The organism is Pseudomonas sp. Pseusp15 (assembly GCF_059492165.1).
Window position 1 is genome coordinate 3,432,004 of record NZ_CP168523.1, and the last position, 230,686, is coordinate 3,662,689.

Annotated in this window: 207 protein-coding genes and 1 pseudogene; 77 read left to right on the forward strand and 131 right to left on the reverse strand. The window is 58.4% G+C overall.

What is annotated here, in order from left to right:
* Positions 1-79: 79 nt before the first annotated feature.
* The 3 genes from ACEN8R_RS15575 to ACEN8R_RS15585 all read right to left on the reverse strand — a co-directional run bounded on the left by ACEN8R_RS15575 (position 80) and on the right by ACEN8R_RS15585 (position 2,696).
* The gene (locus ACEN8R_RS15575) at positions 80-565 is read right to left on the reverse strand and encodes a GNAT family N-acetyltransferase (RefSeq protein WP_495624191.1); all 486 of its coding nucleotides are present in this window, start codon (positions 563-565) and stop codon (positions 80-82) included.
* Positions 566-693: 128 nt separating this feature from the next.
* Complete coding sequence (locus ACEN8R_RS15580; protein WP_019582488.1) at positions 694-2,019, reverse strand: ATP-binding protein; 1,326 nt, start codon at positions 2,017-2,019, stop codon at positions 694-696.
* A complete protein-coding gene (locus tag ACEN8R_RS15585) occupies positions 2,016-2,696 on the reverse strand; it encodes a response regulator (protein WP_018929974.1) in 681 nt (226 codons plus the stop codon). Before ACEN8R_RS15585 ends, ACEN8R_RS15580 begins: the two co-directional genes overlap by 4 nt.
* Positions 2,697-3,022: 326 nt before the next feature.
* Here ACEN8R_RS15585 and ACEN8R_RS15590 point away from each other — a divergent pair, with 326 nt between their 5' ends.
* The 4 genes from ACEN8R_RS15590 to dsbG all read left to right on the forward strand — a co-directional run bounded on the left by ACEN8R_RS15590 (position 3,023) and on the right by dsbG (position 7,260).
* Complete coding sequence (locus ACEN8R_RS15590; protein WP_495624192.1) at positions 3,023-3,796, forward strand: hypothetical protein; 774 nt, start codon at positions 3,023-3,025, stop codon at positions 3,794-3,796.
* 121 nt (positions 3,797-3,917) lie between these two features.
* Entirely contained in the window at positions 3,918-5,651 is a 1,734-nt protein-coding gene (gene dsbD, locus ACEN8R_RS15595; protein WP_477747072.1) for a protein-disulfide reductase DsbD, read from the forward strand.
* On the forward strand, positions 5,651-6,517 hold the full coding sequence (locus tag ACEN8R_RS15600; protein WP_111454993.1) for a TlpA disulfide reductase family protein: 867 nt from the start codon (positions 5,651-5,653) through the stop codon (positions 6,515-6,517). The genes dsbD and ACEN8R_RS15600 overlap by 1 nt, the downstream gene beginning before the upstream one ends.
* Positions 6,493-7,260 carry a thiol:disulfide interchange protein DsbG gene (gene dsbG, locus ACEN8R_RS15605; RefSeq protein ID WP_018929978.1) on the forward strand — a complete coding sequence of 256 codons (768 nt, stop codon included), beginning with the start codon at positions 6,493-6,495 and terminating at the stop codon, positions 7,258-7,260. Before ACEN8R_RS15600 ends, dsbG begins: the two co-directional genes overlap by 25 nt.
* 67 nt (positions 7,261-7,327) lie before the next feature.
* Here the strand turns inward: dsbG and ACEN8R_RS15610 are convergent, their stop codons facing one another.
* Together ACEN8R_RS15610 and ACEN8R_RS15615 are read right to left on the reverse strand one after the other, a co-directional pair.
* Positions 7,328-8,152 (reverse strand): alpha/beta fold hydrolase, encoded by an 825-nt coding sequence (locus ACEN8R_RS15610; RefSeq protein WP_495624193.1) that lies wholly within the window; start codon positions 8,150-8,152, stop codon positions 7,328-7,330.
* An 80-nt stretch (positions 8,153-8,232) separates the two neighbouring features.
* Positions 8,233-21,216: a non-ribosomal peptide synthetase gene (locus tag ACEN8R_RS15615; protein WP_495624194.1), complete on the reverse strand. Its 12,984-nt coding sequence runs from the start codon at positions 21,214-21,216 to the stop codon at positions 8,233-8,235.
* Positions 21,217-21,596: 380 nt separating this feature from the next.
* Here ACEN8R_RS15615 and ACEN8R_RS15620 point away from each other — a divergent pair, with 380 nt between their 5' ends.
* Entirely contained in the window at positions 21,597-22,145 is a 549-nt protein-coding gene (locus ACEN8R_RS15620; RefSeq protein ID WP_007894994.1) for an RNA polymerase factor sigma-70, read from the forward strand.
* A 93-nt stretch (positions 22,146-22,238) separates the two neighbouring features.
* On the opposite strand, the gene ACEN8R_RS15625 is transcribed toward ACEN8R_RS15620, so the two are convergent.
* From ACEN8R_RS15625 to ACEN8R_RS15640, 4 genes are all read right to left on the reverse strand, one after another.
* Positions 22,239-23,252: a GNAT family N-acetyltransferase gene (locus ACEN8R_RS15625; protein ID WP_495624195.1), complete on the reverse strand. Its 1,014-nt coding sequence runs from the start codon at positions 23,250-23,252 to the stop codon at positions 22,239-22,241.
* Positions 23,253-23,401: 149 nt separating this feature from the next.
* Positions 23,402-24,241, reverse strand: coding sequence for a hypothetical protein (locus ACEN8R_RS15630; protein WP_018929983.1), 840 nt, complete (start codon positions 24,239-24,241; stop codon positions 23,402-23,404).
* A 172-nt stretch (positions 24,242-24,413) separates the two neighbouring features.
* Positions 24,414-25,208 (reverse strand): substrate-binding periplasmic protein, encoded by a 795-nt coding sequence (locus ACEN8R_RS15635; RefSeq protein WP_192379599.1) that lies wholly within the window; start codon positions 25,206-25,208, stop codon positions 24,414-24,416.
* 94 nt (positions 25,209-25,302) lie between these two features.
* Entirely contained in the window at positions 25,303-25,926 is a 624-nt protein-coding gene (locus ACEN8R_RS15640; RefSeq protein WP_138867054.1) for a TetR/AcrR family transcriptional regulator, read from the reverse strand.
* A 190-nt stretch (positions 25,927-26,116) separates the two neighbouring features.
* Here ACEN8R_RS15640 and ACEN8R_RS15645 point away from each other — a divergent pair, with 190 nt between their 5' ends.
* The 8 genes from ACEN8R_RS15645 (at position 26,117) to ppnP (ending at position 35,517) form a co-directional block, all read left to right on the forward strand.
* The gene (locus tag ACEN8R_RS15645; protein WP_495624196.1) at positions 26,117-27,907 is read left to right on the forward strand and encodes an acyclic terpene utilization AtuA family protein; all 1,791 of its coding nucleotides are present in this window, start codon (positions 26,117-26,119) and stop codon (positions 27,905-27,907) included.
* A gap of 12 nt (positions 27,908-27,919) precedes the next feature.
* A complete protein-coding gene (locus ACEN8R_RS15650; protein WP_495624197.1) occupies positions 27,920-28,819 on the forward strand; it encodes an SDR family oxidoreductase in 900 nt (299 codons plus the stop codon).
* Positions 28,820-28,821: 2 nt separating this feature from the next.
* Positions 28,822-30,438 (forward strand): geranyl-CoA carboxylase subunit beta, encoded by a 1,617-nt coding sequence (gene atuC, locus ACEN8R_RS15655; RefSeq protein ID WP_495624198.1) that lies wholly within the window; start codon positions 28,822-28,824, stop codon positions 30,436-30,438.
* 133 nt (positions 30,439-30,571) lie between these two features.
* Positions 30,572-31,729 carry a citronellyl-CoA dehydrogenase gene (gene atuD, locus ACEN8R_RS15660; protein ID WP_258613337.1) on the forward strand — a complete coding sequence of 386 codons (1,158 nt, stop codon included), beginning with the start codon at positions 30,572-30,574 and terminating at the stop codon, positions 31,727-31,729.
* Positions 31,726-32,523 (forward strand): enoyl-CoA hydratase/isomerase family protein, encoded by a 798-nt coding sequence (locus tag ACEN8R_RS15665; RefSeq protein WP_258613336.1) that lies wholly within the window; start codon positions 31,726-31,728, stop codon positions 32,521-32,523. Before atuD ends, ACEN8R_RS15665 begins: the two co-directional genes overlap by 4 nt.
* Before the next feature lie 53 nt (positions 32,524-32,576).
* Positions 32,577-34,538, forward strand: coding sequence for an acetyl/propionyl/methylcrotonyl-CoA carboxylase subunit alpha (locus ACEN8R_RS15670; RefSeq protein ID WP_495624199.1), 1,962 nt, complete (start codon positions 32,577-32,579; stop codon positions 34,536-34,538).
* Between the two features lie 71 nt (positions 34,539-34,609).
* Positions 34,610-35,158: an exonuclease domain-containing protein gene (locus ACEN8R_RS15675; protein ID WP_019650577.1), complete on the forward strand. Its 549-nt coding sequence runs from the start codon at positions 34,610-34,612 to the stop codon at positions 35,156-35,158.
* Between the two features lie 74 nt (positions 35,159-35,232).
* Positions 35,233-35,517, forward strand: coding sequence for a pyrimidine/purine nucleoside phosphorylase (gene ppnP / locus ACEN8R_RS15680; RefSeq protein ID WP_018929993.1), 285 nt, complete (start codon positions 35,233-35,235; stop codon positions 35,515-35,517).
* A 68-nt stretch (positions 35,518-35,585) separates the two neighbouring features.
* Here ppnP and ACEN8R_RS15685 read toward each other — a convergent pair whose 3' ends face one another.
* Both ACEN8R_RS15685 and ACEN8R_RS15690 read right to left on the reverse strand, forming a co-directional pair.
* The gene (locus ACEN8R_RS15685; protein ID WP_495624200.1) at positions 35,586-36,389 is read right to left on the reverse strand and encodes an MOSC domain-containing protein; all 804 of its coding nucleotides are present in this window, start codon (positions 36,387-36,389) and stop codon (positions 35,586-35,588) included.
* Between the two features lie 140 nt (positions 36,390-36,529).
* Positions 36,530-37,465, reverse strand: a complete 936-nt coding sequence (locus ACEN8R_RS15690; protein WP_018929995.1) for a chemotaxis protein CheV — start codon at positions 37,463-37,465, stop codon at positions 36,530-36,532.
* 462 nt (positions 37,466-37,927) lie between these two features.
* Between ACEN8R_RS15690 and ACEN8R_RS15695 the strand changes: the two genes are divergently transcribed.
* From ACEN8R_RS15695 to ACEN8R_RS15705, 3 genes are all read left to right on the forward strand, one after another.
* Positions 37,928-38,398: a hypothetical protein gene (locus ACEN8R_RS15695; protein WP_019582507.1), complete on the forward strand. Its 471-nt coding sequence runs from the start codon at positions 37,928-37,930 to the stop codon at positions 38,396-38,398.
* A 492-nt stretch (positions 38,399-38,890) separates the two neighbouring features.
* Positions 38,891-39,784: a sensor histidine kinase gene (locus ACEN8R_RS15700; protein ID WP_495625017.1), complete on the forward strand. Its 894-nt coding sequence runs from the start codon at positions 38,891-38,893 to the stop codon at positions 39,782-39,784.
* On the forward strand, positions 39,781-40,440 hold the full coding sequence (locus ACEN8R_RS15705) for a response regulator (RefSeq protein WP_019582509.1): 660 nt from the start codon (positions 39,781-39,783) through the stop codon (positions 40,438-40,440). Before ACEN8R_RS15700 ends, ACEN8R_RS15705 begins: the two co-directional genes overlap by 4 nt.
* Here ACEN8R_RS15705 and yegS read toward each other — a convergent pair.
* The gene (gene yegS / locus ACEN8R_RS15710) at positions 40,424-41,341 is read right to left on the reverse strand and encodes a lipid kinase YegS (protein ID WP_026286710.1); all 918 of its coding nucleotides are present in this window, start codon (positions 41,339-41,341) and stop codon (positions 40,424-40,426) included. The genes ACEN8R_RS15705 and yegS overlap by 17 nt on opposite strands.
* A gap of 324 nt (positions 41,342-41,665) precedes the next feature.
* Here yegS and ACEN8R_RS15715 point away from each other — a divergent pair, with 324 nt between their 5' ends.
* Positions 41,666-41,974 carry a hypothetical protein gene (locus ACEN8R_RS15715; protein WP_018929999.1) on the forward strand — a complete coding sequence of 103 codons (309 nt, stop codon included), beginning with the start codon at positions 41,666-41,668 and terminating at the stop codon, positions 41,972-41,974.
* A gap of 66 nt (positions 41,975-42,040) precedes the next feature.
* On the opposite strand, the gene ACEN8R_RS15720 is transcribed toward ACEN8R_RS15715, so the two are convergent.
* Positions 42,041-43,267: a molybdopterin molybdotransferase MoeA gene (locus ACEN8R_RS15720; protein ID WP_495624201.1), complete on the reverse strand. Its 1,227-nt coding sequence runs from the start codon at positions 43,265-43,267 to the stop codon at positions 42,041-42,043.
* Complete coding sequence (moaB, locus tag ACEN8R_RS15725; protein ID WP_007940044.1) at positions 43,251-43,790, reverse strand: molybdenum cofactor biosynthesis protein B; 540 nt, start codon at positions 43,788-43,790, stop codon at positions 43,251-43,253. Before moaB ends, ACEN8R_RS15720 begins: the two co-directional genes overlap by 17 nt.
* Positions 43,791-43,871: 81 nt before the next feature.
* On the opposite strand from moaB, the gene mobA reads away from it, so the two are divergent.
* Both mobA and ACEN8R_RS15735 read left to right on the forward strand, forming a co-directional pair.
* The gene (mobA, locus tag ACEN8R_RS15730) at positions 43,872-44,474 is read left to right on the forward strand and encodes a molybdenum cofactor guanylyltransferase MobA (protein ID WP_018930001.1); all 603 of its coding nucleotides are present in this window, start codon (positions 43,872-43,874) and stop codon (positions 44,472-44,474) included.
* Between the two features lie 76 nt (positions 44,475-44,550).
* Positions 44,551-44,772 carry a YgdI/YgdR family lipoprotein gene (locus ACEN8R_RS15735; protein WP_258613333.1) on the forward strand — a complete coding sequence of 74 codons (222 nt, stop codon included), beginning with the start codon at positions 44,551-44,553 and terminating at the stop codon, positions 44,770-44,772.
* 84 nt (positions 44,773-44,856) lie between these two features.
* On the opposite strand, the gene ACEN8R_RS15740 is transcribed toward ACEN8R_RS15735, so the two are convergent.
* The 3 genes from ACEN8R_RS15740 to ACEN8R_RS15750 form a co-directional block, all read right to left on the reverse strand.
* Entirely contained in the window at positions 44,857-45,747 is an 891-nt protein-coding gene (locus ACEN8R_RS15740) for a pseudouridine synthase (RefSeq protein WP_258613332.1), read from the reverse strand.
* Positions 45,748-45,819: 72 nt separating this feature from the next.
* Positions 45,820-46,140: a transcriptional regulator gene (locus tag ACEN8R_RS15745; protein ID WP_495624202.1), complete on the reverse strand. Its 321-nt coding sequence runs from the start codon at positions 46,138-46,140 to the stop codon at positions 45,820-45,822.
* 160 nt (positions 46,141-46,300) lie between these two features.
* Complete coding sequence (locus ACEN8R_RS15750; RefSeq protein ID WP_019582515.1) at positions 46,301-46,543, reverse strand: glutaredoxin family protein; 243 nt, start codon at positions 46,541-46,543, stop codon at positions 46,301-46,303.
* A gap of 199 nt (positions 46,544-46,742) precedes the next feature.
* On the opposite strand from ACEN8R_RS15750, the gene ACEN8R_RS15755 reads away from it, so the two are divergent.
* Entirely contained in the window at positions 46,743-48,455 is a 1,713-nt protein-coding gene (locus ACEN8R_RS15755) for a cation:proton antiporter (RefSeq protein ID WP_018930004.1), read from the forward strand.
* A 1-nt stretch (position 48,456) separates the two neighbouring features.
* Here ACEN8R_RS15755 and ACEN8R_RS15760 read toward each other — a convergent pair whose 3' ends face one another.
* Positions 48,457-49,665, reverse strand: a complete 1,209-nt coding sequence (locus ACEN8R_RS15760; protein WP_495624203.1) for an ammonium transporter — start codon at positions 49,663-49,665, stop codon at positions 48,457-48,459.
* Positions 49,666-49,970: 305 nt separating this feature from the next.
* Here ACEN8R_RS15760 and ACEN8R_RS15765 point away from each other — a divergent pair, with 305 nt between their 5' ends.
* The 9 genes from ACEN8R_RS15765 to ACEN8R_RS15805 all read left to right on the forward strand — a co-directional run bounded on the left by ACEN8R_RS15765 (position 49,971) and on the right by ACEN8R_RS15805 (position 61,406).
* On the forward strand, positions 49,971-50,285 hold the full coding sequence (locus ACEN8R_RS15765) for an ElaB/YgaM/YqjD family protein (RefSeq protein WP_018930006.1): 315 nt from the start codon (positions 49,971-49,973) through the stop codon (positions 50,283-50,285).
* Between the two features lies 1 nt (position 50,286).
* On the forward strand, positions 50,287-50,676 hold the full coding sequence (locus tag ACEN8R_RS15770) for a phage holin family protein (protein ID WP_018930007.1): 390 nt from the start codon (positions 50,287-50,289) through the stop codon (positions 50,674-50,676).
* Entirely contained in the window at positions 50,673-51,014 is a 342-nt protein-coding gene (locus ACEN8R_RS15775; protein WP_019020946.1) for a hypothetical protein, read from the forward strand. Before ACEN8R_RS15770 ends, ACEN8R_RS15775 begins: the two co-directional genes overlap by 4 nt.
* Before the next feature lie 124 nt (positions 51,015-51,138).
* A complete protein-coding gene (locus tag ACEN8R_RS15780) occupies positions 51,139-52,302 on the forward strand; it encodes an EAL domain-containing protein (RefSeq protein ID WP_018930009.1) in 1,164 nt (387 codons plus the stop codon).
* Between the two features lie 67 nt (positions 52,303-52,369).
* Entirely contained in the window at positions 52,370-53,701 is a 1,332-nt protein-coding gene (locus ACEN8R_RS15785; protein ID WP_007940029.1) for a deoxyguanosinetriphosphate triphosphohydrolase, read from the forward strand.
* Positions 53,702-53,872: 171 nt separating this feature from the next.
* Complete coding sequence (locus tag ACEN8R_RS15790) at positions 53,873-54,277, forward strand: response regulator (protein WP_018930010.1); 405 nt, start codon at positions 53,873-53,875, stop codon at positions 54,275-54,277.
* A gap of 255 nt (positions 54,278-54,532) precedes the next feature.
* Entirely contained in the window at positions 54,533-55,159 is a 627-nt protein-coding gene (locus tag ACEN8R_RS15795) for a response regulator transcription factor (RefSeq protein ID WP_007940027.1), read from the forward strand.
* A gap of 8 nt (positions 55,160-55,167) precedes the next feature.
* Entirely contained in the window at positions 55,168-58,428 is a 3,261-nt protein-coding gene (locus ACEN8R_RS15800) for a transporter substrate-binding domain-containing protein (protein WP_026286712.1), read from the forward strand.
* Positions 58,429-58,460: 32 nt separating this feature from the next.
* Positions 58,461-61,406, forward strand: coding sequence for an HD domain-containing phosphohydrolase (locus tag ACEN8R_RS15805; protein WP_018930012.1), 2,946 nt, complete (start codon positions 58,461-58,463; stop codon positions 61,404-61,406).
* Here ACEN8R_RS15805 and ACEN8R_RS15810 read toward each other — a convergent pair whose 3' ends face one another.
* Positions 61,407-61,889, reverse strand: coding sequence for a GAF domain-containing protein (locus ACEN8R_RS15810; RefSeq protein ID WP_018930013.1), 483 nt, complete (start codon positions 61,887-61,889; stop codon positions 61,407-61,409).
* Positions 61,886-62,776, reverse strand: a complete 891-nt coding sequence (locus tag ACEN8R_RS15815; RefSeq protein WP_018930014.1) for an ATP-binding protein — start codon at positions 62,774-62,776, stop codon at positions 61,886-61,888. The genes ACEN8R_RS15810 and ACEN8R_RS15815 overlap by 4 nt, the downstream gene beginning before the upstream one ends.
* Before the next feature lie 166 nt (positions 62,777-62,942).
* Between ACEN8R_RS15815 and ACEN8R_RS15820 the strand changes: the two genes are divergently transcribed.
* Entirely contained in the window at positions 62,943-65,264 is a 2,322-nt protein-coding gene (locus tag ACEN8R_RS15820) for a hybrid sensor histidine kinase/response regulator (RefSeq protein ID WP_018930015.1), read from the forward strand.
* Here the strand turns inward: ACEN8R_RS15820 and ACEN8R_RS15825 are convergent.
* The 3 genes from ACEN8R_RS15825 to msrB form a co-directional block, all read right to left on the reverse strand.
* Positions 65,248-65,709 carry a MarR family winged helix-turn-helix transcriptional regulator gene (locus tag ACEN8R_RS15825; RefSeq protein WP_007940020.1) on the reverse strand — a complete coding sequence of 154 codons (462 nt, stop codon included), beginning with the start codon at positions 65,707-65,709 and terminating at the stop codon, positions 65,248-65,250. The two genes, ACEN8R_RS15820 and ACEN8R_RS15825, sit on opposite strands and share 17 nt — an antisense overlap.
* Complete coding sequence (locus ACEN8R_RS15830) at positions 65,706-66,191, reverse strand: glutathione peroxidase (protein ID WP_018930016.1); 486 nt, start codon at positions 66,189-66,191, stop codon at positions 65,706-65,708. The genes ACEN8R_RS15825 and ACEN8R_RS15830 overlap by 4 nt, the downstream gene beginning before the upstream one ends.
* A gap of 154 nt (positions 66,192-66,345) precedes the next feature.
* Positions 66,346-66,741, reverse strand: coding sequence for a peptide-methionine (R)-S-oxide reductase MsrB (msrB, locus tag ACEN8R_RS15835; RefSeq protein WP_007940018.1), 396 nt, complete (start codon positions 66,739-66,741; stop codon positions 66,346-66,348).
* Positions 66,742-66,967: 226 nt separating this feature from the next.
* On the opposite strand from msrB, the gene ACEN8R_RS15840 reads away from it, so the two are divergent.
* Both ACEN8R_RS15840 and htpX read left to right on the forward strand, forming a co-directional pair.
* Positions 66,968-68,179, forward strand: coding sequence for a pyridoxal phosphate-dependent aminotransferase (locus tag ACEN8R_RS15840; RefSeq protein WP_007940017.1), 1,212 nt, complete (start codon positions 66,968-66,970; stop codon positions 68,177-68,179).
* A gap of 317 nt (positions 68,180-68,496) precedes the next feature.
* Positions 68,497-69,384, forward strand: coding sequence for a protease HtpX (htpX, locus tag ACEN8R_RS15845; RefSeq protein ID WP_008075669.1), 888 nt, complete (start codon positions 68,497-68,499; stop codon positions 69,382-69,384).
* Positions 69,385-69,517: 133 nt separating this feature from the next.
* Here htpX and ACEN8R_RS15850 read toward each other — a convergent pair whose 3' ends face one another.
* A complete protein-coding gene (locus tag ACEN8R_RS15850) occupies positions 69,518-70,171 on the reverse strand; it encodes a thiopurine S-methyltransferase (protein WP_018930018.1) in 654 nt (217 codons plus the stop codon).
* Positions 70,172-70,274: 103 nt separating this feature from the next.
* Between ACEN8R_RS15850 and ACEN8R_RS15855 the strand changes: the two genes are divergently transcribed.
* Complete coding sequence (locus ACEN8R_RS15855; RefSeq protein WP_018930019.1) at positions 70,275-71,042, forward strand: DODA-type extradiol aromatic ring-opening family dioxygenase; 768 nt, start codon at positions 70,275-70,277, stop codon at positions 71,040-71,042.
* Positions 71,043-71,151: 109 nt separating this feature from the next.
* On the opposite strand, the gene ACEN8R_RS15860 is transcribed toward ACEN8R_RS15855, so the two are convergent.
* Positions 71,152-72,825, reverse strand: coding sequence for a DEAD/DEAH box helicase (locus tag ACEN8R_RS15860; protein WP_018930020.1), 1,674 nt, complete (start codon positions 72,823-72,825; stop codon positions 71,152-71,154).
* A 421-nt stretch (positions 72,826-73,246) separates the two neighbouring features.
* Here ACEN8R_RS15860 and ACEN8R_RS15865 point away from each other — a divergent pair, with 421 nt between their 5' ends.
* Positions 73,247-74,038 (forward strand): crotonase/enoyl-CoA hydratase family protein, encoded by a 792-nt coding sequence (locus ACEN8R_RS15865; RefSeq protein ID WP_018930021.1) that lies wholly within the window; start codon positions 73,247-73,249, stop codon positions 74,036-74,038.
* Between the two features lie 57 nt (positions 74,039-74,095).
* Here the strand turns inward: ACEN8R_RS15865 and ACEN8R_RS15870 are convergent, their stop codons facing one another.
* Entirely contained in the window at positions 74,096-74,851 is a 756-nt protein-coding gene (locus ACEN8R_RS15870; RefSeq protein ID WP_007940010.1) for a spermidine synthase, read from the reverse strand.
* A gap of 148 nt (positions 74,852-74,999) precedes the next feature.
* Here ACEN8R_RS15870 and ACEN8R_RS15875 point away from each other — a divergent pair, with 148 nt between their 5' ends.
* Positions 75,000-76,346 carry a class II 3-deoxy-7-phosphoheptulonate synthase gene (locus tag ACEN8R_RS15875; protein WP_007899909.1) on the forward strand — a complete coding sequence of 449 codons (1,347 nt, stop codon included), beginning with the start codon at positions 75,000-75,002 and terminating at the stop codon, positions 76,344-76,346.
* A gap of 50 nt (positions 76,347-76,396) precedes the next feature.
* Here ACEN8R_RS15875 and ACEN8R_RS15880 read toward each other — a convergent pair whose 3' ends face one another.
* A complete protein-coding gene (locus ACEN8R_RS15880) occupies positions 76,397-77,626 on the reverse strand; it encodes a winged helix-turn-helix domain-containing protein (protein ID WP_018930022.1) in 1,230 nt (409 codons plus the stop codon).
* A gap of 64 nt (positions 77,627-77,690) precedes the next feature.
* Positions 77,691-77,906 carry a DUF1127 domain-containing protein gene (locus ACEN8R_RS15885; RefSeq protein ID WP_018930023.1) on the reverse strand — a complete coding sequence of 72 codons (216 nt, stop codon included), beginning with the start codon at positions 77,904-77,906 and terminating at the stop codon, positions 77,691-77,693.
* Positions 77,907-78,002: 96 nt separating this feature from the next.
* On the opposite strand from ACEN8R_RS15885, the gene ACEN8R_RS15890 reads away from it, so the two are divergent.
* On the forward strand, positions 78,003-78,857 hold the full coding sequence (locus tag ACEN8R_RS15890; RefSeq protein ID WP_018930024.1) for a LysR substrate-binding domain-containing protein: 855 nt from the start codon (positions 78,003-78,005) through the stop codon (positions 78,855-78,857).
* On the opposite strand, the gene ACEN8R_RS15895 is transcribed toward ACEN8R_RS15890, so the two are convergent.
* Positions 78,847-79,581 carry a sulfite exporter TauE/SafE family protein gene (locus ACEN8R_RS15895; RefSeq protein WP_081626569.1) on the reverse strand — a complete coding sequence of 245 codons (735 nt, stop codon included), beginning with the start codon at positions 79,579-79,581 and terminating at the stop codon, positions 78,847-78,849. The two genes, ACEN8R_RS15890 and ACEN8R_RS15895, sit on opposite strands and share 11 nt — an antisense overlap.
* 124 nt (positions 79,582-79,705) lie before the next feature.
* On the opposite strand from ACEN8R_RS15895, the gene ACEN8R_RS15900 reads away from it, so the two are divergent.
* The 3 genes from ACEN8R_RS15900 (at position 79,706) to ACEN8R_RS15910 (ending at position 81,880) form a co-directional block, all read left to right on the forward strand.
* Entirely contained in the window at positions 79,706-80,662 is a 957-nt protein-coding gene (locus tag ACEN8R_RS15900) for a LysR family transcriptional regulator (protein ID WP_007940004.1), read from the forward strand.
* A 69-nt stretch (positions 80,663-80,731) separates the two neighbouring features.
* Positions 80,732-81,193 carry a MarR family winged helix-turn-helix transcriptional regulator gene (locus ACEN8R_RS15905; RefSeq protein ID WP_026286713.1) on the forward strand — a complete coding sequence of 154 codons (462 nt, stop codon included), beginning with the start codon at positions 80,732-80,734 and terminating at the stop codon, positions 81,191-81,193.
* A 267-nt stretch (positions 81,194-81,460) separates the two neighbouring features.
* The gene (locus ACEN8R_RS15910) at positions 81,461-81,880 is read left to right on the forward strand and encodes an organic hydroperoxide resistance protein (RefSeq protein ID WP_018930027.1); all 420 of its coding nucleotides are present in this window, start codon (positions 81,461-81,463) and stop codon (positions 81,878-81,880) included.
* Positions 81,881-81,953: 73 nt separating this feature from the next.
* Here ACEN8R_RS15910 and ACEN8R_RS15915 read toward each other — a convergent pair whose 3' ends face one another.
* A complete protein-coding gene (locus tag ACEN8R_RS15915) occupies positions 81,954-82,523 on the reverse strand; it encodes an elongation factor P (protein ID WP_007940000.1) in 570 nt (189 codons plus the stop codon).
* A gap of 48 nt (positions 82,524-82,571) precedes the next feature.
* The gene (gene earP / locus ACEN8R_RS15920) at positions 82,572-83,714 is read right to left on the reverse strand and encodes an elongation factor P maturation arginine rhamnosyltransferase EarP (RefSeq protein WP_032834260.1); all 1,143 of its coding nucleotides are present in this window, start codon (positions 83,712-83,714) and stop codon (positions 82,572-82,574) included.
* A gap of 124 nt (positions 83,715-83,838) precedes the next feature.
* Here earP and ACEN8R_RS15925 point away from each other — a divergent pair, with 124 nt between their 5' ends.
* Together ACEN8R_RS15925 and ACEN8R_RS15930 are read left to right on the forward strand one after the other, a co-directional pair.
* Entirely contained in the window at positions 83,839-84,237 is a 399-nt protein-coding gene (locus ACEN8R_RS15925) for a hypothetical protein (RefSeq protein WP_007939998.1), read from the forward strand.
* A gap of 14 nt (positions 84,238-84,251) precedes the next feature.
* Positions 84,252-84,734: a GreA/GreB family elongation factor gene (locus tag ACEN8R_RS15930; protein ID WP_018929794.1), complete on the forward strand. Its 483-nt coding sequence runs from the start codon at positions 84,252-84,254 to the stop codon at positions 84,732-84,734.
* A 13-nt stretch (positions 84,735-84,747) separates the two neighbouring features.
* On the opposite strand, the gene cysB is transcribed toward ACEN8R_RS15930, so the two are convergent.
* From cysB to ACEN8R_RS15955, 5 genes are all read right to left on the reverse strand, one after another.
* Positions 84,748-85,722 (reverse strand): HTH-type transcriptional regulator CysB, encoded by a 975-nt coding sequence (cysB, locus tag ACEN8R_RS15935; protein WP_007899921.1) that lies wholly within the window; start codon positions 85,720-85,722, stop codon positions 84,748-84,750.
* 113 nt (positions 85,723-85,835) lie between these two features.
* Positions 85,836-86,339 carry a universal stress protein gene (locus tag ACEN8R_RS15940; protein WP_007939995.1) on the reverse strand — a complete coding sequence of 168 codons (504 nt, stop codon included), beginning with the start codon at positions 86,337-86,339 and terminating at the stop codon, positions 85,836-85,838.
* Positions 86,340-86,435: 96 nt separating this feature from the next.
* Entirely contained in the window at positions 86,436-87,341 is a 906-nt protein-coding gene (locus ACEN8R_RS15945) for a 5'-nucleotidase (protein WP_018929795.1), read from the reverse strand.
* A gap of 23 nt (positions 87,342-87,364) precedes the next feature.
* A complete protein-coding gene (locus tag ACEN8R_RS15950) occupies positions 87,365-88,321 on the reverse strand; it encodes a putative 2-dehydropantoate 2-reductase (protein WP_495624204.1) in 957 nt (318 codons plus the stop codon).
* Entirely contained in the window at positions 88,318-88,704 is a 387-nt protein-coding gene (locus ACEN8R_RS15955) for a thioredoxin family protein (RefSeq protein ID WP_026286693.1), read from the reverse strand. The genes ACEN8R_RS15950 and ACEN8R_RS15955 overlap by 4 nt, the downstream gene beginning before the upstream one ends.
* On the opposite strand from ACEN8R_RS15955, the gene ACEN8R_RS15960 reads away from it, so the two are divergent.
* On the forward strand, positions 88,703-89,146 hold the full coding sequence (locus ACEN8R_RS15960) for a PilZ domain-containing protein (protein WP_081625788.1): 444 nt from the start codon (positions 88,703-88,705) through the stop codon (positions 89,144-89,146). The genes ACEN8R_RS15955 and ACEN8R_RS15960 overlap by 2 nt on opposite strands.
* Before the next feature lie 189 nt (positions 89,147-89,335).
* Complete coding sequence (locus ACEN8R_RS15965; protein ID WP_018929799.1) at positions 89,336-90,412, forward strand: 3-deoxy-7-phosphoheptulonate synthase; 1,077 nt, start codon at positions 89,336-89,338, stop codon at positions 90,410-90,412.
* A 65-nt stretch (positions 90,413-90,477) separates the two neighbouring features.
* Here the strand turns inward: ACEN8R_RS15965 and ACEN8R_RS15970 are convergent, their stop codons facing one another.
* A complete protein-coding gene (locus ACEN8R_RS15970) occupies positions 90,478-90,759 on the reverse strand; it encodes a GNAT family N-acetyltransferase (protein ID WP_007939987.1) in 282 nt (93 codons plus the stop codon).
* Positions 90,760-91,388: 629 nt separating this feature from the next.
* Between ACEN8R_RS15970 and oprI the strand changes: the two genes are divergently transcribed.
* Positions 91,389-91,640 carry an outer membrane lipoprotei OprI gene (oprI, locus tag ACEN8R_RS15975; protein WP_003172710.1) on the forward strand — a complete coding sequence of 84 codons (252 nt, stop codon included), beginning with the start codon at positions 91,389-91,391 and terminating at the stop codon, positions 91,638-91,640.
* Positions 91,641-91,763: 123 nt separating this feature from the next.
* On the opposite strand, the gene ACEN8R_RS15980 is transcribed toward oprI, so the two are convergent.
* The 3 genes from ACEN8R_RS15980 to ACEN8R_RS15990 form a co-directional block, all read right to left on the reverse strand.
* Positions 91,764-92,735 (reverse strand): L,D-transpeptidase family protein, encoded by a 972-nt coding sequence (locus tag ACEN8R_RS15980; RefSeq protein WP_018929800.1) that lies wholly within the window; start codon positions 92,733-92,735, stop codon positions 91,764-91,766.
* Between the two features lie 132 nt (positions 92,736-92,867).
* Positions 92,868-93,161 (reverse strand): hypothetical protein, encoded by a 294-nt coding sequence (locus ACEN8R_RS15985; protein WP_007899882.1) that lies wholly within the window; start codon positions 93,159-93,161, stop codon positions 92,868-92,870.
* A 56-nt stretch (positions 93,162-93,217) separates the two neighbouring features.
* On the reverse strand, positions 93,218-93,823 hold the full coding sequence (locus ACEN8R_RS15990) for an arylesterase (protein WP_018929801.1): 606 nt from the start codon (positions 93,821-93,823) through the stop codon (positions 93,218-93,220).
* A gap of 10 nt (positions 93,824-93,833) precedes the next feature.
* On the opposite strand from ACEN8R_RS15990, the gene ACEN8R_RS15995 reads away from it, so the two are divergent.
* The 3 genes from ACEN8R_RS15995 to greB are packed head-to-tail and all read left to right on the forward strand — an operon-like array spanning position 93,834 to position 97,578.
* Positions 93,834-94,517: an ABC transporter ATP-binding protein gene (locus ACEN8R_RS15995; RefSeq protein ID WP_007939984.1), complete on the forward strand. Its 684-nt coding sequence runs from the start codon at positions 93,834-93,836 to the stop codon at positions 94,515-94,517.
* Complete coding sequence (locus tag ACEN8R_RS16000) at positions 94,517-97,021, forward strand: ABC transporter permease (RefSeq protein ID WP_064616715.1); 2,505 nt, start codon at positions 94,517-94,519, stop codon at positions 97,019-97,021. Before ACEN8R_RS15995 ends, ACEN8R_RS16000 begins: the two co-directional genes overlap by 1 nt.
* A gap of 59 nt (positions 97,022-97,080) precedes the next feature.
* A complete protein-coding gene (gene greB / locus ACEN8R_RS16005; RefSeq protein WP_018929803.1) occupies positions 97,081-97,578 on the forward strand; it encodes a transcription elongation factor GreB in 498 nt (165 codons plus the stop codon).
* A gap of 33 nt (positions 97,579-97,611) precedes the next feature.
* On the opposite strand, the gene ACEN8R_RS16010 is transcribed toward greB, so the two are convergent.
* From ACEN8R_RS16010 to ACEN8R_RS16020, 3 genes are all read right to left on the reverse strand, one after another.
* A complete protein-coding gene (locus ACEN8R_RS16010) occupies positions 97,612-97,920 on the reverse strand; it encodes a hypothetical protein (protein ID WP_007939981.1) in 309 nt (102 codons plus the stop codon).
* A gap of 261 nt (positions 97,921-98,181) precedes the next feature.
* A complete protein-coding gene (locus tag ACEN8R_RS16015; RefSeq protein ID WP_086944660.1) occupies positions 98,182-98,616 on the reverse strand; it encodes a DoxX family protein in 435 nt (144 codons plus the stop codon).
* 103 nt (positions 98,617-98,719) lie between these two features.
* Positions 98,720-100,141 (reverse strand): MltF family protein, encoded by a 1,422-nt coding sequence (locus tag ACEN8R_RS16020; RefSeq protein ID WP_495624205.1) that lies wholly within the window; start codon positions 100,139-100,141, stop codon positions 98,720-98,722.
* A gap of 237 nt (positions 100,142-100,378) precedes the next feature.
* Between ACEN8R_RS16020 and ACEN8R_RS16025 the strand changes: the two genes are divergently transcribed.
* The 3 genes from ACEN8R_RS16025 (at position 100,379) to ACEN8R_RS16035 (ending at position 103,281) form a co-directional block, all read left to right on the forward strand.
* On the forward strand, positions 100,379-101,188 hold the full coding sequence (locus ACEN8R_RS16025; RefSeq protein WP_018929806.1) for a TatD family hydrolase: 810 nt from the start codon (positions 100,379-100,381) through the stop codon (positions 101,186-101,188).
* A gap of 110 nt (positions 101,189-101,298) precedes the next feature.
* Positions 101,299-102,780: a methyl-accepting chemotaxis protein gene (locus ACEN8R_RS16030; RefSeq protein ID WP_018929807.1), complete on the forward strand. Its 1,482-nt coding sequence runs from the start codon at positions 101,299-101,301 to the stop codon at positions 102,778-102,780.
* 132 nt (positions 102,781-102,912) lie between these two features.
* The gene (locus ACEN8R_RS16035) at positions 102,913-103,281 is read left to right on the forward strand and encodes an Mpo1-like protein (protein WP_018929808.1); all 369 of its coding nucleotides are present in this window, start codon (positions 102,913-102,915) and stop codon (positions 103,279-103,281) included.
* Here ACEN8R_RS16035 and ACEN8R_RS16040 read toward each other — a convergent pair whose 3' ends face one another.
* The 3 genes from ACEN8R_RS16040 to ACEN8R_RS16050 all read right to left on the reverse strand — a co-directional run bounded on the left by ACEN8R_RS16040 (position 103,282) and on the right by ACEN8R_RS16050 (position 105,316).
* Positions 103,282-104,079 (reverse strand): acyl-CoA thioesterase, encoded by a 798-nt coding sequence (locus tag ACEN8R_RS16040; RefSeq protein WP_018929809.1) that lies wholly within the window; start codon positions 104,077-104,079, stop codon positions 103,282-103,284. It lies immediately after the preceding gene.
* Between the two features lie 144 nt (positions 104,080-104,223).
* Positions 104,224-104,991 (reverse strand): CHAD domain-containing protein, encoded by a 768-nt coding sequence (locus ACEN8R_RS16045; protein WP_018929810.1) that lies wholly within the window; start codon positions 104,989-104,991, stop codon positions 104,224-104,226.
* Between the two features lie 46 nt (positions 104,992-105,037).
* Positions 105,038-105,316: a hypothetical protein gene (locus ACEN8R_RS16050; RefSeq protein ID WP_018929811.1), complete on the reverse strand. Its 279-nt coding sequence runs from the start codon at positions 105,314-105,316 to the stop codon at positions 105,038-105,040.
* Between the two features lie 219 nt (positions 105,317-105,535).
* Between ACEN8R_RS16050 and ACEN8R_RS16055 the strand changes: the two genes are divergently transcribed.
* The gene (locus ACEN8R_RS16055; protein WP_018929812.1) at positions 105,536-106,585 is read left to right on the forward strand and encodes a patatin-like phospholipase family protein; all 1,050 of its coding nucleotides are present in this window, start codon (positions 105,536-105,538) and stop codon (positions 106,583-106,585) included.
* 49 nt (positions 106,586-106,634) lie between these two features.
* Here ACEN8R_RS16055 and ACEN8R_RS16060 read toward each other — a convergent pair whose 3' ends face one another.
* From ACEN8R_RS16060 to kdpF, 6 genes are all read right to left on the reverse strand, one after another.
* On the reverse strand, positions 106,635-107,333 hold the full coding sequence (locus tag ACEN8R_RS16060; RefSeq protein ID WP_064616704.1) for a response regulator: 699 nt from the start codon (positions 107,331-107,333) through the stop codon (positions 106,635-106,637).
* Positions 107,334-107,381: 48 nt separating this feature from the next.
* Positions 107,382-110,033 (reverse strand): DUF4118 domain-containing protein, encoded by a 2,652-nt coding sequence (locus ACEN8R_RS16065; protein WP_258613320.1) that lies wholly within the window; start codon positions 110,031-110,033, stop codon positions 107,382-107,384.
* Positions 110,034-110,186: 153 nt separating this feature from the next.
* Entirely contained in the window at positions 110,187-110,732 is a 546-nt protein-coding gene (gene kdpC, locus ACEN8R_RS16070; protein ID WP_026286694.1) for a potassium-transporting ATPase subunit KdpC, read from the reverse strand.
* Positions 110,733-110,944: 212 nt separating this feature from the next.
* On the reverse strand, positions 110,945-113,002 hold the full coding sequence (kdpB, locus tag ACEN8R_RS16075; protein ID WP_258613319.1) for a potassium-transporting ATPase subunit KdpB: 2,058 nt from the start codon (positions 113,000-113,002) through the stop codon (positions 110,945-110,947).
* 10 nt (positions 113,003-113,012) lie between these two features.
* Positions 113,013-114,707 (reverse strand): potassium-transporting ATPase subunit KdpA, encoded by a 1,695-nt coding sequence (gene kdpA, locus ACEN8R_RS16080; RefSeq protein ID WP_018929817.1) that lies wholly within the window; start codon positions 114,705-114,707, stop codon positions 113,013-113,015.
* 8 nt (positions 114,708-114,715) lie between these two features.
* Positions 114,716-114,805 carry a K(+)-transporting ATPase subunit F gene (kdpF, locus tag ACEN8R_RS16085; protein WP_007899818.1) on the reverse strand — a complete coding sequence of 30 codons (90 nt, stop codon included), beginning with the start codon at positions 114,803-114,805 and terminating at the stop codon, positions 114,716-114,718.
* A 306-nt stretch (positions 114,806-115,111) separates the two neighbouring features.
* Between kdpF and ACEN8R_RS16090 the strand changes: the two are divergent.
* Positions 115,112-115,993 (forward strand): annotated as a pseudogene (locus tag ACEN8R_RS16090) (amino acid permease); the annotation flags it as partial.
* 128 nt (positions 115,994-116,121) lie between these two features.
* The gene (locus tag ACEN8R_RS16095) at positions 116,122-116,289 is read left to right on the forward strand and encodes a DUF2897 family protein (protein ID WP_008006000.1); all 168 of its coding nucleotides are present in this window, start codon (positions 116,122-116,124) and stop codon (positions 116,287-116,289) included.
* Positions 116,290-116,414: 125 nt separating this feature from the next.
* On the opposite strand, the gene ACEN8R_RS16100 is transcribed toward ACEN8R_RS16095, so the two are convergent.
* The 8 genes from ACEN8R_RS16100 to ACEN8R_RS16135 form a co-directional block, all read right to left on the reverse strand.
* The gene (locus ACEN8R_RS16100; protein WP_018929819.1) at positions 116,415-117,266 is read right to left on the reverse strand and encodes an urea carboxylase-associated family protein; all 852 of its coding nucleotides are present in this window, start codon (positions 117,264-117,266) and stop codon (positions 116,415-116,417) included.
* Positions 117,267-117,282: 16 nt separating this feature from the next.
* Entirely contained in the window at positions 117,283-117,936 is a 654-nt protein-coding gene (locus ACEN8R_RS16105) for a GntR family transcriptional regulator (RefSeq protein WP_018929820.1), read from the reverse strand.
* Between the two features lie 78 nt (positions 117,937-118,014).
* On the reverse strand, positions 118,015-119,289 hold the full coding sequence (gene fabF / locus ACEN8R_RS16110) for a beta-ketoacyl-ACP synthase II (RefSeq protein WP_026286695.1): 1,275 nt from the start codon (positions 119,287-119,289) through the stop codon (positions 118,015-118,017).
* A gap of 31 nt (positions 119,290-119,320) precedes the next feature.
* Positions 119,321-120,115, reverse strand: a complete 795-nt coding sequence (locus ACEN8R_RS16115; protein ID WP_018929822.1) for an SDR family NAD(P)-dependent oxidoreductase — start codon at positions 120,113-120,115, stop codon at positions 119,321-119,323.
* 193 nt (positions 120,116-120,308) lie between these two features.
* Positions 120,309-120,644 (reverse strand): ComEA family DNA-binding protein, encoded by a 336-nt coding sequence (locus tag ACEN8R_RS16120; RefSeq protein WP_018929823.1) that lies wholly within the window; start codon positions 120,642-120,644, stop codon positions 120,309-120,311.
* A gap of 113 nt (positions 120,645-120,757) precedes the next feature.
* On the reverse strand, positions 120,758-122,752 hold the full coding sequence (locus tag ACEN8R_RS16125) for a polysaccharide biosynthesis protein (protein WP_032834265.1): 1,995 nt from the start codon (positions 122,750-122,752) through the stop codon (positions 120,758-120,760).
* 115 nt (positions 122,753-122,867) lie between these two features.
* Positions 122,868-123,890, reverse strand: a complete 1,023-nt coding sequence (locus ACEN8R_RS16130) for an MraY family glycosyltransferase (protein WP_018929825.1) — start codon at positions 123,888-123,890, stop codon at positions 122,868-122,870.
* Positions 123,887-124,900 (reverse strand): UDP-glucose 4-epimerase family protein, encoded by a 1,014-nt coding sequence (locus ACEN8R_RS16135; RefSeq protein WP_018929826.1) that lies wholly within the window; start codon positions 124,898-124,900, stop codon positions 123,887-123,889. Before ACEN8R_RS16135 ends, ACEN8R_RS16130 begins: the two co-directional genes overlap by 4 nt.
* A 279-nt stretch (positions 124,901-125,179) precedes the next feature.
* Here ACEN8R_RS16135 and ACEN8R_RS16140 point away from each other — a divergent pair, with 279 nt between their 5' ends.
* The 5 genes from ACEN8R_RS16140 to ACEN8R_RS16160 all read left to right on the forward strand — a co-directional run bounded on the left by ACEN8R_RS16140 (position 125,180) and on the right by ACEN8R_RS16160 (position 130,778).
* Positions 125,180-126,277 (forward strand): DegT/DnrJ/EryC1/StrS family aminotransferase, encoded by a 1,098-nt coding sequence (locus tag ACEN8R_RS16140; RefSeq protein ID WP_018929827.1) that lies wholly within the window; start codon positions 125,180-125,182, stop codon positions 126,275-126,277.
* Positions 126,274-127,221, forward strand: a complete 948-nt coding sequence (locus ACEN8R_RS16145) for a glycosyltransferase family 2 protein (RefSeq protein ID WP_018929828.1) — start codon at positions 126,274-126,276, stop codon at positions 127,219-127,221. Before ACEN8R_RS16140 ends, ACEN8R_RS16145 begins: the two co-directional genes overlap by 4 nt.
* Positions 127,214-128,167, forward strand: coding sequence for a WxcM-like domain-containing protein (locus ACEN8R_RS16150; protein WP_018929829.1), 954 nt, complete (start codon positions 127,214-127,216; stop codon positions 128,165-128,167). The genes ACEN8R_RS16145 and ACEN8R_RS16150 overlap by 8 nt, the downstream gene beginning before the upstream one ends.
* Positions 128,167-128,580 (forward strand): GtrA family protein, encoded by a 414-nt coding sequence (locus ACEN8R_RS16155; protein WP_258613315.1) that lies wholly within the window; start codon positions 128,167-128,169, stop codon positions 128,578-128,580. Before ACEN8R_RS16150 ends, ACEN8R_RS16155 begins: the two co-directional genes overlap by 1 nt.
* A gap of 80 nt (positions 128,581-128,660) precedes the next feature.
* Positions 128,661-130,778, forward strand: coding sequence for a hypothetical protein (locus ACEN8R_RS16160; protein WP_177325208.1), 2,118 nt, complete (start codon positions 128,661-128,663; stop codon positions 130,776-130,778).
* A gap of 281 nt (positions 130,779-131,059) precedes the next feature.
* Here the strand turns inward: ACEN8R_RS16160 and ACEN8R_RS16165 are convergent, their stop codons facing one another.
* The gene (locus ACEN8R_RS16165; protein WP_081626566.1) at positions 131,060-132,181 is read right to left on the reverse strand and encodes an acyltransferase family protein; all 1,122 of its coding nucleotides are present in this window, start codon (positions 132,179-132,181) and stop codon (positions 131,060-131,062) included.
* A gap of 191 nt (positions 132,182-132,372) precedes the next feature.
* Positions 132,373-133,482, reverse strand: a complete 1,110-nt coding sequence (locus ACEN8R_RS16170; RefSeq protein ID WP_177325209.1) for an acyltransferase family protein — start codon at positions 133,480-133,482, stop codon at positions 132,373-132,375.
* A gap of 320 nt (positions 133,483-133,802) precedes the next feature.
* On the opposite strand from ACEN8R_RS16170, the gene ACEN8R_RS16175 reads away from it, so the two are divergent.
* Complete coding sequence (locus ACEN8R_RS16175) at positions 133,803-135,812, forward strand: acyltransferase family protein (RefSeq protein WP_018929834.1); 2,010 nt, start codon at positions 133,803-133,805, stop codon at positions 135,810-135,812.
* 123 nt (positions 135,813-135,935) lie between these two features.
* Here ACEN8R_RS16175 and ACEN8R_RS16180 read toward each other — a convergent pair whose 3' ends face one another.
* From ACEN8R_RS16180 to mtnA, 25 genes are all read right to left on the reverse strand, one after another.
* Complete coding sequence (locus ACEN8R_RS16180; RefSeq protein ID WP_018929835.1) at positions 135,936-137,288, reverse strand: hypothetical protein; 1,353 nt, start codon at positions 137,286-137,288, stop codon at positions 135,936-135,938.
* Between the two features lie 99 nt (positions 137,289-137,387).
* Positions 137,388-138,455: a glycosyltransferase family 4 protein gene (locus ACEN8R_RS16185; RefSeq protein WP_050563968.1), complete on the reverse strand. Its 1,068-nt coding sequence runs from the start codon at positions 138,453-138,455 to the stop codon at positions 137,388-137,390.
* Between the two features lie 38 nt (positions 138,456-138,493).
* Positions 138,494-139,123, reverse strand: a complete 630-nt coding sequence (locus ACEN8R_RS16190; RefSeq protein ID WP_018929837.1) for an acetyltransferase — start codon at positions 139,121-139,123, stop codon at positions 138,494-138,496.
* Positions 139,123-140,772 carry a glycosyltransferase gene (locus tag ACEN8R_RS16195; protein ID WP_245220370.1) on the reverse strand — a complete coding sequence of 550 codons (1,650 nt, stop codon included), beginning with the start codon at positions 140,770-140,772 and terminating at the stop codon, positions 139,123-139,125. The genes ACEN8R_RS16190 and ACEN8R_RS16195 overlap by 1 nt, the downstream gene beginning before the upstream one ends.
* Positions 140,763-143,048 (reverse strand): glycosyltransferase, encoded by a 2,286-nt coding sequence (locus ACEN8R_RS16200; protein WP_018929839.1) that lies wholly within the window; start codon positions 143,046-143,048, stop codon positions 140,763-140,765. Before ACEN8R_RS16200 ends, ACEN8R_RS16195 begins: the two co-directional genes overlap by 10 nt.
* Positions 143,038-143,808, reverse strand: coding sequence for an ABC transporter ATP-binding protein (locus tag ACEN8R_RS16205; RefSeq protein WP_018929840.1), 771 nt, complete (start codon positions 143,806-143,808; stop codon positions 143,038-143,040). Before ACEN8R_RS16205 ends, ACEN8R_RS16200 begins: the two co-directional genes overlap by 11 nt.
* Complete coding sequence (locus ACEN8R_RS16210) at positions 143,805-144,587, reverse strand: ABC transporter permease (protein ID WP_026286697.1); 783 nt, start codon at positions 144,585-144,587, stop codon at positions 143,805-143,807. Before ACEN8R_RS16210 ends, ACEN8R_RS16205 begins: the two co-directional genes overlap by 4 nt.
* A gap of 101 nt (positions 144,588-144,688) precedes the next feature.
* Positions 144,689-145,774, reverse strand: a complete 1,086-nt coding sequence (locus ACEN8R_RS16215) for a DegT/DnrJ/EryC1/StrS family aminotransferase (RefSeq protein WP_018929842.1) — start codon at positions 145,772-145,774, stop codon at positions 144,689-144,691.
* A 10-nt stretch (positions 145,775-145,784) separates the two neighbouring features.
* The gene (gene gmd / locus ACEN8R_RS16220) at positions 145,785-146,879 is read right to left on the reverse strand and encodes a GDP-mannose 4,6-dehydratase (RefSeq protein ID WP_018929843.1); all 1,095 of its coding nucleotides are present in this window, start codon (positions 146,877-146,879) and stop codon (positions 145,785-145,787) included.
* 101 nt (positions 146,880-146,980) lie between these two features.
* Positions 146,981-148,354 (reverse strand): phosphohexomutase domain-containing protein, encoded by a 1,374-nt coding sequence (locus ACEN8R_RS16225; protein WP_018929844.1) that lies wholly within the window; start codon positions 148,352-148,354, stop codon positions 146,981-146,983.
* A 148-nt stretch (positions 148,355-148,502) separates the two neighbouring features.
* Entirely contained in the window at positions 148,503-149,945 is a 1,443-nt protein-coding gene (locus tag ACEN8R_RS16230; RefSeq protein WP_026286698.1) for a mannose-1-phosphate guanylyltransferase/mannose-6-phosphate isomerase, read from the reverse strand.
* Between the two features lie 423 nt (positions 149,946-150,368).
* Positions 150,369-151,277, reverse strand: a complete 909-nt coding sequence (gene rfbA, locus ACEN8R_RS16235) for a glucose-1-phosphate thymidylyltransferase RfbA (RefSeq protein WP_018929846.1) — start codon at positions 151,275-151,277, stop codon at positions 150,369-150,371.
* Positions 151,274-152,167: a dTDP-4-dehydrorhamnose reductase gene (gene rfbD / locus ACEN8R_RS16240; protein ID WP_018929847.1), complete on the reverse strand. Its 894-nt coding sequence runs from the start codon at positions 152,165-152,167 to the stop codon at positions 151,274-151,276. The genes rfbA and rfbD overlap by 4 nt, the downstream gene beginning before the upstream one ends.
* Complete coding sequence (gene rfbB, locus ACEN8R_RS16245; RefSeq protein WP_258613310.1) at positions 152,164-153,240, reverse strand: dTDP-glucose 4,6-dehydratase; 1,077 nt, start codon at positions 153,238-153,240, stop codon at positions 152,164-152,166. The genes rfbD and rfbB overlap by 4 nt, the downstream gene beginning before the upstream one ends.
* A 227-nt stretch (positions 153,241-153,467) precedes the next feature.
* Complete coding sequence (locus ACEN8R_RS16250; protein WP_018929849.1) at positions 153,468-153,707, reverse strand: LapA family protein; 240 nt, start codon at positions 153,705-153,707, stop codon at positions 153,468-153,470.
* Positions 153,708-153,734: 27 nt separating this feature from the next.
* Entirely contained in the window at positions 153,735-154,031 is a 297-nt protein-coding gene (ihfB, locus tag ACEN8R_RS16255; RefSeq protein ID WP_003369729.1) for an integration host factor subunit beta, read from the reverse strand.
* 150 nt (positions 154,032-154,181) lie between these two features.
* Positions 154,182-154,460: a hypothetical protein gene (locus ACEN8R_RS16260; RefSeq protein WP_019650498.1), complete on the reverse strand. Its 279-nt coding sequence runs from the start codon at positions 154,458-154,460 to the stop codon at positions 154,182-154,184.
* 217 nt (positions 154,461-154,677) lie between these two features.
* Positions 154,678-156,369, reverse strand: coding sequence for a 30S ribosomal protein S1 (gene rpsA / locus ACEN8R_RS16265; RefSeq protein ID WP_018929851.1), 1,692 nt, complete (start codon positions 156,367-156,369; stop codon positions 154,678-154,680).
* Positions 156,370-156,488: 119 nt separating this feature from the next.
* Positions 156,489-157,178, reverse strand: coding sequence for a (d)CMP kinase (gene cmk, locus ACEN8R_RS16270; protein WP_007939921.1), 690 nt, complete (start codon positions 157,176-157,178; stop codon positions 156,489-156,491).
* Complete coding sequence (locus ACEN8R_RS16275; RefSeq protein WP_018929852.1) at positions 157,175-159,382, reverse strand: bifunctional prephenate dehydrogenase/3-phosphoshikimate 1-carboxyvinyltransferase; 2,208 nt, start codon at positions 159,380-159,382, stop codon at positions 157,175-157,177. The genes cmk and ACEN8R_RS16275 overlap by 4 nt, the downstream gene beginning before the upstream one ends.
* A 28-nt stretch (positions 159,383-159,410) precedes the next feature.
* Positions 159,411-160,523, reverse strand: a complete 1,113-nt coding sequence (hisC, locus tag ACEN8R_RS16280) for a histidinol-phosphate transaminase (RefSeq protein WP_086944627.1) — start codon at positions 160,521-160,523, stop codon at positions 159,411-159,413.
* 12 nt (positions 160,524-160,535) lie between these two features.
* Positions 160,536-161,630, reverse strand: a complete 1,095-nt coding sequence (pheA, locus tag ACEN8R_RS16285) for a prephenate dehydratase (RefSeq protein WP_007939916.1) — start codon at positions 161,628-161,630, stop codon at positions 160,536-160,538.
* Positions 161,630-162,715 carry a 3-phosphoserine/phosphohydroxythreonine transaminase gene (gene serC, locus ACEN8R_RS16290; protein ID WP_018929854.1) on the reverse strand — a complete coding sequence of 362 codons (1,086 nt, stop codon included), beginning with the start codon at positions 162,713-162,715 and terminating at the stop codon, positions 161,630-161,632. Before serC ends, pheA begins: the two co-directional genes overlap by 1 nt.
* Positions 162,716-162,934: 219 nt before the next feature.
* Positions 162,935-165,604 (reverse strand): DNA gyrase subunit A, encoded by a 2,670-nt coding sequence (gyrA, locus tag ACEN8R_RS16295; RefSeq protein WP_018929855.1) that lies wholly within the window; start codon positions 165,602-165,604, stop codon positions 162,935-162,937.
* A gap of 336 nt (positions 165,605-165,940) precedes the next feature.
* Entirely contained in the window at positions 165,941-167,017 is a 1,077-nt protein-coding gene (gene mtnA / locus ACEN8R_RS16300; RefSeq protein ID WP_018929856.1) for an S-methyl-5-thioribose-1-phosphate isomerase, read from the reverse strand.
* Between the two features lie 108 nt (positions 167,018-167,125).
* Between mtnA and ACEN8R_RS16305 the strand changes: the two genes are divergently transcribed.
* The 5 genes from ACEN8R_RS16305 to ACEN8R_RS16325 all read left to right on the forward strand — a co-directional run bounded on the left by ACEN8R_RS16305 (position 167,126) and on the right by ACEN8R_RS16325 (position 172,115).
* The gene (locus tag ACEN8R_RS16305; RefSeq protein WP_018929857.1) at positions 167,126-168,460 is read left to right on the forward strand and encodes a TRZ/ATZ family hydrolase; all 1,335 of its coding nucleotides are present in this window, start codon (positions 167,126-167,128) and stop codon (positions 168,458-168,460) included.
* Between the two features lie 57 nt (positions 168,461-168,517).
* Positions 168,518-169,216: a bifunctional 2-polyprenyl-6-hydroxyphenol methylase/3-demethylubiquinol 3-O-methyltransferase UbiG gene (gene ubiG / locus ACEN8R_RS16310; protein ID WP_018929858.1), complete on the forward strand. Its 699-nt coding sequence runs from the start codon at positions 168,518-168,520 to the stop codon at positions 169,214-169,216.
* Between the two features lie 4 nt (positions 169,217-169,220).
* The gene (mupP, locus tag ACEN8R_RS16315; protein WP_018929859.1) at positions 169,221-169,892 is read left to right on the forward strand and encodes an N-acetylmuramic acid 6-phosphate phosphatase MupP; all 672 of its coding nucleotides are present in this window, start codon (positions 169,221-169,223) and stop codon (positions 169,890-169,892) included.
* 181 nt (positions 169,893-170,073) lie between these two features.
* Positions 170,074-170,814, forward strand: coding sequence for a YciK family oxidoreductase (locus ACEN8R_RS16320; protein ID WP_007939907.1), 741 nt, complete (start codon positions 170,074-170,076; stop codon positions 170,812-170,814).
* A gap of 374 nt (positions 170,815-171,188) precedes the next feature.
* Positions 171,189-172,115: a GGDEF domain-containing protein gene (locus ACEN8R_RS16325; protein WP_018929860.1), complete on the forward strand. Its 927-nt coding sequence runs from the start codon at positions 171,189-171,191 to the stop codon at positions 172,113-172,115.
* Between the two features lie 60 nt (positions 172,116-172,175).
* On the opposite strand, the gene ACEN8R_RS16330 is transcribed toward ACEN8R_RS16325, so the two are convergent.
* The 7 genes from ACEN8R_RS16330 to ACEN8R_RS16360 form a co-directional block, all read right to left on the reverse strand.
* Positions 172,176-172,937: an iron-containing redox enzyme family protein gene (locus ACEN8R_RS16330; RefSeq protein WP_218584820.1), complete on the reverse strand. Its 762-nt coding sequence runs from the start codon at positions 172,935-172,937 to the stop codon at positions 172,176-172,178.
* 77 nt (positions 172,938-173,014) lie between these two features.
* Positions 173,015-175,474, reverse strand: a complete 2,460-nt coding sequence (locus ACEN8R_RS16335; protein WP_018929862.1) for an EAL domain-containing protein — start codon at positions 175,472-175,474, stop codon at positions 173,015-173,017.
* 196 nt (positions 175,475-175,670) lie between these two features.
* Complete coding sequence (locus tag ACEN8R_RS16340) at positions 175,671-177,497, reverse strand: ABC transporter ATP-binding protein (protein ID WP_495624206.1); 1,827 nt, start codon at positions 177,495-177,497, stop codon at positions 175,671-175,673.
* Positions 177,490-178,092, reverse strand: a complete 603-nt coding sequence (locus ACEN8R_RS16345; RefSeq protein ID WP_172901241.1) for a DsbA family protein — start codon at positions 178,090-178,092, stop codon at positions 177,490-177,492. The genes ACEN8R_RS16340 and ACEN8R_RS16345 overlap by 8 nt, the downstream gene beginning before the upstream one ends.
* 36 nt (positions 178,093-178,128) lie before the next feature.
* Entirely contained in the window at positions 178,129-179,070 is a 942-nt protein-coding gene (gene trhO / locus ACEN8R_RS16350; protein WP_018929865.1) for an oxygen-dependent tRNA uridine(34) hydroxylase TrhO, read from the reverse strand.
* Positions 179,071-179,173: 103 nt separating this feature from the next.
* Entirely contained in the window at positions 179,174-179,473 is a 300-nt protein-coding gene (locus ACEN8R_RS16355) for a BolA family protein (RefSeq protein ID WP_007939900.1), read from the reverse strand.
* Between the two features lie 12 nt (positions 179,474-179,485).
* On the reverse strand, positions 179,486-180,016 hold the full coding sequence (locus ACEN8R_RS16360; RefSeq protein ID WP_018929867.1) for a DUF2059 domain-containing protein: 531 nt from the start codon (positions 180,014-180,016) through the stop codon (positions 179,486-179,488).
* 192 nt (positions 180,017-180,208) lie between these two features.
* Here ACEN8R_RS16360 and ACEN8R_RS16365 point away from each other — a divergent pair, with 192 nt between their 5' ends.
* A complete protein-coding gene (locus ACEN8R_RS16365) occupies positions 180,209-181,603 on the forward strand; it encodes a class II fumarate hydratase (RefSeq protein ID WP_019650482.1) in 1,395 nt (464 codons plus the stop codon).
* A 131-nt stretch (positions 181,604-181,734) separates the two neighbouring features.
* Here ACEN8R_RS16365 and ACEN8R_RS16370 read toward each other — a convergent pair whose 3' ends face one another.
* On the reverse strand, positions 181,735-182,694 hold the full coding sequence (locus tag ACEN8R_RS16370) for a DMT family transporter (RefSeq protein WP_064621206.1): 960 nt from the start codon (positions 182,692-182,694) through the stop codon (positions 181,735-181,737).
* Positions 182,695-182,895: 201 nt separating this feature from the next.
* Between ACEN8R_RS16370 and ACEN8R_RS16375 the strand changes: the two genes are divergently transcribed.
* Positions 182,896-183,099: a DUF6316 family protein gene (locus tag ACEN8R_RS16375; protein ID WP_064616642.1), complete on the forward strand. Its 204-nt coding sequence runs from the start codon at positions 182,896-182,898 to the stop codon at positions 183,097-183,099.
* An 86-nt stretch (positions 183,100-183,185) separates the two neighbouring features.
* On the opposite strand, the gene ACEN8R_RS16380 is transcribed toward ACEN8R_RS16375, so the two are convergent.
* Both ACEN8R_RS16380 and pap read right to left on the reverse strand, forming a co-directional pair.
* Positions 183,186-184,370 carry a thiolase family protein gene (locus tag ACEN8R_RS16380; RefSeq protein WP_192350935.1) on the reverse strand — a complete coding sequence of 395 codons (1,185 nt, stop codon included), beginning with the start codon at positions 184,368-184,370 and terminating at the stop codon, positions 183,186-183,188.
* 105 nt (positions 184,371-184,475) lie between these two features.
* Positions 184,476-185,999 carry a polyphosphate:AMP phosphotransferase gene (gene pap, locus ACEN8R_RS16385; protein WP_018929872.1) on the reverse strand — a complete coding sequence of 508 codons (1,524 nt, stop codon included), beginning with the start codon at positions 185,997-185,999 and terminating at the stop codon, positions 184,476-184,478.
* 320 nt (positions 186,000-186,319) lie between these two features.
* Here pap and mnmC point away from each other — a divergent pair, with 320 nt between their 5' ends.
* The 5 genes from mnmC to ACEN8R_RS16410 all read left to right on the forward strand — a co-directional run bounded on the left by mnmC (position 186,320) and on the right by ACEN8R_RS16410 (position 193,470).
* The gene (mnmC, locus tag ACEN8R_RS16390; RefSeq protein WP_495624207.1) at positions 186,320-188,302 is read left to right on the forward strand and encodes a bifunctional tRNA (5-methylaminomethyl-2-thiouridine)(34)-methyltransferase MnmC2/FAD-dependent 5-carboxymethylaminomethyl-2-thiouridine(34) oxidoreductase MnmC1; all 1,983 of its coding nucleotides are present in this window, start codon (positions 186,320-186,322) and stop codon (positions 188,300-188,302) included.
* A 122-nt stretch (positions 188,303-188,424) separates the two neighbouring features.
* Positions 188,425-190,197 carry an N-acetylglutaminylglutamine amidotransferase gene (locus ACEN8R_RS16395; RefSeq protein ID WP_495624208.1) on the forward strand — a complete coding sequence of 591 codons (1,773 nt, stop codon included), beginning with the start codon at positions 188,425-188,427 and terminating at the stop codon, positions 190,195-190,197.
* Positions 190,198-190,200: 3 nt separating this feature from the next.
* Entirely contained in the window at positions 190,201-191,949 is a 1,749-nt protein-coding gene (gene ngg, locus ACEN8R_RS16400; protein ID WP_018929875.1) for an N-acetylglutaminylglutamine synthetase, read from the forward strand.
* 37 nt (positions 191,950-191,986) lie between these two features.
* The gene (locus tag ACEN8R_RS16405) at positions 191,987-193,177 is read left to right on the forward strand and encodes an osmoprotectant NAGGN system M42 family peptidase (protein WP_018929876.1); all 1,191 of its coding nucleotides are present in this window, start codon (positions 191,987-191,989) and stop codon (positions 193,175-193,177) included.
* A 65-nt stretch (positions 193,178-193,242) separates the two neighbouring features.
* Positions 193,243-193,470, forward strand: coding sequence for a YheU family protein (locus ACEN8R_RS16410; RefSeq protein ID WP_003199186.1), 228 nt, complete (start codon positions 193,243-193,245; stop codon positions 193,468-193,470).
* A gap of 5 nt (positions 193,471-193,475) precedes the next feature.
* Here ACEN8R_RS16410 and csrA read toward each other — a convergent pair whose 3' ends face one another.
* From csrA to ACEN8R_RS16425, 3 genes are all read right to left on the reverse strand, one after another.
* Positions 193,476-193,661: a carbon storage regulator CsrA gene (gene csrA / locus ACEN8R_RS16415; protein WP_064616631.1), complete on the reverse strand. Its 186-nt coding sequence runs from the start codon at positions 193,659-193,661 to the stop codon at positions 193,476-193,478.
* A 153-nt stretch (positions 193,662-193,814) separates the two neighbouring features.
* Positions 193,815-194,147 (reverse strand): YnfA family protein, encoded by a 333-nt coding sequence (locus ACEN8R_RS16420; protein WP_018929878.1) that lies wholly within the window; start codon positions 194,145-194,147, stop codon positions 193,815-193,817.
* Positions 194,148-194,212: 65 nt separating this feature from the next.
* Positions 194,213-195,028, reverse strand: a complete 816-nt coding sequence (locus ACEN8R_RS16425) for an SDR family oxidoreductase (RefSeq protein WP_018929879.1) — start codon at positions 195,026-195,028, stop codon at positions 194,213-194,215.
* 288 nt (positions 195,029-195,316) lie between these two features.
* Here ACEN8R_RS16425 and ACEN8R_RS16430 point away from each other — a divergent pair, with 288 nt between their 5' ends.
* The gene (locus ACEN8R_RS16430; RefSeq protein ID WP_172901242.1) at positions 195,317-195,475 is read left to right on the forward strand and encodes a DUF3309 family protein; all 159 of its coding nucleotides are present in this window, start codon (positions 195,317-195,319) and stop codon (positions 195,473-195,475) included.
* Positions 195,476-195,535: 60 nt separating this feature from the next.
* Here the strand turns inward: ACEN8R_RS16430 and ACEN8R_RS16435 are convergent, their stop codons facing one another.
* The 10 genes from ACEN8R_RS16435 to ACEN8R_RS16480 all read right to left on the reverse strand — a co-directional run bounded on the left by ACEN8R_RS16435 (position 195,536) and on the right by ACEN8R_RS16480 (position 205,031).
* A complete protein-coding gene (locus ACEN8R_RS16435; protein ID WP_018929880.1) occupies positions 195,536-197,629 on the reverse strand; it encodes an LTA synthase family protein in 2,094 nt (697 codons plus the stop codon).
* A 353-nt stretch (positions 197,630-197,982) separates the two neighbouring features.
* Positions 197,983-198,585, reverse strand: coding sequence for an START domain-containing protein (locus ACEN8R_RS16440; RefSeq protein ID WP_495624209.1), 603 nt, complete (start codon positions 198,583-198,585; stop codon positions 197,983-197,985).
* Positions 198,586-198,626: 41 nt separating this feature from the next.
* Positions 198,627-198,881, reverse strand: coding sequence for a YkgJ family cysteine cluster protein (locus tag ACEN8R_RS16445; RefSeq protein ID WP_007942053.1), 255 nt, complete (start codon positions 198,879-198,881; stop codon positions 198,627-198,629).
* Between the two features lie 167 nt (positions 198,882-199,048).
* Complete coding sequence (locus tag ACEN8R_RS16450) at positions 199,049-199,516, reverse strand: hypothetical protein (RefSeq protein WP_026286700.1); 468 nt, start codon at positions 199,514-199,516, stop codon at positions 199,049-199,051.
* Between the two features lie 87 nt (positions 199,517-199,603).
* Positions 199,604-201,043: an aminotransferase-like domain-containing protein gene (locus ACEN8R_RS16455; protein WP_018929883.1), complete on the reverse strand. Its 1,440-nt coding sequence runs from the start codon at positions 201,041-201,043 to the stop codon at positions 199,604-199,606.
* 202 nt (positions 201,044-201,245) lie between these two features.
* Positions 201,246-202,058 carry an OmpA family protein gene (locus ACEN8R_RS16460; RefSeq protein ID WP_018929884.1) on the reverse strand — a complete coding sequence of 271 codons (813 nt, stop codon included), beginning with the start codon at positions 202,056-202,058 and terminating at the stop codon, positions 201,246-201,248.
* The gene (locus ACEN8R_RS16465; protein ID WP_018929885.1) at positions 202,055-202,411 is read right to left on the reverse strand and encodes a DUF4398 domain-containing protein; all 357 of its coding nucleotides are present in this window, start codon (positions 202,409-202,411) and stop codon (positions 202,055-202,057) included. The genes ACEN8R_RS16460 and ACEN8R_RS16465 overlap by 4 nt, the downstream gene beginning before the upstream one ends.
* Positions 202,412-202,420: 9 nt before the next feature.
* Positions 202,421-203,269 carry a substrate-binding periplasmic protein gene (locus ACEN8R_RS16470; protein ID WP_026286701.1) on the reverse strand — a complete coding sequence of 283 codons (849 nt, stop codon included), beginning with the start codon at positions 203,267-203,269 and terminating at the stop codon, positions 202,421-202,423.
* A gap of 80 nt (positions 203,270-203,349) precedes the next feature.
* Positions 203,350-204,279 (reverse strand): electron transfer flavoprotein subunit alpha/FixB family protein, encoded by a 930-nt coding sequence (locus ACEN8R_RS16475; protein ID WP_019582611.1) that lies wholly within the window; start codon positions 204,277-204,279, stop codon positions 203,350-203,352.
* Between the two features lie 2 nt (positions 204,280-204,281).
* A complete protein-coding gene (locus ACEN8R_RS16480; protein ID WP_007903904.1) occupies positions 204,282-205,031 on the reverse strand; it encodes an electron transfer flavoprotein subunit beta/FixA family protein in 750 nt (249 codons plus the stop codon).
* A gap of 546 nt (positions 205,032-205,577) precedes the next feature.
* Between ACEN8R_RS16480 and ACEN8R_RS16485 the strand changes: the two genes are divergently transcribed.
* Positions 205,578-207,242: an electron transfer flavoprotein-ubiquinone oxidoreductase gene (locus tag ACEN8R_RS16485; RefSeq protein WP_018926183.1), complete on the forward strand. Its 1,665-nt coding sequence runs from the start codon at positions 205,578-205,580 to the stop codon at positions 207,240-207,242.
* A gap of 83 nt (positions 207,243-207,325) precedes the next feature.
* On the opposite strand, the gene ACEN8R_RS16490 is transcribed toward ACEN8R_RS16485, so the two are convergent.
* Complete coding sequence (locus ACEN8R_RS16490; RefSeq protein WP_018926184.1) at positions 207,326-208,216, reverse strand: AraC family transcriptional regulator; 891 nt, start codon at positions 208,214-208,216, stop codon at positions 207,326-207,328.
* Positions 208,217-208,406: 190 nt separating this feature from the next.
* Here ACEN8R_RS16490 and ACEN8R_RS16495 point away from each other — a divergent pair, with 190 nt between their 5' ends.
* The gene (locus tag ACEN8R_RS16495; RefSeq protein ID WP_018926185.1) at positions 208,407-209,459 is read left to right on the forward strand and encodes an NAD(P)-dependent alcohol dehydrogenase; all 1,053 of its coding nucleotides are present in this window, start codon (positions 208,407-208,409) and stop codon (positions 209,457-209,459) included.
* On the opposite strand, the gene ACEN8R_RS16500 is transcribed toward ACEN8R_RS16495, so the two are convergent.
* From ACEN8R_RS16500 to ACEN8R_RS16545, 10 genes are all read right to left on the reverse strand, one after another.
* Entirely contained in the window at positions 209,456-210,259 is an 804-nt protein-coding gene (locus ACEN8R_RS16500; RefSeq protein WP_018926186.1) for an IclR family transcriptional regulator, read from the reverse strand. The two genes, ACEN8R_RS16495 and ACEN8R_RS16500, sit on opposite strands and share 4 nt — an antisense overlap.
* Positions 210,260-210,319: 60 nt before the next feature.
* Entirely contained in the window at positions 210,320-211,630 is a 1,311-nt protein-coding gene (locus tag ACEN8R_RS16505) for an MFS transporter (RefSeq protein WP_018926187.1), read from the reverse strand.
* A 139-nt stretch (positions 211,631-211,769) separates the two neighbouring features.
* On the reverse strand, positions 211,770-212,918 hold the full coding sequence (gene dgoD, locus ACEN8R_RS16510) for a galactonate dehydratase (protein ID WP_007903915.1): 1,149 nt from the start codon (positions 212,916-212,918) through the stop codon (positions 211,770-211,772).
* A 47-nt stretch (positions 212,919-212,965) separates the two neighbouring features.
* The gene (locus ACEN8R_RS16515) at positions 212,966-213,586 is read right to left on the reverse strand and encodes a 2-dehydro-3-deoxy-6-phosphogalactonate aldolase (RefSeq protein WP_018926189.1); all 621 of its coding nucleotides are present in this window, start codon (positions 213,584-213,586) and stop codon (positions 212,966-212,968) included.
* A gap of 19 nt (positions 213,587-213,605) precedes the next feature.
* Positions 213,606-214,598, reverse strand: coding sequence for a 2-dehydro-3-deoxygalactonokinase (locus tag ACEN8R_RS16520; protein ID WP_018926190.1), 993 nt, complete (start codon positions 214,596-214,598; stop codon positions 213,606-213,608).
* 339 nt (positions 214,599-214,937) lie between these two features.
* The gene (locus tag ACEN8R_RS16525) at positions 214,938-215,435 is read right to left on the reverse strand and encodes a hypothetical protein (protein WP_177325186.1); all 498 of its coding nucleotides are present in this window, start codon (positions 215,433-215,435) and stop codon (positions 214,938-214,940) included.
* Positions 215,436-215,442: 7 nt separating this feature from the next.
* Positions 215,443-216,174, reverse strand: a complete 732-nt coding sequence (locus tag ACEN8R_RS16530) for a hypothetical protein (protein ID WP_018926192.1) — start codon at positions 216,172-216,174, stop codon at positions 215,443-215,445.
* 6 nt (positions 216,175-216,180) lie between these two features.
* Positions 216,181-216,675, reverse strand: a complete 495-nt coding sequence (locus ACEN8R_RS16535; protein WP_018926193.1) for a PAAR domain-containing protein — start codon at positions 216,673-216,675, stop codon at positions 216,181-216,183.
* Positions 216,676-216,689: 14 nt separating this feature from the next.
* Positions 216,690-217,334 carry a hypothetical protein gene (locus ACEN8R_RS16540; protein ID WP_026286426.1) on the reverse strand — a complete coding sequence of 215 codons (645 nt, stop codon included), beginning with the start codon at positions 217,332-217,334 and terminating at the stop codon, positions 216,690-216,692.
* Between the two features lie 155 nt (positions 217,335-217,489).
* Positions 217,490-217,972, reverse strand: coding sequence for a GNAT family N-acetyltransferase (locus ACEN8R_RS16545; protein ID WP_018926195.1), 483 nt, complete (start codon positions 217,970-217,972; stop codon positions 217,490-217,492).
* A gap of 250 nt (positions 217,973-218,222) precedes the next feature.
* On the opposite strand from ACEN8R_RS16545, the gene ACEN8R_RS16550 reads away from it, so the two are divergent.
* The 3 genes from ACEN8R_RS16550 (at position 218,223) to ACEN8R_RS16560 (ending at position 219,692) form a co-directional block, all read left to right on the forward strand.
* Complete coding sequence (locus tag ACEN8R_RS16550; protein WP_018926196.1) at positions 218,223-218,876, forward strand: HD domain-containing protein; 654 nt, start codon at positions 218,223-218,225, stop codon at positions 218,874-218,876.
* Between the two features lie 127 nt (positions 218,877-219,003).
* Positions 219,004-219,258, forward strand: coding sequence for a hypothetical protein (locus ACEN8R_RS16555; protein ID WP_018926197.1), 255 nt, complete (start codon positions 219,004-219,006; stop codon positions 219,256-219,258).
* 53 nt (positions 219,259-219,311) lie between these two features.
* Positions 219,312-219,692, forward strand: a complete 381-nt coding sequence (locus ACEN8R_RS16560; RefSeq protein ID WP_018926198.1) for a Rho termination factor N-terminal domain-containing protein — start codon at positions 219,312-219,314, stop codon at positions 219,690-219,692.
* A 42-nt stretch (positions 219,693-219,734) separates the two neighbouring features.
* Here ACEN8R_RS16560 and ACEN8R_RS16565 read toward each other — a convergent pair whose 3' ends face one another.
* The 10 genes from ACEN8R_RS16565 to ACEN8R_RS16610 all read right to left on the reverse strand — a co-directional run bounded on the left by ACEN8R_RS16565 (position 219,735) and on the right by ACEN8R_RS16610 (position 230,632).
* A complete protein-coding gene (locus tag ACEN8R_RS16565) occupies positions 219,735-220,664 on the reverse strand; it encodes a PfkB family carbohydrate kinase (RefSeq protein WP_018926199.1) in 930 nt (309 codons plus the stop codon).
* Entirely contained in the window at positions 220,657-222,123 is a 1,467-nt protein-coding gene (locus tag ACEN8R_RS16570; protein ID WP_018926200.1) for a purine-cytosine permease family protein, read from the reverse strand. The genes ACEN8R_RS16565 and ACEN8R_RS16570 overlap by 8 nt, the downstream gene beginning before the upstream one ends.
* A 154-nt stretch (positions 222,124-222,277) precedes the next feature.
* Positions 222,278-223,276, reverse strand: a complete 999-nt coding sequence (locus ACEN8R_RS16575; protein ID WP_018926201.1) for an ADP-ribosylglycohydrolase family protein — start codon at positions 223,274-223,276, stop codon at positions 222,278-222,280.
* Positions 223,273-223,986 (reverse strand): GntR family transcriptional regulator, encoded by a 714-nt coding sequence (locus ACEN8R_RS16580; protein ID WP_026286427.1) that lies wholly within the window; start codon positions 223,984-223,986, stop codon positions 223,273-223,275. The genes ACEN8R_RS16575 and ACEN8R_RS16580 overlap by 4 nt, the downstream gene beginning before the upstream one ends.
* Before the next feature lie 198 nt (positions 223,987-224,184).
* Complete coding sequence (gene araH / locus ACEN8R_RS16585) at positions 224,185-225,153, reverse strand: L-arabinose ABC transporter permease AraH (RefSeq protein WP_018926203.1); 969 nt, start codon at positions 225,151-225,153, stop codon at positions 224,185-224,187.
* A gap of 9 nt (positions 225,154-225,162) precedes the next feature.
* A complete protein-coding gene (araG, locus tag ACEN8R_RS16590; protein WP_018926204.1) occupies positions 225,163-226,707 on the reverse strand; it encodes an L-arabinose ABC transporter ATP-binding protein AraG in 1,545 nt (514 codons plus the stop codon).
* Between the two features lie 65 nt (positions 226,708-226,772).
* Positions 226,773-227,777 carry a substrate-binding domain-containing protein gene (locus ACEN8R_RS16595; protein WP_018926205.1) on the reverse strand — a complete coding sequence of 335 codons (1,005 nt, stop codon included), beginning with the start codon at positions 227,775-227,777 and terminating at the stop codon, positions 226,773-226,775.
* Positions 227,778-227,907: 130 nt separating this feature from the next.
* Positions 227,908-228,726 (reverse strand): SDR family oxidoreductase, encoded by an 819-nt coding sequence (locus ACEN8R_RS16600; RefSeq protein WP_018926206.1) that lies wholly within the window; start codon positions 228,724-228,726, stop codon positions 227,908-227,910.
* Positions 228,727-228,999: 273 nt separating this feature from the next.
* Positions 229,000-229,875, reverse strand: a complete 876-nt coding sequence (locus ACEN8R_RS16605; protein ID WP_018926207.1) for an SMP-30/gluconolactonase/LRE family protein — start codon at positions 229,873-229,875, stop codon at positions 229,000-229,002.
* A 40-nt stretch (positions 229,876-229,915) separates the two neighbouring features.
* Positions 229,916-230,632: a FadR/GntR family transcriptional regulator gene (locus tag ACEN8R_RS16610; RefSeq protein WP_018926208.1), complete on the reverse strand. Its 717-nt coding sequence runs from the start codon at positions 230,630-230,632 to the stop codon at positions 229,916-229,918.
* Positions 230,633-230,686 lie beyond the last annotated feature (54 nt).

Below are 230,686 nucleotides of genomic sequence, written 5' to 3' on the forward strand. Positions count from 1 at the left end.
GTTCACGGGGCGCACTTGCAGGTTTTCCTGTTCTGGAAACGCATCAAGGGCTCGAGGATTTAGACCCTCGATCAGCTTTCTATGAAGGTGGTGGCAGCGCCTTGTGCATGGGAATGGCGTGGAGCCCCGCCACCGTGAAAGCTTCAGCGCAAGCCCGGTAACCCAGGCGGTGGTAAAACGCTTCGCCGGTGCGCGTGCTGTTGAGACGTACCTGGGGCAAACCCTGAGCAATCAACCACGTCTCCAGATCATGCACCAACGCTTGTCCGGCGCCCCGTCGAAACCATTCCGGTTGCACGTAACAAAACGCAACCTTGCCACTGATCGCCGCCATGGCGACGCCGACCGGTTTGTCATGCAACAGGGCGATGTTCAGGTACAACCGCGGGTCGTTCAGCCAGGGCTGCACGTGTTCGATGGTTTTGTTGTGGGTCCAGGTGGCGACGGTTCGCGGGTCGTTACGGTGGTCGAGCGCGCAGCCGACGCGAATGGAGCGCTCGACGATTCGGCTGATGATGCCGGCGTCGGCAGACGTTGCCTTGCAGATGTGTATCGATGCAGTCATGGCGCTGTTACCTCAATCCATTGAGTCAAAGCTGCCGGGGACGATAACGCCGTGGGGGCCGGGAGGCCAACGGAGAGACGTTACATTTGGTGTGCGACAACATAGACACCCTGTGGGAGCGGTGTCTGTTAGACAGGTTGCAACGGCATCGTCAATTCAACCCGCAGGCCATCCGGCCGGCTGTCGAAATGCAGGGTACAGCCGCAGCGCTGGACAATGGCCTGGACAATCGCCAGGCCGAGGCCGCAACCGGTGCTCTGGCCGTTGCGCCAGAAGCGTTGGGTCAGGTGTTGCAAGTCGTCTTCGGCAATTCCCGGACCGTGGTCGCGCACCAGAAAGTGCACGCGATTGCCATTGGTTTCCAGACTCAGCTCCACCGCCCCATCGCCCGGTGTATGGCGCAGGGCGTTGTCGAGCAAGTTGCGTAATGCAGCAATCGACAGCACTGCGGGCATTTGCAGCGGCGCATCGGAGAATCTGGCCGGCACCTGAAACTTGATCCGCTGACGATCGCCGCTGGCCGCATCCTGAATCGCCAGTTTCGCCACCTGCTCAGCGCTGCACTGCACGCCATCATCGAACGACAAGCTGCCCTCGACACGCGCCAGCAGTAGCAATTGTTCAAGGGTACGGTGCAGGCGGTCGGCGCCCTCTTCGGCCCGGGCCAGGGACTGATCCCGTGCGGCACCGTCGGTCATGCGCGCCACTTGCAGGTGGGTTTTGATCGCAGTCAGCGGGCTACGCAATTCGTGCGCCGCATCACCGGTCAGGCGCCGCTCGCGCTCGATGGTCTTGCCGATGCGCTGGAACAACTGATTCTGGGTTTCCAGCAGCGGTTGCAATTCGCTGGGCAACGGCTGGATCTGCAATGGTTCCAGAGAATCGGCGCTACGCCGCATCAACGCATCGCGCATACGATTGAGCGGTGCCAGCCCCTGACCGATGCCGAGCCACAACAGGCACAGGCAGCCAAGCAGCGCCACGCCGACCGGCACCGAAGCCGCCAGCAGAATGGACATGTTCAGCGCTTCACGCTCGATCTGCCGGTCGGCGGTGGTGATGCGCACATCGCCCCGCGCCAGGGTGAAGCTGCGCCATGGCGCGCCGTCGATAATCTGATCGTGGAAGCCCATTTTCTCGGCTTCCAGCGCTTGCTCGGGGTTGCTGTGGCTGCGGGCCAGAATCTCGCCGCGCAACGAGCTGACCTGACAGGCCATGCCGCCGGGGATATTCAGTTGTTCAGCGCTGAAATGGGTGCCCTCGCCCTTGCTCGGCAATGCCGGCAGTTGCTCCAGTAACCCGGCGACCATCCGCGCCGAGGCAACCAGCCGCTGGTCGAGGGAAAACATCATCTGGTTGCGCAGATCGCTGAGCATCCAGGCGGCGGCCAGGGCCCAGATCAGCGCAAATGCGGCGCCGAGGGTCAGGCTCAGACGCAAACGCAGGCTCATCACTTCGATTCTTCTCCGCCATCGGCCGGCCCCAGGCGATAGCCCAGGCCACGCACCGTCTCGACAATGCCATTGCCGAGTTTACGCCGCAGGTGATGGATATGGACGTTAAGGGCGTTGCTTTCCAGCTCATCGTTGAAACCGTAGACGCTGTCTTTCAGTTGCTCGGTTGAGAGTACGCGACCACGGTTGTGCAGCAAGGCTTGCAACAGCGATTGCTCGCGACGGGAAAGGTCCACCGGCTGGCCGCCCAGCATGGTTTCGCGGCTGCTCGGATCGTAGGTCAAACGACCGTGCTCGATCAGGTTGACGCTGCGCCCCGCCACTCGTCGCAGCAAGGTGTGCAGGCGCGCTGCCAGTTCGCGCAGGTCAAAAGGCTTGAGCAAATAATCGTCGGCCCCGGCCTGCAAACCGTCGACGCGATCGGTGACCGAATCCCGCGCCGTGAGAATCAACACCGGAATCTCCAGGCCACTGTGACGCAACTGCTGCAACAGCTTCAGGCCATCCTCATCGGGAAGGCCAAGGTCGAGCACCATGACATCGAACTCAGCCACCTTGAGCATCGCCCGGGCAGCCGACGCGGTGGCGACGTGCTCGACGGTCAGGCCTTGCGCGGTCAGGCCGGCAACAATTCCGCTGGCGATCAGCTCATCGTCTTCGCAAACCAGTACATGCATGGGAGCCCCCAGGACAAAAAAGCGAGTGAAGCAGCTGAGGATTAAGCCGCAATTATGGCAAGGCCCGCCGCTGACGAGAAGCAGCGCCTCCCTCGCAGGCGTCGCGACCGCTAAGCGACGAAGTTGAAAGTGAAGTTCGCTGTTAATGCATGGCCGAACGCCTGCGCACATGTCGTTTCAAACCGAAACATATTCCATCCTGAAAACATGACCACAGCGTAAAACATCACGCTACCCTAGCACGGCTCCACTCCAGGCCAATTATTACCTGGAAGAAAGTCATTTAAGACCCGAACCATACTTTATTATCTGAAAGGAATCAGATCATGCCGACACTTAAAAACATCGTGACCGTCGATTGGCGTTCAGGAAAAGACAAGATCTACTTCATCTTCAAAGACACCGATACTTATTCCCGCTTTGATATTCCCGATAACAAGGTCTCTGATGGATACCCCTGGGCTATTAAAGGAAACTGGGGGACGTTGGAAAACCACATGAAAAACCTGCGGTTTGGATTTACGACCACGGGCATAACGCTTGATCGTCCCATGGACTCTTCTGACCTCGATATCCTTTGGCTTTTCTATTACGAGCGCACTACGCCGATGGTCTGCGCCTACAATCAGGATACCGATGCGGTAATGCAGACCCGCAAGGTTGAAGACACTAAATGGAAGCTGCTGTTGCCTCACTTTGATCGAATCGTTGCAGGGACATGGTGGCAAGTAAGTCGCCCCTCACTCTTTCGATTCATCATGAATGACGGGAACTCCCTCTATCTGGATTTGGACGAGGATCCCAACCGGGACCGCGGCTATATCGGTGGCAAACTTGACGACGACCTCCCTCCTCCTGTTGTGACCCCGGTCCAGTCACTGAGGACAGAGCCCATTACAGAAGCTACCTGGCCCGGTCTTGCTCCCTATAAAGACCGGATCATTACAGCGGTGCAAAACGATCGGACTTTCGCTGACAGTTATTACTATATCTTTCTGACTGACAATCAGTTTCTGACTTATAACATTCCGAAAAATCGCCTGGTTTCCGGTCCGCATGCGGTTGATAGCCAATCCTGGCCAGGCCTGTTGCGCAACTGAAGTTTCAAGCCGTAGTGGCTACCTCCTGACGGGTCGAGCAGGCGGTACCGGCGGCGGTTAATCATCGGTTAATCGCCGCCACCCATTGTGCAGTCAACTTGCACAGGGATAAGGCTTACCCATGCGTCGACTGTTTCTATTTTTTGTTCTCTTGATCTCGGGTGTGGCCCAGGCAGGGATAAATCCGTTCGACACCAAACCTGAATTCTTGCCAGTGGAAAAGGCCTTTGCCTTTACCTCCGAACGCCTCGAATCAGGTGAAACACAGCTCTATTGGCAGATTACCGACGGTTATTACCTTTATCAGAAACGCCTGAATTTCGAGGGTTTGTCTGCGCAACAGCACCCGGTATTACCTGACGGCGAAGCACACAGCGATGAGTTCTTCGGCGAACAAGAGGTTTATCGCCAAGGCCTGGAGCTGAAGATTCCGGCGGGAGCCACCGGTCAGATCAAGGTGGGTTTCCAGGGGTGTGCCGATGCCGGTTTGTGTTATCCGCCGCAAACCCAGATCGTGGACCTGGGCGGCAAGGCTACTGCATCTGCGGCCAGCGAAGCGCCGGACCAAGCCTTGGCCAGCGGCCTGCAACAACGTGCGCTGGGCTGGAGCTTGTTGGTGTTCTTTGGTCTGGGCCTGTTGCTGGCCTTCACCCCTTGCTCGTTGCCGATGCTGCCGATTCTGGCGGGGTTGATCGTTGGCAGTGGTGCCACGCCCAAACGCGGTTTTGCCCTCGCCGGCAGTTATGTGATCAGCATGGCGCTGGTGTATGCGGCGATGGGTGTTCTGGCGGCATCGCTTGGCGCGAACCTTCAAGCGCTGTTGCAGAATCCATGGCTGTTGGGCAGCTTTGCGGCGGTGTTCGTGCTGCTGGCCTTGCCGATGTTCGGTTTTTTTGAACTGCAATTGCCGGTGGCCGTGCGGGATCGGCTGGAACATGTTTCACGCAGCCAGCGCGGTGGCAACCTGATGGGCGCCGGTGTGCTGGGGGCCTTGTCCGGTCTGTTGGTGGGACCGTGCATGACTGCCCCATTGGCCGGCGCCCTGCTCTATATCGCCCAGAGCGGCAATGCGCTGCACGGCGGGTTGATTCTGTTCGCCCTGGGCATCGGCATCGGTGTGCCGCTGTTGCTGCTGGTCACCGTCGGCAATCGCTTCCTGCCTAAACCTGGCGCCTGGATGAACCTGCTCAAGGGTGTGTTCGGTTTCCTGTTTCTCGCCACGGCTTTGCTGATGCTGCGTCCGGTGCTGGATGAATCGCTGTGGCTCGGTTTGTGTGGCGGTTTGCTGCTGATCGCCGCCTACAGCGCCTGGCAGCAGTCCCAGGGATTTGGCCGCGTTGCCCACCTGTTCGGCGCCAGTTCGCTGCTGCTGGGGTTATGGGGCAGCCTGCTGGTGGTCGGTGCGGCGGGCGGCAGTGACGATCCGTATCAGCCGTTGCAGGTGTACAGCGCCGGTCGTACCGGCGCTGTCTCGCCAAGCGCTCACGATGCATTCACTACGATCAAGGAGCCCGCGTCCCTGCAACGCGAGCTCGACGCCGCCAAGGCCCAGGGCCAATGGGTGCTGCTGGACTATTACGCCGACTGGTGTGTGTCGTGCAAAGTCATGGAAAAACAGGTCTTCGGCAAACCTCAGGTACTGGATGCTCTGAGCGATGTGCGCTTGCTACGGCTGGACGTCACCGCCGACAATGCCGCCAGCCGCGAACTGCTCGGCCGTTATAAAGTGCCGGGGCCGCCGAGCCTGTTGTGGATCGGCACCGACGGCGAAGAGCGTCGCAGCCAGCGCATCACCGGCGAGGTCGATGCCGGCACTTTCCTGCAACGCTGGACCACCACCCGAGACGCTCGTTAATGCTGACCTTTACCCTCGGCACCTTTGCCATCGCGCTTAACCATTTGCTGCTGATCAGTGCCCTGGCGCTGGCGACGTTTGTCGGCTGGCGGGTGGCCAAGCGTGGCGGCGAGAACCCGGAATCGGTGCTGTTCAGCCTGTTCCTGCTGGGCATGCTGGCGGCCCGGGTCGGCTTCGTGATTGCCTACTGGGCACAGTATCGCAACGATCCGTGGCAGATCATCGACCTGCGCGACGGTGGTTTTCTCGCCTGGCCGGGGGTGGTCGTGCTCTTGCTGGCGGCGTTGTACCGCGGCTGGCGTCAACCGGGCCTGCGTCGGCCATTGGGCTTTGGCGTGGCCAGCGGTCTGGTGTTCTGGCTGCTGGCGAGTTTCTCCCTGAGTATTTACGAACAAGGCACGCGCCTGCCGCAGATCACCTTGCGCAATGCTGCCGGCCAGACCATCCAACTCAGCGACTACCAGGGTGGCCCGTTGGTCATCAACCTCTGGGCCACCTGGTGCCCGCCGTGCCGCCGGGAAATGCCGGTGCTAGAGAACGCCCAGCAACAGCGCCCGGACCTGACCTTCCTGTTCGTCAACCAGAGCGAAAGCATGCAGAGCGTCGCCACTTTCCTCGAAACCCAGGGCCTGAGCCTGACCAACGTGCTGTTCGATGGCAGCGGTCGATTGAGCCATGCCGTGGGTTCCATGGCATTGCCGACTACGCTGTTCTATAGCCCCAACGGGTATCTGTTGGGCAGTCACCTGGGTGAGTTGTCGGAAGCCAGCCTGGCCCGCGCCCTGGAACACTTCGACACCCCGAACCCGGCCACCTCGGCCACGCCTTCAAGGAAATTGCCATGCTCCGCCTCCGCCACCTGCTGACACTGACCCTGGGTGCTGCCCTGCTACACCTGCCGTCGGTACAGGCCGAAGAACTGCCTGAAGCGATCAAGAAGATCGAAGCCAAGGGCGCCAAAATCGTCGGTACCTTCGACGCGCCCGACGGCCTGCGCGGTTACGCGGCGCAGTACCAGAACCGCGGTATGACGCTGTACCTGACCCCGGACGGCAAACATGTGCTGCTCGGCAATCTGTACGACGCCGACGGCAATGACCTGAGCAGCGCACCGTTGCAGAAACTGGTCTACGCGCCGATGGCCAAGGAAGTCTGGGGCAAGATGGAAGCAAGCAGCTGGATCGGTGACGGCAATAAGGACGCACCACGGGTCGTCTACCTGTTCAGCGACCCGAACTGCCCGTACTGCAACATGTTCTGGGAACAGGCACGGCCGTGGGTCCAGGCCGGCAAGGTGCAGCTGCGGCACATCATGGTCGGTATCATTCGCGAAGACAGCCCCGGCAAATCCGCCGCGCTGCTGGCCGCCAAGGACCCGCAGAAAGCCCTGGAAGAACACGAGAAATCCGGCAAGGGCAGCTCGCTCAAGGCCTTGAAGGACGTACCACCGGCGGTTCAGGCGAAACTGGCGGCGAACATGAAGTTGATGGAAGACCTGGAACTGGCCGCCACCCCGGCGATTTTCTACATGGATGAAAAGGGCCAGTTGCAACAACAGCAAGGCGCGCCGTCGCCGGACAAGTTGCTGAAGATTCTCGGGCCCAAATAAAGATCAAAAAATCGCAGCCTTCGCCCTACGCGCCTGTGGGCACCACCGAAGGCTGCGATCTTTTTAATCAAGCGCTACACGGATTTCTGTCGGCCAGAAACTTGAGCAGCGCCTCAGTGACAAACTCGGGGTTCTCCAGACTGGAGATATGCCCCGCCTCCGGCACCAGCACATACGGGCAACCGATCAACTCAGCCATTTCTCTGGTTTCCGACGGCGGCCGCGGTTTGTCCTGGTCGCCACACATCAACAGTGTGGATTCAGGGTTCAGCTGAGCCAGGCGCGGCAACAAATCATCACGACTAAACGTGATCCGTCCCATCGGCACAATGCTTTCACGCAGCCGGCTGACTGGTAATGCCGCCAGCCTGGCGCGGAAATCCTGATACAAAGCCGACTGCGGATCGATGCCCGGACGGAAGAAGATCGGCACAATAATGTCGAGCAGTTGCGGCGAGATCTCACCGCTGTCTTCGATCTGTTTGAACAGCGAGAAGTAATACTGACGAGTCGGTTCCGGTTCGACACCAACGTAAGTATCCATCAGCACCAGCCCGTTGAGCCGCTGCGGCGCCGACAGTGCCAGGCGAACGCCCCACATGCCACCGACCGAAAGACCGACCAGCGTGACGCGATCGATGTCCAGATGATCGAGTAATGCCAGTGCCTGACGCGCCACGTCATCCAGCGACGTCATGCCCTCGGGCATCCGCCCGGATTCGCCATGGCCCCAGAGGTCCAGTGCAATGACCCGATAGCGCTGCGACAGCGCCGCAATCTGCGGTGCCCACATGGCCTGGTCCCACAGGTAGCTCCCGGCCAGCAATACCGCCGGGCCCGTGCCTTGATCTATGTAGTGAAGCGCTTGTCCATCAACCGTTACGAAGGGCATCGACTGTCTCCCTGGTGAAATAGGATCCATTAAAAAACCACGGGAAGCCTGAGCCGCGTGGGCTCGGCAGTCAACCCGGATTAAAGGCCCTCCAGCTCCGCCATCAGGTCATTCAACCGATCCACCTTCTCCTCGGTAATGTCGCTCGCCGCCAACCCATCGATGTACTCGGCCAATTCCGCCACCGTGCTGCACTCGAACATCGCCCGCAGCGGCACGTTGCGTTGCAGGGCTTTTTGTACCCGCGAGGCAATTTGCGTGGCCAGCAGCGAATGCCCACCCAGCTCGAAGAAGTTGTCACGCACGCCAACCTTCTCGACCTTCAACACTTCGGCCCAGATATCCGCCAAGGTCTGCTCCAGCTCATTGCCCGGCGCCTGATAGTCCTGGCTCTGCAACTGGCCGATCTCCAGTGCCGGCAAGGCCTTGCGATCGAGTTTGCCGTTGGCGTTGAGCGGCAGCTTGTCGAGCCACAACCAGTGCAGCGGCACCATGTATTCCGGCAACTCGGCACGCAGGCGTTGCTTGATCCGCTCCAGTCGTTCGTTCGGATTGAGCGCCGAATCTGCTGCCACCAGATAGCCGACCAGATGCTTGCCGTTGACGCCTTCCTGCACCCCGACCGCCGCGTCGCGGACTTCCGGCTGCTCATGCAGACGCGCCTCGATTTCACCCAGTTCGATGCGGTAACCGCGAATCTTCACCTGATGGTCGATACGTCCGACGTACTCCAGCACGCCGTCACTGCGACGACGGGCCAGGTCACCGGTGCGATACAGCCGATCCCCGGGCGCACCGAACGGATTCGGCACAAACACCTGCGCCGTGCGCAACGGATCGCTCACATAACCGCGCCCGACCCCGGTGCCGGCCACGCACAACTCACCCACCGCCCCCAACGGCACCAGCTCCAGCGCGCCATCGAGCAGGTACAAACGGTTGTTGTCGGTCGGCGTACCAATCGGCAGATAACTGCCACGCGTCGAGGCCATGTCGACCCGGAAGAACGCCACATCGTCCGAGCATTCCGCCGGGCCATAAGCGTTCACCAGCCCCATCTGCGGGTAACGCAGCAACCATTGATGCGCCAGTTCCGGCGGCATCGCTTCACCGGTCGGCAACATCCAGCGCAGGCCATCGAGGCTCATGCAGTCCTGGGCGAGCATGCCCTGAATCAGCGACGGCACGCTTTCCAGCACGCTAATGCCCTGGCTCTGGACGTGAGCCAGCAAGCCTTGCGGATCATGGGCGATGCTGTTCGGCACGATGTCCACCCGAGCGCCGAACAACGGCGCCGCGAGGAACTGCCAGACCGAAATGTCGAAGCTTTGCGAGGCAGTCTGGGCGATCACATCGGCGTCGCTCAGCTTCAGGTACGGTACCTTGCTCAACTGGTTATTGAGCATGCCGCGCTGCTCGACCATCACGCCCTTCGGCAGGCCGGTGGAGCCCGAGGTGTAAATCACGTAGGCGAGGTTGTCCGGGCCACTGTAGATAGCCGGATTGGCCACCGAAACGTCGCTCGCCTGCACGTCTTCCCAGACCAGCAATCGAGGCCGGTTGGCACATCCGAATTCCTCCAGCAGCGCGACGGCTTGGTCACGGCACGCCTGGGTGCAGACCAGCAACGGCGTGCGGCTCAGGTCAATGATCCGGCTCAGGCGCTGACTTGGCAGGCCAGGGTCCAGCGGCAGGTAACCGGCACCGGCCTTGAAGCTGCCGATAATCATGCCCAGCAGATCGAGATTACGCTCGGCGAGCAGCGCCACCGGTTGATCGAGGCCGACGCCTGCAGCGATCAAGGCATGGCCGAGACGGTTGCTGCGCTGGTTCAACTCAACATAGCTGTGTTGCTGATCGAGATAACTGGCGGCAATCCGCTGCGGATGCCGGGCAACCTGCGCTTCGAACAATGAGACATAGCTCTGCTCCAGCGGATAGTCGTGTTCGCTCTGGTTGCAGCCATGGATCAGGAAGTCCTGCTCCTCGACGCCCAGCAGCGGCAAATCGGCCATGTCACCGTGGAAGCCCTCGACCAGCGCCAGCAACAGGCGCTTGAACTCACCGAGCATGCGCTCGACGGTGGATTCGTCGAAATAACGCTGGTCGTAGGACAAGTGCAAGCCCAGGTCATCCCCCGGATAGCAGACCGCCGTCAACGGGAAGTTGGTGTGGGTGCGGCCCGAATCCGAAGTGGCATTGAGGCTTTGCGCACGGTCCAGCACCGAGACTTCCACCGGGGCGTTTTCGAACACGAACAGGCTGTCGAACAGCGGTTGGCCTTTCGGCAACTCGCTGTTTTCCTGAATGCTCACCAGCGGCAGGTACTCGTATTCGCGCAGTTGCATGTTGCTGTCGAGCAAACCGCTGAGCCACTGACGAACGCTGCAGCGCTGATCGTCCTCGGGCATTTTCACCCGCAGGGCGATGCTGTTGATGAACAGCCCGACGGTGCGCTGCATCTCTGGCATGTCCACCGGACGCCCGGCCACCGTGACGCCGAACAGCACGTCGCGATCACCGCTCAAGCGACGCAGCACCAACGCCCACGCCGCTTGGGCGAAGGTGTTGACGGTCAACTGATGGGCCTGGGCCAGTTCGCGCAATTGCGCGCCGTCCCGGGGATCAAGCCTTGTGTAACGGTCGCCGACGATCATGCCGCCGCTGTCGCCGGCATGTTCACGCAGGAACGGCCGGTCGCTCGGAATCGGCGTGGTGCGCTCGAAACCTTGCAGGTTCTGCCGCCACCACTGTCGCGCCTCGGCCAGGCTCTGGCGTTGCAGCCAGCCGATGTAATCGCGATAACGCGGCGGCACGGCCAGTTGCGCTTGCCGGCCTTCGCCGAGGGCGGTGTAGATTTCGAAGAAGTCGTTCATCAGCAGCGAACGGCACCAGGCATCGATGAGGATGTGGTGGTTGCTCATCATGAACCAGTAGCGCGCCGCGCCGACGCGGATCAAACGCAGATGGAACGGTGCCTGGTTGAGCAGATCGAACCCGGCCTCGCGCTCGCTTTTCAGCAGCGCCTGCAGCTTCGGTTCTTGCTCGGTTTCGGCAACCGCGCTCCAGTCCAGATACTCGATCGGCGTGCTGCCCGGTTTATGGATCACTTGCAGCATGTCTTCGCCGACGTTCCAGCAGAACGACGCGCGCAAGGCTTCGTGGCGGGCGATCACCGCTTGCCAGGCCAGAGCGAAACGCTCGGGGTCGAGCTCGCTGTTGATGCGGTAGCGGTCCTGCATGTAATAGAGGCCGGTGCCCGGCTCGAGCAAGGTGTGCAGCAGCATGCCTTCCTGCATCGGAGTCAGCGGGTAGACGTCTTCGATCATCGACGCTGGAACCGGCAGTGCGTCGAGTTGCGGCTGAGTCAATCTGGCCAGCGGGAAGTCCGACGGTGTCAGGCCGCCCGCGTGGTCGCTCAGGCAGTGCTGGATCAGGCAGTGCAATTCATCCAGATACGCCTGCGCCAAGTCGGCGATGGTTTGCCGGTCGTGGCGTTCAGCGCTGAAGGTCCAACGCAGCACCAGTTCACCACCGTACACCTGACTGTCGATGCTCAGTTCGTTGGGCAACGGCGCATGCGGATCATGGGCCGCACCCACCGGCTCATCGAGCGGACGGAACAGCGCATCGCTGCCGAAGCTCTGGTCGAACTGGCCAAGGTAGTTGAAGGTGATCGGCGCCACCGGCAGCGCGGCCATGGTCTGTCGGCACAGGCCATCGGCCAGGTAGCGCAGCACGCCATACCCCAGGCCATTATGCGGCACCGCGCGCAGTTGCTCCTTGATCGCCTTGATCGATGCGCCCTGCCCGTTCGCAGGTGTGAGGCGCAGCGGATACGCGCTGGTGAACCAGCCGACAGTGCGGGTCAGGTCGATTTCGTCGAATAGGGTTTCGCGACCGTGGCCTTCGAGTTGAATCAACGCCGACGCATGACCGCTCCAGCAGCACAACACACGGGCCAACGCGGTCAGCAGCAAGTCGTTGACCTGGGTGCGATAGGCCGCCGGTGCCTGTTGCAACAGTTGCTGGGTGCGCTCGCTGTCGAGGCGCACGCTGACGGTTTGCGCGTGACGATTCTGCTGCCCGCCCCGAGGCCGATCACACGGCAATTCAGCGCTTGGGCCGGCCAGTTGCGCCTGCCACCAGCTCAATTCTTCCCGTAGGGATTCGCTGCCGGCATAAGCCTGCAACCGTGCGGCCCAGTCCCTGAAGGCACTGGTTTTCGCTGGCAGTTTTACTGACTGCTCTGCGTCCAGTTGACGATAAACCGTTTGCAGATCGTCCAGCAGCACCCGCCACGACACCCCGTCCACCACCAAGTGGTGAATGGCAATGAACAACCGTTGTTGCCCCTCGGGATCGTCGACCAACAGCGCCCGCATCAGTGGCCCTTGCTCAAGGTCGAGGCTGCGCTGCGCTTCGGCGAACAGTGCCGCGCATGTGTCCATCGTCGGCACCTGCACTTGCCACAGCACGGCAGCGTCGGAAACTGCCTGATGCTCGGCCTGCCAATGACCGGCGACTTCGGTGAAGCGCAGGCGCAAGGCATCGTGCTGCTCGATCACCGCCAACAGCGCTTGCTCCAGGCGATGCGGCTCCAGCACCACGGTCGGTTCCAGCAGCAACGCCTGGTTCCAGTGTTGACGCTGCGGGATTTCGGTGTCGAAGAACCAGTGCTGAATTGGCGTCAGACGCGATTCACCCGTGAGCAAACCTTGTTCGGCGGTGACCTGCTCGGTACGAGTCGCCACCGCAGCCAACGTCTGCACGGTCTGGTGCTGGAACAGGTCGCGCGGGCTGAAGTGGATACCCTGCTGCCGCGCCCGGCTGACCACCTGGATCGACAGGATCGAATCGCCGCCCAGTTCGAAGAAGTTGTCGTTGAGGCCGACCTGTTGAACGTTGAGCACTTCACACCAGATGCCGGCCAGGATCATCTCAAGTTCGTTGCTCGGCGCCACGTATTGCTGACGATTCAACTCCGGGTCCGGTGCCGGCAGTGCGCGACGGTCGAGTTTGCCGTTGGCGGTCAGCGGCATGCTGGCCAGCAGGATCAAGTGCGTCGGCACCATGTAATCCGGTAACTGAGATTTGAGGTGCGCCTTCAACGCTTCGCGCAGTGCAGTTTGCTGCGCTTCATCCTGCTCGGCCACGTTTGTAACCAGATAGCCCACCAGTTGCTTGCCGCTCGGTGCATCGAGCGCCAGCACGACCGCTTCACGGATCGATTCATGTTCCAGCAGACGGGTTTCGATCTCGCCCAGTTCGATGCGAAAACCACGGATCTTCACTTGATGGTCAATGCGGCCGAGGTACTCGACCAGGCCATCGGCGCGCTGACGGACAAGGTCGCCGGTGCGGTACAAGCGTCCGCCGTTCGCGGCAAAAGGATCAGCGACAAAGCGTTCGGCGGTCATCCCCGGACGTTGGTGATAACCCTGCGCCAGACCGGCGCCGCCGACATACAACTCGCCGGTCGCGCCTTGCGGCAGCAACGCCAGATCGGCGTCGAGAATGTACGCCACCCGAGCGCCGATCACGCTGCCGATCGGCACACTGCCCAGCCCTTCTTCCAATTGCTCGGGGGCTAGGCTGGCGAGCGGCATGACCACAGTTTCGGTCGGGCCGTAAGCGTTGAAAAACAGGCTCGGTTTGAACGCCGCGCGAATCCGCTGCAAGTGTTCGCCAGTCAGGGCTTCGCCACCGGTGATGCACATGCGCACCGGCAGGGTTTCGCCCTGGGTCGCCAGCCATTGCGCCAACTGGCTGCCGTAGCTTGGGGTGAAGCCGAGGATGTTGATGTTGTGGCGACGAATCAGCCCGCAGATTTCCTGCGCGTCCCACTGGCCTTGAGCGCGAAGGACCACCTGCGCACCACTCAATAGCGGCACCAGCAGACGCTCGGTCGCGGCATCGAAGTTGATCGAATAGAAGTGCAACTCGCAATCATCGGGGCGCATGCCGAAACGCTCGATCACCGCGCGGCAATGCATGGCGATTTCACCGTGGGACACCACCACGCCTTTCGGTTTTCCGGTGGAGCCCGAGGTGTAAATCAGGTACGCCTGATGCTGCGGCATACTGATAAACGGCAGCTCGCTGGCCGGGTAATTGGCCAGGTCCGCGGCATCGTCTTCCAGGCACCAACGACCGACGCTGGCCGGCAATTCACCGAGTGCCGCGAACATCGCCGCATCGCTGAGCAACAAACCGATGCCGCTGTCTTCGATCATGTAGTGCAGGCGATCCAGCGGGTATTCCGGGTCCAGCGGCACATAGGCGCCGCCCGCCTTGAGGATTGCCAGCAAGCCGATGACCATCTCCAGCGAACGTTCCAACGCCAAGCCGACCCGCACTTGCGGCCCGACACCGCGCTCACGGAGCATCCAGGCCAGACGATTGGCGCGGCTATCGAGCTCGGCGTAGCTCAGGGTTTGCCCGGCGAACGTCAGCGCCGGTGCGCCCATGCGCACCAGCGCCTGCTCAGCGAACAGCTGGTGGATGCATTGATCGAGGCGATGCTCACCCGGCTCGATGCCGAGGTTGTCGAGCAGGTTTTGCTGTTCAGTGGCGTCGAGCAATGGCAGCTCACTCAAGCGCTGTTGCGGATCGGCCAGCAACGCTTCCAGCAGATTGCACCAGTGCCCGGCCATGCGCGCAATGCGCGGCTCATCGAACAGATCGGTGCTGTAAGTCAGGCAGCAACCGAGGCGATGGTCGAGGTCGGTGACTTCCAGGTTGAGGTCGAACTTGGTCGCTCGCGCATCGTTGGCCAGGTACTCGACGGTCATCCCGGCCAGGGTGCGGCGCTGCTGGAACTCCCAGCGCTGCACGTTGCACATCACCTGGAACAGCGGGTTGTAAGCGGCGCTGCGCGGTGGCTGCAAGGCTTCGACCAAGTGATCGAACGGCAGGTCCTGATGGGACTGGCCTTCGATCACCGTGTGGCGAACCTGCTCGAACAACTCGCCCACGGACATCTGCCCGTCGAGCTGGCAACGCAGCACTTGGGTGTTGAGGAACGCGCCGATCAGCCCTTCGCTTTCCGGACGAATGCGGTTGGCCACCGGCGCACCGATGCGCAGGTCGGTCTGGCCGCTGTAGCGGTAAAGCAGCACGGCCAGGGCGGCGGTCATGGTCATGAACAGGGTCAGGCCGTTGTCTGCGTTGAAGGCACGAACCCGTGCCGCGAGGTCATCGCTGAGGTCGAAGCGGAACAGTTCGCCCTGATGACTTTGCACCGGCGGACGCGGACGATCGGCTGGCAACTCCAGCAGCGGATGTTCGCGGCCCAGTTGCGCGGTCCAGTAATCGAGCTGGCGCTGACGTTCGCCGGATTCCAGCCACTGACGCTGCCACACGCTGTAATCCAGGTACTGCACCGGCAAGGGTTGCAGTGGTGATTCGCGGTCATCGACGAAGGCTTCGTAGAGCGCGCTGAGTTCCCGGGCGAAGATGTCCATCGCCCAGCCTTCGGTGACGATGTGGTGCAGGGTCAGCACCAGGTAATGTTCCTGCTCGGCGGTCTTGACCAGGCAGGCGCGCAGCAACGGTCCGGTTTCCAGATCGAAAGGCGTGTGCGCCTCGCTGTCGGCCAGTTGCTGGACTCGCTGCTCACGGGTATCGGCCGCCAGCGCGGAGAAATCCTTCCAGTCCATGCGCATACCGGTGTCCGGATGCACCTGTTGCCGGGCCACGCCGTCGACGCTCGGGAATGTCGTGCGCAGGGTTTCATGACGCATGATCAACGCTTGCAGCGCCGCCTCGAAACGCCCGACATCCAGCACGCCGCGCAACCGCGCCATGCCGCCGACGTTGTAGGCCGGGCTGTCCGGTTCCATCTGCCACAAGAACCACATGCGTTGCTGGGAATAGGACAAGGGCACCGGTTGGCGGCGGTCGACCTTCTCGATCGGTGGCTGCCGGTTGGTTTTGCCGCTGACCTGAATCAAGCGAACCTGTTCGGCAAACGCGCCCAGCTCACTGGCCTCGAACAGCGCTCGCAACGGCAACTCGACGTCGCAGGCCTGACGGGTACGGGAGATGATTTGCGTGGCCAGCAGCGAGTGGCCGCCAAGGGCGAAGAAGTCGTCGCGCAGACCGATCTGCGCTTGGCCCAGCACTTCGCGCCAGATGCCGGCGATTTGTTGCTCAAGCGCCGTGACCGGTTCGACGTGCTCGCGGACGTGCCACTGAGGTTCCGGCAAGGCGCGACGATCGAGTTTGCCGCTCGGGCTCAAGGGCATTTGGTCCAGACGCATGAGTTGCGCCGGGACCATGTATTCCGGCAACTCGGCGGCCAGTACGGCTTTCAGGTGTGCGGTTTGAGTGTCGAGGTCTTCAGTGGAATCAGTGGCGGTGTAGTAACCGATCAACTGCCCGCCGACCGCCGTTTCGTGCACCAGCACCACCGCTTGGGCGACGCCGGATTGTGCCAACAGCCGCGCTTCGATCTCTTGCGGCTCGACACGAAAACCACGCAGTTTGACCTGTTGATCGAGACGACCGAGGTATTCGATCACGCCATCGGCGGTCCAGCGCGCACGGTCGCCGGTGCGGTACAGACGCGCGCCCTGCTCGCCCAGTGGATCGACCACGAAACGCTCAGCGGTCAGCCCCGCACGGCCCAGATAGCCCCGAGCCAAACCGATACCGCTGATGCACAGTTCACCCGGCACGCCGGCCGGCACCGGGTTGAGGTCACTGTCGAGCACCCGGCACAGCACGTTGCCCAATGGCCGGCCAATCGGCGAGCGCTCGCCATCGGCGGTTGTGCAGTGCCAGTGGGTGACGTTGATCGCGGTTTCGGTGGGGCCGTAGCGGTTGTGCAGTTGCACCGCCGGCAGTTGCGTCAGCACGCGGTTGCGCAGTTCGACGGGCAAGGCTTCGCCGCCGGAAAACACCCGGCGCAGGCTGGTGCATTCGGCGGTCAGCGGTTCGTTGATGAACAGCGAAAGCAGCGGCGGCACAAAGTGCAGCGTGGTCACACCGTACTGCTTGACCAGTTGTGCGATGCGGTGTGGATCGCGGTGTTCGCCGGGACCGGCGATCAGCAAGCGGCACCCAGTGATCAGCGGCCAGAAACACTCCCACACCGACACGTCAAAACTGATCGGGGCTTTTTGCATCAGCACGTCGGTATCGTTCAGGCGATAAGTGCTCTGCATCCATTGCAGACGTTCAGCGAGCGCTGCGTGAGTGTTGCCAACGCCCTTGGGCTGGCCGGTGGAACCCGAGGTATAAATCACGTAGGCCAGGTTGTCGCCGTGCAGGTGCAAACCCGGTGCATGGCTTGGCCAGTTCTCCAGGTGCAGGGCGTCCATGGCGATCACGCAGACGCCATCAGTGGCCGGCAAGCGGTCGAGCAATTCGGTTTGGGTCAGCAACAACTCGACGCCACTGTCGCTGAGCATGTAGGCCAGGCGCTCGGCCGGGTAATCCGGGTCGAGCGGCACATAAGCGCCGCCGGCCTTGATGATCGCCAGCAAACCGATCAGCAACTGCGGCGAACGTTCGGCGGCGATCGCCACGCACACGTCCGGGCCGACGCCTTTGTCGCGCAGGTAATGCGCCAAGCGGTTGGCCTGAGTATGCAGTTCAGCGAAGTCCAGGCTGCCGCCGTCCCACAGCAACGCGGTGCGCTCCGGGGTCTGGCGCACTTGTTCGTTGAGCAGTTCCGGCAACCACTGCTGCGCCGGTTTGCACGGAGCAACGCTCCAGTCATTTTGCTGAGCCTGTTCGGCGGTAGTCAGTAGTTGCAGGTCACCGATCGCTTGTTGCGGACGTTCGCAGATAGCTCGCAGCAAATTGCTGAAATGCTCGGCCAGACGCTCGATGGTCGGCGCGTCAAACAGTTCGCTGGCGTAGTCGAACGACAGGCTCAAACGTCCGTTGCGGTCTTCCTCACTGTGCAGTTGCAAGTCGAACTTGGCTTCGCGGCTGTGCCACGGCAGCTCTTCGGCGAGCAGCCCCGGCAGACGACGCAGAGCGCTGAGATCCCGTTGCTGATGGTTGAACATGACCTGGAACAGACCTTGTTCGCGGGCCTGCGGGAAAGCTTCGAGCAGTTGTTCGAACGGCAGGTCCTGATGCGCTTGCGCCCCCAATGAGGCTTGCCGGGTTTGCGCCAGCAACTCCACGAATGGCAGTCGCGAGTCCACTTCGGCACGCAACACTTGGGTGTTGATGAAGAAGCCGATCAGCCCTTGGGTTTCCAGGCGTGGACGGTTGGCATTCGGCACGCCGATGCGGATGTCACGCTGACCACTGTAGCGATGCAGCAGGCTCTGGAATGCCGCGAGCAACAGCATGAACGGCGTCGACTCATGAGCCTGGGCGGTCTGGCGAATCGCGTTGCTCAGGCTCGCGTCCAACCGCAGGGTGTGGCGGGCGGCGCTGTGGGTGTGTTGTGCCGAACGTGGGTGGTCGGTGGCCAGGCTCAGGGTCGGATGCTCATCACCCAACTGCTCTTTCCAGTAAGCGAGTTGCCGTTCGCCCTCCCCTTGCGCCAGCCACTGGCGCTGCCAACTGCCGTAGTCGGCATATTGCGTCACCAAGGCTGGAAGGCTGACGGTCTGGCCTTGAGAGGCTGCCGCATACAGGCGCGAGAACTCCTCGATCAGCACGTTCAGCGACCAGCCGTCGGCGATGATGTGGTGCATCGTCACCAGCAGTTGATGATCCTCATCTTCGAGGCGCACCAGGGTCACCCACAGCAGCGGGCCGTTCTCCAGGTCGAACCGGGTGCGGGCTTCGTCCTCTCGGATTTGTTGCGCGCGGGCTTCACGCTCGGCGGCCGGCACGTCGCTGATGTCGATCACTTGAAGATTGAACTCACCGGCAGCATCGACCCGTTGCAGGGCCACACCGTCGCGCTCGAAAAACCGCGTGCGCAGGGATTCGTGACGTTCGATCAGTTGCTGGAAACTGGCGCGCAAGGCGTCTTCGTCCAGTTCGCCGCGCAGGCGCAAGGCGCCGGGAATGTTGTAGGCGCTGCTCTGCGGGTCGAGTTGCCAGGTGATCCACAAACGGTTTTGCGCCAGGGATTGCGGCATGGCGTCGTTGCGCGACAGCTGAGTGATCGCGCCTTGGGCGAGGCCGCCATCCTGTTGTTGCCGGGCGACGGCGGCGGCGAACGCGCCGAGGGTCGGCGCTTCGAATAACAGACGCAGATTCAGCTCCATCCCCAACGCTTCACGCAGGCGTGCGACCACTTGAGTAGCGGCGATGGAGTTGCCGCCGAGCAGGAAGAAGTGATCGTCGGCGTTGACTTGCTTGACCTGCAATTGCTCGCACCAGATCTGGCCGATCAGGGTTTGTAGTTCGGAACCCGACTCGCTGCTGCCTTCACTTTCGTTCGCTGCCGACGGGAAAACCGCATAGCTGTCGAGGCTGCCATCGGCCAGGCGATTGCGGCAGGCCGAACGTTGCAACTTGCCGCTGGAAGTCTTGGGCAGTGCCCCCGGATTGAGCAGCACCACCACGCTCGGCGCCTCCTGATACGCCTCGGCCACCGCTTGGCGGATGGCTTTGATCAGCGCCTCGGGCGACAGGATTTTCTGCACGCTGCGGCTGATTTCCGCGGCGACGCCGATACCTTCCTGTCCCTCGAGATTGACCGCGAACGCGGCCACACGCCCCTTGCGCACCACCTCCACTTCGCGCTCGATGGTCTGCTCGATGTCCTGCGGATAGAGGTTGTGACCACGAACGATCAGCATGTCTTTCAGGCGCCCGGTGATGAACAGTTCACCGTCACGCAAAAAGCCCAGGTCGCCGGTGCGCAGCCAGGTGCGGCCCGTGTGCTGGACGAAGGTCTTGGCCGTGGCTTCAGGGTTGCGCCAGTAGCCATGGGCGATGCTCGGCCCGGCGGCCCAGACTTCACCGACCGCGTTGTCGGCGAGTTCTTCGAACGATACCGAATCGACAATCAGCACCGCATGATCCGGCTGGCTGATGCCGCAACTCATGACCGGACTGCCGTCGCCCGGTTCGGCGCGGTTTTGCGCCAAGGCCTGATCATCCACGCGCAATGCCGGAATGCCCCGACCGCGCGGAGTGCCGGCAACGAACAGCGTGGCTTCCGCGAGACCGTAAGAGGCCATGAAGCTGTCTGGCGTAAAACCACAGGCCGCGAATTTCTCGGCGAAGCGTTCCAGGGTGTCGAGGCGAATCGGTTCGGAACCGGAATACGCAACGCGCCAGCCGCTCAAATCAAGACGTTCCAGAGCCGATTCGCTGACGCGCTCGCTGCACAGTCGATAGGCGAAGTCCGGCCCGCCGCTGATGGTGCCGCCGTACTCGCTGATCGCTTCCAGCCAGCGCAACGGGCGACCGAGGAAGTACGCCGGCGACATCAACACGCACGGCACACCACTGAAAATCGGCTGCAGCAGACCACCGATCAGGCCCATGTCGTGGTACAGCGGCAGCCAACTGACGATCACGTCATCAGGATTGAGGTCAATGCCAAAGCCGTGACGAATCAATCGTTCGTTGGCCACCAGGTTGCCGTGGCTGACTTGCACACCTTTAGGCAAAGCGGTGGAGCCGGAGGTGTATTGCAGGAAAGCGATGTGCTCGCCTTGCAGGTCCGGCGCAACCCAGCGTTCAGCCAGGGCGTTGTCGAGGGTGTCGACACATAGCAGCGGCGGCGCCCCGTTGATTTGCAACAAGGCGTCGCGCAGGTCGGCGCTGGTCAACAGCAGGCGCGGCTCGGCATCGCTAATGATCGACAGCAGGCGTTCCTGATGATGACGACGGGTCGATTCCGGCGGATAGGCCGGTACCGCGATCACCCCGGCGTACAGGCAACCAAAGAACGCCGCGACGTAATCCGGACCGCTGGGAAACAGCAGCACCGCGCGATCACCGAACGACGCCTGGGCCTGCAACGCGCCGGCAATGGTTCGCGCCCGTTGGTCCAGCTCACGATAACTGAGCACCACAGCCTGATCCTGGGTTTCGGCAAGAAAACGCAAGGCCACCCGGTCCGGCGTCAGGGCCGCGCGGCGCTGGAGGGCTTGGACCAGTGTGCTGGGGAGTTCGAACGCGTCGGTCATGAGGTTTCCTGCCTGAATTCGGCTTGCAAGTGGAATCGGTTTTCATATTTCACGCCCGTTCACGGGCATGCAGGACGCGGTCTTCGCCGACCGCGCAAGGCTTGGGAATGCTGTTTTGGCCGGGGTTTGCGCCCGCAGCCATTCACCAATGAGAACGGATGAGGTCTTGGAATAATTAGTCGCCGGGCTTGAGCGCCGGCAGGCTTGTGGCCGGTGGGTGAGTCAGCGTGTCGCCGTTCTCGGTCCGCACCGCAACGGAGCATTAATTCTCTTTCTCAATTGACAATCATTATCATTCAACATAATTTGTCGCTCGATATGTAGGACGGCTCCGACCCCCTTGTCGTCCCACGACCCTATTTGCAGCAAGGTGATTTCCAATGACGGAACAAGTATCCACAAGCAGGTGCGATTCACCGCTACTTCAGGCCTTCGTCGACAACCGACTGATTCTGGTCAAGATCGCCGCCCGCATTACCGGCTGCCGATCCCGCGCCGAAGACGTGGTACAGGATGCGTTCTTCCGGTTGCAATCGGCGCCGCAGATCACCTCGTCCATCAAGGCGCAGCTCAGTTACCTGTTCCAGATCGTGCGCAACCTGGCGATCGATCACTACCGCAAGCAGGCGCTGGAGCAGAAGTATTCGGGCCCGGAAGAAGAAGGCCTGAACGTGGTGATCCAGGGCGCTTCGCCGGAAACCTCGCACATGAATTTCTCGACCCTGGAAAACATTGCCGATGCACTGACGGAGCTGCCCAGCCGCACCCGTTACGCCTTCGAGATGTACCGCCTGCACGGCGTGCCGCAAAAAGACATCGCCAAGGAACTGGGCGTCTCGCCGACCCTGGTGAACTTCATGATTCGTGATGCGCTGGTGCATTGCCGCAAGGTGTCGGGCAATCGTGCGGACACCTTCGCACGTCGTTAAACGCTTCGCGGGCAAACCTCGCTCTACAGGGAATATTGCCTGTCACTGTAGGAGCGAGCGGTGCGGCGATCCGACTTGCCCGCGAAGACTGACTCAAGACAACGAACACCGATCAAAAAACCGCTCACGCCCCAGCACCATCAGCGCCGCGCGCTTGTGCGGGAAGTCGAACTCTTTCTCGCAGTGAAAACACTGATTATGCAGATGCCCGATCATCTTTGCGTTGTCGGCGCGAGGTTCGGCGACCACCCGTTGAGTGCGCGGATCATCGAGAAACAGGTAGTGCACTAGCGCCGATAACCAACTCGCCACCTTGTGCGGGCCACGGTGATCTTCCTCACCCACCAGCATGTGAATGCCACGGTCGTAATCGCCGGCGTCATAGAACGGCGCAATGCGATCTTCCTTGGCCCAGTAGGCTTCAAAGTAGGCAAACGGCTGATCATCGAAGCAACCGATCAGGGTCAAGGTGTGCGGGTCGGCTTCGAGTTTGCCGAGGTATTCCCGATGCTTCTCGAGGCTGCCCTCCTCCTGCCAGAAACTCGCGACCCGCGGGCTGTTCTGCCAGCGGTTGAAACGCGCCAGGTCATGCTCAATTTCTACCGTGCGCAAGGAGACCCACGCACCGAGCCGCGCATCGAAACGTCGATAGACCTCACCACGGGGTTTCACCGCACGCAGGGGATGGCGCTTGCCGTCACTGATGACCATCTGCTGCGGATAGCTATCGGTCAACGACTCACCCAGCCAAGGCTGAGGCAATTGCCAGAACAGCGTGCGTTCACAGCGATATTGACCGTTGACGTCGGTCGCGATCAGCAACCCGCTGAGCAAGGCTTCGGTGGGCACTTGATCGAGGTACCAGCTCAGACGCTGACACTGCGCATCACGGGCAAACAGCCAATAACAGGCCGCCCAGAATGCTTGACCGTCAGGACGGCCAAAGCGCTCCTCCAGCCGCAGATGCAACTCGGGCTCGCGGGTCAGCCGCAGTTCGATCAGCGGCTGCCCTTCCAGGCTGAGGCTCAGGCGACTTGCGGTTTCATCGGCTACAAGACGGTTGCCTGACGGCAAGGCCAGGGCGGTCAGGTCATTCAGATTGGACATGGGTCGGGCTCACGGTAATCGTCGACAGTTAACTGAGGTGACGTGAGCCGGGCATGGAAATTTAACGAAAAGCACCGCGAACCTTAATCAGCATTCGCGGTGGCATGCACAGCCTGGATCAGTTCCAGGCCATTGACGTTACGCAGGTGCTAGATCGACCTGACCCAGATTTCGCGGAAGGCATAGTCGTTGCCGTTTCCGGTGGCGACATGGTTAACGATCTGCAACTCCATCTGTGATGCACTCGCGGTAAACGTGCCTTTGAGCGGAGCCCAGGCCATTGACGAAATTTCCGTCGCGGGGGCAATGACTTGCGCTCCGCTGTTGAGTGACAGCACCGGAACCGAATAGCTGTTGTTCCACCTGCGCACGGTCACCCCGAACTCATAGGACCGACCCACTTCCAGCCCCTGAAAGGTCTTTTTCAACACCGTGCCGGCAGAGTTGTTGGTGTAGGTGTTGTCGAATAATACGTAGATATCTCCATCTTTGGTGATGGTGAGATCCCGTGGATCAGTCGCAGCGTCGCCCCTCATCCAACCATTCCAGTTATTGGTACCGTCTGTTGCCGAGAAGGTCGTTGTATCGTCAAAAGGCGCCTGGACCTCAAGACACAATGTCGGGAACAGCACCGGGCCAGCACAACTGCCTCCATCCAGCGCCGCCTGAAAAACAAACGCGAGATGGCTCCCGTCTTTCAGATTCTGCAAAGACGCCCAGGCAATATTGCGACGCCAGCCCTCCTGGAACTCTTGTTGCGTGACGGGCTCGGCGTCGGCCACTCGCAGCATCACTGGCGAGCCGTCGGCTTGTTGACCGCAGACATGCAGCGTTGTCTTTTGATTAACCACCATGAATGGCCAACGCGCCACCTCGACCGTGACACCGGCCGAATCATCAGGTTTTTTCAGAACGAGTACATCGTTGACGGCTTGTGGTACCACAGGCGCGGGCACACAGGAGAGAGAAACCAACGCGGGGTTTGTCATGACAGAAATCCTTTCTGAATGAGCGCCAACCCCTCCATGGGGTCGGACACAGGAAAGGAGCTAAGACCACGTTAGGCGAAGCGTCTACTGTCAATTCGACCATTCGAACAGCAGAACATAAATACCAGATGAATGGTCGTCCGCCCCCCCCTGCCCCCGGAAACTCTATCTGTCAGTGCTTGCCCACCGGCACTAGGGCAATTTTGTAGGGATCGAAAATCTTCAGCATCTGGCCGTTGTTTCGCAGGCCTTGCAGCAACTTGCCGAATGCTTCCCCCGTAATCGGCGCCTCTGGACGAATCAGCGCGTAATGGTGATAGACCTGATCGATGCGTTGCGACACCAGCAACTGCTCGCCGACTTTTTCGTTGCGCAGCAGGTAATCGCTCAGATAAGAGCGTGTCACCAGGGCAATGTCCGCTCGCCCGCGCAGCACCATCAGCAGGTTGCTGTCGTGGGAATAGGTCAACGTGGCCTTGTAAGTGTCGGCCAGATACTTGGGATCGGCATTGAAATTGGCAAACTCGTAGTGATAGCCGCTGTACAGCGCCAGCCGCTTGCCCGTCAGGTCCTTGAAGTAACTCTCATCGCGACCGGGTTGCTTCTGCGCGACAAAGATTTCTGCATCTTCCAGGTCCATGTCAACGAGGGTATGCGGGATGTCCTTCCAGCCCCAGTCCGGGTTCTCGAAAATCGCCATATCGACCCGGCCTTCCTTGAAGTCATTGAAACGCCGGGGAATCGAGGTGGGCACCAGCACAAACTGATAATCGGTTTGCAGCTGATTCAACGCTTCCACCAGTTGCGGCAGCAGACCGGTGTCGGCACCGGACTCCGGGCGCACGGTATAGGGGGGAAAATGGGCGGCCCCGACCCGCACCTGTTGCGCGGCCTGAGATGGCAACACCCAGCACACTACAAGCGCCGCCAGCAAAAGCCGCGACGCAATTCGAATTGGCGAAGACATCAAAACAGCACACTCCCCAAAAAAATTTTCATCAATGCATACAAACTAGGCGGTTTCGTCAACTTAGCCAGTTTCTTGCCGAGATAGACGGCTCTTACCGTTCTTCAAGCACCAAAATCAGCGCTTCATCGGCCAATTGATCGAGGTTCATACTGCCATCGGCGCGAAACCAGGTGGTGGTCCAGGAGAGCGCGCCCGTCAGGAAGCGGCGGGTGATGAACACGTCGCCCCGGATAAAACCGGCGTCCTTGGCTTCTCCCAGCACCTGCAGCCAGATGGCTTCATAAATATCGCGCAGCGCCAGAACCTGCGCCTGGCCTTCCTCAGACAGCGAACGCCACTCATACACCAGCACCGCCATGGCCTCGCCACTGCCGCCCATGATCGACTGCAATTCGCAGCGAATCAGCGCCAGCACCCGCTCACGCACACTGCCGGCCTCGGCCAGCGCTGCACGCATCAACGCGGTGTTGTAGCGGATGGTCTCCTCCATCACTGCCCGCAGGATCTCGTCCTTGCTCTTGAAGTGATGAAAAATACTGCCTGACTGAATGCCCACCGCACCGGCCAGGTCGCGCACGGTGGTGCGTTCATAACCTTTGTTGCGAAACAGGTGAGCGGCCACTTGCAGCAGTTTGCCGCGGGCGCTGTCGGGGTCGGTCAATTGGCCGCTGTCGACCAATTCGCGCATCACCCTCAGGGCTTTTTGCTCGTCCACCCGTTCTCTCCTACAGTCGATCAATCAAATGCGCCGCTGCCCGTTAAAACAGCAGGGTTGCGCGGGCAATTTAAGCTGGCGGGGGCGACCAAGCAAGCGCTCGGGAAGAAGATAATCAAGGCGTTTACAAACCAAGCGCTTGCTTGGTAGTCTCGAAGCACTTCTGTCGCAGGTGGCTATGGAGTTGACTGTGCCTAAAACAATTCGCATCGGTTGTGCCAGTGCATTCTGGGGCGACACCTCGACCGCCGCCGCACAGTTGGTGGAGGGCGGGCGACTGGACTATCTGGTGTTCGATTATCTGGCCGAAATAACAATGTCGATCATGGCCGGGGCGCGGATGAAAGACCCCGCCACCGGCTACGCCAGCGACTTCATCGAAGTCCTCAGTCCCCTCCTCGAGCAGCTCGCAAAACAACAGATCCGGGTGATCAGCAATGCCGGCGGAGTTAATCCACAGGCCTGCGCCGTTGCCCTGCAAACGGCCTGCGACAAGGCCGGGGTGGCGCTGAAAATCGCCGTGCTGTCGGGTGACGACCTGCAACCGCAGTTCAAACACCTGAGCAGCCTGGGTATCCATGAGATGTTCAGTGGCGCGCCTCTGCCGCCGATGTGCGTGTCGACCAACGCCTACCTCGGCGCACCGGGCATCGTCGAAGCCCTGCGCCTGGGCGCCGACGTTGTGATCACCGGGCGCGTGGTCGACAGCGCCGTGGTCAGCGCCGCGTTGGTGCATGAGTTTGGCTGGTCGTGGCACGACTACGACAAACTCGCCCAGGCCGCATTGGCCGGGCATCTGATCGAATGCGGCGCCCAGTGCACCGGCGGCAATTTCACCGATTGGCATGACGTGCCCGACTACGAACACATCGGCTTTCCGATCGTCGAAGTCGGTGCCGACAGCCAGTTCATCGTCAGCAAACCCGACGGCTCCGGCGGTCTGGTCACACCGCTGACGGTTGGCGAGCAGATGCTCTATGAGATCGGCGACCCACAGGCCTATTTGCTGCCCGATGTAGTGTGCGATTTCAGCCAGGTCAAACTCGTGCAACAAGGCAAAAACGCGGTTCAGGTGCATGGCACGAAAGGCTTGCCGCCGACCGCTCAGTACAAGGTCAGCGCAACGTACCCGGACGGTTTCCGCTGCACCGCCAGTTGCCTGATCGCCGGGATCGATGCCGTGGCCAAGGCCCGACGGGTCAGCCAGGCGATCATCAACAAGACCTCGGAAATGTTTAACCAGCGCGGCTGGGCGCCCTACAGCGAGGTGAACATCGAACTGCTGGGCAGCGAAGCCACTTACGGCCCCCACGGCCAGCGCCAGGACAGCCGCGAAGTGGTGATCAAACTCGCCGTGCGCCATCCGAGCAAGCAGGCCTTGATTCTGTTCTCCCGGGAAATCGCTCAGGCTGCCACCGGTATGGCGCCTGGGCTGACGGGAATCGTCGGCGGGCGGCCGACGGTGTATCCGTTGATCCGGCTGTTTTCGTTCCTGATTGACAAAACCGCCTGCACCTTGGAGATCGACCTTGCCGGTGAGCGCCATCCGTGTGCCCTGCCAGCCCTCGATGCGCTCGACCCAGCTGACTTGCCGCTGCCGTTCGACCCACCCAAAACCACAGAGCGTGCCGACGCCAGCGTGGCCTTGATCAAACTCGCCGTGGCGCGCTCCGGCGACAAGGGTAACCACAGCAACATCGGCGTCATGGCCCGCCACCCCGACTACCTGCCGTGGATCGCCGAAGCACTGACACCCGAGGTGATGGTCGACTGGATGAGTCATGTCCTCGACCCGATTCACGGACGCGTCGAACGCTGGTATTTACCCGGCACTCAGAGCTTTAATTTTCTTCTGGAAAACGCACTCGGCGGCGGTGGCGTGGCCAGCCTGCGGATCGATCCGCAGGGCAAGGCGTTCGCCCAACAACTGTTGGAAATCCAGATTCCGGTGCCCCAGCGCATCGCCGATCAGTTCAATTAGAGGACTGTCGCCATGGCCTATGACTCGATTTTCAAACCCGACCTGTTCGCCGGCCAAACCATCATCGTCACCGGAGGCGGTAGCGGCATCGGTCGTTGCACCGCCCATGAGCTCGCGGCCCTCGGCGCGCAAGTGCTGCTGGTGGGACGCAATGCCGACAAATTGAAAAAGGTCAGCGCCGAAATCACCGAAGACGGCGGTAAAGCCAGTTGGCAGGTCTGCGATATCCGCAACGAAGACGCCGTCACGCAACGGGTCAGCGAGCTGATCCGCGAACACGGGCCGATTCATGGGTTGGTCAATAATGCCGGCGGGCAGTACCCGTCGCCGCTGGCGTCGATCAATCAGAAAGGTTTCGAAACCATCCTGCGCACCAATCTGGTGGGCGGTTTTCTGATGGCCCGGGAGGTGTTCAATCAGTCCATGAGCAAGCACGGCGGTGCCATCGTCAACATGCTCGCCGACATGTGGGGCGGCATGCCCGGCATGGGCCACTCAGGCGCGGCGCGCTCGGGCATGGACAACTTTACCAAGACCGCCGCGTTCGAATGGGGCTACGCCGGCGTGCGAGTCAACGCCGTCGCGCCGGGCTGGGTCGCGTCCAGCGGCATGGACACCTACGAAGGCGCGTTCCGGGCGGTGATTCCGACACTGTGCGAACACGTGCCGCTCAAGCGCATCGGCACCGAATCGGAAATCAGCGCGGCGATTGTGTTCCTGCTCAGCCCGGCAGCGGCGTTTGTCAGCGGCAGCACGTTGCGCATCGACGGTGCCGCCAGCCTCGGCGGGCGGGCCTGGCCAATGCACAAGGCGCAGAACAGTCACTCGTACAACGGCTTTCACCGCGCCTATTTACCTGAAGTACTCAGGCCGGACGCCTCCAAACCAGACGAACCGAAGGACAAGGAATAACCATGCCGGTCATCCAGTCCCAGATAGACCCGTTCAGCGAACCATTCGCCCGCAACCGTGCGGCCATGCTGGCCGGCATCGAGCAGGTCCGCCAGCTCGAACAGAACCTGTTGAATAAAGCCGCAGAAGCCAAACCGAGGTTCGACAAGCGCGGGCAATTGCTGCCCCGGGAGCGGCTGAACCTGCTGCTTGATCCCGGCGCGCCATTCCTCGAGCTGGCGAGCCTGGCCGGCTACAAGCTGCACGACGACAAGGACGGCAGCGCGGCCGGCGGCGGTTTGATCGCCGGGATCGGTTACGTATCCGGCGTGCGGGTGCTGGTGGTGGCGAACAACAGCGCGATCAAGGGCGGCACCATTTCCCCCAGCGGCCTGAAAAAGTCCCTGCGTCTGCAGCAGATCGCCATGGAAAACAAATTGCCGGTGATCACCCTCGCCGAGAGCGGAGGCGCCAACCTCAACTATGCGGCGGAAATTTTCGTCGAAGGCGCGCGCAGCTTTGCCAATCAGGCGCGGATGTCGGCGATGGGCTTGCCGCAGATCACCGTGGTCCACGGCTCGGCCACGGCGGGCGGTGCTTACCAGCCAGGGTTGTCGGATTACGTGGTGGTGGTGCGCGGCAAGGCCAAGCTGTTTCTCGCCGGCCCCCCGCTGCTCAAGGCAGCCACCGGTGAAGTCGCCACCGACGAAGAACTGGGCGGTGCAGAGATGCATGCACGAACCGCCGGCACCGCCGAATACCTGGCCGAGAACGATGCCGATGGCGTGCGCCAGGTGCGCGAGATTGTCAGTCTGTTGCCGTGGAACGATCAGTTGCCTTGGTTACCGGAACGTCGGTGGGAAGAACCGCTCTACCCCATCGACGAACTGCTGGGGCTGATCCCGGATGACCCGAAAAAAACTTACGACGTGCGTGAAATCATCGCGCGGGTTGCCGACGCTTCGAACTTCCTCGAATTCAAAAGCGAGTTCGATCAGCAGACGGTATGCGGGCATTTGCAGATCCAGGGTCGAGCCTGCGGTTTCATCGGCAACAACGGCCCGATCACCCCCAAAGGCGCGAGCAAGGCCGCGCAGTTCATTCAACTCTGCGACCAGAGCCAGACGCCGCTGCTGTTTTTCCACAACACCACCGGCTTCATGGTCGGCACCGAGTCGGAACAGCAAGGCGTGATCAAGCACGGCGCGAAAATGATTCAAGCGGTGGCCAATGCCCGGGTGCCTAAACTGACAATCGTCGTCGGCGGTTCCTACGGTGCCGGCAATTACGCGATGTGCGGCCGCGGTCTCGACCCGCGCTTCATCTTCGCCTGGCCCAACAGCCGCACCGCGGTGATGGGCGGCGCCCAGGCCGGCAAAGTGCTGCGGATCGTCACCGAAGCCAAACAACTCAAGGACGGATTGGTGCCCGACCCCAAAATGCTCGACATGCTGGAACAGGTCACCGCGCAGAAACTCGACAGCCAGTCCACCGCGCTATATGGCAGCGCCAACCTGTGGGATGACGGGCTGATCGATCCACGGGATACCCGCACGTTGCTTGGATACTTGCTGGACATCTGCCATGAGGCCGAGGTTCGGGCGCTGCAACCCAACAGCTTTGGTGTCGCACGTTTTTGATTGATCGTTCCCACGCTCTGCGTGGGAATGCAGCCCGGGACGCTCCGCGTCCCAAAAGCGGACGCGGAGCGTCCATAGAGGCGTTCCTTTGCTGCGCATGGGAACGATCGGGTTCGACAGGAGAACAATAAAAATGATCTTCACCCAGGAACACGAAGCACTGCGCCGCACCGTCCGCCAGTTCGTCGATCACGAAATCAATCCTCATGTCGAGGAGTGGGAGAAGGCCGGGCGCTTTCCGATCCATGAGATCTTCCGCAAGGCCGGCGACCTCGGTTTGCTGGGGATTTCCAAACCGGAAAAATTCGGCGGCATGGGCCTCGACTACAGCTATTCGATTGTGGCGGCCGAAGAGTTCGGCACCATTCATTGCGGCGGCATTCCGATGTCCATCGGCGTGCAGACCGACATGTGCACCCCGGCCCTGGCGCGTTTCGGCTCCGATGAACTGCGCGAAGAATTCCTGCGGCCGGCGATCACCGGCGAGCAGGTCGGCTGCATCGGTGTTTCCGAAGTCGGCGCGGGCTCCGACGTCGCCGGGCTGAAAACCACCGCCCGCAAGGACGGCGACGACTACGTGATCAACGGCAGCAAGATGTGGATCACCAACTCGCCGAGCGCCGATTTCATCTGCCTGCTGGCCAACACCTCGGACGACAAACCGCACATCAACAAGTCGCTGATCATGGTGCCGATGAGCAGCCCCGGGATCAGCCTCAGCTCGCACCTGGACAAGCTCGGCATGCGCAGCTCGGAAACCGCCCAGGTGTTTTTCGATAACGTGCGCGTGCCGCAACGCAACCGCATCGGCCACGAAGGCGCGGGGTTCATGATGCAGATGCTGCAATTCCAGGAAGAACGGCTGTTCGGCGCGGCGAACATGATCAAAGGCCTGGAGTACTGCGTCGACAGCACCATCGAGTACTGCAAGGAGCGCAAAACCTTCGGCAACGCGCTGATCGACAACCAGGTCATCCACTTTCGCCTGGCCGAACTGCAAACCGAAATCGAATGCCTGCGGGCGCTGGTCTACCAGGCCACCGAGCAATACATCAAAGGCCAGGACGTCACCCGTCTGGCCTCCATGGCCAAACTCAAGGCCGGGCGACTGGGCCGGGAAGTCAGCGACAGTTGCCTGCAATACTGGGGCGGCATGGGCTTCATGTGGGACAACCCGGTGGCCAGGGCTTACCGCGATGTGCGGCTGGTATCGATTGGCGGCGGTGCCGACGAAATCATGCTGGGGATCATCTGCAAACTCATGGGCATCCTGCCGGGGAAAAACAAATGAGCACCCTCCCCACCTGTCAAACACTGCTGCTCGGCCTGCATGACAGCGTGCTGCACATCACCCTCAATCGTCCCGAAAGCCGTAATGCCATGAGCTTGCAGATGGTCGCCGAACTGCGCGCGGTGCTGGCGGCGGTTCGCGATGATCGGCAGATTCGTGCGCTGGTGATCGGCGGTGCCGGCGGGCATTTTTGTGCCGGTGCCGACATCAAGGACATGGCCAACGCCCGCGCTCAAGGCCAGCCCGCCTACCGCGATTTGAACCGTGCGTTCGGTGCGCTACTGCAAGAGGTGCAACACGCGCCGCAAGTGGTGATTACGGTGCTGCAAGGTGCGGTGCTTGGCGGCGGCTTCGGCCTGGCCTGCGTCAGCGACATCGCGATGGCCGATCATCAGGCGCAGTTCGGCCTGCCGGAAACCAGCCTCGGCCTGTTGCCGGCGCAGATCGCGCCTTACGTGGTGCAACGCATCGGCCTGACCCAGGCCCGCCGACTGGCCCTGACCGCCGCACGCTTCGATGGTACCCAGGCGCGGCGCATGGGGCTGGTGCATTTTGTCGAACATGACCCACAAGCCTTGGCCGAACGCCTCGATGAGGTGCTGGCCCATGTGCTGTGTTGCGCACCGGGGGCGAATGCGGCGACCAAAAAGCTGTTGCTGGCGAGTGCCGGACAACCCTCGGATGACCTGCTGGATCAGGCAGCCGAGTGGTTCAGCGAAGCAGTGACCGGGGCTGAAGGGATCGAGGGGACGATGGCTTTTGTGCAGAAGCGCAAACCAGGGTGGTCCGTTTAAGAGCTTCGCGAGCAAGCCCTTACATTCACCGCAAAAAACCAAGGGAATAACCGATGCCCGCCCTCAAAAAAATCCTGATCGCCAACCGCGGTGAAATCGCCTGCCGTATCCAGCGCACCGCGCAAGAGCTGGGCTACCGCACCGTCGCCGTATTCAGCGACGCCGACGCCGATGCGCTGCACGTGCAGATGGCCGACGAAGCCGTGAACATCGGCCCGGCCCCGGTGCAGCAGTCTTATCTGAACATCCCGGCCATCATCGACGCCGCCCGGCGCACCGGTGCCGATGCAATTCATCCCGGTTACGGCTTCCTCTCGGAAAACTCAGGCTTCGCCCTCGCCTGCCAACAAGCCGGCATCATCTTCATCGGTCCCAGCTCCGAAGCCATCGAGCTGATGGGCAGTAAACGGCTGTCGAAACTGGCCATGATCAAAGCCGGCGTGCCCTGCATCAAAGGCTATCAGGGCAGCGAACAGGACGACGCTACCCTGCGCCGCGAAGCCGAACGCATCGGCTATCCGCTGATGATCAAGGCCAGTGCCGGCGGTGGCGGTCGCGGCATGCGCCTGGTGCACAGCGCCGCCGAATTGCCGGAACAGCTCCGTAGCGCACGCTCCGAAGCGCTGCACGGGTTTGGCAGCGACGAATTGATCCTCGAACAAGCCTTGATCGATCCGCGTCACGTTGAAATTCAGGTGTTCGGCGACCAGCACGGCAACCTGATCCACCTCGGCGAGCGCGACTGTTCGATCCAGCGCCGCCACCAGAAAATCATTGAAGAAGCGCCCTGCCCGGCGATGACCACTGAGTTGCGCCAGGCCATGGGCGAGGCGGCGCTCAAGGCGGGTCGTGCGGTGAGTTATGTGGGGGCGGGTACCGTGGAATTCCTGCTGGATGCTCACGAGGGGTTTTACTTCCTGGAGATGAATACCCGGTTGCAAGTGGAACATCCGGTGACTGAACTGATCACCGGCCTCGATCTGGTGGCCTGGCAATTACACATCGCCGAAGGGCAACCGCTGCCGCTACGACAGGAACAGGTGCAGCTCAACGGGCATGCCATGGAAGTGCGCCTGTACGCCGAAGATCCGGCCCAGGGATTTCTGCCGCAAACCGGTCGAATCGTGGCCTGGGAGCCAGCGATCCAGGGCAGCGTACGGATCGACCATGGCCTGATCGAAGGCCAGTCTGTCAGCCCGTTCTATGACCCGCTGCTGGGCAAGCTCATCGCCCACGGTGCCACCCGTGAAGAAGCCCGACGCAAGTTGCTGCGGGCGATACAGGACAATGTGCTGCTGGGCGTGCAGAGCAATCAGCGCTTGCTCGCCAATCTGCTGGAACACCCCCAGTTCATCAGTGGCGAGTTCAGCACCGGGTTCATCCCCACGAACTTCGCCGACCATCCCTGCCTGCACCCTCATGCGCCGAGCGCCGACGAGCTGGCCATCGCCGCGGTGCTTTATTATCAAGCATCTGCGCGGGCTCACCCCGCCCCGCTGGCCGGTTGGCGCAACAATGCCAGCGTGCCTCTGTACTATCGAATCGGCCTGGAGGATCAGGAATGGCCGGTTGAACTGCACGCTGAACCTGGCGAACCCTACCGTGTTCAGATCGGTGCCCGGCCCCTCGAACTGAAGGTCATCCAGTGCGACGGACGCTGGGTCACCCTGCAAATCGACGGCATCCGCCAACGCCATGCCTACCGCCTCGAAGCCGGGCAACTCTGGTTGTTCACGCGCCCCGGCAGCCTGCGACTGGTCGATCGGACCCGGGCGCTGGTCAGCGGCCAGGCCAGTGTCAGCTCCGGCACGCTCAAGGCGCCGATGGACGGGGCGATCGTCGACGTATTGGTCAGTGAGGGCAGCCCGGTCAGCAAAGGACAGCTGCTGGTGGTGCTTGAAGCGATGAAAATGGAGCATCCACTCAAATCGGGTATCGACGGCGTGCTCAAGCGCTTGCAGGTCAGGGTTGGCGACCAGGTAAAAAATCGTCAGATTCTGTTGGAGGTCGAATAAGCCGCTAGGCGGATCCGCCGGGTTTGGCTACGCTCAAGCCCTATCAGGATGCGGATACCAGGAAACCTGCAATGCCTCACTGGCTGGTCATTGATCTGGAAGCCACCACCGATGAGGGCGGCTGGCCAGTAACAGAAATGGAAATCATCGAAATCGGCGCCACCCTCGTGGACCGAAAAGGCCGGGAACTGGATCACTTCCAGTGCTTCGTGCGCCCGTTGCGTCGGCCCCTGTTGACCCCGTTTTGCCGCGAATTGACCCACATCACCCAGGCCAATGTCGATGCTGCCCAGCCCCTGAGCGACGTCTGGGCTTCGTTCGAACACTGGCTCGACCAACATCTCTCGAATCTGGAAGGCTGGGCCAGTTGGGGTGACTACGACCGCAAACAGCTGCTTCAGGAATGGCAGCGGCTGCAACTCGACAGCGCCCTGAACCGGGTGCCGCACATGAATCTCAAGCAACGTTTCGCCAAGGCCTGTCGACTGGAGCGCCCGCTGGGGCTTAATGGCGCCCTGCAACTGGCGGGCCTGCAGTTCAACGGTCAGCAGCATCGGGCGCTGGAGGATGCGCGCAATACCGCGCGCCTGTTACCGCTGATTTTCCCCGCCAATCCTTGAGTGCAGGAGGTGACGCCTATCGACACCTTGTGCATACTGGCCGGCCCTTTTTAGCCCTTTTCGAGGAATCGCCCATGTTTAAAGTCAACGAGTACTTCGACGGCACCGTCAAGTCGATCGCCTTTGGCACCGCTGAAGGTCCGGCGACCATCGGCGTCATGGCACCGGGCGAATACGAATTCGGCACCAGCCAGCGTGAAATCATGCACGTGGTGTCCGGCGCCCTGACCGTCAAACTGCCTGACAGCAGCGACTGGCAAACCTTCGCCGCCGGCAGCCAGTTCAACGTGCCCGCCAACAGCAAGTTCCAGCTGAAAGTGGCCGTCGACACCGCTTACCTGTGCGAATACCGCGGCTAACCCCCTAGGGTTTCACAGCGAAAAAAAATGCCCGTGTCCAAGAACACGGGCATTTTTTTTCAGGGCTGCTATTCGAGGATCGTCACCGGCATGCCGACTTCGAGCCGACCGTTACCGTCATTGACCAGGTTCTGCCCGAACATCGCGCCGTCCTCTTGAGCCCGATATTGCTGCAAGGTCGCCAGAGGCTCGCGGTCGTCGCTACGTTCGCCGGTCTGCGGGTCGATGGTGGTCAGAATGCAACGTGAGCAGGACTTGACCACGCGGAACTCGACATCGCCAATGCGGATGCGCTTCCAGCCATCTTCGGCGAACGCCTCGCTGCCCTCGATCACCAGATTGGGCCGAAAGCGCAGCATCTCCAGCGGTCGCCCGACCCGTTGCGACAAGTCTTCCAGCGACGCCTGGCCAATCAGCAACAACGGAAAACCGTCGGCAAAAGCCACCTGATCGTCGTCCTTGCCGTAGCCGGCCTGGGTGGTCCGCGCACGATCGAGCGGCACATGCACCAGACGCGTCGGCTTGCCGATGAACTCACTGACCCAGGCAGCCGCAGCAATGCCGGCATCGGGCACGCGCAAGGTGTCGCGCCAGATGGTCACGCCACGCAGCTCTGCATCGCTGGCGGGCAAGGCGATATCGATCGGTGAATGGCCTTGGGCACTGAGGGTCAAGCCACCGCTTGCGTTCCACAACGCCGACAGCTGACTCATTTTCGCCTCCGCGCGCTGGGTCAGAAAACGCCCGCTGACCTCGTCGACCAGCATCCAGCGCCGGTCGCCGTCCAGCCCCAGTTTGTCCAGGCTGACCTGATTCAAGGTCTCGCCCTTGCCGGATTTCAACGGAAAACGATAAAGCGCGCTCAGATGCATGGCCACAGCTCCCTGGTGGGCAAAAACGCCACCCTATACGAGCTTGATCGCTGAATCAAAGACCCTGTGGCGAGGGGGCTTGCCCCCGTTGGGCTGCACAGCAGCCCCAAACCCTGCCACCGCGTTTTTCCAGATTGTTATCAGGCCGGCACTTCGTCGAGCATCAGGCGCTGACGCACCACGTCGACGAGTTTGTCGGGCTGGAATTTGGAGAGGAAGTTGTCGCAGCCGACCTTCTTGACCATCGAGTCATTGAAGCTACCCGACAGCGAGGTGTGCAGGACCACATAAAGGCCGCGCAAACGGGGGTCGTTGCGTATCTCGGTGGTCAGGCGATAGCCGTCCATCTCCGGCATTTCCGCATCGGTGAAGATCATCAACAGCTTGTCAGTCATGTTCACACCGGTATCAGCCCAGGCCTTGAGCATGTTCAGCGCCTTCAAGCCATCACTGGCAATATGCATTTTCACGCCCAACTGACCCAAGGTGTCGCGCAATTGCGACAGAGCCACGTTCGAGTCATCCACCAGCAGCACTTCACGGCCACGGGCGCGCTCCAGAACCGGATCGTCGAGTTTGTCGCGAGAGACCTTGGCGTTGTACGGCACGATTTCGGCCAGGACTTTTTCGACGTCGATGATTTCCACCAGCTGATCGTCGACCTTGCTGATGGCGGTCAGGTAATGCTGGCGACCGGCGCTGGTCGGCGGCGGCAGAATGGCTTCCCAGTTCATATTGACGATGCGGTCCACGCCACCGACCAGAAATGCCTGCACCGAGCGGTTGTACTCGGTGACGATGATCGTACTGGTGGGGCTTGGCACCAGCGGACGCATGCCGATGGCTTGGGACAGGTCGATCACCGGCAGCGTCTGGCCACGCAGGTTGACCACGCCACAAACAAAAGGGTGGCGCTGCGGCATCAGGGTCAGCTTCGGCAGCTGCAGCACTTCCTGGACCTTGAAGACGTTGATCGCGAACAATTGCCGTCCGGCCAGCCGGAACATGAGAATTTCCAGGCGATTCTCACCCACCAGTTGCGTGCGTTGGTCTACCGTGTCGAGAATGCCGGCCATTAATGACTCCTGGGCTTGTTCTGATGAATTCACTAAAGAGAGTTATCGGCAGTTTTTGCCGAATCTTGACCCCCGGACAAAATGCCATGCCCAAGCATTGATGTCACATTAACATCATGCTTTACTGACCCCGTGAATTCATCTGCTTCATCCCTTGCGGCGCGACCTTGGTTTGCACGTTAGGTTCCCCTGTGTAAGGGATTCCCCTAGGCACAATCAGGCCCAACCTGATATTCGCAATATCCAATAGCCATTAATGTGACGCCATTCTCATTGCATGAACGGAGTCAGGCTTTTGTGTGCGATCGCAGGTCAGTGGCCATCCACTCGTTCGAGTTCCCCAGTCGGTGCCCAAGCCTGCCAGAGCGCGATCTCACCAAGGCATGGCAGCGCCGGGACACGTAAGGTTCTCGTCGACACACACGACATTCCCTCATCTGACATGACGTTGTGGAGATAAGCATGGCGAACAACCCTAAAGAGTGGGCCCAGCGGATTCCGGAGTTTCTCGTCGAGGCTGAAACACTCCTGGCCAAGTCCGAGGAGTGCCTGAGTCATTTGCAGTTGATCAGCAATGACAAGGACGCCATCGATTGCATGCTCAGCACCCTTCTCAAGCTGGCAAGCAAGGCCGATGCCTTGGCACTGGCAACGGTTTCGGAATTCTCGCTGCACATTCATGGATTGCTGAGCCACGCCCAGAATCACATGGACCTGCATGATCAGGCCCTGGATGCGCTCAAGGATTGCTTCACGTTAATGGCCTGGCAACTCGAACTCATCGACCAGACCACCGGTCAACTCGGCCTCGATGACAGTGAACAGACGTCCCTGATCGAAGCGTTTGCATTTCAAGTGGGACAAAGTCAGTTTCAGCCGCCCAGCCACTCCAAGCAGTTCAGGCTCGTTTCGTTCTCTGAACGGCAGGCTTAAATTCACCAACCCCGTGTTGCGCATTTTTTATTGTAATGATGCCGCCCTGTAACTTGAGTGTGCGCATACCGCAATTGAATATTTCATACCCGTCGATGGCAGCTCGAAACAAATAGATACCCCCGCCCCGACTTCAGATAGTGCCTGCCAATAGAAACTAAACGCCTGGCACACTCGATATCTTTCGAAGATAAAAATCAAAAAGTTTTTCCATTATGGAACTATCGTCCAAAAACGTTATTTCCTGAAGGTGCCTACCTATGTGCCGAACGCGACCAACGGTATCTTAAGTGGTATTATGCCGCCCATTCGTTGACGTCAATTAATGACAGAGTGCCCCTTGGCGCGAACAAGCTCATAACATTGAAGGCTTTATTTCGAGCATTGCACTGCCATCATTAAAGGCGACTCATACAACCTATTTTCAAACAGAGACCCGTCAGCCCTTATGACCGGTCTGCCCGCAGCGAACATCCATTGGCTCCATCCGCTATGTACGCCAGCCTCAAGTCAATCGCCCAGTGGCCACCCTCCCGAAAAAGCGCGCGCCGGTTCACGCTTTTCGTGTGCACCTGCTCGACGCTTGGCAGCCTGTTGGTCTACAGCTTGTCGATGCCTCTGCCGGTGAGTCTGCTGATGCTCAATACTGCGGCGCTGGCCTGCGTCTGGGTGGGGCATCGCCTCTCGCTCAAATCGATAAAGTTTCAGCCTCAAGAATTGGCCGACCGTCTGCTGGAAGTTCAGGAAAATGAACGTCACCGGCTCAGTCGGGAACTGCATGATGATATTGGCCAATTGCTGACCGCCGCAAAACTTCAGAGTGAATGGCTCAAACGTCGATTGCCTGAAGAACTGCAGGGTCAATGTTCGGTCCTCTGCGATACGCTGGACGAAACCCTGACCAAAGTTCGTGATGTATCAGCCATCCTGAACCCACGACAGTTGACCAGTCTCGGGCTGGAAGCCAGTCTGCGTGCACATTTACTCAGAACCCTGGCCAATACGTCTGTGAACTGGAGCCTGGAATGCCATCAACGTTTGACTGGCATACCGGAAGAAATGGCGGTGGCGGCCTTTCGCATCACTCAAGAAGCGGTTACCAATATGCTGCGCCATGCCGAAGCCAGGAATCTGTTGGTCCGCCTGCAACGTCTGCCCCAAGGCCTGACGTTGTTAATCAGTGACGATGGCCTGGGGTTCGAGCCAGCGGCAGACCCTGCTCGCGAGGGGCAACGCGGAATGGCCGGAATGTCGGAACGGATCGATCAGTTGGGCGGCACGCTGACCGTGACCAGCGAGCCGGGCAAAGGCACTCAAATCGAAGCACTCTTCCCCTGGGCGCCCCGTGCGCTGGAACGGGCCAGTACGAATAAGGTTATGCGTTGACTTGTAACTTACTTCTGGTGGACGACCACTCGCTTATCAGGGCTGGCGTGCGCGCTCTGGTGCTGGATATTCCCGGCTATGCGGTCATTGGGGAGGCCAGTGACGGCTCGCAGTTACTCGAGATGGTCGAGCAACTGTCCCCGGACATCATCCTGCTGGATATCTCCATGAGGAAAACCGGTGGCCTTGAAGCCTTGCAGCGACTCAAACGAGTACGTCCGCAGTGCAAAGTGCTCATCCTGTCGATGCACACCGACCCGGCGCTCATCATGCAAGCACTCGAATCCGGGGCTCATGGCTACCTGCTCAAAGACACCACGGCCACCGAGCTCGAACATGCCCTGGATGCCTTGCGCAATAACGAACGCTACCTGAGCCCGGCCATTGCCCACACCGTCATCAACCAGGCGCTGACCCGAACCCAGAAAAATCAGGCACCAACCCAGGACTCGCACAACCTGACGGCACGCCAGCTGGAAATCCTGCGATTGATTGTTCGCGGAAAATCCACCCGGGAAATTGCCAATGGCTTGGGCCTGAGCATCAAGACTGTCGAAACCCACCGCTCGCAGATCATGAAACGCTTGCAGATATACGATGTGGCCGGCCTGGTGTTGTTCGCCGTGCGCGAGCAAATCATCAGTCTGGACGATTAGCCGGATTCGAGCCGCTCAGCAGCGGCGAGCCCTCGGGCAAATGCACCCGCAATGCCGCCGGCCGTGCCGAAAACCGCAGGCTATCGCCCTCCAGAGGCTCACCATCAAGGTTGATATAAAGGCCCTCCGATACTTTGATCTCGACCCACGGCAAGCGGGCTCGCACAAACATGTTGTCGATTCCGAAGCCATCGGTCAGCAGGTCTTTCAAGGTACCGACCACTTCCTGGGGCGCGGGCAAAATGCTGATATCCAGCAGACCATCGTCAGCCAGCGCCTGCGGGCACAACATATGACCACCGCCAGCCTGTCGGCCATTGCCGATGCCTAATGCCAACAACTCACCGGCCCAGTGAAAATCCGGCCCCTGCAACTCGCCATAGGCCGCATGCAACTCACTGAAGCGCGATAAACCGGTGAAGAGATAAGCCGCGCCGCCAAGAATTTTTTTCAGTTCCTCGGAAGTATTGGCCGTGACCTGACTGCCAAAGCCGCCCGTGGCCATGTTCAGAAAAACCTGCCCACCCACCTCCCCCAGATCAATGGCATGCGGGGCGGCCTCCAAAAGCTCCAGCGCTTGAGCGGGCTCCAGGGGCACACCCGCGGCGCGTGCAAAATCGTTGGCGGTGCCCAAGGGCAAAAGCACCAGGCTGGCCTGAGTCGAATGCGCCGCCATGGCTTCGGCGATATCACGCAAGGTGCCATCGCCGCCGCCGGCAATCAGCTGCGTATAGCCCGCCGTCAACGCTTCCCCCACCAGCCGCTGCGCATCACCAGCCTCCCAGGTCAGTCGAACAGCCAGTTCCCAGCCTTGTTGGCGCTTGCCTTCGACAGCTGAACGGACCTGCTCATTGAGTGCCTGCTTGCCATGCAGAATCAACAGCGCCTTGCGCTCGTTCATTTTGATCACCCCCCTTTCCGAATCCGTATGGGAGATGTTGACCTCGCAGCCCCTCATAAAAGTCGCAAGGATTTCAATTATTTCCTGGGGAAGGACACTTGAGTCCTACAGAGCGGTATTTTTTCTTACAAAACCTGAGGAATCGGCTCAATTGACCCATCAGGGCAATTGGTACACCGTTGTGTCAGCGGTTATCAGTCATCACCAGTAAATTACACAGGGATGTGCAAACAATGAATGGAACCCCTTTAAGGTCCTCAAAAATCGTAAGTAATAACCCTATCGGCCACCTGAATGGTTTTAACGCAAGGAGCCAATTATTCCATGCAAAGCCATGACCTCAGACTACCGGTAACTCCGGTTACACCGTTCTCAGACAATCACGTCAATCAGCAGGCTGAATTCAAAAGCAGCGCAAAGCCCACCGGAGAAGTTGATATGGAACCTCGCGTCACTGAACTGGAGACACATCTCAAGTACATCCGCAGAGACCTGGATGAAGTCCGCGGCGACGTCAAATCCATCAAGCACAGGCTTGCCTATTCAGCTGGCGGAACAGCTGTGGTCCTGGGGCTTTTGAGCTGGATCTCCAACAGTCGCTTCGACCAGGTCGTGACACTTCTGGCAAATTAAGGAACGGTCATGCACGCAAGCCCCAACGCTTTCGACCGGGCTTGCGTGGCAGAACCAGGACCTGCATCAGCCCAGGACTTCACTCAACGGGATGAAGCTCACACTATCACCCTCGATCAGTGTACGGTCCTCCAGCACTTCAACCAGACCGTCCCCCCAGGCGGCACTGCGCAGTACGCCAGAGCTCTGATTCCTGTAGATGATTGCCCGGCCATTCTCCAGACGTCCGCGCAAGTACTCACGTCGGTTACCAGCCTTTGGCCAGACAAACCCTGCCGGTACCTGAAACTTCAGGGGTTCGATCTCTTTTACGCCTTGGCGGCGCAAGAGGTAGGGCCTTGCCAACAAAGCAAAAGTCACCAGGGTTGACGCCGGATTGCCGGGCAAACCAATGACAGGCACACCGCGAAAATGCCCGAACGTCAGCGGCTTGCCTGGCTTGATGGCAAGCTTCCACAGGGTCAACTCGCCCTCTTCCCGCAAGGCAATGCCCAGAAAGTCGGCTTCTCCCACCGATACGCCACCGGTGGAGAGAATCAGGTCGACATCCTTCAACTCGCCGAGACGGGCACGAGTGGTCGCTAAATCATCGGGAAGAATGCCAGCATCGATCACCTCACAGCCCAAGCGCTGCAACCAGCTGCAAAGCAACACTCGATTGCTGTTGTAGATCTGTCCCGGCCCAAGGGCCTGGCCCGGCTCAATCAGCTCATCCCCGGTAGACAAAACCGCAACACGAACCTTGCGAACCACATCCAATTCAGCGCATCCCAACGATGCCGCCAGCCCCTGTTCGATGGGCCCCAGGCGTGTACCGGCGGGCAAGATCAACTCACCGGCGGTGGTTTCCTGGCCTTGTGGACGGATGTTCTGCCCCGGCGTCATGGTCTCGGTGAAACGTACCCGCTCATCCGCCTGAACCTCGGCGTTCTCCTGCATCTCGACACAGTCAGCACCCGCGGGCACAGGCGCGCCGGTGAAGATCCGCGCACAGGTCCCAGGCTTCAAGGGCTCCGGAGCCTGACCTGCAAAAATCTTCTGGCTGACCGGCAACGGTTCTCCCGTCCAGTCGGCGACGCGCAAGGCATACCCATCCATGGCACTGTTGGGCCAAGGCGGCAGATCAAGTGTCGAAACCAGATCAGCAGCCAGTACACGCCCCTGAACCTGCGCCAACGGCAAGCGTTGGTGCTCATGAATTCTCGAGGCGTCGGCCATTTCCAGTAGCCGCGCGAGCGCTACCTCGACAGCCATCAGGCTGCCAGTCTTGCCTGGCTTACCCGCGGGATTCACAGGGTGCCGCCTGTTTCAGATGAGTCACGAAATTGCACGGACGGTGCCGGGAATCCAGTTGTTCGGCGAGAATACCGTCCCAACCGGTGCGCACCGCATTGGTCGAACCCGGCAAGCAGCAAACCAGCGTGCCATTGGCCAGACCGGCCAAGGCCCGGGACTGAACCGTGGAAGTACCGATATCCGCCACCGATATCTGCCGGAACAGTTCACCAAAACCATCGACCTGCTTATCCAGCAGGCAACTCACCGCTTCAGGCGTGCTGTCACGACCGGTAAACCCGGTACCGCCAGTGATCAGCACCACTTGCACGACTTCATCGGCAATCCAGTTGGCCACTTGCGCACGAATTTTGTAGAGATCATCTTTGAGCAATACACGGGCCGCCAGGTTATGACCGGCAGCGCTCAAGCGGTCGACGAAGACCTGGCCTGAGGTGTCGGTTTCCAGGGTACGGGTATCGCTGACAGTCAGCACCGCGATGTTGAGCGGTGCGAAAGGTACATCAGCCTTGGCTTTCATAGGCTCGTCCAGTTGTAGGAGAAACAGCCCGGTGTTATATCACAGCGCCTCATTTTTTCGCCGCCCCCATGGAGAAGTGCAATGACCTCGGATACACCTTTGGCGCCGTGCTCCATTTTGCTCCTGGCGGGTGGGCGTGGCCAACGCATGGGCGGTCAGGACAAGGGTTTGCTGGAATGGCACGGCGAGCCACTGATCGCGCATCTGCACCGCAAGACCCGTCTGCTGAGTGATGATTTGATCATCTCCTGCAACAGAAACCTGGAGAAATATGCGCCTTATGCGGATCAGCTGGTCCATGACGATGAAGGCGACTTTCCGGGACCATTGGCGGGTATTCGCGCAGGCCTGAAGGCCGCCCGCCACACGCACCTGCTGGTATTGCCCTGCGATGTGCCATGCATCGATGCGGCGCTGCTCCAGAACATGCGTGAAACGGCCGCGCAGCATCCGGACAAACCGCTGATGCTACGCCATGGAGAACACTGGGAACCTTTGCTGTGCATGATTCCCGTCGCTCTTTCAGGGGCTTTCGAGACGGCCTGGAACGAAGGCGAGCGCAGCCCGGGCAGACTGATGCGCACATTGGGCGCCATGGCCCTGCAGTGCCCCGACAACGACCCTCGCCTGGCCAACCTCAATACGCCGGAACTGTTAAGCACGCATCACACTGTGTCAGACTGACGCTCGAAGGAACTTGCACGCGCTGCATACGTCTCAAGCTCAGTATTCAAAAGATTTTCCATTCGGAGACACACCCATGACCCAACGGACCCTCGCCACTTTCATGCTCGCACTGGGCCTTGCGACACTCGCCGGTTGTGCATCGCCTTCAGTGATCACCTTGAATGACGGTCGAGAAATCCAGGCCGTCGACGCGCCTAAGTACGATCAAGAATCGGGCTTTTACGAGTTCGAACAGCTGGATGGCAAGCACACCCGCATCAACAAGGATCAGATTCGTACCGTTAAAGAGTTGTAATCTTTGCGGCGACCATCGGATACAGAAAAGCCCGCTTTTAAAGCGGGCTTTTTCGTGGCAGAAGAAAAACAGGATCGCCTATGATCACCACTCCAGAGTGATTGTGCTTTCGAACTCTCTTTCGTGCCCCGTAACCGGATCGACAAATCGCAACCCCTGGGCCAGCAGCTTCAAGGGATTGGCATAGTCGTCTTCAACATCCTTGAGCACCTGCGGATAGAACGGGTCATTGCAGATACCAGCCCCCAGGGCCGCCATGTGCACTCGCAACTGATGTTTCTTGCCCGTTACCGGGTAAAGCGCATAGCGCCAGAACTCACCGTTTTTTTCCCGGACCTCGACAGCCGTCTCGGTATTGCTGACGCCCGGACCTTCCTGCATGCGAAAGAACGGTTCGCCATCGATGAGTCGACTTTTATGAACCATCGGGAAGGTCAGTTCAGGCAATGCCCGGGCGATTGCTTCGTAGCGTTTTTCGATCTGGCGTGTAGGAAACAATGACTGATACGCCGACCGACTCTGAGGATTGGCTGAGAACAGCACCAGCCCTGCCGTATGCCGGTCAATACGATGCAAAGGCACCAGATGCGGGTTATCCAGTCGCCGGATCAGTCGTCGCAGCAATGTCTGCTCCACATACTCCCCAGCCGGCGTCACCGGCAGGAAGTGCGGCTTGTCCGCCACCACCAGATGCTCGTCGGCATAGAGGATCGACTCCACCACAGGGATCGGTTTTTCGTCCGGCACCTCGCGAAAATAATGAATTCGCAGACCTTCCTTGTAAGGCAGATCCAGAGCGATCGGCATACCTTGCCCATCGAGGACTCGACCGCGAGCAATTCTGTCCAGCCATTGCTCACGACCGATGGCGCTGAAGTGTTCACACAGGCAATCGAATACGGTCTGCCACGGACCAGGCGGCAGATAGAGCGTGCTGGCCTGGTTGTGCGCAGCAGAAAACGATGAAGTGGACATACGAAAAACTCTAACCCTCAATGCAGGGCAGCATTATCCAACAGTGGCCGGAACGAACCTAGAAGAGAATCCTCAGGCCGGTATTGACTGCGTTCGAGCGGCCGCTTCGGTGAACTCCTTGAGCCAGCGCAGCACATCGACCGCTTCCCAGCGACCCGGATCATAGAGCGCATAAAACAACCCCTGATAGCCCACGACATCGAGCTGCCGGTGATAACCCGCACGCTGGAACAAGGCTTCGATTTCGGCGAAACAGGTATTGAAATGCAGTTTGTTGAAAGGCGTTTTTCCTTCCGTGACCAGACCATCCAGACGCAACTCGAGAACCGCCTCGCGCACCACGTCCACCGACATCCGGTTCACGCTGTTCTTCAATTGTTCGACATTGACCACATTTCATCCCTCTGACGTCCGGGATCATCTGCCCAAACCCGAACAGGGAGAAGCATGGCAGGCAATCCGAATAACTGTATGCACATACAGTAACCGAATAACCAACCTTTCGCCAACGAATGAAACGAGGATCGCGACAGGTGGGGCATCGCCAGCAGTGTCAGGACTCGCGCAGGAACGCCACCACCTGCTCGGCACTAAACGGCCAGCCCAGTTCAGCGCCGGTATCGACCCGACGCAACACCGGAATACGCAGGCTGTAGGCTTCGAACCAGGTTTCATCATCAGCGATATCCACCAGCTCCACCAACAGACCACGCTCGACAAACTCCATCAGCATGGCTTCGGCGACTTCACAAAGATGGCAACCAACGGTGCCGAACAGCTGACATTCAGGAGGCATGACGACAAGACCAAACGAAGTAAGCGCTCATTCTAGGCCCGCCATCAAACGCAGTCGAGCCGACGTCCGAGCAACGGTGACTTCAAGAGATTTCAGCAAAACTCTGACGCAAATCATTTGCGTCGCCGGTCATTTGCGCAATGCTCGCGTCTTTTTTGCCTCTACGCTTGAGTAGCCAGCACCCTCACCGGAGTTTTTTGTGTTTGCCAACTTGTTGATCATCCTCGCCTCCTCCCTGGTGGTGATTGCACTGTTCCAGCGCCTGCGTTTGCCACCGGTGCTGGGCTACTTGTGCGTAGGGCTGATGATCGGGCCGACAGCGTTCAACTGGGTGAATGAAAACGAAGATTTGCCCGATCTGGCCGAATTGGGCGTGGTGTTCCTGCTGTTCTCCCTGGGGCTTGAGTTTTCCCTGTCGAAGATGCTCGCACTGCGCCAGGTGGTGTTTGGCCTGGGCAGCCTGCAAGTGCTGGGGTCCGGGATCTTGCTGGGAGCTTTGCTGATGCTGTTCGGCATGCCGATCACGCCAGCCCTGTTACTCGGCGCCGGTCTGGCGCTGTCGTCTACCGCCATTGTCAGCAAGGAGTTGAGCAGCCTCGGCGAAATATTCAGCCGTCACGGCCAGAATGCCATCGCCGTGCTGTTGTTCCAGGACGTGGTTGCGGTGTTGCTGCTGACGCTTGTGCCGGTGTTCGCCGGCAGCAGTGACCAGGCCTGGTATTGGGCGCTGCCGCTGACGCTGGCCAAGACCCTGGTGCTGTTCGTCGGTTTGCTGCTGGTCAGTCGCTGGTTTCTGCCACGGCTGTTCCATGAAGTCGCCGCGGCCCGGTCCGCGGAGCTGTTCGTGCTGTTGGCACTGGTGATTGTTCTGCTGACGGCCTGGCTGACTCACCTGCTCGGCCTCTCTCCTGCCCTGGGCGCCTTTCTCGCCGGCATGCTGCTGGGGGAAAGCCATTACCGACATCAGATCGAGGCCGATATCCGTCCGTTCCGCGATATTCTGCTCGGAGTATTCTTCGTCAGTATCGGCATGCTGATCGACTTGCGCCTGTTTGCCAGCCACGGCCTGCTGATTCTCGGTCTGACGTTGGGGTTGCTGCTGATCAAGGGCACCCTGGTCGCACTGCTGGTCAAATGGCGCGGCAGCGATGGCGAAACTGCATGGCGCAGCGGCCTGGCATTGGCCCAGGGGGGTGAGTTCTGTTTTGCCCTGATGGCGCAGATGCAACAGAACAAACTGATGCCCGCCGACCTCGGCGGCCTGCTGCTGGCGGCCACGTTCTGCTCGATGCTGGTAACGCCTTTACTTCTGCGTGCCGCTCCCCGCATCGCCATGCGTCTGCACCGCAAACCCAACAAAGCAGCCGAACTCGAAGAAATCAGCGCGCTCAATGCCGGCCTGCACAATCACGTGGTGATCTGCGGCTACGGCCGCGTCGGTCAATCCATCGGGCGTTTCCTGCGTCATGTTCAGCAACCATACATCGCGTTGGACACCGATCCGGTGCGGGTCCAGGAAGCTGTGGTCAATGAAAGCAGTGTGCACTATGGCGACTCACGCCGCGGCGAGCTGCTGATCGCGATAGGGCTGGAGCGCGCAAGACTGTTGGTGGTTGCCGTGGACAAGACGGACATCGCCCTGCTGATTCTCAAGGAAGCACGGCGGTTCAACCCGACCGTGCCGATCCTGGTGCGCACCCGGGATGACAGCCAGTTGGCCGAGTTGAAGGCGGCCGGTGCCAGCGAAGTCGTACCCGAGTTGCTGGAGTCCAGCCTGATGCTCGCCTCCCACGCTCTGATCATGCTGGGCATACCCGGCCAGCAGGTGCAGGACCGGGTCGACCAGGTACGGCATGACCGCTATCGCCTGCTGCACGATTTTTACCCTGGTGCCGACGATGAGGAACGCTGATTCAGTCCTGGCTCATGGCGCCGATCTTGTGCACCGACAAATCCGCGCCGTAATACTCTTCTTCCTGGCTCAGGCGCAAGCCATGGACGGCCTTGATCGCGCCATACACGGCAAAACCACCGGCCAGCGCCACGACTACCCCCAAAGAGGTGCCGATCAACTGGCTGATCAGGCTCACGCCCCCCAATCCACCCAAAGTGGTTTGCCCGAAAACGCCGCAAGCGATCCCGCCCCAGACACCACACAGCCCATGCAAAGGCCAGACACCCAGCACATCGTCGATACGCCATTTGCCTTGAGCCGCGGTAAAGCACCAGACAAACAGGCTCCCGGCGATGGCGCCGGTCACCAATGCGCCCACCGGGTGCATCAGATCCGAGCCGGCGCAGATCGCCACCAATCCAGCCAACGGGCCGTTATGCAGGAAGCCCGGGTCATTGCGCCCGACGATCAACGCCGCCACCGTGCCGCCGACCATGGCCATCAACGAATTCACCGCCACCAGCCCGCTGACCCCTTGCAGAGTCTGGGCGCTCATCACGTTGAAACCGAACCAGCCGACGATCAGGATCCACGACCCCAACGCCAGGAAGGGAATGCTCGACGGCGCGAATGCCACCAGTCGCCCGTCGCGATAACGACCTTGCCTCGGCCCAAGCAGCAACACCGCCGCGAGTGCCAGCCAGCCGCCCATGGCGTGAACCACCACGGAGCCGGCGAAGTCATGGAAACTGGCGCCGAAACGTGCCAGCAACCAGGCTTGCAGGCCGAAGTTGCCGTTCCAGACCACGCCCTCGAAGAAGGGGTAGATAAACGCCACGATCAGCGCCGTCGCGCACAACTGCGGGACGAACCGGGCGCGCTCGGCGATGCCTCCGGAAATGATCGCCGGTATCGCCGCGGCAAAGGTCAGCAGAAAGAAAAACTTCACCAACCCATAGCCATGGTCGGCGGTGATCACCGCCGCCGGTTGCATAAAACTGACCCCATAGGAAATCCAATAGCCTATAAAGAAGTAGGCTAGGGTCGAAATGGCGAAGTCACTGAGGATCTTCGACAAGGCGTTGACCTGATTCTTTTGGCGAACTGTGCCGACCTCAAGAAAGGCGAAACCGGCGTGCATGGCCAGAACCATGACCGCACCGATAAGGATGAACAACGTGTTGGAGCTATGGACCAGACTGTCCACAGCACTTTGCAGATTTTCCATGGATTGGCAGACCTGAAGGCTGAAAAAAGCACCAAAGCAGTTCGCGCAGATGGTCGACGCACCAAGTTGCAGCCAATCCAGACCGCAACGCTGATCCGGATGAACCGCTTTGGCGCACAAGACCGCCGCCTCTGCGCGAGTTTTGATTGTTTGAGTTAGGGTTTTCCTGAAATCATGCCCGGCAACAGCGCAATAGCGCCGGCTGACGCACCACGACGTAGCAAAAGATGTACCAGTCATTTGTACTGAACCTTCGCGCAAGGCTCATACTCGAACGCTTCAGAAGCCACTTACGGAGATCACCAATGGCACGCATCAAGGCAAAGACTGCTCAAGAAATTCTGATGGAAGATTTTCAGACACTGGTCAGCGATACCGAACGGTTGCTGGAACACACCGCCTCCCTGGCCGGTGATCAGGCCGATGAGCTGCGCGAACAGATCCGCGACAGCCTGCTGCGTGCCCGGGAAACCCTGAGGCTGACCGAAGACGCCCTGCAAGAGCGCGGCAAAGCGGCTGTCGCCGCCACGGAAGATTACGTCCAGGCCAACCCATGGCAATCGGTCGGGATTGCAGCCGGCGTGGGTTTCCTGATTGGTCTGCTGGCCACTCGGCGCTGATATGGCGATCGATGAATCCGGCTCGTCCGCGACGGGCACCCGCTCTTCATCGCGGCGCCTGGGTGCCGCGTTTCTTGGATTGCTGCATAGCCATGTCGAACTGTTCGGCATCGAACTGCAGGAGCAAAAAGCACGTACCGTAAGCCTGTTGCTGTTTGCAGGCCTGACGCTGGTCTTTGCCTTGTTGTTGCTGGTGGGGTTGTCGACGCTGGTGTTGATCCTGTTCTGGGACACCTATCGCCTGGCGGCGATCATCGGGCTCTGTGTGTTCTACACCCTCGCTACGTTGTTCTGCGCGATGCGCTTGAGGGCGGCGATTTTCGATGAATCCTCACCCTTCCATGGCACCCTCGAGGAGCTGGCCAATGATCGGGAGCGTCTGTTGCCATGAGCATGCCTGAACTTCCCCGCAATAGTTCGCGAACGGAAATGCGCAAGGCACTGATCCGTCTGCGCATGGAAATGCATCGCCAGGAAATTCGCCACGAATCCCAACAACTGCTGCAGCCCCTGCAACGGGTGCGCGGCATGACACAAAGCCTGCAAGACGGCTTCGGCATCAAACACGCCCCGCTCTGGGGCATCGCCGCCGTGATCGGGTTGGGTTTTCTGACCGGCAAGGGTGCCAAGGGCGGCGGTATCGGCAGCCTGACCAAGCTGGTTAGCCTGGGCGCCGCACTAGGGCCGCTGATCAAGCTGGTCATGCAGAGCGCTTCGCGCAAACACTAATCAGTCTTGTCTGGCTGCATTCTTGCAATACCACCAGGATCAACCTCTTTATCGAGAGGTTGATCCTGCGTGCCTACCTGGGACCAGGTATTTATCCAGAACAACACCTTAATAAGGAGGCCTCGTGATCGACGGGCAACCGCTCGCCTGTTTTCAGCCATTCATCGATACCGCCACAGGCCGTATCGCGGGTGTCGAAGCGCTGGGCCGACTGCGCCAGGCCGATGGTCAACTGATCTCGGTAGGTGCGCTGTTCGCCGATCCGCGAACCCCGGCTATCGCCCTGCGACGTCTCGATCGCCAGATTCGCGACAACGCCCTGAGCCGTCTGCATGAAGCGCCCACGGACTGGTTTCTCAGCCTGAACATCTCACCCCGCTGGATTAGCCGCTTGCGCCGGGACCAGGCACTGCCGAGCCTCAAGCAACTGAGCAGGCATGGTGTCGATGCACAGCGAATCGTCTTCGAGATCACCGAATTGGGCGGCGACAGCCAGCGTCTGGCTGAAGTCGTGGCCCGCTACCGGCAAGCCGGGGCGCGGATCGCCATCGATGATTTCGGTGCCGGTTACTCTCAACTCGATCGCGTGCTGGCCCTGCAACCGGACATTCTCAAACTCGACATGCGACTGTTCCAGGCCGCCGCGTTGGGCGGTCCCAGCAGCGATGTGGTCAAGGCACTGGCGCAAATGGCGGAAAAAACCGGTTGCTGGATCATCGCCGAAGGCGTGGAAACCGAAGCTCAACTGAATTTTGCCCTGGAGTGCGGCTCACGCTACGTACAAGGCTTTCTGTTCGCCCGAGCGCAAGCGGATTTCTTCGCCACCGACGCCTTTGTCGAGCGCTTCGCGCAACTGCGCCAGCGTTACGTTCAGCAAAAGCTGACTGAACGCGCTCGCCTGATGATCATGCGCCAGCAACTCAGCGAACTGATGACCATCCTGCAAGCCTGGGCTCAAGCCTGCGCCCCCCTCAGCGCCTTGCCGCAACTGCAGGCGTTTCCCTGGCTGCTGCGTTTTTATCAGTGCGACCGCCACGGCACGCAACTGACCCCCAACCTGGAATGGCGCAACAACGGCTGGGAAGCCGATAGCCGCTACCTGGGCCATAACTGGTCATGGCGCCCCTATTTCTATCACTTGCTGGCCGAGGGTTGGGATGAGCGCCGTCTGACGCTTTCCAACACTTACCGCGACGCCACCAGCAATCAGTACTGCCTCACTGCGGGGCAGTTTTTCGATAACGGCGAACGGCTACTGCTCATCGATATCGACGCTGCGGGGTTGTAGTTCTCCTTGCAGGTACCGGCGCGAAACGGGAAGCTAGGGGTTCAGTCACCTGACGGAGAAACCAGCCTTGGATTGGCACACCCTGCTTACCCGCGAACGCCTCGGAAAACCTGTGCACAGCCCGGAAGAACTCGGCCGCAGTCCTTTCCATAAAGACCACGACCGGATCATTTTCTCAGGCGCGTTTCGCCGTCTCGGGCGCAAGACCCAGGTCCATCCGGTCTCCAGCAACGATCACATTCATACGCGCCTGACTCACTCGCTGGAAGTCAGCTGCGTCGGCCGTTCGCTGGGGATGCGCGTCGGTGAAACCATCCGCAGCGCGCTGCCCGACTGGTGTGAACCGAGCGACCTGGGGATGGTGGTGCAATCGGCTTGCCTGGCCCATGACATCGGCAACCCACCCTTCGGCCACTCCGGCGAAGACGCGATCCGCCACTGGTTCCAGCAGGCCGCCGGCCGTGGCTGGCTGGATGCCATGAGCGAAGCCGAACGCAACGACTTCCTCAACTTCGAAGGCAATGCCCAAGGTTTCCGGGTGCTCACCCAGCTTGAATACCATCAGTTCGAAGGAGGCACCCGGCTGACCTATGCCACCCTGGGCACCTACCTGAAATACCCGTGGACGGCCCGGCACGCCGACTCACTGGGCTACAAGAAGCACAAGTTCGGCTGCTACCAGAGTGAACTGCCGCTGCTGGAACAGATCGCTCATAAACTCGGCCTGCCCCAACTGGAAGAACAGCGCTGGGCGCGCCATCCGCTGGTGTATCTGATGGAGGCCGCCGACGACATCTGCTACGCGCTGATCGATCTGGAAGATGGCCTGGAAATGGAGCTGCTGGAGTACGCCGAAGTCGAGTCCCTGCTGCTGGACCTGGTGGGCGACGATCTCCCGGAAACCTATCGTCAGCTCGGTCCACAGGATTCGCGGCGGCGCAAACTGGCGATTCTGCGGGGCAAAGCCATCGAACACCTGACCAACGCAGCAGCCCGAGCCTTTGTCGAGCAACAGGACGCGTTGCTGTCCGGCACGCTACCGGGGGACCTTGTCGAACACATGCATGGCCCGGCCAAACGCTGTGTCTTGAATGCCAAGGACATGGCACGCAAAAAAATCTTCCAGGACAAGCGCAAGACGCTCCACGAAATCGGTGCCTACACCACCCTGGAAATCCTGCTCAATGCTTTTTGCGGCGCAGCACTGGAGCAGCACAACGGTCGTACGCCCTCCTTCAAGAACCGGCGCATACTCGACCTGTTGGGCAACAATGCACCCGACCCGCATGGCCCGTTGCACACCTCTTTCTTGCGCATGATTGATTTCATCGCCGGCATGACCGACAGCTATGCCGGTGAAATGGCGCTGGAAATGACCGGTCGCTCAAGCCACGGATAACAGCGCATCGACCAGCCGCGTCAGCGACGTCTGAACGGCTGATCGAATGTCTCGACATTCATCTGTATTTCAACATCGACAGAATCGCCCTACACCTTGTGCAGAGCTGACTGATCGATTGTTCGACCATCTCGCGAAACAATTGCACACCCACTGCTCGACAGATGACGCATGAAAACTCCTACGTTCAAACACGATTGGCACATATTGCTGGTGGAAGATCATCCGTTTCAGCTGAGAGCGGCTCAATACCTGCTCGAGAGTTACGGCTTCACCCAACTGACCACCACTGACAGTGCCGAAGGCGCCTTGCAACAAATGCTCAAAGCTGCGCAACCGTTCGATATTCTTCTGTGCGACCAATGCCTGCCCGACCTTCCCGGTCTTGATTTGATCGAGTTCGCCAGTCACCGGGGAATGATCAGACAGGCAATACTGCTGAGCAGCCTGACATCCGCCGAACTGGAAAAACTTAAAACAGTAGCCTACGAACACGGACTTCCCTTGCTGGGTTACTTGATCAAGCCATTGAAACAATCAGATTTTAGAAACTTGCTGACCTTGGCCTCACAATAAAAAACACCAACTCTCACACACTAGAACCACATCCAAAACACAGATTAATACTTATAGCCAAACGCCTTTTAGCCTCTTGACTAAACCATCAAATTTTTAACCCTTCCTCATTCAAAACCTAGTTGACACGTAGTCCATTTCTTTTTCAGTTGTAGGACTTTTCCTATATTGCTGCTATCGGCTTGTCAGTTCATGCGCCCCCTCAACTACTGAGCTAAGGTGCGCGCTTTATTTGTGCACGTATGGGATTTGATTATGAACTCCGTTTTTATTGTCGACGATCACCCTGTCATCCGCCTTGCCGTTCGAATGCTGCTGGAACATGAAGGTTACAAAGTCGTCGGCGAAACTGACAATGGCGTCGATGCCATGCAAATGGTGCGCGAATGCATGCCCGACCTGATCATCCTCGACATCAGTATTCCCAAACTGGATGGGCTGGAAGTGCTCTCACGTTTCAACGCAATGAGCACGCCATTAAAAACACTGGTGTTGACTGCACAATGCCCAAAACTTTTTGGTATTCGCTGCATGCAGTCAGGTGCATCAGGGTATGTATGCAAACAGGAAGAGCTCAGTGAACTGGTAAGCGCGATCAAAGCAGTATTATCAGGTTACAACTACTTCCCCAGCGAGGCCTTGAACCCAGTTCGTTGTGACGACGCACAGTGGGCAGACCTGGACTTGTTCAAATCCGTAAATGATCGAGAGTTGATGGTATTACAACTTTTTGCCCAAGGTCGCACCAACAAGGAAATTGCCAAGGGCATGTTCCTCAGCAACAAGACTGTCAGCACCTATAAAAAACGACTTATGCAGAAACTCAAAGCCAAATCTCTGGTTGAACTCATCGATATGGCAAAACGTAACGCGCTAGTGTGAGGAACAGGATGCCCAGTCGTTTGAAGGATTATCTAAGACTCATGGTCACGGCTTTATGCATGAGTACCCCGGTGCTCGCGGCGCAGACAGCCAGTGAAAACTACACCCTGCTCAGTCGCTCAACGACCGGGCACATGGAAGTCCGACTGGATACCTCACAACGACAATGGGTCAAAGACAAACGTGAATTAATCCTGGGCACATCAGGCCCGGATTATCCGCCTTTCGACCTGACCCTCAGCGGCCACGACTACGAAGGTTTCACCGCCGACTACGCCGGCATCCTCGGCAAGGTTACGGGGTTGCCCGTCAAGGTTCAGCGCTTCGCGTCCCGAGGGGCTGCGATCGAGGCACTGGAAAAGGGTCAGGTCGACATGCTCGGCACCGCCAACGGGTTCGAGGCCGACAATGCCGACATTGCGCTGTCCATCCCTTACGCGGTGGATCAACCCGTGCTGGTCACACGGGAAGGAGAAACCCGATCACTGACAGATGGACTCGCCGGCCTGCGGCTTAGCATGGTCTATCACTATCTGCCCCTGGACGAAGTCAGGGCGCTGTATCCGAAGGCAATCATCACCTCCTACCCGTCCTACCAGAATGCAATCAACGCGGTTGCCTTCGACCAGGCCGACGTTTTTCTCGGTGACACCATTTCAACTCATTACATGATCAACAAGGGGTATCTGAACAACATCCGCATGGCCAACTTCGGTAAACACGAAGCCCATGGTTTCAGCTTTGCCGTACAGAAGGACAACCCGGACCTGCTCGGGATCATCAACGCGGTACTCAAGGCCATCCCCACCAGCGAACGGGAAAACATCGCCAAACGCTGGAGTGCCGGCAGCGACATTCTTCTCACCGATCAAAAACTGCAACTCACCCACCATGAAGAACGCTGGCTGGCGCAACATCCGGTTGTGCGGGTGGTAGTTAATGAAGCATTTGCGCCGCTGACGTTTTTTGACAGCGACGGCAACTTTCGGGGTGTCACGGCTGACCTGCTCGAACTGATCAGATTGCGCACCGGTTTGCGCTTCGAGATCCAGCGCAGCCGAAGCGATGACGAGATGGTCGAGCAGATCGCCAACCAGCAGGCCGACCTGATCGCCGCCCTGCTCCCCAGCGCACAGCGTGAAACGATGTTGAACTTCAGCCGCCCGTATCTGGAAAACTCCTTTGTCCTGCTGACACGCAAAGCGGCCGACAGCCCGACCAACCTCAACCAACTGCAGGACAAACGCCTGGCCATTGCCCAAGGCAATCCACTGGTGGATTACCTGCGCAGCGAGTTTCCGCGGATCAATCTGGTCGAAACTCCAGACACATTCAGTGCCGTGGAGTTGCTCGCCGAGGGCAAGGCAGAAGGTGCGGTGAACTCATTGGTGATCGCCAATTACTTCATCTCATCGCGGATCTTCGAGCGGGCACTTCAGATCACCACCACCATCGGCACCCAGCAGGCGGCATTTTCCCTGGCGACCGGGCGCGACGCCAAAGAACTGAATGCCATCCTCGACAAGGCGCTGTTGAGCATCGCACCGGAAGAGCTGGGCATCATCAATAACCGCTGGCGTGGCTATTCAGCGGCCTCGCAAAGTACCTGGCGCAACTATCACAGAGTGTTCTATCAGATCGTTACCGGTGCTGGCGTACTGCTGCTGATCTCCGTTGCCTGGAACGCCTATATGAGACGCCAGATAAAACAGCGGCAGGCGGCGAAAGAACGTGCCGATGAAGCCAACCGGGCTAAAAGCACCTTTCTGGCAACCATGAGCCATGAGATCCGCACGCCGATGAACGCGATCATCGGCATGCTGGAGCTAACACTCAAACGCATTGATCCTGGCCATCCGGATCGACCGGCCATCGACGTCGCGTATCACTCGGCAAAAGACCTGTTGGAACTGATCGGGGACATTCTCGACATTGCGCGCATCGAATCCGGACGTCTGAGCCTGAGCCCGGAACGCGTCAATCTGGCTGAAGCCGTGGCCTCGGTGGTGAGGATCTTCGACGGGCTGGCCCGGCAAAAGAATCTCGGACTGCACTTGGCATTCAACCCTGCTAAACCTGCGACCGATGTCCTGCTGGACCCGATGCGTTTCAAGCAGGTGCTGTCCAACCTGGTCAGCAATGCAATCAAGTTTACGCAACAGGGTCAGGTCAGGATCAGCCTCGAGTTGCAACCGACCGACGAGCCCGACCGCATGCAGCTGCAGTTGCTGGTTGAGGACAGTGGCGCCGGGATCAGCGAGCAGGATCAGCAGCGACTGTTCGAGCCTTTCGTCCAGGCCAATAACTCCAGCCAGTTACCCAGGGGCGGTGCGGGGCTGGGACTGGTGATCAGCCGCAATCTGTGCGAAATGATGGGCGGCAACCTGCAATTGAGCAGCCAGCCTGGGGTCGGCACTCAGGTTCGGGTTTCGCTGAATCTGGCAACCCTGCCGCCTGTACAGATGCCGGAAATTGCCGAGCCACAGATTCACCAGAGCGCTGCCCCCTTGAACGTTCTGGTGGTCGATGATCACCCGGCCAATCGCTTGCTCATGTGCCAGCAACTGGAGTTTCTGGGGCATCGGTTCAAGGTCGCAGCAGATGGCGAGGCGGGATTGGAGGCGTGGAAAGATCAGCCATTCGACCTGGTGATTGCCGATTGCAATATGCCGATCATGAATGGATATGAGATGGCTCGTGCCATTCGCCAACATGAACAGCGCGTGCAGCGCCCTGCCTGTACCGTTCTGGGTTTCACCGCTAATGCGCAACCGGAGGAAAGACAACGCTGCAAACAAGCCGGGATGGACGATTGCCTGTTCAAACCTCTCAGCCTGACAGCCTTGAGCCAATGGATCGAAGGCATTGCACCGACGGTCCGCGACCCGGCGTTCAGTCTGGAGGGGCTGCACCTGTTAACCGGTGGCAACCCGGCACTGAACCGGCGATTGTTGACCGAGCTGCTGAATAGCAACCACCTGGATCGGCAAACGCTGCTGACGTTGTCCCGGTCAAACGACCGGCAGTCACTCCTCGACATTGCCCACAAAATCAAGGGAGCGGCGCGAATCGTCCAGGCCTCCCGACTGATCGACAGTTGCGAGGCGCTCGAAAAGGCCTGCCATAACAGGCCCCACCACGATCAAGTGGCCGATTGCAGCAAGTCCATGGAGCGCGCCATGCTCGAACTGGATCACGCGTTGCGACAACAGCTCGCACGCCACGACAAACAGCAGAATGACGGAGCGTTAACTATGCTGGAAGGCTGAGCAGTGTGTTCATCGTCATGGAGAAATCTGCAATGCCCAGCCCACTGCGCCCGGACCAGCGCCGATTTCCCCTGCACATCCATATCAGCGTGATGTTCACGTTCCTGCTGTTGCTGACCGGGGTGGTGCTGGGCATTTTCAACTATCGGCAAACCACCCGGATCATTCTTTCCAGCAGTGAAAAGCTCTTCAATCGCATCGAGCAGGATGTCCGTCTGGACCTGCATCGCACCTATGAGCCGATTCGTCATCTGCTGAGCCTGCTGGCGGACAATCCGGCAACCCAGGCCGCCGACCTTGAGCAACGCCTGGCGTTGCTCAAGCCCTTCAGTCAATCACTCACGGACAACCCCGATCTGGCCTCGCTGTACCTGGGCTACAGCAATGGCGACTTTTTCATGGTTCGCCCCCTGCGCAGCGTCGCCCTGAAAACGCAGCTCAAGGCACCGGACACCGCGGCGTATCAGGTATGGAGCATCGAGCATCCAGGCGGCGGTCAGGTCCGCTCCCAATCCTTGTTTTTCGATCAGAACCTGGCCCTCGTCAGCCGTCTGGACAACCCCGACGAAATCTACGATCCACGCACCCGCGCCTGGTTCTCCAGCGCCCGCAGCGACCGTGATCAGATCACCACCGAGCCCTACCTGTTTTTCTCCACCCACAATGTCGGCACAACCCTGGCGCGGCGCAGTGGTGAGCAAGCGGTGATGGGGGCCGACCTTACGCTGGCGGAACTGTCAGCTACACTGGCCAAACATGTGGTGACGCCCGGCACCGAAATTGTGCTGCTCGATGCCGAGGGTAATGCCGTCGCCTACCCCGACAGCAGCAAACTGATCGTCGACGACCAGACAGCCCGGCTGATCAAAGCCGCCGACCTGAGCCCCAGCCTCGCGGCCCTGCTCACCAGTCCCCCTGAGATCAATCGCCTGAACGCCGCGGGTCGTCAATGGATCGCGGCGCGCAGCAGCATGCAGGAGGGTGGCCCACAGGGGCTGCAACTGGCGCTGCTGGTGCCGGAAGACGAATTGCTCGTCGATGCCTACCGCATGCGCTGGCAAGGCGCGCTGATTACCCTGGCAACGCTGCTGTTGTGCCTGCCCATGGGTTGGCTGACCTCGAGGGTCCTGGTCACCCCCCTGCGCGCCCTGGTGCGGGAAGCCGATGCGATTCGTAGTTTCGATTTCAATTTTCCGGCCAGCCGTCGCTCGCCGGTGCTGGAAGTCGACCAACTGAGCGTGTCGATGGCGCGCATGAAAGACACCCTGGCGAGTTTTTTCCGGATCACCGAAAGCCTGAGCGCCGAAACCCGTTTCGCCCCCTTGCTGCAACGGGTGTTGTTTGAAACCGTGCAGATCGGCCAGGCCCAGGCCGGTCTGATCTACCTGCGTGAAGGTGATGAAAATCGCGTGGAACCTCATGCGCTGGTCATTAACGGCAGTTCACAGGCCTTGCCGCCATTCGACATTCAAGGACACGTACCCCAGGATTTTCAGAGCCCTCAGTGGATGCAAACACTGTCGACCGCCGACAATGTCGTCACCTCCCTGGGTTTCGAACAGGCGGGGGATCTGCAGAAAGTCTTGCTCGCGCTGGAGTGCCCGCGGGTTCATCTGGTCGGTATTCGGCTGCACAATCGTCATAACGAAACCGTGGGGCTGCTGGTCCTGCTGCTGGCCGACAGCGGCACACAAGACGACCTGGAAAAACTGCGCCCGGATCGCATCGCGTTTCTCCAGGCGGTGTCTGGCGCGGCCGCCGTGAGTATCGAAAGTCAGCGCCTGCAAGCCAGGCAAAAACAGCTGCTGGACTCATTCATTCAGCTGCTGGCCGGCGCAATCGATGCCAAGAGTCCCTACACCGGCGGGCACTGCCAGCGAGTACCGGTACTGACGCTGATGCTGGCACAGGCGGCCGCTGCCAGTCAGGACCCGGCCTTCCGTAGCTATCAGCCCGGCGAAGATGAATGGGAGGCGCTGCACATCGCCGCCTGGCTGCATGATTGCGGCAAGGTCACCACCCCTGAATACGTGGTCGACAAAGCCACGAAACTTGAGACCCTGTACGACCGCATCCACGAAATCCGCACCCGTTTCGAAGTCCTCAAGCGTGATGCCTGGATCAATTATTGGCAGGCCATCGCCCTGGGGGGTGACGAGTCGCCTCTGGCGCAATTGCGCAATGCGAGCCTGGCGACGCTGGATGATGATTTCGCGTTTGTGGCGCGCTGCAACCTGGGCAGCGAGGCCATGGCCGAGGCCGATCTGCAGCGGTTGAACACCATCGCCCAACGTACCTGGACCCGAACCCTGGATGATCGGCTTGGCGTTTCGTGGGAAGAGAACCGGCGCCAGGCCCGGACCCCGGTGCCGACCCTGCCGGTCAGCGAGCCACTGCTGGCGGATAAACCCGAGCATCTGCTCGAGCGCGCCGACAGCGAACTGATCCCGGACGACAATCCCTGGGGATTCAAGCTCGACGTGCCGCGATACAAGTACAACCGGGGCGAACTGTACAACCTGAGCATCGTCCGAGGCACCCTGACCCGCGAGGAGCGTTACATCATCAATCACCACATGGTGCAGACGATCCTGATGCTCAGTCACCTGCCCTTCCCCGGTCACCTCAATAACGTCGCGGAAATCGCCGGCGGCCACCACGAAAAAATGGACGGCACCGGTTATCCCAAACGCTTGAAGCGCGAAGACATGAGCCTGCCGGCGCGGATGATGGCGATTGCCGATATTTTCGAAGCGCTGACCGCCGCCGATCGCCCCTACAAGAAAACCAAGTCCTTGAGCGAAGCGCTGGGCATCATGGCCACCATGTGCCGTGACGCCCACATCGACGCTGAATTGTTCGGGCTGTTCATCAACGACGAAATCTACTTGCAGTACGCCAGCCAATTCCTTGAGCCACAGCAGATAGACACCGTTGACCCGACAAGCCTGCTGATCAAGGCCGGCTTGAAGGGCTGATCAGCAGTCGGTCAGACGCAGGAAAATCGCCGCCAGCTGCTCGATTCCGGCCTGATCGTCAGCGGTAAAACGCGCCAGCTTCGGGCTGTCGAGGTCCAGCACACCGATCAGTCGACCGTCCTTGACCAATGGCACGACGAGTTCACTGTTCGATGCGCTGTCACAAGCGATGTGGCCGGGGAATTCATGTACGTCTTCGACCCGCTGGGTCTGCAAGGTGGCAGCGGCAGCCCCGCACACGCCGCGACCGAATGGAATCCGTACACAGGCGATCTGCCCCTGAAACGGGCCAAGCACCAGTTCTTCGTTGCGATTAAGGTAGAAACCGGCCCAGTTCAGGTCATCGAGCTGGTTGAACAGAAACGCGGAAAATTGCGCGGCGTTGGCGATAAAATCACGCTCGTCCGCCAGCAACGATTCCAGCTGTGCCCATAGCATGCCGTAGCCCTCAAGGCCCTGGCCGCTCTTTTGTAAATCGATCATGCCTTTTGCTCCAACAGCTTCAGCCCGACCCAATAGCGGGCAAATTGATACGCGCAACGTCCGTTGCGATTACCCCGGCCCGTGGCCCAGCGCACCGCGAGGATGTCCAACTCTTCGTCACGCTGCCACTTGAGACCGGCCTTGTCGGCCAATTGGCCGATCCAGTGCTCGACGACGTTGAGGAAATGTTCCTGAGTAAACGGATAGAACGACAGCCACAGGCCAAAACGGTCCGACAGTGCGATCTTGTCTTCCACCGCCTCATTGGGATGGAGCTCGCCATCGACCCTTTTCCAGTTTTCGTTATCGCTTTCCTTTTCCGGCACCAGATGGCGACGGTTGGAGGTGGCGTACAGCAGAACGTTATCTGGCGCCTGCTCGAGAGAGCCATCGAGTACGCTCTTGAGCACGCGATAATCGCCCTCGCCCGACTCGAACGACAGGTCATCGCAGAACAGCACAAACCGTTGAGGCAGCTTGGCAATCTGCTCGACCACCCGCGGCAAGTCCGCCAGGTGATCGCGCTCGATCTCGATCAGCCGCAGGCCGTTCTTGGCGTGTTCGGCCAGCAAGGCGCGCACCAGCGACGATTTACCGGTGCCCCGCGAGCCCCAGAGCAAGGCGTGATTGGCAGGCATGCCGTCGAGGAACTGTTGAGTATTGCGGCCCAATTGCTCAAGTTGCCGGTCAACGCCGATCAGGTCGGACAGGCGCATGTCGAGGCTGACTTGCAGCGGCAACAGAAAACCGTTGCGACCCTCGCGTTGCCAGCGTGCGGCCAGGCAATGTGTCCAGTCGACCGTTTGCCGAGGCGCCGGCAGCAGCGGTTCGATACGGGCCAGAACGGCATCGGCGCGTTCAAGAAAAGCATTCAATCGGGAATCCACGTCTTCTCCTCGGGCACGTTCACAGTGATGATGGCGGTACAGCGACGAAACACAGCATCCGATGCCCGGCCAACACCCCGTACAGGTGTTTTGCGAGAACATCGGTATCCATTGATGATCGACTATGCTTGAGCAGCGAAGGGAAACGGAAGTGGTTCAACACCCCATGGATATCAAGTTCAGCCAGCGGCTGTCGTACAAGCAAGCCAAGCTTACGGTGCTGGTCGGTTTCATTCTGGGCACGCTGCTCAGCCTTGTGCAAATAGGCATCGATTATGCCAGCGAAGACGCCTCCATCAACCGCGAAATCCTGTCGTTGCTGGAAATCAGCCATAACCCCGCGTCTCGCATCGCCTACAACATCGATGCCGAACTCGCCCAGGAACTGATCCTGGGCCTGCTGCGCTCCCCGGCGATCATCGGCGCGAAATTGACCGACAACAACAATACCGTGCTGGCCAGCGCCAAACGCCCGGGCCTGGAAAACAATTACCGGGTGCTCAGCGACTTCCTGTTCGGCGCCAACCGACAGTTTGAAGACCGTCTTTACCTCGACCACTTGCCGGACGAATCCCTCGGGACCTTGCACCTGGATGTCGATACCTACACTTTCGGCAGTCGTTTCCTGCGCCGGGCCGAAGTGACCCTGCTCAATGGCTTCGCGCGCAGCCTGATCCTTACGGGCATTCTGCTGGCGCTGTTTTACGTGATGCTGACCAAACCGCTGGTACGGGTCATCCGAGAACTCAGTGGTCGTGATCCGCGCAGCGCGGAGCCGACCTGGCTGGAGTATCCGGCGGGGCATGAAAACGATGAAATCGGCGTCTTGGTCAAGGTCGCCAATCAACAGTTCGATAACATTGCCACCGAGATCCAGCAGCGGCGCAATGCCGAAAACCGCCTGACCGACTACCTCTCGCAACTGGAAAATATCGTCTCGGCCCGTACGGCGGAACTCAAGGCCATCAACTCGCGGCTCAGCCAGTCCAACGAGGAACTGGAAGTCGCCCGCCGTACCGCCCTGGACATGGCCGAGGCACGCTCGGTATTCCTGGCCAACATGAGCCATGAAATCCGCACGCCTCTCAACGGTCTGCTGGGGATGATCGCGCTCTCGCTGGACGGCCCGCTCAATGCCGAGCAGCAGCAACAACTGTCCATCGCCCATGACTCGGGCAAAGTGCTGGTGGAACTGCTCAACGATATTCTCGACCTGTCGAAATTCGATGCCGGCCAGCTGGAACTCGAACACATTCCATTCGACCTCGGCTCGCTGATCGAAGACACCGCCAACCTGCTGTCCCAGAACGCCGCGCCGAGCGTCGAGCTAACGTGCCTGATCGACCCGCAATTTCCCGCACTGGTGCTCGGTGATCCGACCCGGGTCCGGCAGATCGTCAGCAACCTGCTGTCCAACGCCCTCAAGTTCACCCGCTTCGGGCGGGTCGATGTGCGTCTTTCAACGTTCGAAGACGGCGTGCGAATCGAGGTCTGCGACACTGGCATCGGCATTGCCCAGGACGCACAGGTCAAAATCTTCCAGCCCTTTACCCAGGCCGGTGCCGGCATTACCCGGCAATTCGGCGGTACCGGGCTGGGCCTGGCGCTGACTTACAACCTCTGCGAAGCCATGCAGGGGCGGCTGACGATCAGCTCGGAAGCAGGCTTCGGCAGTCAGTTCTGCGCCGACCTGCCGCTGCCCTGCCACACTCGCGCCATCCCGCCAGCAGCTCTGCAAGGCAACATCGTCGCGATCACGGCCGCCAGCAGCGGACTGGCGGAACTGCTTCAGAATCTATTGCCCGAATGGGGGCTCGGCTATCAACAACGTTCCATCGATGACCGATTGATCGGCCTGAAACCGGATGTGTTGATCACCGACTGTCCCGAATGCCTGTTTGGCCTGCGCCCTACTTTAACCGCGCCGATTCTGCTGGTGACCGCATACGGCAGTTTCCTGCCCAGCGAGCAAGCCAGCGCCCTGGCACCTTTGCAGCAACAGGCGCGACCGTTGGCGCGCAATGCGCTGTACCAGACATTGCGACGGATCTTGCAGCCGGAACTCAACACGATCAACGGTGCCCGGGTCGAAGTCCTCTCGCCCCAGCGACGCGGGCGCATCCTGCTGGTGGAGGACAACCCGGTCAATCAGTTGGTGGCCAAGGGCATGCTCGGCAAACTCGGCTGCGAGGTGAGCGTCGCGGCCCATGGCGCCGAAGCCCTGGATCAGCTCGAACACAGCGAATTCGACCTGGTGCTGATGGACTGCAACATGCCGGTGATGGACGGTTATGAAGCCAGCCGGCAGATCCGTCGCAGCGGGCGCTGGCCACAACTGCCCATCGTCGCCCTGACCGCCAACGCCATGTCCGAAGAACGCGAACGTTGCCGTGCGGCGGGCATGAGCGACTACCTGGCCAAACCCTTCCGCCGGGAAGAACTGGCGGCCCTGCTCGACTTGTGGATACCCACTACGACAGCGATTTGATTTGCCCCAACAGGTGATCAAGACCATCGCGCAGCTCATTCAGGCGATCCAGATCGACACCGCTATCGCACAACAGGCGGGCCTTGAGCGGCCCGACCTGATCGCGCAAGGCCTTGCCGGTGGACGACAGGCTCAAGTGCACCTCGCGCTCATCGCGCGCCGAACGCTGGCGCTGCACCAGTTGCAGTTGCTCAAGACGCTTGAGCAGCGGCGTCAGGGTCCCGGAATCCAGCGCCAGGCGCTCGCCCAGCGCCTTGACCGTCGGTTGCTCTGGCGCCGCCTCCTGCCATTCCCACAGCACCAGCATCGCCAGGTATTGCGGGTAGGTCAGGCCCAGTTGATCGAGCATCGGCTTGTAGGCACGGATCACCGCCCGAGAAGCGGCATACAGCTTGAAGCAGAGCTGACTGTCGAGTTTCAGCGAATCAACTGACAACGTGTTCATTTGAGCAGGGCTTCGATCTCGCGGCGCAGCGCTTGCGGCTTGGTTGCCGGAGCAAAGCGCTTGACCAGTTGACCGTCCTTGCCGATCAGGAACTTGGTGAAGTTCCATTTGATGCCCTGGGAACCCAATACACCTGGCGCGCGTTTTTTCAGCTGAACGAACAGCGGATGAGCGCCGGCACCGTTGACTTCGATCTTCTTGAACAGCGGGAAACTCACCCCGTAATTCAGCTCGCAGAACTCGGAAATCGCCCCTTCGTTGCCCGGCTCCTGCTGGCCGAACTGATTGCAGGGAAACCCGAGCACCACCAAACCTTGATCCTTGTAGCTCTGCCAGAGCTCTTCGAGGCCTTTGTACTGCGGGGTGAAACCACATTTGCTGGCGGTGTTGACCACCAGCACCGCTTTACCGGCGAAATCGGCCAGGGTCTTTTGCTCCCCCTTGATGGTGGTGCAAGGGATGCTCAGCAGGTTGTCGCTCATGGCACGAACTCCGAGTGAAGGAAGATCAAACATAGCGAGCAATTGAATTGTGTGCAATTTAATAAATCAATAGATGCCCGGCACGCGAACATCATTGCAGGAGCTGCCGGAGGCTGCTCCTGCGTATACAAATCAAGCGCACGACATCAGCAGATTATTCGCGGGGAACGAGGTCCAGGCACACCGAGTTGATGCAATAACGCAAACCGGTTGGCGGCGGACCGTCCGGGAACACATGCCCAAGGTGCGCATCGCATTTGGCGCAGACCACTTCGGTACGGATCATGCCGTGGCTGATATCACGGATCTCGACCATCGCGCTGTCGCCAATCGGCGCATAGAAGCTCGGCCAGCCGCAGCCGGAATCGAACTTGGTTTTGGAGTCGAACAGCGGTGCGTTGCAGCAGATGCAGTGGTAAACGCCGTCGGTTTTGGTGCCGTTGTATTTACCGGAGAACGGTCGCTCGGTGCCCTTGAGGCGGCAAACGTTGTACTGCTCCGGATCAAGCATGGCCCGCCATTCTTCCAGGGTTTTTTCCAACTTTTCCATTGATACACCTCAGCAGCTGAAAAAGCCCGATCTGTACCTTTTCCACGGATCGGGCGGCACGTATGATTGCGCCTCGTCAAACGCCAGTCTGGCAGCCAGACCACGCGCATTCAAACGGATTTATGAGTGCCGCCACTCAAGGCGTCAGGCCTGTGTGAATACGCAGGATTCCCAGCACGGTCGTTCACACGCCGCCTGGATCGTTCATTTTCGGGAACACATCGCCATGCAGGTCAGCAAATCGAACAAGCTCGCCAACGTCTGCTACGACATTCGCGGCCCAGTGCTCAAGCACGCCAAACGCCTGGAAGAGGAAGGTCATCGCATCCTCAAGCTGAACATCGGCAACCCGGCGCCCTTTGGTTTCGAAGCGCCGGACGAAATTCTTCAGGACGTGATCCGCAACCTGCCGACCGCCCAGGGCTACAGCGACTCCAAAGGCCTGTTCAGCGCCCGTAAAGCCGTGATGCAGTACTACCAGCAAAAGCAGGTGGAAGGCGTCGGCATTGAGGACATTTACCTGGGCAACGGCGTTTCCGAGCTGATCGTGATGTCGATGCAGGCCCTGCTCAACAACGGCGACGAAGTGCTGGTGCCGGCCCCCGACTATCCGCTGTGGACCGCCGCAGTGAGCCTGGCGGGCGGCAACCCGGTGCATTACCTGTGCGACGAGCAGGCCAACTGGTGGCCGGACCTGGCCGACATCAAGGCCAAGATCACCCCGAACACCAAGGCCCTGGTGATCATCAACCCGAACAACCCGACCGGCGCGGTGTATTCGAAAGAAGTCCTGCTGGGCATGCTGGAACTGGCCCGTCAGCACAATCTGGTGGTGTTCTCCGACGAGATCTACGACAAGATCCTGTACGACGACGCCGTGCACATCTGCACCGCCTCGCTGGCACCGGACCTGCTGTGCCTGACCTTCAACGGCCTGTCCAAGTCCTATCGCGTGGCCGGCTTCCGCTCCGGCTGGATCGCCATTTCCGGCCCGAAACACCACGCCCAGAGCTACATCGAAGGCATCGACATGCTGGCTAATATGCGCCTGTGTGCCAACGTGCCGAGCCAGCACGCAATCCAGACCGCACTCGGTGGTTATCAGAGCATCAACGATCTGGTATTGCCCCAAGGGCGTCTGCTGGAACAGCGTAATCGTACCTGGGAACTGCTCAACGACATTCCGGGCGTGAGCTGCGTCAAACCGATGGGTGCGCTGTATGCGTTCCCGCGGATCGATCCGAAAGTCTGCCCGATCCACAACGACGAGAAATTCGTGCTCGACCTGCTGCTCTCGGAAAAGCTGCTGGTGGTACAAGGCACGGCCTTCAACTGGCCATGGCCAGACCATTTCCGCGTGGTCACCCTGCCACGGGTCGACGACCTGGATCAGGCCATTGGCCGGATCGGCAACTTCCTCAAGTCCTATCGCCAGTAAATGGCCTGTCACCGTGCGACGCGGATAAAAGTCGCACGGTGATTAATTCAGCAACACTTCTGTGCGCCCTGCCCTGCCTCGTTGTTTCAAGCGCTGACTGACGACACGCTTCATGCCCACGCCCAATAACGGCGGGGGCCTGTGAAGCTAATCGGCTGACAACCGTTTCCCATGTCGACGTCGGAAATGCCCTTCAAGCAGCTAGACTGTTGCCGTAGGACACAGTTTGAAATAGTCACCCGGTTGAATAGCCCGGTGCAGCACCTTATATACCCCGCAGTACGCTACATCTTTAGCACGAGGAGATTTCTACAACCATGATGCGCATTTTGCTGTTTTTGGCCACTAACCTGGCGGTCGTGCTGATTGCCAGCATCACCCTGAGCCTTTTCGGCTTCAACGGGTTCATGGCGGCCAACGGGGTTGATCTCAACCTCAATCAGCTGCTGATTTTCTGTGCGGTCTTTGGTTTCGCCGGTTCCCTGTTCTCGCTGTTCATCTCCAAGTGGATGGCGAAAATGAGCACCAGCACCCAGATCATCAGCCAGCCGCGCACCCGGCATGAGCAATGGCTGCTGCAAACCGTCGAGCAACTGTCCCGCGAAGCCGGGATCAAGATGCCCGAAGTCGGGATTTTCCCGGCCTATGAAGCCAACGCCTTCGCCACCGGCTGGAACAAGAACGACGCACTGGTCGCGGTCAGCCAGGGCTTGCTCGAGCGTTTCTCGCCGGATGAAGTGAAAGCCGTTCTGGCCCACGAAATCGGTCACGTGGCCAATGGCGACATGGTCACCCTGGCGCTGATCCAGGGCGTGGTGAACACCTTCGTGATGTTCTTCGCCCGGATCATCGGCAACTTTGTCGACAAGGTGATCTTCAAGAACGAAGAAGGCCAGGGTATCGCCTACTACGTGGCGACCATCTTCGCTGAACTGGTCCTGGGCATCCTGGCCAGCGCCATCGTCATGTGGTTCTCGCGCAAGCGCGAATTCCGCGCCGACGACGCCGGCGCACGCCTGGCCGGTACCAGCGCAATGATCGGTGCCCTGCAGCGCCTGCGTGCCGAACAAGGGCTGCCGGTGCACATGCCGGATACCCTGAATGCCTTCGGCATCAACGGTGGTCTCAAGCAAGGGTTCGCCCGCATGTTCATGAGCCACCCGCCGCTGGAAGAACGCATCGACGCACTGCGTCGCCGGGGCTGACAGCTTCCGCAGCACTAAAAGAAAAGGCCCGCAGTGAATGCGGGCCTTTTTTTGTCTGCGAAGTGGTGTGGTGCTCTTCAGGGCCTCATTGCGAGCAAACCCGCGATGAGGCCAGCATAACCAGCAGCTTTTATCAGCTGGAAACCCGATACACACGCTCCTCAAGCCGCGTGACACCGGCCTCGAGAAACTTCCAGCTCTCACCCAGGACATCCTGGTCTTCCAGGATCTTCAGCTCCCACGAAGCCCCCAGCAGCCGTTGCACTTCGTCATCAAGCACAGCAAATGGCGGTCCGGCCATTTGCTTCTGGTCGTAATCCAGCGTAATCAAAATCCCTAAAGAATCCTTCGGCAGAATCCGGATCAGATGAGCCGCGTATTGTTCACGCATCGCTGGCGGCAACGCGATCAGCGCCGCGCGGTCGTACAGTGCGCTGCAATCGGCAACATCGCCTGCCGTCAACTCGAAGAAATCGCCACACCACAACTCGATCGACCCGGCCCGATAGACGTTGAAAGGTCCCTGCTCGCTGATTGCCGGGTCCAGTTGATGCTCATTGAAAAAGTCCTCGATGGCCTTTTCCGACAACTCGATACCCAGCACCTCATGACCGCAGTGCGCCAGCCACAATAGGTCCAGGCTCTTGCCACACAACGGCACCAGTACGCGAGAACCTTCATCAAGGCCCAGTTGCGGCCAGAACCGTTGCAGATAGGGATTTACTTCCGGCAGATGAAAGCCGATCTGATTCGACGCCCACCGTTTGTGCCAAAACTCCGGCTGCATAATTAACCCCGAAAAATTCGATCAAAAGACTCTAAAACTTATATTAGATTTAGATCAATGATCTGACTGAAGATGCTGCCATCTTACTCTCCGGAGCTCAATTATGTTCCCCAGCCTGTATATCTCTCATGGCTCCCCCATGCTGGCCCTGGAACCTGGCGCCAGTGGGCCGGCCCTTGCGAATCTGGCCGCGACAATGCCCAAGCCCAAAGCCATCGTGATCGTTTCCGCGCACTGGGAAAGCAGCGAATTGCTGGTCGGCGGCAACCCCCAACCCGAAACCTGGCACGACTTCGGCGGTTTTCCGCGGGCCTTGTTCGAGGTGCAGTACCCGGCACCCGGCAGCCCGCAACTGGCGACAGAGGTTGTCGAGCTGCTGAAGACCGATGGCCTGCCTGCGCGCATCGACGCCAAGCGCCCCTTCGACCACGGCGTTTGGGTACCCTTGTCGTTGATGTACCCGCAGGCCGATGTCCCGGTGGTGCAGGTCTCGCTGCCCACCCGTGGCGGCCCGGCGCTACAAACCCGCGTCGGACATGCCCTGGCCAGCCTGCGTGAGCGCGGCGTGCTGTTGATCGGCTCTGGCAGCATCACCCACAACCTGCGCGAACTGGACTGGCACGCCGGCCCGGAAAGCGTCGAACCCTGGGCCAAGGCGTTCCGCGACTGGATGATCGAAAAACTCGAAGCGAACGATGAAGCCGCGCTACACGACTATCGCCAGCAAGCACCGAACGCGGTGCGCAACCACCCGAGTGACGAACATCTGTTACCGCTGTACTTCGCCCGCGCGGCCGGGGGCGAGTTCAGCATTGTGCACCAAGGGTTCACCATGGGGGCGCTGGGGATGGATATCTATCGTTTCGACTAATAAGTCGACCGCCGCCCCCGCTCAAACGCCGGACACAAAACAGCAGGCAAAAAAAATCCCCGAACCAGTCGGGGATTTTTTATGTGCGATCAATCAGCCCGGGGGCAGATCAATCTTCGCGGTAGCGACGCAGCTTCAACTGCTTACCGGCAACGCGAGTGTCCTTCAGTTTGGTCAGCAGACGCTCCAGACCATCTTCCGGCAGCTCGACGAGGCTGAAGCTGTCACGCACCTGAATGCGACCGATGGCTTCACGCGCCAGACCACCTTCGTTGAGGATGGCGCCCAGCAGGTTCTTGGCAGCGATACCATCACGCGCGCCCAGCGCGGTACGGCAACGAGCACGGCCTTCAGCCAGCGGGATCGGAGCACGACGCTCGCGGTCACCACGGTCCGGACGATCACCGGAACGCTCTGGACGATCGCCACGCGGTGCATTGTTCGGCACCAGCGGACGTTCTTTCTCGATCGCGGCCAAGGTCAGCGCTTGACCGTTGGTAGCCTTGCGCAGCAGAGCTGCGGCCAGGGCACGCGGGCTGCAACCGATGTCGGCAGTCAGACGATCCAGCAGATCACCGTGAGTCGACTCGGCATCACCTACCAGCGGCGACAGGCTGTTGGTCAGTTTCTTGATGCGGGCATCGAGAACAGCTTGAGCGTCCGGCAGGCGAACTTCGGCAACTTTCTGACCGGTAACACGCTCGATCACTTGCAGCATGCGGCGCTCACGAGGAGTGACCAGCAGCAGCGCGCGACCTTCGCGACCGGCACGGCCGGTACGGCCGATACGGTGAACGTAGGATTCCGGGTCGTACGGCATATCAACGTTGAACACGTGAGTGATACGCGGAACGTCCAGGCCACGAGCGGCAACGTCGGTCGCCACAACGATGTCCAGACGGCCATCCTTGAGGGATTCGATGACGCGCTCACGCTGGTTCTGAGCAATGTCACCGTTCAGCGCAGCGGCTTTGTAGCCTTTGGCTTCCAGGGCACTGGCCAGGTCCAGGGTCGCTTGCTTGGTGCGCACGAACATGATCAGGGCGTCGAAATCTTCCACTTCCAGCAAGCTGAGAACGGCAGAAGTCTTCTGGTCAGCGTGAACCAACAGGTGAGCCTGTTCGATCGCGGTAACGGTCTGAGTCTTGCTCTGGATCTTCACATGCTTCGGATCGCGCAGGTGGCGTTCGGCGATGGCACGGATCGATTGCGGCAGGGTGGCCGAGAACAATACGGTCTGACGGGTTTCCGGCATGGCCTTGAAGATAACTTCCAGGTCGTCCATGAAGCCCAGCTTGAGCATTTCGTCCGCTTCGTCGAGAACCAGGTGGTTCACGGTAGCCAGGACTTTTTCGTCGCGACGCAGGTGGTCGCACAGACGGCCCGGAGTGGCGACAACAATCTGTGCGCCATTACGGATTGCTTTCAATTGTGGGCCCATCGGCGCGCCGCCGTAGACAGCCACAACAGTTACGCCCGGCATTTGCTTGGCGTAGGTTTCGAAAGCGGTTGCAACTTGTAGCGCCAACTCACGAGTTGGGGCCAGGATCAGAGCTTGCGGCTCGCGCTTGGACGGATCAATGCGGTGCAGGATCGGCAGGGCAAAGGCAGCGGTTTTACCGGTACCGGTTTGCGCCTGGCCAATCATATCGTGACCGGCGAGAATGATCGGGATCGACTGCTGCTGAATGGCCGAAGGCTCTTCATAGCCGGTAGCGACTACTGCAGCGACAATATTAGGGTGAAGTTCAAGAGCGGCGAAGCCGCCGATTTCCTGGGTCATGGGTCTGCCTCTAAGTGCATCCGCAAAGACCCATGCTCCAAAGCTGCGCATGCCGTGTTGAGACTCAAGAGTCGCCCTGGCAGCTTTGTCGGCGGGGATTTGCGAAAACGAATGAATGAAAAGAATCGTCAAGGAAGAGTCCGCGGGGCGGACGTGCAGCCGAAGCTGGCTTCGGGGAATTGCGCTACCTAAACGCGGCCCGGTTAAAGGCCGGCGCGCACTATACCGGAATTCGGCAAAAAAGGGAGCTTTTTTTATCGGAAAAAACCGGCATACGCCGTTGTGTCACGGGCTTTGCGGATAATCGTACAACCGTCTATTTTGCAAAGGCCCGGCCCTGCTGACGATGGCGCTAAAACGGTTCACCCTTGCGACGCAGACCTTTGGTCTGACGCCCCCTTCCCGCCCGAGGAAATGCTCCATGAATCAGCCCAGCCCCAGTCGTGTCACCCGTGAAAGACACGGTCATGTCCTGATGATCGGCCTGGATCGGGTGGCCAAGCGCAATGCCTTCGACCTCGACCTGCTCAATGCGCTCAGCCTGGCCTATGGGGAATTCGAAGCCGACAGTGAGGCGCGGGTCGCGGTGGTGTTCGGCCATGGCGAGCATTTCACTGCCGGGCTCGACCTGGTCAGCGCCGGCGCAGCCCTGGCCGAAGGCTGGCAGGCACCGCCCGGCGGCTGCGATCCCTGGGGCGTGTTCGGCGGCCCCCGGGTCAACAAACCGGTGATTGTCGCGGCGCAAGGCTACTGCCTGACCGCGGGCATCGAATTGATGCTGGCTGCCGACATCAACCTGTGCGCCAGCAATACCCGTTTTGCCCAAAAGGAAGTGCAGCGCGGACTCCTCCCGTTCGGCGGCGCCACCTTGCGCCTGCATCAGGTCGCCGGTTGGGGCAACGCCATGCGCTGGCTGCTCACCGGCGATGAATTCGATGCACATGACGCCTTGCATCTGGGCCTGGTGCAGGAAGTCATGGCCAGCGAGGACTTGCTGCCACGGGCGATCGAGTTGGCCGAGAGGATTGCGAGGCAGGCACCGCTGGGGGTTCAGGCGACGTTGATGTCTGCGCGACAGGCGCGCTACGAGGGTGAAATTGCTGCGACCCAGGCATTGCCGCCGCTGGTGAAGAAACTGCTCAACAGCGAGGACGCCAAGGAGGGTGTGCGGTCGATGATCGAGAAGCGGCCAGGCGTCTTCAAAGGCTGCTGACAGATCGGCTTTTGTGGCGAGGGAGCAAGCTCCCTCGCCACAGATGACCTCATCGCATTAAGTCGCCGGCCGAATATCCTTGATCAGCGATTGCAACGAATACCCCAACCGCGGCGCCAGGCCTTCCGCGCGGGCGATCAGCCCTTCCATGTCCAGTTCCTGATCCAGCTCCGATGGCACGATCAGAATAACGTTGCCCTCCTTCACCGGCAGTTCCCAGTAATGCCGGTGATAGAGACCGCGCAACAACGCTGCACCCAACGGCTTGCCGTCGTCGGTGGCCCACTGGTTGATCACCAGCCAGCCCCCCGGATTCAAGCGTTTCTGACAGTTTTCCAGAAAGCTCCAGGCCAGGTGCCCGACACCCGGCCCGACATCGGTATACAGGTCGACGAAAATCAGATCGGCCGGTTCAGCCGTATCGAGCAACTCCAGCGCATCGCCGACGCGGATGTACAGCCGCGGATCGTCATCCAGCCCCAGGTATTCGATGGCCAGGCGCGGTACGTCAGGGCGTAGCTCGATGGCTTCGACATCTTCCAGTGGCAGGAACTTCAAGCAAGCCTGGGTCAGTGTCCCAGCACCAAGGCCGAGGAACAGCGCGCTTTCCGGCTGCTCGTGGCACAGCGCACCAATCAGCATCGCGCGGGTGTAATCGTACTCGAGCCAGCTAGGATCGGCGGTGAACACGCAGCTCTGTTCGATGGCGTCACCGAACTCCAGAAAACGGTAATCGGCCACTTCCAGCACGCGAATCACGCCGAACTCATCCTGCACCTCGGCGAGCAGATGCTCGACGCGCTCCTCAGTCATTTCGTCTCCTGATCGTTACCGGCCCCGGCAACACGATAAACCGCAACATAAAGCGGCAAAGGCGCGATTGTCCGCGAAGCGACGGGAGCAGGTCACGCACTAATTGCTGATAACATAACCGTCCGAGCGTAAAACACTAGAGACTGCGATGAGCCAACCCTGGAGCCCTGACAGCTGGCGCGCCCTGCCGATCCAGCAACAACCTCAATACCCCGACGCGGCGCATTTGCTGCACGTCGAGCAAACCCTGGCGAGCTATCCGCCACTGGTGTTTGCCGGCGAAGCGCGGGAGTTGCGCCGTCAGTTTGCCGAAGTCACCCAGGGCCGGGCATTTCTGTTGCAGGGCGGCGACTGCGCCGAAAGCTTCGCCGAATTCTCCGCCGCGAAAATTCGCGACACCTTTAAAGTGTTGCTGCAAATGGCGATCGTCATGACCTTCGCCGCCGGTTGCCCGGTGGTCAAAGTCGGACGCATGGCCGGTCAGTTCGCCAAACCCCGTTCGGCCAACGATGAAACCATCAACGGCGTGACGCTGCCGGCCTACCGTGGCGACATCGTCAACGGCATCGGTTTCGACGAAAAAAGCCGCGTACCGGACCCGGATCGCCTGCTGCAGTCCTACCACCAGTCCACTGCGACCCTGAACCTGCTGCGCGCCTTTGCCCAGGGCGGCTTTGCCGATCTGCATCAGGTACACAAATGGAACCTGGACTTCATCGCCAACTCGGCACTGGCCGAGAAATACAGCCACCTGGCCGATCGCATCGATGAAACCCTGGCCTTCATGCGCGCCTGCGGCATGGACAGCTCGCCGCAACTGCGCGAAACCAGTTTCTTCACCGCACACGAAGCGCTGCTGCTGAACTACGAAGAAGCCTTCGTGCGTCGCGACAGCCTGACCAACGACTACTACGACTGCTCGGCCCACATGCTGTGGATCGGTGACCGTACACGTCAACTGGACGGTGCTCACGTCGAATTCCTGCGCGGGGTGCATAACCCGATCGGGGTCAAGGTCGGCCCGAGCATGAACCCTGAAGACCTGATTCGCCTGATCGATGTGCTCAACCCGGACAACGACCCGGGTCGCCTGAACCTGATTGCGCGGATGGGCGCGAACAAGGTCGGCGATCACCTGCCGCAGCTGATTCGCGCGGTGCAGCGCGAAGGCAAGCAAGTGCTTTGGAGCTCCGACCCGATGCACGGCAACACCATCAAGGCCAGCAGCGGCTACAAGACCCGCGACTTCGCGCAGATCCTTGGCGAGGTGAAGCAGTTCTTCCAGGTTCACGAAGCGGAAGGCAGTTATGCCGGCGGCATACACATCGAAATGACCGGGCAGAACGTCACCGAATGCATCGGCGGCGCGCGGCCGATTACCGAAGATGGGTTGTCGGATCGTTATCACACCCATTGCGACCCGCGGATGAATGCCGATCAGTCGCTGGAACTGGCGTTTTTGATTGCAGAGACCCTGAAGCAAGTCCGGCGTTAAATCCGGTTGAGCCCTTTGCGGGGATCCGACTTGCCCGCAAAGGCGCCATTTCAATCACTGCCACTTTGAACCAACGCCCCCCGCAACCGCGCCGCACTCGCCCGCGGGCAATTCAGCTGAACCCGCTCGAGCCCCAACCAGTCCGCCATCCGCCGCAGATTGACCGCCAACGCCAGCATCCCTTCATCATCCAGCCCCGGCTCTTCCTCATGCACGGCATGCACCGCCAACCGGCCCGACGCTCGTTCGGCTCGCAAGTCGACCCGCGCAGCAATCCGCTCATTGTGCAAAAACGGCAAGACGTAATAGCCGTAGACGCGCTTATGCTGCGGCGTATAAATCTCCAGCCGATAACGGAAATCGAACAATCGCTCGGTACGGCTGCGCTCCCAGATCAACGAATCGAATGGTGAAAGCAGCGCACTGGCCTCGACCTTGCGCGGCACTTTCGGCTCAGCCAGGCAATAAGCCGGTTGCCGCCAGCCTTCAACTCCACAGACCAGCAGCTTTCCGCCCTCGACCAGTTCCGCCAGACGCGGCCGGCTGTCTGCCGGGCTCAAGCGAAAATAGTCCCGCAGGTCCTTTTCCGTGCCGACACCCAACGCCGTGGCCGCATGCAGCAATAACCCGCGCTGGGCTTCGGCTTCACTGAGCAAGGGCTGCTGCAGAAGCGCCGAAGGAATCACCCGTTCCGGCAAATCATAAAGCCGTTCGAACCCGCGCCGGCTGGCCACGGTCACTTCACCGGCGGCGAACAACCATTCAAGCGCATGCTTTTCAGCGCTCCAGTCCCACCACGGCCCTGCCCGTTCCTGACGGGTCGACAGGCTGCCCGCCCCCAGCGCACCGAGCTCCTGGACCGACGCTAAAACACGGTGAATCGTGTCCTGCTGCTCACGACCGAAACGCGCCAGTTGCTGGTAGATATCTTCGCCACGGGCTGCGCGCTGCATGCGCCAGCGCATCAAGGGGTACATCGACAACGGTAATAACGAAGCTTCGTGGCCCCAATACTCGAATAACGTGCGCCGGCGGCCCTGACTCCAGGCAGCCTGATCGAGCAAGTAGGTTGAATAATTGCCAAGACGGGAAAACAAGGGAAGGTAGTGCGAACGCACCAATGCATTGACCGAATCGATCTGCAGAATGCCGAGCCGTTCGATCAGCCGGTTGAGCTGAACCGGTTTGATCGCCGCCGGCGGCTGGCGCCCGTTGAACCCTTGGGCAGCCAGCGCCAGACGCCGAGCCTGTTTGAGGGAAAAGGACAGTGTGGCGGGCATGAGCATCTCCTTGTCTGCTCGCAACCTACCTCACCCGAAAGTGGTTTGTGTAGCGATGGCATCATCATTTGTGCATCGGATCATCCCAGAACGGTCTTACTGCCTCATGCTCCACATCTGCGCGGCTCACGCCGATATCCTTCAGTGCTTCGTCGCTCAAGCTCGCCAGTAATTCACGTTCACGGTGAAGTTCGTACCAGCGACTAAACTTGTGCAGCAGATCGGATACCGCGTGGATTGAGAATTTTTGTTCCGTTACATGCTCGTTGTGACCTTTCATCGTGTAGCCCTCCTTTAGGGATGGATCCAGTCTCGCCGCAGCGCTAAGATCAATCCAACGAATGTTTCTGATGGCATACATCTCGGAGATTGATGAATGTCCGCCTACCCCAGTATCGACACCGATGTACTGCGCACCTTCGTCGCGATCGCTGATCAGGGCGGCTTTACCCGCGCCGGGGAAATGGTCAACCGCACCCAGTCGGCGGTGAGCATGCAGATGAAACGTCTGGAAGAAGACGTGTTGCAGCGCCAGCTGTTCGAACGCGACGGGCGCCAGGTCAAGCTGACCGCCGAAGGCCAGGTGTTGCTCGGCTATGCGCGGCGCATCCTCAAACTCCACAGCGAAGTCTTCAATACCCTGCGCGAGCCGCACATGGTCGGCACGGTGCGCATCGGCACACCCGACGATTACGTGATGCGCTTTCTGCCGGGCATCCTGTCGCGCTTCGCGCAGTTCTACCCGCTGATCCAGATCGAGGTTCATTGCGAATCGACCCGGCAACTGTTGCAGCGCCAGGACCTGGACCTGTCCATCGTCACCCGCGAGCCGGGTAACGAGATCGGCCAGTTGTTGCGCAAGGAGCGTTTTGTCTGGGCCGAGGCCCAATGCTTCAACGCCCACGAGCAGACGCCGCTGCCGCTGGCGATGTTCAATAGCGATTGTTTCTGCCGTGCCTGGGCGTGTAATGCGCTGGAAGCCATGGGTCGCGATTATCGCATTGCCTACAACAGCTCCAGCCTGTCGGCATTGATGGCAGTGGTCAGCGCGGGGCTTGCGATCACCGCGCAACTGGAAAGCCTGATCACGCCAGACATGCGCATCCTTGGCGCCGACGAAGACCTGCCGCTGTTGCCGGAAGCCAGCATCATGCTGATCCGCAACCTGAACAACCCTTCACCGATCACCGAATGCCTGGCCGAGCACATCGTCGAAGGCTTCAAACTTTAAAGGCGAGCATCACCGCGCAGCACACCAGAAACCCACAGAACAGCCCGCGCAACAGCCGCTCCGGCAGTGCGTGAGCGATTCTCACGCCCCAACTGATGCTCATCAATCCACCGACCGCCAAGGGAATACCGATCGCCCAGTGCACCTGATGGTGCACCGCATAAGTCGCCAACGTGACGCCCGTGCTCGGCAATGCCAGTGCCAGCGACAAGCCCTGGGCAACCACTTGGCTGGTACCGAACAGACTGGTCAACACCGGCGTGGCCACCACCGCCCCACCCACGCCAAACAACCCGCCCATGGTCCCGGAAGCCGCGCCGAGCACACCCAGCCACGGCCATGAATAATGCATCTGTGAAGACGCCGGCGCAGTGGCGGTGAACATTCGCATCAGGTTGTAGGCCGACAGCGCGACCAGGAACGCGACAAACCCCACGCGCATGGTTTGCGCATCGATGCCCACCGCCCAGATCGAACCGATCCAGGCGAAGCAGAATCCCATCGAAGCCAATGGCAGCGCATGACGCAATTCGATGCGATTGCGCTGGTGATAACGCCATAGCGCCAGCATCACGTTCGGCACCACCATCACCAGCGCCGTGCCTTGGGCGACCTGCTGATCGAGACCGCACCACACGCCAAGCAGCGGAATCGCCACCAACCCGCCACCAATGCCGAAGAGCCCGCCGAGGGTGCCCATGGCGGCGCCAAAAACCAGGTACATCACGAACTCAATCACAGGCGGTTTCCTCTTGTCAGGCCGCTCATCCTACGCAGTCGGCTCTGGCAGGGAAACGCATAGCAACGCACAATGGCTGTGCCAAATTCGCATAAGCGTTAATGAAGCCATGAACCCCAATCAATTGACCGAACAACTCGGGCTGTTTCTGGATGTGCTGGAAACCGGCAGTTTTTCCGCTGCATCCCGCCGTCATCCCCTAACGCCATCGGCGGTGGCGCGACGTATCGATAGCCTGGAAAGCGCCGTCGGCAGTCAGCTGTTCATTCGCAGCACCCACGCGGTGCGGGCTACCCCGGCAGGCTTGGCCTTTGCCGAGCGCGCGCGGCGGATCGTCGCGGAACTGCGGCTGGCGCGGGCGGAAGCGGTGTCCCTGAGCAATGCGCCGGAAGGCTTGATTCGGGTCGATGCGCCGGCAGCGTTCGGACGACGCCATCTGGCACCGGTGATTGCCGACTTCCTGACCCTTTACCCCGGCCTCGACGTGCAATTGCACCTGATCGACAGCTTTGTCGACATGCAGGGTTCGAACCTGGGCAAGGTCGACCTGGTGCTGCGCGCCGGGCAAATGGCCGATACCCGGCTGGTGGCCACGCCGCTGGCGAGCATGGTGCGCATCGCCTGCGCCAGCCCCGATTACCTGCAACGCCGTGGCGTGCCGACCGAGCCGGCGCAATTGGTCGATCACGACGGCCTGGATTGGGACGGCCTGGCTCCCCCGTTCGCCTGGCGCTTCGAGCGGGATGGGCAGATGCATTTGCACCGGCCTGCGCGAATCCGCATGAGCGCCAACAACGCCGAGGCGCTGGTCTGCGGCGCACTGGCCGGGCTGGGTGTCGCGCATCTGCCGACCTGGCTGGCCAGTGAATATTTATTGCGCGGCGAACTGCTGCCGCTGTTCTGCGAAAAAGGTCTGCCAAAACCGGAAAGCACCGGTATTTATGCGTTACGCCTGGAGCAGCAGCCCAGTTCGCGTAGCCGCTTGCTGCTGGAATACCTGAAGACCCGTTTCAGCCCCATTCCACCGTGGGATCTGGCGCTGCAAACCAACCTGGACCGCCACTAGTCCATAATTATCTGGCGCATTAAAGATTCGCCCGCTAGATTCATGACGATCACTGATCAAGGCTTTGAAATGAACACCGAGCGCGACACCCCGGACAACTGCGATAACCTGCTGCTGGATAATCAGGTCTGCTTCGCCCTGCATTCCACTTCATTGCTGATGACCAAGGTTTACAAGCCGCTGTTGCAAGCGCTGGGCCTGACGTATCCGCAGTACCTGGCAATGATGGTGTTGTGGGAAAAGGACGGATTGACGGTCGGCGAAATCAGCAGCCGACTGCTGACCGATCCCGGCTCCCTCACCCCGCTGCTCAAACGCCTGGAAGCCGAAGGCCTGCTGAGCCGCACCCGCAGCCGCGAAGATGAACGGGTGGTGATTGTCGAACTCACCGAGCAAGGCCATGCGCTGCGAGACAAAGCGCGCGATATTCCGCAGTGCATCCTCGGCGCCAGCGGGCAGACGCTGGAGCAGTTGAAGAAGCTGCAAGCGGATCTCCAGGAGCTGCGCAGCCACCTGCAAGACAGCCTTTAGACCGCGTTATCGTTCTTCGCGGGCAAGTCGGATCGCCCGCGAAGGCGTCCTCCCCCGTCGCAAAAAAATTCACTTCGCATAAATCCCGCACGAAAGCCTCTATCTCAAGCATCTCCCGCCTGATCGAATCTCCAGGTGATGGGCAGGGTCAGTTTTTTTCAAAAATTTATCTTGCGCGCTAAATATTAGCGAGCTACATTCACTTCGCACTTACTTAGCGCGCAAACATTTAGCGCGAAACACCCAATCCGAAACGAGGCTCACACCATGCAAACTCTCTACACCGCAATCGCAACCTCCACCGGCGGCCGTGACGGTCGTTCGATCTCCAGCGACAACGTCCTCGACGTCAAACTCGCGACCCCGAAAGAACTCGGTGGCGCCGGCGGTGCGGCAACCAACCCTGAACAATTGTTCGCCGCCGGCTATTCCGCCTGCTTCATCGGCGCGCTGAAATTCGTCGCCAGCCAGACCAAACGCAAAATCCCCGACGACGCCTCGATCACCGCCCATGTCGGCATCGGCCAGATCCCTGGTGGTTTCGGCCTGGACATCGACCTGCACATCAGCCTGCCGGGCCTTGAACAAGCCGATGCACAAAGCCTGGTCGACGCCGCCCACCAGGTCTGCCCGTACTCCAACGCCACGCGTGGCAACGTCGATGTGCGCCTGCACGTTGCCGTTTAATCACTGATCTTGATCATTCGCCCACAAAAAAGCCCGACTCAATGGTCGGGCTTTTTCATTCCTCAAGCGGTGCTTATTTAGCACGGCCTTTGTAGGAACCGCCTTCGCGGGTATCGATCTCGATCATGTCGCCGATTTCGATGAAGTCAGCAACCGACAGCTCGGTACCGTTCTTCAGTTTGGCAGGCTTCATCACCTTGCCGGAAGTATCACCGCGAGCGGAGCCTTCGGTGTAGTCAACCTGACGCACGATAGTGGTCGGCAGTTCTACGGAAACCAGACGCTCTTCGAAGAAGATCGCTTCGCAAACATCGGTCATGCCTTCTTCAACGAAAGGCAGAACGGCTTCGATGTCTTCAGCGTTCAGCTCGTACATGGTGTAGTCAGTGGTGTCCATGAACGTGTAGGAGTCGCCGCTGATGAAGGACAGGGTCGCTTCTTTGCGGTCGAGGATCACGTCGTCCAGTTTGTCGTCGGCGCTGTAAACGGTCTCGGTCTTGTAACCGGTCAACAGGTTTTTCAGCTTGGTCTTCATGATCGCGCTGTTACGACCCGACTTGGTGAATTCAGCTTTCTGAACCAGCCAAGGATCGTTGTCGATACGGATCACCATACCGGGTTTCAGTTCTTTACCAGTTTTCATTGCGAATATCCGAATTTGGATGGGATTTACAAAAATCTAGGCCGCGTATCATATCCAATTTAGGTAAAACTGTACCAGCGCTGCGGCAAGATCTGCCTGCAAGGCTTGTTCCAGACACCACGCCTCGGCATGTTTTTCCAGTTCCGGCCAATGTTTGCGGGTTGATTTCCAGTACTCGCCCATTGTCTCACCTGCATTCCATGCCCGCCATAGACCGCTGATCGCCTCGCCAGCAGGTTTGGACAGGCCTTGGGTGTACAGGGTCAGGAAGGCGTCGAGCTTGTCCAGGTGGATATCTTCGTCCTGCCGATAGATGTGCCAGAGCATTGGCCGGCCTGCCCATTGCGCGCGAACAAAGGAATCTTCGCCGCGCACGGCGTTGAAATCGCAGCTCCACAGCAGCAGGTCATATTGATCCTGCCGGACGAACGGCAGCACTTGCACGGTCAGGGCATCGCGCACATGCACCGCGCCGGCCGTCAGCCCGTCCACTGCGAGCCAGCGTTCGACGTCGCCGAGAATCCGCCCCTCGGGCACCAACAGATGAGTGGGCGTCGAGTCGGCAGCCATGGCGTCGAGCCAACTGGCCAGCCCGTTATTCTCGTAGGCGAACAGCGAGATCAGCTGCGCATTCGGGGCGCGTTCAACCCCCAGGCCTTGCAGGAACTCTCGCTGAGCCTCGGGACTTTGCTGAAACTGCCGACGCCGCTCGAGCAATCCCCTCTCACGCAGCAAGCCACCGGTGCCCTTGCGAAAACCCGGGAAGAAAAAGAACTTCTGCACGTTCTTGTACTTCACCGACGGCAAGCCGTGACAACCGACGACCCAGTCTTCGGCGCTCAGATAATCGAGGTTCATCCACAGCGGCGGCTTTTCCCGCTCGGCCATGGCCTCCATATAAGCACTCGGCAACTGGCAGGCGAACGCGGCGATAACGACATCCGCGGCTTCGGTGGGTTGCCAGTGCGCTGACCACTGCCGCACCTCGACACCCTGCTGCCACTGCTGCGTAGCGTGGATGTCGATTTCTGGACACAACCGCTCGAAGGCCCGCAGGTCATCGACCCACAAGCGCACCGTCACTGAATGTTCGGCCACCAGTTGGCGGGCCAGACGCCAGGTCACACCGATGTCGCCGAAATTGTCGACCACGGTGCAAAAAATATCCCAGCGGGTTTTCATTTCAGGCATTCCAGGTTCCCGTTGGCAAAAGCGCCGATTGTCCGCATAAATTACCCCGCGCAGAAGAGCCGACGACGATTAATCTTCGTGCGACAATCGCCACTCGCCCGCGACCACCCGCCAGGAGGCAGTCATGCCCTACCGTCCCCACCCGCGCCGCTCCATGCCGATCCAGCTCAATGCGCTGCAACTGACCGGCAGCATCGCCCTCGGTTTGTGGCTGGGATTTATCGCGATCGCACTGACTTGCTGGCTCGCCTGGCGCCTGTTGTTCAACGAGCAATTGGCACCCTTGGCCCAGGCGGTGGAGCAACTGGCCAAGCCGCCGGTGATTGAACAACCCGCTGCGCAAAACCCGATGTTCGAACAGTACGAGGAACACCTGCGCAGGAACGATCAGCAGCAAATGGTGGAACAGGCCAGAAGTAGCAAACACAATCTGGCCAATCCAAAATGTCAGTTCTGGCTGCAACAGGACCAGACCGCGCCGAGCGAAAAAAGCCGCGCCAACGTCCTGCAATTCTGCGATTGATCATGAAGCTCTCTATGCACAAGCCGACCGTCCACCAACTGATTATCGACAAGCTGCGGATCGATCTCGACATCGCCGAGCGTGCCGCGCAAACCGCTTACGAAACCGCGACCCACGAAGAAAACATAGCCGAAAACAAGTACGACACCCTGGGGCTGGAGGCGTCTTATCTGGCGGCCGGGCAGGCCAGGCGAGTGGAAGAAATCAGGCTGTCATTGACCCTTTGCCAGAACCTGACACTGCGGCCTTATGACGAGCGGCGCGGCATCGAGGTCGGCGCCCTGCTCGGCCTGGAAGACGAAAAGGGTCGCGAACAATGGCTGTTCCTGGCCCCCGACGCAGCCGGATTGAAGATTGATCTGGTGGGGCAACTGATTACCGTCATCACCCCTCGTTCGCCGCTGGGTAAAAGCCTGCTGGGCAAGTTCGAAGGGGATGAAGTGGAGATTCTGGTGGCGGGCGCTCGGCAACAGTTTGCTGTCACCGAGGTGGTCTAGCGTCTGTTGACGCTTAATGGACCGGCAGTTCGACGCCGTCGAACAGCTCTTCCAGTTCCTGTTTGTTGTGGCACTGAATGGCCTTGGCCATCACTTCACGGGTCAGGTGCGGAGCGAACTTTTCGATAAAGTCGCACATGAAGCCACGCAGGAAAGTGCCGCGACGGAAACCGATTTTGGTAATACTGGATTCGAACAACTCGCTGGCATCGAGCACCACCAGGTCGCTATCGAGCTTGGTATCGACCGCCATTTTCGCCACGATGCCCACGCCCAGCCCCAGGCGAACGTACGTCTTGATCACGTCGGCGTCAGCGGCGGTGAACACCACTTTCGGTGTCAGGCCACGGTGGCTGAAGGCTTCGTCGAGTTTCGAACGGCCGGTGAAACCGAATACGTACGTCACGATCGGGTATTCGGCCAGGGCTTCGAGGGTCAGCTTCGACAGCTTGGTCAGCGGGTGGCCCTGAGGCACGACCACGCAGCGGTTCCAGCGATAGCACGGCATCATCACCAGATCACCGAACAGCTCCAGGGCTTCGGTGGCGATGGCGAAATCGACGGTGCCGTCCGCAGCCATCTCGGCGATCTGCATCGGCGAACCCTGGTGCATGTGCAGGGCAACGTCCGGGTATTGCTTGATGAAATTGCTGATCACCGGTGGCAATGCATAACGCGCCTGGGTGTGGGTGGTGGCGATCGACAGGGTGCCTTTTTTCTCGTTGGAGAATTCCTGGGCGATCTGTTTGATGCTTTCAACTTTGCGCAGGATCTCACCGGCAGTGGTGATGATGCGCTCGCCAGCCGGGGTAACGCGGGTCAGATGCTTGCCGCTGCGGGCGAAAACCTCGACCCCCAATTCGTCTTCCAGCAGACGAATCTGTTTGCTGATGCCCGGTTGCGAGGTGTAGAGGCTTTGGGCTGTAGCAGAAACGTTGAGGTCGTGGTGCGCCACTTCCCAGATGTAGCGCAATTGTTGAAGCTTCATATGAATCCCTCAAAGCAGGTAGACGCCACGGGCATCAGCGACGGTATATAACTATATTAATGGTTAGACCAATAAATCTAGAACTTTTTTGTCAAAATGCCATTATTCGTGTTCTAGCGATCCTCTTTGCGGCGACGCTCTACCAGCGGCACCAAATAGACCGGCACCCTGGCCAGTTGCAACACGCGCGCAGCGGTTCGACCCAACGGCGTTTCCGCGCCAGCACCATGGCTGTGACTCCCTACGATCAGTAAATCGACAGAGAGTTTCTGCGCCTGGTCGAGAATCACCTGCGACGGATCGCCCTGCAGCACCCGCACAGCCTGAATCCGCTGCAAATCCTGCTCTCCTTCATCCCCCAGCTCTTCGCGAAAGTTGTCGAGCACCCGTTGCTGAATATTGGCGATCACATTGTTCAGACCTTGACTGTGAAATTCGTTCAAGGCCTTCTCGTCGAGATAGCTTTGCAACACGGATTCGGCAAACAGCCCCATGGGCTCTACCGCGTGCACCACATACAAGTCGGCATTGAATGTTCGAGCCAGTTCCAAGGCATGCTGCATCACCAATGGTGCGTACAGACCCAAGTCAGTGGCATACAGCATCGAACGAATCATATGACCTCCTCAAATGCCAACATGGCGGAGATTGATTCAGCTTAGCAGTGCCGTGGCGAGTGCGGCGCCCGGCGCAACGTATTGAACCGCCGGGCTTTAAACCGACGGCTCGTTACTGATGCCATGGGGCACGTGCCCGGTGGCGACCACTTCGCGGGCCAGTTCGCAATGGCCTGCCTGATCGTCGAAAAATACGTCGGCGGCAAAGGCTTCGAGAAAAGCTGATTTGGTCAAGCCGCCAAGAAACAGCGATTCGTCCAGACGAATGTCCCATTCGCGCAAGGTACGGATCACCCGTTCATGGGCCGGCGCCGATCGCGCGGTCACCAGCGCGGTACGGATCGGACAGGCATCATCCGGAAACTCGCGCTGCAACAGATTGAGCGCCGCGAGAAAACCTTTGAACGGCCCGCCACGCAAAGGCTCGCGGGCCGCCTCACGCTCGCTGGCCTGAAACGCCGCCAGGCCTCCCGACTGATAGACCCGCTCCGACTCGTCGGAAAACAGCACCGCGTCACCGTCGAAGGCAATGCGCAATTCATCGCTGGCGGCGCGACTGGCACCGCCCGATAGAATAGTCGCTGCGGCGAATCCGGCCTCCAGCGCATTGCGCACATCTTCGGCATGGGTCGAGAGAAACAGGTCGCAACCAAAAGCCTTGAGGTACGGATAAGGACTGCGCCCGCCGACGAACGCCGCACGCGAGATCGACAGGCCATAGTGATGAATCGAGTTGAAAACCCGCAGGCCGGTGTCGGCGCTGTTACGCGACACAAGGATCACCTCGACCCGGGCACGGCCGAGACGGGTATTCAGGTTCAGGAGTTTTTCCACCAACGGGAATGCATCGCCGGGCTCGAGAATTTCGTCTTCGTGTTCGATCTGGTACTGCCGATAAGCCTCGACGCCGCTCGACAGATAGACCTTGTGGCTCTCGCTCAAGTCGAACAGCGCTCGCGAAGAAATCGCCAGCACCAGTTTGTCGTCTATGACATTTGCCATGCCCTTCCCCCTTCTTGACCGACTCAGTGGTTACGTCGGTCGATAAAACTCAAGCTGCGATACAAGGCCTCGATTCGCGGCCACTCACATCCCGCCGCCTTCGCCGCTGCCAGTGGCCGAGTGTAGATGGCGTCCAGTTCCAGCGGCCGCTTGTGCAGAAAATCGTGATGCATGCTCGGCCAGTAGTCGGGCATTTTCTCGGTCATCATGAACAGATAATCGGCGTAACCCGGCGGCATGTCATGACCGCAAGCCTTGGCCCCCTGAACCACTTCGGCCATCAAGGCCTGAATCAGCGCGCGGCTGTCGGCATCCGCCATCAACGGTGTGGTGCTGGCCCCGAGCAGCACCGACAGACCGTTGTAGGGAATATTCCAGACCAGTTTCTGCCAGCGCGCCTGCTGCAGATTCGGCATGGCCTGGGCGTCGATACCGGCCGTGCGGAACAATCCGGCGCCCTCCTCGACGATGTTCATGCGTACCTGTGCATCGGCGGCGGGGCCACTGTGGTAGCCGACATTCACCGCCCCCAGCGCTTGATGGGTGATGACCCCGGGGCCGGCGCGATGGACGCAGATCAGACAAAGCCCGCCCAGCAGGTGCAGCGAATCGGGGAGCAACTCGCGCAGATGGTCTTCGACATCCAGGCCATTTTGCAGCAACAGCACTTTGGCATCAGGTGCCGCGGCTTGAATAATGGCCGGTGCCAGGTCCGCGTTGCTGGTGGTCTTGGCGCCCACCAGCAGCCAGTCACAGGGCGGCATGTCGGCAGCCGACGAATAGGCCTGGACCGGGTTCAGGGTCAGCGGGCCCAACGACGCATGGTCAAGATGCAAGCCGCGTTCGGCCACCGCTGAAAACTCGCTGCGCAACAGAAAATGCACATCGAAGCCGGCACGCGCCAGCATCAGCCCGTAGAAACCACCGATCGCGCCGGTACCGATAATGCCGATTGTCGGCTTGGCCACTGTGCCTGTCATGGCAGCTCCTCTGCTGGTCGATTCAACGCCTGCTCCACAGCCTCGTTGAGCGCTGTGCGGGTCAGGCGCGACTGTAGCGCCCCGAAATACTCACCGTCGCGCACCACAAACAGTGCCGGCAAATGAAAGACCCGATAGCGCTCAACCACCCCGCCATTGCTTCCGGCATCGATCCAGCACAGCCGATCGACCGCCAGTTCGAGCCTGGGCAACTGCTCGCGGGCAAAACGGCAACTGGCACAGCCGACGCTGGTAAATATCACCAGTGAAATGCCGCTCATTGCCAGCAACCGTTGGTCGGCGTCGAAATCGGTCAGTTCCGATTCGACCACTATACTGGGAGAAACAGTGTCAAGTGGCCGACACAGGGAGTCCGTGTTCATGAGACGTTATCTTCCTCATCCTGACGATGTGCCCGTCGAATTAACGTTGCTCAAACATGAGTGTATTTCGCGGCAAGAGCTGCACACTATCAGCCTCGGCGGCATGGCTTGCAATTACCACCGCGCGTGGCGCCACGGTACGGCGCTGGAAATACGCATGCCGACCCTGAACCCGGACTTGCGTTTCCTGGGTTATGTGGCGTGGTGCTTGCGACGCAAACGCGGCTATCTGGTGGGGATCGCCTTCGTCGACGAACAGACGCTGTTTTGCGCGCGGATGGGTGAGCAGATCTGCCAGATCGAACGTTACTGCCGTCAGCATGAACCCCAAAGCCAACAGCAGAACAATGAGACCCTGGCCCTCGAGTGGGTCCAGCAGCACGCCGACGAGTTCTCCCACGATACGGTCAGCAAGGCATTTGCGCAGCCAATGGCCGGTTAGGGTGCATTCCCCATCAGTTTCCCCGCCACGGTGGGGGAAACTGATGGGGAATGCCCATTAAACCGGTGTCTGCCCATTGTCGAGCCACGGTGTAACGCGCTAAGGTTCTGCTCCCCGACGCGCTTAATTTGCTGTGCTCCGCCGCGCGGGTTCGCTGGCGGCCGGCACCCGTGACCTGACGAGTAAACGATGGCTGATTTACCGATCAACGACCTAAACGTCGCCTCCAACGAGACCCTGATCACTCCCGATCAGCTCAAGCGTGATATCCCTCTGAGCGACGCTGCCCTGCGCACCGTCACCAAGGGCCGCGAAGTCATTCGCAACATTCTTGATGGCACCGACCACCGCCTGTTCGTCGTGATCGGGCCGTGCTCGATCCATGACATCAAGGCTGCCCACGAATACGCCGAGCGCCTGAAAGTGCTCGCGGCCGAAGTGTCCGATACCCTGTATCTGGTCATGCGCGTGTATTTCGAGAAGCCACGCACCACCGTTGGCTGGAAAGGCTTGATCAACGATCCGTACCTGGACGACTCGTTCAAGATTCAGGATGGCCTGCACATCGGTCGTCAGTTGCTGCTGGACCTGGCCGAGATGGGCCTGCCGACCGCAACCGAAGCCCTCGACCCGATCTCCCCGCAATACTTGCAGGACCTGATCAGCTGGTCGGCTATCGGCGCACGCACCACCGAATCCCAGACGCACCGTGAAATGGCTTCCGGCCTGTCTTCGGCCGTCGGCTTCAAGAACGGCACCGATGGCGGCCTGACGGTGGCCATCAACGCCCTGCAATCGGTTTCCAGCCCGCACCGTTTCCTGGGCATCAACCAGGAAGGTGGCGTATCGATCGTCACCACCAAGGGCAACGCCTATGGTCACGTGGTACTGCGCGGTGGCAACGGCAAGCCGAACTACGATTCGGTCAGCGTCGCGCTCTGCGAGCAAGCGCTGAAAAAGGCCAACATCAAGCCGAACATCATGGTCGATTGCAGCCACGCCAACTCCAACAAGGATCCGGCCCTGCAACCGCTGGTGATGGAGAACGTCGCCAACCAGATCCTCGAAGGCAACCAGTCAATCATCGGCCTGATGGTCGAAAGCCACCTGAACTGGGGCTGCCAGGCAATCCCGAAAGACCTCGCCGACCTGCAATACGGCGTGTCGATCACCGATGCCTGCATCGATTGGACTGCCACTGAAAACACCTTGCGCAGCATGCATGCCAAGCTCAAGGACGTATTGCCTAAACGCAATCGCAGCTGATCGCCGTTTCGCGCATAAAAAAACGCCAGGTTTGAACCTGGCGTTTTTTTATGCGTTGGTTTTGCTCACAGCTTGGCAGCATGCCGCTGATGACGCTCCATGTAGCGCTCCACGTAGGAGCACGATGGAATCACCGTGTAGCCCATTTCATCAGCATATTGCAGCGCCTGCTCGGTCAAAGCCGCCGCAATGCCGCGACCACGCAACGCGTTGGGCACAAAAGTGCGATAAATATCCAGGGTCTGTTTTCCCAGATCCATATAGGTCAGGTAGGCACGATAACCGTCCACAGTGGTCTCGAACTGATGACCAGCCTGGTCATGGTGGATGGACAACGCCTCGCTCATCACTACTCCTCGCGGGTCTTTAATTCTGACCCCTACCTTACCGATGTTTTTCCGGCGAAGGAACAACTACGCCACCCCGTGCCTGAATGGACACCGAGAGAGCCGCACCAATCTCGCGCAACCGAGCACGTATCAAATAGTAGGCACCATTGGCAAAAATGCTCAAGGGACGCTCGTCATTGTGCATCGGGTGGCGGGTGTTGCCGCGGATTACGCAGGAACGGCTCGACCGAACGGGTCAAAGCCTGAACATTGCCGGATATTGAGACTTAAGACGAGCGCCCTTTGTTTAAGTCACCTCAACATGGATAAAGATATGCGAGCGGCTGCGCAAAATTCGAACACAAGTGTAGACAAACCCATCTAGACGGACTTTGGGCAAGACCAAAAAACAGCCGCCGGGCCAGGGAACTTTTTCCCAACGGCTCGCTCAGTTCGGGCCTCGTAGCTGGATATTTTTTATACAACGCAGTTAAAAGTTGCTCGAAAAAGAATCAACGCCTACAATTTTTTTTGCTTCTTGCGCTACGTCAGTTTACTTACTACAAGTAATGGGTAGTATGTACGCCGGCTATTTCCTCACTCTGAGGAGACAGCTACTTAATAGAAAGTCCTTGAAGGGGAACACGATGAACAACGTTCTGAAATTCTCTGCTCTGGCTCTGGCCGCAGTTCTGGCTACCGGTTGCAGCAGCGTATCGAAAGAAACTGAAGCACGTCTGACTGCTACTGAAGACGCAGCAGCTCGCTCCCAAGCTCGTGCAGACGAAGCTTACCGTAAAGCTGATGAAGCTCTGGCTGCTGCTCAAAAAGCACAACAGACTGCTGACGAAGCTAACGAGCGTGCTCTGCGCATGCTGGAAAAAGCTAGCCGCAAGTAATAATCCTTCGGGATTGTTATCAAGCCGATCCATTTTTTGGGTCGGCTTTTTTATTGCCTGAGGTTTCTGCAGGCCATAAAAAACCCGCCGATGCGGCCTGCATCGGCGGGTTGCTTTAACGCGTTACTGCTGCAGGTCGATCGGCGCACTCGAGACCATCGGTGCCGACGTATTCGGCACGGCGATTTCCACCGGCAGGCCATCCTCAGCGGCGACCACGTCGCGCACTACATCCCAGTTCATGCGCAAGTTGTTGGTGATGTCCTCACGCTTGAGCATCGCATTGATCACGGCGGTGTGCTTGTCGACCACCGAAGGGTTGCCCTTGTCATCCAGCGGCGTGTGCGCTTCCAGATAAACCTTGCCGCCACTGAGGCCGAACTTGTACGGATCGTTGAGGATGCGAACCGACGTCCCTACCGGCACCATGCTGGCCATTTCCAGCACGTTGTTGTTGAACATGCGGAAGCAACCGTGGCTGGTACGCATGCCAATGCCGAACTTCTTGTTCGAACCGTGGATAAGGTACCCCGGAGTGCCCAGGGTGAATTTGAATGGCCCCAGCGGGTTATCCGGGCCGGCCGGCACTACGTTCGGCAGTGGGTCGCCATCGGCGGCGTGCTCAGCCTTGATCGACGCTGGAGGGGTCCAGGTCGGGTTCGGCGTCTTGGCGACGATGCTGGTGTGGGCAATCGGCGAACCCCAGCCTTCACGGCCGATACCCAGCGGGAAGGTGTACACCACGTTCCGGCCTTTCGGGTAGTAGTAGAGGCGGTATTCAGCCAGATTGATGACGATGCCTTCACGCGGGCCAGGTGGCAGGATGAAGCGCGTCGGCAGGACGATTTCGGTACCGGCGCCCGGCAGCCATGGATCGACGCCAGGGTTGGCCGCGACCATTTCCAAATAGCCCAGGTCGTAGGTGGTGCCAAGGTCGGCGAAGGTGTCTTCGTATTTGGCCTTGATCACTTGCACCTGGCCGACAATGTCTTCACCGGGTGGTGGCAGGGGCAACTCCAATGCTGCAACGGGACCCGCCACGCAGAGCGCAGCAAGAGACAGGCAGCGGGTGACGGCGGGAAAGCGCGGCAACATCCGGAAAATCCTTCGCATGATCGACAAGGGTATAAAAACCCGATTGTACACCGCCGCCCGTTATTTCGGGGAGATGCAAGACCTGCGGCGAGGGGGATTACCTGTGGTGGAAGCTTTCCTGTGGCAAGGGAGCTACAGCTCGAACCGCAACTCAGGCCAGATCGGCGAAGTGCCGCGTTTTTGCGATTCCAGAATGGCCCGGCACAGCGAGCACAGGCGCTGGTCCTGGAAGACCGTGCGATCGACGCTCGACCAGCGTGGTTGCGCCGGCAACAGGCTGCCGCACAGGGTTCGGTCCGCCGAGCCGCCCAGTTCCAGCTGACGGGTCACCAGATGCACCCGCACTTCCTGGCAGGCGAACAGATCCAGCTGTTCGTCAGGCTCGATCAGTTGATAGGCAAAAAGGGACCAGGCGGGACGCGGCATCGGGGCCTCCAAATCGGGGGCGCCACCTTAGCCGAAACGCCGCCGCTAGAAAAGCGTCAAAGCAGCGGTTTCAGTGTCGGCCAGACATTTTCCAGCAACTTGCCCTGAGCCCCCGCTGCCGGGTGCAGGCCGTCGGATTGCATCAGGTCTGGATGACCGCCCACGCCGTCGAGAAAAAACGGCACCAGCGGGATTTTTTTCTCGTCGGCCACCTTGGTGAAAGCCTCGGCAAATGCCTGGGTGTAACGCGCACCGTAGTTGGGCGGCAACTGCATGCCCAGCAGCAGTACCTTGGCACCACTGGCGCGGGAGCTGTCGATCATCGATGCAAGATTTTGTTGCAATTGTGTTGGCAGCATTCCGCGCAGTCCGTCATTGCCCCCCAACTCGAGGATAACCAGCTCAGGCTTATGCTCTGCAAGCAGCGCCGGCAGGCGTGCCCGGCCTCCGGCACTGGTGTCGCCACTGATGGATGCATTGACCACCTTATCGTCGAAACCTTCGTGCTTGAGCCGTTGCTCGAGCAACGACACCCACCCCAACCGGGTATCCAGGCCGAAACCGGCGCTGATACTATCGCCAACGATCAGGACTGTACCCGCCGCTGCGTTCTGGGCCATGCACATCAAGGCCAGGCCAGCACTCAAAAACCACACACGCATCGGATTCTCCATGGGCGCAAGCATTCTCACCGCGAAGAACCTCAGCAAAGTGGTTCCCAGCGCGGAAGGTGAACTGACTATCCTGCACGAACTCAGCCTGGAACTGAACAAGGGCGATAGCCTGGCCATTGTCGGCGCCTCCGGTTCCGGCAAATCCACCCTCCTCGGTCTGCTTGCCGGCCTCGACCTGCCGAGCAGCGGCGAAGTCACTCTCGCCGGCCAAGGCCTGAGCAATCTCGACGAAGACCAGCGCGCGCGCATTCGCGCCGAGCACGTGGGGTTTGTCTTCCAATCCTTTCAACTGCTCGACAGCCTCAACGCCCTGGAAAACGTCATGCTGCCGCTGGAACTCGATGGCCGCAAAGACGCCCGTGAGCGCGCCACCGAGCTGTTGCAACGGGTCGGCCTGGGTCAACGCCTGACCCACTCGCCGCGCCAGCTCTCCGGTGGCGAACAGCAGCGCGTGGCGATTGCCCGTGCCTTCGCCGCCGAGCCCGATGTGTTGTTCGCCGATGAGCCCACCGGCAACCTCGACAGCCACACTGGCGAGCGCATCAGCGATCTGCTATTCGAACTCAACAAGGAACGCGGCACCACCCTGGTGCTGGTAACTCATGACGAACGCCTGGCACATCGCTGCCGGCGCCTGATCCGCCTTGAAGCCGGCCTGCTGGTCGCCCCTCTGGAGCCTTGATGGCACGCCTGCCGCTGTTGCGCCTGTTCAGTCTCGCCATTCGCCAACTGCTGCGCGATGCCCGCGCCGGTGAGTTGCGCGTGTTGTTCTTCGCCTTGCTGGTGGCCGTGGCGGCGAGTACCGCCATCGGTTACTTCGGCGCCCGCCTGAACGGCGCCATGATGCTGCGCGCCACCGAGTTTCTCGGCGCCGACCTGTTGCTGGAAGGCAGTTCGCCGGCGCGGCCGGAACAGATCAACAGTGGCATCGAGCTGGGCCTTGAACATGCTCAGGTGGTGGAATTTTCCAGTGTCATTGCCACCGACAACGGTATTCAGCTGTCCAGCATCAAAGCCGCCGATGACGTCTACCCGTTGCGCGGCGAACTGAAAAGCGCCCCCGCGCCGTTCGCGCAGGAAGCACCCGGTGGCGGTCCGAAACCCGGCGAAGCCTGGGTTGAAGCGCGACTGCTGACTGCACTGGACTTGAAGATCGGCGACAGCATCGATGTCGGCATGAAAACCCTGAAACTGGCGCGGGTGCTGACCTACGAACCGGATCGCGCCGGTAACTTCTACAGCCTGACGCCACGGGTGCTGATCAATCTCAGCGACCTCGAGGCGACCGGCGTGGTGCAACCCGGCAGCCGGGTCAGTTACCGCGAACTCTGGCGCGGCAACGCCCAGGCGCTGGAAACCTATCGTCAATTGATCAAGCCAGGCCTGGCCGCCAACCAGCGCATCCAGGATGCCCGCGATGGCAATCGGCAGATCGGCGGTGCCTTGGGCAAGGCCGAACGTTACTTGAACATGGCCAGCCTGGTAGCGGTGCTGCTGTCCGGCGTGGCGGTGGCGTTGTCGGCGACACGCTTCGCCACCCGCCGATTCGATGCCAGTGCATTGCTGCGCTGTCTGGGCCTGTCCCGCCGGGAAACCATGGTGCTGTTCAGTCTGCAACTGACAGTTCTCGGACTGCTCGCCAGCATCAGCGGCGCCCTGCTTGGGTGGCTGGCGCAGCTCGGGCTGTTTGCGCTGCTGCATGATTTACTGCCGACTGACGTTCCACCGGGAGGCCTGTTGCCGGCCATTGCGGGGATCGGCACCGGGCTGGTCGCGCTGGCCGGTTTCGCCCTGCCGCCGTTGGCCGCTTTGGGGCGAGTCCCACCGCTGCGGGTATTGCGCCGGGACTTGCTACCGATTCCCTCCAGCACCTGGATGGTCTATGGCGCGGCGTTGGGCGCCCTCGGCCTGATCATGTGGCGTTTGAGCCTGGACCTGGTGCTGACTTTCGCCCTGCTCGGCGGCGGCGTGATCGCGGCACTGGTGCTTGGCGGTTTGCTCTTGCTGCTGCTCAAGAGCCTGCGCCGGATGCTGGCCCGCGCCTCATTGCCATGGCGTCTGGGGTTGGGCCAACTGTTGCGCCATCCACTGGCGGCGGCGGGTCAATCCCTGGCCTTCGGCTTGATTCTGCTGTCGATGGCGTTGATCGCTTTGCTGCGTGGCGAGCTGCTCGACACCTGGCAAAACCAGTTGCCGAAAAATGCCCCGAACTATTTCGCCCTGAACATTCTGCCGGCGGACAAACAAGCCTTCAGCGATCGGTTGATGGAGCTGTCAGCACAATCGGCACCGCTGTACCCGGTGGTGCCGGGACGGCTGATCAGCATCAATGGCAAACCGGTGCAGGAGATCGTCAGCAAGGACTCGGCCGGTGACCGGGCCATTCAACGCGACCTGAGCCTGACCTGGGCGGCGGACCTGCCGGCGGGCAACAAGCTCACCGCCGGCAACTGGTGGGATCAGCAACCGGCGGATGAACTACCCGGTGTTTCGGTGGAAGGCAAAGTTGCCGAAAGCCTCAAGCTCAAGCTCGGCGATCACATGGTGTTTAGCGTTGGCGGGGTCAATCGGGAGGCGAAAGTCACCAGCCTGCGGGAGATCAACTGGGACAACTTCCAGCCGAACTTTTTCATGATCTTCCAACCCGGCACCTTGAAGGATTTGCCGGCGACCTACCTGACCAGTTTCTATCTGGCACCCGGTCACGACCAGCAGATCGTCGACCTGTCCCGCAGTTTTCCAGCGGTGACCATCCTGCAAGTCGAAGCGTTGCTGGAGCAGTTACGCAGCATTCTCGCGCAAGTGACCCTGGCAGTGGAGTACGTGCTGTTGTTCGTGTTGGCGGCGGGGATGGCGGTATTGTTCTCCGGCTTGCAGGCCACCCTCGATGAACGTATTCGCCAAGGCGCATTGCTGCGAGCGCTGGGCGCCGAACGGCAGTTGCTGGTCAGGGCCCGGCGGATCGAGTTCGGTTTGCTCGGCGCGGTCAGCGGGCTGTTGGCGGCATTGGGCTCGGAACTGGTGAGCCTGGTGCTCTACCGCTACGCCTTCGATCTGCCCTGGCATCCGCATCCATGGCTGCTGGTCATGCCGCTGATCGGCGCGGCGCTGATCGGCGGTGCCGGTGTGTTCGGCACGCGCCGCGCCTTGAACGCCAGCCCGCTGACAGTCTTGCGCGAGGGTTGATAAACTCAAGTACGCTTGTTTAAAAACCCGATTCAAGAACTCAACCACAAGAAGTCGCCATGAGCCGTTATCGCCCTCCCCGCACCGCCGGCACCGCGCTGATCACCCCCGAAGGTGAAGCGCGGATGCGCGCCGAGTTTCATGAGCTCTGGCATGTGCGCCGACCGCAAGTGACGCAATCGGTCAGCGAGGCGGCGGCCCAGGGCGATCGCTCGGAAAACGCCGAATACACCTACGGCAAAAAGATGCTGCGCGAGATCGATAGCCGTGTGCGCTTTCTCACCAAACGGTTGGAAGCGCTCAAGGTGGTCAGTGAAAAGCCCAGCGATCCGAACAAGGTCTACTTTGGTGCCTGGGTCACGATCGAAGACGAGGACGGCAAAGAGTCGCGCTATCGCATCGTCGGCCCGGATGAGCTGGACCTGAAGCTAGGCCTGATCAGCATCGACTCACCGCTGGCCCGCGCCTTGATCGGCAAGGCACTGGACGCCGAAGTGCGAGTGCAGACACCAACCGGTGAGCAGTGCGTGTATATCGTGGCAATCGACTATTTTTGAGCCACGGTGCTCTAAGCCGTAGAGCCCTGAGCCTCAGCAGCGGGCAATCAGCCCTTGGCGCGCGACGCGGGTCAGTTGCCTGATCACTTCAGGCGCGTCCTCGGCGCTGGGTGCCTGAATCACCGCCAGATCGAAACTGTCTGTCGCGAAGCGCTCCAGCGACTCGCCATCTTCGACAAACTGGATCAGGAATGCTGCCGGACCGCCGGTGCGACGTGGCCAGCCATCGAGGTAACGCAACAGCGTCGGCTGATGTTTACCGCCAAGCAGGATTTTTGGATTGCGCTGGGTGAGATGTGCCGTAATCGGCGCGGGGCGTACAACGGGGTTCAATGCATTCATTGTGTCGTGTCTCTGCCTCAAAAGTCTGCATGGCAGGTGAGAGGCAACACCGAACCAGCGCTTTAGCGGTATTTCGAAGCCTGTTTCAAGCTTCTATCGGCAACTGAATGAGTCACCTGGCGCCCCGCAAGTAGCTGTTTAAATCGGCGCATGAGCAGCATCCTAGAGAAGCTGACCGGACAGTGTCAAGAATCGCCAGCAACAAAAAAAGGCCCGCACAGTGCATCACACTGCGCGGGCCTTTTTGTTGAGTCAGAGCGGTCAGTCGGAGATGGCGCGGTCGACCGAGAGCTTGCCTGCGCCTTCGATCAGCACTGCGAGGCTGCCACCGAGCAAGGCCAGGGCGAATTCATAACCGTTGTTGGCCATGAACAGACCGTTGCTGATGTGCACCGAGAAAATCGCAACCAGCGAGAGGAAGGTCAGCCCCAACGCCGCCGGACGTGCCAGCAGGCCGATGATCAGCGCCAGACCGCCGAAGAATTCAGTACCACCAGCCAGGATTGCCATCAGGTGACCGGGCGCCAATCCAATGCTTTCCATGTACTGCGCGGTGCCGGCAATGCCGTAGCCGCCGAATGCCCCGAAGAGTTTCTGTGAGCCGTGGGCCGCGAAGATGATGCCGACGAAAATCCGCAGAATCGTCAGGCCGTAGCCAGCGCGGGTAGACAGTACCTTGTTGATCAGTGTGCTCATGCTGTGTCATCCATTGTGAGAGTGTGTTGGTTGGTCGCCATATTAATCGGTTTATCTCATGCTAAAAGCGCAAAAAACGCACCATAACAATCAGATTAGTCGATCATTTACGTAAGGCAACTTTCTGCCCCCGAGGCTCCAACGATTCCCGCTCCCGATCGAACGCCAGGTAATACTTGTTCACGCTATTAACATAGCTGACAGCCCCCATTCCCACCTGCTCCATGGCGATTCGCTCAACCTGGAAAAACCACTGATTAGGATTCAGGCCGCGGCGCCGAGCCTCGGCCCGCATGCCCTGGACCCGCTCCGGTCCCATGTTGTAGGCCGCCAGCACGAACGCCATCCGTTCACGCTCGTTGAGTTTGGGGCTGGCAAAGAATTTGCGGCGGATCATCGCCAGGTACTTGGCGCTGGCCTGCACATTGGCATCGAGATTCTGAATGTCACTGACGCCAACCCGTTGGGCGGCCGAAGGTGTTATTTGCATCAGGCCGGTGGGGCCACTGCCATTTCTGGCGGAGGGTTGCAACGCCGATTCCTTGAAGGCCAGCGCTGCCAGGTTCAGCCAGTCCATGTCCTGGGCTTGAGCGTGTTTTTGCAGCACCGGTCGAAGTTTTTCCAGGCGCTGACGATCGGCCTTGGCCAAGGGATAGTGCACTTGATACAGGCGCCGGTAGATCCGCAGGAACGCCGCATCCTGGTCCGACGGTTGCTTGTAGGTGGTCAGGAAACGGTCGATGCTCGCCCGCAGCATCGAGGCGTCGCGGCGTACGAACCAGTATTCCTCGCCCGGCTCACGGATGAGCACCTGTCGATCGAAGCGCAACTTGGGCAGGATCTTGCCCCAGCGCTCGGCGATCGGTTGCTCGACGATGGTCAGATGGAAGATCCCGCCCTGGACCATTTCCAGTACGTCCTCGACGGCCAGGCTTGGGTCGACCCACTCGATCTTCATCGGGGGCAGTTTGTGCAGCGCGAGCTTCTGATTGATCTGGCTGACCGCATCCCCGGCAGCACTGCCGGTAGGCAGCGCGAGGGTTTTACCCGAGAGTTGTTCAAGGTGGGTGTAACGCCGTTCGCCTTTGATCCCCACCAGCAGTAACGGCACGTCGCTGGCAATCGGCTCACTGGTGCTGACCGCGTGCCCCGATTGCGGATCAAGCAATTCCCCCGGCGCGACCAGATCGCCCTCCCCGCGCTGCAACGCGCCGAGCAGTTGATCCTTGGCTTTGGGAATGATCTTGAGGGTGATTTCCTGGCCGTCACGGGCGTGGCCATTAAGGTATTGCTCGAAAGCCCGCAGGCGGTGGTATTCGACGCCGATGGCCTGGCCCTGGACTTCGCCGGAGCTGTTGCGGCTCTGGTTGACCAGCACCCGCAGCACACGGCTACTGCGAATCTCCGCCAGGTCGCGGACCTTGGCTGCCGGTACGGCTTGCAACGGCCCGGCCAGACGCGCAACCGCCGGCATCGGCAGCAGCAACGAACAACACAGCAGTAACAAAACCGAGGGACGTGTCATCCACTCTCCGGAAAGAATACTGGCCAACCTCATGAGAGATTTCATGACATCGGGCAACAGAAACAGAGCGCTTGAAGCGCTGATAAAGTGCGAGAGAGTGGCACAGTGATGGCAAATCTACCAACCCCGACCTGCCTCGCGGCCTCAACAGACAGCTTTAACTCGTTGTAGTTCTTGGTTTTTCTTATAAATCTACAGCTCTGATATGCTTTCCGGCCTTTGGTCCGAGGTAGCACCATGCAACTCATCGATATCGGCGTCAACCTGACCAACCCCAGTTTTGCCGACAAACACCAGGCTGTACTCGACCGAGCCTACGCTGCCGGGGTCTGCCAACTGGTGCTTACCGGGACCAGCGTCGAGGGCAGCGAACAGGCGCTGGAACTGTGCCGGCAACTGGACGAAAGCGCTCAACGACTGTTCGCTACCGCCGGCATTCACCCGCATTCAGCCAGCGACTGGAACGCCGACAGCGCCCAGCGTCTGCGCAGTTTGCTCAAGGAGCCGAACGTAGTGGCCGTGGGTGAATGCGGCCTCGATTTCAATCGTGATTTCTCGCCCCGCCCGCAACAGGAAAAAGTCCTCGAAGAACATCTTGCAATGGCGGTCGAACTGCAACTGCCGGTGTTCCTGCATGAGCGCGACGCCAGTCAACGACTGCTGGAGATCCTGCACGATTACCGCGATCAATTGCCGGCTGCCGTGGTGCACTGCTTCACCGGAGAAAAGAAGGCGCTGTTCAGCTATCTCGATCTGGATTTGCACATCGGCATCACTGGCTGGATCTGCGACGAACGCCGGGGCACGCACCTGCATCCGTTGGTCAAGGAGATTAAACGCGGGCGCTTGATGCTGGAGAGCGACGCGCCGTATCTGCTGCCCCGCAGCTTACGCCCCAAGCCGAAGAACGGTCGCAACGAGCCGGCGTATCTGACTGAAGTGTTGCGTGAAGTGGCGTTGCATCGCGGGGAAAGCATGGAAGATCTCGCCGCCCACAGCACCGCCAGCGCCCGGGCGTTTTTCGGGTTGCCCTCGATCCCCCAGTAACCACTTGAGAACCGTGGCGGTCATTGACCCATATCAAGATTCGACGCACTGAGTAGCGGCACAATAATGGCACCTTGCCAAAACTGTTTCCGCTATCAGAGAAGACCTCCATGGGTGCCTGGCTTAGCAATATCTCGCTGAAATACAAATTCTGGGCAGTCAACGCCGTCGCCTTTGTCACCACCCTGTTGCTGGTGCTGTACGCCGTGCAGCTCGAACAACAGGCCCGCAGTCACGCCGCGCAAGTATCGGCCCAGGCCCAGGCACGATTGCTCAATGCCTGGCCTGCCGGGCAGCCGCTGCCCAAGGCCGACAACCTGCTGACCTTCAATCGTGGGCAGGCGCCTTTACTGAACGGGCAACCACTTCTGGAACTGACCGATACCCTCGGTTGGGTCCAGATCAATGCCATGCCGCTGTTCGGGGAAAATCCGTTGATGGGTGCCGAGGTGTTCGCTCGTCCCGACGGTCAACAGGTCGCGGTTGTTGCCTACAGCCCGAGCCTGAGCCAGGTGTTCGGCGAGCGCTTCACTCACTACGCGGTAGCGGTGTTCATCCTGATGCTGGCGATGCTCGCTGCGTCGCAACTGTTGATCCGCTTCCTGCTCAGCCAGCTCAACACCTTGAAAGACGTGATGCTCCACGTCGAGAAAACCGGTGACCTGTCGGCCCGTGTGCCCCTGGCCTGCAAGGACGAAGTCGGGCAGATGGCCAACGCCTTCAATGCCATGCAGGCCGGCTACCAGCGGGTGGTCAACACTGTCGCCAGCACCGCCCGGCAACTGGACGTCGGCGCCGCGCGACTGGCCGCGAGCATGAATGAAGTGCGTCACGGCATGCTCGGCCAGCAAAGCGAAACCGATCAGGCCGCCACGGCGATCAACGAAATGACCGCCACGGTCCATCACATTGCCCAACATGCCGGCGCCACCCGCGACCTCTCGCAAACCGCCGACACCCTGGCTGGAAGCGGTCAGGAAGTGGTGACTCGGGTGCAAAAATCGATTGGCGGATTGTCCACCGGCGTGCAGCAAACCGCCGAGATGATTCAGCGCCTGGCCGAGGACAGCCAGAAGATCAACGGCGTGGTCAACGTGATTCACAGCATCGCTGAACAAACCAACCTGCTGGCCCTGAACGCGGCCATCGAAGCGGCCCGGGCCGGTGAAATGGGCCGAGGGTTTGCGGTAGTCGCCGATGAAGTGCGCAACCTGGCTAAACGGGTCCAGACGTCCACCGACGAGATCACCACCATGGTTTCAGCGCTGCAGGCCGGGACTCGGGACGCGGTGGATTTCATGCAGGAAAGTTCGTACAAGGCGGACGACTGCATGCAACAGGCCCAGGAAGCCAGTGTGGCCCTGGCTGAAATCACCGGTGCGGTGGCGCAAATGCGTGAAAGCAATACGCAGATCGCGGTGGCGGCCGAGCAGCAGAGTCATGTGGCGGAGGAGATGAATCGGGCCGTGGTGAGCATTCGCGACGTGACCGAGAACACCGTGAAGCAGACCGTGAACTCGGCGATTACCAGCAATGAATTGGCGATGTTGGCCGGGGAATTGAGCAAGGCCATCGGGCAGCTCAAGCTTTAAGGGCCCGCGAAGGCGGTCAACATGAATATCGACCATGACCCCTATCGCGCCGATAGCCAGCCTTGATTCGCCGACGGCTTTCGCCCGACCTATTCTTTGTTCATGAGCCTCAACGAACCAAGGATAAGCATCATGGGCAAACGTCACCCCAACCTTCCCGCCTGGCAATGGCGCCTGTACCCGCACAATCACCAGCACCCGACCAATCTGGTGTTGCACCTGATTGCCGTGCCGCTGTTCATCGTGGCGTTTTTGCTGATGGTCTCGGGGGTGTTCAGCCTGGATCTGGCGAGCTTCGCGATTGGCATTATCGGCCTGATTGCCGCCCTGGGCCTGCAGCGTCACGGTCATAGCCTGGAGGCGCAAGCCTCCGAGCCGTTCAGTGATCGCAAAGACGCGGTATCACGCTTGCTGGTCGAGCAGTTCCTGACCTTCCCCCGGTTTTTCTTCAGTGGCGGCTGGTGGCGCGCCTGGCGCGAACGCCACCGTCGCCATCGCTGATCAGGCGAAAATCGTGACGGTCTGCCGACTCATGGCGATCAACTGACCGTCTTCGCTCCAGAGATTGGCGGCGGCGTGCCCGTAGCCGTCAGCGGCATGTTCGATGTCCACCAGGTACTTGCACCAGTCCAGCGTACTCAGCGCCAGCAACGGCTGGACGAATTCGATGGTCCAGGTGAGCGTGCTGCCTGCCGCCGGTTTCTTCAGATGCGACAACAAGGACGGCGGCCAGGCGTCGACCAGCGCCAGGATATGGGCTTCGCTGACCGACTCGCCCTCCCCATCCCCGCGCAAGCGTACCCAACCACCCATGTCCCGCGATTTGTTACCAGTGAACGGCATGCCACCGATACTCCAGCGCATGGCCAGGTAGCGCATGAATTCCGGGGTCACGCCCTTGATGTACGGCAGTTCCTGACAGTCGTCCCAATGCTTCATCTCAGGAGCCGGGTTGGCCGCGACCACCACTTCGGAGGTTCGCGAAGCGCCGAAGCTGCCCTGGACCAGCGTCACCACCTGCCCCTTCTGCATCGCCCGGCCCAGCACCTGGCTGACGGCTTTGCCTTCGCGCAATACGTCGACTTCAAAACTGACCGGTACATCGGGCTCGACCGGGCCAACAAAGGTGATTGCCAGCGAGCGCACCGGACGATCCGCCGGGACTTTTGCGCGCATGGCTTCGTATTGCAAGGCGGCGATCAGACCACCAAAACTCGCCCGCCCCTGGCCCCACTCAGGTGGAATAGACACTTCCTGCGGCTGGCTGCGAACAGCGTCGAGCAGATCGGAAAAGCGCATGGGAACCTCAGAGACTGGGAAATGGATGGAGCGATCTTAACCAGCCCGCAAGGCCGGCACAGCGCTTATTCCGGCCAAAATTACTGACAGATGGGCCGTGCTCGGCTGGAACCCACATTGGATTCGTGGGGATTCGTGGTGGTTTCAGGATTTGAAACAGGCTCTGCTGAGTTTGTCGAGAACACGGTCGGCGCGCTCTTCGGCCTGGGCCATAGTGGTTTTCCAGACTTCGACACATGGCTGCAAATCAGGCTCTTCCTCGGCGCGGGCCAGCCATTGCCAGCTGTCGTGCCAATCCCCCAAGGCAGCCTGAGCCGACTTCAGCCTGGGCATGGCCGCTTCCGGCAAACGATCCAGTTCGGGATAAGCTTCGATGCCATAACGCGCACGCTTGATCAGCAGGCGCAGACGATGGCGGTCATGGGCGGGATCATGCAGGGCCTGATCGAGTTTCTTCCATTGTTTGGCCAGGCGTTTTTCGATGCGCTGGCGCAAGCCCTTGAGCAAACCCTGGCGTTGGGAGGCCCGCAGGAACCGCGGAAAGGCGTCGAGGATCATCAACAACTGGGTCAGCTCCGGGCTCATCGCCACGGAGGGATAAGCCTCAGCCATCCGCGCCATGCGCCGGTGCGCGGCCTCGGGTTGATTATGCTGGAGCAAGTACGCTGCCAGCACTTCACGATCACGCAACGGTGTGGTCAGTTGGCCGACCCGGGACGACGCTGCTTCCAGTTGTTCGACCCCAGGCAAACCGCGCAAGGGACGAAGCAGGCTGCGCAATCTGCGCACGGTGGTGCGCAGATCGTGCAGCGCTTCCGGATCGGTGCGGGCACTCAAGCGAGCCTGACAGGCCAGCAAACGGACTTCCAGGCCCAGTACTTGAGCCACCAACCGATCAACCACCGCAGACATCGCGTACTCCCTGAATCGAATTACCCTGAGTACGCTCCATCATGCCTCAACGGCCGGCGCGGGACTCACGAATGTAGAAACGTGCCTTCTCGGCCTTTCTGGTACACCCCTCGTACGCTTCGAATTGTTGCTGGGTCTTGGCACCGGTCAGCAACGACAGCGCCTTGGAGTAGCTGACAGTCCCGGCTAAACCCTCGGCCTTGGCCAGATCCAGTTCGTGCCAGGCGGCGTCGAGCTGGCTACCGCAGCTGTCACGGTAAGCGGTTTTACCGGCACAACCGGCAAGCGCCAACGCAATCAAAGGCACACAAATCCAGGCTTTCATCACTCACACCTCAAAGATAATAGACAGTCGTGCAGGTAAGACCGCTCTGGCGCGCGAAAAGTGCCTTGGACCCGCAGTGGAAACTATAGCGCTCGCGAGGATACCGACTCGCCTTCGTTGAGTGTCAAAAAACGACGCCCGCTCCCGTCGAACGACCATAGCGATTGAAGCGAGCCCCTCGTTGGGTGCATTGTTGAACCTTGTCAAAGAGGTCGATTCATGAAAAAGCGTGTCGCACTGGTGTTGGGCTCGGGCGGTGCCCGGGGCTACGCCCATATCGGCGTTATTGAAGAGATCGAACGGCGTGGCTACGACATCGCCTGCATCGCCGGTTGCTCCATGGGCGCGGTGGTCGGCGGGATCTATGCCGCCGGCAAACTCGATGATTATCGCGACTGGATCGAGAGCCTGGATTACCTCGACGTGTTGCGTCTGGTGGATGTCAGCTTCCGCCTGGGCGCGATTCGCGGGGAGAAGGTCTTCGGGCAGATCCGCAAGATCGTCGGCGAGATCAATATCGAAGACCTGCGCATCCCCTACACGGCCGTGGCTACGGACCTGACTAACCAGCAGGAAATCTGGTTCCAGGAAGGCTGTCTGCACCAGGCCATGCGTGCGTCGGCGGCGATCCCCAGCCTGTTCACCCCCGTGATGCAGGGCAATCGAATGCTGGTGGACGGCGGCATCCTCAACCCGTTGCCGATCGTGCCGGTGGTGTCGAGCCATTGCGACCTGATCATCGCGGTCAACCTCAACTCCACCAACCAGCGTCACTATCAACTGCCGGTGATCCAGCGCCCGGCGGCATTCAAGACCCGCTTCGACAGCCTGATCAGCTCGCTGGGCTCGAAATTGCCTTTCCGCCGCAAACAGGCGGAGCAATTGCTGCTTCTCGAAAAGGAAGCGCTGATGGCAGAAGCGGCCGAGATCAACCCGTGGATCGAATCCGCCCAGCCCGAAGCCCAGCAACCGGCGGCGGCCCCGGAAAGCGACGGTGCACCGAAATCCGCCACCGGGTCGTTCATCATCGACAACGTCGGGCCGGCGTCTTTGCTGGACCTGATCAACCAGAGTTTCGAGGTGATGCAAACTTCATTGGCGCAGTACAAGATTGCCGGGTATCCACCGGATATCCTGATCAACGTGCCCAAGCGGGTGTGCCGTTTTTTCGAGTTCTACAAGGCGCCGGAGTTGATCGCGCTGGGGCGGGAGATTGCCCGGGATACGCTGGATCGGTATGAGAGTGAGCGCAATGAAGATTGGCGGTAAAGCGTACTGACGATCGTTCCCACGCAGAGCATGGGAGCGATCAACAGAACTAAAGGCTGACTTCACTCAACAACCGATACCCCACCCCCGCCTCGGTGACGATGAACCGCGGCTGAGTCGGATCATCCGCCAGTTTCTGCCGCAAATGCCCGACTACGATCCGCAGATAGTGGCTGTCCTCGGTGTGGGTCGGGCCCCAGATGTCCTTGAGCAATTGCTGCTGGGTGATCACCCGCCCCGGATGCCGCGCCAGTTGCGCCAGCACCGCATATTCCTTGCGCGTCAGCGCCACTTCGGCGCCGTCCAATAGCACCCGGCGATAAGCCAGGTCGACAGTGAGCGGACCGAAATTGAGCGCCGCTTCCTGGGCCTCACCCGTTGGCGCCTGACGCAGCAAGGCGCGCACCCTGGCGAGAAACTCCTGGATGCCGAACGGCTTGGTCACGTAGTCGTTGGCGCCGCCATCCAGCGCCTGGACTTTCTGCCCTTCGCTGGCGCGCACCGAGAGCACCAGTACCGGCACCGTCGACCACTCGCGAAACTCGCGCAATACCTGCTGGCCGTCCATGTCCGGCAGGCCGAGGTCGAGCACCAACAAGTCAGGTTTGTTCAATGCGGCCTGGGCCAGGCCTTCCGTGCCGGTGCCGGCCTCCAGCACTTTGTAGCCTTGGGAGGCGAGGCTGATGCGCAGGAACTTACGGATCTGCGGTTCGTCGTCAATGACCAAAATGGTCGCGGTCTGGCTCATGAATTCACATCAACACAAAGAGGTGGCAAGAGAGTAGCGCAGGCGGGATCAGGCTTCACTGTCCAATCCCGGCTGAGTCTGCAACGGCAAGTGCAGCGTGATGCAGGTGCCGCGCCCTTCGATGCCGTCGGCGACGCTGATCCGCCCGCCATGGGCACCGACCATGCCCTGACAGATCGCCAGCCCCAACCCCGTACCCTGCCCACCGCGATCACCACGAGCGGCGGTGTAGAACATGTCGAAAATTTTCGCCCGGTCCTCCTCCGGAATCCCCGGTCCCTCATCACTCACCGAAAAAAACAGCTCGCTGTCAGTGGCGCCGGCGCGCAATTCAAGACGTCCGTGGGGCGGAGAAAAACGCGCGGCGTTTTCCAGCACATTGACCAGTGCTTGCTCGATCAACGCAGCATGCACATAGAGCAGCGGCAGTTCGGCCGGCACCTCGGTAATGACCTGCAACGACGACAGCACCGCACGCAGACGATTAAGTGCACTGCCGACGATGTCTGCCGGCGACACCCAGTCCCGCGCCAGCTTCAGGGCGCCGTGACCGAGGCGGGTCATGTCCAGCAGGTTTTGGATGTAGCGATCCAGCCGTTCGGCTTCATCGCGGGTGCCTTCGAGCAGTTCGCGACGGTCCGCAAGCGGAATCGCCTCGCCCAGCGCCAACAGGCTGTCGATGCTGCCGCGCATGGAGGTCAACGGCGTGCGCAAATCGTGGGACACCGACGCCAGCAGCGCGCTGCGCAACTGTTCGGTTTCGCCATGCAAACGCGCGGCTTCAAGGTCATCGGCCAGTTGCGCCCGGGCCAACGCCTGGGCCAACGGTTGGCTCAGCGCGGTCAGCAAGCGCCGACGCTGGCCGCTCAGGGTTTGGCCTTCTTTGGCACACACGCCGAGCAATGCCAGCGGCCCGTCGTCCACCGACAACGGCCACCACCACCAGCGCCCGAACGGCAAGGTGCCGGTGCCCGCGCCTGCCGGTTGATCGTGTTGCCAGGCCCAATCGGCGGCGGCGCGCTCGGCCTCGGAAAACTCCAGCGGCCCACCGGTTTCAACTTTCCAGCCGCTCTGGCCATCGCGATTGAGCAGGCACAGCTTCAGGTCGCTCCAGCCGTTGAGATGCTGGGCCGCGGCGCTGACCACGGCCTGACGGTCGGTGGCGGCGGTGAGCTTGCGCGACAGGTCGAGCAGTTCGCTGGTCTCTTCCTGAGTGTCGCGCAAGGCTTCCAGTTGCCGCCGTTGCCGCGCTGCAAGGTTACCGGTCAGGGCCGCCATCAGCAGGAAGAACAGCAAGGTCAGCACGTCTTCTTCGCGCTGAATACTGAAAGAGAACGTCGGCGGAATGAACAGAAAGTCATAGGTCAGAAACGACAGCGCCGCACAAGCCAGCGCCGGGCCAAGACTGCTGCGCACCGCCACCAGCAACACCGCCGCAAGGAACACCAACGAAATGTTGGGCAGTGGCAAGACGCTCGACACCGCCCAGGCCAGGGCACTGGCGAGCACCGTCGCCACCAGCGCCAACGCGTAGTCGAACCACACCAGCGACTGCGCCGAACGCTGACGTGGCTGATGCTGTTCGTGATCGCTGTCGAGCACGTTGATTTCCAGCCCGCGAGCATCGCGCAACAAACGCGACGCCAGGCCGCCGCCGAACAACCGTCGACGCAAACGCTGGCGTGACTGGCCCACCAGTACCAGGCTGGCGCGACGTTCAGCGGCGTGCTGGATCAGGGTTTTCGCCACCTCACCGGCGCGCAGCAACACCACTTCGCCACCGAGGCGTTCAGCCAGTTGCTGGGCGCTTTGCAGGCGCAGGCGCGACTGCTCGTCACGCACCCGGCCGTTATCCACATGCACCAGGCTCCACGGCAGATGCCGCCGCTGGGCGACGCGACTGGCGTGACGCACCAGACGCTCGGCCTGCGCATCGCCATCGACGCCCACCAGCAAACGACCGCGCACCGCTGGCGCCGCTTGCCCTAACTGGCGATACCCCTGCGCCAGATCGTTATCGACTTGAGCGGCGGCGGTTTGCATCGCCAGTTCGCGCAGGGCGGTGAGGTTGGTCTGGGTGAAGAACGCATCGATGGCCGCTCGCGCCTGCTCCGGCACGTAGACTTTGCCGTCGCGCAGACGCTCCAGCAACTCGCGCGGCGGCAGGTCGATCAGCAGCAGTTCGTAGGCTTCTTGCAACACCCAGTCCGGCAGGGTTTCACGCACCTGTACGCCGGTGATGCCGCGCACCTGATCGTTGAGGCTTTCCAGATGCTGGACGTTGACCGTGGTGAACACGTCGATGCCGGCAGCCAGCAATTCCTGGATGTCTTGCCAGCGTTTGGTGTGACGGCTGCCGGGGGCATTGGTGTGGGCCAGTTCGTCGACCAGCACCAGTTTCGGTTTGGCGGCGAGCAAGCCATCGAGGTCCATTTCTTCGAGCATCACGCCACGGTATTCCGAGCGCACCAACGGCTGCTGCGGTAAACCGGCGAGGAGTGCTTCGGTTTCGGCGCGGCCATGGGTTTCGACCACCCCGGCCAGGACTTTCACGCCTTGGCGCAGTTGAGTGTGGGCGGCCTGGAGCATGGCGTAGGTCTTGCCGACCCCCGGAGCGGCGCCCAGGAACACCTTGAGCCGGCCGCGGCCATCGCGGGGCAGGTCTGCTAACAGCGCGTCGGCGCGGCCGGAGTCACTCATCTGTCATTGCCTTGTTCACTTTGTTGATCGTTCCCATGCTCTGCGTGGGAATGCAGCCAGGGACGCTCCGCGTCCCAGTCGAAGCGGACGCAGAGCGTCCATAGATGCATTCCCACGCAGAGCGAGGGAACGATCCTTCCAACCTTCCAACCTTTACAACTTTTCCAGCGCCGCATTCAACTCAAACACATTCACCACCGGCGGCCCCACCAACGGCCGCTCGATGTGCGTATCCAGCAGTTGTTCAAGCGTAGACACCGGCAGATTGCGCGCTGCCGCGACACGCGCCAGTTGATAGGTAATCGACTCTGGTGGCAAGTGCGGATCGAGGCCGCTGCCGGAGGTGGTCAGCATGGCCAACGGCACCGGTCCCTGCCCGGCCACCTGCAGCTTATTGGCCTCCTCGATCACCCGAGTGGCCAGCGCCGGATTACTCGGCGAAAGGTTGCTGGCGCTGCTCGACACAGTGGCAAAGGCACCGGCCGATGGCCGTGGGTGGAACCAGGCGTCGCCGACAAAATCCTGGGCAATCAGCGACGAGCCACGGACCTTACCGTCGGCGTCGCGCACCAGGCTGCCATTGGCCTGGTCCGGGAAGGCAACCTGGGCAACGCCGGTCACCACCAAGGGGTAAGCGACGCCGGTGATCAGGGTCATCAGCACCAGCAGGCTCAGGGCCGGACGTATCAATGTGGACATTTCAAAATCCTCGATTCGAAGAATACTCATCACTTAGAAGGCACACACATCACCTGTGGCGAGGGAGCTTGCTCCCGCTCGGCTGCGCAGCAGTCGTAAACCCGGTGAATGCGGTGCCCTGAATAAACATTGGGCCTGAGGTGGGGCCGCTTCGCAGCCCAGCGGGAGCAAGCTCCCTCGCCACAAAAAGCCCCTGCCTCAAACAACAACCGCTAAACCAGATGCAACGCCGTCAACAGCATGTCGATCGCCTTGATGCCCACGAACGGCACCAGAATCCCGCCCAGTCCATAGATCAGCAGATTGCGTCGCAACAACGCCGCCGCACTCGCCGCCTGCACCCGCACACCGCGCAGCGCCAGTGGAATCAGCACCACAATGATCAGGGCGTTGAACACGATCGCCGACAGAATCGCGCTCTGCGGACTGCTCAGGTGCATGACGTTGAGCACACCCAATTGCGGGTAGATCGAGGCGAACAGCGCCGGCAGGATCGCGAAGTATTTGGCCACGTCGTTGGCGATGGAAAAGGTGGTCAGCGCACCACGGGTCACCAGCAATTCCTTGCCGATCTGCACCACGTCCAACAGCTTGGTCGGGTCGCTGTCGAGGTCGACCATGTTCGCCGCCTCCCGCGCCGCCTGCGTGCCATCGTTCATCGCCATGCCCACGTCCGCCTGAGCCAGGGCCGGGGCGTCGTTGGCGCCGTCGCCGCACATGGCAACCAGCCGACCGTCGTTCTGCTCATGGCGAATGCGCGCCAGTTTCTTCTCCGGCGTGGCTTCGGCCAGTACGTCATCCACGCCCGCTTCGGCAGCAATCGCGGCGGCGGTCAGTGGGTTGTCACCGGTAACCATGACCGTGCGAATCCCCAGCTTGCGCAGTTCGGCGAAACGCTCGCGGATGCCGGGTTTGACCACGTCCTTCAGATGAATCACACCGAGCAACTTGCCGTCGGCGCACACCAGCAGAGGCGTACCACCGCTCTGGGCGATCTTGTCGATTTCCCGGGACAGGGCGGGAGCCAGATCAGCGCGTTTCAGGCCGACGAAATTCAGCAGCGAATCCACCGCGCCCTTGCGATAGACCCGGCCCTGATAGTCGACACCGGACAGGCGGGTTTCAGCGCTGAACGGCACGGCGGTCAGTACTTCGGGGGACGGTTCGGGGTGCGAGTGAAGACCACGCAGGTACTCGACGATGGATTTGCCTTCAGCGGTGTCATCGGCCAGAGAGGCGAACAACGCGCCTTCGGCCAGTTCCTTGGCGCTGACGCCTGGTGCGGCATAAACCGCGCTGCAGCGACGGTTGCCGAAGGTGATGGTGCCGGTCTTGTCCAGCAGCAGGACGTGCACGTCCCCCGCCGCTTCCACGGCACGACCGGATTTGGCGATCACGTTCAGGCGCACCAGACGGTCCATCCCGGCGATACCGATGGCCGACAGCAAACCACCAATGGTGGTCGGAATCAGCGTGACCAACAACGCCACCAGGAACACCAGCGGCAGGTTACCGTTGGCGAAGTGGGCGAACGGTTGCAGGGTCACCACCACCAACAGGAAGATCAGGGTCAGGCCGATCAGCAGGATATCCAGCGCGACTTCGTTCGGGGTTTTCTGGCGTTTGGCACCTTCGACCAGCGCGATCATGCGGTCGAGGGTCGACTCGCCGGGGTTGGCGGTGATGCGCACCAACAACCAGTCCGACACCAGTCGAGTGTTGCCGGTGACGGCCGAACGGTCGCCGCCGGATTCGCGAATCACGGGCGCCGATTCACCGGTAATCGCCGCTTCGTTGACCGCCGCGATGCCTTCGATCACCTCGCCGTCACCGGGAATCATCTCCCCCGCTTCGACGCGCACCACGTCGCCCTTACGCAGGCTACTGGCGGGCACTACCTGAAAGCTGCCATTGGCGCTTTTGCGCCGGGCGCTCAAGCCAACGCTGCCGGCCTTGAGACTATCGGCGCGGGCCTTGCCGCGACCTTCGGCCAACGCTTCGGCGAAGTTGGCGAACAGTACGGTGAACCACAGCCACAATGCGATTTGCGCGGCAACGAAGGTCGGCACGGCGCTGTCGGGAATGAAGCACAGCACGGTGGTGAGAATGGCGGTCAGTTCCACCACCAGCATCACTGGCGCACGCTGCAATTGCCGTGGGTCGAGCTTGACGAACGCTTGCACCAGCGCCGGGCGCCAGAGGGCGGCGATGGCAGTTTTCGGTTGTTCCGGCGCTTTGGCGGCGACGGTTTTGGTAACGGGCATATTCATCATTAGATCCTCAGAAGCCCATGCTCAAGTGTTCAGCAATCGGACCCAGCGCCAGTGTCGGCAAGAAGGTCAAACCACCCACCAGCAAAATGGTCACGGTCAGCAAGGTCACGAACAGCGGGCCATGGGTGGGGAAGCTGTTCTGGCCAATCGGCGCGGTTTTCTTCATCGCCAGGCTGCCGGCAAGGGCCAGCACCGGAAGGATGTAACCGAAGCGCCCGATCAACATGCCCAGCCCCAGCATCAGGTTGTGGAACGCAGTGTTGGCACCGAAGCCGCCGAAGGCAGAGCCGTTGTTGGCACTGGCCGAGGTGTAGGCGTAAAGCAACTGACTGAAACCATGAGCACCGGGGTTGCTCACCGCCGCCACCGGGCCTGGCAGGCTGGCGGCAATCGCGCCGAGCACCAGCACGCCGACCGGCATCACCAGCAAGGTCACCACCAGCAGCTGAACTTCCCGGGCTTGCAGTTTCTTGCCGAGGTATTCCGGCGTACGCCCGATCATCAGGCCGGCGAGGAACACCGCGATCAATACGTTGAGCAACATGCCGTAGAGCCCGGCACCGACACCGCCGAAGATCACTTCGCCGACCATCATGTTGACCATCGCGACCATGCCACTCAGCGGGTTGAGGCTGTCGTGCATGCCGTTGACCGAACCGTTGGACGCTGCGGTAGTGGTCACCGACCACAGCACGGTGGCGGTGGTGCCGAAACGCGCTTCCTTGCCTTCCAGCGGCGCGGTCTGTTCGACGGCGACGTTGGCCAGGGTCGGATTGGGTTGGTATTCAGCCCACAGCGAAGTCGCGCCGCCGATCAAAAATAGCGCCAGCATGCAGGCGATAATCGCGCGGCTCTGACGCAGGTCTTTCACGTAATGGCCGAAGGTGAACACCAGCGCCACCGGGATCAAAATGATCGAGGCGACTTCGAACAGGTTGCTCCAGGCCGTCGGGTTCTCGAACGGATGCGCCGAGTTGACGCCGAAGAAGCCGCCGCCGTTGGTGCCCAGTTGCTTGATCGCAATCTGGCTGGCGGCCGGGCCGAGCGGGATCACCTGATCGACGCCCTGCATCGTTACGGCATTCACATATTGCGCGAAGGTTTGTGGCACGCCCTGCCACACCAGGTACAGCGCCAGCAGCAAGCACAGAGGCAGCAGGCCGTAGAGGGTGGCGCGGGTCATGTCGACCCAGAAGTTGCCCAAGGTCTTGGTCGACTTGCGACCGATGCCGCGACACAGTGCAACCAGAACCGCCAGGCCGGTGGCGGCGCTGACGAAGTTCTGCACGGTGAGACCAACCATCTGGCTCAAGTAGCTCAGGGATGCTTCGCCACTGTAGGACTGCCAGTTGGTATTGGTCATGAAGCTGACAGCGGTATTGAACGCCAGCGTCCACTCCTGGCCCGGCAGGTTTTGCGGGTTCAGTGGCAAGTGATCCTGGAACATCAGGATCGCGAACAACAGCAAAAAGCCCGCGAGGTTGAAGGCGAGCAAGGCCAGGGTGTATTTCTGCCAACTCTGTTCGGCCTGCGGATCGACACCGGCCACCCGATAGCAGCCACGCTCCACCGGGCCGAGAATCGGCGAAAGCCAGGTACGCTGCCCTTCCATCACCTTGTAGTAGAAGCGCCCCAGAAACGGTGCCGGAATCAGCACCACGGCGAAGAAGGCGAGGATCAGCCAATAGTCATAACTGTGCATAGCCGCTCCTAGTTCCGGTCCGCGCGCAACAGCGCAACCAACAGATAAATGAACAGCCCCACTGCCAATAGCAGTGACACTCCGTCCAGAACGCTCATGGAAGTTCTCCGTGTTACGGCGTATTGCCGCGTGTGGAGTGATTGTCGGCAGGGAGGCTGTAAAGGCGCGAGATCGAGGGGTGCGGCGGGGCATAAAGAATGTGTAAAGAGTAACGCTGTTCACTTAAGCGCGATTCTTCAGTCATGCCTACCTTTGTGGCGAGCGAGCTTGCTCGCGTTGGGCTGCGCAGCGGCCCCAAAAACCTGATAACAATCGCCGATTTTTGTGAGCGCTACGCATTCAAGCGGGAGCAAGCTCCCTCGCCACGGGTTACTCACTGACTCAAGACTCTTAGGTGAATAGCATTCATCTTCAGTTTCACCGAGCTGACCACCGCGATTCCCCATGCCGGCGGTCCCTTTGCCTACAGCCGCCGTGCCTTTGGCGAGAAAGGTGGGTTGATTGCCGGGTTGGCGACGCTGATCGAATTCGTCTTCGCGCCACCGACGATTGCCTTGGCGATCGGCGCCTATCTGGACGTGCAGTTTCCCGCCCTGGACCCGAAACACGCAGCGGTCGGGGCGTACATCGTGTTCATGGGCGTGGTCGCCCCGGCCTTCAGTTTCAGCAACTTCGCCCTCAACGGCTGGGCCGGCTCTGATGTGTTCGGTGCGCCGGCGATTGCCGGGATGTTCGCGGCGATCCCGTTCGCCATCTGGTTCTTCCTGGCCATCGAAGGCGCGGCCATGGCCGCCGAAGAAGCCAAGGACCCGAAACGCACGATTCCCAAGGCCTACATCAGCGGCATCCTGACCCTGGTGCTGCTGGCGATGGGCGTGATGTTCTTTGCCGGGGGTGTCGGCGACTGGCGCACCCTGTCGAACATCAACGATCCGCTGCCGCAAGCGATGAAAGCCGTGGTTGGCGAAAGCTCCAGCTGGTTGCACATGCTGGTGTGGATCGGCCTGTTTGGCCTGGTGGCGAGTTTCCACGGGATCATCCTCGGCTACTCGCGGCAGTTCTGCGCCCTCGCCCGGGCCGGTTACTTGCCGGCATCGCTGGCCAAACTGTCGCGTTTCCAGACCCCGCACCGGGCAATCATCGCCGGTGGCGTGATCGGCATCGCGGCGATCTACAGTGACGGCTTGATCTTCCTCGGCTTCATGGCAGTGGGTTTCGTGTACTTCATGCTGACCGCGCAACTGCGTGCCGATGCGCCGGCGGATGCGATGTTGACCGGGCTCTAAACAGCCGCAGTGCTGCTGTCGGATCAGGCATAGAATGGAACCACTGCGAAATTCCATCGCTCAAAAGTGGTATGCAGGATCGGTTGGCAAAACCCTTGTCCACCGGTCTGCCCTTAAGGAGAACTCCTATGCCCTGGTATGCCTGGTTGATTCTGATCGTTGCCATCGGCTCGATCGTTGGCGGTTTGATGATGCTGCGTGACACCGCCAACAAGGTCGAATTGACTGAAGAGCAACGTAAGCGCGTCGCCGAACGCAACGCGGAAGCGGATGCCAAGGATGCGCAGGACCGCTGACCGCGCAGCACCTGTAGGAGCGTGGCTTGCCCGCGAAGAACGATGACGCGTAATACCTGAAAAACCACGGCGCATTCTTCGCGGGCAAGCCACGCTCCTACAGGATTTTTGTCGCTCAAACCCCTTTATTTTTCCCAATCAGCCTTGGCGATATGCAAGCCATGCAACCCTTTGTAAGCCGCACGCTCCGGCTGGCTCCAGCCTTCAAGCAACGAATCCTCCAACCGGTAAATTTCTACTCCCAGCGGGCGACAGACGCTCAACGGATCCTGCGCATCCGGCCCCCACATGGCCAGCGACAGATCGCCACCCGGGCAGGTCGATAGCGCACACAAAAGATCAATCTCGGCAAAGAACTCCAGATAGTCGCCCTTCTGCGCCGGGCAGGCTTTCATGAAATACAGGTCGTCGTGGTTCAGGCCGGTGCACTGGAAAATGTTCAACACGTCATGCACATCGAACTCGGTCAGGCCATGGGGCAATACGGCGCGAGTCAGGTTGGAGTGGCAGTGATGATGGAAGTCTTCGCCGGTAAGCATTTTGTTCACGTAAGGATCGCAGCGCGTTCCCAGCAAATCGTGCAAACGCCCGCCGTGTTCGTCGATGCCATAACCGGCCAGGCTGTCGTCGGTAATGGTCACCAGCGGCCGTAAAAATGGCAGGTTCGACCAGAGCCGGTCATGGGTGCTGACATGGGCGCCCTGCAACTGCCGGGTCCGCGCCGCCCACAAGCGCTCGCGCGGATCGTGGGCATTCCAGACGTTGAAATCCCCGACTTGCGGGCCGACCGGGGTCGTGACCCTGAACACATGCCCGGCCGGTACATTCCAGGCGCGACCGGTGCGGATCGGCACTTCGAACTGCTCGATCAGCGTGCGCCCCTCTTTCTGGTCGCGGATCCGTTCATAGAAGGCTGTGTCCACCTGCAAGGCCGAGCCTTTGCTGACTTGATAGGCCGCCGGATAGTCTTTGTACATGGCACAAAATCCTCGATCAGTGATGGGAAGAAGGGGCAAGCATCTGCAACAGGAGGTGTTCGGAATCGTCGAGATAACGGCTCATGGCGTCCGCAGCCGCGCGCTTGTCGCCGTCGGCCAGCAACTCATGTATCTGCCGGTCACGCGCCAGCCAGGGCGCCTGAAAACGTGATTCATCGGGAGCGGTGCAAAACACCAGGCGCAGTTGCGCGACGACGTTGGTGAAGAACTCATCGAACAACGGACTGCGCAGCAATCCGACGATGTGTTGATGAAAGGCCAGGCTGTGGGTGCCGACGGCGCGCCAGTCCTCACGCTCCCGGGCCAGTTCGGTGGCCTCCAGGGCTTCGAGCATCCGGTCGGACTGATACTCACGCAATGGCTGACTGGCGCTGATGGCTTGCAGTTCCAGGGTGCGCCGAACCTTGAAAAGATCGCGCACATCGTCGACACCCAGCCTGCGCACCATCACGCCCTTGTTGCGGACATAGCGGGTCAGCCCTTCTTGCCCCAGACGGTGCAACGCCTCGCGAATGGTGTTGCGCGAGGCGTTGTAAGCCGACACCAGATCGTTTTCCACCAGCGCCATGCCGGGCAGCAAACGACCGCCGATGATGTCAGCGCGCAATTCCAATGTGATGTGATCGGCCAGGGACAGTCCGCTGCTCATACTCAACGCCTCGTGATTGTTCAACAATCGTCAGCGAATGAGTAATCACTATTCGTGCCATCACCTGCCTGTCGTGAACTAGTCCTCCCAGTATTTGAACAATACGCTGGCGTTCACACCGCCGAATCCGAAACCGTTGGACATCGCGTAGTCGATGTTCATTGGTCGCGCCTGACCGTGAACAATGTCCACGCCTTCGGTGGCCGGATCCGGGTTATCGAAGTTGAGCGTGGCCGGCACCACCTGATCGCGCAGTGCCAGCAGCGTAAAGATCGCCTCGATCCCGCCAGCCGCACCGAGCAGATGCCCGGTGGCTGATTTGGTCGACGTTACCGCTATCTTGTTGTCCGAGCCGAACAGCGACTTGATGGCCGCCAACTCCCCAAGATCGCCAACCGGCGTCGAAGTCGCATGAGCATTGAGATGCTGCACCTGCGCCGGAGAAATACCCGCCTGAGCCAACGCCAACGACATCGCCCGTCGTGCACCACTGCCATCCTCCGGCCCTGCAGTCAGGTGATAGGCATCGGCGCTGGTGCCGTAACCAACCAGCTCGGCCAATGGTTGAGCGCCGCGTGCCAGGGCGTGTTCCAGGGATTCGATCACCAGCAGGCCCGAACCCTCGCCCATCACGAAGCCATCGCGCCCACTGTCGAACGGCCGCGAGGCGCGCTCCGGAGTATCGTTGTAACCGCTGGACAAGGCCCGCGCCGCGGCGAACCCGGCGAGACTGACCCGATCGATCGCCGCTTCCGCGCCGCCACACACCGCAATGTCCGCCTCACCGCAGCGAATCAGCCGCGCCGCGTCACCAATCGCCTGAACCCCGGCCGCGCACGCTGTTACCGGAGCCCCCAAAGGCCCCTTGAAACCGTGCTGGATCGACACATGGCCCGCGGCGAGGTTGACCAGAAACGAAGGAATGGTGAACGGCGACAACCGTCGCGGACCACGGCTGTCGGTAGTACGCACCGCATCGGCAATCGCGCCGAAACCACCCACGCCCGAGCCGATAATAGTGGCCGTGCGCTCCTGGGCATTGGCGTCGAGCGCTTGCCAACCGGCCTGCTCCACGGCCTGACGCGCCGCCTCCATGGCGAACACAATGAAGCGGTCCATCTTCTTCTGCTCTTTGGGCGGCGTCGCCCGATCCGGGTCAAAACCCGCCTCGGGATCTTCCGCCAAGGTCGGCACCGCGCCACCGACCGTGGTCGACAGACCGGCAACCACCTCATCCGGCAACGTCCGCAACCCGGAGCGCCCGGCCAACAGACGCGCCCAAACCGCTTCGACACCGCTACCCAACGGAGACACCAGGCCCATGCCCGTGACTACCACCCGACGATTACTCATAGCGCAAATACCTCAGTCGATTCATGGCGCCTCACTTGTAACGCGCGGCGGCAATGCTTCTGGACAGATTCGGCGCCATCGCATGACGCGCCGCCACAAAGGATTCCCACTCAGAGAGATTCGGCAAGGAAGGAATGGTGATCAACTCACCCTGGTCCAGACCCGACAACGCCGCGTCGACCATCTCTCCCGCGTCCATGATCATGTCCTCCGGAATCTGGGACGCATCAATACCGGAACGCTCCAAAATCTCAGTGCGTGTCACGCCGGGCAACACCGCTTGCACCTGAACCCCGGTCCCTTGCAGCTCAGTATTCAACGACTGAGTCAGGCTCAATACATAAGCCTTGCTCGCGCTGTACGTCGCATTGAACCGCTCAGGAAACAACGCCACCACCGACGCAATATTGATAATCGTCCCACGACCGGCCTTGGTAAAACCGGCTGCCGCCGCCGAAGCCAACCGCGTCACCGTGGTGACGTTCAACTGAATCAAGCGCTCCATCTGATCCATGTCGGCGTTGGCGAGCAAACCATCCGCCGCGATACCGGCGTTGTTCAGCAACAGACTGATGCTCGAATCGCTGCGCAGCCGTTGTTCAAGCTTCAGCACATCGTCCTTTTGCGTCAGATCCGCCTTGAGCACCTCCACCTGAACACCATACTCCGCGCGCAATTTGCTCGCAGCAGCCTCCAGCCGTTCCTGATCACGGGCTACCAGCAATAAATCAAAACCACGCGCTGCCAACCGTTGCGCGTAAACCGCACCGATGCCAGAAGATGCGCCGGTGACAAGGGCCGTACCTTGGGCCTGGACAGAATTCATGACAGTGCTCCTGGGTGGATGCTTAAGGGAAGACGAACGCTTCAGCGAACGACGGATTTATTATAGGCATAATTTTATCGCCATATGATAGCCGTAATTTTTTGCATCCCGATAAAAGGTGCCAGATAGCCCTCTGCAGCAATAAGCAAAAAAGGCCGGTCAATGACCGGCCTCCTGGTGTGGATTTATAAGCTTAGTTCACTTCCAGCTTGTCGCGATTCTTGTCCAGAATGGCTTTGCCGATACCCTTCACTTCCAGCAGTTCGTCTACCGACGAAAATGGCCCATTACTCTCACGATAAGCAACAATCGCCTTGGCCTTCGCCTCACCGATCCCGGACAACTCCCGTTGCAGGGTTGGCGCATCGGCCCCATTCAGATCGACCTTATTGGTTTGAGGCTTGGCGGCAGCGTCCAGCATCAACGGTGCCTTGGCAGCCTCTGGCGCAGCCGTCGGCGCAGCGATGGCCGCAATAGAGGCGCTGGTGAGCAGGGCAAAAACCAGAGAGTAGAAATAGCCAGTACGCATAAATGAAGCTCCATGACATCGATTGGAAGAAGCAGCTTTTCCGAAGCTGCCTCCCAAACTTAGGCGATGTGATGGAGCTGTCAAAAGTGTGTCCGTTACAGGATGTGAAACAATCAGGGCTCGAGGCGGCGTTGCTGGTGAATCCAGTCGACGATCTCGCCGTCGGGTGTGTAGCCGCTGACCGTTTCGCGTAGAAGTTGACGGACGCGGGAGTAATCATCCTGTTCGACGGCAAGCAGCAACTCGCTCAAACGCCCCTTGAGCACGTCCCAGGGCAAATGGTCTTCGTTGGCGGTCATGATCATTGGATGTGGCGTCGCAGCGACGTTATCGCCGATCAGCAGCTCTTCGTAGAGTTTCTCTCCCGGACGCAATCCAGTGAACTCGATTGAAATATCGCCCTGGGGGTTTCGCTCGGAGCGAATGCTCAAACCGGACAGGTGAATCATCTTCTCCGCCAGCTCGACGATCCTCACCGGTTCGCCCATGTCCAGCACGAACACATCGCCGCCCTGCCCCATGGAGCCGGCCTGAATCACCAATTGCGCGGCTTCGGGGATCGTCATGAAGTAGCGGGTGATTTTCGGGTGCGTGACGGTCAGCGGGCCGCCGGATTTGATCTGGCTGTGGAACAGCGGGATCACCGAACCGGAAGAGCCCAATACATTACCGAAGCGCACCATGGTGAAACGGGTCTTGTTGACGCGCGATACATTGGCTTTATCGCCGAACAGCACAGGGGCAATTTCACGGCTCAGGGCTTGAAGCGTCAACTCCGCCAAACGCTTGGTGCTGCCCATGATGTTGGTCGGACGTACGGCCTTGTCAGTGGAGATCAGCACGAAGTTGGCGACCCCCGACTGCAACGCAGCCTGAGCCGTATTCAGGGTTCCGATAACGTTATTCAGCACGCCCTCGGCAATGTTGTGCTCGACCATTGGCACATGCTTGTAGGCAGCGGCGTGGTAGACGGTGTCCACCCCCCAAGTCTTCATCACATCGAGCAGTTTGTGCGGGTGACGAATGGAACCAAGGATAGGCAGCAATTTGACCGGGACCGACTCACGGCTGGCGCGCTGCTCCAATTCCGACAGGATGCTGTAGAGATTGAACTCACTGTGCTCAAACAGCAGAAGCGTGGTCGGGCCAAGCGAGAAAATCTGTCGGCACAGCTCCGAACCAATCGAGCCGCCGGCCCCTGTGACCATCACGGTCTTGCCTTTGATACAGCGCTCCAGCAAATCCGCCTGGGCTGGCACGGCATCACGGCCCAGCAAGTCAGCGATATCCACTTCCTGAATGTCTTCAACCTTGACCCGACCACTGGCCAGATCGGTGAAGTTCGGGACGCTTCGCACATGGAGGGGGTAGGCCTCCAGCAGATTGAGAATTTCCCTGCGTCGTGCGCGGGTGGATGACGGCAGGGCCAGGAGGATTTCCTGTGCTCCTGTTTCATCGATCATCTGTTGAATGTGTTTGGGTTTGTAGACCTGGAGGCCGGCGATCGATCGATCCGCAATACTTGGGTCATCATCGATGAACGCCACGGGACGCATGACCCGGCCCATGCGAAGTGCGGCAACAAGCTGATTGCCGGCTACGCCGGCGCCGTAGATCGCGACTTTGGTGAGACCGTTATCGCGATTGGTAAACGGCACATGGTGAGCGCCAGCGAACCAGTCGCCCATGAAATATTGGCGCATACACAGGCGCAGGCCGCCTATGATCACGAGGCTGAGCCACCAGTAGTTGAAGACGATTGAGCGCGGTACTACTGTTTCGTGATTGCTGTACCAATACACAGCGACAGCGAGAATAAGCGATGAAAGGCTGACCGCCTTGATAATGGCGATAAGCGCGTCATTACCGAAATAACGCATGACGGCACGGTACATGCCGAAACGTATGAACAAGGGAATAGCGATGACGGGCGCGCAGACAAAAAGCCAAAAGTGGACCCGCAAGGGGTTGTACATATCGTCAAGGCCCAGACGCACGATAAATGCCAACCACAAGGCAATCCAGACCAGCAGGATGTCCGTAGCGACCTGTATCAACCTTTTTCGACGCCGGGGCAGCCCAACCAGGTACGCTCTGATTTTATCCATCAACCCTTCAAACACCTTAGTTTCCTCCTCTCAGCAGCCCCTTCACCGTGGTGAAACCTCAAAGGTGCGTCGCGATCACTCTAGACTCAAATGACAGAGTAGATACTGCTTAGTTCTATACCGCTGGATCTTCCAGATTTCCGGCGCGAAATTTCATTGCCAGCGCGATCAATGGCACATAAGCCAAAATGACTCCCAAAGCGCCATCCAGACCAAAACGTGTCACGCACAAGGCTATCGGCAACAGCCAGAACAAATTGATCACGCCAACAGCGATGGTTACCGGTAAATGCTTGCGAAAACGACGTGAGGCGAACTGGTAGGCGTGGCTGCGGTGGGCTTCATAGACTTTGTCTCCTCTTAACAGGCGGCGAAACAGGGTGAATGTTGCATCAACGATGAACACCCCTAGCAAAATGAGCCAGGCCCATAGCATCGGCGCACTCACCCATGCTGCCTGCAGAGACAGCCCACCCAGCACAATGCCGAGAAATCCACTGCCGGCGTCGCCCATGAAAATCTTCGCGGGTGGGAAATTCCAATAAAGGAAACCTGCCACAGAAGCGGCGAGAAACAATGTTCCCCACATCAGACTTTCCAGACCTGCCAACCAATACAGCAGACAGGCCCCCAGGCAGGCACTAATGGCTTCTACGCTGGCAATGCCATCGATTCCGTCCATGAAATTGTAGAGATTGAGTAACCACACCAGATAAAAAGCGGCCAGCACATGACCTGCCCAGCCCATATCGACATGGGCGCCAAACAATTCGACGGGGGGTAGCCCCCCCATCCAGCCCAGCAGCCAGACTGCCGCTGCAAAATGCCCCAACAAACGCCAACGTGCGGCGATATGTCCGTGGTCGTCCATAAAGCCAATCAACGCTACCGAGAGCCCTGCCCCTGCACTCGCGACAAAGGCAGATGGTGTAATCAGTTCTGCGGCGTACAGAAACATCAACGACACAATGAAAGCGACGACAATTGCGACGCCACCACCACGCGGTGTTGCAACAACGTGAGAGCTACGGGCGTTCGGAACATCCATCAAACTTCGAGAAATCGCGTACTTGCGTAACGCCGCCGTCAGCAAAAAGGAAATACAGACAGCCACCGGAATAAACCACGCATAACTCATTTTTGGCGAGACTCCAGAAAATGCTGTGCCGTCAATTTCAATCCATCATCCAGACTTGCTGGTGGACACCAGCCCAGCAACTCCTTGTTTTTCTGGATATCAACCTGCAATGAGCCGAAAAGCCGTTGAGCCACCGCGCGCCGTCCCAATAAGCCAGCCAGGAACACCAACGCCCCTGAAGGAATGGGGACAAGCCAGGTTTTCGCCCCCAAACAGGTGACAAGGCGCCGCATCAGCTGGGTCGTCGAAACATCACTATCATCGCTTGCCAGAAAGACCTGATTCGCTGCGCGGGGATGATCGACACATGTATTGATCAGATCAACGACATTCTCCAGTGACACAAGGCTTCGGTGATTGTTCACTGCCCCGAATGGTAGTGGAATGCCTTTGATCAACCATCGCATCATTTGCTGAAAGTTCGCACCTACACCTGCACCGTAAATAAGTACTGGACGGATAATTACAACTTCAATGGCTCCCGCATTGGCCAGTTGCATGAGTTGTTGTTCTGCTTCGCACTTGGAAATCGCATAGGAATCCAAAGGCAATGGAATATCATCTGCCGAGAACGCACGTCCTGGCGCAGTACTTTCCCCATTAACCTTGATAGAACTGATAAAGATAAATCTTTTAACACCAGCCTGTATGGCCTGGCGCGCCAGATTTAGTGTCCCTTCTACATTGATCGCACGAAACTTTTCCAGTGATTGCTCCGGGTCCTCATGCATCACGTGCACCCGGGCCGCCGAATGCACAACCACATCCACACCAGAGAGAGACTGAGCCCAGTTGGTGGCTCGATCTATATTCGATATATAAACTTTTTCTACTTCGTCAGGTAACTTGCTATTCAAATTTCTGAGCGGAGCCACAACCGATGTTTCCGGCAAAGTGCAGAAACGCCTCACCAGCGCGCCTCCCAGAAACCCCGTCGCACCGGTCACGAGTATTTTTTTTGACATTTCAAACCGATTCAAAAAATTGATAGCAATGGAACAATCTACCACGAAAATGCTTCATTTTGAGCGTTGAATTGGCGTGTTAGAGCCCTGCCCTCCTTCTGACCGCTTGGCCTCTGGTCCGTAGATGAGGAAATACAATCGGATTCAAGGTGAATTTCCATCACACAGGTTGGAGCAAACACCCGAGAGAGATAGAATCCCACCAATTTTGACCAAAAGCTCTATGAGTAGAGCCCGAGGCGCCTCGCCAAGATGAATGGCGTCAGCAAGCGATTCAAAATAAACACTAAATTCAACAGGCTAGGCCTCGAAGGGAGCACATCGATGCAGCAAATCAATAATCTCAGCGCGAAAATCGCCAAATACCGAGATCAGATCGATGCATCCATCCAACGCGTGGTGTCCAGCGGATGGGTTGTGCTGGGGCCCGAGGTCAAACGCTTTGAAGCGTCCTTTGCCCAATACCTGGGCGCCGACCACTGCATAACCGTCGCCAATGGCACCGATGCAATCGAATTGGCCCTCAAGGCTCTGGGTGTAGAAAAAGGTGACGTTGTCGCCACGGTTGCCAATGCCGGCATGTATACAACCACTTCTGTACTGTCCATCGGTGCCGTACCCACCTTCATGGACGTCGATCTCGAAACCCAGGTCGTGACCCTCGCGGAAGTGAAACGCGCCGTGGAATCGGGAGCCAAGGCTGTCGTCGTGACGCATCTTTATGGCCTGGCCATCCCGGAGATCCAGGAGATTGCAGTTTTCTGTGCAAACAAAGGCATTGTGCTCCTGGAAGATTGCGCACAAGCACACGGTGCCAGTATGCATGGCAAGCGCGTAGGTACGTTCGGGGACGCCTCGAGCTTCAGCTTCTACCCGACAAAAAATCTCGGAGCCCTGGGCGACGGTGGCGCAGTCGTCACCAACTCGGCTGAGATTGCGCAACGAGTCGCACAATTGCGTCAATACGGATGGTCCTCCAAGTACTGCGTGGAGCTGGATGGAGCCAGAAACAGTCGCCTGGACGAAATGCAAGCAGCCATTCTCTCCGAATTTCTGCCCCATCTTGATCAGAGCAATGCGCGACGTCATGAGATTGCCGAACGTTATCGCAACGAAATCAATCAACCCGACATTGTTCATCCGCAAGGAACAAGTGATGCCTGGGTTGCTCACCTGTATGTCATCAAGAGCCAGAAACGTGATGCGCTGCAGCAACATCTGCGTAGCCTGGAAATCGCGTCTGAGGTTCACTACCCGATTCCTGACTACAAACAACCTGTATTCAAGAATGTGAACGCTGACTGCCACCTGGCCAACACCGAGCGTTTGGCAAAAGAGATTCTGACACTGCCATGCTACCCAGAAATGGAAGAGCATGAAGTCAGTGCCGTGATCACAGCCGTCAATGGATGGGCGGCATGACCTACTCGATCATCATCCCGGTTTACAAAAACGCAGAATCCATTCCACGCTTGATTCAGGCACTCAGTGAAATCAACGAGAGCCTCAACAACGAGGTAGAGGCGGTTTTTGTCGTCGATGGCAGCCCGGATGCATCGTTTGAGTTGATTCAAAAAGAACTGCCAAACCTGCCTTTTGCAGCGCAGCTATTGGCCCATTCGAGGAATTTCGGTTCATTCCCAGCGATTCGAACGGGCCTCATGGCAGCAACCGGAAAATACTTCGGTGTCATGGCTGCCGACCTTCAGGAACCACCGGAGTTGCTGATCAGCTTCTTTCACTCACTTTCAAATAATGAGTGTGACGTTGCCATCGGTACCCGTAACGCCCGTAAAGACCCGCTTTTTAGCCGAATGGCCTCTTCAATGTTCTGGGGGCTTTACAGAAAGCTGGTCGTCCACGATATGCCTAAGGGTGGCGTAGATATCTTTGGCTGCAATAACGCGTTCAAAGAGCAACTTCTGAAGCTTGAAGAATCTCGCTCGTCATTGATCGCATTAATATTCTGGCTCGGTTTCAGAAGAAAATTCGTCGACTACGATCGCCAGGTTCGCCAGGAAGGCAAGTCGGCCTGGACGTTCAAGAAGAAGCTGGAATACATGATGGACAGCGTCTTCGCTTTCACTGACTACCCTATTCGTTTATTGGTCAAAATGGGCGCGATAGGCTCATTAGTGTCAGCGGCAATAGGCCTGATGGTCATCATTGCAAAAATTCACGGCACCATTGCAGTACCAGGCTACGCCGCCACTATGGTCGTGGTCCTGCTGCTGGGCACCTTGAATCTTCTGGGTCTGGGTCTTGTAGGTACCTATGCCTGGCGAGCGTATGAAAACACCAAACAGCGACCGTTGGCAGTCGTGAGCATACAGTTGAACAACCGAGAGCAAATCCGTCATGTCTAACCCGACGATCCACCCTAGCGCAGATGTCAAAAGTAACAACATCGGCCAAAACACACGTGTTTGGCAGTATGTTGTAGTTTTTCCTGAAGCGGTGATCGGCACGGATGTGAACATCTGCTCTCACTGCCTGATTGAAAATGATGTTGTTATCGGCGACAGAACGACGATCAAGTCGGGTGTTTATCTTTGGGATGGCCTGAGGGTTGGTAATGATGTGTTCATTGGCCCAAACGTCACCTTCACCAATGACAAGTTTCCACGCTCCAAGGTCTACCCGGAAGCATTTCTGCCAACCGTGATACACGACAAGGCCTCGATCGGCGGCGGCGCCGTCATCCTCCCTGGCGTCACCATCGGTATGGGGGCAATGGTTGGAGCGGGCGCAGTGGTCACCAAATCCGTGCCTCCGTATGCGATCGTGACAGGGTCACCGGCGCGGATTACCGGATATGTAGAGAATTCAGCGGCAAGCGACAACAGCGAAAAACCGAAACTCGTTGAAAATGCAAAGTCGCAAGAAGGAATTGCAAGAGTTGGTGTGGGCGAAGTCACCATACACAACTTCAAATACGTTGCGGACATGCGGGGCGATTTGTCAGTAGGCGAATTCGAAAAGGAAATCCCTTTTATTCCGAAGCGCTATTTCCTGGTGTTCAATGTACCCAACCAAAAAACCCGTGGTGAGCATGCTCATCACAACTGCCATCAGTTCCTCATCTGCGTGAAAGGGAGTTGCGCCGTCGTGGTAGATGATGGTCAAAACCGCGCGGAAGTAATGCTCGACGCACCGAACAAAGGGATTTATTTGCCACCTTTGATCTGGGGCATTCAGTACAAATATTCCGAAGATGCAGTGCTGCTGGTATTCACTTCAGACTACTACGATTCGGCCGACTACATTCGAGACTATTCTGATTTTGTTAAAATAACGGGCTCAAAAAACTAGTGAGCATCACCATCTCTAAAGAAAATATACGTCGATGGGTATCGTTCCTGGCAGGAGGTTGTTTGAACACCCTCCTGACCTATGGGATCTATTTACTACTGAACATGTATATAAGCTATCAAAAATCTTACGTCATCGCTTACATAACCGGGATCCTATTCTCGTACCTGTTTAACGCACACATTGTTTTCAATGTGAAAAAATCATGGAAAGGCTTGATGGCCTATCCAATTGTGTATTTGCTCCAGTATATGTTATCCGCCTTAATGCTTAGCCTTATGGTGGAAAGGCTAGGAATACCCAAAGAAATAGCACCGCTTTTGATAATTGTACTGCTTCTGCCTGTAACCTACTTGCTTAGCAAAACAATACTTAAAGCTACAGATCAGCCCAAGGCAGGAATGGATCAGTAAAGCAAATGACAAACCTGACAAAGCAACCCTTATCCCAAAAGTTTTCCCCGTCGCGCTCTTGTATCGGGATAAAGTCTTGGATGGCGCACATCTTACCAGTTTCTATTTTGGTCTTGGCGTTGTGGGTACCGTACGGATTTTCGCTGATCGGCTTGATAGAAGAGTGGGGATTGCTAGGGTCGTTTACAACTCATGGACTGTTCTTTGTAACTGACACTACCAGCCCATTGGCTGCACATGCGCTACGCCCACTAACGATTCTTCCTCAAGCCATCGCCTACTATTTAGACCCCTATTCTTTCAAGTATTGGAATGTGCTCCTTGCACTCTCACTCTGCGTAAAAGGCTCAAGCCTGAGTTACATAATAAGCCATATTACTGGCTCATTAAAATGGGGAGTGATCGCAGGCCTGCTGATCATAATTTATCCAGCCGACACTATGCAATTATCGTTCAGAGCGCTCCACATAAACTGGGCGCTTAGTTCGGTACTGCTTGGAACCTCGATATTCATAGCCGCTTTGCAAGCGACATCGAGAATCACATCGTATTTATTGAGTATCGCGTCAGCAATACTATTGCTGGCTTCCTGCGCGATGTATGAAGCGTCACTATTACTGACTGCACTACCACTTTTAACAATATTCATAAAATCAGATTTAAAATCAGTTATCCTCCAAGTACGCCAACACATATGGAAGCATCTGATTTGGTTCATGGGTGCATTTTCGTACATTGCTTACGCTATCCATACGGCACCACTCGTTAACAGTTATCAGAGTGGTATCGCTGGCAGCACCAGTATTATTACCACGATCAGGCATGCACTTCCAAACCTGTTCTCGATAGGCTTGCTGAGAACAACCCTGGGGGGATGGTATGATGCAACAAGAATAACTGCCGCGGAGTTCAGCTCCTACTGGTATGCCATAAGCATAGTGCTTATATTATTTATCGCGTCTTTTCTTTTACTTTCCAATTACAGAAAAAGCCAGCCCGCAGAAGCCGATATTTACTCGCCAGTCATTATCCGCCTGTTAATTGCTGGCGTCACTTTGGTACTGCTAGGGTATGCCCCTTTTCTACTCTCGGTATCACATCAAGCGATAAGCCAACGTACGTTCTTGTTCGCGACACCAGGCGGTGTGTTTGTGACGCTCGCCATACTTATTGGCATTGGCAAAGCCAGCAAAAATCTGGCAGCACTTGGCGTAGCCCTATTCGTTTTTGTCGGCCTCTCAAGCCAACTATATCAATTCCACCACTATGTAAAAATATCGGATAGACAGCGCAATATTCTAAAGAATATCGTCGAAAATTTTGACGGTGAAACCAACAACAAAACACTAGTAATCGTCGACAAAACAAACCAGCTCAATAACACCTGGATGTTTATAAACGAAAACTTACAGGCCACTCTTAATTATATTTACGGGCATCCATTTAATTCAATGGAGGTATGCCGCGAAAATGGCAATGAGTGGCAGCATGCCGACAGTGTTGGCCGAAAGGGAACCTGTGAAGAAACCGCTAATGAATGGACTTTTCATTACCCAACACCTATAAGTGGTCCAGGTTTCGAACCCACCAAAAGTTTGGAAGACAAAAAGTTAGCCAAATCTCAAGCCGTTACAATCATTGTAAATCCAGATGAAAACTCCGAGGCCAATACAAACCGCGCGAAAATGTTACGCAGTGACCAAAGCCGCACTGGCGCGATCTATCGTGGATTTATCGACAAACCTGACTATCATAATCGCCTGATTGGTTTCACCGACCAGAAATCCGATGAGCATTACTTTTGGGGATTTGGTAACTGGTGGAGTATGGAACTGCCAATAGCGGGCTCTGGTTGGCGCGAAGCTGAATGGAGTGTTAACAAATTTCAGCATAACGCCTCAGCATGGAAAACAAATAAACAGGCATTCCTCGATTTTAAGTTTTCACCTTCATCAGACCGTTATCAGCTGCGCGGAATGTTCGATGTAATCGTCAACCCGACAATAAAAAAGAGCATGAAAATTGAAGTGAATGGTATCAACATCCCCTTTGAATGGAAGGACGACAACAGCTTTCAGGCTGAACTCGTCAAGAGCCAACTTCGAGACGGAATGAATACAGTCACTTTCATTAGTGACGTTGATGACAATTACTATGGGTTTTCGGGAAGACTTGACTGGATTGAGATAAAAAAATAGCACTAGACCAATACACTTCAGCCTCCTGCCCATCGTAAGTGATGCGCAGGAAGCATCGCGCTGTATTAACGCGACTCTCCTGCGGCATCTGGCTCGCCATCAGCGAGGCACAAGGGTTCGTCGCATAGCGCCCCATACGCCCCGACCCTCACCTGCCATATCGCCGGCAATCTGGAGGATGCTTACCAGGTAATGTCGGGGTAAGAAGCTGCTCGCTCATTAGTGAACATGAACAACTCCCTTTCAATGCGCGTGCATCGCCATAAATTATCCCGCAGTAGTCACGCTACTGCTACGGTCGATTTCTTTTTGCTAAACAATTGCTTGATCGACTTCTGAAGCGGTCTCTCGATAGACAAATGCAACCCAATAGAAATACATGTAACAATCAGCAGAAAAATTGCCAAATGCAGTACTTGATACATAAGCGATCCCGAAGGATGCGCAGTATATAGTGGGCGCAAGATGGCATGTATTAGATAGAACGCAAATGATGACTCCCCCAACAGTATCATTCTTTTGCCAGAAAACGCCGCCGACACTTTAGATTTTTGATCTATCGCAACTCCCAGGATCACGATAGTGAACAGCGCCGCATAAGCTGCATCCCAGCTAAACGCGGACAAAAAGTTCTTGCTCCATCCCATAAGCACCAGTATCAATAACAATGACGCCGTAACCGCACTGCTCCAGGTCCGTTGTACTTTGTTGGTCGCCACAAAATGACGCTTGTAATAGATGGCTGCGGCGATACCTAAACAGAAGTCAAATATCCTGGTAGCCGGCATGCGGTATAACCATCTGTGCGCGGAGTCAGGGTTTATTGACGTCAGCTCCGCTCGCCCCGGCATGGAGAAATAGGCTGCAAGACAAAGTTGAGCAGCAAAAGAAAACAGTGCAAAAATCAATAACCTGTTGCGCGACTTTATAACATTTAACTTACTCAGCACCGGTATAAGCAATGGAAATGTTAGATAGAGGAATACTTCAACACTAACACTCCATGCCGGCCCGTTGATCCCAAACGAAAAATAAACATCACTACTCCAGGCTTGCACCCCGACAAGATATGGGAGCAAAGGCGTTTCTAGTCCCGAGTTCATCCAGGGATAAATTATGCAGAGCGCATAAAGAGGATAAATCCGGGCAAACCTGGACACAATGTATTGGTAAGTATTTTTTATAGGATCCGATTCAAATCTATCAAGATAGTTATAAGCAATAATAAAACCAGAAAGTACAAAGAAAAACGTCACACCGCTATAACCTGAGCCTTGGACCCGTAAAGCCCATCCGTTAAGACCCGGAATATTATAGTGTGAAAAAAATACCATTAAGGCTGCAGCAAACCTAAGTCCGGTTAGGGCAGGTATCGCACCTGAACGGTCGGATGAAATCGGCATCATGCACTCCCAAATTTTGAAAAATCTCATCAGAAGTCTGGGCAACAGAATGTAATCGAGTTGCCCACTACTCCTTCCTCTTGCTTACCGTAGCCTCGCAGTTTCACTAGGAGAGCGGTTTTGTATACCGGCGCACTGAGCGACCACCTTAGTTAATAGCTCATCAGTCTTCCGAAAACCCCGACCACGCGTTAATTCAATCTGCTTTCGTTCAACGGCTCAGATGTTTTTGAAAAGGCTGTACGCAACGAAGAATCGCGGTACTTACTCAAGAATATTTTTCCTGCACGCAACCCATACCGCTCCACACTTTTATGCATAGCGAAACAGACTAAGAACAATACAACCAAAATCTGGGCTTTTGCGGGAATAAAAACCAGACCTAAATAATCCACCAAGGAGGATATATAACCCCAAAGCCAATTATGAAATAAGTAAACCGCGAATGTCATATTGGAAATCATACGTATCAAGGGCCCATCTTCAATTCTCAGTCGCAAGCTCCATCCTAATAGAAAAATCATGACAGCATAGAGCCCATAATTAAACTCTTTCCAGTTAGGTTGATACTTGGCGACCATAAAGAGGAAACAGCCAAACAAAACACAAAACGCACCGATGCATAGATTTTTTTTGGCGTTTCCGGTTTCCCAAAGATAAACACAAGCGCCCATAAACAGAAACGTTGAGTAAATCGTTTGGTAGGCCAAGGGAAGATTTGCGGCACTAGGAAAAGGCGGTAGTAAAACAATCGCAGCAACAAGAGCAATAAAAACAATAGGTAAATAGTTCTGGCGTCTGAACAGGCCTAATGCCTTGACGATGGCCATAACTATATAGAAAGCAATCTCTAGCCTGAGAGTCCACTCGACCCCGCCAAGAGCCAAAGGAGTTCCAAAAAAATCGCCGATCAAAAGAAGTCGTGGCACCCATACTGAAAAAGGGGGAAATGCGACGCCTCTAAGGTAGTGATCGAATAAACCCTCCATTAATACCGCTACGATAAAAAGCGGATAGATCCTGAAAAATCTTTTTAGCAAGAACTCAAGCGTCGATTCCGATTGCAGCACGTGAGTGATGATATATCCAGATGTCAGAAAAAAAACAACGACACCAGCACCACCGCCATAGCACAACGGAAGGATTGCCTGTGCGAAATACCGGACAGTTACATGCAACGCCTCATTAGTAGAAGCAAAAGCCAGTGAGTCATACATCTTGTGAGCAATGAGCACACTGATAAATGCAAATATTCGCATTACATCGAGAAAAACGATTCTATCGATGATTCTGTTAGCCATTTTTTGACCGCACATAAAGGAATTGAAGACCGATGACCGGAGGAGTCATTGCGACAACGGGCATTCTACAAGCCTTGATTGTCACTGTCAGGTTTCGTACACACCGATTTGAAAGAAACCACCAGCAATGGCACCTCGTTCATCGGCGACGATTTCGACAGCCTAAAAATCAATTGTCGATAGCTGATCATCCCCTTAAGATGCCTGCCTGATCGGGATCGGTTACGCCTGTACTTTGTCGCAGTCCCCGAAAAATGAGCTTGCTCAGGTCTTCTACCAACACTATGAAGCATGGACACCGAAGGGATTATATTTCCAGAATGTTACGCATCGATAAAAGCTCTTCAGTGAGTACATCACCCCCACAGAGTTATCATCCTGTCTACCGACCCGATATCGATGGCTTAAGAGCTTTTGCGATCCTCGCCGTAGTCATTTTCCATGCCTTCCCTACCCTTCTTACAGGTGGATTTGTTGGAGTCGACGTTTTTTTTGTAATTTCCGGCTATCTTATCTCAAGCATTATTTTCAAGAATCTGGAAAGTGGTACGTTCAGTTTTTATGACTTTTACAGACGTCGAGTACGCCGAATATTTCCTGCGTTGCTTCTAGTATTAGCTACGACATTCGCGTTTGGCTGGATAATACTGCTGGCAACTGAGTTCCAACAGCTAAACAAACATATAGCCGCCGGACTTGGTTTCGTCCAGAACATTATTTTATTTCAAGAGTCCGGCTATTTTGACGTCAGCTCTGAGCTAAAACCGCTCACGCACTTGTGGTCGCTTGGCGTAGAGGAACAGTTTTATCTAGTTTTTCCAATTATCTCGCTATTCATATGGCGCTGGAACCTAAACGCTCTGATAATTATTGCGCCGATGCTACTGGCATCTCTGTACTGCAATATCGTCGAAGTTACAACTAATTCCTCTGCCGCGTTTTTCTTACCGCAATACCGTTTCTGGGAACTGCTATGCGGCAGCGTGCTAGCCTACATCATTGTAGTAAGAAAGCCCGCCCCTTCATCTTTAATAATTCCTCATTTCACCTCGATTTTCGGCCTTGGGCTATTGATAGCATCCGTTGTATTAATTAATAAAGGCCTTCAGTTTCCAGGGTATTGGGCAATCCCTCCAGTGTTGGGATCTGTGCTAATCATCGCCTCAGGCCCTAAGGCCGTGATCAACAAGTATATTTTTAACAACCGAATTGCTGTTTGGATCGGCCTTATCAGTTACCCGCTATATCTGTGGCATTGGCCGCTGCTTACCTTCGCTAGAATTATCGAATCTGAAGTACCAAGTCCACAAACAAGAACAGTCGTTATTCTGGCAAGCGTAGGACTTGCATGGGCGACCTATCGATTCGTCGAAAAGCCGTTCAGAGCAAAATCCAACCCGAGAGTAGTTTTTAATGGACTAATAGTTACCGCAATTGCTTTCGCTTCTATTGCCACATTAACCGTTGTCAACGGTGGCTTTCCATTCCGACAAAAAGACCGCGAAGAATTTGCGCAATCATTCGCAAATACAGCCCCTGACTGGAATTACTTCACAAACAACGAGACGGCTGCCCGCTTCCGGATGGACTGCGACTTTTATGATACAAAGAGTTTTTTTAAAGGAAAAGCCACCAATATTCCCGCAAGTAGTATAGCCCCGAGTTGTTACACACCTACTGCGAACAAAAAAATTCTCTTATGGGGCGACTCACATGTTCAGCAACTTAACTATGGTCTTCAGCATACACTACCGGACAGCGTTTCGATTCTCCAGGTAGCCAGTTCAGGATGTTTCCCCAATCTTCCGGACAAGTTCCAAACTGAAGCCGAGTACTGCCGAGTATCCAACCAGACAGCACTCGACGTTATAAAGAGAGAAGCGCCCCAAGTAGTTATTATTGCGCAGATCACGGGGCATGACACCGTGAACGACTATACCGCGATGACAAAACTACTGAAAAGTTATGGCGTGTCCCACATTGTTATCGCAGGTCCGGTTCCCAAGTATCAGGCGAGCCTCTATCAGATCATTACAAGGAAGTATTGGTTGTACACTCCAAGGCGTATCATTGACGATGTGGACAGCTCCGTATTCGAAGTGGATGCATCCCTTAAAGCAAAGTACGGAAATGGTCAAGGTGGCTTTGAATACTTTTCAATGACTGATCTATTTTGCAATAAAGACGGATGCATCACCTATTTAGGAAACGATCGCAAGAGCGGATTGGTAACCTTCGATGCAACACACTTGACCTCAATTGCATCGGTCTACGTCGCTAAAACCGCGCTGACAGAGGTTATTCTTAAAGATCTCAAGATGCATCCATAAAGAAAATGTAACTTCAGCCAAATCCAGGCTGATAAATAAAAATGCTTTTGGAGCCGACATAACAAGATTAATCGGCTCCATAAGTAAAATCATTCACACTTCCCAAAAACCGGGTATCAGCAGTCAGGGCAACTCATATGAAATGCAAGCCATTGCTGCGCTTGTGATCCCCAGAGACACCGAAGAGAGAAACAGAAAGACCAACGAAAGGATCAGCCAATGCTGGCAGATTGTGGCTTTGAATGCTCCCCATTCGAACCGGGTAATAACCGCGCCAAACAACACCAGGTAAACCGGCATAAAGAATCGTGTCTCTACCGCTCCAGGCAAGATAGCCAACACCGGCAGAAGAATGGGGGCTAGGTAAGCCGCCTCAATCCATCGTTTTTCCTTACGCAACCAATAGATCAACACACAGAAAAACAACAGACAAAAGCAAAGAAACGATACAACACTTTTGTTTGTGGATGACTTCTCGGCATAAACAATGCCATCACGCACATCCAAACCATTAACAAGGTGCCGGCCATAAATACCTAAAAATTGCATCGGATGTCTTAGAACCATGGAAAGATAGCCGCGCATATTAGGCTCAGAGAACGATGACGCATCAAGATCCCGAAGGGCGACACCTGCAGGATCACGATAATAAAGACTCGGCGCTGGACTGTCTTTACCTGCATAGGTCTCATAACGCTGGACTACGACTCCCCAATAGAGCTGCTGGGCCATCAGTGGTTTTCCTTTCACCATGGCAATCACTAATGGTGTAGCAGTCCCATGTATACGCTTGTTAATCAACATCTGGGGCGTAGCAACGATTACTGCGCCGAATAAGAAAACAAGCATTCCAAAGACGCGCAAACGCCAAGGTTTACCTCGCATAAACACGAATAAAATAACGAAAAAAAGCGCCATTGCTGCGAACAAATAAATTGTCCGAACATTATAGGCTGCGCTGACAGCGGCTCCGGATAGAAATAACCAGCCCAACCAATATTTTGAGTTCGCGCGGCTCGCCAGTATCACACTAATGATAAGTATAAGTAGTGCGGGCAAATCAGACAATGGAAACAAGAATAAACCAGGAAACAGCAAGAATGTGAGCAATGCAAAGGCTGTCCGTCGCGCGAAGGACAGTTTACCGCCAAAGGTCTTCAAGAAAAAATCAGCAATGGGGCCTGTTAGCAAACAAGCATAAACAGCAGAAGATACGAACTGAAAAACCACTCTACCGTTATCACCGACCATATCAGCAAGTGCGTGAACCGGCATCAGTACAAGTGGATAAAAATATCCACGAGCCACTTCGGGAAAATTGACTATAACTGAAGGCGAACTAAGCCCCCAGTACAAACTCGAATCAAAAGGATAGAAGGAGATATCCATGACCCGATGAACTAAAAAAGTCAGCAAGAACACGGTAAAGCAAGAAAAGACCCGCTGCCGGCGCTGAAGCAACCCCAATAAATCCATAATATTCTCTACGCCTGGTTTTTAACGCGCTATTTTTGTCATTTTCCGAGCACAATATAGACGCAACGTTCTAAGTTATATCTCGGCTTTCAATATTCATTACTTCAAAAGCGAGTGATATATTTCACTGTAGGACTTAACCATATCATCGGCCTTGAAATACTCTTCATAACGTTTTAGAGCATTCTCTCCCATTTTGGCGGCCCCATAGGGGTCATCCCACAACTTCTTCATAGCGCTTGCGAGAGACACACTGTCTCCCGGGAGTGCCACACAGCCCGTTTGACCTTCGATATTGATGTACGTCGTACCTGTTCCGATTTCACAGGAAATCAGTGGTTTTCCATACATCGCTCCTTCGAGAAGGGTAATCCCGAAAGCTTCGGACCTGAGGTGAGAGGGAAATACCAACGCGAAACACAGACTCATCAATGCAGCCTTATCGCTGTCAGGTAAGGCACCGACAAAAAAGACATTCTCCAGCTTTGCATCTTTAGCCTTCTGTTTCAGTGCCGCTTCCATGGGACCTTTACCCATGATCACGACAGGCAGCTTTGTCTGCTGTGCCGCCTCCAGAAGAAAATCAAGGCCCTTGTAATAACGAAGCGCGCCTACGAAAAGGAAGAAGCGCTCACCCAACGCCTCACGCCAATGAGCCTTCGATGCATCAGTAACCTCAGGGTATGTATTGCGATCTATACCAATGGGGATGACCTTAACCTTATCTACATACTTCCCCAGCGTTTCGCTGCTTGCAACATAGTTAGGTGACGAAGCAACGATTACGTCCACATTTCGAAGAAACGCGTGCAGGAGCGGATTATAGAGTCGAAGCAACGACTGCTGTTTCACGATATCCGAGTGATAAGTGACAACGGTTGGCTTCTTGATTCTGGTTAGAAAGTGCACCATATCCATAAATGGCCACGGAAAGTGGTAGTGGATAATATCTGCCTGTTTTGCCAGCTCGAAGAAATCCTTGATCGCCCCGATTGAAAACCCGGTTGAGGCCACTTGAAAATTCTCATACGACCGGTGGGTCATATGATGTCCGAGCCGTTCATTGCGCATCGCGCCACGTGGACTAAGATAAAGGACTTCAGACTCGATACCGTGCTGTCTCCCCCCCTCAGCGAGCTGAAAGATAACCTGCTCTACACCACCCATGGTATCGGGGTAGTAAGTCTTGAAAAAATGCAGGATTTTCAATGTTTGCGCCCCAGAAACTTCGCGGGAACTCCAACATAGGTACCGGCCTGCTCCAGATTACGATGAGCGCACGCACCGGCGCCCAGCATGACATCGTCTGTTATCTGCAGTCCATCGATCACCGTTGAGCCAGCCCCCAGGAAGCAGCGATCACCAACACGACTGCGACCCGCAACTACAGCACCGACGGAAATGTGGTTGTAGTCACCCACTGTGCAGTCATGCTCAACGATCGCGCCGGTGTTTATAATACAGCCGCGTCCCACCGATGCCATCGGCCCAACATGTGCGTGATGAGCGATAAAACTACCTTCACCGATTTGGGCCCCGACGCCTATCGTGGCCCTGGAGGAGATGAGTGTCGCTAACCGCCATCCTTGCTGAATGACCCATTCACATTGCTCTATTCTTTTTCTGTTGTCGCCTGCCGCCGGCATGACTGACCAATCTGCGGGCAGCTCAAAGTCCACTGACGCTTTCACTGGAAACGAACAAAACGATTCGCCTTGTTTAGCCTTAGCGTCGATAAAACACAATTGTGTTATTCCCGATGCAAGCGCGACGTCAGCCACACTCCGGGCATGACCACCGAACCCCAGAATCAGCATCCCTGTGATTGGACTCATTATTGGCCCTCCGAAGGGCTACCGCCGCCTTCAGAAATAGCTTCAAGAACGGTGATATGCTCATTCACCACATCTGTCCAGGTACGCTGAATCAGGCCCTGATAGATATTTTTCTGTAGTGTAAGAAGCTCTTCTCGATGAGAAAGAGCCCATTCAATACGATGAGCCATATCTTCCCAATCAAACGGGTCAAAAAATGTCGTATCTTGCAGTTCTGGCTGATCAAGTATCTCCTCGGTAACCGCGATTCGAGCCATAACCACAGGAGTGTCTACCGACAGCGCCTCGGTGAATGTGAACGGGCACCCACCTTCGCTAAGGCTAGGGTTTACTGCCAGATCCGCTAACTTGTAACAAGCCGCAAGTTCCTGCACCGTCAAACCGTGCAAGCATAGAACATCGTTCTCCAAACCGTGTTCGGCAATAAATTTTTTGACAGCTGGATACCGCTCGGGATCACCGGTCAGAACCAGTTTGTGGCTGACATATTTTTTTCTTAAAAGAAACTCGTACGTCCGCAACAACATCAACAGGTTTTTGTTCGGTCTAAACTGACTCGCATAAAATATGAACTTGAACGAAGTATTTGCAAAACCTACAGTGTAGTTCTTATTTGAGGATTTTCGCATCGCACTAGCGAGAAGTGTTTGAGAGTAATGAAGCGAGGTGGCTTCCAGATCTGCAAACCCACGGGTTGTCACCCACTGGTTTAGCATATTCGGCGCATGATGAATCACCGCTACATTAGAAGCGCGTATCGAATACTGATCGACCAATGTCTCCCACTTGATCGCGTTGCTATAGGTAACGTAATGCTGCCCTGTCTGGATCGATCTACGGACATCCTCATAGGTCTGCAAAAAGCGTTCGCCTCCCACATTTGAGAACCCGACAGGGAAGTCCGATAGCACCACATCCGGCACACACATCAAGCGTGGACGATTTATTTTGTTGAAGGCTGGCCAGAATGCAGTAGGACTGTACCAGGCTTTCACATCAGCCAGGTTATCAATCAAGCGAAGCATCCGCTCCGACTCAATCCGCTCCATTCGCTTATAAAGCCGGAATATGAAAGCGTCGTCTTTCGGCTCCCCGACAGCCCCTTGAGCACGTGATACATAACGCCGAAACGGTCGCATCAGTCGTTTAAAAACAAACTTGAATTTTATGAAAAAAAGAACGATTAACGCCAACACAATGATTGGACTAAACAGGAGCAGAAGGCTGGCAAGAAAAGCGCCCTCTATCAACAGCAATATCAGCCCTGAGTAAGAATCGGTCGTCACCAATTGATGCTCAACGTGGTCAATGGCAGCTCTTTTAATCGCGGCAAAACCATTGGAAATTCTTTTAAATATTCCCGGCTTCCGCTTTCGTTTCTTTCTAGCGATGTAGGCTTCGTAGACGCGCAACACCATCGGCTTTTTCGAGGGTGAGACTAATTCGAAGCGCTCTTTAGAGACACCTTCGCTGTGAAATAGATCTTCAAGCCCCTCTTTTGACCAACTGGGGCATACAAGTACAAAACGGATATCTTCTCGGTCCCCTGCCCCTTTCAAGAAGGCAGCCAGGTATCTACCCAATCCTTCGTGACGAAGATCTAAACCTGGTGCGTAGGCCAGGTAGATACCATATTTTTTTATAGACACTCTCGTATGACTCCCCAATATTGTGCCGCCAACTTCTCAACGCCTTGTTCTGCCAATACCTCAGGCGATGGAAGCAGGGCCTTCTTGGACAAGTAAGTCAATTCCATTTCTTTCAGCTTATGTGCCATCTCTTTATAATCGGCAGCATTCATCCACGACAACTGCAGTGAAAATTGAACATCCATCTCATGCATAGCTGGATAATTACTACTCAAAGCTGGCACGCCTAAGCTAGCCGCTTCAACAACACTGAAGGTGCCGTTATCAATTTTACCTGCATGCCATAAAAACGTAGCATTTGCCAAAGCACAGCGATACTCAAAGTCCGGGAGTTCGCCGAGCCATTTAACTTTTTCCTTTAACGCAGCGCTTGTACCAACGAGTGTAGACAGGGACTTAAGATGCGGCAAACCACGCTCTAGCAGATTCTCTGTATTCACACCCGTCACATGACAGAAAAACTGCCCACCCAGAGTTTCATAGTAAAACTTAAGAGCTTTCAACGCATTTTCATGATTTTTATGCGCACCAGCATTTGTTGTCCACAAGAAATACGGATGATCAGGTGTCGATACTATTTCTGGCTCAACTTTTGAAAAATCGGGAGCGAGCATAGGCACTTTGGCGATTCGATTTACTTCCACACCGGCATACTGAATGGCGTCCTGCTTTGTAAATTCAGTCGTAACAAGAACTTTCTGCGCCCTGCGCACGGCACTAATAAAGTTTTGATCGCCGTTTTTGGAAAGTACCTTTTCATATCGTTGAAGATAATCATAAACCATGAATATGCATGGTCGCAGAGGTACCAAGGGAGCCTGCACCCGATCAGAGACAACGATCCATGCATCACAATCCAAAAGCTGTTTGATACCATCATCCGGGACAATATATTTTACGCTGTCAGGTTCCCAGCCTTCGTGACCGGCATACCGCATAGCCCTACGTGCTGTTTGCGCATCGAGGGTTTTCCATTTAAATGTGCGCTGCTGAACCCTCTCATTCTTATCTGAAGGATCTTCCGACTGGTCGTCAGCAGACTTCAAATGCAAGAGCACTACGTCGACATCTTCTCCCCATTGCCTGCTCCCTTCATGCAAAGCTTCCGCCAATAACTTGGCTCCACGAAGGCTCCCCCCTCGATATTCGACAGGGACTACAACAGCAATTTTCTTACGTTTTATTGGCCGCTGGCTTTGTTCTAAACGGCTGACTTCCAACTCTTGCAGGATTTCTCTGAAACCGTTTATCCAAGCAGCTTCGCAGTTCTCTGCACGCATGGGCTCCAGCAACACTGCCTGGCTGCTGCGGACTTGCTCAATGAACGCTGAGTCATCATTCAAGATGCGACGGATTTTCTCTCTGGCTTCTTTGACAGACTCGCATCGGCCAGGAAGGGTCGCTCCCCCCATGCGATCGAGGATGCCACCACTCATGAAGATCAATGGCATACCGACACGAATAGCTTCGAAAGGATGATAATGAATATGGTTAGGCTCGCTTGAATGATAAAACATCACTCGCGACTCTCTCATATTACTTTCGTGCTCTTCGTTGGTGACAAACCCCAACACATTCGGATCATCCACTTCTATCGGTTGAGAGCCACCGATCTTGTATGGAAAACCTTGCATATCTGAGACAAATTTCTCATATACTTTTTTATAGTAGCTACTAAAACCAATATCCGGACATACAAAAAAAATGTGTTTCTGACTACCATTCCAAACATCATTGATCCGGCAATCACTCAAACCCAGCGGTAAAAATGCCTTTCGTTTTTGCAGATACATGGACTCAGAATCTGCAAGATGCTCGTAGGCGATGCCTAACCAAAGGCGTCGCCCAAGTTTCTTTACTGACTGTGTACCCAAGGTCAGGACCTTGACGACTTCGGAGTAACTTAATGTTTTATCCAAACCATAAGCACGCCAGATTGCTGCACCACTAAATGATCGAGCAACCTCATTCATAAAGCCTTTTGAATGACAGATGAAAAAACACACATCAAAATATTTATTAGCAATTTCCCACGCCTCTTTCGAAGGTGAGACAAACCAATTTTGCGCGTTCAACACCGCCAGATCTTCGGCCGGAATAGTCAGATTGGCATCCTCTGAATAGTCTATGCTCGCCGAACGAAAACCGATTTCCTGTGGAAATGACTTAGGGAGAAAAAACTCTGTGACTCCCAAGGTTTTGAGCATCTGCAACTCGAAACGACGAGCCGCACCATGATTCAGCAACCACATGACACGAAACGGCTTAGTTTGCATCAGAAAGTCCATTTATCTTTTTGTATTCCGCTATAGCGTCTGTTATCTCACCATCGAACAACAACTCACCATGATGGAACACCAAACCCCGGGTGCAGATGGATTGCAAGGCACCAAAGTCATGAGAAGCCAGAACGAGTATTTCGGCCTTTTCGATCAAACTGGTAATACGTACTTTAGCCTTTGCCATAAAGTTGGCATCGCCAGCACCGATCACTTCATCCAGCAACAAAATGTCGCCACCAACCGTAGTAGAGATAGCAAAAGCCAGTCGTACCTGCATCCCGGCAGAGTACGTTTTAATCGGGTAATCAATAAACTCGCCCAGATCGGCAAACGCCACAATCTCGTCGATCTTCTCTCGCATGAACTTTGGCGACAAACCAAGCAGTAAACCACGGTAGAGAATGTTCTCACGTCCCGTGGCATCCGGTTCAAAGCCCAAGCTCAGATCAAACAGCGAACGAACCTGGCCTTGTACCACCAGTTCACCGCTGGAGATTGGATACAAGCCGGCGACCGTCTTGAGGAATGTGCTTTTGCCCGCGCCATTATGTCCAAGAAGCCCCACGCGTTCGCCGCTGACAATTTGAACATTTATGTTCTTGAGCGCATGAATATCAGCGACGTGGTTGTTGGCATCTTTTTTTGAGAAGATATTGGCCAGCAAGGACTTTAATGAACGTTCCTTATAAGCCGCGGCCGCGTAATGAAGATTGACGTTCTTTACATTGATCTGATTGATTCTATTCATTCTCATAGGTAAAAAATCACCTTCCGCTCTGCTTTGTAACCAACATACATTGCAATTAGCCCAAAGAACAAAGCAGTACCTAAACTAAATGTATAATTTGCAAGTGTTGGCCACTCCCCTTGCAGTAGCGGCGCCCTGAACAACTGTAGAATGTGATAAATCGGGTTGTAATCAACCAGCGCATGCAGTCCGCCGTTTTGAAACATTTTCGCTTCAAAATACACCGGAGACACAAACCACAATGATTGCATCACAAGCCCAAGCGCATGGGGAACGTCGCGAAAACGGGTGCTGATGTAGGATAGAAGTGTGGATACAGGCCACGCTATCAAGGCAACGACAGGGAATATCGTTAGCGTCGCCAACCAGCTCCATCCGAAATTCTGAGGCATCATGATTGCCACCCAGAGATAGAGCGAAACGCTGGCCAGCATGAGCACAATTGAACTACCGAGCACTGTTCGCAAGGTATAAATGGCCAAGGGATGATTACATTGTTTAATGTAGGCATCCGCCTGAACGAAGGACAATGACCCGCCAATTGTATTAGCGGAAATAAACTCCCAAACTACGATTCCTGATAGAACATAGGGTGCGTAGGTTAATACGTCCGTATTGAACAGCCGGCTGAATACCAGCGTCAGGAGTATCGTCATACCCAATGGCTGGATAATCGACCACGTTACGCCAAAAAAAGATCGGCGCCAGCGAGAACGCAAATCAGCTAGAGCAAGATGCACCCAAAAGTATCGAGCAGCCCACACGCGAGAAAAATACGAAAACATTACTTCCCCTGAATAATTAAATTCGAAAGCTTGGACATTATTCGTCCTCTTTGAATTTTATGAGAATTGAGGCTGTTACCAGCCTCAACCCCAACGCAACATCAGCTGGCAAAGTAAGCCCGAATTTCATCTACGACTTGCTGCACCTGTTCACGGCTCAGCGTCGGATAACTTGGAAGGTTCACCCCTCGCAAGCTGAGGTCCTGCGCTACCGGGAAGGACTCATCCGTCTTGCAATGTGGCATATGGTGAGCAGGAGCGAACAGAGGGCGTGTCTCAATGCCCTTGTTCTTCAAATGATCACGCAATGCCTGACGCTGACTCTGATCATCCAACAGTATCGAGCACATCCAGTAGGAGTGACGAGTACCTGGCTGCTCTGCGTGCATCTGCAGCGGAAGCCCTTCGAGCGCTTCGCGATACCAGTCTGCAACCTGACGCTTAAGAGCGATGATCTCGTCTGCACGCTCCAACTGGGCAAGGCCAATGGCTGCGCAAATGTTGGTCATCCGATAGTTGAATGCCAACTCATCGTGCCAATACTCGCGGGTCTTGGACACACCCTGGCTTTTAAGATGACAGGCTCTCTCGTGGATGTCCTTGTTCTTGGACACCACCATTCCACCCTCACCGGTGGTAATGGTCTTGTTGCCAAAAAAGCTGAACGTGGCGACATCGCCAAAAGTCCCTACGTGCTGACCTTTGTACAGAGAGCCGAAAGCTTCTGCGCAGTCTTCGATCAGCAGCAGATTATGCTCTTTACACAGCGCGACGACTTCATCCATGTCACACGCCAGACCGTACAAGTGCACCACCATGACGGCTTTGGTTTTCGGCGTTATGCGGCTTCGGATGTCTGGAACGCTGACGTTCCAGGTATCAGCCAGGGACTCAGCGTACACGACGCTGGCCCCGGTTTGCAAAATGGTGTTGACCGACGCCACGTAAGTGAGCGTTGGGACAATCACCTCATCGCCAGGCCCAAGCCCCAGAGCGGCCATTGCCAAGTGCAGGGCTACCGTGCCATTGCTCACCGTGGTCGCATGTTCGGCGCCGATGTATCGGGCAAACTCGCTCTCAAAGCGGGAGATGAATTCTCCGCGAGAAGAAATCCAGGTCGAATCTAGACACTGGTTTACATATTCCTTTTCGCGGCCGCCCAGAAAGGGCTGATATACCGGTATCATCCCAGTCCCCTTATTCCTGACCCTTGAAGTATTTAAAGCCGTGTTCAGCGACCAGCTTGTCGCGTTTGGCTTCACTCAGATCTTCACGCATCATTTCTTCTACTAGCTCAGCGAAGGTAGTACGTGGTACCCAGCCCAGTTTGGCTTTGGCTTTGCTTGGGTCACCCAACAGCGTCTCAACTTCGGCAGGACGGAAATAACGTGGGTCGACGGCAACGATGCATTTGTTGGTTGCGACGTCGTAACCTTTCTCGTCTACACCCTGGCCTTCCCAACGAATCTTGATATCTGCTTCTTTCGCTGCAACTTCAACAAACTCCCGAACGGAATGCTGTTCACCGGTCGCGATCACAAAGTCGTCTGGTGTTTCTTGTTGCAGCATAAGCCATTGCATTTCCACGTAATCACGGGCATGACCCCAGTCACGCAGGGCGTCCATGTTACCGAGGTACAGGCAGTCTTGCAGACCGACCTTGATACGTGCCAAGGCGCGCGTGATCTTACGGGTTACGAAGGTTTCGCCACGGATCGGCGATTCGTGATTAAAGAGAATACCGTTGCAGGCATACATGCCATAAGACTCACGATAGTTCACGGTAATCCAATAGGCATACATCTTGGCGACGGCATATGGGGAGCGGGGATAGAAAGGCGTGGTTTCTTTCTGAGGAATTTCCTGCACCAGACCATAAAGCTCGGAGGTGGATGCTTGATAGAACTTGGTCTTCTTCTCAAGACCGGCGATCCGGATTGCTTCAAGGATGCGCAGTGTACCCATGGCATCAGTGTCAGCAGTATATTCTGGCGATTCGAAGGAAACGGCAACGTGGCTTTGCGCCCCGAGGTTGTAAACTTCATCTGGTTGTACTTCCTGCACAATGCGAATCAAGCTACTCGAATCGGTCAGGTCGCCGTAGTGCAGTTTCAGATCATAGCCTTTCTTATGCGGGTCGTGGTAAAGATGGTCAATACGGTGAGTATTGAACAAGGAGGCACGGCGCTTGATACCGTGTACCGAATAACCTTTCTTGAGCAAGAACTCAGCAAGGTAAGCACCATCTTGACCAGTAATACCCGTAATCAACGCTACTTTCTTGTCGCTCATTTTTTCACCAATTTAAATTAATCAATCGAACAGTAAGTCTCTATCGGAGAGCCAACTTATCGCTGCCCCTCACCTTCCCTCAGGAAGTGAGAACCGTTTTTTCATTCCATATTTCTACTGTTCAGCAGTCCCTCAATTTCTTTAACTTTTAACGCCACCAGCGCTGGGTCTCCTTTACTTTCCACATTCAATCTCAACAGAGGTTCTGTATTTGAGCCTCGGAGATTAAATCGCCAGTCAGAAAATTCCAGACTGACTCCATCGGTTTGATCAAGGTGAGGCCCGTGAGGTAAATAATGTGCCAGGACCTCTTCCAGCGCCGCTGACACATCGTTCACTCGATAATTGATTTCACCACTGCATGGATAGGCGGCAATGCGCTCATCAACAAGCTGGGCCAGATTTTTTCCCGACGCAGACATCAATTCGGTCACCAATAACCAGGGAATCATGCCGCTGTCACAGTAGGCGAAATCCCGGAAATAATGGTGAGCACTCATCTCGCCGCCGTAGATCGCATTCTCCAGACGCATGCGCTCCTTGATAAAGGCATGCCCGGTTTTGCATTGTACTGAAACACCGCCCGCCAATCGAACCTGATCGATTGTGCTCCAGGTCAGTCTGGGATCATGGATGATTTTGGAGCCTGGGTTCTTCTTGAGCAGCATTTCCGCCAGCAGACCAACCAGGTAATAGCCCTCGACGAAGCGGCCATCCTGGTCGAAGAAGAAGCAGCGATCGAAGTCACCATCCCACGCAATTGCCAAGTCGCAGCCGTTTGCCAGCAACGCTTGCCGTGTCAGCGTGCGGTTCTCTGGCAGAAGCGGATTGGGCACACCGTTGGGAAAGTTGCCATCGGGCTCGGCGTTGATGACCACCCATTCGAAGGGTAGCTTTTGGGCCAACTGCCGCAACACTGGCCCGGCAGCGCCATTGCCCGGGTCGGCAAGTATTTTCAGCGGTTTGAGATTCGCAACGTTGACGTAACTGAGAAGGTGCTCAATGTAGGTCGTCTTATCCAGTTCGAATCGAACTTCGCCGGGGCTTGCAGCCAAGGTTCCCAAATCACCACTTTCCACACGGTCGCGTATGGCATTTAGCCCGGTGTCGCCACTGATAGGCCGAGATTCGGACTTCACAAGCTTCATCCCGTTGTAACCCTTGGGATTGTGACTTGCGGTGATCATCACTCCACCATCCGCCTTGAACGAGCTAGTGGCAAAGTAGACTTCTTCGGTGCCACACAAGCCGATATCGATGACGTTGGCACCTGCCTCGAGCAAACCACGTGTCATCGCCTCTGCCAGCATCGGGCTTTCGAGCCGCATGTCCCGCCCCAGCACAATGTTTTTGCCCTGTAGCTCGACAACCATGGCCCGGCCAATCCGGTAAGCAACCTCTTCATTGAGATCGGATGGCACTTGGCCGCGAATGTCATAGGCTTTGAAACACTGGGTTTTGATCGGGGTATTCATACCGCTCTCTTGCTGAGGTATGTGGAAGCGAAGCCGATTAACGGCTCTGCTTTCTCGTCAGGATGGAAATGCATCAGGACCAGCCCAGATGCAAAAAAGCCTGACCGGTGGAAATCCACCGATCCGGCTTGTAACAGCGACAGTACTCTTACTTATCGACGCGGCCGTAATTATCTTCAAAACGAACAATATCGTCCTCGCCGAGATAGTCACCACTTTGTACTTCAATCATCACCAGGTCTATGACCCCCGGATTCATCAAACGGTGCTGATGACCAGCACGAATAAACGTGGACTCGTTGGTGTTCAACATCAGCTCCTGCTGATCGTTGATGACCTTAGCCATCCCGCTGACAACGATCCAGTGTTCGCTTCTGTGATGGTGCATCTGCAAGGACAACGAAGCCTTGGGCTTCACCACAATGCGCTTGATCTTGAAGCGCTCGCCGTTTTCCAGGGTTGTGTAGGTCCCCCAAGGGCGATGAACGGTACGATGGAGCAAATGCACCGTGTGGCTGGCCGCCTTGAGCTGATTGACAATATGTTTTACGTCTTGGGCGTGATCTTTGTGAGCGATCATCACCGCGTCCGGGGTATCGATGACCAGTAGGTCCTCAACCCCGACCAGCGCAGTCAGTCGATCTTCACTGTTTACATAATTGTTACGGGAGTTGTGGGACAACACCTCGCCTTCAAAACGATTGCCATCTTCATCAGGCTCGGTCAGTTCACTGACCGCGTTCCAGGAACCGATGTCACTCCAACCAATATCACAAGGGATGGTTGCTACCTTGGAGGAGCGCTCCATCAATGCGTAATCGATGGAGATGTCTGGAACCTCTGCGAATGCATCGGCGTCGAGTGCCAGGCAACGATACTTTTCAGAGATGGTAAGGCGCGAGCTTTCAATGGTTTTACTGACGGCTTCCACCACGTCCGGAGCATGCTGGCGAAGCTCTTCCAGCACAGTGCCAACCCGGAAGCAGAACATCCCGGAGTTCCAATAGTAGTTGCCCGCGCTGACGTAGCCTTCAGCCGTTTCAAGATTGGGCTTTTCGACGAAGCGCGCAACTTTCAGACCACCCTTCAGGGGCGCATCTTTTTGAGCTTCAATGTACCCGAACCCTGTTTCAGGATAGGTCGGTTGAATACCAAAGGTGACCAGCCAGCCTTCGGAGGCAAGCGCAACTGCACTGGCTACCGCCGCCGCAAATGCTTTTTCGTCTTTGATCAGGTGGTCTGCCGCCAACACCAACATTTGGGCGTCGGGGCCATGCGAAGCTTCCAGTTGAAGCGCCGCAGCAGCGACGGCGGCAGCAGTATTACGCCCGAAAGGCTCAAGGATGAAACCTTGCGAGTGCTTGTGCGTGTTGACCGCACCGTACTCGTCTTCGGTCTTGAACAGGAGCTCACGGTTGGTCACCGTAAGAACTTCCACAACACCTTCCAGACGCGAAGCACGAAGGAACGTTTTCTGGATTAGATTCTGGCCATCTGGCAGATCCATGAACGGCTTTGGATGGGCCTCCCGGGAAACAGGCCATAACCGGCTGCCTACTCCGCCAGACAAAATTACGGGAATCAGTTCCATGCTCTAAATCCTTAATCCCCTTCCGGCAGATTCATCCAGAAAGTGGGCTCAGTTATGTTTCTGGTCATCCTTGCATCGTATGTAATGCAAGTTTTTTGCTCGAGTCGACCGAGGGTGACAGCCAAGCATCAATCCAAACCGGTTGATTTTACACCGAGTACGCCTCCCCCTCACTCGCTAGCTCGACCACTTATCCGTATTCCTGCCTCAATTTTTTGAGGCGATCTCGATAAGTCGGAGCCAGGAGTGCGAGCCCAATAAGCCTGAGGCATGCAGCACTGAATGGGGTCAGATAGTTCTGCCGGCCATTCTACAGCTAGTACCGGGAATAAATAACTCATGCGAAGGGCAGATACGAAAATCATTTGAAAACAAACGATTTCTTCAAATCGACATCAAAATAATATCAATCGTCAGCCAAGATCAATTCTCACTCAAGCCTCGACAATCCTGCGCCTTCAAAAGCTTTTCCAGATAGAAACCATAACCAGTCTTGCTGAGACGCACTGCCTGAGCCGACAGCTCAGCGGCGGAAATCCAGCCACTGCTGTAAGCAATCTCCTCCAGACAGGCAACTTTCAAACCCTGCCGCTTCTCAATGGTATGCACGAAGTGGCTCGCCTCCAGCAACGAATCATGTGTACCGGTATCCAGCCAGGCAAAGCCGCGACCAAGCATTTCGACTTTGAGGGTCTTCTGCTCGAGGTACGCACGGTTGACATCAGTGATCTCCAGCTCACCACGCGCGGATGGCTTGATATTCTTGGCGATCTCGACAACCTGGTTGTCGTAGAAGTACAGCCCCGTCACCGCATAGCTCGATTTTGGCTTCAGGGGCTTTTCTTCGATACTCAAAGCGTGGCCGGCAGCGTCGAACTCCACTACACCAAAACGCTCCGGGTCCGATACGTGATAGCCGAATACCGTCGCTCCATGCTCTTGAGCGCTGGCCGAACGCAGATTGTCCGAGAAGTGTTGACCGTAAAAGATGTTGTCGCCCAGGATCAGACAGCAAGGATCCTTGCCGATGAACTCTTCACCAATGATGAACGCCTGCGCCAGACCGTCCGGGCTTGGCTGCTCAGCGTAAGTCAGCTTGATGCCGTACAGACTGCCGTCACCCAGCAATTTACGGAAGCACGGCAGATCTTCAGGGGTGGAGATAATCAGGATTTCGCGTATACCGGCGAGCATCAACACCGACAGCGGATAGAAGATCATCGGCTTGTCGTAGATCGGCAGCATCTGCTTGGACACGCCGAGGGTCAACGGGTGCAGACGAGTACCCGAGCCACCAGCGAGGATGATGCCTTTACGATTTGTCGTGGTCATTTGTTCAGGACTTCCATAAGCATTCGGGTGACACCACTTTGCCAATCCGGCAAGTGCAAAGAAAAATTGTCGCGCAGCTTCTGAGTATTCAATCGGGAATTCAGAGGGCGGCGCGCCGGTGTCGGGTAGGCGGTCGTTTCGATCGGATTGATCGCTGTGACAGCAAGCTCTTCACCGTTGGCCTTGGCAAAACCGATCACATGGCTGGCATAGCCGTGCCAGGACACTTCGCCGGCGGCCGCCAAGTGATAAAGACCCGCCAGTTCAGGACGCTGCAACACTTGCTGAATAGCCAGCGCCGTCACGTCAGCGATCAGGTCTGCGCCGGTAGGGGCGCCGATCTGGTCGGCGATGACGCTCAGGGTTTCGCGATCCTTGGCCAGGCGCAGCATGGTCTTGGCGAAGTTGTTACCGCGAGCACCATAGACCCAACTGGTGCGGAAGATCAGGTACTTGCATCCCGAGGCAATAATCGCCTGCTCGCCGGCCAGTTTGCTGGCACCGTAGTGATTCACCGGTGCGACGGCATTGGTTTCTTGCCACGGCGTCAGGCCTTCACCGCTGAACACGTAATCGGTCGAGTAGTGAATCAGCCAAGCCCCTAGAGATGCGGCTTCTTCAGCCATAACCTGACTCGCCTGACCGTTCACACGATCGGCCAGCTCAGTCTCGGATTCAGCTTTATCGACCGCAGTGTAGGCCGCTGCGTTGACGATGACGTCGGGTTTAACCTGACGGATCGTCGCGCGCAGTGCATTGAGGTCAGACAGGTCGCCGCTCAAACCATCGACCGGATGACGGTCCAGGGCGATCAGTTCGCCAAGAGGCGCAAGAGAGCGCTGCAGCTCCCAGCCGACCTGGCCGTTTTTTCCCAACAGGAGAATTTTCATGCTTTGTCCGAACGGTCCATGTAGTTCTGGTCGATCCATTGCTGGTAGCTGCCGCTCTTCACGTGAGCCACCCACTCAGTGTTGTTCAGGTACCACTCGACAGTCTTGCGTATACCGGTTTCAAAGGTTTCTTCCGGTGTCCAACCCAGCTCGCGCTGGATTTTGCTGGCGTCGATCGCGTAACGCTGGTCGTGGCCCGGGCGATCCTGAACGTAGGTGATCAGGCTGGCGTGTGGACGATGAGCAGAGTCTGGACGCAGTTCATCAAGCAGTGCGCAAAGGGTATGCACCACTTCGATGTTTTGCTTCTCGTTATGGCCGCCGATGTTGTAGGTCTCGCCGATCACGCCTTCGGTCACGACTTTGTACAGTGCGCGGGCGTGGTCTTCGACGTAGAGCCAGTCACGAACCTGGTTGCCTTTTCCGTAGACCGGCAGCGGCTTGCCTTCCAGTGCATTGAGGATGATCAGCGGGATCAGCTTCTCAGGAAAGTGGCAAGGACCGTAGTTGTTCGAGCAGTTGGTAACCAGGGTCGGCAGGCCGTAGGTACGGCTCCAGGCGCGAACCAGGTGATCTGAACTGGCCTTGCTGGCCGAGTACGGTGAGCTTGGCTGATACGGTGTGGTTTCGGTGAACAGGTCTTCCGGGCCTTCGAGGTCTCCGTAGACTTCGTCGGTGGAGATATGGTGGAAACGGAAGTTGGCTTTGCGCGCATCATCCAGTGCCGCCCAATAATGGCGCGCAGCTTCCAGCAAGGTGTAGGTGCCGATGATGTTGGTCTGGATGAATTCAGACGGACCGGAGATCGAGCGGTCAACGTGGGATTCTGCGGCCAGGTGCATGATTGCATCCGGTTGGTGTTCACGCAGAACACGGTCCACTTGATCACGGTCGCAGATGTCGACGCGTTCGAACACGTAACGCGAGTTCTGGCTGACTTCAGCCAACGACTCAAGGTTACCGGCATAGGTCAGTTTATCGACGTTAACGACAGAGTCGGCAGTGTTGGAGATGATATGACGAATGACTGCCGAGCCGATAAATCCGGCGCCGCCGGTTACTAGAATTTTCACGCGAAACCATACCCTTAAGTTACTGACAGGGCCGCCAACCGCGCACTGTCTAATCCATGAATGCAAAAGCCATCAAGTCAGCCGAGGCTTCTGACAGAGTCAGTCTGAACCGAAATGGGAACACCCCTATCGGCCAAGCGCAGCATTTTACAGCTTAATGAAGGTTTTACTAATGGATATGGACAAGCTGCGAGGCAAATTCCATGCCTACAGCGGGTTTCCCGGAATCAGACAAGGCGTTTGCGCGAGGCTCTGGATGTACGCCCCAGAAACCAGCCGAGAACCGGCCCGATCACCATGCCGATCAGCAGCGCAATCACCATGATCAGCGATACTGGCAATTGCGGCCCCGCCCAACCAAGGAACAGTAGGGACACGCCTTGCTGGTTCTCAAGAACGAACGCCAGGATCGCCAGAACAAGCAACAGGACAAATACAGCGAGGAGTACGCGCTTGAAGTTACGCATCAGCGGCTCCCTGGAGTGCAACAGCCGTCAAAGCCCTTCCTCCTCATCCTCGTTCACACGATCACGCAGTTCTTTGCCTGGCTTGAAATGTGGAACGAACTTGCCGTCAAGGCTGACGGACTGACCGGTTTTTGGATTACGCCCCACGCGCGGCGCGCGATAGTGCAGTGAAAAGCTGCCAAAACCACGGATCTCGATTCGATCACCAGTGGCCAGACATTGGGACATTTGCTCAAGCATGGTCTTGATGGCCAGCTCCACATCTTTAGATGAGAGTAGCCCTTGATGGGTGACAATTCGTTCGATCAACTCCGACTTCGTCATATTTTTCCCTTCTTTTTCAAGCAGCTAGATCAGCGCTTCAAAGGTTTTAGCATGCCCCGAGTAATTTGAACAGCCCGAGTGTTGACATATCGTCCCCAGCAGCGAGATGCCCGATTTCAAGGCACCGGAACTCTGATCGAACCCACACACTCACCTGCAGATAACCAGCATGGTGCGTGTCAGATAGCCCGCGGGATTGAAACCGAAAGGGAATATATCTTCCTCCTTGGCGTCATCAGACCTTACGATGACTTTATAACCTGCCCCTTTACACTCCTTGGCCGCTCGCTTGTGACACCTCTCCCATCCTGAGCCCAATCCCGAACAATCGACCTCTATACCACTGACGCCGCGCACCACATGAGTCTTGGCGCTGGTGGTACAACCTGCCAATGTCATTACTGCTATCACGACAATGAGCTTATTCATTCACTTCCTTATGCCGGATACGCAACCCAGCGGTCGTTCACTTCAGACTAAGCCTAGCCTTGAATAGACGATTGACCTGTATGAAGTTACAGACAACTTATGTAGATCATTGGTTTCACGAAAGAAATATTGCAGCGTCAGCACGCTTGGGATTCACCAAATCGCAGACACAAAAAAGGGCGACCGAAGTCGCCCTTTTTCTATGGTCTGACAGAACTCAGTTCTGTTTTTCCATTTGTGCACGCAACAGGTCGCCCAGAGTGGTAGGACCAGCAGCGATGTCAGCAGCAGGCTTGTCTTTCAAGCTCTGGATTGCTTCTTTCTCTTCAGCATCATCTTTCGACTTGATGGAGAGCTGGATTACGCGGCTCTTGCGATCAACGCTGATGATCTTGGCTTCAACTTCCTGGCCTTCTTTCAGAACGTTACGCGCATCTTCAACGCGGTCACGGCTGATTTCGGAGGCTTTCAGAGTCGCTTCGATATCGTCGGCCAGAGTGATGATGGCGCCTTTAGCGTCAACTTCTTTCACGATGCCTTTAACGATGGCGCCTTTGTCGTTCTCTTGAACGTACTCGGAGAACGGATCGCTTTCCAGTTGCTTGATACCCAGGGAGATGCGCTCGCGCTCTGGGTCAACCGACAGGATAACGGTGTCCAGCTCGTCGCCTTTCTTGAAGCGGCGTACGGCTTCTTCGCCCACTTCGTTCCAGGAGATGTCGGACAGGTGAACCAGACCGTCGATGCCGCCGTCCAGACCAATGAAGATACCGAAATCGGTGATCGACTTGATGGTGCCGGAGATTTTATCGCCCTTGTTGAACTGGCCAGAGAAATCTTCCCATGGGTTAGATTTGCACTGCTTGATGCCGAGGGAGATACGACGACGCTCTTCGTCGATGTCCAGAACCATAACTTCCACTTCGTCGCCGACTTGTACGACTTTCGAAGGGTGGATGTTCTTGTTGGTCCAGTCCATTTCGGAAACGTGCACCAGACCTTCAACGCCTTCTTCCAGCTCAGCGAAGCAGCCGTAGTCGGTCAGGTTGGTTACACGAGCGGTAACGCGAGTGCTTTCTGGGTAACGGGCTTTGATAGCAACCCATGGATCTTCGCCCAGTTGCTTGAGGCCCAGGGAAACACGATTGCGCTCGCGATCGTACTTCAGAACCTTGACATCGATCTCGTCGCCAACGTTGACGATTTCGGAAGGATGCTTGATACGCTTCCAAGCCATGTCGGTAATGTGCAGCAGGCCATCGACGCCACCCAGATCGACGAATGCGCCGTAATCGGTGAGGTTCTTGACGATACCTTTGACTTGTTGGCCTTCCTGCAGGGATTCCAGCAGAGCTTCACGCTCGGCGGAGTTCTCGGCTTCGAGGACGCTGCGACGGGAAACGACAACGTTGTTGCGTTTCTGGTCGAGCTTGATGACCTTGAATTCCAGCTCTTTGCCTTCCAGGTGCGTGGTGTCGCGCACTGGACGGACGTCAACCAGAGAACCTGGCAGGAACGCACGGATGCCGTTAACGTCGACAGTGAAGCCGCCTTTAACCTTACCGTTGATAACGCCCTTGACCACTTCTTCGGCTGCGAAGGCTGCTTCCAGAACAATCCAGCATTCAGCGCGCTTGGCTTTTTCACGGGACAGCTTGGTTTCACCAAAGCCGTCTTCAACCGAGTCCAGAGCAACGTGAACTTCGTCACCGACGTTGATGTTCAGTTCGCCAGCGTCGTTGTAGAACTGCTCAAGCGGGATGAGTGCTTCAGACTTCAGGCCAGCGTGAACGGTTACCCAGCGAGCTTGGTAATCGATATCAACGATAACACCGGTGATGATGGAGCCTGCCTGAAGGTTCAGGGTTTTTAGGCTTTCTTCAAAGAGTTCCGCAAAGCTTTCGCTCATTTTAATTCCTGTTGATAAGGGCGAAGAATACGCCCATCTCCACATCCCAGACGATGTGGGTTAGTTTCATTTAAAAGAAGCTCCGCAGGACTATGACTGGTCCCCTGCGGCCCTCTTGGTCACCCGGCGATATCGCGAATGGCGATCTCGCTCATGATGCGTTCCAGCACCTGGTCGATGGATAATTCCGTGGAATCCAGCTGTATGGCGTCAGCCGCCGGTTTGAGCGGGGCTACCGCTCGCTGGGTGTCACGCTCATCGCGCGCACGTATCTCATCTAGCAGACTCGACAGACTAACACCATCGACTTTGCCCTTCAACTGCAAGTAACGTCGGCGCGCACGCTCTTCGGCACTGGCAGTGAGGAAAATCTTCAAGGGCGCGTCGGGAAATACCACCGTACCCATGTCGCGACCATCGGCCACCAGACCCGGCGCCTCCTGAAAAGCCCGCTGACGCTGCAGCAACGCCTCGCGAACCGCAGGCAACGCGGCGACCTGCGAGGCACCCGAGCCGACACTCTCGGTACGGATCACATCGCTGACTTCATCACCTTCCAGAATAATGCGCTGCAACTGACCGTCGGTCGCTGCGATGAACTGCACATCCAGATGAGCGGCGAGCTTCTTGAGCAATTCCTCATTGGTCAGGTCGACGCCATGGTTATGCGCGGCGAAAGCCAGCAATCGATAAAGTGCACCGGAATCCAGCAGGTTCCAGCCCAGGCGCTTGGCCAGAATCCCGGCGACAGTACCTTTGCCAGAGCCGCTTGGCCCATCAATAGTGATGACCGGTGCAATGCTGATCACGACTGAGCCTCTTGTGCAACACGGATACCGACCTGCGCGCACAGCGCGAGGAAGTTCGGGAACGAGGTCGCGACGTTGGCGCAATCATGGATGCGGATCGGCGCAGTGGCGCGCAGTGAAGCCACGCTGAAGGCCATGGCAATCCGGTGGTCGCCGTGACCGTGCACTTCGCCGCCGCCGATCTGGCCGCCGTCGATGATGAGGCCGTCCGGAGTGGGCTCGCACTTGACGCCCAGCGCCAGCAGACCGTCCGCCATGACCTGGATCCGGTCCGATTCCTTCACGCGCAGCTCTTCGGCACCACGCAGCACAGTGCGACCTTCGGCACATGCAGCCGCCACGAACAGCACCGGAAACTCGTCGATAGCCAGTGGCACCAGCGCTTCGGGAATCTCGATACCTTTGAGTTTAGCTGCCCGTACGCGCAGGTCGGCTACCGGCTCGCCACCGACTTCACGCTGGTTTTCCAGAGTGATGTCAGCGCCCATCAGGCGCAGGATGTCGATTACGCCGGTACGGGTCGGGTTGATGCCGACGTGTTCGAGCACCAGCTCCGAACCTTCGGCAATCGACGCCGCCACCAGGAAGAACGCCGACGACGAGATATCGCCCGGCACCTCAATGTGGGTCGCGGTCAGCTTGTGGCCGGACTCGACCGAGGCGGTCGCCCCGTTAACGGTCACCGGGTAGCCGAAGCCACGCAGCATGCGCTCGGTGTGGTCGCGAGTCGGTGCCGGCTCGGTGACCGTGGTCTTGCCTTCGGCATACAGACCCGCCAGCAGCAGGCAGGATTTAACCTGGGCACTGGCCATCGGCATGGTGTAAGTCAGGCCCTTGAGCTTGTTGCCGCCACGAATGGTCATCGGTGGACGACCGTCAGCGGCGGTCTCGATCACAGCGCCCATTTCACGTAGCGGATTGGCCACGCGATTCATCGGACGCTTGGACAACGAAGCGTCGCCGGTCAGGGTACTGTCGAAGTTCTGCGCAGCCAGCAGGCCAGACAGCAGACGCATCGAAGTGCCGGAGTTACCCAGATAGATCGGGCCCGGCGCAGGCTTCAGGCCATGCAGGCCGACGCCGTGAATGGTCACGCGACCATGGTGCGGACCTTCGATGACGACACCCATGTCGCGGAAAGCTTGCAGGGTCGCCAGGGCGTCTTCGCCCTCGAGGAAACCTTCCACTTCAGTGACGCCTTCGGCCAGGGAACCGAGCATGATCGATCGGTGGGAAATCGATTTGTCGCCCGGTACACGAATCCGCCCAGTCAGGCGGCCACCAGGTTGTGCCAGGAAAATCAGATCGTTGGAATTCATAGCGTCCACATAGGCCCGGCGGGCCAGGATTTTACTGAAATGCTCGCGGGCAACCCGGGCGCGAGTGAACACGCCCAACAATTGGTGCCCATCCCCTGCATCGACCGCGTCGCGCAAGGCGTCGAGGTCGCTGCGAAATGTATCGAGTGTGCGCAGGACAGCTTCGCGGTTGGCGAGGAAGATGTCGTGCCACATGACCGGGTCGCTACCGGCGATTCTTGTGAAATCGCGGAAACCGCCCGCAGCGTAACGGAAGATCTCAAGATTTTCATTGCGTTTGGCCAATGAATCGACCAAACCGAACGCCAGCAAGTGCGGCAAATGGCTGGTCGCCGCCAACACTTCGTCATGACGCTCGACTTGCATGTGCTCGACGTCGGCGCCCAATTCGCGCCACAACCGGTCGACCACCGCCAGCGCGGCCGGATCGGTCTGATCCAGCGGCGTCAGAATCACTTTATGGCGACGGAACAGGTCAGCATTGGAGGCTTCCACCCCGCTCTGCTCGGAACCGGCAATCGGATGCCCTGGCACGAAACGCGCCGGCATGCCGCCAAACGCTTCGGTCGCCGCGCGCACCACATTGCCCTTGGCACTGCCGACGTCAGTCAGGATCGCCTGTCCCAGATCCATGCCCGCCAACAGCGCGAGCAGTTTCTCCATGGCCAGGATCGGCACCGCCAACTGAATCACGTCCGCGCCCTGACAAGCCGCCACCAGGTCTTCCTCGCAGCGATCCACCACACCCAACTCGACCGCCAGCTTGCGCGACTGCGGGTCGAGATCGACCCCGACCACTTCGCGGCACAGACCGCTTTCACGCAGGCCTTTGGCAAACGAACCGCCGATCAACCCCAGACCGACCACCACCAGGCGACCGATCATAGGTTCAGCAGATTGCAGTGCAGTGACATCAACCACGAGCCATAACCTTGGTCAGCGCCTCGAGGAAGCGGCTGTTTTCCGCTGGCAAACCGATGGTGATGCGCAGGTGATTCGGCATGCCGTAGTTGGCCACCGGACGCACGATCACGCCTTCGCGCAACAACCCCTGGAAAACCGGGGCAGCAACGCGACCCAGATCGACACAGATGAAGTTGCCTCTGGATGGAATCCAGCTCAGCCCCAACTCACGGAAACCCGCCTCAAGCTGCTGCATGCCGGATTGGTTCAGGCGACGGCTTTCAGCCAGGTACTCGACGTCTTGCAGCGCGGCACAAGCGGCGGCCAGCGCAAGGCTGTTGACGTTGAACGGCTGACGCACGCGATTGAGCACATCGGCGACGATGGCCGAGGACAAACCGTAGCCGACCCGCAGCGACGCCAGACCATAGGCCTTGGAGAAGGTGCGCGAGACCAGCAGGTTCGGATAGGCCGCCAGATAGTCCAGGCCATCCGGCAAGTCGCTGCCTTCGGCGTACTCGATGTAGGCCTCGTCCAGCACCACCAGCACATGGGCCGGAACGTCCTGAAGGAATTCATCCAGCGCCTCGGCATCGAACCAGGTCCCGGTCGGGTTGTTCGGGTTGGCGATGAACACCACGCGGGTATCGGCATCGATCGCGGCCAGCATCGCCGGCAGATCATGACCCCAGTCTTTGGCCGGGATCACTTTTGCCTGGGCACCAACGGCCTGGGTCGCGATCGGATAGACCGCAAACGCATGCTCGCTGAACACCGCGTTCAGGCCCGGCGCCAGATAGGCACGCGCCACCAGCTCCAGAATATCGTTGGAGCCGTTGCCCAGCGTCACTTGGTTCAGCTCGACGCGACACTGATCGGCCAACAGGGTTTTGAGCGCAAAACCATTGCCGTCCGGATAGCGGGTCAGCTCGGCCAGCGCTTCGCGAATCGCCGCCAGCGCCTTGGGACTGGCGCCCAACGGGTTTTCGTTGCTCGCCAGCTTGACGATGCTGGCCGGATCGAGGTTCAGCTCACGAGCCAGTTCATCCACAGGCTTGCCCGGAACGTAAGGCGAAAGTTGTTGCACGCCCGGCTGCGCCAGAGCGAGGAAGTTGCCACTCATTTGCTACCGCCCTTAGAGAACTGCTTTCGGGTAGGAACCCAGCACTTTGAGTGCCACCGCTTCCTGACTGATCTTTTCCAGCACACCTTTGACCAGCGGGTCGCGGTGATGGCCGACGAAGTCGATGAAGAACACGTAGGTCCATTTACCGCTGCGCGACGGACGGGTCTCGATCCGTGTCAGATCGATGCCATTGTCGTGGAACGGCACCAGCAACTCGTGGAGAGCGCCGGGTTTGTTGCTCATGGAAACGATGATCGAGGTCTTGTCGTCACCGGTCGGCGGCACTTCCTGGTTGCCGATCATCAGGAATCGCGTGGAGTTGTCCGGGCGATCCTCGATTTTCTCGGCCAGACGGGTCAACCCGTAGAGGCCGGCAGCCATGTCGCCGGCAATCGCTGCCGAGTTCCACTCACCCTTGACCCGTTTGGCCGCTTCGGCGTTGCTGGACACCGCCACGCGCTCGACATTCGGGTAATGGGCGTCCAGCCACTTGCGGCACTGGGCCAGGGACTGGGCGTGGGAATAGATACGGCTGATGCTGTCGGTCTTGGTGTTTTCGCCAACCAACAGGTGATGGTGAATACGCAGCTCGACTTCGCCACAGATCACCATGTCGTGTTCGAGGAAGCTGTCGAGGGTGTGGTTGACCGCGCCTTCGGTGGAGTTTTCCACCGGGACCACGCCAAAGTTCACCGCACCGGCCGCCACTTCACGGAACACTTCGTCGATCGCCGCCATTGGCTTGCTGATCACCGCGTGACCGAAGTGCTTCATGGCCGCAGCTTGAGTGAAGGTACCTTCAGGGCCGAGGTAAGCCACTTTCAGCGGCTGCTCGAGGGCCAGGCACGAGGACATGATTTCGCGGAACAGCCGCGCCATCTCTTCGTTGCCCAGCGGCCCCTGGTTACGCTCCATCACGCGCTTGAGCACCTGAGCTTCACGCTCGGGACGATAGAACACCGGCACTTCGCCTTCGGCCAGCGAGGCCATCTTTACTCGCGCAACTTCCTGGGCGCAGCGTGCGCGCTCACTGATCAGCTCCAGGACCTTTTCGTCCAGAGCATCAATGCGCAGGCGCAGTGCCTTGAGTTCTTGCTCAGACATTAGCCGTGTTCCTTCTCGAACTCTGCCATGTACGAAACCAGTGCGTTGACTGCAACGATATCGACGGCGTTATAGATGGAGGCACGCATGCCGCCCACGGAACGGTGACCTTTGAGGTTCAACAGGCCACGTTCGTCGGCACCGGCCAGGAACGGCTTGTCGAGACGATCGTCGGCCAGACGGAACGGCACGTTCATCCACGAGCGGTCAGGCTTGTTGATCGGGTTGCTGTACAAGCCGCTGGCGTCGATGAAGTCGTACAGCGTGCGCTGCTTCACTTCATTGAGCTTGCCGATGGCTTCGACGCCGCCCTGCTCTTTCAACCACTCGAACACCAGACCGGACAAGTACCAGGCCAGGGTCGGCGGCGTGTTGTACATCGAGCCGTTGTCGGCCGCGACCTTGTAGTTGAGCATGGTCGGGCAGATGGAACGGGCGTTGCCCAGCAGATCTTCGCGAACGATGTTCACGACGATGCCGCTCGGGCCGATGTTTTTCTGGGCGCCGGCGTAGATCATGCCGAAACGCGAGACATCCACCGGGCGCGAAAGAATGTCCGAGGACATGTCGGCGACCAGCGGCACATCACCGGTTTCCGGGATCCACTGGAATTCCAGGCCGCCAATGGTTTCGTTCGGCGCGTAGTGAACGTAGGCCGCATCTTTCGACAGGTTCCATTCGTTCTGGCCAGGCACAGCGAAATAGTCGTAAGGCTTGGCGGTCGCGGCAACGTTGACGTGGCCGTAGCGCGAGGCTTCTTCGATCGCCTTCTGAGACCAGATACCGGTGTCGATATAGTCGGCGGTGCCGCTTTCCGGCAACAGGTTCAGCGGAATCTGAGCAAATTGCTGGCTCGCGCCACCTTGCAGAAACAGCACTTTATAGTTCGAGGGGATATTCAGCAGATCACGCAGATCCTGCTCGGCCTTGGTGGCAATGGACACGAACTCATCGCTGCGATGGCTCATTTCCATGACCGACAGGCCCTTGCCGTGCCAATCAAGGAGTTCAGCCTGGGCGCGCTTCAGGACAGCTTCGGGAAGCGCCGCAGGACCGGCACAGAAGTTATAGGCTCTCTTGCTCACATCCAATCTCGCTCTGATTTGGTGGTATCACGCAATAAATCTGTAGGAGCTGTCGAGCAGAGCGAGGCTGCGATCTTTTAGTGCTGAGCGAAAGCAAGAGCCAGATCAAGAGATCGCAGCATCGCTTCGCTCGACAACTCCTACATAAAAAACAATTCCACAGCTCCCTGAGGACAAACAACAAGGGGGCGAATCTTCATCCGCCCCCTGCTTGCCCGCTTACTCCTGCGGCTCTTCGTCGGCGGCGGCGTCGAGTTGCTGGTCGTCGGCAACATCGTCGATCACGACCTCACCCTCGAACACTGCACCCTCTTCACCTGCAAGCCCTTCGCCTTCCAACTCTTCGCCTTCGACTTCCGACGGCTCCTGAACCCGCTCCAGGCCCACCAGCGTTTCATCGTTGGCCAGCTTGATCAGGGTCACACCCTGGGTGTTACGGCCCAGGCTGGACACTTCGTCGACGCGGGTACGAACCAACGTACCCTGGTCGGAAATCAGCATGATTTCCTCGCCGTCGAGCACCTGGACCGCGCCGACCAGACGACCGTTACGCTCGTTGCTGACCATGGCGATAACGCCCTGACCGCCACGCTTGTACTCAGGGAACTCGGTGATCGCGGTGCGCTTGCCGAAACCACGCGCCGAAGCGGTGAGGATCTGGCTGCCTTCTTCCGGGATCAACATGGAAATCAGCTTCTGGCCTTCCGGCAGACGCATACCGCGGACACCGCGAGCGGTACGGCCCATGGCGCGAACGTCGGTTTCCTTGAAGCGAGTCACCTTGCCGCCGTCGGAGAACAGCATGACTTCGCGATCGCCATCGGTAATGGCCGCAGAGATCAGCACGTCGCCTTCATCCAGCTCCAGCGCGATCAGACCGACGCTGCGCTGACGGCTGAAGGATTCCAGCGGGGTCTTCTTCACGGTGCCTTTGGCAGTGGCCATGAAGATGAAGTGACCTTCGGTGTATTCCTCGACCGGCAGCATGGTGGTGATGTATTCATCACTGTCCAGCGGCAGCAGGTTGACCAGCGGACGACCACGGGCCGCGCGGGAGGCTTCCGGGATTTCGTAGGTTTTCAGCCAGTACACTTTGCCTTTGCTGGAGAACAGCAGCAGCGTGGTGTGGCTGTTGGCGACCAGCAGGTGAGCAATGTAGTCCTCATCCTTCACGCCGGTAGCCGATTTACCTTTACCGCCACGACGCTGAGCCTGGTACGCAGCCAAAGGCTGGGTCTTGGCGTAGCCACCGTGGGAAATGGTCACGACGCGCTCTTCTTCCGGGATCATGTCGCCCAGGGTCAGGTCGAGACGGGCATCGAGAATCTCGGTGCGACGCACATCGCCGTACTCGGCACGGATCACTTCCAGCTCTTCGCGGATCACTTCCATCAGGCGCGTGGCGCTGTTGAGGATGCGGATCAGCTCGCCGATCTGGTTGAGGATCTCTTGATACTCGGCCAGCAGCTTCTCGTGCTCCAGACCGGTCAGGCGGTGCAGACGCAGTTCCAGAATGGCTTGCGCCTGCTCTGGCGACAGGAAGTACTTGCCGTCGCGCAGGCCGTATTGTGGATCGAGGTTTTCCGGACGGCACGAATCGGCACCGGCACGTTCAACCATTGCAACCACCGCGGAGGACTCCCACGGCGTGCTGATCAGCGCTTCCTTGGCTTCCGACGGGGTCGGCGAAGCCTTGATCAGGGCGATGACCGGGTCGATGTTCGACAGGGCAACCGCCTGACCTTCCAGGATGTGGCCACGTTCGCGCGCTTTACGCAGCTCGAACACGGTACGACGGGTCACGACTTCGCGACGGTGACGAACGAAGGCTTCCAGCAGATCCTTGAGGTTGAGGATCCGCGGACGGCCGTCGATCAGCGCAACGATGTTGATGCCGAACACGCTTTGCAGCTGAGTCTGGGCGTAGAGGTTGTTGAGAATCACCTCAGGCACTTCACCGCGACGCAGCTCGATCACGACGCGCATACCGTCCTTGTCGGACTCGTCGCGCAGCTCGGTGATGCCTTCAAGCTTCTTCTCTTTGACCAGCTCGGCGATCTTCTCGATCAGACGGGCCTTGTTCAGCTGGTAAGGGAGTTCGGTAATGACGATCTGCTGACGGCCACCGACCTTGTCGATGTCTTCGATGATCGAGCGGGCACGCATGTAAATGCGCCCGCGACCGGTGCGGTAGGCTTCGATGATGCCGGCGCGACCGTTGATGATCGCGGCGGTCGGGAAGTCCGGACCGGGGATGTATTGCATCAGCTCATCGACAGTCAGCTCCGGATTGTCGATGAGTGCCAGGCAACCGTCGATGACTTCACCGAGGTTGTGCGGCGGAATGTTGGTCGCCATGCCCACGGCGATACCGCTGGAGCCGTTGACCAGCAGGTTGGGGATCTTGGTCGGCATGACCGCGGGGATCATTTCGGTGCCGTCGTAGTTCGGCACCCAGTCCACGGTTTCTTTATGCAGGTCGGCCAGCAGCTCGTGCGCCAGCTTGGTCATGCGTACTTCGGTGTATCGCATGGCCGCGGCGTTGTCGCCGTCCACCGAACCGAAGTTGCCCTGACCGTCCACCAGCAGGTAACGCAGCGAGAATGGCTGCGCCATCCGAACGATGGTGTCGTACACCGCGGTATCACCGTGCGGGTGATACTTACCGATCACGTCACCGACAACACGGGCAGATTTCTTGTACGGCTTGTTGAAGTCGTTGCCCAGCTCGCTCATCGCGAACAGCACACGCCGGTGCACGGGCTTCAAGCCATCGCGCGCATCCGGCAGTGCCCGCCCGACAATAACGCTCATCGCGTAGTCGAGGTAGGACTGCTTCAGCTCGTCTTCGATATTGACCGGGAGGATTTCTTTGGCCAGTTCGCCCATGAGAAGCCTGATTCCTTTTTCTGGTGAAACTTCGTCACATCCATATGGGACGAACGAAGCTCGCCGGTACAGACTGAGTGCCATGCACCGACTTACGACAAATCAACGAGTTATGCCATGGATCTGCGCAGTAAAGGCAGCCACATCAGGCTACCCTGGAAACCGCCGGATGTTATCACAAGAGCCGCCACGCACCTATCCCCCAGATGCGCATGGAGCATAGTTAGTTGACCGGTGACAGGCTTGAAGGAGACGAGAGGGGCTTAGAGGCGTGATCAACCGGCATTCAACCGTATTTTTCACTTGTAAACACCGATTTCGTGCAGCCTGAATGATTTAATGCAGACGCTTGCGGCACATCAATTGAGCCATTTTCGCGGTATCCGGGCGCTCGACGATGCCTTTTTCGGTGACGATCGCATCGATCAGGTCGGCCGGGGTCACGTCGAAAACCGGGTTGAACGCTTCCACATCTGCCCCCACCCGCTTGCCGCCAACTTCCAGCAACTCGCGGCCATCACGCTCTTCGATAGGAATCTCGTCGCCACTGGCCAGGTTCATGTCGATGGTCGAACTCGGCGCCACCACCATGAAGCGCACGCCGTGGTGCATGGCGTTGACCGCCAACTGGTAGGTACCGATCTTGTTCGCCACATCGCCATTGGCGGTAATCCGGTCGGCGCCGACGATCACCCAGGTCACACCCTTGGTTTTCATGATGTGCGCGGCAGCGGAATCGACATTGAGGGTCACCGGAATACCCTCATTGGCCAATTCCCACGCAGTCAATCGCGAACCTTGCAGCCATGGCCGGGTTTCGTCGGCGTAGACGCGCTCGACCATGCCTTCGATGAACGCCCCGCGAATCACCCCCAGCGCCGTGCCGAAACCACCGGTGGCCAGTGCACCGGTGTTGCAATGCGTAAGGATCGCCTGGGCGTTGCCTTGATGTTTGCGGATCAGGTCGACGCCCAACTGGGCCATGGTCAGGTTGGCTTCGCGATCACTTTCGTGGATGGCGATGGCTTCGGCTTCCAGCACCGACAGCGGATCGGCGTGCTCCCTCAGGCGCTCAAGCCGCTCACGCATGCGACCCAAGGCCCAGAACAGATTGACCGCGGTCGGACGGGAGTCGGCCAGCAGCGCGAAATCCTCTTCCAGCGCCGCTTGCCAGTCGCCACCTTCGGCAAAACGGGTACGGGCCGCCAGCACCACGCCATAGGCCGCACTGATGCCAATAGCCGGCGCACCGCGCACCACCATCGAGCGAATGGCTTCGGCCACACCCGCAGCGCTGGTGTAGGCGATCCAGGTTTCCTCGAACGGCAAAATACGCTGATCCAGCAAGTACAGTGCGCCATCACGCCAATCGATGGCCTTCACCTTCTCCGCAGCCAACAGTCGATCGCGCATCCCACACCCCGCACTCATGAACAAAAGCCGCCGATTATAGCGATCCCCCCGCGAAGACGCTCGGGTATACTTCGCCATCCTTTACAAAAGCACTGGAACCGACTCTCGATGCCGACCCCCACCGCTGCGCTCGACCTATTATTGCTGCCAACCTGGCTGGTACCCGTCGAACCGGCTGGCGTGGTCCTTAAAGAGCATGCCCTGGGTATCCGCGACGGTCGTATCGTGTTTATCGGCCCACGCGCAGCAGCCTTGAAGCTTAACGCAACCGAAGTGCGCGAATTGCCGGGCATGCTGCTCAGCCCGGGCCTGATCAATGCCCACGGGCATGCAGCAATGACGCTGTTCCGCGGCCTGGCCGACGATCTGCCGCTGATGACCTGGCTGGAAAGCCACATCTGGCCGGCCGAAGCCAAATGGGTCGACGAGGCGTTCGTACGCGACGGCACGGACCTGGCCATCGCCGAGCAGATCAAAGGTGGCATCACCTGCTTCTCTGACATGTATTTCTTCCCGAAGGTCGCCAGCGAACGCGTACATAACAGCGGCATTCGCGCCCAGATCGCCATTCCGATCCTCGATTTCCCGATTCCAGGCGCCAGCACGGCGGATGAAGCCATTCGTCAGGGCGTCGAATTATTCGGCGATCTCAAGCATCACGAACGGATCAAAGTCACCTTCGGCCCCCATGCCCCGTACACCGTGGGCGACGAAAACCTGGAAAAAATCCGGGTGATCGCCGAAGAGCTGGACGCCTCGATTCACATGCATGTCCACGAAACCGCCTTCGAAGTGCAGCAGTCGGTGGAGCAGCGCGGCGAACGCCCGCTGGCCCGCCTCGGCCGCCTGGGCCTGCTCGGGCCACGCTTCCAGGCCGTTCACATGACCCAGATCAGCGATGAAGACCTGGCGCTGCTGGTAGAAAGTAACACCAATGTGATTCATTGCCCGGAGTCGAACCTGAAGCTGGCCAGTGGCTTCTGCCCGGTCGAGCGCTTGTGGCAGGCTGGGGTGAATGTGGCAGTCGGCACCGATGGCGCGGCCAGCAATAATGACCTGGACCTGCTTGGTGAAACCCGCACCGCCGCATTGCTGGCCAAGGCTGTCGCCGGCTCGGCCACCGCGCTGGACGCCCATCGCGCCCTGCGCATGGCCACGCTCAATGGCGCCCGCGCGCTGGGAATCGAAGCGCAAACCGGTTCGCTGGAAGTCGGCAAAGCGGCAGACATCGTCGCATTCGACCTGTCGGGCCTGGCGCAGCAACCGGTCTACGACCCGGTTTCGCAACTTATATATGCCACTGGCCGCGACTGCGTGAAACACCTTTGGGTCGCCGGCAAGCAACTGCTCGACGACCGCCGCCTGACCCGCCTGGATGAAGCGCAACTGTGCGCCACCGCCAAGGCCTGGGGCAGGCGCATCAGCGGCCACACCGAATCGTAAGCACCCTGGACCAACACCGGGGCAACAGAATTTTTCAAGTTTTAGAGGACTGACACCATGAGCAACGTCGACCACGCCGAAATCGCCAAATTCGAAGCCCTGGCCCATCGCTGGTGGGACCGCGAAAGCGAGTTCAAACCGCTGCACGACATCAACCCCCTGCGGGTCAACTGGATCGACGAGCGCGTCAATCTGGCCGGCAAGAAAGTCCTCGACGTCGGTTGCGGCGGCGGCATCCTCAGCGAAGCCATGGCCCAGCGCGGCGCCACCGTGATGGGCATCGACATGGGCGAAGCGCCGCTGGCGGTCGCGCAATTGCATCAACTGGAATCCGGCGTAAACGTCGAGTACCGGCAAATCACCGCCGAAGCGCTGGCCGAAGAAATGCCTGAGCAGTTCGACGTCGTTACCTGCCTGGAAATGCTTGAACACGTTCCGGATCCGTCCTCGGTGATCCGCGCCTGCTTCCGCATGGTCAAGCCTGGCGGCCAGGTGTTCTTCTCCACCATCAACCGCAATCCGAAGGCCTATCTGTTCGCCATCGTCGGCGCCGAATACATCATGAAGCTGCTGCCGCGTGGCACTCACGACTTCAAGAAATTCATCCGCCCTTCCGAGCTCGGTGCCTGGAGTCGCATGGCCGGCCTGACCGTCAAGGACATCATCGGCCTGACCTACAACCCGCTGACCAAGCACTACAAACTGGCATCCGATGTCGACGTCAACTACATGATCCAGACCCTGCGCGAGGAGTAAGCCGATGCGTATCAGAGCAGTTCTTTTCGACATGGACGGCACCCTGCTCGACACCGCGCCGGACTTCATCGCCATCTGCCAGGCGATGCGTGCCGAGCGTGGTTTGCCGCCGATGAACGACAAGCACATCCGTGACGAAATCTCCGGCGGCGCCAGGGCGATGGTTGCAGTGACTTTCTCGATGGACCCGGAATCGCCGGGCTTCGAGGAGCTGCGCCTGGAGTTTCTGGAGCGCTATGTCAAAGGTTGCGCGGTGCACAGCAAGCTCTTCGACGGCATGGGCGAATTGCTGGCCGACATCGAGAAGGCCAACCTGATCTGGGGCGTGGTCACCAACAAGCCGCTGCGCTTCGCCGAGCCGATCATGCAGCAATTGGGGCTGGCCGAGCGTTCGGCGCTGCTGATCTGCCCGGATCATGTGAAGAACAGCAAACCGGACCCGGAGCCGTTGATCCTGGCGTGCAAGATGCTCGACCTCGATCCGGCCAGCGTGCTGTTCGTCGGTGATGACCTGCGCGATATCGAATCCGGCCGCGATGCCGGCACCAGAACAGCCGCCGTGACCTACGGCTACATTCATCCGGAGGATAACCCGCGGCATTGGGGCGCGGATGTGGTGGTCGATCATCCAATGGAGTTGCGCCTGGTGCTGGATAGCGCTTTGTGCAGTTGCTGATTACAGAGGCTTTTGTGGCGAGGGAGCTTGCTCCCGCTGGGCTGCGAAGCGGCCCCTTTTATTATCGCGCAGTGTCAGGTATGTCGCATTTGCAGGTTTACGACTGCTTCGCAGCCGAGCGGGAGCAAGCTCCCTCGCCACAAATACGATGCCTGCCTGTTGAATTGTGTTGAGGTTTTTTATGTTTGATTATTCCGCCCGTCCTGAATTGCTCAAGGACCGGGTCATCCTGGTCACCGGCGCTGGCCGAGGCATCGGTGCTGCCGCCGCGAAAACCTACGCCGCTCATGGCGCCACCGTGCTGCTGCTGGGCAAGACCGAAGCCAATCTGACTCAGGTCTACGACGAAATCGAAGCGGCCGGGCATCCACAACCGGTGGTGATCCCGTTCAACCTGGAAACCGCCCTGCCCCACCAATACGATGAACTGGCGGCCATGATCGAAACCGAATTCGGCCACCTCGACGGCTTGCTTCACAACGCGTCGATCATCGGCCCACGCACACCGATCGAGCAGTTGTCCGGCGAGAACTTCATGCGCGTCATGCAGGTCAACGTCAACGCCATGTTCATGCTCACCAGCACCCTGCTGCCGCTGCTCAAGCTATCGCAAGACGCCTCGGTGGTGTTCACCTCCAGCAGCGTCGGTCGCAAGGGTCGTGCATATTGGGGCGCTTACGGTGTGTCCAAGTTCGCCACTGAAGGCCTGATGCAAACCCTGGCCGACGAAGTAGACACCGTCGCCCCCGTGCGCTCCAACAGCATCAACCCCGGCGCCACCCGCACCAGCATGCGCGCTCAGGCCTACCCTGGGGAAAATCCGCTGAACAACCCGACACCCGAGGAGATCATGCCGGTCTACCTTTACTTGATGGGGCCGGACAGTACCGGCATCAACGGTCAGGCGTTCGACGCTCAGTAATGCCCGTGCGTCGCTTTTGTGCCGCGACGACTTCCCGTCGCGGCACGCAAAGCCCGTGATAACTGTTGCTGTTTCAAGTCAAATAAATGCCAATACCCCCGACACCATCCTTCGCAACCTCCCCAACCTTGTTGATTTAGAACGCTTTTTAACCGACTGAACCGAATGGCACGACTTTCGCTCTAATTTTGCTCAGACACGCCGTGTGAAAGCAGACGGGGCAGAGCTCGAGCCGAGAGGTTACTAATCTTCGGCAAAGCGGACTAAACTCGTGCCAAATGTCCTACGGGACTGATGGACCAGTATGACGCGCAGCCCAAAGCCGCTCTCACCCAGCCTGTAAGACAGTCTTACTGTTTAGGGGCTCACGCCATATGAAATCGCCTTCCCAGACCAACGCAATTGACTTCGACAGCGCCAAATTGCAACGCCTGGGCTTTGGTCAGCAGCCTCCCCTTCTGGAGCGGCCCGTCAGTCTTGCGCAGTTGCGTCAGGAGCTGGGCCTGCAACTGCAAACCAGTCTTGAGCCGCAACGCATTCTCGGACTTTTCTTCCGTGAAATTCAGCGCCTTGTACCGCTGGATGCCTTGAATTATGAGCATCAGCCCAGCGACTTGCGCCTGCAGTTCGGCCAGCGAGGTCATCATTCGATCAGCTACAGCCTCAGTCATGAAGGCGAGCAATTGGGTGAACTGGTGTTCCGTCGCAATCAGCGTTTCAGCGATGAAGAGCAAGGCCATCTGGAATCGCTGTTATCAGCGCTTCTCTACCCGATGCGCAATGCCCTGCTCTACCGTGCCGCCACCCAAAGCGCCTTGCGCGACCCGCTGACCGACACCGGCAATCGCATCGCGATGGATCAGACGCTGCAACGGGAAATCGAGATGTCGCGCCGACACTCACAGCCCCTGTCGCTGCTGATGCTGGACATCGATCACTTCAAACAGATCAACGACACCTACGGGCACAGCGCCGGCGATGAAGTGCTCAAGGCCGTCGCGGCCTCGATCAAAAGCCAGTTGCGTAACGTGGACATGGTGTTCCGGTTTGGAGGCGAAGAATTCATGATCCTGCTGTCCAACACCAGCCGGGAAGCCGCGGCCATGGTCGGCGAACGACTGCGGTTCGCTGCGCAGGCCCAGGACTATGTGGCCGAAGGCAAGACCATCGAACTGACGGTCAGCCTGGGTTGCTCGACCCTGCTGCCCGGCGAGTCTGCCGAGAGCCTGTTGCGACGAGCCGACAGTGCGCTGTATGTGGCCAAGCGCGAGGGGCGTAACCGGTTGGCGATGGCGGGGTAGATATTTTTGAAGAGATCGCAGCCTACGGCAGCTCCTACGAGCTGCCGTAGGCTGCGTCTTTTAGCTCTCGGCCAACGCCATCCGCTCACGGACTACCGGGGCTTTTGCCGCCAGCTCCAACTGCATGCATCGCTCCAGGAACAGGTACATGTAGTCGTAACTTTTGCAGACTGCCTGACGCAATTCCATTTGCAGGGATTTGCTCGGGTTCAGCCCCGCCAGGGTGCAGATGATTTCCAGCGCTTCCCAAGGATGGGCATCGTCGTACTGGGCGTGCATCTTCAACCACTTCATGGCCCGCTTGCGATCCTCCTCGGGGAACGACGCCGCGTAGACGCCACTGGAACAGACCAGCGCCGACCACTCCCCGGTAGCACCCTCGATGGCATAGTTGGTGGCGGCGATAGCCACGATCAGCGAGTCCGACGAACTGGTGTGCCAGCACCAGTGACTCAAGGCGTGAAGTTCAGGGGCAACCTGTTGCGCCTGCAGATCTTCCAGGCTGATACCGTGAGCACGGCTCCAGTGCACCCAGTAATCGGCATGATTCAGTTCGACGCGAATATTGCGCATCAGCCAGCGACGCGCCATGTCTTCGCCAGGGTGGCGTGCAAAACGGGTCTTGGCCAGGTTCTGTGCCATGTATAAGGCGAACTGTTCGACCACCGGCCAGCCACCAATGAGGTACTGACGCATGGTTTTTGCGCTGAGCTTGTTATCGCGCATCCGCTGGTACAGTTCATGTTCGACGACGCGGCGCTTGCTCTCACTGCAATCCTGAATCAATTGCTGAGCCCAGGCGGGGTAACTTGCAGCTTCCATGAGGGGTCCGGTTCTGTTGAATGTGTCGATCACTGTCGCGCTCCTTTTGATTGTGATTTCAAGATCGACAGGAGCTTTCAACGGAATGTGCCGGGCGCCTTGAATAACAAAGGCCGGGGTCTGGCAGGACGACTTTGTAAACTGTCGCAGGTAAACAGATGCGGGCGTTCAATCAGATACCCTTGAGCGTAATCCACCCCGATCTCCAGCAATGCCTGCTCGATCTGAGGTGTTTCAACGAACTCGGCAATCGTGCGCTTACCCATGACATGCCCGATGTGATTGATCACTTCGACCATGGCGCGGTTAATCGGGTCGTCCAGCATATCCTTTACGAAACTCCCGTCGATCTTCAGGAAGTCTACAGGTAAATGTTTCAGGTAAGCGAATGAGGACATACCGGCACAGAAGTCATCTAATGAGAAGTGGCAACCTAAGCCTTTGAGTTCATTAATAAATCTAATTGCGCTAGGCAAATTGGAAATCGCGCTGGTTTCTGTAATTTCAAAACAAATCATTTCAGGCGGAATTGAATATGCAACAAACTGTTCACGAAGAAAGTCCAGAAACGCCTCATCTCCGATAGTAATACCTGACAGATTTATCGCACACATGGCCAGCGGCTCTTCGCCCTCTTGGGCGATGGCCTGGGCAATGACCTTGAAAACGTTCTCCACCACCCAGCGGTCAAGCGACGTCATCAAACCATAACGCTCGGCGGCCGGAATGAAACTGTCCGGCAGAATCATGCGCCCGGCTTCGTCATGCAGGCGCAGCAGGATTTCGATATGTCCGCCGTCCCGCTCGCCAAGACCCAGAGGCGCGATTTCCTGGGAGTACAGGCAAAAGCGGTCCTCCTCCAACGCCATGTGCAGGCGCTGCACCCAAGCCATCTCGCCATAGCGCAGGGACAGCTCCGAATCGTCGGCGTGATAGACCTGAACCCGGTTGCGGCCCTTTTCCTTGGCCATGTAACAGGCCATATCAGCGGCTCGCAGCGAGGCCTCGAGGGTGGCCGGACTCTGAGTGACGTGCACCAGACCAATGCTCACCGTGGTCACGAACGGTCGGCCTTTCCAGACAAAATGCAGGTTCTGCACAGTCTGGCGCAGGACTTCGGCAATTTTCTCAGCCGCTTCCGGCGCACAGTTTTCCAACAGAATGCCGAACTCGTCACCACCCAATCGGGCCAGGGTGTCGCCTTCGCGCAATCCTGATTGCAGCAACGCACAAATATGCCGCAACAACTCATCGCCGGCAGCATGACCGCAGGTGTCGTTGACCAGTTTGAATTGATCCAGATCGAGGAACATCAAGGCGTGACGCCCCGCTTGTCGCATCAGGCTATGCAGGGCCTGTTCCAGGCGATATTCGAATTCGCGGCGGTTGGTCAGCCCGGTCAAGGCGTCATGGGTCGCCTGCCAGGACAGATTGGCGATGTACTGCCGCTCCTGGGTCATGTCATGCAGCACCAGCACGGTGCCACTGACCTTGCCCGCGTTACGGATCGGCGCACCGACCAGGGTGACCGAAACCGTGCTGCCATCCAGTCGCTGGATCAGTTTGGAATGTTCGCTGCCGCCGCTGAGCTGGCCGCTCAAAATGTGTTCGATCAAGGTAAAACCGTCGGCCTGAGCGTTCTCGTCCAGCAGATTGAACAGCGCCGCCAATGGCAACCCCGTCGCCTGTTCGGCCTTCCAGTGAGTCAAGGCCTCGGCGGCCGGGTTCATGTAGGCAATCGCGCCCTCGACGTCGGTGGTGATCACCCCGTCGCCAATCGATTGCAGGGTGATCTGCGCCCGGTCTTTCTCCAACTGCAAGGCATCGGCGAAGGCATGCCGCTGTTCGAGCAGTTTGTGGGTACGCAGCAACGCCAGCACGATCAGGCCCAGCGCGGTGGCGAGGTTCGTCGCCAGCAGCAGCCGGAGAATCATGCGCGAGCCCTCGCCCAAGGCATCGCTGAACGCTTTGGCAGGGGGCGTCACACCATCGTTGATGGCCAAAATCTGCACCTTCCAGCGCTTGATGTCGGCATCGGTGGCCTGGTTATCGACGATACCCTGATGCATTTCCCGCGCGACGTCATCGAGCCGCACCAGGTACGCGTCACCGATCGTCCAGAGCTCGATGGCTTTTTCCAGGTAACTGAAATGCCGGAAATTGAGGTACAGCCAAATCAGGCTGGGGACGTCGTCCGGGTGATTGCCGCCCTTGAGAATCGCGAGGCGCGCGGCCTCGATATTCGGTGGCTGATGATCCAGCGCCATACGCAACTCATGGCCGCCCTGAGGCACGGCAATCGCGTTCTGGTATTTGAGAAAAATCGTCTCGTCGCGACTGTCGGCGTAGAGATTGAGGTAATAGATGGCGTCTTTCTGGCCCTTGGACCACAGGCTCTCACCGCCGACGTAGCCACGAACCGCTGAAAGAACGTAAAGACTGACGCCGCCCAACAATGCCTGAAACAACACAACGGCGATAAATGGCCAGACGATGCCCAACAGCCGTGGCGTTCCGAGAGTCCGTTTTTGCTTCATGAGGTCCCTTGCATAAGCATTGCCGGATGAACACCCAAATAAATCCCGCACCTGACAGCACAGACTAGGCTAATTTCCGACACTTCGAATCATCGAGCACACCACTGCAATCCGATTGTCTGGCCAGACAGAGCGCAAAAAACGCCAAAATTCCTCGGGACCGCTCAAACACTAAGCACAGAAAACCGTACAAAGTTCAAGGTCGTTGAATTTGCTGCAAATGCCCATAAAGCTTGGCGTACAAACCACCATCGGCAATCAACTGCTGATGGTCGCCATCCTCGGCAACCTGCCCGCCATCGAACACCAACACTCGATCGGCCTGCTTCACGGCCGACAATCGGTGCGCAATGATCAACGTGGTGCGGTGGCTCAAGAACCGCGCCAGCGCCTGGTGCAGGTTGTATTCGGTGGCCGCGTCCAGTGCGGACGTGGCTTCGTCGAGGATCACCACTTTGGGCTCGGCCAACACCATTCGGGCAATCGCCAGGCGTTGACGCTGCCCGCCGGATAAACGCACACCGGATCGCCCGACGATACTGTCCAGACCGTTGGGCAATGCACGCACCGTGTGGTGCAGTTGAGCAATTTCCAGTGCCTGCCAGCAGGCTTCGTCACTGCGTTCGCGGCCCATGGTCAGGTTGGCGCGCACGGTGTCGTTGAACAGGGCGGGATGTTGCAGGACCACGGCGACATTTTCGCGCACAGTTTCCAAGCCGATTTCTTGCTGAGTCGAACCACCGAAACGGATGGTCCCGGCCAGCGGCGTGTACAGGCCCAACAGCAACTGCACCAGAGTACTTTTGCCCCCCCCGCTGGCGCCGACAATCGCGACTTTTTCACCGGGGGCAATCGACAGGTTCATTTGGTTCAGCACCAACTCGTCGCCGTAGCCGAAACTCAGTCCCTGAACTTCGATGCCCACCGTGTCGCGCCCCTGAAACGGGTCGACGCTGCCGGTGTATTGCGGCTCGTCGGCACGGGCCAGCAACTCGTTGATCCGCGACAGCGCACCACCAGCGGCATAAAAGGCGTACTGCAGATTGAGCAGTTGTTCCACCGGACCGATCATGAACCACAGGTAGCTGAACACCGCCAGCATCTGGCCGATGGACAGGTCGGAAAACAGCACGGTGAGCATGGCCGCGGCGCGGAAAATATCGATGCCGAACTGGAACAGCAAACCGCTGGCCCGATTCGATGCATCGGTTTTCCACTGCGAGCTCACCGCGTAATCGCGCACTTCCCGCGCTCGCTGCCCCAACCGTCCGAGGAAAAAACCCTGACGATTACCGGCACGCACTTCCTGGATGGCGTCCAGGGTTTCGGTCAAGGCTTGGGTGAAGCGTGAGGTGCTGTCGTTCTCGAGCTTCTTCAGATGTTTGACCCGCTTGCCCAACTGCACCGTGGCGTAGATCACCAGCGGGTTGAACAGCAGAATCAGCAGCGCGAGTTTCCAGTGCATCCACATCAGGATCGATGCGGTGCCCACCAGTGTCAGCATCGCCACGAGGAAACGACTGAGGGTTTCGCCGACGAATTTGTCCAGCGTGTCCAGGTCGGTGACCAGATGCGTGGTCACCGTGCCACTGCCCAGGCTTTCGTATTCGCCCAGCGAGATGCGCTTGAGCCGGTCGATCAACCGCACCCGAATCCGATACACGATGTCCTTGGCCAGCGCCGCAAACAATTTCGCCTGCACCACGTTGAACAACAACGCGGCGCAACGCAGCGCCAGGGTCACCAGCAGCATCAGACCGATATAACCCGCGGCTTTCTGCCAGACGTCGGGCAGTGCGTGGTTCATGACTTTCAGTGCAACGTCACCGTGGCCCAGCAGCACTTCGTCCACCAGCAACGGCAACAGCAACGGGATCGGCACGCTGCACAGCGTTGCCAATACCGCAACGCCGTTGGCGATCCACAGGGATTTTTTATGGTGTAGGGCCAGGCGGCGGACTTCCGCCCAGCTCAGCCGATCGACACGTTTGGGAGCTGCTGCATCATCGGGCAGATCATGCACAGGCAGCGCGCTCCAGCCAGCGGCCGAGCAACGGTGACAACTCGCTCAAGGGCTGATAGCCATTGGTCAGCAGCGCCAATTGACCATTGCGCTCTGCCAGCAAGGTCGGAAAACCGGCAATACCCAGGTCCTGGACCCAAGTGAAATCGGCGGCGGTCGCAGCGTGCTGATCGGCACGATCGAAGGCTGCGGCAAATTCGATGCGTGGCAAACCGGCCTGCTCCGCCAGTTCCACCAACACGCTGGCACGGGTAACGTCGCGACCTTCAGCATAGAACGCATGCTGGATCAGCCCGAGCAGTGTCCAGGCGCAATCCGGCGCCAGGCTGCGCGCAGTCACCAGCGCCCGACAGGCAGGCTCGGTGTCGTAGACAAACCCGTCGGGCAACGCGCCTTCAAACTTGAACGGCTGGCCGGTGGCCTCGTGAACCGCCTGCCAGTGCTCAAGGATATAGCGCCGGGTGGTCGGCTCCAGCGCCGCGCCACTGCCGGTGCGCAAACCACCCACCACCAGATGCAACTCCACACCCGCCGCCTGCGCCTGCTCAACCAGCGCTTTGGCCACCGGAGCGAAGCCCCAGCACCAGGAACACATCGGATCCATCACATAGAGCAGGCGTGCAGACATGGTTCAAGCCTCGGAAGCGGATTGCTTGTAGTTGTAACCGATCGGGTGCGGCATGTTGCGCGCCTTGGCCAGTTCGATCTGCTTCTGCCGGTCGATGGCACTGCGACGGGTTTTCTCGCTCAGCTTATCCCAGCAGTGCGGGCAACTGATGCCGGCGACATAGTGCTCGGATGCGCGGTCTTCAACGCTGACGGGCGTACGACAGGCATGACATTGATCGTAGTCGCCTTCGCTGAGATCGTGACGAACGGTCACGCGGTTATCGAACACGAAGCAGTCGCCCTGCCATTTGGTTTCTTCCTGCGGCACCTCTTCGAGGTACTTCAGGATGCCGCCCTTGAGGTGATAGACCTCGTCGAAACCCTGGCTGAGCATGTAGCTCGACGCCTTCTCGCAGCGAATTCCACCGGTGCAGAACATCGCGACTTTCTTGTGCACGGCCGGGTCGAAGTTGGCTTTGATGTAGTCGGGGAATTCGCGAAAACTGGTGGTCTTCGGATCGATGGCGCCTTCGAAGGTGCCGATCGAGACTTCGTAGTCATTACGGGTGTCGATCAACAGCACTTCCGGATCGCTGATGAGTGCGTTCCAGTTCTGCGGATCCACATAGGTGCCGACCTTTTTGTTCGGGTCCACGCCCTCAACGCCCAGGGTGACGATTTCTTTCTTGAGTTTGACTTTGGTGCGGTAGAACGGCTGTTCGTCGCAGTACGACTCTTTGTGGTCGATGTCGTCCATGCGCGGGTCGTTCTTGAGCCAGGCCATCAGCCCGTCGATGCCTTCGCGGCTGCCGGACACGGTACCGTTGATGCCTTCTTCGGCGATCAGCAGCGTGCCTTTGATGCCGTTGTCGATCATCGCTTGCAGCAGTGGCTCGCGCAGATCAACGTAATTTTCCAGGGTGACGAACTTATACAGTGCCGCCACGACAATCTGTTGTGTCATGGGTAATTCTCCAGGTGGCTACCCTCGTAAGGGGTGAACCGGATGCGAAAAAAAAACGCGCCGGGTAAGCGGCGCGTTGCGGATTCTAGCAAAAAACCAAGGGTTAATGCTTGCTGCCGCCAGCACAGGTCGGCGAGGCCGGAGCCGCATCGATCTGCGCCCATTCCTCCGGCGTGTAGGTATGCAGCGCCAACGCATGGAACTCGCCCATCAGTTCGCCCAAAGTGCCGTACACCTTCTGGTGACGCTTGACGCGATTGAGCCCTTCGAACTGCCGGCTGACCACCACCGCCTTGAAGTGGGTCTGCAACCCACGGCTGTGCATATGGCTTTCATCCAGCACTTGCAGGTGCTCGGGCTGTAGCAGCCCCAGCGTCGATTCGATGCGTTGTTGCATGGTCATACCCGGCTCCGCTTAAGGCTTTTTCTTGGCTGCAGGAGCAGCGGCGCCGGCTTTAGGATCCAGCTCGTTAGTCATGTCAGCCAGCAGTTTGTTGACCACAGGCACCGCGCTTTCCAGCTTGGCTTGAGTCATCTGGGCCGATTGCTGAGTCAGCTGCGGCATTTTTTCCAGGACTTTCTTGCCCAGTGGCGACTGGTAGAACGCCACCAGATCCTTGAGCTCGGATTCGCTGAAGTTGGTGGTGTAGAGCTTGACCATGTCCGGCTTCAGCTTGTTCCAGCCAATGGCTGCGTCCAGCGCTGCGTTGGCCTTGGCCTGATAAGTTTCCAGAACGGCTTTCTTCGACTCAGGGGCTTTGGTCTGTTCAAAGCGCTGAGCGAACATTTGCTGCACTTGCATGTACACCGGAGTGCCCAGTTTGTCAGCGTGCGCCAGGGTCAGGAAAGCTTCGGCACTGGCGTTGTGGCTGGCGGTATCGGCAAAAACCTGGCCGCTGGCGCAAACCAGTGCAACCGCGGTACAGATGGCACGAAGACGAGTCATCGAGTTTCCTTTTCTAGCAGGCGAGGTATAACCCCAAGGGCGCCCATTCTGCGCCTAAAAAAGTGTGTCGCTCAACCCCAAGCCTTGTCGCGACTGATTTAGAGGGGTTGAACGGTCAAATTCCAGACTGATGGAACCACAACCGGCGATCACAGCCTAAACTGCGCTATCAGACCTACAGGAGTGTGCATGATGAGCCGTATCGAAACCGACAGCCTGGGCCAGGTGGAAGTCCCGGATGACGCTTACTGGGGCGCTCAGACGCAACGCTCGCTGATTAATTTCGCCATTGGCAACGAACGCATGCCGCTGGCTGTGTTGCATGCCCTGGCCCTGATCAAGAAAGCCGCGGCACGCGTCAACGATCGTAATGGCGACCTGCCCGCCGACATCGCCCGCCTGATCGAACAAGCGGCCGACGAAGTGCTCGACGGCCAACATGACGACCAGTTCCCGCTGGTGGTCTGGCAGACCGGCAGCGGCACCCAGAGCAACATGAACGTCAACGAAGTGATCGCCGGTCGCGCCAACGAACTGGCCGGCAACCCGCGCGGTGGCAAGAGCCCGGTGCACCCCAACGATCACGTCAACCGCTCCCAGAGTTCCAACGATTGCTTTCCCACGGCCATGCACATCGCGACGGTTCAGGCGGTGCAACAGCATTTGCTGCCGGCGATCGCTGAGTTGTCCGGCGGCTTGGCGGAGCTGTCCGCGCGGCACATGAAACTGGTCAAGACCGGTCGTACCCACATGATGGACGCCACGCCGATTACCTTCGGTCAGGAACTCTCGGCGTTCATCGCACAACTGGATTACGCCGAGCGGGCGATCCGCAACGCGTTGCCGGCGGTTTGTGAACTGGCCCAGGGCGGCACCGCGGTCGGCACCGGGTTGAACTCCCCCCATGGTTTTGGCGAAGCGATCGCCGCCGAACTGGCCGCCCTCTCCGGCCTGCCGTTCGTCACCGCGCCGAACAAATTCGCCGCACTGGCCGGTCATGAGCCACTGACCACGCTGTCCGGCGCCCTGAAAACCCTAGCTGTGACCCTGATGAAAATCGCCAACGACCTGCGCGTGCTGGGCTCCGGACCACGAGCCGGTTTTGCCGAGGTGAAACTGCCGGCCAACGAGCCGGGCAGCTCGATCATGCCCGGCAAGGTCAACCCGACTCAGTGCGAAGCCCTGTCGATGCTGGCCTGTCAGGTGTTGGGTAACGACGTCGCCATAGGTTTTGCCGCCAGTCAGGGGCACCTGCAATTGAACGTGTTCAAACCGGTGATCATCCACAACCTGCTGCAATCGATCCGCTTGCTGGGCGACGGCTGCAGCAACTTCCAGCAGCATTGCATCGCCGGCCTGGAACCGGATGCCGAGAAAATGGCCGAGCATCTGGAACGAGGCTTGATGCTGGTGACGGCGCTGAACCCGCACATCGGCTACGACAAATCAGCCGAGATTGCCAAGAAGGCCTACAGCGAGGGGCTGACACTGCGTGAGGCGGCGTTGAAGTTGGGGTATCTGACCAATGAAGAGTTCGATGCGTGGGTGAGGCCGGAGAATATGCTGGAGGCAGGGGCCAAGGGCTGAGTTCTCTAGCGCCCGACAGTCAGTCATCGCGGGCAAGCCACGCTCCCACAGGATTTGTGTCAATCACAACACCCGTGAGCGACCCAAAACCTGTGGGAGCGTGGCTTGCCCGCGATGAACGATAATGCGGTCTAACTGGCTGCCATCCGCACCCGCCGTGCCCTGAGCCCGGCGATCAACGATGGCCCCAACGCCACCAGCGCCGACCCGAGCACCACCAGCACTGCCCCGCCATAACCCAGACCGTTGATCGTTTCGGCATGCACAAAATCAGGCCATAACCAGGCCGCCACGGCCACCGCGGCAAAGGTCACCAGCGGCGTGATCGCCAGCGTCGCGCTGACCCGCGACGCTTCCCAATGGGCCAGGGCTTCGGCGAAGGCGCCATACGCGATCAGGGTGTTCAAGCAGCACGCCAGCAGCAACCAGCCTTGCAGCGGGCTCAGTTGCAGTGCTTCCAGCGGATGCACCCATGGTGTCAGCAACAGCGCGCAGAACAGGTAAATCACCATCATCACCTGCAACGAATTCCACACCGTGAGCAACTGCTTCTGGCCCAAGGCATAGAAGGTCCAGACCGTCGACGCCAACAGCACCATCAGCACACCCGCAGTGTAATCGGTCAGGGAGGTGAGCAACTCGCCCAAGCGCTGATTGAAGAACAGTGCAAAGCCGATCAGCAGCACCAGCAGGCCAATCCCCTGCCCCACGCTGAAACGCTCCTTGAACACGAACAGACTGGCGATCAGCAACATGATCGGGCCCATCTGCACCACCAGTTGTGCGGTGCCGGCGCTGAGCAGGTTCAGGCCCATCAGGTACAGCACGTAGTTGCCGACCAGTCCGAGCACCGCCATCAACACCAACCAGCCACCGCGCGGGCCGAGGACTTTGCGACTCGGCAAGCGTCTGGTCGCCGCCAGATATATGAACAGGCACCCGCCGGACACCATCAGGCGAAACCAGGTCACCGTCACTGGGTCCATCACCAACAGCACTTGCTTGAGTTTGATCGGCAGGATTCCCCACAACAACGCGGTCAGCAAGGCCAGGAATAAACCGTACACCCAGCGACCCGATGAAATATGCATGCTGCCCCCGAAGCCCATTGGCAAGAATGCTCATTCTAGGCTCAGACCGAAGCGCGACACAGGGACAGTTGCCCTCGGGCCGCGAATGAAACTGTGCGGGTCGCACCATGACATTGACGGGATGCCGTCGATCAGCTCGCCAGGCGTTGCAAAGGGTTCATGCATAAGCTCATTGAAACCGCCCTCTGCAGGAGATCGCCCATGTACGGCATGCGCGCCCAGGACACCGCCCCCGCCACGCACTTTCGCTGTGACCGGTTGTGTCGTGTCAATGGGGAGTTGTATTTCACCACCCGGGAACAGACCCTGGAGGGGCCGTTCGATAATCCGGCGACGGCCGAGAAGGAGATCCAGGCTTATATCGAGCGGATGCAGGCTTTGAGCATGAACATGTCATCGAGATGACAACACCCGCGAGCATAACTGCTCTCGCGGGGTGTAAGCGCAACATACAAGGAGCGAGGCTTGCCCGCGGAGGCGACCTCACGGAATTACCGCACCGCCTCAAACAACCCCGTAGCCCCCATCCCACCGCCCACGCACATGGTGACGATGCCGTAGCGCAAGTTGCGTCGCTGCAACTCGCGCACGATGTGCCCGACCTGACGCGAACCGGTCATGCCGAACGGGTGGCCGATGGAAATCGAGCCGCCATTGACGTTGTATTTGTCGTTGTCGATTTCCAGCCGATCGCGGCTGTACAGGCATTGCGAGGCGAACGCTTCATTGAGCTCCCACAAATCAATGTCGGCAATCTGCAACCCCTTGGCCTTGAGCAACTTCGGCACCGAGAACACCGGGCCGATGCCCATCTCGTCCGGCTGGCACCCGGCCACGGTGAAACCGCGAAAGAAGGCTTTGGGCTTGAGCCCCAGCGCCAGGGCTTTTTCCAGGCTCATCACCAGGGTCATCGAAGCACCGTCGGACAGCTGCGAAGAGTTGCCGGCCGTTACTGAGCCGTCTTCGGCAAACACCGGTTTCAATCCCGCCAGGCTTTGCAGGGTGGTGTCGGGGCGGTTGCAGTCGTCGTGATCGACAATGCCGTCGAGGATCTGCACCTGGCCGGTGGCCTTGTCTTCAACGCGATACTTCACCGCCATCGGCACGATTTCATTGTTGAACAACCCGGCGGCCTGCGCCAGAGCGGTACGTTGCTGGCTTTGCAGGGCGTACAGATCCTGCTCCTCGCGGCTGACGCTGTAACGACGCGCGACGATCTCGGCCGTCTGGCCCATGGGGAAATAGATACCTGGCACCTGCTCTTTCAGCAGCGGGTTGATCAGGTGATCGGTGTTGACGCTTTTCATGGTCAGGCTGATCGACTCGACACCACCGGCGACGATGATGTCGCTGCAACCGGAAGCGATCTGATTGGCGGCAATCGCGATGGCCTGCAAGCCCGACGAACAGAAGCGGTTAAGGGTCATGCCACCCGTGCCGATGCCCAGGTGCGACAGCACCGCGACGTTGCGACCGATGTTGTAACCCTGGGCACCTTCGTTGGAACCGGCGCCGACGATGCAATCCTCGACGCTGGCCGGATCGACGTCATTGCGCGTGAGCAGCGCGTTGACACAGTGGGCCGCCATGTCATCGGGACGGGTCATGTTGAACTTGCCGCGAAAGGATTTGGCCAGGCCGGTCCGCACGCTGTCGACGATCACCACTTCACGCATGGCATACACCTCATTGTTGTTGTCAGTCGGGAGTTGGATCGAGCATAAGTCCCACTCATGACTGACCGCGACAATCATTCACCCCGCGTATGCGTAACCATCGGCTCAGCGCTTGCGCTTTTGCAGTTTCTTCTCCCGTTTGTCGGACTTTTCGAATGCTGCTTCCAGCGCCTCATTGAGGGTGCGCAATACCTTGACCCGCGCCCAGCGCTTGTCGTTGGCCTCCACCAGGGTCCAGGGCGATACCTCGGTGCTGGTGCGGTCGACCATATCGCCGACCGCAGCGCGGTAATCGTCCCACTTGTCGCGGTTACGCCAGTCGTCTTCAGTAATCTTGAAACGCTTGAAGGGGATCTCTTCGCGCTCCTGGAAGCGCTCCATCTGAGTCTGTTTGTCGATGGTCAGCCAGAACTTGACCACGATCACCCCGGCATCGTCGAGCTGCTCTTCGAAGTCGTTGATCTCGCTGTAGGCACGCAACCAGTCCGCCTCGCTGCAAAAACCCTCGATGCGCTCCACCAGCACCCGGCCATACCAGGAACGATCGAACACAGTGAATTTTCCCCGCGCCGGAATATGCCGCCAGAACCGCCAGAGATACGGCTGCGCCCGTTCTTCTTCGGTAGGCGCGGCGATCGGCACGATGTTGTACTGACGTGGGTCGAGTGCCGCGGCCACCCGACGGATCGCCCCGCCCTTGCCTGCCGCGTCGTTGCCCTCGAACACCGCGATCAACGCGTGACGACGCATGCGTTTGTCGCGCATCAGCCCGGAAAACCGTGCCTGCTCGGTAATCAGTTGCTCTTCGTAATCGTCCTTGTCCAGGTTCAGGGTCAGGTCCAGGCTGTCGAGCAGATTCACGTGATCGACGCTGGGAGACAAGGGCGCGGCACTGACTTTGTGCGGGTGAATCCTGGGTCTCTTGAGCGCGCTCTGCAGGCCCTCGAGCAGAATCTTGCCGACCGCCAGGCTGCGATAACGCGCATCCAGGCCAGCAATCACGTGCCACGGCGCGTAGTCGCGACTGGTGCGGCGCAGTACCCGTTCGCCATACTTCACGAACTTGTCGTAGGTCGCGGATTGTTGCCAGTCCAGCGGGCTGATGCGCCAGCTGTGCAGCGGATCGTCGTTCAGCGCCTTGAGCCGCGCTTTCATTTGTTTCTTGGAGAGGTGAAACCAGAACTTGAAGATCAGCGCGCCTTCGTCGCACAACATCTTCTCCAGCCGTTCGGCGCCGTTAATGGCTTGATCGAGTCGCGGATCCTTGAACAAACCATGAACCCGCCCTTGCAGCATCTGGCTGTACCAGTTACCGAAGAAAATCCCCATGCGCCCCTTGGCCGGGAGCATCCGCCAATAGCGCCAGGCGGGTGGCCGAGCCAGTTCTTCGTCAGTCTGCTGGTCGAAAGTGCGGACCTCGATCAGGCGCGGGTCCATCCATTCGTTGAGCAACTTGACCGTCTCGCCCTTGCCGGCCCCTTCGATGCCGTTGATCAAAATGATCACCGGAAAACGATGTTGCTGCTGAAGTTCGAACTGCGCTTCGAGCAAGGCTTCACGCAGGGCCGGCACTTCGGCTTCATAGGTTTCTTTGTCAATGACATGACCGATTTCGGCGGATTCGAACATGGAGACGCTCCTTCCAGGATTGAGCAAGACTAGCGGATTGACGTCTCATGCGCAGGACAAATCCATCTTTGAGACTGATACGAACCCTGTGGCGAGGGAGCTTGCTCCCGCTGGACGGCGAAGCCGTCCCGATACCAAAAAACTTGTACTCCGGGGGTACATAGACAACCAACTTGCGGCTGCTTCGCACCCGAGCGGGAGCAAGCTCCCTCGCCACAAAACGACGATTCTCCCTGCCCCCCGAATGTGGCACTTGCCACGGATCAAGCACCACCGTGGCGATCGGCTAGAATGGCGGTCTTGCCGTTGCCGAGCCTGCCATGAAACCTGTATTGCCCCACGCCCAGCTCGACTGGGACGACCAAGGTCGCCCGCGTTCGCGGGTGTTGGATGATGTGTACTTTTCCGACCAGTCGGGCCTTGAAGAAACCCGCTACGTGTTTCTGGAGCAAAACGATTTGCGCGACCGCTTCGCCGCATTGCCGGCGGGTGGGCGACTGGTGATTGGCGAAACAGGTTTCGGTACCGGACTGAATTTTCTCTGTGCCTGGCAGTTGTTCGAACAGCACGCAGTGGCCGGTGCGCGGCTGCATTTTGTCAGTGTCGAAAAGTACCCGCTGAGCACCGCCGATCTGCAACGGGCCCTGGCGTTATGGCCGGATCTCAAGCCGTTCGCCGATCAATTGCTGGCGCAATACGTGGCGATCCATCAAGGCTTTCAGCGGCTGGTGCTGGGCAACGGCCGCGTCACCCTGACCCTGCTGATTGGTGATGCACTGGAGCAGTTGCCGCAACTGGACGCGCAGATCGACGCCTGGTTCCTCGACGGTTTCGCCCCGGCGAAAAACCCCGACATGTGGACTGCCGAGCTGTTTGCCGAACTGGCACGTCTGGCGGCACCCGGCTCGACCATCAGCACCTTCACCAGCACCGGCTGGGTACGCCGTCTGTTGAACGCCGCAGGCTTCAAGATGAAACGCACGCCGGGCATCGGTCACAAGTGGGAGATCCTGCGGGGCACCTTTCTTGGCTGGCCTGAAGAGACCGCACCACCTGCCGCGACTAAACCCTGGTTCGCTCGCCCAACCCCGCCGACCGGCGAGCGCCGCGCCCTGGTGATCGGTGCCGGGCTGGCCGGTTGCGCCAGCGCCGCCAGTCTCGCCGCGCGGGGTTGGCAAGTGAGCCTGTTGGAGCGCCACGAAGCACTGGCGCAGGAAGCCTCGGGCAACCCTCAGGGTGTGCTGTACCTCAAGCTTTCGGCCCACGGCACCGCGCTGTCGCAATTGATCGTCAGCGGTTTTGGTTACACCCGGCGCCTGCTGGAACAGTTGCAGCGCGGCGTCGACTGGGACGATTGCGGGGTCTTGCAACTGGCCTTCAATGCCAAGGAAGCCGAACGTCAGGCGCAATTGGCCACGGCCTTTCCGCCAGACCTGGTACACCTGCTCGATCAACCGCAAGCACAGGCCCGGGCCGGTATCGAACTGGAGCACGGCGGCCTGTTCTTCCCCGAAGGCGGCTGGGTTCATCCTCCTGCGTTGTGCCAGTGGCAGGCGTCTTCAACGAACATTCAGTGGCTGCCCCATCGCGAGGTGCTGGAACTGCGCAAGGTGGAGGATCAATGGCAGGCCTGGGACGGCGAGACGCTGCTGGCCAGCGCGCCCGTGGTGATTCTCGCCGGTGCCGCCGAGATCAAACGCTTCCCCCAGAGCGCCGAGCTGCCCCTCAAACGCATTCGCGGCCAGATCACCCGACTGGCGCAAACCCCTGAAAGCCAGAGCCTGGCGACCGTCGTCTGCGCCGAAGGCTATGTGGCGCCTGCTCGTCTGGGCGAACACACCCTCGGCGCCAGCTTCGATTTCAAGAGTGACGATCTGACCCCGACTGTCGCCGAGCACCTCGGCAACCTGGCGTTGCTCGAAGAAATCTCCACCGACCTGGTCACCCGCCTGCATGTTCAAGACCTGGACCCGCAGCAGCTTGAAGGGCGCGCGGCGTTCCGCTGCACCAGTCCCGATTACCTGCCGATCGTCGGACCACTGGCCGATCAGGCCAGCTTCGCCGATGCCTATGCCGCGCTGAGCAAAGATGCCCGGCAAGTGCCCGATGTGCCCTGCCCGTGGCTTGATGGGTTTTACGTCAACAGCGGTCATGGTTCTCGCGGTTTGATCACCGCGCCATTGTCCGGCGAACTGTTGGCGGCATGGCTTGAGAACGAGCCTTTGCCCTTGCCCAAAGCCGTGGCCGAGGCCTGCCATCCCAACCGTTTTGCCTTGCGCCAGTTGATCCGCGGAAAAGTCTGATACACCGACTTATAACTTATCGGTCTAAAACTCCAGGGATTCAGCCGGGTCAGTTTCCGGGTACCCGCCGTTTTTGGCGGGTATCGATTGACCCTCCCCAACGGAAAAACCGGTAAGGACTTATGTGCGGATTAGCTGGAGAATTACGTTTCGACCATCAACCTGCGGACCTCGCAGCCATTGAACGAATCACCCATCACCTGGCCCCTCGCGGCCCTGATGCGTGGGGTTTCCACAGCCAAGGCCCGATTGCCCTGGGCCATCGGCGCCTGAAAATCATGGACCTGTCGGACGGCTCGGCGCAGCCGATGATCGATAACCAACTGGGCCTGTCCCTGGCCTTCAACGGCGCTATCTACAACTTCCCGGAACTGCGCACCGAGCTGGAAAGCCTCGGTTATGCCTTCTACTCCGGTGGCGACACCGAAGTGCTGCTCAAGGGCTATCACGCCTGGGGTGAAGCGCTGTTGCCCAAGCTCAACGGCATGTTCGCCTTCGCCATTTGGGAACGTGACGCCCAGCGTCTGTTCATCGCCCGCGACCGTCTCGGTGTGAAGCCGCTGTACCTGTCGCGCACCGGCCAGCGCCTGCGCTTTGCCTCGGCATTGCCGGCATTGCTTAAGGGCGGCGACATCAACCCGATCCTCGATCCGGTGGCGCTCAATCATTACCTGAACTTCCACGCGGTGGTCCCGGCCCCTCGCACCTTGCTGGCGGGCATCGAAAAACTGCCCCCGGCGAGCTGGATGCGTATCGAAGCCGACGGCACCACCGAGCAGAAAACCTGGTGGACCCTGCCCTACGGCCCACATGCCGACGAACTGAATCTGACCCTCGAAGACTGGCGCGATCGCGTGCTCGACAGCACCCGTGAAGCGGTGGCGATCCGTCAACGGGCGGCGGTGGATGTCGGTGTGCTGCTGTCCGGTGGCGTCGATTCGAGTCTGTTGGTCGGGCTGTTGCGCGAAGTCGGGGTAGAAGACTTGTCGACCTTTTCCATCGGTTTCCAGGATGCCGGTGGCGAGCGCGGTGATGAATTTCAGTATTCGGACTTGATCGCCAAACACTACGGCACCCGGCACCATCAACTGCGTATCGACGAACAAGAGATCATCGAGCAATTGCCGGCAGCGTTCCGCGCCATGAGCGAGCCGATGGTCAGCCATGACTGCATTGCCTTCTACCTGCTGTCCCGGGAAGTGGCCAAGCATTGCAAAGTGGTGCAGAGCGGCCAGGGCGCGGACGAGTTGTTCGCCGGGTATCACTGGTATCCGCAGGTGGACGGCGCGAGCGATCCGTATGCGGCATATCGCGATGCGTTTTTCGACCGCAGCTATGCCGACTATGCCGCCACAGCGCAACCGAAATGGCTGACAGCCAACGATGCCGCCGGCGACTTCGTGAAGGAACATTTCGCACAACCCGGTGCCGACGCGGCGGTGGACAAAGCCCTACGCCTGGACAGCACCGTGATGCTGGTGGACGACCCCGTCAAACGGGTCGACAACATGACCATGGCCTGGGGCCTGGAAGCGCGCACGCCGTTTCTCGACTATCGCCTGGTGGAATTGTCAGCGCGGGTGCCGGGCAAATTCAAACTGCCGGATGGCGGCAAGCAAGTCCTGAAAGAAGCGGCGCGGCTGGTCATTCCAAGCGAAGTGATCGACCGCAAAAAGGGTTACTTCCCGGTGCCCGGTCTCAAGCATTTGCAGGGCGACACACTGAACTGGGTGCGTGAACTGCTGCTCGATCCGAGTCAGGATCGCGGCTTGTTCAACCCCGCCATGCTCGACCGCCTGCTGACCGATCCGCAAGGCCAGTTGACCCCGTTGCGCGGCTCCAAGCTGTGGCAATTGGCGGCCCTGAACCTGTGGCTCAGTGAACAAGGAATCTGATCGATGAAACCCCACGCCACGGCTTACAGCCAACGCCTGTTGCGCGGTCAGGCGCCCTCCTACGAACGCTTGCAGGCACGCCTGGCCGAAGACGGCAGTGCATTGAGCGCCGTGCCCATCGCCGTGCATTGCGGTTGGGGCCGGTTGTTGATCGGCCATACCTTTCCCGATGCGGCGAGCCTCGCCCAAGAGTTGCTCAATGAGCAACCCGGTGAGCGGGACATCGCCTTGTACGTCGCCGCCCCCCAGCAAGTGCTGGGGCTGGAACCGGCGCAACTGTTTCTCGACCCGTCCGATACTTTGCGCCTGTGGTTCAGCGATTACCGTCAGGCCACCCGGGTGTTTCGCGGTTTTCGCATTCGTCGGGCGCAAAGCGAGGCGGACTGGCAGGCGATCAATCAGCTGTATCAGGCCCGCGGCATGCTGCCGATCGATGCAGGTTTGCTGACGCCCCATCATCAGGGCGGCCCGGTGTACTGGCTGGCCGAAGACGAGGACAGCGGCGCGATTATCGGCAGCGTCATGGGCCTCAATCACCACAAGGCATTCAACGATCCGGAAAACGGCAGCAGCCTGTGGTGCCTGGCGGTGGATCCGCAATGTTCCCGCCCAGGCGTCGGTGAAGTGTTGGTGCGGCACTTGATCGAACACTTCATGAGCCGTGGGCTGAGTTACCTGGACCTGTCGGTGCTGCACAACAACCGTCAGGCGAAAAATCTTTACGCCAAGCTCGGTTTTCGCAACTTGTCGACCTTTGCGATCAAGCGCAAGAACGGCATCAACCAGCCGTTGTTTCTCGGCCCCGGCCCCGAAGCCGAGTTCAATCCGTATGCGCGGATCATCGTCGAAGAGGCTCATCGGCGCGGTATTGAGGTGCAGGTGGATGACGCTCAGGCCGGTCTGTTTACCTTGATCCATGGCAGTCGTCGGGTGCGTTGCCGCGAATCCCTGAGCGACCTGACCAGCGCCATCAGCATGACCTTGTGCCAGGACAAAAGCCTGACTCACAAGGTGCTGAAAAACGCCGGCCTCAAACTGCCCGCCCAACAACTGGCGGGAAGCGCGGACGACAATCTGGCGTTTCTCGACGAGCACGAACGGGTGGTGGTCAAACCGCTGGACGGGGAACAGGGTCAGGGGGTGGCAGTGGATTTGCGCAGCATTGAGGAGGTCCAGCAAGCCATCGAAAACGCCCGTGCATTCGACAGTCGAGTGCTGCTGGAAAGTTTTCACGAAGGCCTCGATTTGCGGATTCTGGTGATCGGCTTCGAGGTGGTCGCGGCTGCCATTCGCCGGCCGGCGGAAGTGGTGGGCGATGGTCAGCATTCCATCGGTGCGCTGATCGAAGCCCAGAGTCGTCGCCGTCAGGCGGCAACCAGCGGCGAAAGCAAAATCCCGCTGGATCAGGAGACCCAACGCACCTTGCAGGCGGCGGGTTATGACTACGCCAGCATTCTGCCGGCCGGCGAGCACTTGTTCGTACGGCGCACGGCGAATCTTCATACCGGCGGCATCCTTGAAGACGTCACGGCGATTCTGCATCCAGCCTTGGTGGACGCGGCGGTGCGCGCGGCGCGAGCGCTGGATATTCCGATGGTCGGGCTCGACCTGATGGTGCCGGCCGCCGACCAGCCGCAGTACGTGTTTATCGAAGCCAATGAACGCGCCGGCCTGGCCAACCATGAACCGCAGCCGACGGCCGAGCGGTTTGTGGATTTGTTGTTTGCGCATAGTCAGCCGGCAGTCCCTTAGTGATGTGTTGTCTGTACCAACACCATCAGGAGTTTCCATGACCAGCAAAATTCCCGAACCGGATCTCGATTACCTGCAAAAAGTCCTGCTGGAAATGCTCGCCATTCCCAGCCCCACCGGGTTCACCGACACCATCGTGCGGTACGTCGCCGAGCGCCTTGAAGAGCTGGGCATTCCCTTTGAAATGACCCGTCGCGGCACCATCCGCGCCACTCTCAAGGGCAAGAAGAACAGTCCGGACCGAGCAGTCTCCGCTCACCTGGATACCATTGGCGCGGCGGTTCGCGCGATCAAGGACAACGGGCGCCTGACCCTGGCGCCCGTCGGCTGCTGGTCCAGCCGTTTTGCCGAGGGCAGCCGCGTCAGCCTGTTCACCGACAACGGCGTGATTCGTGGCAGCGTGTTGCCGCTGATGGCTTCCGGGCACGCGTTCAACACCGCCGTGGATGAAATGCCGATCAGCTGGGATCACATCGAATTGCGCTTGGACGCCTATTGCGCCACCCGCGCCGATTGCGATTCGCTGGGGATCAGCGTCGGCGATTTCGTCGCCTTCGACCCGTTGCCGGAGTTCACCGAAAGCGGCCACATCAGCGCCCGTCACCTCGACGACAAGGCCGGCGTTGCCGCTCTGCTGGCGGCACTGAAAGCGATTGTCGACAGCGGCGAAGAGTTGATGATCGACTGCCATCCGCTGTTCACCATCACCGAGGAAACCGGCAGTGGTGCGGCGGCTGCCCTGCCCTGGGATGTCAGCGAATTCGTCGGCATCGACATCGCGCCGGTCGCGCCCGGCCAGCACTCCAGCGAACACGCGGTGAGCGTGGCGATGCAGGATTCCGGCGGACCTTATGACTATCATCTGTCGCGGCATCTGCTACGCCTGGCCGCTGACAACGAACTGCCGGCACGTCGGGACCTGTTCCGCTATTACTTCAGCGATGCTCACTCGGCCGTCACCGCCGGCCATGACATTCGCACCGCCCTGCTGGCCTTCGGTTGCGACGCCACTCACGGCTACGAACGTACCCACATCGACAGCCTTGCCGCTCTCAGCCGTTTGCTCGGCGCCTACATTCTCAGCCCGCCGGTATTCGCCAGCGATGCACAACCAGCCACGGGATCGCTGGAGCGGTTCAGTCACCAGATCGAGCACGAGACGCAGATGGAAAGCGATACCCGGGTACCGTCGGTGGATAGCCTGCTGGGACAGCGCACAGAAAGCTGAGGCGAACACTGGTGATGTGTTCATATCCGCCGTAGCATCGCGCCAATGTTTAACCGAGGTGCCTTATGCTGATCCCCCACGACCAACTTGAAGTCGACACCCTGACCCGCCTGATCGAGGATTTCGTGACCCGTGACGGCACGGACAACGGCGATGACACGCCGCTGGAAACCCGTGTGTTGCGTGTGCGTCAGGCATTGACCAAGGGCCAGGCGCTGATCGTCTTCGATCCGGAAAGCGAGCAATGCCAGTTGATGCTCAAGCACGACGTGCCCAAGCACCTGTTCGACTGAAGCCCTTAACGAGCCTTGGCTTTTGCCTGTTTGATCTGGATGCGCTCGTAGACTTCGGCGCGGTGTACGTTGACCTGCTGTGGCGCTTCAACACCGAAGCGCACACTGCTTCCGTTGACGGCGAGCACCCGCACGGAAATGTTGTCACCAATGGATATCAATTCGCCCACAACGCGACTGAGTACAAGCATGGCATTCATCCTTCAGGGTTACCGGCCCCTGAAGATGCCCTGCGCAGAGCGGGTCTTCAATGCAACGACCGCAAAACAGTCCCGCCCTACAATGCAGGCTGCATCACTCTGACGGACGTGTCTGACAAACCGCTTGAATGAAGGACCGATCCGTTAGGAAGCGGTAAGGCGCGGACCAAACAAAATGACAGTCGCCCCGAGTACACACAGCGCCACGCCGATCCAGTCAGAGCCCAATGGTCGAATCCGCTCGACCACCGCCAGCCAACCAACCGACGCAATGATGTAGATGCCACCGTAGGCGGCATAGGCGCGACCGGCGTAGCTCGCTTCGACCCGGGTCAGCAGTAGCGCGAATAACGTCAGGCTGAACAAGGCCGGGATGACCCACCACACGCTTTTACCCTGGCGCAGCCACATCCAGAAAGCGAAGCAGCCGGCGATTTCGAACAGCGCGGCGAGGAAAAACCACAGGTAATTGAGCATGCAGACGTCTCGTTGGGATGGCCGGTTGGCGGCCACCCTAACGACGGTGTTGCGCACAGGCAAGTTCAGCCTGCGTTTTGTTTGGCCTTGGCGCGCATTTTGTCAGCCATCACAGTCATTTCGTTGTAGAGCAATTGCGGGTCTTTCTGTTTGATCGCCCAGGCCATACGGCCCTGCTCGTGAGGCAGGATCAAGAATTCGCCAGCGGCGACCTGCTGATAGATGTAGTCGGCAATGTCAGCAGCGGTGATCGGTGAGCTTTCCAGCAATTTGCCGACCTGGGCTTTCATGGCCGGGGTCGGGCCACGGAAGGAGTCCAGTAGATTGGTCTGGAAGAACGACGGGCAAACTACATGCACGCTGACTTCCTCATGGGCCAGTTCAATCAGCAAACTTTCGGACAACGCCACCACACCCGCCTTGGCCACGTTGTAGTTGCTCATGGCCGGGCCTTGCATCAGCGCCGCCATCGAGGCGATGTTGATGATTTTGCCTTTGCTTTTCTCCAGCAGCGGCAGGAAGGCCTTGCAGCCCTTGACCACGCCCATCAGGTTGATCGCGATTTGCCAGTCCCAGTCCTCAAGCGACAGTTCACTGAAGAACCCGCCCGAGGCCACGCCGGCATTATTGACGATGACATCGATACCGCCGAGTTTCTCTTCGCAGGCTTGGGCGAAGGCGGTCAACTGACTGTAGTCGCGCACATCGCAGCGCTGAATGAAGCCGTCACCGCCGGCTTCGCGCACCAACTTGAGGGTTTCCTGCAGGCCGGGCTCACTGACATCCGACAAGGCCAGCTGCCAGCCTTCACGCGCCCAGCGCAGCGCGATTTCGCGACCCAGGCCTGAGCCCGCGCCAGTGATCATCATGCGATTTTGCATAGCAAACAGCCTTGTTGTTCCGGGGAAGATGCACCGAGTGTAGCGAAGGATAATGCGCGACCCACGCTCCATCAGAGTGCTGAATGGCCAGCGATGAACCACGGAGCGGTGCGGTTGTTTCAACTTCGAAACACAGCAAAAGAAATAAACATACTTTCCAAAAACATTAAAAAAACTTGGAATTTTTCTTCATAGCCATGAGTCGGATTTTTTAAGCAGCTAGGATTAATACAAGTCCAGCTGATGGCTAAAACGCCAGGTCAAACCCACAACGCTTCCAACAAGGAAATAGACATGGGCACAATTCTTATCGTTATTCTTATCCTGTTGCTGATAGGCGGCCTGCCGGTCTTCCCGCACTCCAGAAGTTGGGGTTATGGCCCGTCCGGTATCATCGGCGTGGTGTTGGTGGTGCTGTTAATCCTATTGCTGCTTGGCAAGATATAGAGATTCTACCGGCAAAAAAAAGAGGCCCTGCGAAGGGCCTCTTTTGTATTCCGGAAAAACTTAGTCCGGTTTGCCGTCAACCACACCGGCGGTGTTGTCCAACAAGCTCTTGGTAGCCGTCTGGATGAACGACTCGAGCTTCTGCTTGAGCGCCGCTTCGTCAGCCGATGCTGGGATCACTTCACCTTTCGGGTTAGCGCCCAGTTCGTATTGATACAACCTTGGCGGCATCTCTTTAGGCAGTACCAGCACGCGGTCCGCGGTGAGCAAGGCGACCGTCTGATCGCTGCCCGACGGCTTGATCATGCCGAAACCCTTGTCACCTTCCGGCAGGTTCAGCAAGTCACGCCCCCAGCATTGATGGACCACATCGCCACCCACGCGGCCCATGATGGTCGGCACGATGTCGATCTGGGTGCCCACAGTGTGGTCGACCTGACCGAATTTTTCCTGTATGCCCGGCCCGATCATCAGCATCGGCACGTTGAAGCGGCCCAGGTCCATTTCGGTGATCTGTTGTTCATTGCCAAAACCGTGGTCGCCGACGATCACGAACAGGGTTTCCTTGAAGTACGGCTCTTTGCGAGCCTTTTCAAAGAACTGACCCAATGCCCAGTCGGAGTAGCGCATGGCGGTCAAGTGTTCGTTGAGGCTGCCACGATCGGTCACGCGCTCCACCGGCAATGGTGTCGGCAAGGCGTATGGCGTGTGGTTGGACAGGGTTTGCAGCAAGGCATAGAACGGTTTCTTGTCCTTGCCGTCGCGGGCTTTCAACTCTTCCAGGCCACGGTTGAACATGTCCTGGTCAGACACGCCCCAGGTCGGGTCGGAGAACACCGGATTGACGAAGTCATTGCGCCCGATGAAGTTGGTCATGCCCTGGTTGCTGAAGAAGCCCGACTGGTTGTCCCAGGCGAAGTCGCCGTTATAAACATACACATCGTCGTAGCCACGAGTGCTGAGCAACTGTGGCAGGCCGGACAGTTTGTGGCTTCCTTCCGGGGTCTGCATCAGGTATTCGAAACCTGGCAGGTTCGGGAAGCAGGCCATGGTGGCGAACATACCCTGGTGGGTATGGGTGCCGTTGGAGAAGAAACGGTCGAACAACAGACCTTCTTTCGACAGTTTGTCGAAGGAAGGCGTGATCTCGCCCGGACGTCCCAGAGCGCCCACCGAATGACCGGCGAAGCTTTCCATCAGGATCACCACGACGTTCTTGATCGGCAGTGTCTTGTTGGCGTCGGGGGTGTAGTTGCGACGCACCGCGGCGGTCTCCGGGTTCACCAGTTTGTCGCTCGGAGTCAGCAGCATATCGCGCACGGTCTGCTGGGCCAGAGGTTGTTCCAGTGTGGCTTTCCAGATGTTGTCGCGCTCTTCGGACATCCGGCTCTTGGCCGCGGCGATCAGCGACAGCGTGCCGTTGAGGCCCAACTGGTTGGCGAAATTCGAGTCGGTGGTGTAGACGTCACCCCAACGCAGCGGCGGGCCCTGGCGCAGGGTGCCACGCGCCGCGACCACACAGACCATCAGGCAGACCACGAACACCACGCCGCGCGCATACCACGGAGCGACCTGGCGCGTGCCGATGCTGCCACCGCTGAACGGCCCGCGAGGACGTGTGGCGCGGTCGGCGCCCTTGAACGCGAGGGTCAGAATCAACGTGCCCACACCCCAGGCCAACAGGTAGCGAACTACCGGAAAACCGTACCAGAGCATGCTCATCACGGTTTTCGGGTCTTCTTTCACATACTGGAAGACCAGGCCGTTGAGGCGCTGGTGGAACTCGCGGTAAAAGTCCATCTCCATCAGGCCGAGGAACAGCGCGATACTCGAGGCAACAGTCAACCAGAGCCGGAAGAACCCGCGGGCCGCCATGGCCCGGGCGCTGAACAGGGCCAGCAGCAGCGGAACGCTGAGGTAAACCACCAGGCGCAGGTCGAAACGCAAGCCATTGGCGAACGCTTCCAGGAAGGTCGAAGCCGGTGTGTCGAGGATCATCGAGCGGTTGTAGACCAGCAGCGCGACGCGCAGCAGGCTGAACATGACCATCATGATCAGGGCGCACAACAGCGTGTAGGCCAGATGCGATTTGACGGTCGGTTGCAGCAGGCGACTAGTAGCTCGCTGCTGATTCAGGGCGTCCGGGTTTGCCATGTCGTTTTAGGACCCATTGGAAGTTGAAGTTACAAAAATACAGTGGCGCCTTGCCCTCTGTTGGCCATCCTCGGCCCCGGGGCGTGCGCGGTGCGCAAATGTTGCACGATCAACCGCGGCATTGCCATTGATTACTGCCCGACAGCCAAACTGCCGCTCATAGCGGTCAGGGACAAGCGGCGTGGGCGCAAAGTTGCGGGGTTGATTCGTTGAGGCGAATTGTCTTGGAGAGATTGTGAAAATTTCGTTCAACGCATATCCGGAAACAAAATAACTCCCCTCCCCTGGTAGAAATGAAACGCCCCGATTTGATCGGGGCGTTGTTGAACAGGCCGCATCAACTGGATACGCGGCTACTTCTCGGCGCGTTCTTTCAGGGCTTTGAGAGTATTGAACGGCGCATCGACCACGAACTTGTTGGCCAACCACGACGGCACGCTGCCGCCTGGATCAGTGTGAACCTGATAAGTCACTTCGACTTGATCGCCTTTAGGCACGAACTTCCAGAAACCCTTGACCTGAGCGACCCGTACAAAACCCTTTTCTTCCGGAAGGTACTTCGGCTGCCCTTCCAGCTCGCGGGTCAGGCTGCCATCAGCGCCGTCAACGGTAGTGACATGCAACACCGAATCGCGAGCAGTGACCGGCCAGGGTGTATTGAACTGAGTGTAGGTCCAGCTCTGGTTGCCTTCGTGCTTGAGCAGCTTCTGGACCTTGCACTCGTGAATCCAGGCGCAGGCTCCCGGAACATCTTCCTGCAGTGCACGCAGTTTGGCCATGGTGGTCTTCATGATCGTTACACCACGGTAAGCCTTGTATTGGGAACCGGCCACCTCACTCAAGGACACCTTGATGCCATCTTCGTCCTTGGCGGTTTTCCAGTCTTCGGCCTGGGCCGTGGAGGCCAGCAAAACCGTCAAACCACACAGCAAAGCGATACGATGCAGCGAACCCATAGTCTTATTCCTTATTGTTGAAGTTCCGTTCGTTGAACACATCACGCGGCCGTCATTTGCTCCCACCAGCCCAGCAATTTGATCGCTTCGTCGCGGCTGCTTCCGCAAACCTCGACATCGGCCTCAAATGCCGAACACACCGCGGGGCGTTCCGGCTTGCCGAAAATGCTGCACAGGTTATCGGCAGACAGTTGTACGCATCGTTCTCCGGCGGCTTTGCCATTGGGCATGCCGGGAATCGGCGAACTGATGGAAGGGGCAATGCAACAGGCGCCACAGCCTTCACGGCATCTCATGACGACAAGCTCCTCGCGACGAGCAATGTGTTAAAGGGACGCGGCACAGAGTAACGGCTAAAACAGTTGTTTTAAATTACCCGGGCCCGGGTTTTTACGCTCAAACGAACGTGACTGACCAGTCTCCGACAAAGCGTCTGTTTCGCGGGTCACGAACAGGGGGAAATTTACTGCTTGAACTCGAATTCCAGTGCCGCGCCTTCAACGTCCCGGCGCTCTTCGTTGCGCCGTTGCAGCTGCATTTCGTTGCTGATCAGGCGACCGTTCAGCTGAAACGGACTGCTTTTGCCACCGAACATTTGCGGCAACACCGCATCGTGTCGAGGCAACGGTACCGTGCCGACCGGTTTCAATTCATCGACCTTATCCTTGGGCAAGCTCAAGTCGAGATTGGCGGGAGGGAGGTTGGTTTTCAACACTTCGCTGGCTGGTTTTGACTTGGAAGCAATGGGAGAACGCTTTTTGACCGGGGCAGCCTTTTTTTTGACCGGAGCGGTTTTTATAGCCGTCGCCGGTTTTTTCGCGGTTGCGGCGGCTGTCGGTTTTTCCTGAACGGAAGCCGCCATGACACCTTCCGCATGACAAGTCATCAACAGGCAGATCAATAACCAGGCAGAAGGAAAAATCGGCTTCATGGACCCAACGACGCGAACGGCAGAAGGTTATATGCTCGCCTGTTGGAGGCGACAAGACAAGCGGGCAGTTCATAACTGCCCCGCAAGTCAAAAACCGCTCGTTGTCTCCTGACACAATTGCGTCGCCAGCAGCCCCAGTGTCATCAATGCACGCTCGGCCTCGCGGTTCCAGGGGATGCCGCAGTTCAGGCGAATGCAGTGATTGAATTGCTCGGTGTTACTGAAAATAAGCCCCGGCGCAATGCTGATGCCCTGCTGCAGCGCACGCACATGCAACTCTTGCGTATTGACCCGCCCCGGCAAACTGACCCACAGAATGAAACCGCCGGTAGGCCGGGTCATCTGTGTGCCTTCCGGGAAGTATTGCTGCACTGCCAGTTGGAAAGCGCTGAGGTTCTTGCGGTACTCCTGACGGATGTAACGCAAATGCCGGTCGTACCCGCCGTTCTCCAGATAGGCGGCAATGCCCATTTGCGTGACACTGCAGGCCGAATGCGTGCTGAACGTCTGCAAGCGCTGAATTTCCTGCTGGTACTTGCCGGCAATCATCCAGCCGATCCGCACGCCGGGCGACAGGGTTTTGGAGAAGCTGGAGCAATAAATCACCCGATCCAGCCGGTCATAGGCCTTGAGCGATTTGGTGCGCCCCTGCTCGAACATCAGCTCGCCATAAATATCGTCTTCAACGATCTGGATATCGAAATCCGAGGCCAGGCGCAGCAGTTGTTTCTGCCGCTCTTCGGGCATGGTGCCGCCCAAGGGATTGCTCAGGCGCGTGGTCAGCACCAGTGCCTTGATCGACCACTGGTTGGCCGCCAATTGCAAGGCTTCGAGGCTCATGCCGGTGGCCGGATCGCTGGGGATCTCGATGACTTTCAGCCCCAGCAGGTCGGCCAGTTGCAGCAAACCGTAATAGGTCGGCGACTCGGCGGCGATCAGATCGCCCGGCCGGGTCAATACGCGCAGAGACATCTGCAATGCATCGACGCAGCCGTGGGTGATTACCACTTCCGACGGATCAACCACCACGCCGGCATCGCGCATGCGGATCGCCACTTGCCGACGCAACGGCTCGAAACCAGGGCTGAACATATAGCTGAACGCGCGCGGACTATGGAAACGGGTGACTTTGGCCAGTTGCTGATGCAGTGCCCGCACCGGCAGATAATCGACACTCGGTACAGCCGCGCCCAACGGGAAGACCCCCTCACGGCGGGATTCGACCAGGACTTGCTGAATGATGCTGCTGCGGGTGACCAGGCCTGGGCGCTCGACCCGGGCGATGTCCGGGGTCGGTGCCGTCAGGGCGGGTGTCTGGTGCACGTAGTAACCGGATTGCGGCCGGGCACGGATCAGCCCTTGATCTTCAAGGTTGGCGTAGGCCTGCAACACCGTCGCATGGCTGACGTTGAGCTGCGAGCTCATCTTGCGCACTGAAGGCACGCGCTCCCCCGGCTGATAGACGCCACGGCGGATGTCTTCGGCCAGTTGCTGAGCAATACGTTGATAGAGCAAGAGATTGGTCATGACGCAGCACTCGATTTCACGGGCATTTTATTCTTGTGTGAAACAATACCGGAACAGTTTAGAAGTGTACTGGGACAGTTACTACAATAGTCGACCATACAGTGCGGTGTCAGCAAAAGCTGTACTGTTTTACGACGCATTTGACGGGCGCAAAAAAACCCGGCGCTGCTGAGCAGGCCGGGTTTTTCCAGTGACGCAGCCCTTAACGGGCCGCGCCGAGCTGGCCTTTTTCGTCGGAGAACACAATTTCCACCCGACGGTTCTGCGCACGACCGCGCTCGGAAGCGTTGGCGTCCACCGGGTACTCATCGCCGTACCCTTCAACCTGGATGCGTTTGTCGTCGATGCCCAGGTCCGTCAATACGTCAGCTACCGATTGCGCCCGGTCGCGGGACAGCTTGAGGTTTTCCTGTTTACCGCCAGTGCTGTCGGTATAACCCTCGATCCGCACCACACGCTTAGGGTTGAGCTGCAGGAACTGGACGATTTTCAACACCACGCGGTTCGCCGAGCTCTTCAGCTCCGCTTCACCGGTATCGAACAGCACATCACCCAGGGTCATCACCAGACCACGGTCAGTCTGGGTGGTCGCCAACGCCACGATCTGCTCTTCGAGCCATTTGCCCTGTTGCTGCACGCTAAGCAACTTGGACTCACGCAGCGCCAATTGCAGGCGCTGACGCTCGAGTTCGAGCTTCGCTGCGCGCTCTTCGTTGAGCACTTGATTGGTATGTTCCCGGGCGATTTCGCTGTAGCGCTGGCTCAGGTAGGCGTAATGCGCCACGTCCGAACCGCTGCCCCAGTAGCTGGACAGTCGATCGGCGCGGGCCAGGGACTCACCGGCACGGATCACGTCCTTGGGCGCGATACGCAACACGTTGGAGTCTTCCTTGACCTTCTGGAAGTCTGCACCGGCCTGCTGCAACGCAGCTTCGCTGTGTTGACCGGCGCAGCCATAAAGGCTTGCGCAGCCGGCCAGGATCAAGCCGCCGAGTGCTTTGGTCTTCAGGTTCATTGGGCATCTCCCAGTTGCTTGCGCAGGCGGGTGATGCGGGTATTGAGCACGTTCAACTGCTCCTCGCTCTTGTGGGTCAGGACCCGGGCTTCGGCCAGGCGCGCGTCCAGCTCGGCCTGCTCGGCCCGCATGCGCGCATTCTTGAAGGACTGGTCGGCCATGTTGCCCTTGGCACGGTTGAACTTGTCCTGGGCCAGTTTCAGCTCCGGCACTTCCTCGGCGGTAGCGCCCACGGCCTTGGCTTGTTCGAGGGCCTGTTCGGTCAGGCGTATTTGTTCATTCGGCGCCGGATCGGCTGCACAACCCGCCAGAGCCAGAACGGCCAGGGCAGCGAAAAGAGGTCGAATACTCACTAAAAATCCCTACTGTTTTGGGGTACTGACAGGGTTTGGCTGCGGTTGTGAGCCTTGCGCTTTCCAACGCTCGATATTGCGCAGCAACGCAGCTTCCGTCAGTCCGGACGCGGGCAATTCTGTCATCTTTTTGGCCAGCTGTCCGCGCAACCAAGGATCGTTACAGGCGGAGTTATGGGAAACCGCGACGTACAGGCCGGGTTTGTCGATGGGTTGTGAGTGGGCCATCAAGTCATTGGCCATCCCCAGCGTTTGCACCATGGCCATGCCCGAGTAGCGACCGGCGAGGACAAACTCCACCTCGCCCAGCAGCAATTTCTGAAAGGCCTGAGTCAGATTGGGTGTGCGCAAGAGGGTCAATTGCTGCTCGGCGAAAGTGCCGAATGAAGGGCTCACTCGAGCCTTTTCCGACAACGCGCCGGGATGACCGTGGAGGTCCTGCGCTTCGTTGTAAACCAATAACGAGTCGTTGCGAGTCCAGACCAGATAATCGTTTTCCAGCATCGCAGGATGGATGTAATCCAGATTTTCCAGTTCAGTGACCATCAACGGCGCATCGGCCAGCATGTCCATCCGCCCGCTGCGCACTTCATCCAGGGCCTGGGAGCGTTTGCCGGCATAGAGCAGCTCAACCTTGATGCCCAACTCCCCCGCCACTTGTTGCAACAAATCAGCGCTGGCGCCAATCAGGTGCTTAGGGTTTTGCGGGTCTTGCCACAGGTACGGCGGTGCGTCGGGACTGCCGGTCACGATCAAGCGTTCGCATTTGCCTGCAGCGCTGGACAGCCCCGGCATCAGCGCCAGACTTAAACACAATCCTGGCAAAAAAGAGCAGCCAAACCAGTGGCGCAGATCCATGGCAACACTCTCCCCACTCAAATCCGGAACAAAAAAAACCCGACCAAAAGGCCGGGCTCTTTATAAGTCAAGCCGCCGGATTAGACCAGCTTCTCGAACTCAGGGATGGCTTCGAACAGGTCTGCCACCAGGCCGTAATCGGCCACCTGGAAGATCGGCGCTTCTTCGTCCTTGTTGATCGCCACGATCACTTTGGAGTCTTTCATGCCGGCCAGGTGCTGGATCGCGCCGGAGATACCGACGGCGATGTACAGCTGTGGCGCAACGATCTTGCCGGTCTGACCGACCTGCATGTCGTTGGGTACGAAACCTGCGTCAACCGCGGCGCGCGAAGCACCGACGGCAGCGCCCAGCTTGTCGGCCAGGGCGTACAGGTGTTTGAAGTTGTCGCCGTTCTGCATGCCACGACCACCGGAAACGACGATCTTGGCAGCGGTCAGTTCCGGACGATCGGACTTGGCCAGTTCTTCGTTGACGAAGCTGGAAGTGCCGGCGTTGTGAACAGCGGCAACAGCTTCAACGGCGGCCGAACCACCTTCAGCCGCCACCGGGTCGAAACCGGTCGCACGCACGGTGATCACTTTCACTGCAGCATTCGATTGCACAGTAGCGATGGCGTTACCGGCGTAGATCGGGCGCTTGAAGGTATCGGCGCTTTCTACCGAGATGATCTCGGAGATCTGGTCAACGTCCAGCTGAGCGGCGACGCGCGGCAGGATGTTTTTGCCGTTGGAAGTGGCGGCAGCCAGGATGTGGCTGTAGCCCTTGCCCAGTTCGGCTACCAGTGGAGCAACGTTCTCCGGCAGCTGATGCGCGTAAGCAGCATTGTCAGCGTTCAGGACTTTGCTCACGCCAGCGATTTTCGCAGCGGCTTCAACCACGGCGCCGGCGCCCTGGCCTGCAACCAGAACGTGGATGTCGCCACCGATCTTGGCGGCAGCAGCAACGGTGTTCAGCGTGGCCGGGGCCAGCACTTTGTTGTCGTGTTCGGCGATTACCAAGATAGTCATGATTAGATTACCTTCGCTTCGTTTTTCAGTTTCTCGACCAGTTCAGCCACCGACTTGACCTTGATACCCGCGCTGCGTGCAGCTGGCGCTTCGACTTTCAGGGTCTTGTTGGTGGAGGCGGTGGAAACGCCCAAAGCGTCCGGAGTCAGCACTTCGAGAGGCTTCTTCTTGGCTTTCATGATGTTTGGCAGGGACGCGTAGCGCGGCTCGTTCAAACGCAGGTCGGTGGTGACGATGGCCGGCAGTTTCAGGGAAACCGTCTGCGCGCCGCCGTCGATTTCGCGGGTCACGGCAACTGTATCGCCGGACACTTCGACTTTCGACGCGAACGTGCCCTGACCGTAGCCGCTCAATGCCGCGAGCATCTGGCCAGTCTGGTTGTTGTCGCTGTCGATGGCTTGTTTGCCGAGGATCACCAGCTGTGGCTGCTCCTTGTCGACCACTGCCTTGAGCAGCTTGGCCACGGCCAGGGAAGTCAGATCTTCAGCGGATTCGACGAGGATGGCGCGGTCGGCACCCAGAGCCAGCGCGGTGCGCAGTTGCTCTTGAGCGGTGGATGGGCCGATGGAGACGACGACGATTTCAGTCGCCACGCCTTTCTCTTTCAGACGTACGGCTTCTTCCACTGCGATTTCGCAGAACGGGTTCATCGACATCTTGACGTTGGCGAGGTCGACGCCGGAATTGTCCGCCTTGACGCGAACCTTGACGTTGTAATCCACAACGCGTTTGACAGCTACAAGAACCTTCATGGATTCCTCGTTACTCTCCGGTGAAAAGAAAGTCGCCTAGGCGAACCTGGCGGTTGATGCTCATCGGCGCAAGGGCACCTCTAAAAACGCTGGCAGGTGTATTGGGTGAACCTTGCTCACAAGGCTGATGACCGTTCGTCAGGGGTGACCGACAAGTCATTCATTACCGTGGCGTGTAAACTGCGCGCGATACCTGCGCAGCGCTTCACCTTGTACTGCCATCGCCCTGTCTTTAGAGGTGCTCTTGAAACCTGTATTCAGCCTACGGCGAGCGCAAAACCGCCCGTATCTTGACCGGAACACCTATTCCGGTCAATACGGCAAAATGGCCAGTCATAAGCCGCGTGACTTTGATTTATCTGGCTTTGAGCCGATTCAAACAAACGTTTGTATTGGACGCTAAGAGTGGTGTAGATATAATGCGCCACCCAAAGAGAAAGGTGGTTCATCGATTGTCCTCTGTACCGCACTATGGGGAATTCATGAATGCGACACCCAACCTCCAATTAGAAAAAAAACTGTTGAGCCTTGAGTAGGAGATAGCCTGTGGAACGCGAATACATGGAATTCGACGTGGTCATCGTCGGTGCCGGCCCCGCTGGCCTGTCCGCCGCCTGCCGTTTGAAGCAGAAGGCCGCCGAAGCCGGTAAGGAAATCAGCGTCTGCGTGGTCGAAAAAGGCTCCGAAGTCGGCGCTCATATCCTGTCCGGTGCCGTGTTCGAACCACGGGCCCTGAACGAACTGTTCCCGGACTGGAAAGAACTCGGCGCGCCGCTGAACACGCCAGTCACCCGCGATGACATCTTCGTTCTGAAAAACGCTGACAGCGCGCAGAAGATTCCAGACTTCTTTGTGCCCAAGACCATGCACAACGAAGGTAACTACATTATCTCCCTGGGCAACCTGTGCCGCTGGCTGGCCCAGCAGGCCGAGAACCTGGGCGTGGAAATCTACCCGGGCTTCGCCGCCCAGGAAGCGCTGTTCGACGAGAACGGCGTAGTCCGCGGGATCATCACCGGCGATCTGGGCGTTGACCGCGAAGGCAATCCGAAAGAAGGCCTGTACACCCCAGGCATGGAACTGCGCGCCAAGTACACGCTGTTCGCCGAAGGTTGCCGCGGCCACATCGGCAAGCAGCTGATCAAGCGTTTCAACCTCGACAGCGAAGCCGACGCCCAGCATTACGGCATCGGCCTGAAAGAAATCTGGGAAATCGACCCGGCCAAGCACCAGCCTGGCCTGGTGGTCCACACCGCCGGCTGGCCGCTGGACATCATGGGCACCGAGAACACCGGGGGCTCGTTCCTCTATCACCTGGAAAACAACCAGGTGGTGGTCGGTCTGATCGTCGATCTTTCCTACAGCAACACCTTCCTGTCGCCGTTCGATGAGTTCCAGCGCCTCAAGCATCACCCGGTGCTCAAGCAATACCTGGAAGGCGGCAAGCGCGTCAGTTACGGCGCTCGCGCCATCTGCAAAGGCGGCCTGAACTCGCTGCCGAAAATGGTCTTCAAGGGCGGCGCTCTGATCGGTTGCGACCTCGGCACCCTGAACTTCGCCAAGATCAAGGGCAGCCACACGGCGATGAAGTCCGGCATGCTCGCCGCTGACGCGGTGGCCGATGCGCTGTTCGCCGATCTGGACGGCACGCAAGAGCTGACCACTTATGTCGAAGCGTTCAAGAAGAGCTGGCTCTACGACGAACTGTTCGCCAGCCGCAACTTCGGCCCAGCGATCCACAAGTTCGGCGCCATTGTCGGCGGCGGTTTCAACTGGATCGACCAGAACATCTTCGGCGGCAAACTGCCGTTCACCCTGCACGACACCAAGCCGGATTACGCGTGCCTGAAACTGGCGGCCGACTGCAAGAAGATCGACTACCCGAAACCGGACGGCAAGATCAGCTTCGACAAACTCAGCTCGGTGTTCATCTCCGGTACCAACCACGAAGAAGAGCAGCCGTGCCATCTGAAGCTGGCCGACGCGAGCATCCCGATCAGCAAGAACCTGCCGCTGTACGATGAACCTGCCCAGCGTTACTGCCCGGCCGGCGTGTACGAAGTGGTCACCCAGGAAGACGGCGAGAAGCGCTTCCAGATCAACGCCCAGAACTGCGTTCACTGCAAGACCTGCGACATCAAGGACCCTGCACAGAACATCACCTGGGTGGCGCCGGAAGGCTCCGGCGGCCCGACTTATCCGAACATGTAAGTCGACCGTCTGAACAACAAGGCTCCCTGAACGGGGGCCTTTTTGTTGCCCGCAATTCAAGCGTCACCACAAGAACCTGTGGATCAGGCAGCGCGCTCATCCCCCGGATTACGCTCGAAGTAGCGCTTGTACTCACGGCTGAACTGCGACGTGCTCTGATACCCCACCCGATGCGCCACCTGGGCCACGCCCAATCCTTCGCCCTGCAGCAAGCGCTGGGCCTTGAGCAAGCGCAAACGCTTCAGATACTGCACTGGCGACAACAAGGTGCAGCGTTTGAAATGCTCATGAAACGTCGACGCGCTCATGTTCGCGCAACTGGCCAGGGCGTCGACGTTCAGCGGCTCGGTGTAATGCGCATGCAGATGGCTCAGGGAGGCCGCGATCCGGGCGAACTGCCCCTGTTGCTCCACCAGCGCCCGCAATACATCAGCTTGCGGCCCACGCAAGGCGACGAACAACAACTCACGCAATCGCGCCTGTCCCATAACCTGGCTCTCCAGCGGGTCGTGCAGACAGCGCAACAACCGTTCAACACAACCCCGCATCGCATCATCGAGCACCGCCGAAGTCATGGACTCTGGCGTCTGCGCCGCGATACAGCGCCCCGACGCCAGCCCCATGGCCAACACCAACTCACCGAGCAACACCCGGTCAATGGCGATGGAAATACCCAGCATCGGGCCATCGGGCGCGGAAAACGTCTCGCACTCGAACGGCACCGGCAGCGCCTGAATCAAATAATGCCCGGCACCGTACTCCAGAGTACGCGACCCCAGATACGCCAACTTACTGCCCTGGGCGATGATGACCAGGCTTGGCTCGTAGATTTGCGGGCCACGGGCCAAATCACAACTGGCCCGCAAAATCTGCACGCCCGGCAACGTGGTAGGCGTGAAACCATCGCGGGTGGTCAGCGGCTGGATCAGCGAAACCAGCGTGGCATTGGCATCGAGATGACGGGTCAACAACATGGAGAGCTCTTCACAAAAAAGTCGCGAAAAAAGGGATGAAAACATCATCGCAGGTCTGAACGCCAATGCGGCCAATCAACGGCGCATACCGGAGGATTAGGCATGACACCCGGAGGAATCGCCATGGCCGGTCACCCGTGCGGTGCCCAGAATGGCTCGCCTCACCTGTCACTGCTTTGCGAGGTTCACCATGTACACCGCCATCGGATACGCCGCTCAGTCGCCCACCACTCCCCTCGCCCCGATGAAATTCGAACGCCGCAGTCCACGGCCCGACGACGTCGCAATCGAGATTCTCTACTGCGGCGTCTGCCATTCCGACATCCACCAGGCGCGCAACGAGTGGGGCATTGCGGTTTACCCGCTGATGCCCGGCCATGAGATCGTCGGCAAAGTGACCGCCGTCGGCGCGAACGTTACTAAACACAAAGTCGGCGATCTGGTCGGCGTCGGTTGCATGGTCGACTCGTGCCGCCATTGCGAAGCCTGCCAGGCCGATCTGGAGCAATACTGCCTCGAAGGCCCGACCATGACGTACGCCACCCCGGACCGGGTCGATGGCAGCAACACGATGGGCGGTTACTCCGACAGCATCGTGGTCAGCGAGCACTTTGTCGTGCGCATCCCGGAGAAGCTCGACCTGGCCAGCGCCGCGCCGATTCTATGTGCCGGCATCACCACCTACTCGCCACTCAAGCACTACGGCGTGAAGGCCGGTGACAAGGTCGGGATTCTTGGCATGGGCGGTCTCGGTCACATGGGGATCAAGTTCGCCAAGGCGATGGGCGCTGAGGTGACCTTGTTCACCCGCTCGGCGAGCAAGGCTGAAGAAGGTCGTCGCCAAGGCGCGGACCACGTGATCGTGTCCACCGATGCCGAACAGATGAAGGCCGCCGCCGGACAATTCGACTTCCTGCTGGACACCATTCCGGTGCAGCACGACCTCAACCCCTACCTCGATACCCTGCGTTTCGACGGCGTGCACATTCTGGTGGGCTTGATCGAGCCGATCGATCCGCCGGTGCATGCTGCCAAACTGGTATTGGGTCGTCGCATGCTGGCCGGCTCACTGATCGGCGGCATCGCCGAAACCCAGGAAGTACTGGACTTCTGCGCCGAGCACGGCATCTCCTGCGACATCGAAATGCTCGACATCCACCAGATCAACGAGGCTTACACCCGCATGATCGCCGGTGACGTGAAATACCGCTTCGTGATCGACATGGCGACGCTGAAACTCTAAACCTTCAGGCCCAACTCCGCCGACAGCCGGGCTGTGACCCCTTTGATCAGGGGAATCAGCTCGGCCATTTTTTCCAGCGGCATGTACGGCACGGTGCTGGCGATGCTGATGCCGGCGACAATGCGCTTGCTGGCATCGCGAATCGGTGCCGCCACGCAGCGGATCGACGGTTCGTTGTCTTCCAGGTCGAAGGCATAACCGCCGGCCACGTACTCGATCATGCGCTGCTGAAACTGCTCCCAGGATTGCTCTGGGTGCTGCGGCCAGAACTGATTTTTCCCGCCCACCGGCAAGCTGATTTCATACAGTCGTTGCCATTCTTCCTGCGAGTCATCAAGCATCAGCGCCTTACCAATCCCGGTACGCGCCAACGGCATGCGATGGCCGACCCGCGAACGCATTTCCGGGCCATTGCGCCCCGGATTCTTGAGCAGGTACAGCACCTCGTCGCCTTCACGAATCGCCAGGTGAATGGTGTCGCCGGTCAATGCCGACAACTCATCCAGATACGGCCCGGCCAGCGTCACCAACGGCAGCTCTTCACGCGCCTGAAAACCCAGCTCGATCAGTTTCGGCCCCAACAGATAGCCGACCTGCGGCACGACCCGCAGATAACGCTCGTCCACCAGGCAACTGGCCAGACGATGGGTGGTGCTGCGCGTCGTGCCGATCAGCCGGGCGATTTCCTTGAGATCGCGGGCGCCACTGGCCACCGCCTGCACCACACCCAGGCCACGAAGCAGTGTCTGGGTGCCGGTCGGCGCGGCGTCCTTGGCGATTTTTGGGGCGTCTTCCTGCATATCCAGCCTTTACCGTTGAGCGAGGGAACGGGCGGCATTATGGTCGCCCGACGGCTGCGACTACAACTTGATACGCTCGACCTTGCCCACCAGCAACACGTAGGACAGCGCGCCCAGCAACGCCAGAACCGAGATATAGGTGATCGCCGGAGCAAACGAATCACCGGAGGCAAGGAAACCGATGACAATCGGCGTGGTAATCGCCGCCAGGTTGCCGATGAAATTGAACACCCCACCGGTCAGCCCGAGCAAGCGCGCCGGGGCCAGGGTCGACACCAGCGACCAGGTGATCGAGGCCAGACCGTTGCCGAAGAAAGCCAGCGCGAGGAAGGCAATCACCAGCGGCGTCGATTCGACGAAGTTGGCGCCGATGATCGAGGTGGAAATCAGCAAACCACCGATGATCGGTAACTTGCGCGCGAAGCCCACCGTGCAGCCGCGACGAATCAAAAAGTCCGAGAAGAACCCCGAGCACAGCACGCCGACAAACGCTGCGAGAAACGGCAGCGACGCCAGCAAGCCAGACTTGATGAAGTCCATGCCGCGATATTTCACCAGGTAAGTCGGGAACCATGTCAGGAAGAACCATAAAGTCGAATTGAGGCAGAACTGGCCGAGGTAAATGCCCCACAACTTGCGCTTGCTCAGGACAATTCCGAGGTCGATCCAGCTGAATTTCGCCTTGGCCCTGGCGGCTTCGGCCTGAATATCCACCAACCCGCCACCCTCGCGGATCAGCTCGATTTCCGCGTCATTGGCGCCCTTGAAATCCCGTGGTTCGCGATACACCGCGTACCAGATCACCGCCCAAAGAATGCCCACCACACCAGTGCTGACAAACACCATGTGCCAGCCATATTGGTGTTGCAGCCAGGCAAGCACCGGCGTCAGGAACGCCAGGCCGACGAACTGCCCGGAGGTGTAGAAACCGATGGCTGTGGCGCGTTCGCGCTCGGGGAACCAGGTTGTCACTACGCGGCTGTTGATCGGGTACGCCGGCGCTTCCAGCGCTCCGACCGCCATGCGCAGCACGAACAATGCGATAAAACTGGCGGCGAAACCGAGCATCACCGTGGCCAGCGACCACAGCAGCAATGCAACGCTATAGAGAATGCGCGGCGGCACCCGGTCCACCAGCCAGCCGCCGGGGATCTGCATGGCGGCGTAGGTCCAGCCGAATGCGGAAAAAATCAGCCCGACGTGGATCGGATCGATGCCCAGGTCGCTGGTCAGCGCCGGGGCGGCAATGGACAGGTTGCTGCGGTCCAGGTAGTTGATCACCACCGTGATGAACAACAGGACCATGATGAAAAAACGCTTGCGACTGGGCGTCACCAACGACGCCTGCCCGGTGAGGGTTTGCGGTTGCATGGGGGTGCCTCTTCTTATGTTTATTGAGGTCATGGTGGTTGATCGTTCCTACGCTCTGCGTGGGAACGCAGCCATACGGCCCAAGAGCGTCCGGTGAGGCATTCCCACGCAGAGCGTGGGAACGATCACCGCGTGAGTATCACCACTCGGCAAAACTGCCATCGGCATGGCGCCAGATCGGATTGCGCCAACGGTGGCCGACGGCGGCGCGTTCGATCACGTATTCCTCGTTGATCTCGATGCCCAGGCCCGGCCCATTGGGGATCTTCACGAAGCCTTTGTCGTAGTCGAACACTCGCGGGTCTTTCACGTAATCGAGCAGGTCATTGCTCTCGTTGTAATGGATGCCCAGGCTCTGTTCCTGAATGAACGCGTTGTAGCAAACCGCGTCCAGTTGCAGGCACGCCGCCAGGGCAATCGGCCCCAATGGGCAATGCAGCGCCAGCGCCACGTCGTAGGCTTCGGCCATGTTGGCGATCTTGCGGGTTTCGGTGATGCCGCCCGCATGGGACGCATCAGGCTGGATGATGTCGACGTAGCCTTCGCTGAGCACACGCTTGAAATCCCAACGCGAGAACAACCGCTCACCGAGGGCAATCGGTGTGCTGGTCAGCGGCGCCAGCTCCTTCAGCGCTTCGTAGTTTTCACTGAGCACCGGTTCTTCGATGAACATCAGTTTGTACGGGTCGAGTTCCTTCATCAGCACCTTGGCCATCGGCTTGTGCACCCGACCATGGAAGTCCACGCCGATGCCGACATTCGGGCCCACCGCATCGCGCACGGCGGCAACGTTGGCCAGCGCCAGGTCGACTTTCTCGAAGGAATCGAGGAATTGCAGCTCTTCGGTGCCGTTCATTTTCACCGCGGTGAAACCACGGCTGACCGCTTCTTTCGCGGCGCGAGCAGTGTCCGCCGGGCGATCACCACCGATCCAGGAATAAACCCGGATCTTGTCCCGCACCTGGCCACCCAGCAAATCGCTGACCGACACACCCAGCGCCTTGCCCTTGATGTCCCACAATGCCTGGTCGATACCGGCCAGCGCGCTCATGTGGATCGCCCCGCCCCGGTAGAAGCCGCCACGGTAGAGCACCGTCCAGATGTCTTCGATGTTGCGTGGATCTTTACCGATCAGGTAGTCGGACAATTCCTCGACCGCAGCAGCGACGGTGTGCGCGCGGCCTTCGACCACGGGCTCGCCCCAACCGGTCACGCCCTCGTCGGTCTCGACCTTGAGGAAGCACCAGCGCGGCGGAACGATGAAGGTGGTGAGTTTGGTGATTTTCATCTCTATTGTCTCTCTTGTAGATGCAGCGCTCACAGCGCCAGAAAGTCTTAACGCAGAGCGTTCCATGCAGCGACATATGCCTTGGCGCGCACCGCTACTTCGTCAGCCGTCATGCCCGGTTTGAACAACCCGGAACCGAGACCGAAACCTTTGACGCCGGCCTCGACAAACACCTGCATGTTGTCTGGCGTAATCCCGCCCACCGGCACCAGCACCGTCCCCGCCGGCAACACCGCCAGCCAGGCTTTCACTACGGCTGGGCCCATCTGCTCGGCCGGGAACATCTTCAGCACATCCGCCCCTTCGGCCAGCGCGGCAAAGGCTTCGGTCGGCGTCGCCACGCCCGGCGACAGGAACAGCCCCGCTGCCTTCGCCGCGCGCAACACCTTGGCATCGCTGTGGGGCATGACGATCACCTGGCCGCCCGCCGCTTTCACCTGCTCGACCTGTTCCGGCGTCAACACCGTGCCCGCGCCGATCAGGCAATCGGCGGGTAATGTGCTGCGCAGGATGCGGATACTTTCGTACGGTTCAGGGGAATTAAGCGGCACTTCGATGACGCGAAATCCGGCCGAATACAGGACTTCGCCGACGGCTGCCGCCTCTTGCGGACGCAGGCCACGCAAGATCGCGATCAGACCGTTTTGTGCCAATGCTTGCTTGAGCATGTCAGACCTCCAGTCAGGTTTAACGGGATGGGTTTGCAGTGACCAGTCCAGCGGCGACCGCCAACTGCCACAAGCCGCGTTCGGTGGCCTGCTCGGCCAGGGTCACCCGGGTAAAACCGCAGGCGTCGAGCGCCCGGCTGTAGCGAGTGCAGAGTTGGGCATTGCCGATAAGGATGATCGAGGGCAGGTGCACGCTATTGCGTCGACGCCGCTGAACATTGGCCAGGGCCGACAGTTCATGGCCGATCAACAGGCCGGACAGATAGTCCGGCTGAGCGGTAGCGCTCAGCTCGCCGGTCAGCCCCAGGCTGCGGGCACTGAACAACGTCGACAGCGGCCCGATTTCGCCATCCGCCGACAGAGCCACTTGCACGCCACGGTCAAAAGCATCGCCATCAAAAGCCCCACCGCGCTGCTGAGTACGCCCCAGAATGCTGTGTTCGCTGAGCACGGCGAAGACTTCGCCGGTCATGAAGGTATCGAAATGCACGATGCAGCCGTCGGCCACTTCCACCCATTTCGAATGGCTGCCCGGCAGGCCGATCAATAGATCGCTACCCGCCCCGCTCGGCAGATTCTGCAGCACACCGAGCACCTGGGTTTCCTCGCCGCGCATGACGTTGGGCAAGCGCGAACGCTGAATCACACCCGGCACGATATGCACATCGACACCGCGAAGACTGCGAACGGTTTGTAGGGAAGTTCCGAGATTGGCGACGTTCGCCGGCGTGTCGCAGTAGGCCGCTTCGCGCCAGCCCTGAGCGCTGCCAACCATGCCACAGGCAATCACCGGCACATCGGGCTGCGCGTCGAGCCAGTCACCGCAAGCCTCATCAAAGGCCAGTTCAAAACCGTCGGCGCATGCCTGACCGGCGATGGTTCGCGGCGTCTTGGGCAACTGCATGATCCCGGACGACAGCGCACGCTGTTCCAGCACCTGGCCACCGAAGCCGAGTTTGTAAGCACGTAATGAGGTTGTCCCCCAATCGAGCGCGATCAATTGCGCCAGCATCGCTTCACCTGTTTTGTTTTTTGGCAGTGAGTGAGCTGGACTATAGACCTGGACGCAGAGAAATCTCAATATATAAATATCATTCCCACATTATGGGATTTACAAATATAGCTAGATTTTCTTCGCCAAAGCTCTGCAACTCGGCCTCACCCACCGCGTGGGTTAGACCGCCGAGATTGCTGATTTCAGTCAGGGGTATACGTACTGGAAATCGGCCTTCGATGAAGGGAAGACCGGGATTTTCAAGAGTTTGATGAGCGGTAACTGGGAAGCAACGGAGTGATAAGGCCGCTTGCCCTTTTAAAACAGCGAGCCTTATTGGCAGGGAGTTTTTTACTTTTACTTTTTAGTGGCAGCCTTCAACAACTCTCCGACTGGTACATACATGAGGTTTGAGAAATACGTCTTGTATGTGGTGGTATGAACTCTAAACACACAAGAAATATAATCACGCCCTCTCAACAACGGGACTAATGCTTCACCCTGCAAATACTTCTCCCCTCCCTTACCACTTTCAGACTCACTGAAAATAACGTCAGCCTTATAGATTTCTTGTGGACTGTCCACAACCCTTTCTACAAAGCCAAAACCGGAACGTCTAATGTGATGCGCTTGAGAGAAATCCATGTCATCTTCCAACGAACATACAAGCCCTTCACCAATTCGTGACTTGAACAATCCGAGAATCGCCACATCAGACGTAAAATAAACTTGATAGATACCTGTATCTCGAAGCTGTTCAACTTTTGAATAATGGAGCGTAGCGATAGGTTTTCCATGATTTAAAGAACAGGCCGAGCACATTAAAATTACAAAAAAAAGACAGAGCTTACGCATACAGATATCACTCCCTGAAATAGCTTAAAATAGACTCATTGAATATCTGACGAGCCGACTTTCCGGTTGGCAATACTTGCATAAACATCAGGTTGGCATCCGCATGGTTGATATCGACCCTGCCCATGACATTCGGACCTTGCGTGACTTCCCATTGCTCACCAAAGTCTGCCACCAGATCCGAAAAATTCCAGTTGACAGCAGCTGCTCGAATATTCACCCAGTATTCGGCTTTCGGCTTTGGCTCTCGCCTGTAAATGTTTGATATACCGTAAACAACTTTACCCTCACCGACAGGATCTAAAGTCATCAACATCTTTACTTTAAACCCCCTATCGGTCAAAATACTAGATAAATGAGCACCATTCCATCCACCGAGACTATGGCCCACAATGTAAACCGCCGTGGAGCAATTGGGTATTCGACTGATTACATTCTTTTCTAAGTCTTCATCACTAATAAATGCATTATAGCTGAGAGCCCACGAAGGACAGCGATTAATTATATTCAACTTTTTTGCATCTGCAATAGCTATATCACGAACATAACCAATGTTATTATTAGGGCCAGTAAGATAATAGCTTTCTTGATCCCCCGCGCCACCTATAAAAAATATAACCAAATCTCGTAAGCCAACAGAAACCTGCTTGACAGACTGATCTGTCTTGCACGTAAGCGTATGAGTTTTCACCTCTCTTTTTGCCAAGGGTGTTTCTACCGTCGCGTTTTCACCGGCCATCCTTGGTCACTCCACAAACAATTTAATGGTTTCAGCCAAATGCGAACTGACGGTATGGGTAAACCCGGACGCATCCGTGATGCCATGCTCTTCGCTGCCGTCCCCACGCTGAATGGTGTAGGGGTGATAGGGAACCGGCTCTCCAGTCGCCTCATTGACCACTTGCAACCTGTCCGTGAAGTGCACCGGCATCGGCAGCAATCCACTAAATGCAGCGCCTCCTCCACTTTGCCCAATAATCACAGTTCCGGAGCCACCAACCACCACGTTGCCGTGACCACCAGTACTATCGAGCGTTGCAGCGTTGAGGCCATTGATAAATACCGTGCTGGAGACCGCGCCGGTGATCGGGCTGCCGCAGGCGGATTTATCGGTCATGCGTGCAGCGCCGAGGCCGTCGAAGAACACGTCCGGGGAACCGGACACGATCGGGTTGGTGCCATGGCCCGGCAACGGGCACGCGGTCGGGTCGGTGACGCGCGCAGCGGGTTTTCCACTCAAGTCAAAGCTCCTTGCTACTGAGGTTCAGGGTGAGGCTGATAGATATCAATGTCGGCCGCGGCGAAGCGCCAGCGGTTATCGACCGGGTCGAATAGCGCGTGACAATCGTCATGGCTGTCGGGAGATGAAACGTTGTGAAGGGTTTGCCAGGCTTCGGCGACTTGCCATTCCATATCCGCATCCGAGACGCTGTCGAAGTCGTTGAGCCAGGCGTTGTAGTCGCGCAAGCCGATCCGGTCATAGGATGTTTGCAGCAGGCTGGTCATCTGCGGGCCGAAGTCGATGTAATGCTCTGCGGTCCATTGACCGATGTCGGAATAGACGTACCAGCCCATGGGTAACAATGTGCCATTATTCAATAATGATTGATCCGCCAGGACAACGAAGCCACAGCAGACGTGTAGCGTCAGCCAGCCCTGATGATCCTGGATCAACTGATTTGGATCGAACGTGCGAAGCGGAACAACGCGGTACTCCTCAAGACCGCGACTACGCGTCATCAACTCGGCATCCAGACGCGAGACGAACGCCCGGATCGCCTTACCGCCCGTGCGGTTGAGAGTGCAAAGGATGTCCACCGGCTGGCGATGGCGGTCGTCCGTGGAGCCAAGGTTTTTCACCAGGCCATACAAACGCATCGTCGCCCGAAGTCCGCTCATCGCCAGTCACTCATTGACGTAGCAAAGGCTCCACGGGCGTGGAGGAAGAGTGCCAAGGGCATTGCAAGTGTCGTCCGTGAGCGCGCAAAAGGCGCACAGAATGCCGGACTAGAGCGGTGTAGACAACCGATGCGTATCAGATCGCCATCAATCGATCAGCCGCCCTCGGCAAAATCCCTTAACACCGCCCCATCCATCCGATACCGCACCCACTCTTCCTGTGGCTGTGCGCCAAGGGATTTGTAGAATTCAATCGCCGGTTTGTTCCAGTCCAGCACGCTCCATTCGAAACGGCCGCAGTCGTTGGCGCAGGCGATTTTTGCCAGGTGGCGCAGCAAGGTTTTACCGGCGCCGCCGCCCCGTTGTTCAGGGGTGATGTAGAGGTCTTCTAGGTACAGGCAATTGCTGCCCAGCCAGGTGGAATAGCTGAAGAAGAACACCGCGAAGCCGATCGGCAGGCCATCGCGCAGGCAGATCAGGCCATGGGCGGTGGCGCCTTCGCTGAACAGGCTGCGCTCGATGTCGGCGACGCTGGCGATGACTTCGTGGCGGGCACGTTCGAAGTCGGCCAGTTCAGTGATGAACGCGAGGATTTGCGGAGCATCGCTGGGGGTTGCCGGGCGGATTTCGATCGTCATGGACGTGCCTTGTCAAAAGTTGAAAACGCCATACTAAGTCCGCGCGCGGCGCTCGTCACATTTGAAATGATGGAGGGGGCCTTTGTGGCTAATGTCGATTCGCTAAGTAATCTCAGCCGTAACACACTCTCCGTAGCAGCTGCCGAGCCTGCGAGGCTCGGCAGCTGCTACGGATTGCATTTACGGTTTAACTTACTGGCATTGGAGCAAGCTCCCTCGCCACAAAAGCGTTTTCATACTTAGGACATTTATGAGCACCGCTGCTTTCGCACCTCTGCAGAATCTAGCCTCTGAACTGCTGCCCCATGCGCTGGAACCTGGTGAGGACGGCGCCCACGATCTGTCGCACTTGCAGCGGGTGTGGCACAACGTGCGCACGCTTCACGCCGATGAAGGCGGTGATCTTGAGGTACTGCTGGCCGCCGTGCTGTTGCACGATTGCGTGGCGGTGGAGAAGAACTCGCCGCTGCGTTCCCAGGCGTCACGGCTGGCGGCGCAGAAAGCGTCGACAGTGCTGACAGCCATGGATTGGCCTGACGCAAAAATCACCGCGGTCGTCCATGCCATTGAGGCCCATAGCTTCAGCGCCAACATCACACCCACGACCCTCGAAGCCCGAATCATCCAGGACGCCGACCGCCTCGACTCGCTTGGCATGCTCGGCGTGGCGCGTACCTTCTACATTGCCGGGCGCATGGGCAGCGCGCTGTACGACCCTGTGGACCCGGAGGCAAACGAGCGGGACTACGATGACAAACGCTTTTGCCTCGATCATTTCCAGACCAAATTGCTGCACCTGGCGGACGGCTTCCAAACGACCACCGGCCAGCGTCTGGCACAGGTTCGCCATCAACGCTTGAAGGGATTCATGGAGCTGTTCAAGGAAGAAATCGGCGTCGGCTGAGGAGCCAGAGCCACACCGCTCGTCGTTCATCAGGCACCAATCCCGGTCGGGGACGGACCAATATCGAGTAAGGGCTCGCCAATGCGAGCGAGGAGCAACACTCGTCCATCCCAACCAAGAGGTCACCATGAACGTCGATAAAAACCTGGAAAAAGAAGTCCTGACCCGCCTGCTGCATGCCCATCCAAGCGGCTTGGGCAAGGAGGTTCTGGACAATTACCGGGGGGAGAAAGTCGTGGCCAGCACCCTTGCGACGCTGCAGGAGCGTGGGCTGATCCAGCACGGTCATGTGATCTGCAACGAAGCCGGCGAGCACTCGCTGAACCTGCCGATCAAACTCAGCGCCGCTGGGGTTGAGGCGGCGCGCAAACTGGATAACTAACCGAGCAGGAGCTGGCGAAGCCTGCGCCAGCTCCTATAGCCAGGAGAAATCCCATGCCTCGTGGAAGCAAAGACAAATACACCGCCGAGCAGAAACGCAAGGCCGAACACATCGAAGAAAGCTACGAACGCAAAGGCGTGTCGAAAGATGAAGCCGAGGCCCGCGCCTGGGCGACGGTAAACAAGCAGTCGGGTGGCGGTGAGCGCGCCGGCGGCTCGGGACGCAAGAAACCGGCCGCTGCCAAGTCTGCCGATCGCAAGGAATCAGCCCGCCGTGCAGTCGCCACCCGTGAGGGCAAACCGCGCAACAGCAAGGCGTCACGCGATACCCAGACGGTGGACAGCCTGATGAGGGAAGCCCGGGCGAAGAAGATTCCGGGGCGCTCGAGCATGCGCAAGCAAGAGTTGATCGAGGCGTTGCGCAAGGCGGGTTGAAAGTCAGGATTGAGGGTGAATTTGAGGGCCGATGGCGGCTGATCAGGCGCTAAAAGTCTCGCGGATCAACGCATCCACTTCCGCCGCCCCCGGCGAAGTCGCCGGCCCCCAACGAGTGACCGCCAACGCCGCTGCCGCATTCGCCCGCCGTGCCGCTTCAGCCGCCGACAAACCCTGCGCCAACCCGGCCACAAACACCCCGGCATGGGCATCCCCCGCACCGTTGCTGTCGACGGCCGAGACCTTGAATCCCGACACCTGCTGACGGTCGCCATGCTGGCTGATCCAGCAACCCTGCGGCCCATCGCGAACCACCACCAGGGCGTCCGTCGGCAACTGATCCGCCAAAATATTCAACGCCTCGGCAGTGTCCGACGCCCCGGTAAACCGAAGCGCCTCGACACGGTTGCTGGTCCACAGATCGATGCGCGGCAGCAAGGCCTTCATCAGCGGTGCGTCCGGCGAATCCACCAACGGTCCCGGATCGAATACCACTTTGATCCCGTCCGGCAACTCCAGCACCCAATCCACCAGCACCTGAGCCTTGCCGTCATGCAGCAGGCTGTAGCCGCTGACATAGACAAAGTCGCCCGCCTCGGCCGGCACACTGGCCAGGTCTTCGGCGGTCAATTCGCCTTCGGCACCGATGTAGGAAATGAACGTACGTTCGGCCGAGGCTTCAGTCAGTGCGACACACAACCCGGTGTCGCGCTCAGCACTGTGAGCGATGCCGATCCGAATGCCTTCTGCCGCCATCGCCTCCCGGGCCAGATCACCAAAACGGCCGTTGCCATGGCGCCCGAGGTAAACCACCGGCAAGCCGTTCCGTCGGGCCGCGGCCATCACATTGAAACCGCCGCCCGCCTCGAAACGGGCGGATTGCGCCAGCGCGTCACCGCCCGAATGAGGCAATCTATCCACGGCCATGACCAGGTCGATGATGACCTGGCCGGTGTGCAGCAGCCTAGACATGCGCAGGCTCGAGCAACGCGGTACGACGGTCCTTCGCACCGCCGAGCACCCAGTAAATCCCGCCAGCCACCACGAACGTCACGATCCAGCCCAGGCCGTTGTGACCCAGCCAGGAGTCGGACAGGAAGCCCCGGAACCAGACATCTTGTTCAGTGGTGCCAATGGTGGTGAAGCTGAAACCCAACACAATCGCCACCGCCCACGCACCGAATGCACGCCATTCGACGCCGCCGCGATACCAGTAGGCGCTGCTCGGGCTGACGTCCAGCAGGTCCTTGGGGCTGTAGTAATGACGATGGATCAGGTCGACCACGAAGATTCCGACCCACGCCGTGATGGGCACCGCCAGCAAGGAGATGAAGGTAATGAACGGACCGTAGAAGCTCTCGGCGATCAGCATGAAGTAGATCGAGCCGGCGAAGATCGCCACGATATCGACCACCACCGCGTACACGCGCTTGACCTTCAGACCGAGGGTCAAGGTGGTCAGCCCGGCGGAGTACACCGACAGGTTGTTCGACAGCAGTAGCCCGCCGAACGCGGTGATCAGGTACGGCACCGCCATCCAGCTCGGCAGCATGTCGCGGATCGCGACAATCGGGTCAGTGGCCGAGGCCAGATCGTTGTTACCCACCGACAGCAGACCGCCAAGGGTGATCAGCAGCACCAGCGGAATCCCCGCACCGAACGCCGCCGACGCCACCAGGCGCACCGCTTTGACGCTGCGGTGCTGGTAGCGCGACATGTCCGCGCCGGCGTTGGCCCAACCGATCCCGGTGCCGGCGGCCATGGTGCCGATGCCGATGATCATCGCGCTCAGCGGTGCTGGCGTGGCATTGAATACGGCGCTCCAATCGATGGTCGCGCAGAGGAAACCACCGACCAGGATATTCAGCGCACCGAACACATAGGTTGCCCATTTCTGGATCACCAACAATGTGGCGTGGCCGAGACCGGACACCGACAACGTCAGCAGCACGAAAATCGCGATGAACACCAGGGTCAGCAGCGGCGCGCTTTTGGCTTCCACCGGCGAGCCGAACACTATCGAGCACAGCGACAGCAGGACGAACGCGGCGGTGGTGGTATTGACCGTTTCCCAACCCAGGCGCGACATCAGCGAGACCAGCGTCGGGCCGATATTGCCGCGTACGCCGAAGATCGCCCGCGACAATGTCAGGCTCGGTGCGCGGCCACGACGACCGGCAATGGAGATGATCCCGACCACCGCAAAAGAACCGGCGGCACCGAGGATCGCGACGATGATCGCTTGCCAGATCGCCAGGCCGCGAAAGGCCACCAGCGTGGCGCCCAACGGCAAGCCGAGAATGGAAATGTTGGCCGCAAACCAGACCCAGAACAGTTGCAGCGGATGACCGTTGCACTCCCCTTCCGGCACCGGTTCGATACCACGGGTTTCCAGTTGTCCGGCGCTTTGCCCGGCGTTCGATGAACTCATGAAAATGCTCCTTGCAATTGTTATGGTGTGGGCAATCTCGGAGGACAAAACAACAGCCGGCCGTCCTGCCCGTGTTTGTGCGTTCCATTGCGGGTGAAAAATTCAAGTATGCGGCGTGTTCATCGCGGGCAAGCCCGCGATGGGGCCAGTCCAGTCAACGTAAAGCCAACAGTCCTTTTACCAACGGTTCCAACTCCAACGAGTTAACCGCTTTAACCTGCTCGATCATCGCCATCGGCCAACTCTCAAGCCCCAGACAGGCCCCGAGCATCGCGCCGAGCATCGCCGCGATAGTGTCGGTGTCACCGCCCAGGCTCGCGGCCATGCACAGCGCTTCAAAGGCCGTCATCTCGCCGATGGCCACTTGCTGGGCCAGCGCAAACGACACCACCACCGATTCCTGTGCGGCCACCGAAGTGCCGATCACGTCGTACAGCAAATCCGCCAGCAACGCCTTGTCGCTGTCGATGCCGATACTCCGCGCCCAACTGATGCGCGAGGCAATCCGCCCGCCGGCGACCCAGTGGCCGTGACTTTCTGCCTGCTGCGCGAATTGCTGGCCGAGGTTCAACGCCTCGCCCAGGTCCATGCCGTTGATCCCGGCGGAAACCACTGCCGCCACCGCCGCCGCACTGGCAATCCCCAGCGTGGTGTTGTGGGTCACCTGACAGGCTTGCACCACGGAGCGGATGAAACGCTCAGGATCGGCGACATCGGCCGCAATCCCCACCGGGGTGATGCGCATCGCTGCGCCATTGGTGGCGCCATAGCGCCCCGCCTCTTCCAGCGAGTGGCCGGCGAGGATCATTTCGATCGCGCGTTTGGTCGAAGGGCCGAGCAAGTCTTGCGAGCCCTTGGCCTGCATCCCGGCTTCCCATTCGATCAATCGTTGGGCCAGTAACGCCGGTTCGATCCGGCCCTCGCCTTCGATCAACAACCGAGCGACCAGAATCGCCTGCTCGGTATCGTCGGTGATCGAACCTTTGGGCAAGTTCGCGGCAATCGGTTGATCGGGGCCTGCGTCTTGCAGATCGGTGATTTCAACGAAGCGCGCCTTGATGTCGGCGCGGCTCAGGGATTGGGTCGGCATGCCCAGCGCATCGCCCAGGGCCAGTCCATAGAACGCGCCGAGGGCACGGTTGAGCGCGGTCATTTTGGAGCTCCAAACTGCAAATGCAGACGAAAGTGCACCGGATCGAGCAGGCTTTCGACCTGCTCCATAAAACGGTTCTGACGGTCGTAGGTGGTGCGCAGGGCCTTGAGGAACACCGTGCCGACCGGGCGCCCGAGCAGTTCGGCGTCTTCGGCGTTCAAGGGTTCGGCACCGATCCACTGATCGCCGTGCTCGCCGACATAGCCGTAGGCAGCCAACGTGATGGTCAGGGAATTATCAATCAGTCCCACTCGCGGCAGGCCTTCCAGGCCTCCGGTCGCGGGCATTAACGCGCGTTCCAGAGACACCAGCGTACCGTCGGTGGCGCGCCGGCGACGGTCGAGGGTGATGAATTGATCGGTGCCGAACCGCGACAGCAGGTCAGGCCGAGTCACCGCCTCCAGTCGCAGCACTTCGGTATTGATCAACGCCCCGCTGTCCGCCAGTGCCTGGGCCCAGCCGCTGCTCTGATCGAGCACTACGCCGTCGTAAGTAACGATGGAACCGACTCCGCTTTGCGTGGCGATGTAGTGACGCCGCTTCAGTTCGGCCAGGGCTTCACGCAGCGTGCCGCGGCTGACCTTGAATTCTTGAGCCAACTGATGTTCACCCGGCAATAGCAAGCCGTCCTCCATGAGGCCGCTTTCGATGCGCCGGACAAGCTCATCGATAATCCGTTGTTTCTTGTCAAATCGTACCTGTCTAACCATGTACAAAGTGATAACCGAAAGGGATTAGGGCGAGCAAGGGATATTTTGTGGCTGGATTGTGTGACAGACAGACCGCTTTCGCGGGCAAGCCTCGCTCCTACAGGGGGATCTGCACGGTACTGTAGGAGCGAGGCTTGCCCGCGAAGGCGTCGGCACATCCAGTATCCATGTGCCGGGCATCCCGCTCCCCCGGGAAAATCAGCGTTGTTTCAGTCGGTCGATCACAACCGCCAGCAACAGGATCGAACCGCGAATCACGTACTGATAGAAGGTATCGATGTTCTTCAGGTTCATCGCATTCTCGATGATCGCCAGAATCAGCACCCCGGCAATCACATGCCGAATCATCCCGATCCCGCCGCTCAGCGACACCCCGCCCAACACGCAGGCCGAGATCACTGTCAGCTCGAAACCCTGGCCAATCATCGGCTGACCCGAGGTCATGCGCGACGCCAGAATCACCCCGGCCAATGCACCAATCACCCCGTGCACGGCGAAGATGATGATCTTGGTTCGGTCAACGTTTACCCCAGCCAGCAACGCCGCTTCCTGGTTGCCACCGATGGCCATGGTGTTGCGCCCGTAGGTGGTGTAATTCAGCAGCCAGCCGAAAAACAGGAAGCAAACGATGGTGATCAGAATCGGCACCGGCACACCGAACAACTGGCCATTACCGAAGACGAAAAACGACTCCTGGGACACGCCCACCGCTTTGCCGTTGGCAAAGATGTAAGCCAGGCCACGAACAATCTGCATGGTCGCCAGCGTGGTGATCAACGCATTGACCCGCAGCTTGGCGATCACGATCCCGTTGATCAGCCCGACAATCAGCCCCATCACCAGCGCCGCACTGACGCCGAGGAACACGCTGTTGGTGTCGCGCATCACCACCGCCGCGACCACGCCGGCGCAGGCAATCACCGAGCCCACCGACAAGTCGAAGTGCCCCGACGCCAGGCAATACAACATGGTGCAGGCGGCAATTCCGGTGGTGGAAATCGCCAGACCCAGACCCCGCATGTTCAGCGGCGACAGGAAGTTGTCGATCAGCAAGGTGCAGAGCACGAAGATCCCGACGGCCGCCAGCAGCATTACCCAGTCATCGAGAAAGCGTCGCAGGTCCAGCGGTTTGCGCGGGGTTGGCAGAGCGTTGTTTTGGATGGTCATAGTCACCTCTCAGTTCGCCACGTCGGCAGCGCGTTGGCGTGGCAAAGCCAGTTGCAGCAGGTTGGATTCATTGGCGTGTTCGCGGGTCAGTTCGCCGCGCATCGTGCCTTCGCAGAGCACCAGGATGCGGTCAGAAATGCCCATGACTTCCATCAGGTCGCTGGACACCACAATCACGGCTATACCGCTGGCGGCCAGGTTGTGGATGATCTGGTAGATCTCGGCTTTGGCGCCGATGTCGATGCCGCGTGTAGGCTCATCGAGCAGCAGGACTTTCATCGGCATCGACAGCCAGCGACCGAGAATCGCCTTCTGCTGATTGCCGCCGGACAGGTACATGATTTTCTGCGCCGCGTTGGGCGTCTTCACCTTCAGCGCCTTGATCTGCTTGTCGGCGTTGCCCTTTTCCCACAGCCCGCGCAACAGGCAACCGAAGGTGGAATGAGCACCACGAGCACTGATGTTGATGTTCTCGGCGACACTGGCGAGCGGCAGGATGCCCTCCTTCTTGCGGTCCTCGGGGCACAGCAGAATCCCCGCCGCAATGGCATCGCGCGGTGAACGCAGTTTCAGTTCATGTCCACGCAACTCCAGGCGTCCGGCCGTGTTGCGGGTAAGTCCGCTGAGCATGCGAAACAGCTCGGTGCGGCCCGCGCCAACCAAGCCGAACAGACCCAGAATCTCGCCCTTGTGCACCTCGAAACTCACCGGTTCACGCAAACCCGGCCCCAGCAAACCGTCAACCTTGAGCGCCACCGCGCCACGCGGGCGGCTGCGGTAATCGTAGATATCCTGAATGTCGCGACCGACCATGCACGTCACCAACTGGTCATGGGTCAGCGCGTTCATGTCCTCGAAGGTGCGCACGAAGCGACCGTCCTTGAACACCGTCACCGCATTGCAGATACGGAACACTTCTTCCATGCGATGGGACACGTAGAGCACCACTTTGCCTTCGTCGCGCAGGCGCCCGATGATTGCCATCAAGCGATCGATTTCCCGCGCCGACAGGCTGCTGGTGGGTTCGTCGAACGCAATCACATGCGCACCACGGGACAGCGCCTTGGCGATTTCCACCAGTTGCCGCTGACCGAGGGACAAGCGCCCGACTTTCTCTTGTGGATCGATTTCATCGGCCAGGCCTTTGAGGCAGGCCAGTGCCTGTTGCCGCAAAACGCTGCGATTGATCAGGCCGAAACTTGCCGGCAGATGCCCAAGAAACAGGTTCTCGGCCACGGTCATTTCCGGCACCAGGTGCAGCTCCTGATGGATCACCGCAACCCCGCTGCCAATGCTGTCGGCAGTGGATTTGAAGACCCTCGTCTGCTCGCCGATCCGCAGGTCGCCGCTGCTCGGCGTGTAAGCACCGCCGAGGATCTTCAGCAGTGTGGATTTACCGGCGCCGTTCTCGCCCATCAAGGCATGAACCTGCCCCGGATGCGCGACGAAGCTGATGCCGTCCAGCGCCTTCACCCCGGGAAAGGTTTTGCCGATCCCGTTGAAGCGCAGGCTGCCGCCAATGCGCTGTTCATCTGTTTGTACGTGTGCGTGCATAACCCACCTCATCACACCGATCAGGCGGCCCCGTCGCCGGGGCCGCCAATGAAATCAACCGACCCTCAATTCCACAGGCCGATCTTTTCCAGTTCCTGCTTGAAGTTGTCGCGCGTGATCAGCGTCACGTCGTCCATGGCGGTGTATTTCGGCGGTTCTTTGCCGGTGGTGACCCACTCGTGCATCATGCTGGCGGTGTTGTAGCCCTCGATGTGCGGGCTCGGCAGCATCGAGCCGAAGAAGCCGCTGTTGGCTTTCTTCAGTTCGCCGATGGCATCGGTGCCGTTGATGCCGATACCGATTACGTTGGCGGCGGCAAAACCGGCGCTTTCGGTGGCGCGCACGCCGCCCAGCACGGTGTTGTCGTTCATCCCGCCGATGATCAGGTTTTTCGCCCCGCTCGGGAGCTTCACCAGCGCCGAGTTGGTGGCGTCCATGCTGCCAGGTACGTCGAGGGTTTTCAGGGCCGAGAACAGAATGTGGTCTTTCGGCATCCCGGCGTCTTCCAGGGCTTTAACCGAACCGTCGGTGCGTTTCTTGCCGGTATCGAGTTCGTTGAAGGTGTTGATCACCGCATAGGTTTGTTTCCAGTCCCAGCCGCGCTTTTTCGCTTCGGCGGCCATGGCGGCACCCTGCTTCTGGCCAACTTCGAAAGCTGCCATGCCGAGGTATGGCACGTCCTCCATGAACTTGCCGCCGGCATCGACGAAACGGTCATCGACAGCGATCACTTTCAAACCGTTGAGCTTGGCCTTGGCCATGATCGCCGGGCCGAGGGAGACGTCCGGCGGGCAGATCACGAAGCCCTTGGCGCCGTTCGCCGCCAGGCTGTCGATGGCCGAAAGGGTTTTCTCGCCATCAGGCACAGCGATCTTGATGACGGTGAAGCCCTTGTCCTTGGCGGCCTTTTCAGCGAAGGCCCACTCGGTCTGGAACCAGGGCTCTTCGGCCTGCTTGACCAGAAAACCGATCTTCACTTCCTCGGCCGCCAGCAACGTACTGCTCAGGCTGACCGCGGTGACCGCCAAAGCGGCACAGCACAGGGAACGGATCCCACGACGACGTTTCATAAGCTGACTCCTTGTTATTTTTTTTGAGCGTTAGTTGAAAGCCAATACAGCGGTCGAAGCATGTAGCCAATAGTCATATCGTATGATGATTGTATTTCAGGCGTAGTTTTGCGCCTGAAACCCAAGTTATTCAGTCGTGGTACATGACCGAACGACCACCATCGATGGTGATGCACGAAGCGTTGATGAATGGCGCCTCATCGCTGGCCAGGAACACGGCAGTCATCGCCACTTCGATTGGCTGACCGATGCGGCGCGGTGGATGCAAGTCGAAGGCCCGTTGACGTTCGGCATGAGGGTCGGCAAAGCCGTTCCAGTAGTCGACGTTCAGTTGGGTTTCGATATAGCCCGGTGCGATGGCGTTGACGCGAATGCCCTTGGGTGCGTATTCGATGCCCAAGGCGCGGGTCAGCCCGAGTAAGCCATGCTTGGCCACCGGGTACGGGAAGCAGCCGGGAATGATGTGAGTGGAATGGGTCGAGGCGATGTTGATGATGCTGCCGATGCCCTGCTCGATCATCTGCGGCAGCACGGCTTTGCAGCCATACCAGGCGCCGTCCAGGTCGATGGCGAAGCAACGATGCCAGTCGTCCTCGGTCATTTGCAGCGGATCACGGAACACGTTGACCCCGGCGCAGTTGACCAGCACGTCGATGCGACCGTGAAGCTCAATGGCCAACTTGGCCATGGCGTGCAGGTCTTGCTGGCGCGATACGTCGGCCTTGATCGCCACGACATCCGCGCCTTGTTCACGCCAATGCGCCGCGACTTTTTCGACTTTCTCGGCCTGGATATCGCTGATGACCAGCTTGGCTTGCTGGGACGCAAAGGTCGCGACAATCGCTTCGCCGATCCCCTGAGCGGCGCCGGTCAACAGCACGACCTTGTTTTTCAGGCGCTCACCCTTCGGCGGTTCGGGCACCGGTGGCAAGGAAAGGGGTTCAGCCATGGATCAACACTCCTGTTCGAGGGCACGACGAAAACCGGACATCTGTCGATGTCCGGTCAAAAGGCTTTTGGGAATAGGCAGGCAGGCGTGCAAACGCCCGGGCGCCGGGGCGGCCTGAAGCACTGTCGACCCAAGGGAGGACGGTGGAATATCGCTGCATCACTTCACCTGTTTTGTTTTTTTAAGTGTGAGTGCGTGTAACTGATGGGGCCGACTATAAACCCGGCCACCAACAAATCTCAATATATAATTTTGCATCCCATATTTTGGGATTTAGCCTGCAAATCTCTGACAGGGCTTTCCGGGCACATCGACTCGAACCGACAACACCGCACCATCCAATGGATGGTTGAGCGGGCTCGCCGCACTGGTGATGTACAAGGTTTTGAAGTCTTCGCCACCAAACACGCAACTGGTGGGGCGACTGACAGGCAGTTCGATCACCCGATCGACATGACCGTCCGGGCTCAGCCTGAGCAAGCAACTGCCGTCCCAGCGGGCGTTCCAGATATAGCCCTCGGCATCCATCGCCGAGCCGTCGGGGCCACCCCGTTCGTGGGGGCCAAACCAGACGCAGGCGGTGTCGAGGTTGCCGTCGGTATGGATGAAATGTTGGTACAACGTACCGTCGAGGCTGTCGGCGAAATACAGGGTTGTGCCGTCGTCGCTCCATAGCAATGTGTTGGGGATGCCGAGCCCTCGAAGCAGCGGCGTGACCCGAGCATCGCGGTCGATGCGAAACAGGCCACCGGAGCGGCGCACGATCGGCAAATCTTCGCCCTGCTCGCCGATGTTGTTTTGCATGGTGCCCAGCCAGAGCCGGCCCAAGGCATCGCAGCGGGCTTCGTTGGCGCGATTGCCGGGTTGCGGATCGGCCACACAGAGCAAGGTCAGCCGAGGCTCCAGGCCGGGAGAGTTCAGGTCCAGCCGATAAACCCCACTGCTCAATGTCACCAGGGCATCGCCACTTTCGCAGGGGATGAATGCGGACACGTGTTCCGGCATCTGCCAGATTTCCACATTGGCGCCGATCAATCGCAGCGCCTGCTGGCCGGCGATATCGACCCAGTACAGCGCCTGGGTCGGTGCATCCCAGAACGGACCTTCACCGAGTCGCGCACGGTGTTCGGTAACCGCAGTCCACGTCATGAAACCTCCTTTTTATGCTTTTATGTGGGAGCGAGCCTGGTCAGCTTGCCTTCTTGTCGGCCATGACTTGGGGGTAAAACCGTTTAATCGCCAGGTCGGCGTTATCGATCAGGGTCATGCAGGCCCACACACCCCGCGCAGCATCCCGGGCGGCGATGGCGTCGGCCATGTCTTTGTGAATCGGCAAGGTTCGGCGCAGTTCGTCCGGGTCGGCGGCAGACACTTCGAACGACACCGCCAGCAGCGCGCCGAGGGCCGGGACCATTTGTTCGATAAATTGATTGTGGCTGGCGGCGAGGATGCACTCGTGGAAGAACTGGTCGGCGCGGTTGTAATCGATGCCGCTGTCTACGGCTCGTTCCAGCGCGTTGTAGGCCTGAAGCACGGCTTGCACTTGTTCCACCGTCGCGCGCTCGCAGGCCCAACGCACCGCCATCGGTTCGATGGTACGACGCAGGTCAAGCAAGTCGTCGACGAAGTTTTCCGGCAAACCGCTGCGCGACAGCCAGCCGACGACTTGTGGATCGAAGAGGTTCCAGCGCCGTACCGGCAACACCCGCGTGCCGACCTTCGGCCCGACTTCGAGCATGCCTTTGGCGACCAGGGTTTTGATCGCTTCGCGGATGACCGTACGGCTGACCCCAAGCTGCTCGCCCAAGTCGGCTTCAACCTTGATGGTCTGACCGGGCTTCACCTGGCCAGCGGCAATCCAGCACCCCAGCCAATCAACCGTCGACGCGTGAAAACTGCTGGACATGGGTACCTCACCGCCCGGTGAAAATAAAAATGAAACGACACGAAAGCCGTTCTC

What these genes read in the sequence shown, in the direction of transcription:
- ACEN8R_RS15575 (WP_495624191.1), bottom strand. Translation starts at nt 565, where the DNA reads ATGACTGCATCGATACACATCTGCAAGGCAACGTCTGCCGACGCCGGC.
- ACEN8R_RS15585 (WP_018929974.1), bottom strand. Translation starts at nt 2,696, where the DNA reads ATGCATGTACTGGTTTGCGAAGACGATGAGCTGATCGCCAGCGGAATT.
- ACEN8R_RS15590 (WP_495624192.1), top strand. Translation starts at nt 3,023, where the DNA reads ATGCCGACACTTAAAAACATCGTGACCGTCGATTGGCGTTCAGGAAAA.
- dsbD (WP_477747072.1), top strand. Translation starts at nt 3,918, where the DNA reads ATGCGTCGACTGTTTCTATTTTTTGTTCTCTTGATCTCGGGTGTGGCC.
- ACEN8R_RS15600 (WP_111454993.1), top strand. Translation starts at nt 5,651, where the DNA reads ATGCTGACCTTTACCCTCGGCACCTTTGCCATCGCGCTTAACCATTTG.
- dsbG (WP_018929978.1), top strand. Translation starts at nt 6,493, where the DNA reads ATGCTCCGCCTCCGCCACCTGCTGACACTGACCCTGGGTGCTGCCCTG.
- ACEN8R_RS15610 (WP_495624193.1), bottom strand. Translation starts at nt 8,152, where the DNA reads ATGCCCTTCGTAACGGTTGATGGACAAGCGCTTCACTACATAGATCAA.
- ACEN8R_RS15615 (WP_495624194.1), bottom strand. Translation starts at nt 21,216, where the DNA reads ATGACCGACGCGTTCGAACTCCCCAGCACACTGGTCCAAGCCCTCCAG.
- ACEN8R_RS15620 (WP_007894994.1), top strand. Translation starts at nt 21,597, where the DNA reads ATGACGGAACAAGTATCCACAAGCAGGTGCGATTCACCGCTACTTCAG.
- ACEN8R_RS15625 (WP_495624195.1), bottom strand. Translation starts at nt 23,252, where the DNA reads ATGTCCAATCTGAATGACCTGACCGCCCTGGCCTTGCCGTCAGGCAAC.
- ACEN8R_RS15630 (WP_018929983.1), bottom strand. Translation starts at nt 24,241, where the DNA reads ATGACAAACCCCGCGTTGGTTTCTCTCTCCTGTGTGCCCGCGCCTGTG.
- ACEN8R_RS15635 (WP_192379599.1), bottom strand. Translation starts at nt 25,208, where the DNA reads ATGTCTTCGCCAATTCGAATTGCGTCGCGGCTTTTGCTGGCGGCGCTT.
- ACEN8R_RS15650 (WP_495624197.1), top strand. Translation starts at nt 27,920, where the DNA reads ATGGCCTATGACTCGATTTTCAAACCCGACCTGTTCGCCGGCCAAACC.
- atuC (WP_495624198.1), top strand. Translation starts at nt 28,822, where the DNA reads ATGCCGGTCATCCAGTCCCAGATAGACCCGTTCAGCGAACCATTCGCC.
- atuD (WP_258613337.1), top strand. Translation starts at nt 30,572, where the DNA reads ATGATCTTCACCCAGGAACACGAAGCACTGCGCCGCACCGTCCGCCAG.
- ACEN8R_RS15665 (WP_258613336.1), top strand. Translation starts at nt 31,726, where the DNA reads ATGAGCACCCTCCCCACCTGTCAAACACTGCTGCTCGGCCTGCATGAC.
- ACEN8R_RS15670 (WP_495624199.1), top strand. Translation starts at nt 32,577, where the DNA reads ATGCCCGCCCTCAAAAAAATCCTGATCGCCAACCGCGGTGAAATCGCC.
- ACEN8R_RS15675 (WP_019650577.1), top strand. Translation starts at nt 34,610, where the DNA reads ATGCCTCACTGGCTGGTCATTGATCTGGAAGCCACCACCGATGAGGGC.
- ppnP (WP_018929993.1), top strand. Translation starts at nt 35,233, where the DNA reads ATGTTTAAAGTCAACGAGTACTTCGACGGCACCGTCAAGTCGATCGCC.
- ACEN8R_RS15685 (WP_495624200.1), bottom strand. Translation starts at nt 36,389, where the DNA reads ATGCATCTGAGCGCGCTTTATCGTTTTCCGTTGAAATCCGGCAAGGGC.
- ACEN8R_RS15690 (WP_018929995.1), bottom strand. Translation starts at nt 37,465, where the DNA reads ATGGCCGGCATTCTCGACACGGTAGACCAACGCACGCAACTGGTGGGT.
- ACEN8R_RS15695 (WP_019582507.1), top strand. Translation starts at nt 37,928, where the DNA reads ATGGCGAACAACCCTAAAGAGTGGGCCCAGCGGATTCCGGAGTTTCTC.
- ACEN8R_RS15700 (WP_495625017.1), top strand. Translation starts at nt 38,891, where the DNA reads ATGTACGCCAGCCTCAAGTCAATCGCCCAGTGGCCACCCTCCCGAAAA.
- yegS (WP_026286710.1), bottom strand. Translation starts at nt 41,341, where the DNA reads ATGAACGAGCGCAAGGCGCTGTTGATTCTGCATGGCAAGCAGGCACTC.
- ACEN8R_RS15715 (WP_018929999.1), top strand. Translation starts at nt 41,666, where the DNA reads ATGCAAAGCCATGACCTCAGACTACCGGTAACTCCGGTTACACCGTTC.
- moaB (WP_007940044.1), bottom strand. Translation starts at nt 43,790, where the DNA reads ATGAAAGCCAAGGCTGATGTACCTTTCGCACCGCTCAACATCGCGGTG.
- mobA (WP_018930001.1), top strand. Translation starts at nt 43,872, where the DNA reads ATGACCTCGGATACACCTTTGGCGCCGTGCTCCATTTTGCTCCTGGCG.
- ACEN8R_RS15735 (WP_258613333.1), top strand. Translation starts at nt 44,551, where the DNA reads ATGACCCAACGGACCCTCGCCACTTTCATGCTCGCACTGGGCCTTGCG.
- ACEN8R_RS15740 (WP_258613332.1), bottom strand. Translation starts at nt 45,747, where the DNA reads ATGTCCACTTCATCGTTTTCTGCTGCGCACAACCAGGCCAGCACGCTC.
- ACEN8R_RS15750 (WP_019582515.1), bottom strand. Translation starts at nt 46,543, where the DNA reads ATGCCTCCTGAATGTCAGCTGTTCGGCACCGTTGGTTGCCATCTTTGT.
- ACEN8R_RS15760 (WP_495624203.1), bottom strand. Translation starts at nt 49,665, where the DNA reads ATGGAAAATCTGCAAAGTGCTGTGGACAGTCTGGTCCATAGCTCCAAC.
- ACEN8R_RS15765 (WP_018930006.1), top strand. Translation starts at nt 49,971, where the DNA reads ATGGCACGCATCAAGGCAAAGACTGCTCAAGAAATTCTGATGGAAGAT.
- ACEN8R_RS15770 (WP_018930007.1), top strand. Translation starts at nt 50,287, where the DNA reads ATGGCGATCGATGAATCCGGCTCGTCCGCGACGGGCACCCGCTCTTCA.
- ACEN8R_RS15775 (WP_019020946.1), top strand. Translation starts at nt 50,673, where the DNA reads ATGAGCATGCCTGAACTTCCCCGCAATAGTTCGCGAACGGAAATGCGC.
- ACEN8R_RS15790 (WP_018930010.1), top strand. Translation starts at nt 53,873, where the DNA reads ATGAAAACTCCTACGTTCAAACACGATTGGCACATATTGCTGGTGGAA.
- ACEN8R_RS15795 (WP_007940027.1), top strand. Translation starts at nt 54,533, where the DNA reads ATGAACTCCGTTTTTATTGTCGACGATCACCCTGTCATCCGCCTTGCC.
- ACEN8R_RS15800 (WP_026286712.1), top strand. Translation starts at nt 55,168, where the DNA reads ATGCCCAGTCGTTTGAAGGATTATCTAAGACTCATGGTCACGGCTTTA.
- ACEN8R_RS15805 (WP_018930012.1), top strand. Translation starts at nt 58,461, where the DNA reads ATGCCCAGCCCACTGCGCCCGGACCAGCGCCGATTTCCCCTGCACATC.
- ACEN8R_RS15810 (WP_018930013.1), bottom strand. Translation starts at nt 61,889, where the DNA reads ATGATCGATTTACAAAAGAGCGGCCAGGGCCTTGAGGGCTACGGCATG.
- ACEN8R_RS15820 (WP_018930015.1), top strand. Translation starts at nt 62,943, where the DNA reads ATGGATATCAAGTTCAGCCAGCGGCTGTCGTACAAGCAAGCCAAGCTT.
- ACEN8R_RS15825 (WP_007940020.1), bottom strand. Translation starts at nt 65,709, where the DNA reads ATGAACACGTTGTCAGTTGATTCGCTGAAACTCGACAGTCAGCTCTGC.
- ACEN8R_RS15830 (WP_018930016.1), bottom strand. Translation starts at nt 66,191, where the DNA reads ATGAGCGACAACCTGCTGAGCATCCCTTGCACCACCATCAAGGGGGAG.
- msrB (WP_007940018.1), bottom strand. Translation starts at nt 66,741, where the DNA reads ATGGAAAAGTTGGAAAAAACCCTGGAAGAATGGCGGGCCATGCTTGAT.
- ACEN8R_RS15840 (WP_007940017.1), top strand. Translation starts at nt 66,968, where the DNA reads ATGCAGGTCAGCAAATCGAACAAGCTCGCCAACGTCTGCTACGACATT.
- htpX (WP_008075669.1), top strand. Translation starts at nt 68,497, where the DNA reads ATGATGCGCATTTTGCTGTTTTTGGCCACTAACCTGGCGGTCGTGCTG.
- ACEN8R_RS15850 (WP_018930018.1), bottom strand. Translation starts at nt 70,171, where the DNA reads ATGCAGCCGGAGTTTTGGCACAAACGGTGGGCGTCGAATCAGATCGGC.
- ACEN8R_RS15855 (WP_018930019.1), top strand. Translation starts at nt 70,275, where the DNA reads ATGTTCCCCAGCCTGTATATCTCTCATGGCTCCCCCATGCTGGCCCTG.
- ACEN8R_RS15860 (WP_018930020.1), bottom strand. Translation starts at nt 72,825, where the DNA reads ATGACCCAGGAAATCGGCGGCTTCGCCGCTCTTGAACTTCACCCTAAT.
- ACEN8R_RS15865 (WP_018930021.1), top strand. Translation starts at nt 73,247, where the DNA reads ATGAATCAGCCCAGCCCCAGTCGTGTCACCCGTGAAAGACACGGTCAT.
- ACEN8R_RS15870 (WP_007940010.1), bottom strand. Translation starts at nt 74,851, where the DNA reads ATGACTGAGGAGCGCGTCGAGCATCTGCTCGCCGAGGTGCAGGATGAG.
- ACEN8R_RS15875 (WP_007899909.1), top strand. Translation starts at nt 75,000, where the DNA reads ATGAGCCAACCCTGGAGCCCTGACAGCTGGCGCGCCCTGCCGATCCAG.
- ACEN8R_RS15880 (WP_018930022.1), bottom strand. Translation starts at nt 77,626, where the DNA reads ATGCCCGCCACACTGTCCTTTTCCCTCAAACAGGCTCGGCGTCTGGCG.
- ACEN8R_RS15885 (WP_018930023.1), bottom strand. Translation starts at nt 77,906, where the DNA reads ATGAAAGGTCACAACGAGCATGTAACGGAACAAAAATTCTCAATCCAC.
- ACEN8R_RS15890 (WP_018930024.1), top strand. Translation starts at nt 78,003, where the DNA reads ATGTCCGCCTACCCCAGTATCGACACCGATGTACTGCGCACCTTCGTC.
- ACEN8R_RS15895 (WP_081626569.1), bottom strand. Translation starts at nt 79,581, where the DNA reads ATGTACCTGGTTTTTGGCGCCGCCATGGGCACCCTCGGCGGGCTCTTC.
- ACEN8R_RS15900 (WP_007940004.1), top strand. Translation starts at nt 79,706, where the DNA reads ATGAACCCCAATCAATTGACCGAACAACTCGGGCTGTTTCTGGATGTG.
- ACEN8R_RS15905 (WP_026286713.1), top strand. Translation starts at nt 80,732, where the DNA reads ATGAACACCGAGCGCGACACCCCGGACAACTGCGATAACCTGCTGCTG.
- ACEN8R_RS15910 (WP_018930027.1), top strand. Translation starts at nt 81,461, where the DNA reads ATGCAAACTCTCTACACCGCAATCGCAACCTCCACCGGCGGCCGTGAC.
- ACEN8R_RS15915 (WP_007940000.1), bottom strand. Translation starts at nt 82,523, where the DNA reads ATGAAAACTGGTAAAGAACTGAAACCCGGTATGGTGATCCGTATCGAC.
- earP (WP_032834260.1), bottom strand. Translation starts at nt 83,714, where the DNA reads ATGCCTGAAATGAAAACCCGCTGGGATATTTTTTGCACCGTGGTCGAC.
- ACEN8R_RS15925 (WP_007939998.1), top strand. Translation starts at nt 83,839, where the DNA reads ATGCCCTACCGTCCCCACCCGCGCCGCTCCATGCCGATCCAGCTCAAT.
- ACEN8R_RS15930 (WP_018929794.1), top strand. Translation starts at nt 84,252, where the DNA reads ATGCACAAGCCGACCGTCCACCAACTGATTATCGACAAGCTGCGGATC.
- cysB (WP_007899921.1), bottom strand. Translation starts at nt 85,722, where the DNA reads ATGAAGCTTCAACAATTGCGCTACATCTGGGAAGTGGCGCACCACGAC.
- ACEN8R_RS15940 (WP_007939995.1), bottom strand. Translation starts at nt 86,339, where the DNA reads ATGATTCGTTCGATGCTGTATGCCACTGACTTGGGTCTGTACGCACCA.
- ACEN8R_RS15945 (WP_018929795.1), bottom strand. Translation starts at nt 87,341, where the DNA reads ATGGCAAATGTCATAGACGACAAACTGGTGCTGGCGATTTCTTCGCGA.
- ACEN8R_RS15950 (WP_495624204.1), bottom strand. Translation starts at nt 88,321, where the DNA reads ATGACAGGCACAGTGGCCAAGCCGACAATCGGCATTATCGGTACCGGC.
- ACEN8R_RS15960 (WP_081625788.1), top strand. Translation starts at nt 88,703, where the DNA reads ATGAGACGTTATCTTCCTCATCCTGACGATGTGCCCGTCGAATTAACG.
- ACEN8R_RS15955 (WP_026286693.1), bottom strand. Translation starts at nt 88,704, where the DNA reads ATGAACACGGACTCCCTGTGTCGGCCACTTGACACTGTTTCTCCCAGT.
- ACEN8R_RS15965 (WP_018929799.1), top strand. Translation starts at nt 89,336, where the DNA reads ATGGCTGATTTACCGATCAACGACCTAAACGTCGCCTCCAACGAGACC.
- ACEN8R_RS15970 (WP_007939987.1), bottom strand. Translation starts at nt 90,759, where the DNA reads ATGAGCGAGGCGTTGTCCATCCACCATGACCAGGCTGGTCATCAGTTC.
- oprI (WP_003172710.1), top strand. Translation starts at nt 91,389, where the DNA reads ATGAACAACGTTCTGAAATTCTCTGCTCTGGCTCTGGCCGCAGTTCTG.
- ACEN8R_RS15980 (WP_018929800.1), bottom strand. Translation starts at nt 92,735, where the DNA reads ATGTTGCCGCGCTTTCCCGCCGTCACCCGCTGCCTGTCTCTTGCTGCG.
- ACEN8R_RS15985 (WP_007899882.1), bottom strand. Translation starts at nt 93,161, where the DNA reads ATGCCGCGTCCCGCCTGGTCCCTTTTTGCCTATCAACTGATCGAGCCT.
- ACEN8R_RS15990 (WP_018929801.1), bottom strand. Translation starts at nt 93,823, where the DNA reads ATGCGTGTGTGGTTTTTGAGTGCTGGCCTGGCCTTGATGTGCATGGCC.
- ACEN8R_RS15995 (WP_007939984.1), top strand. Translation starts at nt 93,834, where the DNA reads ATGGGCGCAAGCATTCTCACCGCGAAGAACCTCAGCAAAGTGGTTCCC.
- ACEN8R_RS16000 (WP_064616715.1), top strand. Translation starts at nt 94,517, where the DNA reads ATGGCACGCCTGCCGCTGTTGCGCCTGTTCAGTCTCGCCATTCGCCAA.
- greB (WP_018929803.1), top strand. Translation starts at nt 97,081, where the DNA reads ATGAGCCGTTATCGCCCTCCCCGCACCGCCGGCACCGCGCTGATCACC.
- ACEN8R_RS16010 (WP_007939981.1), bottom strand. Translation starts at nt 97,920, where the DNA reads ATGAATGCATTGAACCCCGTTGTACGCCCCGCGCCGATTACGGCACAT.
- ACEN8R_RS16015 (WP_086944660.1), bottom strand. Translation starts at nt 98,616, where the DNA reads ATGAGCACACTGATCAACAAGGTACTGTCTACCCGCGCTGGCTACGGC.
- ACEN8R_RS16020 (WP_495624205.1), bottom strand. Translation starts at nt 100,141, where the DNA reads ATGACACGTCCCTCGGTTTTGTTACTGCTGTGTTGTTCGTTGCTGCTG.
- ACEN8R_RS16025 (WP_018929806.1), top strand. Translation starts at nt 100,379, where the DNA reads ATGCAACTCATCGATATCGGCGTCAACCTGACCAACCCCAGTTTTGCC.
- ACEN8R_RS16030 (WP_018929807.1), top strand. Translation starts at nt 101,299, where the DNA reads ATGGGTGCCTGGCTTAGCAATATCTCGCTGAAATACAAATTCTGGGCA.
- ACEN8R_RS16035 (WP_018929808.1), top strand. Translation starts at nt 102,913, where the DNA reads ATGGGCAAACGTCACCCCAACCTTCCCGCCTGGCAATGGCGCCTGTAC.
- ACEN8R_RS16040 (WP_018929809.1), bottom strand. Translation starts at nt 104,079, where the DNA reads ATGCGCTTTTCCGATCTGCTCGACGCTGTTCGCAGCCAGCCGCAGGAA.
- ACEN8R_RS16045 (WP_018929810.1), bottom strand. Translation starts at nt 104,991, where the DNA reads ATGTCTGCGGTGGTTGATCGGTTGGTGGCTCAAGTACTGGGCCTGGAA.
- ACEN8R_RS16050 (WP_018929811.1), bottom strand. Translation starts at nt 105,316, where the DNA reads ATGAAAGCCTGGATTTGTGTGCCTTTGATTGCGTTGGCGCTTGCCGGT.
- ACEN8R_RS16055 (WP_018929812.1), top strand. Translation starts at nt 105,536, where the DNA reads ATGAAAAAGCGTGTCGCACTGGTGTTGGGCTCGGGCGGTGCCCGGGGC.
- ACEN8R_RS16060 (WP_064616704.1), bottom strand. Translation starts at nt 107,333, where the DNA reads ATGAGCCAGACCGCGACCATTTTGGTCATTGACGACGAACCGCAGATC.
- ACEN8R_RS16065 (WP_258613320.1), bottom strand. Translation starts at nt 110,033, where the DNA reads ATGAGTGACTCCGGCCGCGCCGACGCGCTGTTAGCAGACCTGCCCCGC.
- kdpC (WP_026286694.1), bottom strand. Translation starts at nt 110,732, where the DNA reads ATGTCCACATTGATACGTCCGGCCCTGAGCCTGCTGGTGCTGATGACC.
- kdpB (WP_258613319.1), bottom strand. Translation starts at nt 113,002, where the DNA reads ATGAATATGCCCGTTACCAAAACCGTCGCCGCCAAAGCGCCGGAACAA.
- kdpA (WP_018929817.1), bottom strand. Translation starts at nt 114,707, where the DNA reads ATGCACAGTTATGACTATTGGCTGATCCTCGCCTTCTTCGCCGTGGTG.
- kdpF (WP_007899818.1), bottom strand. Translation starts at nt 114,805, where the DNA reads ATGAGCGTTCTGGACGGAGTGTCACTGCTATTGGCAGTGGGGCTGTTC.
- ACEN8R_RS16095 (WP_008006000.1), top strand. Translation starts at nt 116,122, where the DNA reads ATGCCCTGGTATGCCTGGTTGATTCTGATCGTTGCCATCGGCTCGATC.
- ACEN8R_RS16100 (WP_018929819.1), bottom strand. Translation starts at nt 117,266, where the DNA reads ATGTACAAAGACTATCCGGCGGCCTATCAAGTCAGCAAAGGCTCGGCC.
- ACEN8R_RS16105 (WP_018929820.1), bottom strand. Translation starts at nt 117,936, where the DNA reads ATGAGCAGCGGACTGTCCCTGGCCGATCACATCACATTGGAATTGCGC.
- fabF (WP_026286695.1), bottom strand. Translation starts at nt 119,289, where the DNA reads ATGAGTAATCGTCGGGTGGTAGTCACGGGCATGGGCCTGGTGTCTCCG.
- ACEN8R_RS16115 (WP_018929822.1), bottom strand. Translation starts at nt 120,115, where the DNA reads ATGAATTCTGTCCAGGCCCAAGGTACGGCCCTTGTCACCGGCGCATCT.
- ACEN8R_RS16120 (WP_018929823.1), bottom strand. Translation starts at nt 120,644, where the DNA reads ATGCGTACTGGCTATTTCTACTCTCTGGTTTTTGCCCTGCTCACCAGC.
- ACEN8R_RS16125 (WP_032834265.1), bottom strand. Translation starts at nt 122,752, where the DNA reads ATGGATAAAATCAGAGCGTACCTGGTTGGGCTGCCCCGGCGTCGAAAA.
- ACEN8R_RS16130 (WP_018929825.1), bottom strand. Translation starts at nt 123,890, where the DNA reads ATGAGTTATGCGTGGTTTATTCCGGTGGCTGTCTGTATTTCCTTTTTG.
- ACEN8R_RS16140 (WP_018929827.1), top strand. Translation starts at nt 125,180, where the DNA reads ATGCAGCAAATCAATAATCTCAGCGCGAAAATCGCCAAATACCGAGAT.
- ACEN8R_RS16145 (WP_018929828.1), top strand. Translation starts at nt 126,274, where the DNA reads ATGACCTACTCGATCATCATCCCGGTTTACAAAAACGCAGAATCCATT.
- ACEN8R_RS16150 (WP_018929829.1), top strand. Translation starts at nt 127,214, where the DNA reads ATGTCTAACCCGACGATCCACCCTAGCGCAGATGTCAAAAGTAACAAC.
- ACEN8R_RS16160 (WP_177325208.1), top strand. Translation starts at nt 128,661, where the DNA reads ATGGCGCACATCTTACCAGTTTCTATTTTGGTCTTGGCGTTGTGGGTA.
- ACEN8R_RS16165 (WP_081626566.1), bottom strand. Translation starts at nt 132,181, where the DNA reads ATGCCGATTTCATCCGACCGTTCAGGTGCGATACCTGCCCTAACCGGA.
- ACEN8R_RS16170 (WP_177325209.1), bottom strand. Translation starts at nt 133,482, where the DNA reads ATGGCTAACAGAATCATCGATAGAATCGTTTTTCTCGATGTAATGCGA.
- ACEN8R_RS16175 (WP_018929834.1), top strand. Translation starts at nt 133,803, where the DNA reads ATGTTACGCATCGATAAAAGCTCTTCAGTGAGTACATCACCCCCACAG.
- ACEN8R_RS16180 (WP_018929835.1), bottom strand. Translation starts at nt 137,288, where the DNA reads ATGGATTTATTGGGGTTGCTTCAGCGCCGGCAGCGGGTCTTTTCTTGC.
- ACEN8R_RS16185 (WP_050563968.1), bottom strand. Translation starts at nt 138,455, where the DNA reads ATGGGTGGTGTAGAGCAGGTTATCTTTCAGCTCGCTGAGGGGGGGAGA.
- ACEN8R_RS16190 (WP_018929837.1), bottom strand. Translation starts at nt 139,123, where the DNA reads ATGAGTCCAATCACAGGGATGCTGATTCTGGGGTTCGGTGGTCATGCC.
- ACEN8R_RS16200 (WP_018929839.1), bottom strand. Translation starts at nt 143,048, where the DNA reads ATGCAAACTAAGCCGTTTCGTGTCATGTGGTTGCTGAATCATGGTGCG.
- ACEN8R_RS16205 (WP_018929840.1), bottom strand. Translation starts at nt 143,808, where the DNA reads ATGAGAATGAATAGAATCAATCAGATCAATGTAAAGAACGTCAATCTT.
- ACEN8R_RS16210 (WP_026286697.1), bottom strand. Translation starts at nt 144,587, where the DNA reads ATGTTTTCGTATTTTTCTCGCGTGTGGGCTGCTCGATACTTTTGGGTG.
- ACEN8R_RS16215 (WP_018929842.1), bottom strand. Translation starts at nt 145,774, where the DNA reads ATGATACCGGTATATCAGCCCTTTCTGGGCGGCCGCGAAAAGGAATAT.
- gmd (WP_018929843.1), bottom strand. Translation starts at nt 146,879, where the DNA reads ATGAGCGACAAGAAAGTAGCGTTGATTACGGGTATTACTGGTCAAGAT.
- ACEN8R_RS16225 (WP_018929844.1), bottom strand. Translation starts at nt 148,354, where the DNA reads ATGAATACCCCGATCAAAACCCAGTGTTTCAAAGCCTATGACATTCGC.
- ACEN8R_RS16230 (WP_026286698.1), bottom strand. Translation starts at nt 149,945, where the DNA reads ATGGAACTGATTCCCGTAATTTTGTCTGGCGGAGTAGGCAGCCGGTTA.
- rfbA (WP_018929846.1), bottom strand. Translation starts at nt 151,277, where the DNA reads ATGACCACGACAAATCGTAAAGGCATCATCCTCGCTGGTGGCTCGGGT.
- rfbD (WP_018929847.1), bottom strand. Translation starts at nt 152,167, where the DNA reads ATGAAAATTCTCCTGTTGGGAAAAAACGGCCAGGTCGGCTGGGAGCTG.
- ACEN8R_RS16250 (WP_018929849.1), bottom strand. Translation starts at nt 153,707, where the DNA reads ATGCGTAACTTCAAGCGCGTACTCCTCGCTGTATTTGTCCTGTTGCTT.
- ihfB (WP_003369729.1), bottom strand. Translation starts at nt 154,031, where the DNA reads ATGACGAAGTCGGAGTTGATCGAACGAATTGTCACCCATCAAGGGCTA.
- ACEN8R_RS16260 (WP_019650498.1), bottom strand. Translation starts at nt 154,460, where the DNA reads ATGAATAAGCTCATTGTCGTGATAGCAGTAATGACATTGGCAGGTTGT.
- rpsA (WP_018929851.1), bottom strand. Translation starts at nt 156,369, where the DNA reads ATGAGCGAAAGCTTTGCGGAACTCTTTGAAGAAAGCCTAAAAACCCTG.
- ACEN8R_RS16275 (WP_018929852.1), bottom strand. Translation starts at nt 159,382, where the DNA reads ATGATCGGTCGCCTGGTGGTGGTCGGTCTGGGGTTGATCGGCGGTTCG.
- hisC (WP_086944627.1), bottom strand. Translation starts at nt 160,523, where the DNA reads ATGAGTGGCAACTTCCTCGCTCTGGCGCAGCCGGGCGTGCAACAACTT.
- pheA (WP_007939916.1), bottom strand. Translation starts at nt 161,630, where the DNA reads ATGTCTGAGCAAGAACTCAAGGCACTGCGCCTGCGCATTGATGCTCTG.
- gyrA (WP_018929855.1), bottom strand. Translation starts at nt 165,604, where the DNA reads ATGGGCGAACTGGCCAAAGAAATCCTCCCGGTCAATATCGAAGACGAG.
- mtnA (WP_018929856.1), bottom strand. Translation starts at nt 167,017, where the DNA reads ATGCGCGATCGACTGTTGGCTGCGGAGAAGGTGAAGGCCATCGATTGG.
- ACEN8R_RS16305 (WP_018929857.1), top strand. Translation starts at nt 167,126, where the DNA reads ATGCCGACCCCCACCGCTGCGCTCGACCTATTATTGCTGCCAACCTGG.
- ubiG (WP_018929858.1), top strand. Translation starts at nt 168,518, where the DNA reads ATGAGCAACGTCGACCACGCCGAAATCGCCAAATTCGAAGCCCTGGCC.
- mupP (WP_018929859.1), top strand. Translation starts at nt 169,221, where the DNA reads ATGCGTATCAGAGCAGTTCTTTTCGACATGGACGGCACCCTGCTCGAC.
- ACEN8R_RS16320 (WP_007939907.1), top strand. Translation starts at nt 170,074, where the DNA reads ATGTTTGATTATTCCGCCCGTCCTGAATTGCTCAAGGACCGGGTCATC.
- ACEN8R_RS16325 (WP_018929860.1), top strand. Translation starts at nt 171,189, where the DNA reads ATGAAATCGCCTTCCCAGACCAACGCAATTGACTTCGACAGCGCCAAA.
- ACEN8R_RS16330 (WP_218584820.1), bottom strand. Translation starts at nt 172,937, where the DNA reads ATGGAAGCTGCAAGTTACCCCGCCTGGGCTCAGCAATTGATTCAGGAT.
- ACEN8R_RS16335 (WP_018929862.1), bottom strand. Translation starts at nt 175,474, where the DNA reads ATGAAGCAAAAACGGACTCTCGGAACGCCACGGCTGTTGGGCATCGTC.
- ACEN8R_RS16345 (WP_172901241.1), bottom strand. Translation starts at nt 178,092, where the DNA reads ATGTGTTCCTGGTGCTGGGGCTTCGCTCCGGTGGCCAAAGCGCTGGTT.
- trhO (WP_018929865.1), bottom strand. Translation starts at nt 179,070, where the DNA reads ATGACACAACAGATTGTCGTGGCGGCACTGTATAAGTTCGTCACCCTG.
- ACEN8R_RS16355 (WP_007939900.1), bottom strand. Translation starts at nt 179,473, where the DNA reads ATGACCATGCAACAACGCATCGAATCGACGCTGGGGCTGCTACAGCCC.
- ACEN8R_RS16360 (WP_018929867.1), bottom strand. Translation starts at nt 180,016, where the DNA reads ATGACTCGTCTTCGTGCCATCTGTACCGCGGTTGCACTGGTTTGCGCC.
- ACEN8R_RS16365 (WP_019650482.1), top strand. Translation starts at nt 180,209, where the DNA reads ATGAGCCGTATCGAAACCGACAGCCTGGGCCAGGTGGAAGTCCCGGAT.
- ACEN8R_RS16370 (WP_064621206.1), bottom strand. Translation starts at nt 182,694, where the DNA reads ATGCATATTTCATCGGGTCGCTGGGTGTACGGTTTATTCCTGGCCTTG.
- ACEN8R_RS16375 (WP_064616642.1), top strand. Translation starts at nt 182,896, where the DNA reads ATGTACGGCATGCGCGCCCAGGACACCGCCCCCGCCACGCACTTTCGC.
- ACEN8R_RS16380 (WP_192350935.1), bottom strand. Translation starts at nt 184,370, where the DNA reads ATGCGTGAAGTGGTGATCGTCGACAGCGTGCGGACCGGCCTGGCCAAA.
- pap (WP_018929872.1), bottom strand. Translation starts at nt 185,999, where the DNA reads ATGTTCGAATCCGCCGAAATCGGTCATGTCATTGACAAAGAAACCTAT.
- mnmC (WP_495624207.1), top strand. Translation starts at nt 186,320, where the DNA reads ATGAAACCTGTATTGCCCCACGCCCAGCTCGACTGGGACGACCAAGGT.
- ACEN8R_RS16395 (WP_495624208.1), top strand. Translation starts at nt 188,425, where the DNA reads ATGTGCGGATTAGCTGGAGAATTACGTTTCGACCATCAACCTGCGGAC.
- ngg (WP_018929875.1), top strand. Translation starts at nt 190,201, where the DNA reads ATGAAACCCCACGCCACGGCTTACAGCCAACGCCTGTTGCGCGGTCAG.
- ACEN8R_RS16405 (WP_018929876.1), top strand. Translation starts at nt 191,987, where the DNA reads ATGACCAGCAAAATTCCCGAACCGGATCTCGATTACCTGCAAAAAGTC.
- ACEN8R_RS16410 (WP_003199186.1), top strand. Translation starts at nt 193,243, where the DNA reads ATGCTGATCCCCCACGACCAACTTGAAGTCGACACCCTGACCCGCCTG.
- csrA (WP_064616631.1), bottom strand. Translation starts at nt 193,661, where the DNA reads ATGCTTGTACTCAGTCGCGTTGTGGGCGAATTGATATCCATTGGTGAC.
- ACEN8R_RS16420 (WP_018929878.1), bottom strand. Translation starts at nt 194,147, where the DNA reads ATGCTCAATTACCTGTGGTTTTTCCTCGCCGCGCTGTTCGAAATCGCC.
- ACEN8R_RS16425 (WP_018929879.1), bottom strand. Translation starts at nt 195,028, where the DNA reads ATGCAAAATCGCATGATGATCACTGGCGCGGGCTCAGGCCTGGGTCGC.
- ACEN8R_RS16435 (WP_018929880.1), bottom strand. Translation starts at nt 197,629, where the DNA reads ATGGCAAACCCGGACGCCCTGAATCAGCAGCGAGCTACTAGTCGCCTG.
- ACEN8R_RS16440 (WP_495624209.1), bottom strand. Translation starts at nt 198,585, where the DNA reads ATGGGTTCGCTGCATCGTATCGCTTTGCTGTGTGGTTTGACGGTTTTG.
- ACEN8R_RS16445 (WP_007942053.1), bottom strand. Translation starts at nt 198,881, where the DNA reads ATGAGATGCCGTGAAGGCTGTGGCGCCTGTTGCATTGCCCCTTCCATC.
- ACEN8R_RS16450 (WP_026286700.1), bottom strand. Translation starts at nt 199,516, where the DNA reads ATGAAGCCGATTTTTCCTTCTGCCTGGTTATTGATCTGCCTGTTGATG.
- ACEN8R_RS16455 (WP_018929883.1), bottom strand. Translation starts at nt 201,043, where the DNA reads ATGACCAATCTCTTGCTCTATCAACGTATTGCTCAGCAACTGGCCGAA.
- ACEN8R_RS16460 (WP_018929884.1), bottom strand. Translation starts at nt 202,058, where the DNA reads ATGAACCTGAAGACCAAAGCACTCGGCGGCTTGATCCTGGCCGGCTGC.
- ACEN8R_RS16470 (WP_026286701.1), bottom strand. Translation starts at nt 203,269, where the DNA reads ATGGATCTGCGCCACTGGTTTGGCTGCTCTTTTTTGCCAGGATTGTGT.
- ACEN8R_RS16475 (WP_019582611.1), bottom strand. Translation starts at nt 204,279, where the DNA reads ATGACTATCTTGGTAATCGCCGAACACGACAACAAAGTGCTGGCCCCG.
- ACEN8R_RS16480 (WP_007903904.1), bottom strand. Translation starts at nt 205,031, where the DNA reads ATGAAGGTTCTTGTAGCTGTCAAACGCGTTGTGGATTACAACGTCAAG.
- ACEN8R_RS16490 (WP_018926184.1), bottom strand. Translation starts at nt 208,216, where the DNA reads ATGTTGTTGACCCGTCATCTCGATGCCAATGCCACGCTGGTTTCGCTG.
- ACEN8R_RS16495 (WP_018926185.1), top strand. Translation starts at nt 208,407, where the DNA reads ATGTACACCGCCATCGGATACGCCGCTCAGTCGCCCACCACTCCCCTC.
- ACEN8R_RS16500 (WP_018926186.1), bottom strand. Translation starts at nt 210,259, where the DNA reads ATGCAGGAAGACGCCCCAAAAATCGCCAAGGACGCCGCGCCGACCGGC.
- ACEN8R_RS16505 (WP_018926187.1), bottom strand. Translation starts at nt 211,630, where the DNA reads ATGCAACCGCAAACCCTCACCGGGCAGGCGTCGTTGGTGACGCCCAGT.
- dgoD (WP_007903915.1), bottom strand. Translation starts at nt 212,918, where the DNA reads ATGAAAATCACCAAACTCACCACCTTCATCGTTCCGCCGCGCTGGTGC.
- ACEN8R_RS16515 (WP_018926189.1), bottom strand. Translation starts at nt 213,586, where the DNA reads ATGCTCAAGCAAGCATTGGCACAAAACGGTCTGATCGCGATCTTGCGT.
- ACEN8R_RS16520 (WP_018926190.1), bottom strand. Translation starts at nt 214,598, where the DNA reads ATGCTGGCGCAATTGATCGCGCTCGATTGGGGGACAACCTCATTACGT.
- ACEN8R_RS16525 (WP_177325186.1), bottom strand. Translation starts at nt 215,435, where the DNA reads ATGCGTAAGCTCTGTCTTTTTTTTGTAATTTTAATGTGCTCGGCCTGT.
- ACEN8R_RS16530 (WP_018926192.1), bottom strand. Translation starts at nt 216,174, where the DNA reads ATGGCCGGTGAAAACGCGACGGTAGAAACACCCTTGGCAAAAAGAGAG.
- ACEN8R_RS16540 (WP_026286426.1), bottom strand. Translation starts at nt 217,334, where the DNA reads ATGAGCGGACTTCGGGCGACGATGCGTTTGTATGGCCTGGTGAAAAAC.
- ACEN8R_RS16545 (WP_018926195.1), bottom strand. Translation starts at nt 217,972, where the DNA reads ATGACGATCGAAATCCGCCCGGCAACCCCCAGCGATGCTCCGCAAATC.
- ACEN8R_RS16550 (WP_018926196.1), top strand. Translation starts at nt 218,223, where the DNA reads ATGAGCACCGCTGCTTTCGCACCTCTGCAGAATCTAGCCTCTGAACTG.
- ACEN8R_RS16555 (WP_018926197.1), top strand. Translation starts at nt 219,004, where the DNA reads ATGAACGTCGATAAAAACCTGGAAAAAGAAGTCCTGACCCGCCTGCTG.
- ACEN8R_RS16560 (WP_018926198.1), top strand. Translation starts at nt 219,312, where the DNA reads ATGCCTCGTGGAAGCAAAGACAAATACACCGCCGAGCAGAAACGCAAG.
- ACEN8R_RS16565 (WP_018926199.1), bottom strand. Translation starts at nt 220,664, where the DNA reads ATGTCTAGGCTGCTGCACACCGGCCAGGTCATCATCGACCTGGTCATG.
- ACEN8R_RS16570 (WP_018926200.1), bottom strand. Translation starts at nt 222,123, where the DNA reads ATGAGTTCATCGAACGCCGGGCAAAGCGCCGGACAACTGGAAACCCGT.
- ACEN8R_RS16575 (WP_018926201.1), bottom strand. Translation starts at nt 223,276, where the DNA reads ATGACCGCGCTCAACCGTGCCCTCGGCGCGTTCTATGGACTGGCCCTG.
- ACEN8R_RS16580 (WP_026286427.1), bottom strand. Translation starts at nt 223,986, where the DNA reads ATGGTTAGACAGGTACGATTTGACAAGAAACAACGGATTATCGATGAG.
- araH (WP_018926203.1), bottom strand. Translation starts at nt 225,153, where the DNA reads ATGACCATCCAAAACAACGCTCTGCCAACCCCGCGCAAACCGCTGGAC.
- araG (WP_018926204.1), bottom strand. Translation starts at nt 226,707, where the DNA reads ATGCACGCACACGTACAAACAGATGAACAGCGCATTGGCGGCAGCCTG.
- ACEN8R_RS16595 (WP_018926205.1), bottom strand. Translation starts at nt 227,777, where the DNA reads ATGAAACGTCGTCGTGGGATCCGTTCCCTGTGCTGTGCCGCTTTGGCG.
- ACEN8R_RS16600 (WP_018926206.1), bottom strand. Translation starts at nt 228,726, where the DNA reads ATGGCTGAACCCCTTTCCTTGCCACCGGTGCCCGAACCGCCGAAGGGT.
- ACEN8R_RS16605 (WP_018926207.1), bottom strand. Translation starts at nt 229,875, where the DNA reads ATGACGTGGACTGCGGTTACCGAACACCGTGCGCGACTCGGTGAAGGT.
- ACEN8R_RS16610 (WP_018926208.1), bottom strand. Translation starts at nt 230,632, where the DNA reads ATGTCCAGCAGTTTTCACGCGTCGACGGTTGATTGGCTGGGGTGCTGG.